Genomic DNA, 230,686 nt, shown 5'->3' on the forward strand with positions numbered 1-230,686 from the left:
AACGGCATCTATTGATCAGGTAGTAATCACGGGGAACTCAAACCCAAAAAAGAAAATAGAATCCAGTACGGCAATTTCTACGTTTACGGCGAAAGAAATCCAGAAGCAAAATCCTATCAGTGCCGCTGCATTATTGCAGAGGGTTCCGGGGTTTGCAGTGGAAACTTCGGGTGGTGAAGTAGGAAACAACCTTTTCGCGAGAGGGATTCCTTCTGCGGGAGCTTACGAATTCGTACAGGTTCAGGAAGATGGACTTCCGGTTTTTGAAGACGGAGCGTTACAATTTGCCAATGCAGATAATTTCTTCCGTGTAGATAATTCTGTGAGCAGATTGGAGGCTCTGAGAGGAGGTTCCGGATCTATCTTTGCCAACAATTCTCCGGGAGGGTTGATCAACTTTATTACCAAAGAAGGAAGCAACGATTTCAAAGGAACGGCAAAATTAGAAACCAGTACTTATGGCTTGATGCGTACCGATGTCAATCTGGGCGGAGCTTTGGTTGAAGATAAATTATTCTTCAATATCGGAGGTTTTTACAGAGCGGATAACGGTATCAGAAAAACAGGTTTTAAAGCCAATAACGGCGGACAAATCAGAATGAATCTAAAATATGTCTTCGATAAAGGCTATGCTAAAGTATATTATAAAAAACTGGATGACAGAAATACCTTTTTCCTTCCGATTCCTTTGGTACAAAATGGAAATGATCTGAAAGAATTTTCCGGTTTTGATGCCAATTATGGGACGTACAGCTACAGAACGATCAGTCAGCTGAATATTCCACAGGCGGGTGGAGGATTTTTCAGTAGAAATTTAGAAGACGGAATTCATCCGAAAGTTGATGTGTTGGGAGCAGAATTTAAATATGATTTGGGAAATAATTTCTCTGTTTTAAACAAAACGAGATATACCAATATCAATATGAATTATACAGGAATTTTCCCGGCGGGAGGTCCTAAAGATGCTGTTAAATTTGCTACTGATCCTGTTTCAGAAGGAGGTTTAGGAATGACAGGATATCAGTACTCTCTTGTGAGCAATGGAGCAGTTGTCAATCCACAATTTGTTCAAAAGTTAGGTTTTTGGGCAATCGACAAGCAGATGAATAATTTTGTGAATGACTTACAATTCAATTATAAATTTGACAAAGGAAATGTAACGGCAGGTTTCTACAAATCCAACTGGAAATCCCATCAATACTGGAACTGGAGTAATATTTTAACGACCGCAACAGACAGACCGGAACTTCTTAATCTTGTTGATACTTCTCTAGCTCCGACAGATATGGGATATTCTAAAACGTACAATGGGGTTACGGATATGTCTTTCTTAATCAGAGATTCTCAGATTCAGGGAAGTTTGAATGATGTGTATCTGAATTTAGATTATAATATTACAGATAATTTAAGTTTCAATGGAGGAATCCGTTACAGCCGCGATTTCTACAAAGGATATGGAGTAAGCACAACAACATCTAACTTGAATAATTCTGATTTAACAACAGACGGAACCCACAGCTTCTATACCACGACAGCCGACGATAATATGGCGGTTTTAGGAAACAAATACACCTATTGGAACTATGACATCAGCAGAGTTTCTTTCACCACAGCTTTAAATTATAAAATTAATAGAGAAAATGCTGTGTACGCCCGTTTTTCCAACGGTTTCAGATCTCCGAACGAAGAAGCGTATTATAATAATATGAATAATCTGTCGGCAATAAAACCGGTAACGACCAACCAGCTGGAAATTGGATATAAATATTATTCAAGAACATTCGATGTAGCGGTGATTCCGTTCTATTCTACACTGAAAAATCTTTCGTTTACGGATGTGTATTCTGACGGAACTTCAGAAAACAAATTTGCCAATACTACCAACTTAGGAGTAGAATTGGAAGGATATGCAAGATTGTTTAATAATTTGTTGGAAATTACTTTCAACGGAACGATTCAGAGTCCGAAATATAAAGATTTTACAGGAAGAAATGCAGACGGATCGACATTCGACTATGATGGAAATACCGTAAGAAGAATGCCTAAATTCTATTTTAATATTTCCCCGGCCGTGAATATCACAAAACAATGGAGAACGTATGTAAGCATGAATTATTACGGAAAACGTTTCCAGGATGAGAAAAATGCACAGACATTGCCTTCATTCTCGGAATTTGGAGCCGGAACTTCTTATCAGTTAGGAAAAATCCGTTTTGCAGTTGACGGAACGAATATCTTCAACACAATCGGAATCACAGAAGGCGACCCAAGAGCCGGATCTCCGACAGGTGACGGAATCATTATGGCAAGACCGATCATGGGTGCTGCCGTAAGAGCTTCGATAACTTTAGATTTCTAAACAACTTAGTTTTCTTCATAAAATTGATAAAACCGCCGGAATTTTTCTGGCGGTTTTTTGTTATCAATTAACAACTTATCCAAAACATAATCTAAACCTTCAAGGTTTACCGGATAATTAAACGTACGAAACCCGCATCCCGCTTATTTAAAAAACGGATTATACTCTTTCTCAAACCCAATAGTCGTAGGATTTCCGTGGCCGGAGAAAACCTGTGTTTTGCCGTCGAGGATAAAAAGTTTTGTTTTAATTCCTTCAATTAATTGCTCGTAATTTCCTTTATATAGGTCGGTTCTTCCGATGCTTCCTTCAAAAAGAACATCACCGGAAATCATGAATTGCTGGTTTTCATTATGATACACCACGCTTCCCGGAGAATGTCCCGGAACATGATATATTTTGAATTTTTCCCCGTCAAGATCCAGTTCATCGCCTTCGTTTACATATTCAATATCAACTTTTACAGGATTGATCTGAAAACCGAATCTCATTCCGCTCGCCTGAAGCATATCCAGAACATCTTGATCGTCCTTATGCATCGTCACAGGAACTTTAAACGTGTCAAAAGCCCACTGCAGTCCCAAAACATGATCAATATGAGCATGAGTCAGAAGGATTTTCTGGATTTTCAGCCCATTTTCAGTGATAAAATTGCTGATAGCTTTTGTTTCCTGATCATTCATATTTCCCGGATCGATCAGCCAGGCATTTTTATTTTCGTTATAAATAATATAGGTGTTTTCGCTGGCAAAGTTGAATACGAAACCTTGAATCTGAAGCATATTTTTGAATATTTTTAATTAAGACAAATTTACCATAAAAGTTTTTGTTTAAAACATTTGAGTGATTTTTAGTTTAAATATTTAATAGTACAAATGCTGAGGTTCTCGAAGCATTCATTTAATCTAAAAAAAATAATTCAATGAATAAATATACACTCCAAGTATGGTTTAAAATCGATTTTTCTTTATCTTCGTCATAATGAAAACTTTGCGCATTTTTTTACTTTCTTTGGGCGGACTGGTTTTTGGACAAAACATCCAAAGCATACAGCTGTTTAATCCTCAGACGAATGACGAGACACCGGTGATTAATTTCAATCAGCAGTTGGTTTTAAGCTTTGACGATCTTACGAATGCAAGTGAGATCTACAGATATACGATCAAACATTACAACAGAAATTGGGAGGATGATAATCTTTTCTTTACAGAATATGCGAACGGCAGTCTAAATGCTTTGCTGGATAAATTTCAGTATTCATTCAATACGTTGCAGGCTTATACCCATTACAAACTGATATTTCCGAATGATAAAATTCAACCTAAAATTTCGGGAAATTTTGAAATTATCGTTTATAAAGATTCTGCGGATAAACCTCTTTTTAAAAGAAGATTCTATCTGGTAGAAGATGCGGCGACATTAGCGGTTGGTGTTTCCAGAATTTCTGAAGCAAGAAATCCTAATGTCAATCAAAGGGTAGAAGTGAAGGCTGTTTCCAAAGGGGGAGATTTGTCTTCCAATGTTAATTCCATGACCCTGAATGTGATGCAGAACAACAACCCGAATATGGTCATTAATAATTTAAAACCAAGCACGACTCTGGGAAACCAATTGCTTTTTCAGCAGATGTCATTGCTTTTTCCGGGAAATAATGAGTTTTATTATTTCGATAATAAAAACATGAATCTGGCCGCAGATATGGTACGCGCAACGGAAGTGAAAGACGGGGTGAACAATACATTTCTTCATCCGGTTTGGGCTTTCCCTTTAAATTATCAATATCAGCCGGATGTAAACGGAGCCTGGTATTACAGGAGAAATGATATTGGCAGAGAAAGGGATGCGGAAAGGGAAGCAGATTACTCTTGGGTATATTTTTCTTTGGATTCCGATCCTGTGGATAAGGAAATTTATGTGCTGGGAGGTTTCAACAATTTTAAGCCAAGCAAAGAAAATCAAATGCAATATGATGCTGCAACTAAACAATATGTAGCAAAAATATATCTTAAACAAGGTTTCTACAACTATATTCTGGCTACAAAAACTCCTGACGGAAGCCTGGATTTCGGAGAAATTAACGGTAATTTCTGGCAGACGGAAAATCTTTATCAGGCATTTTTATATTATGCTCCTTTTGGTAGAAATTATGATGGATTGATGGGGTATGGTGAGTTTAGGACACCGGTGAGATAGGGTTTTGGAGTGGGAGTGTTTGAGTGTTTTTTGGGTTTGAGAAGTGGAGGAAAGTATAAATGCTACCATAGTTCGGCAAGCTCAATACAGGCAGCTCAGCATGCATGACACCGCTACAAATATGCTGTTAAAAGGAAACAGTTAGTATTAGAGATGTCATGCTGAGGTTCTCGAAGCATCTCTAAAAAATAATCAATTCAATCTTAGTTAATAATAAAAAAACCTCGCAGAAAAATCCTGCGAGGTTCAATATAATAATAGTCTGGAAAAATCTTTACATTTTAAAAATTGCAGTTACAAACAAAACTTCATCATTTTCAAATATATAATGAATATTGACAGGGAAATTTTTCATTTCATTAATGCTGACTTCCTCTGATCTCTCTGTTTGCTGCGAAATTTCATTAATGGATTCCTTTAAATCCTCCAGAAAATCAATTCCCGTGTTTCCCTTTTCCGCGTTGAATACACGCAGAAGAAGCCGTATATCGTTTTTGGCAATGGAAGAGAGAAGAACTTTCATTTAGGCACAATACTTTTTCAGCTCAGAAATATTTTCGTAGAAATCTAATTTTGTACCCGGATTCTCATTATGAAACTGAATCCTGTATAAAACTTCATCCAATTGAAATTGAGGAACAGCAGATTTGTTCTCCGTTTCAAAAATTTCCATCATTTTTACAAAAGCTTCCAAAACTTCCGGACTGAAGTTTTCAATCTTATTTTTTAAAATTTCTGCAGTTGTATTCATCATTTTTTAAATTTTTAAGGTTATGTTGTGTTTTTTGATGGAGTGAAGTTAATAAAAATTAATTAAATTTCATAATTTAATTAAAAATAATAGGGGTGTTGACTTAAATTTTTAATTATTTTGAGTTTAATAAGATGAAATAATGGGGGTGTTCTTCTTTTTTTGTATTTTTAATCAAAAAAATAACCTCCGTTTCCGAAGGTTAATATGTTAAACTAAATAAAATTCATTGAGTTTTTCTTCACATAAGGTCTTTACCACTTCTATCCAGCGGTCTTCATCATTCAGACAGGGGATATAATGGAAATTTTCACCGCCTCCGTGCAAGAACTGCTCTTTTCCTTCCACCGAAATTTCTTCCAGGGTTTCCAGACAGTCTGAAACAAAGGCCGGACAGACAATAGCCAGGTTTTTCACTCCTTTAGCCGGAATGGTTTCCAAGGTTTCATCGGTGTAAGGCTCGATCCATTTATCTTTTCCTAATCTCGACTGGAAAGAAACAATCGTTTTTTCTTTCGGTAAATTAAGCTTTTCGATCACCAGATTCGTCGTCGTAAAACATTGGTGACGGTAGCAGAAACTATGGCTCGGGTTGCTTTCTCTTGAGCAGCAGTCGTTCAGATTACAGGTTTTTGTAGGATCGGTCTTATAAATATGCCTTTCCGGAACGCCGTGATAGGAGAATTGTAATGCATCGAAATTTTCAGGAAGCTTTTCCTTAATGCTTTCTGCAAGACAATTGATATAAATATCCCTGTTATAAAAAGGTTGAATATAATTGATCTTCACCTTCGGGAACTTCTGTTTTCTTACTTCTTCCGCTTTTTCGATCACAGTTTCCGTTGTACTCATCGCATATTGCGGGTACAGAGGGAAGAGTACGATCTCGGTAACGCCTTTATCCACCAGCTTCTGAATTCCGGCTTCAATGCTTGGTTGCGCATATCTCATCCCGATTTCCACGGGAACATCTACCAGTTTTTGCAATTTCCTCTGGATTTTTTCTGTAATGACGATAAGCGGAGAACCTTCATCTGTCCACACTGTTTTGTAGGCTTCGGCAGATTTCGGAGGTCTTGTTTTTAAAATAATTCCCTGAACGAGAAGGGCCCGGAAAATCCAACGGTAGTCGATCACTCTTTCGTCCATCAAAAATTCGTCTAGATATTCCTTTACATCTTGTACGGCCGTAGATCTGGGAGATCCAAGATTGACTAATAAAATTCCTTTTTTAGAGTTTCGGGATTCGGGATTCGAGGTTTCTTTCTGCAAGATTTTTTCTTTTAAAGGTTTAAAGTTTAAGGTTTAGTGTTTAAAGTTCATGGTCTAAAGTTTTGTGTATTAACATTAAACTTAAAACTCAGAACTCAAAACTTTATCCGTTAACCGCTTCCACTCTTTCCACCAAATCCGGAACGAATTGTTTTAAGATATTTTCGATTCCGTTTTTCAGAGTAGCGGTAGAACTTGGGCAGCCTGAGCACGCTCCCTGAAGAAGCATTTTTGCTGTTTTGTGTTCTTTATCGTATTCCATTAAAGAAATTTTTCCGCCGTCATTTTCTACTGCAGGAGCAACGTATTCGTTTAAGATGTCAGAAATTTTCTGTTCGTCTTCCGTATAATCTCTGTTGATGATTTTCTCAACCGGATTTTCGTGTTTTTGAGACTCAAGGGTTGAAATTTTACCTCCGTTTTGAAGATATTCGGCAATCATCCCACGAACAGCCATCATCACCTGATGCCATTCTACGGAATTATCTCTTGTCACCGCCACAAAATTATCAGAAATAAAAACTTCGGAAGCAAAATCAAATTCCTTGAAAATAGCTTCAGCCAAAGGAACTCCATCAGCAGTTTCTCTGGATTTCACTTCTACAAATCCTTCAAGCAATAGTTTGCTGGAAACAAACTTCATTACATTCGGGTTCGGAGTCATTTCTGCATAGATCTGATACATTTCTTTTTTCTTTTGAAGATAAACTCTTGGGTTGGCCAATAATTCGTCTTCAATTACATTTTTCAGGCTTTCTGCTACATGTTCCCATTCTATTGTATCTTGTTTTGCCACTGCTACAAAATTTGCCGTAATGAAAACTCTTTCTACAAATGGATAATTGAATAGCTCCTGTGCTAAAGGAATTTCTGAAATATCTGAATCTCTGTCCAACTCCAAAGATCCCGGAATCAGGTTGTAATCAGCCACAAATTTCATCACTTTCGGGTTTTCGGTTGGTTCTATAAGTATAGTATGCATTTTTTCGTTAAATTTGAGATACAAAAATACGTATTTAGAATTTAGAAGCTAGATGTTAGAGGTTAGATTTTTGCTATCAGTATCATTTGAAAATCGTGAAGTAAGAATTTAATTTTTAAATCAACTCATTTTCAGTTATCATCAAATTAAAATTTATGGCTTTAATAAAAGAACTTTTAGGAAAAACACCGCAAATCGGTGAAAATACCTTTTTGGCTGAAACGGCAACGATCATCGGAGATGTTACGATGGGAAAAGACTGCAGTATCTGGTATAATGCCGTGATCAGGGGAGATGTTCATTACATCAAAATGGGAGATAAAGTGAATGTTCAGGATAATGCAATGCTGCACTGTACTTATCAAAAGCATCCCTTAAATATTGGAAACAACGTATCTATCGGTCATAATGCGATTGTTCACGGATGTACGATTCTGGATAATGTCCTGATCGGGATGGGAGCCATTGTAATGGATGCCTGCCTTGTGGAAGAGAATTCTATTGTTGGTGCGGGTTCGGTGGTTACTCAGGGAACGCATATCAAGTCCGGAGAAGTTTGGGGCGGAGTTCCTGCGAAGAAAATTAAAGATATTAATGCTCAGTTACTGGAAGGGGAAGTGAACAGAATTGCAGATAATTATGTAAAATATTCTTCATGGTATAAAGAAAATGTGAAGCATGTTGAAGGATAGTTGAAGTCAATGATGAATGTTGCTTTGCAGGTCAATTCACTTTGTTTGTCAATTTTTTATTGAGAGAGAAACCATTCACTTGCGAAGCAAAATTCACCATTCACATATTAAAAAAGCTTTATCAAAGTTGATAAAGCTTTTTTTTAAATCCTTAATGCAAAACTCCTGTGAGTTTAATATGTTTATATGATAATTTACTAGTGTACAAGTTCTGCTTTTCCGTTGACGCATTTGATGGAAGTTGGTGGCTCGATCATCATACAGTCTGACATGATATTGTATTTCTGGTTGAAAGCTTTTACCTTTTCCGTATAATCATTGATTTTCGGAAGAATTGTAGCTTCCAGTTTTTTCGGATAAGCGATGTATAATTGAGGTCCGCCGCAAGATTTTGCACCCATCGGAGCAAAGGTCCATTCATTGATATTGGTACATTTTTCTTTGGAAATTTCAGATTCAATAGATCCTTTTATTTTGTCCAGCTGAGCCTGGTCGTAAGTCTGGCTGTTTTCATCGGCCGGTCTTTCTGCGATATCTTTAGGGAGGTTAGCATTGGCTTTTTTTACCGTATTACACGAAACTAAAGTTAGGCTAATACAAAATACTACGGCAGATATTTGCAGGAATATATTTTTCATAATAATTTTTTTTCTGAGCAATAATTTTCAAAAGTTATGCCAAGATAAAAAATTCAAATTCATTTTCCGTAATTTTGACGACGATGAACAATCATTTTTTTGACTTAATAGAGCATACCAACCGAAGCGTTTTTCTCACGGGGAAAGCGGGAACAGGAAAGACAACCTTTCTTAATGATTTTGTAAAGCGCACACGCAAAAAGCATATTGTAGTGGCTCCCACGGGAATTGCTGCGATCAATGCGGGCGGAGTTACCATTCATTCGATGTTTGGTCTGCCTTTGAGGACTTTTTTACCGACAACAGAAAGAATAGATACCAGTTTGGCCAACAATATTGCCGATCTGATGCCGCATTTCAAATATCGAAAAGACAAACTTAAGCTTTTAAGAGAAGTGGAAATCATTATCATCGATGAGGTTTCCATGCTGCGCGCCGATGTTTTGGATATGATGGATTTTTCGTTAAGATTTATCAGAAGGAATAATCAGCGTTTTGGCGGTGTTCAGATGCTTTTTATTGGGGATTTGTACCAGCTTCCGCCGGTGGTGAGAGATGAGCATATCCTGAAGATGTTTTACAATTCGCCTTTCTTTTTTGATAGTCTTGCGATTAAAGAAATTCCTTTAATTACGATTGAATTAACGAAAGTATACCGTCAGACCGATGAGGAATTCCTGGATATATTAAATGCCATCCGGGATGGAGACATTGCTAATATTGATTTTGAACATTTAAATGAAAGATACGATCCTGATTTTGAAATAGGAAATGAGTCATACGTTTATCTGTGTTCCCACAATAAAATGGCGGATGAGATCAATGTAGAGAAATTGGCGGAAATAAAAGTGGATGCTAAAACCTATGAAGCTAAACTTTTTGGGGAGTTTAAAGAAAATCAGTTTCCGAACGAGCAGTTTTTAGAATTAAAAATCGGAGCTCAGATCATGTTTATCCGAAATGATATTTCAGGAGAAAAGAAATATTTCAACGGAAAACTGGGCGAAATTTCTGCTTTGGACGAAAACGAAATCAAGGTCATTCTCGATGGGAGTGAAAGGGAAATTGTTGTAAAAAGGGAAGTTTGGGAACAGAAAAAATATTTCCTGGATACCGAAAAAAATATTAAGGAAGAGGTTTTGGGAAGCTTCGAACAATTTCCGATAAAGCTGGCGTGGGCGGTAACGATTCATAAAAGTCAGGGTCTTACGTTTGATAAAGTGATCATTGATGCAGGAAAAAGCTTTACGGCAGGTCAGGTTTATGTGGCGTTGTCCCGTTGTAGAACGTTGGAAGGCATTGTTTTAAAATCTAAAATCACTCCCGAGATTATTTTTAAAGATAACAGAATTCTCCATTTCCATTCGGATACGGTGGCCAATGACCATGTTGAAAATATTTTAAATAAAGAAAAATACGATTACAGCATCCGAAAAGTCCTTCGTACGCTAGATTGTGTGTGGTTTTTAAAGGAAGTTGAAGAGTGGAACAAGCTTTCAATAACGACGAAAAGTATTGATGTATTTAAAACAAACCAGCTTTATCAACAATTGAAACCGGAGATTGTCAATCTTGGGAAGATTTTTGAAAAATTGGAAAGGGTAATTTCACAGAAGGTTAATAATTTTATCGAACAAAAGGAAGAATGGTCTGAAATTGAAAGCAAAACAAAAGGCGCGGTTAATTTCTTTTTTACCGAGATCAGAGATAAAGTTTTCAATCCTCTGAAAGAATTTTATGCTGAAATAAAGGGCTCAAAAGGGTTGAAGCAATACAATGAAGAGTTCAGAGTCTGGCTGGAAGATATTGAAGAATATCTGAATAGCTTGAAGGAAATCCATTTGCTGGAAACCAAGCTTCTGGATGAGAAAAATGACAAGGAAGTCAGCATGAAAATTGCAAAAGTCCCTTCGCAGGTTCTTACGTTTCAACTATTCGAACAAGGGAAAACGATTTCTGAGATTGCAATGGAAAGAGGTCTGGTAAAAGAAACGGTGATCGGGCATCTTGCCAAATTCGCTGAACAAGGGCTGCTGGATATTTCCCGAGTGATTACTACGGACAAGATCAAGGCTTTTGAAGAAATATTTTACAAAGATCCGAAAGAAACATTAACGGAGTGGAAAAATGTGCTGCCGAATGATTTTGAGTTTAATGAAATCCGGATTTTGATTAATCATTTTAATTATCAAAAGGAAAAATCGAAATAAAATAAAGAAGGTTTTAATAATTAATGAATTACTAAAACCTTTTTTGTTTCTATTTATTTGAAAAATTTTGGTTGACTCTGTATCCCACGATTTGTATATTTCCATCCTTGTCTTTTTCCAAAGTGAAAGATTCTTCAGTTTTTTCACTGCCTCTTTTCACATCATACACGTAGAAATACTGACTTCGGGCATTCGTTCCTTTTACGATCATGGTTTCCCATTTCACAAGATTATATTCCTGAACAGGACCGATTTTATTGGTGACCTCAAGAAGCTCGTCTAATTTTCCTTTATCCGTAACCGTGAAAAATTTTTCACCAAACAATTTATAAATATCCTCCTTATTATCTCCATATCGCAGTTCCCAGTAAAATTTTTGCGGAATTTTTTCTCCGTCTTTTTTATCGGATTCCCTATCTTTATAAAATTCATTAAAAGAACAGCTTATTAAAATGAAGGAAATAAATAGTAAATAAAATTTTTTCATATTAGTTATTATCTAAGATTATTTTTCTTCTGTTATTATCCCAGTAACTTGCTTCACGACTTTCATTTCTTTGTTCAACCTCGGTATTTTCTATTTCATTAAATCTGCTTTTATCAGTTTCAGCAAATTCAATTATTGTAAAATATTTTTCATCAAGATTATTAAAATCGACTAATTTCAGATATTCATCAATAGAATTTTTATCAATCATAATTTTTCCTCCTCCACACCAATGTCTGTCTTGTCCATTTTTTTTGACACCCGAAACCCAATACTCTTCGCCAGTTTCTACATCAAAATGATTTCCGTAAATGCCGGGATTTTTAAGTTTCTTCAAAGCTTTATTGTTGAAATAAACTGTTTGTCCGGATTTTGAAAATTCCACAAAACCAATCCATGCGGGTCCGTGATGACCGGAGGATTTGTTTTCGATGTACATTATTTTTGATTCCATGATACTGAATTTAATAATGCTCATAATGAAAATGTTGAGCGCATCGAAGATAAAAAATATTTGTAATAAGATGATCAAGTTCATCCACCAACAAATCTATTTTTTTTGATCGATCAATTTTCTGTTCCTCCGTACTTTCTGTATCGATTTTGGTTTCGTCTTTAACTAATTGCCGTAAAGATTGTAGATAAAGTTTTTTCTGTTTCGAAATGTCATACGGATCTTTAAAACTGGCATCATTATCAAGAGAATGTAAATAAATGGAATATTCTGTGTACCCTAAAATCCTTGGTTCTTGATGTGCAAAGTATGTCCCTCCATAAGTAAGTGCACTAAAAATCGAATTAATATTTGAATAGATTTTGATCAATTTTTTTCTCTGTTCCGAACATTTTTCTACACTGTTTCTTTGTTTTAGAAAATATGCATATAAAATATAATACGAATCTTTACCGGCTTCACTTCCGAAGCCTAAGCTATTAATCGTATAAAAAGTATCAGGACTTTGAACCATCTCATCAAAAAATTCTGGATGATCGTCTATGATTTTATTGAATTTCTTTTTCTCAAAGTTCAAAATAATATCATTTTCAGTTTTTATGACTAAAGTGTCTAGTTTAGTGTGATATTTTGAATTTTTATTTTTTTGAACTTCTGATTCTTTTTGTTTCTCAAGATTTTTTTTGAAGTTTTCGTTCTTATTACAGCTGAAAAGTAAGAAAAATACAGAAAAGCAAAGAAGAATATTTTTCATGGATAGTTTTTAATTGTTAAATATACTAATGAATATCATATTTAAAACCATTTTAAGCTTTAAATGAAGCATAAATATTTTCATCAAAAAGAGCTCAACTTAGAAAATGTATTTGAACTTTTAAGAATATAAACTCTATAAAGAAAAATTGGTCAGTTTAACTTTTATTCCCATAGTTTTTTCCTGAAATAACCGATCAGACTTATCAATTACAAAAAGTAACTAATGCAGTTTATATGTTTTAAATTTGTTTGGTTTTTTAGACCTAAAATTTAAAAATATGAAAAATTTTGAAATATCGGTGCTGGATCTTGCTCCCGTAAAACAGGATAAGACCATTCACGATACTTTTCAGGACAGTTTATCTTTAGCAAACCATACTGAAAATTTAAATTATAAAAGATTCTGGCTCGCTGAACATCACAATATGGAAAGCATTGCCAGTTCTGCAACTTCGGTTCTGATTGGTTTCATTGCCAACGGGACAAAAAAAATCAGAGTAGGATCGGGAGGAATTATGCTTCCGAATCACAGCTCATTAGTCATTGCAGAACAATTTGGGACTTTAGAATCACTTTTTCCCGGAAGAATCGATCTCGGTTTGGGAAGAGCTCCCGGAACCGATGGATTAACGGCGCAAGCGTTGGGACGAAATCCTGCCATTATCAACGAACAATTTCCACGACAAATCTTAGAATTGCAAAAATATTTCTCCAAAGAGAATCGTGACGCATTAGTTCGTGCCATTCCAGGGGAAGGATTGGATATTCCGATGTATATTTTGGGTTCGAGTACAGACAGTGCCTGGTTGGCAGCTGAATTGGGACTTCCATACGCTTTTGCCGGGCATTTTGCTCCGGAACAGATGGAAATGGCTTTCAGTATTTACAGAGAGCATTTCGAGCCTTCAAAACATTTGGATAAACCTTACATTATTGCCTGTGTAAACGGGGTAGCGGCTGAAACCACCGAAGAGGCACACAGAATTTCGACAACTTTATTTCAGGCATTCATTAATATTGTGAGAAACGACAGAAAACCTTTTGCTCCGCCGGTTGATGATATGGATGACATCTGGTCACCTATGGAAAAATCAATGGTTTTGCAGAAATTGAGATATACTTTTATAGGAAATCAATCTGAAATTGAAGAAAAGCTGAAAAATTTTCAGGAGAAATTCAATGTAGACGAATTAATGATTAATTCTCACATTTACGACCATCAGAAAAGATTGGAATCGTATGAAATTATCAGAAAGGCAAAAGATTCATTATTTAATTAAAAACAAAAATTAGTAGAATTTTTTACACATAAGTCACGTAAGCATAAAAACTAAAAATTCATGAATAGAATACATTAGAACGAAAATTAAAAATTTATATGTTCTAAATATTTTCAAAGTCTATGGCTAAACTCATGTGACTTATGTGTAAAATGAATTTTTGAAACTTTTATTGTTAAAATGTAAGGTTAAAAACAAACCATTTATATTAATTGGAAGATGCCTTTTTTTATGAGTATCTTTGCAAAAATTTTTAAAAAGTAAAAATGTCTGATATTAAATTAAATACTATTCCAGAGGCTATCGAAGACCTTAAAAATGGTAAAATAATCATAGTAGTAGATGATGAAGACAGAGAAAATGAAGGTGATTTTCTTTGTGCTGCAGAGCTGACAACACCGGAAATCATCAACTTCATGGCATTGCACGGAAGAGGATTGATCTGCATGCCGCTTCCTGAAAAAAGATGTGATGAGCTGGGATTGGAGATCATGGTAAGCAGAAGCAGCGACCCGAAAGAAACGGCTTTCACCGTATCGGTTGATCTTCTTGGAAACGGAACTTCTACCGGAATTTCTGCTGCAGACAGAGCAAAAACGATCTTAGCCTTGATGGATGAAAAATCGAAGCCGACAGATTTCATGAGACCGGGGCATATTTTCCCGCTTCGTGCAAAAAAAGGCGGAGTACTGAAAAGAGCTGGACACACGGAAGCTGCGATCGACCTTACTAGTCTTGCAGGGTTGAAAGAAGGTGGAGTAATTTGTGAAATTATGAACGAGGACGGAACAATGTCAAGACTTCCGGAATTGTATGCTTTTGCCCAGAAGCATGATATGAAAATCGTTTCCATCGAAGATTTGATTCATTATCAGCTTAAAAAAGGAAATCTTATCGAAAGAATTGAAGAAAGAAAAGTGAAAACAGCTTACGGAGAATTTGATTTCTTCGCTTTCAGAGAGACTTCAAATGAGCAGATCCATTTTGCTTTAACGAAAGGAACATGGACTGTCGATGAACCTGTTTTGGTAAGAGTACAGTCTTCTGATTCTTATTTTGATGTATTGACAAGGCTGAATAATGGTGAAAAACCTTTACTGGAAAAAGTAACCAATATGGTAAATGAAGCTGGAAAAGGAGCTGTTATTTTTATTAATAATGTTTCAAATTCTGAAAATACATTAAGAAAATTACAACAATTCCTTAATTATCAGGAAGGTCAGGAACAGCACCCGACATTAGCATACAACTACAGAGATTATGGGATCGGAACTCAGATTTTAAAGAATCTTGGAATTAATAAGTTTAAAGTAATCACTCAAAATCCAAATATCAAACCTCATGTTGGGGGATATGATGTTGAGGTAACGGAGATGGTTCAACTATAATATACAAACCTTCAAGGTTTTTAAAACCTTGAAGGTTTATTTTTTAAGCCATTTTTATTTCTTCGAAATTTCTGAATCCGTTCAGAAAATCTTTGATATTCATTCTTTTCTTACCTTCGAGTTGGAGTTCTAAAGGATAATAAACGCCGTCTTTAGTATAGATCTTAAAATCATTTTTTGAAATTTCTAAGCTTCCTACAGTTTTTCCGTGGTTTGAAATTTCAAATTTTCCACCGAAAACTTTTAATCCTTTTTCTTCTTCCCCGATTCTTAAAGTAGTGAATGCAGCCGGATATGGCGACATTCCCAAAATAAACTGGTGAACTTCTTTCGAACTTTTTGTCCAGTCGATTCTTGTGTCTTCTTTAAAAATTTTATAGGCATTTTTAGGATGTTCTACGTGAGGCTGAGGTTTTTCAACGATCGAGTTTTCCGCCAGTCCATCCAGTGTTTTTACCACAAGTTTAGAACCCATTTCCATTAACCTGTCGTGAAGGCTTCCTGCGTTTTCATCCGGTAAAATTTCCAGTTCTTCCTGAAGCAAAATATTTCCTTCATCGATTTTTTCATTGATAAAGAAAGTGGTGGCACCCGTTTTTTCTTCACCGTTAATCACGGCATAATTAATCGGAGCAGCACCTCTGTAGTCGGGAAGAAGGGAAGCGTGAAGGTTGAAAGTTCCCAGTTTGGGCATTTCAAAAAGAACTTTAGGCATCATTCTGAAAGCAACCACTACAAAAACATCAGCATCCAATTTTTTCAGTTCTTCTAAAAATTCTGGATTTCTCAATTTTTCAGGCTGAAAAACAGGAATATTGTTTTCGGTAGCAAAAACCTTTACCGGAGATTGGTTGATTTTTTGTCCGCGTCCGCTTGCTTTATCGGCAACGGTTACCACGCCTACCACTTCATGATGAGAATTGTGAATGGCTTCCAACGAAGTCTTTGCAAACTCCGGAGTGCCTAAAAAAACGACTTTCAATGATTTCATGGTGCAAAGATAAGGTCTTTATTAAAGGATTAAAAGATTTGAAAATTAAAAATATTAAAAAATTATGTGCCTGGATTGTCATTCACAATGAAACGAGTGAAATGAAGAATCTATGACTTTTATTCTAAATTTAAAATGCATAAACAGATTTTTCCTTCATTGAAATTACTCCGCGATAATTTAAGCCAACATATACGTCCTGAAATTCAACATTTTCACTTTCCCGGAATCCAGCAGGAAAATTAAATTTTCCAAAATATTTTCTTTCGAATGATAGCTCAGCTGGATAGAAAGCTCTTCTATAGTGGATGGCTTTTTTGCTAGTAAATTAACTATCTGATTCGAAATATTCTTTCCAAAAATAGACTGTTTATTTTTTTCACAGACAGAACATTTGCCGCAATTTTTAGAATTTTTTTCTCCGAAATAAGCCAGAATTAATTTCATTTTACAAAACTGATTATCTTCAATGTAAAATTTCATTTCCTCCCATTTCTGGATTTTATTTTTTTGAATATGCTCAAAAAGTTTCCAGTAAAGAGAATTATTCACTCTTTCATCTCTTGGTTTCAGAAACTTGATGCTCGATAAAGCGCCGTCAACATATTCCACATAACCTTTTTGCTGGAGTTCTTTTAATCTTTCTTTGATCAAATGAAGACTCACCCCAATTTTATTACTCACCTGCTGTTCGCTGAACATTACTTTATGAGTGGTAATCCCGGACACGGTACGAAGCATTAATTCAAGAAAATAAGCGTCTTTCTGTGGAAGCTGGTCTATTTCATCAGCCTGCATCAGAAGTTGTAACGACGACAGACTTTTATGATCATTAAAAAATATAATTTCCTGGTTATGAAGAAAGTTTAGAACATTTTTAATCTTTGCAGCTGATAATTTTGTGAAATTCTGAATTCCGTTTGCATTCAACTGAAAAACTTTTTCAGGCAGTTCAAATTCAGCAACCTGAAAAATGGAATAGAGGTAGGTAATGATTTTTAAAAATTCTGCCTTATTGGGAATCTGGTTTTTCAGGATCTGATCAAAATTTGAAAGTTCCTGTTTGTCCCAAAGCATAAAAGCAAAACTGTCTTTTCCGTCCCTTCCGGATCTTCCTATTTCCTGGTAATAATTTTCGATGGATGGAGAAGGAGAGTAGTGAATGACGAAGCGCACATTGTCTTTGTCAATCCCCATTCCGAAAGCATTGGTGGAAATCAAAACATTACTGTTGCTGTTGTTCCAGATGGTTTGTTTGGCGTTTTTTTCTTTTGTCGTTAATCCTGCATGGAAAAAATCAACATGTTTTAATTGATGCTTATGCAAAAACTCGGTCAGGAGCTCGGCTTCTTTTCGGGTTCTCACATAGACAATTCCTGCTTCATTGGTATATTTTAAAATATCTAAAATTCTCTGAAATTTATCGGAAACTTCCTCGGTAAAAATTCTGATATTCTCTCTCTTAAAACTCTTTTGAAAGACTGTCGGATTTTTAAGCTCAAGTTTTATTTTTATTTCCTCTAAAACTTTTGGTGTAGCTGTAGCTGTTAAGGCCAGACAAGGGATTTTAGGATTATTTCTCCTGAAATCCTTGATGTTTTGATAACTTGGTCTGAAATCCTGCCCCCATTCTGAAATACAATGCGCCTCATCTACCGCTATGAATGATATCTGAATTTCTTCAATATTCTGAAGAAACTGTTTGTTGGTCAATCTTTCAGGGGAAATGTAAAGCATTTTTGTTAAACCTTCTTTGCAGCGGCCATAGATGGTTTCGGCATCGTATTCATCCAATTCGGAAGATAAATATTCAGCTTCAATTCCTCTTGATTTTAATTGATTTACCTGGTCTTTCATCAAGGCCAAAAGGGGAGAAATAATTAAACAAGTTCCTTCTTTTAAAAGAGCCGGAAGTTGATAGCAAAGAGATTTTCCCGCACCAGTAGGAAGAAGTACAAGATTGTCTTTTTCATTAATTACAGAATCGATAATGGTTTCCTGAGAATCCCGGAAACTGTCGTAGCCCCAAAAATATTTTAGGGTCTTAAATTTTAACTCTTGAAAATCTTGCTGAGAAATCATGTGATAAAAGTACTGAAAGTATCATAATAAAAAAAGCCACGCAGAGCGTGACTTTGATATAATTGACTAATAAGTTTATTATTTAGCTTCGAAGTAAACTCTTCTGTTTGCTCTGTTTTTCCATTCTGGACACTTAGTAGCAGGTTCGCACTCAGGATATTTAAGGTCTTTTTCACCTCTACCGATTGCGTTTAGTTTACCAGACTGAACACCATTTTGAATTAAATAATTCTTAACGTTGTTTGCTCTTCTTTCAGATAATTTTTGGTTATAAGCTTCAGAAGCTCTTGTATCTGTAGCTCCGATTACGTTATAAGAACCACTTGAAGAGTTGATGTAATTAACAGCGTTGTTTAGGATAGGTGTATTTGAAGGTAAGATTCTGTCTGAATTTAAATCAAACTCGATTCCTTCCAGTTTTGTTTCTGTTTCCACTACAGGTCCGTTTCCGTTGTTTGGAGTCGGAGTAGTAGGACAACCTTGGTTTTCTACAGGTCCAGGAACAGTTACACACTTATCGTAAAGGTCGATTACACCATCAAGGTCAGTATCAAGAGCAACACCAGCACCATCCACTCTTGCACCTGCAGGAGTATCAAGTTGTCTATCCCAATCGTCGCAAACTCCGTCATTATCAAGATCTCCTTTTTTACAAACTTCGATATCCTGATTTTTGTTAGCCAAAACATCAAGCTTGTAGTAGATTTCCTGAAGTGGATCGTGCCACATTAAGTGAGATTCGTGTTTTCCTAATTTTAAAGAAAGACCTAAAGTTGCATTGAAGAAGTTGTCAGAAACCTGCTCTTCACGTTGATTGATAGCACTGTATTTGTAACCTCCACCGTCGAATTCATCATCTCCGGTAACTACATACATTAATCTACCTTCGATGTCAAGTCTTCTGTTAACTTTGAATTTAACACCGGCACCAGCCTGAGCAAACATAGAACCAAGTTGGAATGGCTTCAATTCAGTTACCATTTTTTGACCTGTTTCATCTTTCTGATAAGCTCTGTAAGCTATTGTACCAATACCTGCATACCCATGTAATGCCCATCTGTATGGAGAATGATTATCAACTCTTCTTAATAAATTTGAGAAGTTGATATCTCCTAATAAAGAGATTGCATCATATTGAGTTCTTGCAGCTACTTGCTGATATGCCGAAGCATTTGCAGGTGCAGCATCTTTAGTATTAAACCATCCTTGTCTGGTTTCCCCTCTGTCATATTGTAAGTTAATACCAAAAGCATGAGTAATAGCCTTATCAATACTGATATATGCAGAATATCCAAAAAGGTTTTTACCGTTACCGTTTTTTATAGATGTTAAGTCTGCAGATTGAATCAATGGTACACCGGCACCAATTGAAATAGCCCAATCATTGAATCTTTTAGATTTATTTGTAAATGGGGAAACATTCGCAGAGCCGGAAGAGAATGTATTTGGATATTCTCCATTTGAAACTACTGCAGTTGAGTCTTGCGCAAAGCCTACTGTAGGAACAGCTAATGCTAATGCAACAATTGCTAAACTTAATTTCATAGTGTATTTTTTATTTAGTTAATTAAATGATTTATTTTGCTTGGAAGTAAACTCTTCTGTTTGCTTCGTTTTTCCATTCTGGACACTTTGTTGCAGGGTCACATTCCGGATATTTCAGATCAGTTTTACCTCTTCCTTCTGCTGTAAGCATTCCTGAAGATACACCTTTATCTGTAAGATATTTTACAACCGCATTAGCTCTCTTTTGAGATAATGTCAAGTTATAAGCACTTGAACCTCTTGCGTCAGTTGCCCCGATTACTAAGAAATTGTCATTAGTATTCAAACCTTTGATAACATCAGCAGCGTGGTTAAGTTTTTCAAACGACTGAGGTCTGATTTTATCGCTGTTTAATTCGAATTCAATACCTTCGAAATCTTTATTGATAACTTCTACTGCATCCGGAGTAGCTGGAGCAACAGGAGTCGTAGGACATCCGTTGTTTTCTACAGGACCGGGAACAGTTACACATTTATCATAAAGGTCGATAACTCCATCAAGATCCATATCTAATGCTACACCGGCACCGTCAACTCTTGCTCCTGCAGGAGTGTCAAGCTGTCTGTCCCAATCGTCGCAAACTCCGTCATTATCAAGATCTCCTTTTTCACAAACTACAAAATCTGTTTCTTTATTTTCAAGAACATTAGCTCTATAATAAGCTTCTTCCAAAGGATCATGCCATGCTAAGTGAGAAAGGTGTTTTCCTAATTTGAACGATACACCCAAATTCACAGTCCATGCATTATCAGATCTTCTCTTGTCGATCATGTTATATTTAGCATTCTTAGAAGCCGGATCGTAATCTGCAGGGTCTGCCCATCCGCCTCCGTCGAACTCGTCATCACCACTGATGATGTACATTGTTCTTGCTTCAATATCGATAAGTTTTGAAACATTATATTTCAAACCAACACCGAATTGATAGTAGAACGAGCTGATATCCATTTTTTGCTTAATGAATAATGGCGATCTCGCAGGAGATGTACTCCATCTAAACTGATCATTATCATGTAAAGATGTGTTAAAGTTCATCAAACCAAGACCTGCATAACCGTGTAATGCCCATCTGTATGGAGAATGATTATCAACTCTTCTCATTAAATTTGAAAAGTTAACATCTCCCATTAAAGCAATTTGATTATACTTGGTTTTAGCTTCTGCAACTCCGGCAGCAATACCTTCTGCTCCCTCGAGTTGACCTTTCTGTGTTGTTTCACCTCTCTGGTAAATAAGGCTGATTCCCACTGCGTGAGTAATCTGCTTATCTAAGCTCACATAAGAGTTGTATCCCCAATTAACCTTTTTGTCTGTGATAGACTTAAGGTCTGAGTGAACCATGAAAGCGGCACCACCACCGACTGAAATAGACCAGTCGCGGAATCTTCTAGCCTTGTTGTTGAAAGGTTGGACATTGGCAGAACCTGAAGAGAAAGTATTCGGATATTCGTTCGTAGAACTAACAGCGATACTGTCCTGAGCATAAGCTGCAATAGGCATAGTGGCCAATAATAATAAACCTAATTTCATACAATATGTTTTATGTTTTATTCAGATAAATTTTTTAATAATACTTTAGAAAATTCCCTTTCAAAAAGATGCTTTTTATGAGGGATTTCTAATCTTTCTGATATAAATTTCAAATCATTATACTTAACGATATCTATATCTATTACGCGGTCTGTATAGCCTCCCGTAGCTTTAGAATCGTTAATTCTTCCCATCTCAAATTCAATACTTTTAACAAAATCAAGCAGTTGAATCGGCGAAAGATGTGTAAATATTATTGTTGCAATATTACAAAAAATATTGGAACTGGCAAATTCTACAGGCTCGGATGTCAAAAATTCACTAATTTTTAATATTTCAATTCCCCCTTCTTTGAGTTTTTCGAGAGCTGTTTCTATATTTTTTTTTTGTTCTCCTAAATTACTTCCGAGTAACAAAATGACCTTATGTTGCGACATATTGGAAAAATGATTGATTTATGAAAAGTTTTTTTAAAAATGTACTGGCAAATATAGTGGCTATTGTCATATTATGTGCCGTGTTTTTCTTCTTTTTTATCGTAATGCTGGTGTTTAGTGCGATGGGGAATGACAAATCTGTAGTGGTGAAAAAAAATTCTGTACTTACAATTAATTTAAAAACAAATATAATAGACAGCCCTACGGAAGAGGAGGGTGGTTTATTTAATTTTAATGATAAGAACAAAAGCGTTTTGATTTACGATGCGATTGAAGCCATTCACAAAGCCAAAAACGATGATAATATTAAAGGAATAAGCATTGAAGCGGACGACCTTAATGCCGGAATTACCCAAATCGACGATCTTAGAAACGCAATCGATGATTTTAAGAAAAGCGGAAAATTTGTGTATGCTTATGGGAATACGGTTTCTCAGGCTTCTTATTATTTAGGCTCGGTTGCCGATAAATATTATCTGAATCCTGCCGGAATGATTGAGCTTAAAGGTCTTGCAACAGAAGTCGCTTTCTTCAAGGATTTCGCAGATAAATATGGTATCGGGATCCAGGTGATTCGTCACGGGAAATTCAAATCTGCAGTAGAACCGTTTTTAAGAAATGATATTTCTCCGGAAAACAAAGAGCAATTGAGCACACTTTTAAATGATATCTGGAAAAATACCTCTTCAAGAATGGCGACTTCCAGAAAAATTGATACAGCTCAGTTTAGAACTGTGGTTGACAGTTTGTATGGGATGATTCCTGAATTAGGATTAAAATACAAATTAGCAGATAAATTGATTCAGAAAGGAGAATATGATGAATTAATTAAATCAAAATTAAGCTTAAAACAAGATGATAGGTTAAATAAAATATCCCTGGGAAAATATATTGCATCTTATTCTGATGATGAAAAATCTGGAGAAAAAGTAGCTGTATTGTATGCTTCAGGATCTATCAACGGTGGGGATAATTATAATGATATCCATTCTGAAAGATATATTAAGTATATTAAAGATCTTCAGGAAAATGATAAAGTAAAAGCAGTGGTTTTCAGGATTAATTCTCCGGGAGGAAGCGCCAATGCATCAGATGAAATTTTATTTGAGCTTCAGCAATTGAAAAAGAAGAAACCACTTATTGTTTCTTTCGGAGATTATGCTGCGTCAGGTGGATATTACATTGCCATGGCTGCCGATAAAATCTATTCGGAACCGAACACACTTACGGGTTCTATCGGAGTTTTTGGAGTGATTCCTTACTTTAAAGATATCGCCAATAAAAATGGAATTCGTGCCGATATTGTTGCCACTAATGCCAATTCTCAGTATTATTCTTCATTAAATGGAGTTACCCCTTATGGAGTGAGTTTAATTACGAAAAGCGTAGAAGGTACCTATAAAAGATTTGTACATTTTGTGACTCAAAACAGAAAACAGACATTTGATCAGATCGATAATGTAGGCGGAGGAAGAGTATGGAGCGGTACGAGAGCTAAACAAATCGGACTTGTTGATGAATTGGGAACTCTAAATGATGCCGTAAAATTTGCCGCTCAAAAAGCAGGATTAAAATCTTACGAAGTGGCATCTTATCCAAAGAGAATGACGCCTTTCGAGCAGATATTCAAAGATCTTAATGAAGATGATATTTCTGCAAGAGTGATTAAAAATAAAATTGGAAAAGCCAATTATGAAATTTTCCAGCAGGTTGTGGAAGAAAGAAAACTACAGTCTGAAGTGAAAATGGAAATGCCTTATCAGATTAAAATCAACTAAATTATATTTTGTACAAAAACGGCGGATTTGAATTTCAAATCCGCCGTTTTATTTTTTATTATCTTAAATTTTTTCAGCTGCTTCTCTTCGTAGCCATTCCGTAGATCCAGAGAAGAATTAAAGCGCCTCCGATTGCCAAAATCCAGCTTCTGAAATTCCAGAAAGAATCTACATCACCCCAGTGAAGGACGTAAACCCCGATTGCGCCTCCAATAAAGGCTCCTAAAATTCCAAGGATAATTGTAATCAGCCATCCTCCTCCCTGATTTCCCGGCATAATCATTTTTGCGATTGCTCCGGCAATGAGTCCAAATAAGATCCATGTTAAAATTCCCATAGTTGCAAATTTTTAAATTGTTAATATTTAATGAAGTTTGATATTGCTAATATAGGGAAAACATGATAAAAATCATCTTTTCTTGAAGAACGAATCAACAAATTCCGTACCATTGAACAATTGCAGGTCCTGCATCTTTTCTCCGACACCAATATATTTCACCGGAATCTGGAACTGGTCTGAAATGCCGATCACGACACCTCCTTTTGCTGTTCCGTCCAGCTTTGTTACGGCTAAAGCATTCACCTCTGTAGCTGCGGTAAATTGTTTTGCCTGTTCGAAAGCGTTTTGTCCTGTAGAACCATCCAGAACCAACAAAATTTCGTGAGGAGCGTCAGGAATTACCTTTTGCATTACCCTTTTGATTTTTGAAAGCTCATTCATCAGGTTTACTTTATTATGAAGTCTGCCTGCTGTATCTATGATGACAACATCTGCATTCTGGGCAACAGCGCTTTGAACGGTATCAAAGGCTACGGAAGCCGGGTCAGAGCCCATTTCCTGCTTTACAATAGGAACGCCGACTCTTTGGCTCCAGATCACCAATTGATCCACCGCAGCAGCTCTGAAAGTATCTGCGGCTCCTAAAACAACATTTTTTCCTTCAGATTTGAATTGATGGGCAAGTTTTCCGATCGTTGTGGTTTTTCCGACACCGTTTACACCGACTACCATGATCACGTAAGGTTTTTTGGTAGTATCTATATTTCCGGTTCCTTTATGAGGATTTTCAAGCAGAAGATTGGAAATTTCTTCACGAAGGATCTTGTCAAGTTCACCGATGCTTACGTATTTATCTCTGGCAACACGTTCTTCAATTTTTTCTATGATTTTGATGGTTGTAGATGCGCCTACGTCCGATGCAATGAGTACTTCTTCCAGATCATCCAGAACTTCGTCGTCTACTTTGCTTTTACCGACTACGGCTTTCGTCATTTTTTCGAAGAATCCCTGGCTGGATTTTTCCAATCCTTTATCTAGGGTTTCTTTCTCTTCTTTTTTAAAAATATTTTTAAACCAACTCATCTTATGAATTACGGAATTTTAATTAATGAGGGAAGTTGGAGGATAGAGCTTGAAGTTTACAAACCTAATTTTTAAGTTTTATGATTAACTTCCAGCATCCAGCTTCTGACTTCCAGCGAGATTAAAAGCAAAGATAACAAAAAAACTACCCAAAAGCTGAGTAGTTTTTTATATTGTAAATAAAGTGTAGATTATTTTTTCAAATAACCGTCTACTTCGTCTGCATTCATTACTTTTTCTTCGAAAACGTAAGCTCCTGATTTAGAAGACTTCACCATTTTCACCACTTTAGTCATCTTTTTAGACTGACCACTCTGTAGGGTTGCTACTACTTTCTTTGCCATGGTAAATTATATTTTAATAAATTACTTAATTTCTTTGTGAACAGTTACCTTCTTAAGAACAGGATTGTATTTTTTCAATTCCAATCTTTCAGTTGTGTTCTTTTTATTTTTAGTAGAAATGTATCTAGACATTCCTGGCATACCGCTTTCTTTATGCTCTGTACATTCAAGGATTACTTGAACTCTGTTTCCTTTTTTTGCCATGATTTATTAATTCTTTTTAATCAATCCGTTTCTAGTAGCTCTTTCAATAGCTTCCTCGATTCCAATCTTGTTAATCACTCTCAATCCATGAGCTGATACTTTCAGTGTTACGTGCTTATCTTGCTCCGGAAGGTAAAACTTCTTCTCCAATAAGTTAATTTCAAAACGACGCTTCGTTTTGTTATTAGCGTGAGAAACGTTGTTACCAACCATTGCACGCTTTCCTGTTATTTGGCAAATTCTTGACATATCTCGATGTTCTTATTTGTACTATAATATTTGAGAGTGCAAAATAACGAAGAATTTTTTAGATAGACAAATCTTTTGGAAAATTATTTACAAATAACTTATTGATATTAACTTCAAATAAGTTTATTTAATCTCACCAACTTCGAGCCTCCAACATCCATCTTCACTACCTTTTACGCCTTCTTCGTTTTTCTCTGAAACCATTTAATTAAAAAGTAAAACAACAGGAATCCCAATGCAAAGATTGAAAATCTTGAAAGCAAATCTCCCGATCTTGCATAGAAAGTCATGCCGTCATAAAGATTCACTTTTGCGAATAGTGTGGTTTTATCTCCGTAAAAAGTATCTTCTAGAATCTCACCTTTTGCATTAATATGCGCAGAAATGCCGCTGTTTGCAGCACGGGCAATTTCCCTTCTGGTTTCGATAGCTCTTAATTTTGCATACGATAAAAGCTGTTTGTGGCCTTCCGTAACGCCCCACCATGAGTCATTGGTCATGATGGCAAGGAAATTCGCACCTTTTTTCACATAATCGGTAGTAAACTCCCCGTAAATACTTTCATAGCAGATAATCGGAGCCAGTTTTCCTTTGTTAAACGGATTGGAGAAAGCTACCCGTTCTTTGTCTGTTCCCAAAGAAGCGACAGTTCCTCCCAGATTAAGCATAGCATCGCCTAAAATGGGCTTTAAATAGCTCATATAAGGGAAAATTTCAACGCCGGGAACAAGTTTTCCTTTGTGATAGACTTCCACTTTCTGATTGGGAACAATTTGAACGGCAGTGTTAAAACTTTCAACCCAAAGTCCCTGATTCAGTTGATAAGCTTCTTTTGGTAAATTGTTCTTGTTTGTATAAAATTTATGGGAAGAAATTCCCGTTGAGAAAACAGAACCGGGGTGTTTTGATAGGAAGTTTTTAATATTATTTAAAATTAAACTCTTTTCAAAAGCCGTTTCCGAAATAGAACCTCTTCCCGGAAGTGCAGTTTCAGGGGCAATATAATAATCGATTTTCCCTTTTGAATTTCTTTCAGCAAGGCTCAGAAGATCATTTTCTATGGTTAAGCTGTCTATTGAATATTTTTCAGCATACGGATCAAGATCAGGCTGCAACATTAAAACATTTACCTGTCCGATAGGTTTTTCATTAAAATTATTAAACTTAATGAGGGAAATAATCATAGGAATAATGATTAATCCTGCTACAATAGAAGAATTTTTAATTAAATCCTTTCTTTTTCGGCCGGCTTCCCAGGTTCTTACGGTGTAAAATAATAAAACATTAATCAATAAAATCCAGAAACTTCCGCCTGTTGCGCCCAATGTATCATACCACTGAATCAGCTTCGGATAATCAGAAAATACATTTCCCAGATTCAGCCACGGCCAGGTAAGTTCCCATCCGAGGTGAAATTTTTCAAAACTCATCCAGATCGCAATGAAAAAACCTAGCCCCCAATATGTTCCCTGTGCATTTTTGTACCAGTGATAGCATTGAAAAACCAGTGAATACAAGAGGGAATTTACCAAAACTGGAAATAAAACTGCCATCATAGAATGGCTTCCGTCCGGGTTTTTAGAACCATACAGCCAGCCTGTTGTCACGGCATTCCAAATGACAAAACATAGGTAGGAAAGTCCGAAAACCACCCAGCTTTTTCTTTTGTAGCTTGAAAATTTTGAGATTCCGTGTTCCATCATCAAAAGCGGAACCAGGGCAAAAAATATAAAAAACGGAACACCGTAAGTTGGCCATGAGATGGACAAGAGCATCGCAGAAATGAGCGTAAGTAAAACGTATTTCATTAAATTAATTTAACATACAAATTTAATGTTTTTGAAATGAATAAATTTGCAATTGATGTTAAAGAAATTTTATAAAATTATTATTGTTCCCTATACTTTGTTTTTGCTCTACCTCATGTTTTTGGGGATGGGGAGATTTCAGTATGATGATAATCTGCTGACGGTGGAGCCTATCATTTCTACCATCAACTTCATCAAAGGAGCCATTTCCTGGAAAGATATTGTGATTATCGTTTTGGGAAATATCGTGATGTTCGTTCCTTTTGGCTTTTTGGGGTGGGTTTTCCCGAAATTGAATGATCTGAAAGCTTTACTTTTTTCTTTTATTTCAATCATTTTTATCGTGGAAGCGCTTCAGTATTTTACAAGAATGGGAATTTTTGAGATCGATGATATTATTCTGAATACTTTTGGGGTGTATCTTGGGTTTTTGCTTCGGAAATTTGTTGAAAAACGATTGGGGAATTGGGCTGTTTGAATGATTTAAAGTGAGGTGTTTCGACTCTGTTCAGCATGACATCGCTACAAATTTACCCTTAATTAAAGCGGTTAGTATTAGAGTTTGCCATGCTGAGCCTGTCGAAGCATCTGTAAATTATTGATTAGTTATTTATCCATTCAATTCCTTCGCCCGTTTCTCCGCATTCAAAATGCCGTTTTTTAAAATTTCTTTTAAATTATTTTCATTAAAAGTTTTCAAAGCAGCCTCGGTGGTTCCGCCTTTTGATGCCACATCCTGAATTAATTCCTCCAGATTTTTATCGGAATTATTAATCAAATGATAAGCTCCCAACATCGTTTGTTTCACGAAAAGTTTGGAAAGATTTTCATCAATTCCCATTTCGATTCCGGCCTTGATCATCGCATCAATGATATAATAAAAATAAGCTGGTCCGCTTCCGGAGAGGGCTGTAACGCCATCCAGCAATTCTTCATTTTCCAGATAAACGGATCTTCCGGTTGAGTTCAGAAGTCTTTCGATGTTAATTAATTGACTGAAAGAAATTCCCTCCGCAGAAGTATAGCCTGTAATGCCCATTCCGAGAAGGGTAGGAGAGTTTGGCATCGCTCTTACAACGAGAGGATGATTGAGTAATTTTTGAATTTTTTCGATCTTAATTCCGGCCATAATGGACAGAACCATCTGATTTTCCTTTAATGTAAACTGAAAATTTTCTGCGACATGTTGGAAATCCTGAGGTTTTACGGCAAGAATAATTAAATCTGCATCCAATTCCTTCACTTCTTCAAATGTAGAAACTTTAGATTTTGGAAAATCTTCTGATATTTTAGTGAATTTAGCCTGATTTCTTGTGATTAAATGAAGGTTTTCAGGTTTTATCAATTCGTATTTCAAAAATGATTTTGAAAAAGATAAGCCCATATTTCCGGCTCCGATAATAGCGATTTTCATATTGTGTTTGTTTTTTATGATGATAACTTTGTCAAAGTTCTGAACTTTGACAAAGTTTTTCCAAGTTTTAAATAATATTCACTTCCCTTTCCAGTTCGATTCCGAATTTTTCTTTTACAGAATTAATAATCTCCGTTGAAAAATCAAAAATCTCCTTTCCTGTGGCATTTCCTGTGGCGTTAACAATTACCAGGGACTGCAGTTTGTGAGAAGCCACATTTCCGATTTGCTTGCCTTTCCAGCCACATTGCTCAATAAGCCAGCCGGCCGGAACTTTTACACAATCTCCATTCGGATATCCCTGAATATTTTCAAATTTTTGTTTTAAATCTTCAAACTGACTCAAAGCAATCGTGGGATTTTTAAAGAAACTTCCTGCATTTCCGATTTGTTTCGGGTCGGGTAATTTGCTTTGTCTGATATTGATGACGGCCTTCGAAACATCCTGAATGGTAGGGTTTTGAATTTCCAAATTTTCCAATTCTGTTTGAATCGCTCCGTATTCTGTTTTGATTTTGTGATTTTTTCTTGTTAATTTAAAAATAACCTCCAGAATCACATATTTTCCTTTTCCTTCCTGTTTAAAGATAGAATCTCTGTACCCGAATTGACATTGCTCGAGATTGAAAGTTTCCAGTTGAAGATTTTCAAGATTGAGAACCGTGCAGTTTACAAAAACATCCTTGATTTCTGTTCCGTAAGCGCCGATATTCTGCATTGGCGAAGTTCCTACATTTCCCGGGATTAATGAGAGATTTTCCAGTCCACCATAATTTTTTTCAAGGCAAAACAGCACAAATTCATGCCAGTTTTCTCCTGATTTTGCCGTTACCAGCACTTCATTTTCATTAATAATATCCTCGTGGATTCCTTTTAAATTAAGTTTAATAACTAATCCTTCGAAATCTTTTGTCAATAAAATATTGCTTCCTCCGCCAAGAAAAAGGAGTGGAAGATGTTGAGCAACTGAGAAGTTCAGGGCTTCTTTTAGTTCTTCAACATTATTTATTTCAGTGAAATATCTTGCTTTTGCGTCTACACCGAATGTATTGTAAGGTTTTAATGAAAAATTTTCGTGCATTGGTTTTATTTGTATTCTTTGGGAAGGATTTTCTGGATTTGATCCTTTAAATTTTGAAGCTGTCTGTAATGAACGGTATCTACATGAGAATTGACATAAACATGAGATTTTTTCGGCGTTCTGATCTGGAAGGTTTCATCGATTCCGTCGACAGATTGTGCGCTTGGCGAACTTTTAATTGTATTTAAAGTTTTGATGTCAATCGTAGAAACAAGTTTTTTCCACGCGTTGTCGTCGATCTCAGCATGCCATTGCTGATGAATCTTTCTGGCTGCAATCCCTTTTTCAGCGTGAATGGAATCTTTTGTGATTTTAATAATTCTGTAACTTCCTAGGCTTCCGCCGATATTTGACAGACCTATAAAAGTAATTTCATTAGGATCGGTCACCGTTTTTTTTTCAGTGGCCTGATTACAGGAAAAAAATATCAGCAACAAAAGTACGGGAACGAAAAATTTCAACCCTTTATTTTTTATTGCTGACATAATTATTTATTTATTTTTAATTAAAGATTAAATTCTAATTTATATTTTTCAAGAGCATCTTTTAAAATTGCGGCACTTCTTCTTAAATCTTCCTCTTTTAAGACATAGGCAATTCTTACCTGCTTTTTACCCAACTCAGGATTGCTGTAAAAACCTCCTGCCGGTGCTACCATGATCGTTTCATTATGGTTGGAGTAGGTTTCAAGCAGCCATTGAGCGAATTTTTCGGTATCATCCACCGGAAGCTCTGCAACGCAATAGAATGCTCCTTTTGGTTTCGGGCAGATAACTCCAGGAATAGCATTCAATAAGTCTACCAAAACATTTCTTCTGTGCGTATATTCTTCTCTTACCGCTCTGATGTAAGCTCCGTCATTCTGGTGAGCGGCTGTTGCAGCGATCTGTCCCAACAAAACCGGACTTAATCTTGCCTGTGCAAAAAGCATGGCAGCATCGTGAATTACTTTAGAACGCGTAATCATACAGCCGATTCTTACCCCACACATGGAGTAACGCTTAGATTCTGAATCGATAATGATGCAGTTTTCTGCCAGTTCAGGAAAAGCCAGCATAGAAATCTGCTGTTTTCCGTCATACACATATTCTCTGTATACTTCATCGGAAATGATGACGATATCATGCTTTACTGCAATATCAGCCAGCTTCTGAAGCTCTTCACGAGTGTAAAGGTAACCTGTGGGATTTCCTGGGTTACAGATAACGATCGCTCGTGTTTTTTTGGTGATTTTTTTCTCGAATTCTTCAATAGGAGGAAGCGCAAAGCCAGTATCAATCGTAGAAGGAACTGCCACTACGTGTACATTGAATGTGCTTGTGAAACCATTATAATTGGCATAATAAGGCTCAGGAATGATTACCTCATCACCATCATCGCATAGCGTTGAGATGGCAAAGTTTAAAGCTTCGGATCCACCGTTGGTAACAATAAAATTGTCGGTAGTAAGATCTTCAAAACCTAATGAATGGTAATATTCTGTAAGTGCTTTTCTGTACTCTAGATTTCCTTCGGAAAGTGCATATTCCAATACTTTTAAATCAATATTTTTTAAAGCATTAAGAGCCGTTTCCGGGGTTTCAATATCAGGCTGTCCGATATTAAGGTGATATACTTTTATTCCTTTTTGTTTTGCTTTAAGGGCAAAAGGAACCAGTTTTCTTACCGGCGAAGGCGGCATGTGTTGTGCTCTGTTTGAAATATTCGGCATTGTTCAAAAATTTGTATGGCAAAAATAAGATTTAATTTCTCAATAATAAAATAATGCTTATCCGGAATAGATTTTTATGAATTTTGACATTTTCAACGTTTTGAATGCTATATTATGGTTTTATAAAATTTATTCTTATTATGTTTTTGATTAATTATTTCAATATTTAGTGATAAAAAGATGATATTTTTAATAGTAATGCAATAAACTTTAAAAAATAATAGCAAAATCGTTTTTATATTGTTTTTTTTATAAATTTACAACGACAATAACTAGTAAATATGAATTTAAAACTACTTTTTGGAGCTTTCAATGCTGTAGCTCTATTATCTGCATCTAGTATTGCAGGTCAAAATTTCCAACAAATGCCAATTTCTTCAGGTCTTACATCAGATGTAATTGCTAATGGAATAGGCTCGTCGTCAGTTTCAACTTCCACGGATGTTGATGGGGTATCTTTCGCCTTTGTATCAAGGGATTTCCAGTTAACTGCTGCCAGTGCACCTCTTACTTACGGTTTACCTATCGACGGAACTGTAAACAGTGTTGTAGCTGCTACGCCTGGATTATCCTACAAACTGGCGGATTATAGTTCCAACAACTCTTTGAAGCTATCGAATACAAACGATTCGGGGACGTTGGTTTTCACAACACCTAAAGCAGCGTTTAAGCTCTATATGCTTGCGACCAGCGGTAGTGGAGCTTCCACGGTGACGGTGACGGTGAATTTTACGGATACTACTTCTCAGACTTTTACGGGAGTAGCGGTTTCAGACTGGTATAACGCAACTGGTTTTGCTATACAGGGATTTGGTAGGATTAACAGAACAAATGACACACTGGAATCCGGAAGTGGCATCAATCCAAGGCTTTATCAGATACAATTGCTTATTGATGCTGCCAATCAAATGAAACCGATACAAAGCGTAACGGTTACAAAAACGTCAACTGCTCAGGGATACACTAATGTTTTTGCATTCTCGGCAGATGCCTATTCAGATTGTTCGGCACCGACATTGCAGCCGGTAGGAACATTAACGGCGAATTCGGCGGATGTTTCATGGACAGTTCCGGCCGGAACAACTGCTGTGAACTATGACATTTATTACAGCACAACAAATGCAGCTCCGACTGGAAGTACGACTCCAAGTATTCCGGGTGTGACGGGAACTTCTACGACGATTCCGGGATTAAACCCAAATACAACATATTACTATTGGGTAAGAACAAATTGTAGTTCTGCAACAAGCCAGAGTGTGTGGTCGTTCTCAGGAACATTCAAAACATTGTGTGGGAATATGACTTCCATGTTCGAAAACTTTGATTCGTATGCAACAGGAAGTATTGTTCCCGATTGTTGGGTAAGACTTGCGGGAACAGGATCTCAGACTATTACGAGTACTTCACCGGCTTCTGGGACAAGAAATATTTATCAAAATACACCTAGCAGTTCTACACCTACTTATGCGGTACTTCCTACTTTTTCTAATGTAAATGCGGGAACGAATCAATTAAGATTCAAAGCGAGAGTAAGTAGTGGTGCTCCTGGAACGATGATGGTAGGGTACGTAACGAATACTGCAGATGCAAGTACTTTTGTTACATTGCAGACATTGACGATCACTAATACTTCCTATGCCTCAAATGCAGAATATATTGTTCCGGTTCCAAATACGGTTCCTGCAGGCGCAAGATTGGCAATAAGAAGTAATAATGACGGTAAATCTTACTATTGGGATGATATCTATTGGGAAGCAAATACTTTAGCAACTTCTGAAGTGGATGCAAACAAGAAAAAGCTGATGGTTCATCCGAATCCGTTTAAAGATGTCCTATATGTTTCTGATATTGAAAAAGTAACATCCGTAACAATCAGTGATGTTTCCGGAAGAGTATTGAGAACGATTGATAATCCTTCAAAAGAAATTGATTTAAGTCTGTTAAACTCAGGATTATATCTGGTAAATCTTCGTTTGAAAGACGGAACTCAGTACACGGTAAAAGCGATTAAAAAATAATTTTTAGATTTAATAACTGCCGAAGACAGCTATGCGAATGCGTAGCTGTCTTCTTTTTTAGGTATTTTAAAAGATATTTTTTGAGACCAGTCTTTAATAAGCAAATGATAGAAATTAATCTATTATTTTATATTAATAATTTTTGTAATTTTCGACTAAAATATTGATACCATGATTAAAAAAATATTTTCTAAGGCATTTTCCGCTATTATTTTTTTTTCAGCAATTGCTTTGGTTGCTCAACAGCATCTTCAAACAATGCCTGTCCAATCCGGATATACTGCTGATGTAATTGCTAATGGTCTAGGTTCTTCTATGTCTTCAACTACAGTTAGTGTTGATGGAACTTATTATAATCTTGTTACAAATGATTTTAAATTGACACCGACAAGCACACCTCCCTCTTATGGCTTACCGGCAACTGGTATCATTAATTCAGCAATATCTCCAGGATTGAGTTTTCAACTGGGAAATTTAAGTGGCAATAATTCTTTAAGACTTCAGAGTAATGTACCAGGAGCTATTGATAATAGTGGAACTTTGGTATTTACCAATCCTGTAGCCGCTGTTAAAATATACATGCTTGCTACCAGCGGACAGGGAACGTCTTATGTAACAATAACGGTGAATTTTACTGATAATACGACTCAGTCATTTATTCAGGAGATTCCGTTCTGGAATAGCACCAGGACAAATTATGCAATCCGAGGAATCGGAAGAATTAACAGAGATACAGATGTGTTACAATATTATCCACAAGACCCCAAGCTTTATGAGACTGTTCATAATATTAGTGCAGCTAATCAGACTAAGCCTATTAAAAGTATTACTGTAACGAAAGGCAGTAATGAAGGTGTTGCCAATATATTTGCTTTTTCTGCAGATGCATACACTGATTGTGTTGAACCTGTATTACAACCTGCGGGAATGATAACTTCAAACTCGGCTCAGATTTCATGGACAGTTCCTGCAGGTACCTCTGCTATAAGTCATGATATTTACTATAGTACAAGTTCAACACCTCCGACGAGTACTACTGTTCCTAATTATTCTGGGGTTACAGGGACATCCTATACTCTTGGGAGTTTGTTGGCCAATACAAAATATTATTATTGGGTTAGAACAAATTGTAGTGGTTTGATGAGTCAAAGTCAATGGTCTTTATCAAAAAATTTTACTACATTATGTGGAGTTATGGTTCTTCCATATACTTATGATTTTAATAGTTTTGGCAGTACTAATATTATAACATGCTGGACAAAAAATTTGTCAGGGGGAACTCCTGCTACAGGACCTACGGGAACTGATTATGGATGGTATAAAGGCATCTTTTTAAATGATGAACAGAGTAGTAATTCGTCTGCAAAATTCAATATGGGTAGTGCGAATAAGATTGCCTGGCTTACAACACCACTTTTTGATCTTTCTACAGGTGCGTATAAAGTGAAGTTTAATTACGGTATAAAAGGAGCTACATCTTCTTTGCCAGTCCTAATGGGGGGTGATGATGTGGTTCATTTTCTGCTTTCAAATGATAGTGGAAATACTTGGACGATATTAAAAACCTGGGATATTAATAATAATCCTTCAAATACATCTAGTGAATACTTCTATAATTTCACAACTAGTGCAAGTCCGACTACCAAATTTGCTTTTTATGCTAATACAGGTACAACCAACAATCCAATCGATTATGGTTTTTTTGTAGATGATTTCACTGTTGAAAGCATTGCTCAGCTTGGTACTTCGGAAGTGAATAATCAGTCAAAAAAAGTAATAATCTACCCTAATCCTTTTAAAGATATTTTATATTTATCAGATACTGAAGATTTGAAAAAAGTAACTGTTGCAGATGTATCAGGTAGAATTTTGAAGACTATCGATAATCCTGAAAAAGAATTAAACTTGAGCGAACTGAAAGCTGGAGTTTATCTTGTAACAATACTATTTACAGATGGATCTAAGTCTACAGTAAAAGCAATAAAAGAATAATTACTTGGAAAAATAACTTAATGACAGCCACAGATTGTGGCTGCTTTTTTATTTAGTTCAATTTTTGTTAATTTGAAGAATTATTAAAACTCAACTGAATATGCAAATCCAAGCCATTTCCATAGAAGATTATATCTCAAAAATTCCTGAAGAAAGACAGGAGATTTTCAGGAAAATATTTGATACCATTAATGATAATCTGCCAAAAGGTTTTAGGGAAAATATCAGCTACGGAATGGTTGGTTGGGGAGTTCCTTTGGAGACTTATCCGGCAGGTTATCACTGTACTCCGGGATCACCGCTTCCATTTATAGGGTTGGCTTCGCAAAAGAATTTCATAGCTTTTTATCACATGGGAATGTACGCAAGTCCTGAACTTTTAAACTGGTTTGTGGAGGAATTTCCGAAACATTCTAAAAGAAAGCTGGATATGGGAAAATCTTGTGTCCGCTTCAAAAAAATGGATGATATTCCGCTGGAATTATTGGCTGAAGTGAGCAAAAAAATGACGGTACAAGATTGGATCAATTGTTATGAATCAAATTTTAAAAAATAATATACTGCTAAAGTTTTTTGCGCTCTTCCTTTTATTTAATTTAAATGTAAGCTGTAAAAATCCCGCAATTTCAGATGTTAAGAATGGAGATTTACTTTTCGTCACAGCAAAAGAAACGGGACTTTCCGGAGCGATTAACAATGTAACACAAAAACAGAAAAACGCCTCATTCGATCATATCGGTATCCTGGAAAAAAATAGAGATGGAGTTTTCGTGCTTCACGCAGCTCCGAAAGGGGGCTCTCAAAAGCAAAATTTAAAAGAATTTCTAAAAGATCAGGCTGGTGAAGGGCAAAAAGTAATCGTTTACCGGTTGAAACCTCAATATCAAAATGCAATTCCGGGTGCTTTGGAGAAGGCGAATTCTATGCTGGGAAAACCATACAATTTTAACTATATTTTAAATGAAAATTCATATTACTGTTCAGATTTTATAGAAAGAGCTTTTAGAAAAGATGCTGTTTTTAAGCTTGAACCCATGACTTTCATTGATCCGAAAACAGGAAAAACAAATACTTTCTGGGAAGAATTTTACCAAAAGAAAAATCTTAAAGTTCCTGAAGGTGAACCGGGCTGCAACCCCAACGGACTAGCGGCTTCCGATAAATTGGAAAGAATAAAAGAACTGAAATAATTTGAATATGATATTTAAATCAGTAGAAACGGGCTTAGACCCGTTTTTTTATTGAATAATATTAATCAAAATTTAGATTTGAAAAAAAATTATGTTAAAATTAAAAATTAATATCCTACTAATTTGGTGGACTAATAATTTTTTATATTTTTGTCAAAGATTTAACGTCACAGAGCGGAAAAATCACAATGTTTAACCAAAAATATGTTTAGTTATGATTACACCAAATCCGGGACTGCAGGTTTTACAAAGTAAACTAAACCTGCCCAAAAGAGAATTGATACTGGAAATAGAATTGAATGGTAAAATGAAATTTGAACATTTGATGAATACCATTTACAATCAGTTCGGGATTTGTCACAGGGTGTTGTCTGCTAATGTGGAATATATGAACGGGCGTAGTTTTGGTTCGGTACAATTGTATATTAACGTAAATTCAGAGGATTTCGAAAAACTGGAATTCTATCTGGAAAACAATAAACTTCTGAGTACAACTATAGAATATGTCTGTAGAAAATACTCATAGGTGAGATTCATATAGTTTTAATTACAAAAAAAGCGCTCAGTTTTCTGGGCGCTTTTATTGTGTGTGATGTTAAATTTTTAAATTGATTTAACTAAAAACCGGTATTAAATTCTCTCAATATCTGCTCCGATGGCCTTCAGTCTTCCATCGATATTTTCATATCCTCTGTCGATCTGCTCGATATTGTGGATGATAGATTTTCCTTCTGCTGAAAGTGCTGCGATAAGAAGGGCGTTTCCTGCTCTGATGTCCGGAGAAGTCATTGTTGTTCCTCTTAGCGGAGTTTCCTGATTAAGTCCGATTACCGTTGCTCTGTGCGGATCACAAAGAATGATCTGGGCTCCCATATCGATCAGTTTATCAACGAAGAATAATCTCGATTCAAACATTTTCTGGTGAACCAAAAGACTCCCTTTTGCCTGAGTTGCCACCACCAAAATAATGGACAATAAATCCGGGGTAAATCCTGGCCAAGGTGCATCGGAAATGGTAAGGATAGAACCGTCGATAAACTTCTGGATCCTGTAATTTTCCTGCGCCGGAATGAAAATATCATCATTGCTCTGCTCAAGCTGGATTCCCAGTTTTCTGAATGTATTCGGGATAACGCCAAGCTGGTTCCAGTTTACATTTTTAATGGTAATTTCAGATTTTGTCATGGCTGCAAGACCAATCCACGAACCGATTTCCACCATATCAGGAAGCATTGTGTGCTCAGTTCCGTGAAGATAATCAACTCCTTCGATTGTCAGTAAATTAGAACCGATTCCTGAAATATTTGCACCCATTCTGTTCAGCATTTTACAAAGCTGCTGAAGGTAAGGTTCGCAGGCTGCATTGTAAATTCTCGTTTTTCCTTTAGCTAAAACCGCTGCCATTACAATGTTTGCAGTTCCGGTAACAGAAGCTTCTTCCAGCAAAATAAATTTACCGTTAAGCTCTTTCGCTTTTAAAGAATAAAAGAATTCTTCCTCATCATAATGAAATTCTGCACCCAATTCTACAAGTCCCTGAAAGTGAGTGTCTAATCTTCTTCTTCCGATTTTATCACCTCCCGGAGTCGGCATATAGGCTTCACCATATCTCGCCAACATTGGTCCCATGAGCATGATGGAACCTCTTAGTTTGGCTCCGTCTTTTTTGAACTCGTTGGATTTTATATAATCAAAATTTACTTTATCTGATTTGAAGGTATAATCTCCGTGCCCGTTTTTCGTTACTTTTACTCCGAAATCTCCTAGAATTTCGATCAGTCTGTTTACATCGTGGATATCCGGGATATTTTTAATCCTTACTTCATCATCAGTTAATAAAACGGCACAAAGAATTTGAAGAGCTTCATTTTTTGCTCCTTGTGGAGTAATCTCACCATGCAGTCTTTTTCCTCCTCTTATTTGAAATGTCCCACTCATTATTTATTTCTGTTTTTATGATTATTGTTGTTATGCCTTCTCTTGTTGTTAGACTGGTTTTTGTTGGTATTCTTATTATTGTTGTTATTTCGGTTGTTGTTGCTGGTGTAGTAGATCTTACTCTTTTCCAGGGTTTCAATGCTTGTCAGATCCAGCCTGTTTTCCGAAAGTTCTTTTAGGTGACGGAAAATCACATCATCCGTTACATGTTCCTTATTATATACGTTGTAGGATTTTTTCATGTTGTTGGCAATCACCTCGATCAGGGCTTCTTTTTCATCTCCCGGTTCTAGTTCGATAGCTTTGTCTATCAGTTGGAGAATACTTTTTCCGTAAAATTTGAAATCACCCTGGAGTTTAGGATATTCCATTCTTTTTGGTTTTTCTGCGAGCTGTTCTCTTGTAGGAAAAGGATATGGTGAATCTACATCAAGATCATAATTAGCTAAAATAAAAAGATGATCCCAAAGTTTGTGATTATAGTTTTCTTCGTCCCGAAGCTGGGGGTTTCTCTGACCCATAAAATCGATGATCGCCGTTGCCATCTCATTTCTTTCCTCTTTGGTAGAAAGCTCTTTGCAACGCTCAACCAACTGTTGTATAATTCTGCCGTATTCCGGCATATGAAGCTGAGGTTTTTGGGTATTATATTCCATAGTATGCAAATATATGGATTAATGGAAAAATTGTACCGAAAATCTTTAAAGTTTATATTTTTTTAATAAAAAATTTAATAATGCATCTTGAACTTCTTTTATTAAAAATTAAAATTATTTCACCTGCATTGGAATTTATCTTAATAAAATTGTATTTTAGTTAATAGTTTAATAATTAAAACTTTCTATATGAAAAAAACACATTTCCTACTTTCATTTGTGGCTTTAGGCCTTATTAATTCTTGTCAGAATCATGATGAAATGGTGGTTGAGAGCCCCAAACAGCTGGAAGTTCACAACAAAACCGTAAACGTTACAAATCACGATGGGCGCCCTTTCAGTACGGGAACATCTGCTAATGCAAAGTTTGTTGCAGGACCCGGCGGAAGCGTTTTGATGCAAGGATTTTACTGGGATGTTCCGGATGGAGGAAACTGGTGGAATACCGTGAAAGGAAAAATCACCGACTGGTCAAATGCAGGAATCGGCGCGGTCTGGCTTCCCCCGGCTTCCAAAGCTCAAAATGGGGCGTATTCGATGGGATATGATCCTACCGATTATTACGATTTCGGAAATTATAATCAGAACGGAAGCACAGAAACACGTTTCGGATCGAGAACAGAGCTTGAAGCATTGATTACAAAAGCACATGACGAAAATATGCAGGTGTATGCAGATATTGTTATTAATCATAACAGTGGCGGGCAATCAGAAGCCAATCCTTTTACCGGAACGAATACGTGGACAAATTTTACGGGAGTAGCATCAGGAAAATTCCCAAGAACTTACAATAATTTTTATAAAAACTCTTTCGGAAATAATGATGAAGGCGCTTTCGGAGGTTTTCCGGATTTGTGTCATGCCGATCCGTTTGTTCAAAGCTGGCTATGGGGAAGGGATGATTCTGTGGGGAAATATTATAAAAATGTAATGAAATTTGACGGCTGGAGGTTCGACTATGTGAAAGGTTTCGGACCTTGGGTTATCAATAACTGGAATTCCAATGTCGGCGGATTTTCTGTCGGCGAATTATGGGATTCCAACGTAAATACCCTGGAATGGTGGGCGAATAATGCAAACAGTTCCGTATTTGATTTTGCAGCCTATTATAAAATGGATGAAGCTTTTGACAACGGAAATTTAAATGTATTGAATGACGATATGATGTGGAAGAGGAACCCTTTCAAGGCAGTGACTTTTGTAGCGAATCACGATACAGATATCATTTACAACAAAATGTTGGCCTATGCTTATATTCTCACTCATGAAGGCTATCCTACGATTTTCTACAGAGATTATGAAGAATGGCTCAATAAGGAAAGATTAAATAACCTGATTTGGATTCATAATAATAAAGCAACGGGAACAACTTCAATTTTATACACCGATAATGATGAATACATCGCAAGAAGAAACGGGTACAACGGAAATCCGGGGCTTGTAGTTTATATCAATAATTCTTCAAGTTGGCAGGAAAGATGGATTCAGACAAACTGGACGAGTCAGCAGATTAAAGATTTTACAGGACACTCAAGTTGGTATCCGACAACACAGGGCGACAAATGGGTGAAAATCCAATGTCCGCCGAATTCCTATTCTGTCTGGTCTTTGAATCAGTAATAAAAAAATATTTCTCGTAGAAAGCAAACCAGAAAAAATCTGCAAATCAGCTCAGCGAGAGCAAAAAAAGACTGTTTCATAAGTGAAACAGTCTTTATATTTTTAGAGGCGGATATCGTATAAGTTTTATTTGTGCAATCCGTGAAAAATCCGTGCAATTTGTGTTTAAATCAAACCTCAATAAATTTAGCCCTCTCACTCGGAGTCGGCAGATAACACTTCTGATTCGCCAGTTTCATCCTGTTTCTCGAAATCATGTCATACACTTTGTCGCTCAGAAAGCCAGGAATAATTCTTCCCACCCAGGAAAGTTTGTAAATTCCGCCAAGTAAATTGGCAATCTGCAAAACAGCCTTAGATTTTTCTAAATAATATTGTTTGGGTTTCCAAAGATACATGGTGTTGAAAATTTTCGTATTTAAGCCTCTTTCAGATAAAAATTTTTGTCCGAAATCCGATTGAAGAGATGCAAACATAAACTGGTCTTTTTTATCCCTTTTTAAAATCCATTGAACCCAAAAATTACAGACACCGCAATCTCCATCAAAAAATACAATATGTTTATTCTCCCATTTTTCCTCCATGATTGAGTTTTAAAGTGTCATTTTTCGTACAGTCTCAGTTTTCTCTTTTTTGAAATAATTGATTAAAATTTTTCTTTGTTCATCAGTGATTTTTGCGTCCTGGTGTCCTACAAAATAAGATTCCAAAGGCATTTCTTTTTTCTCGATCATTTCAATGCATTCCTCCAGCTTGTCAACCTGTTGCTTAGGTTCGTACGTAGCAAAGGTAGAAAAATTCAGGTGTTTTCTTCCTTCATCGATATGATTTTTTAGATACCATGAAGCAGGAGCAAAATTAGAATACCAGGGATATGTCGTTTCATTAGAATGGCAGTCGTAGCAAGAATTGGTGATGATTTTTGCAATTTCCGGAGGGGTATTTTTTATTTTTAAAAAGTCCATTCCGGGAGTAGGAGCCGGATTTGTCTTGTCAATCGGAAAAAACTGAATGATAATAAAAGCCACGAGAATGATAGTTAATACTTTTTTCATACCGAAATTTCATGTGTTCTGAATAGATAAAGTTAATTAAATTTTTCACAAATAAAAACTTTAAATTGTATAGAAATAGTAACATTAAATTGAACTGTTCTAAATATGCTTTTATAACTTTTGATTTTATTAAAATTAATGTAAAATTTTACTAACTTAATTGCATTATTGTACTTTTTGTAGGCTTATTTACAGCAAATCAAAGATTTGTGAATCGTTATTGTTTTTAACTATTGTAAAAATATTTTTAATAGATTGTATTTATATTGTAACTATTGTAAGTTTGTTTGCTTAAACAAGGATAATTTGAACCGTAATCAACATAAAAAATTTAAATTAAATGGAAAAAGATTTGAATGACATCAGTAAATGCCCGTTTCACAATGGAACAATGAAAAAGCAAAGTGTAGCTGGCGGTGGTACCAAAAACCTCGATTGGTGGCCGGATCAGCTCAGAGTAGATATTCTTCGTCAGCATTCCTCCCTATCAAACCCGATGGATGAAGACTTTAATTATGCTGAAGCTTTCAAAAGTCTCGATCTGGAAGCAGTTAAGAGAGATCTTCATGCTTTAATGACAGATTCTCAGGATTGGTGGCCGGCGGATTTCGGACATTATGGTCCGTTGTTTATTCGTATGGCTTGGCACAGCGCAGGAACCTACCGTGTTGGAGACGGAAGAGGTGGGGCAGGAGCGGGACAGCAGCGTTTTGCACCGCTGAACAGCTGGCCGGATAATGTAAATTTGGATAAAGCAAGAAGGTTATTATGGCCGATAAAACAGAAATATGGTAAGAAAATTTCATGGGCAGATCTTTTGATTCTTACCGGAAATGTTGCTTTAGAATCTATGGGATTCAAAACTTTTGGTTTTGCGGGAGGCCGTGAAGATGTCTGGGAGCCGGATATGGATGTATATTGGGGTTCGGAAAAAACATGGCTTGGCGGTGATTTGCGTTATGCTCACGGTTCACCGGGGGTGGTTGAAGATCATGCCGTTCTTCCAAGTGATGATGCAAACGGAGACATACATTCGAGAAATCTGGAAAGACCTTTGGCGGCGGTACAGATGGGACTTATTTACGTAAATCCTGAAGGTCCGGACGGAAATCCTGACCCGATCGCAGCAGCAAAAGATATCCGTGATACTTTCGGAAGAATGGCGATGAATGATGAAGAAACAGTTGCACTAATCGCAGGTGGGCATACGTTCGGGAAAACGCACGGAGCCGGGCCTGCAGATCATGTGGATAAAGAGCCGGAAGGAGCCGGAGTAGAATTGCAGGGATTAGGCTGGAACAGTTCGTACAAATCCGGAAAAGGAGGAGATGCCATTTCCAGTGGTCTGGAAGTGACCTGGACGGAAACACCGACCCAATGGAGCAATTATTTCTTTAAAAATCTTTTTGAAAACGAATGGGAACTCACAAAAAGCCCTGCAGGAGCTCATCAGTGGGTAGCTAAAAATGGTGAAGATATTATTCCAGATGCATTCGACTCTTCAAAAAAACATAAACCTACGATGCTTACGACAGATCTTTCTTTAAGACTAGATCCTGTTTATGAAAAAATTTCCAGAAGATTTTACGAAAATCCCGATGCTTTTGCAGATGCTTTTGCAAGAGCCTGGTACAAGCTTACCCACAGAGATATGGGGCCGAAAGCCCGTTATTTGGGACCTGATGTTCCGGCGGAAGAACTGATCTGGCAGGATCCGATTCCTGAAGTGGATCATGTTTTAATTAATAATTCTGATGTTGAAGCATTAAAATCAAAAATTTTAAATTCCGGATTAAGTGTTTCCGAATTGGTTTCAACAGCCTGGGCATCGGCATCTACATTCAGGGGAAGTGATAAAAGAGGAGGTGCTAATGGCGCCAGAATCCGCTTGGCTCCTCAAAGATATTGGTCAGTAAATAACCCGACCCAGCTTCAAAAAGTCCTGAATGTTTTGGAAAATATTCAAAAAGAATTCAACGAAACTCAGACCGGTGGTAAAAAAGTATCATTGGCAGACCTGATCGTTCTTTCAGGAAGTGCAGCAGTGGAAAAAGCGGCTAAAGATGCGGGACATACCCTGATTGTTCCTTTTGTTCCGGGAAGAATGGATGCGTCTCAGGAGCAGACAGATGTAGAATCTATGGGATATTTGGAACCTGCAGCAGACGGATTCAGAAATTATCTGAAAAGAAAGTTTTCGGTTTCTACAGAATCTTTATTGATTGATAAAGCTCAATTATTAAATCTTACCGCACCGGAATTAACCGTGCTGATCGGAGGAATGAGAGCTTTAGATACAAACTTTGACGGCTCAAAACACGGAATTTTCACTCAAAATCCGGGAGTATTGACGAATGAGTTTTTCATCAACCTTTTGGATATGAATACCCAATGGAGATCCGTTTCTCCTGATGATGAGCTCTACGAAGGGACCGACCGCAAAACAGGTGAGAAAAAATGGACGGCAACGCGTGCCGATCTCGTTTTCGGATCCAATTCGGAATTGAGAGCGATCGCAGAAGTATATGCAAGCTCTGATGCAAACGTAAAATTTGTAAATGATTTTGTTTCTGCATGGGTAAAAGTGATGAATTCCGACAGGTTTGATTTGCAATAAATTAATTACTTAACATAATATTTACGAAGACAGTCGATTTGGCTGTCTTTTTTTATAAATTCTTTTAATTTTTTTATTAAAACCAATAAACTTTTAAAATAAAACATATATTTGTTGCTGAAAAAACAACATACAATGACAAGAAAATTATTTCCTGCCCTATTATTGGTAGGCTCTTTTGCTTATGCCCAGATTGGGGTAAATACAGATTCTCCGAACGCTACATTAGAAGTAACGGGAAACCCTACAGATACTGCAAAATTTGACGGAATTATAGCTCCGAGAATTTCCGGGGATCTTCTGAAAACCAAAAATTATACTTCCTCACAAACCAATGCCTTGATTTATGTTACAGCTCCGGATTCTGCTCCTTCAGGGCAAACATTGGAAGTGACTTCGCCGGGATATTATTATTTTGACGGCAATCCTTCTGTCAATCGTTGGATTAAGGTGATCTCTTCTGCAGACCGAAAAATCCGTACAATATCTTCAGGAATGGTGGCTGCCGATGATTATACGTTACTCGTATCCGGAAATATTGCTTTGCCCGCTGCAAGTGCTTCGAATATGGGAAAAGTTTACAATTTAATTAATGATACGACAGGAAATGTTACCATTTCGGGGACATTCAGAATCAATGGCGGGAATTTTTCTAATTACGGACTAAACAATAGTGATATGGGAAGAGCAATTGTCGTGCAAAGTACGGGTTCTGCGTGGGTTTTGATTTCTAGATATTAAGGAATTACTTCAAAGTCGATAAATAAATTTAATAATAAAAACCGGGACATTTATATTTCCGGTTTTTAATAGAATTATCTTTTGTTAATAAAAAGATTTAAAGAATAATTTGTAGGAAAAAATGTGTACATTTATAAAAGAAATACAAATAATTTTACATTAAAAATAAGCATTTAAGCAATATTTTGCTTTTAAATATGATTAGGATGGGATAAAAATAATATACTGATTATAGTATAATGAGATGCTGAGGTAATTTAATTTTCTCGTTTTAAACGATTCAAATAAAACTAACTTAAATTATTTTATAGCTATGAAAAAACCATTTATTTTATGTTCAATGATTTTTTTTTCGTTGGCATATTCTCAAGTAGGGATTAATAATTCTTCCCCGAATTCATCTCTGGATATTACTGCCAGAACTCCAACAGGAACAGCAAATGCCAATGTCAAGGATGGCATCATTGTGCCGCGTGTAGACCGTGCCAGAGCTCAGGCAATGGGAAATAACACCTCTCCGGCAGTTACAGAATCGACATTGATTTATGTAAATAATGTCAGTACCGGAACACCTACCGGCTCCGCAGCAAATATTAGTGCCATTGGTTACTACTACTTTGATTCTAACGCTTTGCCTGCCCCCGGTCTTTGGCAACCTTTAAGACCCTCCAATTTTGATATGTTTGCGACTCAACTGTTAATTCCTCCCCATAATACCTGGGCTGCAGACTTTTCAGGGCATTCGGTTGCAGGGTATGACGCAAACAGTTGGTGGGTGATCTCTAAAAGTTCTTCCGGTGGAGTAGCCGGTACTCCTGCAAGAATGACTATTGTATATGAATACCAAGGAACGCCGCTTAATATTGCGAATACTTATCCGGAGCTAACGGTAGGTAACAATATTGGAACCCCGGATGTTTATACAGCCAATCTGATCGGAATGGCCAACAACGGTACCGCCGGAAGAACCCGATTAACAGTATCGGTCGTAAGAGCTGAAAGTTTTAGTGCATGGGGCGGGACTTACCTTTTGAATATTTTACTTATTAAAAAACTATAACTGCTTTAAGTTTTTTTAATATTAAATAACTCAAAATGTATTTTAGAAAAAATTATTCCAAGGAATGAAAAAGGAAAAAAAACACTTGATATTTAAGTGCTTTTTTTGATGAAACATTATTTATGTTAAAATTTCACTAACTTTAGAACTAAAATTAATGATATGAAAAATAGAATTTTATTAATTAGTTTACTCTTTGTTTTTTATAATTTTAATGCACAGGTTGGAATTAATACGGTTTCACCAACTGCTACACTGGAGATAACAGCTAAAAATTCAACAGGAACTTCTGCTACTACTGAAGGGCTGCTAATTCCCAGAGTAGATAGACAGCGGGCTCAATCCATGACCGCTATTCCGGTTTCAACCCTTATTTATGTGAATGACTTCTCAAGCGGAACCCCTACAGGTAATGCTGTAAATATCGATAACAATGGTTACTATTATTATGATGGTACAGTATGGATGAAACTAAATACTAATATTTATAATTCAAATGGTACTCTTACAGAAAACCGTGTCGTAACCCAAAATGGAAACACTTTAGCCTTTGAAGGAACATCTGTAAATGCCTTTTCTGTAGATGGTACAACACTTTCTGTGGATGCGGCTTCTAATAGAGTGGGTGTAGGGACTAATGCACCTGCCCAAGGGCTTGATATAGAAGGGACGGCAAGACTAAGCCAATCTGTTGCAGCTAATACTCCTATACGTCTTCCGGGAACTACAAAACCATTATATGTTAACAGTACGGATGGAACGGTAACACATGCGCCGATAGGATTTACCAGAGTTTCAGGAGGGTTTAGACCCAGCATACCTTTTACTATAGCTACATTACCTGTTACAAACACTATAATACGTGTACGCTTTGTATGCCATGTAGACCAAAGTGATGAGACCAATAATTCTGATACTGCTAACTATGCTTACGGAGATTTTACTATTGTAGGTACCGGTACTGCAGATCCAATTCGATTTAGAGATGTTAATATAAAAAATTTTGATGGGACAGCTAAAACACTAATTACTAACACCCCTACAACAATAACATGGTCAAATGGCTCTACAATAAGTGGTAATCCAACTATAACTTTAAATCAAACCACCGGAGAATTTAGAATGAATGCAGGAACAGTCGCATTAAGCTATTTTTTTGAAATGTTGGGAGGATCATAGCTTTACCATATTTTCTTAAAAATTAGTTATATCACAAATTGAAAATAAAAAAAACCACTTGATATTCAAGTGGTTTAATTATGAATGGTAGACTCACAGGGATTCGAACCCCAGATGACTGAACCAAAATCAGTAGTGTTACCGCTACACCATGAGTCTCTGTTTCAATGGCGCGAAATTATAGAATTTATTTTATATATGAAAATCAAAACTCAAGATTAATTCATCAAAACCAGTTCTGAAAGCCTTTATCAATTGATATCCAAAGAATTATTTTTAATAATTTTTGAAATAAATAAAAGTAGAATTTGAAAATTTATTGATTGTCTTTAATAATTAAAGCTTATCCGCTTACTGTTCGACTTCTCAAAAAACAAATGAAATAAAAACCCTATCTTTGCAAAAAATTGGGCTCCAAGAGTTGGAGAAACCCATTAATAATTAAATTATTAAACATTTTTATGTCGAATATTGTCGCAATCGTTGGACGTCCCAACGTAGGAAAATCCACGCTTTTTAATCGTTTACTGGAAAGAAGAGAGGCTATTGTAGACTCTACTGCAGGTGTTACCAGAGATCGCCATTACGGAAAATCTGACTGGAACGGGGTAGATTTTACAGTAATCGATACAGGTGGTTATGATGTGGGAACGGATGATATCTTTGAAGAAGAAATCCGCAAGCAGGTGCAATTGGCTGTAGATGAAGCTACTTCTATCATTTTTATGATGAATGTGGAAGAAGGTCTTACCGATACAGATTACGAAATTTACAGACTTTTAAGAAGATCAAACAAACCTATTTATATTGTCATTAATAAAGTAGATTCTTCAAAAGAAGAGCTTCCCGCAACGGAATTCTATCAGTTGGGAATCGATAAATATTATACTTTATCTTCTGCAACCGGCTCAGGAACAGGAGATTTGCTGGATGATATCGTAAAAGATTTTCCCACCACAGAATATAAAGATCCTTTTGAAGGATTGCCTAAAATCACCATCGCAGGTCGCCCGAATGTAGGAAAATCTACCCTTACCAACGCTTTACTTGATGTTGAAAGAAATATTGTAACGGATGTGGCAGGTACAACGAGAGACAGTATCCAGACGCTTTACAATAAATTCGGTTATGAGTTTGTATTGGTAGATACGGCAGGAATGCGTAAGAAATCGAAAGTGAGCGAAGATCTGGAGTTCTATTCGGTAATGCGTTCTATTCGTTCGATTGAGTTTTCGGATGTGGTTATCATCATGGTAGATGCTACTCAGGGATGGGAATCTCAGGATATGAATATTTTCGGATTGGCTCAGAAAAACAGAAAAGGGATTGTAATTCTGGTAAACAAATGGGATCTGATCGAAGATAAGCAGACCAACACAATGCGTGATTTCGAGAAGCAAATCAAAGATAAAATCGGGCAGTTCAACGATATTCCGATTTTGTTTATTTCGGCATTGACTAAGCAGAGAATTTTAAAAGCCGTTGAAGTTGCCATGGAGGTTTACGAAGATCGTAAGAAGAAAATTAAAACTTCAAAATTAAACGAAGTAATGCTTCCGATTTTTGAACAGACACCACCGCCGGCAAATAAAGGAAAATACATTAAAATCAAATATTGTGTGCAGCTTCCGACGCCGTCACCACAATTTGTATTCTTCTGTAACCTGCCTCAATACGTAAAAGAACCTTACAAGAGATTTACTGAAAATCAGCTGAGAAAAGAATTCGGATTTACCGGAGTTCCTATCGAAGTATATTTCAGACAAAAATAAAACTTAATTGCTTTTGTCATTCTGAGCAAACGAAATGGAGTCGAAGAATTTAAAATAGTAATAAAATTCCTCTTTTCTCGGAATGACAAACTGCAAGTTTTAAGATATTAAAAATATTTATCATTATTAATATTCTATCAAAATAATGAACACAATCGTTTTATCACAACAATTTTCCTTAGTGAATTCTTGGATTAATGAGCTTCGCAACGTTGAAATTCAAAACGACAGACTGAGATTCCGCAGAAATATGGAAAGAATCGGAGAAATTGCAGCCTTCGAAATCAGTAAAGGATTGGAACAAAAAGAAATTGAAATTCAGACACCTTTAGACCTGATAAGAGCAAAAGAAATTGCTGTTCAGCCGGTTATTACAACGATTTTAAGAGCTGGAGTTCCTTTATTTCAAGGAATTTTAAATTATTTTGACAAAGCAGATTGCGGTTTCGTGGCAGCGTACAGAAAGCATGACGCCAATGATTATTTTTCCATCAAACAAGATTACTTAACTTGCCCGAGTATTGAAGGCAGACCATTGATTGTCGCAGATCCGATGCTGGCAACAGGTGCCTCACTGATCGAAGCTCTCAAAGATTTATTAACCAACGGGAAACCGACACAACTACACATCGTGGCAGCCATTGCTTCAAAACAAGGTGTTGAAACCCTCGAAAAAGCGTATCCCAATGCAAAAATTTGGGTAGGAGCCCTCGATGAAAATTTAACATCAAAAGGCTACATCACACCAGGACTGGGAGATGCAGGGGATTTAAGCTACGGAGAAAAACTTCAGAGATAATTTTAATAAGGTTTAAAAATAACAATCAAGAGAGATTCCAAAAATCTTTCATTGCATTTAATAATACATTTGGTCGTACTTTATCCATCGGATGCTTTGTATCGGGAAGTACGGCCAGTTTTGCGTTCGGCAGGCTTCTGTACACATGTATACTTTCTTCCAGTGTCACCATATTATCTTTATCGCCAACCATGACCTGAACAGGAACATCGATAGTTGATAAATTATCTTTCAAAGGTGGATTTTTACCCAGAGAAATCATCATTTCTGCAATGGCAGGAAGTAATTGCTTCCATTTCGAGCCGTGCTGATTTTCTAGTAATTCTGCATATTTAGGCACTTTTTCAGCGATAACATCAGGGTTCAGCATCTTACTTTCCTTCAGAGCCTGTTCTTCCGTCCAATCGAATTTCGTTCCTAAAGTCATGATAGAATGTACAGTGGAAGGGTGTTGCTCAGCATAACAAAGCGCTACATAACCACCCATGCTGTGCCCGAAAATATAAACATTCTGCAGCTTTTCTTTTTCAATGAATCCTTTTAATTCCTGTGTATATTTTTCAATAGTAATCCCATTTTCCGGAATTTCAACATCTCCATGCCCTGAAAATAAAGGCGTATGGATCGTAAAATATTTTGATAATTCTGTTCTTAACGGTTCAAAAATTTCGTTATGACCTAAAGCTCCGTGCAATAAAATAAGACTTTTCATTAATTATTAGATTTACGGAAAATTAAGAAAAAGATTTGAATTTCGATATGAAAGTTTGCAGCATTCCAGGAGCAACTGAAATTATCTGATTTAAAATTATTTGCAATATCATTTTGATTAGATTTTGAAAAAATCGTATCGAGAAATTTTTACTCGAACTGACACGAATTCCGAACCTCGCATCCCGCATCCCGAATCTCAAAACTTTACACATCAATCGCCATCACCAAAACGCTCACCTTATTATCTCCTGCCTTCAAAATTTCCCAGGCGATGGAGGCTAAAGTATTTCCTGTTGTGAAAACATCATCAATTAACAAAATATTTTTTCCAGAAATATGCTTAGTGATTGAGAACGTATTTTCGGTTTCCAGACGATTTTCTTTATTTTTTAAAGCCTGAGCTTGAGAATAATAATTCCTTTTAATTAATTCATGATCAAAGGGGATTTTATAAAATTCCGACAGAGTTTCGGTGAATAAATGCAACTGATTATAACCTCTTTCCTTTAATTTTTTCGAATGCAGAGGAACAGTTACCAACAAATCGGGCTTTTCATTTTGAAAATCCAGTCTTTCTGTTGTCCAGTCAGCGAGAATTTTTCCAACTTTTTCCCGACTCTTATATTTCAGTTCGTGAATGATTTTCCGGCTTACATTTTCTTTTTCAAATTGCATCAACGCATACGTGTTCTCTACTGGAAACAAAAGTTTACATTTTTCTTTAATAAAATTATCTTCAAAATAAGTGTAATGTGTAAAGTGAATGTGTTCAAAACAGAGATTGCAAACCAATAAATGGGCATCGATAATTCGGTTGCAGTGAAGGCAACGATTCGGGAAAAATAGATCTAAAATCATTTGTGTATTGTGTGAAACGAAGATAGTTATTTTGGTTTGAAGATGGAAGCATGAAGCTGGAAGTTTTAAATATTGCGTTTTAAATTTTTTTTATTGCTATCATTCGCTGAGTCAAATACCCTTGTGAACGAAAAATAAACAGAAAATTATTCAAAAAAAAACTTGAGCTCTTTGCGTTAAAAAAATATCCACAACACATCAAACCTCCATCATCCAGCTTCCATCCTAAAATTCCTTCCTAATCCTCTCAATCGCATTTTTCATACTCAAATTAAAATACTCTTTTTCCAGACGAATCGGCGGCGCTTGCCTCACTTCGCAATCCGAAATACTGCACGATTCGCAGGTTACACCGACGTTTATTGTTTTCAAATTGGAGGATTTTATAAAATTAATTTTTTTAATCGTTTGAGAATTCAACAAAATTCCAAGGCAATAACTTCTGTTACTGCCGTCAGAAAACGGATTTTTCTGTGAAGTTGAAATTACGAGATAACTGATTCCCTGGTCTTTATAATGTGAAATTTGCGCATCTGTCAAGGTTTCATTTTCTTTTAAATGATGCAGATTTTTCACAGCAATCCATCGTCTGCAATAATGTTCGTTGGTCGCGTTCGCATGAGGAGCTTGTTGATGATTAAGGTGTAACTCTTTTAAAATCTGTATTTTATCAGAATTTTTCTTTTTGACCAAGCATAAATAAAACAAATCCTTTATTCCCAATTCAGAAGATAAGATATTGGTCAGACGATAGTAAAATGTTTCAGGCGAATGGGTGAAATATTTAATTAAATTCTCAAAATTCAAAGGATCCCAGTCATGTTGAAGGAAAAATTCTGAAGTTTTTTCAAGCGTTTTTTGTTTTGAGATTAATAAAGCTCCGGCGAAATAAGAAGCATAGAAATTATTTAGAATTTCCTCAAAACTTCCGAAATCCAGCCATGAATAGGTGTTGGGGCGACTTTTCAGTTCCAGAACATTGAAGCCAATTTCTTTAGCAAAAATGAAAGTTTTTTGATCTTGTTCTAATTTTTTATTTAAAAGAAGCAATTTTTTCTCTGGAATAAACAATGAACGAAGATTGTCAAGCGTTCCATATTGTTGAAAATCTTCAGATTGGATCTTATAATTAAATTTTCCAGTTAATATATTTTCTAAAACATCAGGTTGTAGGTTTTTACTGATTTCCACTTGATTTTCACGGGCAAATTGCACAACTTTTTCCTCAATTTCAGGAAAATAATTATCATACAATTCCTGAAATGATCTCAAAACCGCAAAATAAAATCGCTCTTTTCCCAGATTATAATTCTGTGAAATTTCAATCAACGCATTGATAAAAGCCGTTACTTTTTTGGGGGCATCACTGATGATGCTGATGAGATTGTTTTTATTAATCCCAAAAAGGTCGAGGGGAATTTCCTTAAAAAAATCAGATTGTAAAATTTCATTGAAGGGAGCCAGGCTTTTATCCAGTTTTGTAGATACCAGATCATCAAAAGTACAGCTCAGAGCTTCTGAAAGCTGGATGATTTTATCATGCTTCGGATATTTTTTACCGTTTTCTATTTCATTTAAATAAGATTTAGACAATCCTGTTTTCACGGCAAGATCCTGCAAAGACCAGTTTTTCTTCTGTCTCTGCTGTTTTAGTTTTAATCCAAAAACCGTTTTGATAAAGTCACTTTCAGAATTCATAACTCAAATATAATAATTGAAAGCGATTTTTCGCATAATAATTTTTAAAATAAATTTAGCGAACGTTCGCTGTATGTGAAAATTTTTATTTATGTTTGTGATGTCGAATCTCAAAATCAATACATTATGGAAACTAAAACTCAATTAAAAATAAAGGCTCAACAACAGTTTGAGGAGATTTTTTCTAATGATTTAGTAGATTTTCTTATTGAACTTCATCAGAATTTTAACAAGAAAAGAATAAAACTTCTCGAAGAAAGAAAAAAAACTCAGCAGGAATTTGATAAAGGAATTCTTCCGAAATTCTTATCTGAAACTGAAGAAATCAGAAACGGAAATTGGGTTTGTTCACCACTTCCTGATGATCTTCTGGACAGACGTGTGGAAATTACCGGACCGGTCGATCGGAAAATGATTATTAATGCATTGAATTCCGGTGCTTCAACATTCATGGCAGATTTTGAAGACAGTAATTCCCCAACCTGGAAAAATTGTATGGAAGGACAAATTAATCTTTCTGATGCGATTAACCAACAAATTGATTTTACAAATGAGCAGGGAAAATCTTATGAACTTAATGAAAAAACTGCGGTTTTACTGGTTCGTCCGAGAGGTTTACATTTAAACGAAAAACATCTGGAAATTAATGGAGAAGAAACTTCAGCTTCATTAATTGATTTTGGAATTTATTTTTTCAGAAATGCAAAACAATTGTTGGAAAACGGTAGCGGACCTTATTTTTACCTTCCAAAACTGGAACATTATAAAGAAGCCAGATGGTGGAATGAAGTTTTTATTTTTTCGCAAAACTATCTGGGAATTCCTCAGGGAACGATCAAAGCAACCGTTTTGATTGAAACTATTGCTGCTTCTTTCCAAATTGACGAAATTTTATTTGAATTAAAAGAACACAGCTCCGGCTTGAATTGTGGGCGCTGGGATTATATTTTTTCATTTATTAAAAAATTTAGAAATCTTCCCGAATTTATTGTTCCCGACAGAGACCAGGTGACAATGACTTCCCCTTTTATGAGTGCTTATTCTAAAAGGGTGATTGAAATTTGTCATAAAAGAAATGTCCACGCAATCGGTGGAATGGCTGCGCAAATTCCTATTAAGAATGATTATGAAGCAAACAGCATTGCCTTTGGAAAAGTGAGAAGTGACAAAGAACGTGAAGTGAAAAACGGACACGACGGAACCTGGGTGGCACATCCGGCGTTGGTTTCTGTAGCGAAAGATATTTTCGACCAATTCATGCCTTCACGCAACCAAATTGATAAAAAATTTAATTATCAGATTACAGAAAAAGATCTGCTTGAAATCCCAAAAGGGGAGATCACCGAAAATGGAGTACGAAAAAACATCAATGTCGGAATTCTTTACATTGAATCTTGGCTGATGGGAATTGGTGCGGCAGCAATTTATAACTTAATGGAAGATGCGGCAACAGCGGAAATTTCAAGAACCCAAATCTGGCAGTGGCTGAAAAATGAAGCAGTGTTGAGCGACGACCGGACATTAACCAGAAAAATGGTTCTCCAGTGGGAAGCTGAAGAAATGGAGCGTATTGAAAAATATGTCGGTGAGGAACGTTTCAAAAACGGGAAATTCAATCTTGCCAAAGAACTTTTCAATGAACTGATTTTCTGTGAAAACTTTGAAGAATTTCTGACACTGAAAGCATATCCTTTTATATAGGCTGGATGGATGATGATGAGAATTGGAGGGTAGTAAAGTCACTTTGAATTTCACTCAAACCGACAGCATTCACTCAAACCCCAAAACTTTGTATCTCATTATCTCGTATCTCGTATCTCGTATCTCGTATCACGAAACCCGACAACCCGAAACTCAAAACTTTAAACCCCAAATATTATGAAAACAAAACAAGAACAAATCCGGGAAATAGAAAAAGACTGGCTGGAAAATCCACGCTGGGCTGGAATTAAAAGACCTTACACGGCGGAAGAGGTATTGAAGCTGCGTGGTTCTTATAAATTAGATTATACGATTGCAGCAGAAATGGCGAAGAAGTTCTGGAACAAATTACATCATCAGGACTTTGTTGCCGGATTGGGCGCTCTGACGGGAAATCAGGCAGTACAGGAAGTTGATGCAGGTCTGGAAGCTATTTATCTTTCAGGATGGCAGGTTGCTGCAGATGCCAATCTATCGGGTGAAATGTATCCCGACCAATCATTGTATCCCGCGAATTCGGTGCCTTCGGTGGTGAAAAAAATTAATAATGCTTTATTAAGAGCAGATCAAATACAATCTGTGAATGGAGGAGGGGAAAAAGAATATCTGGTTCCGATCATTGCTGATGCGGAAGCTGGTTTTGGAGGAAATTTGAATGCATATGAACTGATGAAACAAATGATTGAAGCGGGAGCTGCGGCCGTGCATTTTGAAGATCAGCTGTCTTCTGCGAAAAAATGTGGTCATTTGGGTGGAAAAGTTTTGGTTCCGACTCAGGAAGCGATCAATAAATTGATTTCTGCCCGTCTTGCGGCGGATGTTTTAGGAGTTCCGACTTTAATTATTGCAAGAACAGATGCAGATGCGGCGGATTTACTGACTTCAGATATTGATGACAGAGATAAAAAATTTATAACCGGAGAAAGAACTTCCGAAGGTTTTTATGTCGTGAAAAATGGAGTAGAACAGGGAATCGACAGAGGTTTGTCTTATGCTCCCTATGCCGATTTGATCTGGATGGAAACTTCAAATCCTGATCTGGAACAGGCAAGAAAATTTGCAGAAGGCATCCACTCAAAATATCCTGAGAAAATGCTGGCTTATAATTGTTCGCCATCATTCAACTGGGCTGCCAAATTGAGCGTCGATGAAATGTTGAATTTCAGGGAAGAATTGGCAAAAATGGGCTATAAATTCCAGTTTATTACTCTGGCTGGCTTCCATGCGTTGAATACGGCGATGTTTGAATTGGCTTTGGCTTACAAAGAAAAAGGAATGGCGGGATATTCGGAATTGCAGGAACGTGAATTTGCCCTTCAAAAGCAAGGCTTCAGGGCAGTGAAGCATCAGTCTTTTGTAGGGACAGGATATTTTGATGAGATTCAGAATATTGTGACCAACGGTTCTTCGGCGACGGTGGCAATGAAAGATTCTACGGAGACGGCGCAGTTTCATTAAAACTTTAAATCAGTTTAAAAAGTTCCATTTTAAATAAATTTAGTTGTTAAAGCCTCTCTGTTTTTTTTGATATTTTATGAATTAAAGAAATTTGTATATTTGAGATAATATAAATCCATAATTTTAGGTTTTGTATAAATTTTAATAACCATAATTCGTAATAACATGAGCGGTTTTAAACTAAGAGATATTTACTTAGGTGTAAATGATGGAAAAAAAGAAGCATTATACAAAAATGATTTCGAGAATTATTTTGTTGAATATAATAACAATTACAATGATATTTTAAAGCCTGAAAAATATCTAATTATTGGTAGAAAAGGTTCCGGAAAAACAATTTTAGCAGAATATGTTAAGAAACAGGCTGTGAAAAAAAATTCATGGTATTGTAAAATTAAATCTTATAAAGATTTTAGATTTCAAGAGTTGATAAATTTTAAAACTAATGATGTATCCCCAAATGAATATTCGGCAATTTGGAGATGGATAATTCTGTTGGATATTGCAAAGCTTATATTTGAAGATCATACTTTAAATGATAAACAAGGAATAAAAAAACTTCAAGACTTTTTTAAAGAAAACTATAATTCTTTAGATATCGATGATAAGAAGATTTTAGAAATTAATAAAAATAATAAAATAAATGGTTCTATACTGACGGAAATTATTAATATAAGTGGTGAAAAAGGTTCTGAAATAAAATTTGGCGATGGAAATTATCTAAACTATATTGAAGATCTTGAACGAGTAATATTAAAAATTTTAAAAAGTAGTAAGAGCAAATACACTTTATTTTATGATGAATTAGATGATAGATTTCAGAATGATGAATTTTATAGAAATTCTCTTATTAGCCTTATTAAAGCTGTTGATTCTTTAAATTGTGGTTTTTTAGAAGAAAAGATTGATTTTAAAGTTGTGCTTCTAATTAGATCTGATATTTTTGCAGTTTTAAATGATACGGACTTAAATAAATTGAAAGTAATCAATACCTTAAACATTACATGGGGAGAAAAGGTCAGCAGTGACTCTCCTTTATTACATTTGGTGGTTAAGAAGGCTAAGAAGTCTAACCTATATTTAAATTCTTTATCTGATATAAGAGTACTTAAAACTTTATTTCCTCAAGATGTAAAAAAGATTGCACCCGAAAGATTTATTTTAGAAAGAACCTTTTTTAGACCAAGAGATATTATAACACTTTTAAATTTAATAATACATAAATACCCAGAATCAAGATATTTTGGATGGAAAGGTTTACATGAAATTAAATCTTCATATTCAGAATATCTATTTGATGAAGTAAGGAATGAGATGATTGGACATATCTCTCAAGAAGAAATTGATCAAGGGTTAAAATTGTTAAAAAATTATAATCAACATTTCTTTGAATATTCTGATTTAAGAACTTATTACGAAGCGAATAAGACTCTTTATAGTAAAATAGACTTAGATAAAATTCTGATTGAGTTTTTTAAGTTCAATGTAATAGGTAATAAATGGTTTAATAGGTTTAAACAGAAAGAGTATTATACATGGGCACATAGAGACTCTCGTGCCGAGATCGATTTAAATAAAGAAATAGTTATTCATTTAGGATTAAGAGAACATTTATCAATGTAATTTTAAAATAGATATTTATGAATGAACCTTCTCAATTTTAAGGAGGTTTTATTTTTTATATCCTAATTTTGAATAAATATTTGAAGCAGATGAGTTTAGTTTATGAAAAACAAATACGGGTAACAGAAGATCATATTGATGGCAATAATCACGTCAATAATGTTCAGTATGTTCACTGGGTGGAGGAGATTGCCGGTGAACATTGGGATTTTGTAAAACACAGAACGGAATATCCGGAAGATATCTGGATGCTTCTGGATCATCATATTCAGTATAAAAAACAGGTGTATTTAGGTGATATCATCAAAATAAAGACCTATCCTAAAGCTCCGGAAGGCATTAAACAACCCCGAAAAGTTGAGTTTTACTGCAATGACAAACTTGTTGTGGATTCGACTACGCTTTGGGTTTTAATTGATGTAAAGACACAGAAAATTAAGAGGTTGGAAAGTGATTGGCTGGATAAACTGTAATTATTCATTTAAAATTTTCACAATCGTATCAAACTTGGTTTCGTCAACAATTCCTGTAATTTCTTTTACATTGCCATTTTTATCAATAATAAAAGTTAAAGGGTTTCTTAAAATGGGAAAATAAGATTTTAATTCCTGCCCGGAATCGGTAATATGGCTAAAATTAAACTCCCGTTTTGCCAGAAATTTATCAACCTTTTCTTTGCTGTCGTGGGTAATGGCAAGGAAATTTACTTGTGTTCCTAAAGTCTCTTTTAATTTATTTAAATAAGGAAGCTCCTTGATGCAAGGTTCACAAGTCGTTGACCAAAAATTGATGAATGTGATTTTCCCTTTTAAATCATCAGAAGTAAAATTTTCACCTTGCTGGTTTTTATAATTTTCAATAGGGAAATGTTTCCCGATTTTACTTTCGAGGTCGGGTTGTATGAAAAAATATCTTTCTTGAGCTGTTAAAAGGCAGTAAAATAAGATAGAGAAAAGGATTATTATTTTTTTCATAGTAAAGTAACGATTCAGTTCACTATATTATTTTGATCTAAAACTGATTTCACTTTCAAATAAGACAAAACAAAAATCAAAACTCAAATTCCTTATCTTTGCACCATGATACGTATTACAAAAATTTTTACATTCGAAACGGCTCATGTGCTGTATAATTACGACGGAAAATGTAAAAATATGCATGGACATTCCTATAAACTGTTTGTAACGGTGAAAGGGAAACCGATAAATGATTTGGAAAACCCTAAAAATGGGATGGTTGTGGATTTTGGAGACATCAAAACAATTGTAAAATCTGAAATTGTAGATGTTTGGGATCATGCCGTGTTGATCAATGCGCTTTCTCCTCACAAGGAGCTGGGTGAAGATCTTGAGCAGAAAGGGCATAAAGTGATTTACTGTACTTTTCAGCCCACTTGCGAAAACATGTTATACGCCATCGCAGCAAAAATAAAATCGAGGCTTCCTGAGGGGATTTCTTTGGCTTATCTAAAACTTCACGAGACCGAAAACTCTTACGGAGAGTGGTTTGCAGAAGATAATCAGTAATTTACAAAAACTCAGACGGTGTTAAAGACAATCATCAATTTAGAACCTGGAAAAAAAGTATATTTCGCTTCAGATCAGCATTTTGGTGCGCCCAATCCAAAGGAAAGCAAAGTTCGTGAAGAGCGGTTTATCCGTTGGATGGATGAGATCAAGCATGATGCTCAGGTTTTGTTTTTAATGGGTGATTTGTTTGATTTCTGGCATGAATGGAAACATGTGATTCCGAAAGGATACGTCCGTGTTTTAGGAAAAATTGCAGAATTGAAGGATCGTGGAATTCATGTGTACTTTTTTGTGGGCAACCATGATCTTTGGATGAAAGATTATCTGGAAGAAGAAATCGGATGTACGGTTTTTTACAAAAAACAGTATTTCGAAATTGCAGGAAAGCAGTTCCTGTTGGCTCACGGAGACGGTTTGGGACCCGGTGACAAAGGATATAAAAGAATGAAAAAACTGTTTACAAATCCTGTTGCCCAGTGGTTTTTTAAATGGCTTCACCCCGATATTGCTATGAAAATTGCGCTGTATTTATCGCAAAAAAATAAAATGATTTCCGGGGATGAAGACAAAGCATTTTTGGGAGAGGATAAAGAATTTCTGATCATTTACTCGAAAGAAAAGCTCAAAACTCAGAAGATAGATTATTTCATCTACGGTCACCGCCATCTTCCGATGGTGTTGGATCTGGAGCAAAAAGCAAAATACATCAATCTTGGAGACTGGATTTCATATTTTACGTACGGTGTTTTTGAAACGGATTTTGAATTGAAAACCTTTGAAAAAAGCACAAAAAAAATTACCTCTTAACGAGGTAATTAAACCGAATGAATTAGATTCATTCTTGTTTTTAATCCATATTCCGAGATACCACACAGCAATAACCTGACCAAATTTTTAATTTTTAAATTAAAAAAATATTAAAAACAATACTCTTTTTGTTAACTTGTTTAAAATGAGACAATAAGAATTTAAAAATATTTTTAGAGAAGTGGAAAATATATTTGACATACTGACAGAACAGGATTTTCTGAATGCTTCATTGAAAACATTCTATCATCAATACGAAAATGTAGAAATCTATAGAAAGTTTGTGGATTATTTAAAAATTAATCCTAAAGAAGTGGACAGTCTGACAAAAATTCCGTTTCTACCCATCGAGATGTTTAAAAACCATCAGATTTTAGACAAGAATGTGACAACGGATTTATTTTTTCAAAGTTCGGGTACGACGCAGATGAATTTGTCTAAACATTTCATTGCCGACGAAAAGATCTATCAGGAAAGTATTTACAAGAGTTTTAAACAGTTTATCGGGACGCCGGAAGATTTTATTTTCCTGGGGCTTTTGCCGAGTTATCTGGAGAAACAAAATTCGTCATTAATTTATATGGTAGACTATCTGATGAAAAAATCCGGCAAGCCGGAAAACGGGTATTTCCTTTACAATCATGCTGATTTGTTTGAATTATTAAATACTTTGCAAGATAAAAAAGTGATCCTTTTTGGAGTTTCTTTTGCCCTTCTGGATTTTCTGGACTTTTGCAGCTCAAACACTCAAACACTCTTATCCTCAAACACTCTTACGGTAATTGAGACGGGCGGAATGAAAGGCAGAAAAGAAGAAATGACAAAAGACGAGCTGTTGAAAATTTTACAGGAAGGTTTTAAAACAGAAAAAATTTATTCAGAATATTCCATGACAGAGCTTCTTTCTCAGGCTTATTCTCTGGGAAATAATGAATACCAATGTCCGAACTGGATGCGGATTATGGTGAGAAATGCAGAAGATCCTTTTAACTACGAAAAAGAAGGAAGAACCGGCGCAATTAATATTATCGATCTGGCGAATATCCATTCGTGTTCGTTCATTGCGACGCAGGATTTGGGAAAAATCACGGGCGACAAATTTCAGGTGTTGGGAAGAATTGATCATTCGGATATTCGGGGATGTAGTTTGCTTGTGAGTTGATTTGAGTCGGAGAGTTTGAGAGTGAGAGTTTTGTTGTGGGTGTCGGTTTTGTTAATCATTTTTGGATTGTCTATCATTTGCTGAGTGGAACGCCCTTGCGAACAAAAAAATATGTAAAAGTATACTCAAATAAACTTTATGTCATTTGCGTTAAAAATTAAAATATCATAAAATCGAAACGTGTTAAAAATAGAAGAACTAGTTCATGCATTTATCCATTCTCAATGTGATTTTGAGAAGGAAATTGTGCTGACTAATCACTTTCAGGCCGATTGGGAAGCCGATTTATTGATTATTGATTTTGAAGGTTTTAGTCATGAAATTGAAATTAAACTTTCAAAAAGCGATTTTAAAAATGATTTTAAAAAATCGTACACCAATATAAAAACCGGCGAAAAATTTTTGAAACATGATAAAATCGGCTGTGGCGACTATGTATGCAATGCGTTCAGTTTTCTGCTTCCGATGGGAATGGTAGAGCATGGCTTAATTCCCGAACATTGTGGAATTATCGAGTTTTATCATAATGTAGATTCATGGGAAACAGAATTTTATCCCATCAGAAAACCCAAAAGAGTACACGAAGATTCTTACTGGAAACTGAATGACAAAGACCTTTTCATCCGGAAAATGGCTCTGAATTTATTACAAAGAAAAATGGAAATCAAAGGAAAACATGAGGAGCTGATTTTTAAAAATCCTTTTGATATTAAGAAGTTTAAATAATTAATTAAAATAGACGGTTTTTTAGATCCTTCGACTGCTTCGCGCTCAGGATGACATCGCTAATACTATTTGCTAATAATTAACAGTATAATTTTCCAGTGTCACCCTGAGCGCGAAGCAGTCGAAGGGTTTTTGAGTTGCATTGTAGATCCTTTCAGGATGACAGAACTCTAATACTAAATGTTACATTCTGTACAGAAGATTTTGCGTTGTCATCCTGAGCGCGAAGCAGTCGAAGGATTTAAAGCCAATAAAAACTTAGACATAAAAAAATCCCGTCAACAGACAGGATTTTATTTTATAGTTTTTTGAATTTTTTTAATCTACCACTTCAGAATCTCTTTGAAGCAAAAATTTATAGATCAATCCTCCAACAACACCTCCCAGAATCGGGGCTACCCAGAACAGCCAAAGCTGAGACATGGCGTTTCCACCTACGAAAACTGCCTGAGAAAGGGATCTCGCAGGGTTTACGGACGTGTTTGTAATTGGGATTGAAATTAAATGAATTAATGTTAAAGCAAAACCGATTGCGATGCCTGCAAATTTTCCGTTGGCATATTTATCAGTTGCTCCCATGATGATGATCAGGAAGAAAGCAGTTAATAAAAATTCAGCGAGAAAAGCAGCGGCCATAGAATAGCTTCTACCGTGATAGCCGGCCATTTCATAAAAGTTTGTTGCAAATGCACCGGGACCTTCTGCAGTAAACGCACCTGCACCCTGCAAAATTACATACAGACATCCTGCAGCAGCAATAGCGCCAATACATTGTGCCACAACATATGGGATAAGATCTTTGGCCGGAAATTTACCACCTGCCAAAAGACCGAAAGTCACGGCCGGATTGAAATGCCCTCCGGAAATATGTCCTACCGCATACGCCATGGTAAGAACCGTAAGACCAAAAGCAAGAGCGACACCTAAAATTCCGATACCGCTGTCGGGAATTCCGGCGGCGAAAATAGCACTTCCGCAACCACCGAAAACAAGCCAAAATGTGCCAAAAAATTCAGCAAAAAGTTTTTTTATCATATTGTTTATTTTAAAATGTATCTCAAATTTAGAATTAAAATTGAGAAATAGAAAGAATTTTTTTAAAAATATTTCAAACTAAAGTGATGAGTTTTTACGAATTTAATAATTTGATTTTGTGTTTATTGAAAAATTTGTTTTAACTATATTCCTTTGTAATTTGAATTTTATACAATAATTGTTTATTTTTCGTTATAAATTTAAAGTGTTTTTAATGGGGAGAGTTTTTTGTACGATTTTAGTGTCTTTTACTTTTAATTTTCATTATTCTCAGGCTGCAAAAAAAGTACTACCATGTCATGATCTCGCTGAGGTTTTGAAGGTAGAACCGACTGCGCTTTACAAACCGCATCTGGATGCTTCCAAAAGTTTTGGAGTCAAACTGCTTAAAGATTCCAAGACTGTTCAGAAATACATCAGCAGCGGAAAATTTCATAAAATTAAAAAAACAGGAAAGGGCTATCGCGTTCAGAAGCTCGATTACAGCAGAGCCTGGATGGTTTCTAAAGGCAAGCTGATGCTGGAAAAGATGGGAGCCCGCTTCAGCAAAGAAACGAAAGGTCATACTTTTACGGTTTCGTCCATTACCAGGACGCTGGAAGATCAGTGCAGATTAAGGAGGGTTAATTCTAATGCTTCTTTAGGGATCAGTTCACACAATTACGGCAATTCATTCGATATTTCTTATGTTCGTTTCAATGATGTTCTGAAATACAATCCCAAGATGGAAGCTGCACTGGAAAAAGTGCTGAAATACTATTACAATCTGGGAAGGATTTATTATATCAAAGAAAAACAGCAAAGCTGCTATCACATTACGGTTAGAAATTATTAACAAATTTTCAATTATCTGTGAGATACTTGCACAGGTAGTTTAGTTTGTATAATTTTATGCCACTAAAATACCGTGAAAATTATGACTACATTCAATCAAGAACAGTACAACCTTGCAGTTGAGGGATGGATGAACAGCTGTGGAAGCTATTCAACAATTCAGAGTCTTATTCCTACCAATTATGTTTTTAACCTTTCTGCAGACCAGATCGATTGGGTAAAAGAAAGAAACAAATGCAATGATTTCTGTGTAGATATGGGAATCTACAACGATCAGGTAATCATTATCCTTTCCCCGCTTAATTCTGACGGACAAAAAATGCCGGTAGATGAATATCCTTATAGCGAGCTAAAAGAGCTGCAACAGGATCTTAGATTGGTGGAAACGGAAGAATATACATTGGTAAAAAATGCTGTTCTTTCTAAAGATCTTAGAACAATTGATGATGATTCTGATATGTACTTTCCGGTTTCTAATAAACCTATAATGGAACAGGATAAGGCAATCGAGGCTATCGAAATGTGGAGAAATGAGGGGATGACCTGGTTTTATAGAGAATGTACCGAATTCCAGGGAGCAAGGGTTTTTAGAAAGTTTTATGTGCCTTCTGAGAATCTTAGTCCGCCAAAACCGGGGCTTACAAACATTATTTGTTCATTCGGGCTAAAGTTTTCTGATGTGTACCAGAGAGTTTTACCTACCTTGATTTTTATCTCTTTCTATGCGGATCTTGAAAATACAGGAAGCATACAAACGATCTCAAATACCTACGACTGGTCTCAGCCATGTCCGCCTATTTGTAACATTTAAAAAATAAAATTAAATAACAACTACTAAAATGGAGGATGCTTTTAAAGTAATACTTTATTTTAATAACGGTTTTCTTTTTATCAGTGCTATTATTGGACTTTTAAAATTTAAACGCCTAAAAAATATTGAAAAATGGTATGTTTATTATATCATTTTTCTTTTTTTCATAGAAGCTGCTATTAAAATCTCAATCTATGCTTTAAAATTAAAGAATATAGATTTCCTGTATCCTCTTTACGTTTCGGGAGAGCTTTTTTTATTGGGAAGCTTGTTCATCAGGAAACTCAACCTTTCGAAGTATTGGTACATCCCGATTTTTGTTTTGATGGGATATTTTTTCTTTGTAAACAAAGTAGAAACCAACGAACTGAAAAAGGTAATTTCCAATATTGTAGTGATCTGTTTTGCAGGCTATTCGCTTTTGATGGAGATCAGAAAAAGTGAAACAAATAACGACAGGTTTATACTGGTAGATGCATTTATATTCTTGTATTATGCCGTTTCGGTATTCATATTTTTCATGCTGAAACAGCTGAAATCATTTTCCAATGATGAGGTGTATATGATCTGGAGTATGAATAATGTCTTGTGTTCTTTCCTTTATGTATCAATTATTTATACCTTTTTAAAATTAAAGAAATAACCTTAAATATCAACTTTTTCATTACTTTAATCGTCGTTTTGGTGATTATCGTATCTTTTATTTTGCTGGCGTACAGAAGTTTTATTCTCAGAATTATTAAAGAAAAAAACGCACAGCACGAAGCGGAAGTTTTGCATCAGAAAAGGTTGGTTTTAGAAAATATTAAAGCCCAGGAATCGGAAAGGAAAAGAATAGCCGTCATGATTCATGATGACATCGGAAACCGTCTGAATATTCTTTCATTATGGCTGAATAATATGGACACAAAAGGAGATGAGCTTATCAAGAAAAACATTTCAGCGCAGATGGGTTCTCTGATAGACTCGGCCAGAAGCATTTCGCACTCATTATATCCCGTGAATCTGGAATCTGTAGGATTGGTTTTGTACATTGAAGAACTTATTGCCAATTTATCGGGAAGGATCAATATTTCCCTGAATGTAAGCCCGAAATTTCAGAAAAAAGATATTTTCATAGAAGTGCAGTTGTACAGGATCATTCAGGAATTTACCACCAATGTTCTTAAACATTCGGAAGCATCAAGAGTCTGGATTTATATTAAAGATAATAATGACAATCTTGCAGTAGTGATCTCCGACAACGGGGAAAGTTTTGAATATGAAGAGGTAAAAAAAGGAATGGGCATCAAAAATATCGAATCCAGAATAAAATCTATGAATGCGGCGCACAAATGGAAAAATGTTTTAGGTAAAGGCAGCCGTTTAATTATTAAAATTCCATACAACAATGAATTCCCAAATCAAAATAGCATTAATTGATGACGAGCAGTTAATCCTTGAAGGCGTAAAAATGTTATTATCCTCCGAACAGAATATTTCGGTAGTTTCAACATCCAACAACGGTCCGGGTTTTTTGGAAAGTTTAGAAAATACTTCACCAAATGACTTTCCGGATATCGCTTTGGTAGACGTACAAATGCAGCCGATGAACGGGTTTGAGCTGGTGGAAATTCTTAAAGAAAAATATCCCGATCTTAAAATCATCATCCTTTCGTCGCATTACAAAACGACGATTTTAGGCTATATGGTGAAGCTGGGCGTGTCTGCTTTTTTACCTAAAAATTCTAATAGAAATGCTTTCATAGAAGCCATCACGATGGTCTACAAAAACGGAATTTTCTTCACACCGGAAGATCATCAGATGATTTTTTCGTACATGAACAGCCCCACAAAAAAGAGAACTCTTTTCGAAATGGACGACGAACTTTCCGACCGCGAAAAAGACGTCGTAAAGCTGATCTGTCAGGAATTTACCAACAACGAAATTGCAGAAAAACTGTTCATCAGCCCAAGAACGGTAGAAAGCCACAGGCAAAGGATTGTCGAGAAAATCGGGGCTAAAAATACGGTGGGAATTGTAATCTATGCCATCATCAACAATATTCATCCTTTAGAAAGAATTTGATTCCGTAGAAATACGGAATTTTCTATTTAGTACTTTTTACTCTATAATCCGGTTTTTTTTCATCGTTACTTTGAAGAGTTCATTCAATCTTTGTCAAAGTTGAAAATCTTTGACAACGTTTAAAAAAATAAAAACCACAAAGTGCAATGAAAAATAATATTATCTCTGTCGGAATTTTCTTCGATGGAACCGGAAACAACGGAATGAATGCAACTTCTTCCGAAAAACCTCAGAAAAACAACGAAAGCTATTATAGTAATACAACCAATATTTATAAGCTGTTTAAGTTATTCAATGGTGATGAAAAAATTTATATAGAAGGAATCGGGACGGTGACAGGCGCCGAAGACAGCGATTTTGCGATGGCCACCTGCAAAAACCCTATGGGAAGCGAAGGCTATTCTTCAGACGACAAACTGGAAAAAGCTTTTTCTTTTATTAAAGGAAAAATGTACGACCAGACGAAAGAGTATCATTTTTACGTCTACGGATTCAGCAGGGGAGCGATGTTAGCTAGAAATTTCTGCTACGAAGTACTGAAGCCGGGTTCAAAGATTTCAGGAACGATCAAAATGAAGTTTCTAGGCGTGTTTGATACAGTGGAATCTGCTGCGTTCAACGATTACAACGTTACGGTTTTACAGGCGACGGAAAGAGCTCTTCATCTGTGTGCAGTGAACGAATGCCGGTATTTTTTTCCACTCACCGGTTTTTTTGAGTATTCTAAAGATATGGAAGACACAAAATCCGAAACCGGAAATTCTGTCTGGAAAGAAATTTTCATTCCCGGAGCTCATGCAGACGTTGGCGGCGGTTATCTGGAAGGATCACAATCTGTTTATGTTTCTCCGAATTTTTTGAGAAACGATCATCTTCGTTCTTACGTAGAAAATGTAAAAACAACAAGCCGAGATGCTCAGGGAAACAAAATCTGGAATTCTCTTTTGCAGCATTATAAATTGGATGAAGGCGAACTTTTCTCTCAGGCTTACGTCGCAAGAGACTGGGTTTACAATGAGCTTTCAAAAGTATATGGAAAATTAATGCTTACCGAAACGAATGCTCAGGAAACGATTTTTAAAACTGATTTTGATGAGTCTGATTTTATAATTAATGAAGAGGATCATCCTTATTTAATACAGCTTTCCAGTGCTTTGGAAAAGTATAGTAAAAATCTTTCCCCGGATTTGAAGCCGGTGTACAATTATGAAAAACTGGCGGATTACACACATATTTCGGCAAATTTTGGGCTGTATCATCCTGCGATCCTTCAGAATTCAAAATCTGATGCGAATGTAGAATTCATCAACAACGGCTTGAACGTACCGAGTAATAACAACGACCAGTTTAGTGTAAACCAGTCAAAATTACAATCAGAAATACATCATATAGAAGATTCTGTGGTAGATTACGCATACGGAACAAACATTCCGAACAACGATAATTGGAACCGTACAATATTGATTAAAGAGAATTTTTATAATAAATGTTAGTACTTTTTCAGTTTTAAATTTAGGTGTGGAGCTGTCCTGGTTAGACAGCTCTTTTTTTGTGTTTTATTTTAAAATTTAAGTATCAAAAACCAAAAAACTAACAGCTGTCAACTAACAACAATTAACCATTTTTTCTTTTTAGGAGCTTTTTCCCGCTTTCGCTACTCGCTTTTTTTTGATTCGGCTCGGCGGCTTTGCCGCCGAGCCGAATCAAAAAAAGAGCTCAAACATGCCGCTCAATCGGGGCTAGATTTCAGACATTCATTTCAATATTTAGAAAAAATAACCACAAAGTTTGTCATCTAGGCTTGAATTTTTTCATTCTTTTTCTAATACTATGCTTAGATCCTTTCAGGATGACAAATCTTGTAAAAAAAATAAATTTATTATTTTGATATTTAATAAGTTAAGTAAAAATACGTAAATCTTAATTTAGTGATTTATACTGTTTTTTTTCTCTCTGTTTCGTCGTTACTTTGAAGTGTTCTTTTATATGAAGCTTCAAAAGGATATAAAAAAAATCATTAACACCAACGTCTGGAAACAGACCCCAAAAAACATATAGAAATCATGGAATATAGAGACAACGAAGTGTATTTCGATACTGCTTCAAACAATTTAGTAAAAGGATCTTTTACGGTAAACGAATTTTCTATCACGGATGGACAAGATCCTAAAGGACACATTTACGTAGGTTTCACAGCAAGCTGCGGAAGCGACGGAAAATTTATTTTTTCAATCGGTAGAAAAGGCTCCTCAACAGTAGCAAAATGGTTCTCAGAAAGAGTTCCTGCAAACAGAACAACCTTCAATCATGATCCGGGAGAATTAAATTTTGCTATGATCGGAACCTTAGTTCTTGAATTTAACGGAGGAAAAATCTGTACTTTTTATAATGTAGCTTTAGCCCAAGGTCACAGCGGAGCCAGCAACAACTGGTGGTTTGGTGGTAAACAGGGAATGTACAACGGAAGCGATACCGCAATCTACGGAGCATCAAGCAACGGAATTGTAGAATTGGCATCATTCCTGAGAGGCGGAAATTCAGTAGATCATGTAAAAGTGACTCCAAAAACTTTCTAAAATACTCGACACGTTAGCTTTATTCATATCCAACTGACTCTAAAGCTGTTCATTTTTGAGCAGCTTTTTATTTTTTGATTTACTTTTGAGTGAAACAGCCTTGTCAAGGTTCAAAACCTTGACAAGGCTTCAAAATTTTAACATTTAAAGTCAACCCCAAAAAAGTTGAATTAAATATTACATTTTTTTTACATTCTGCAATTCATTTCTTTTTCCGTATTTTTGCACGCGAAAATTCATTATTCACTATTAATCATTATTTAACATGCTTTCGGTTCAAAGTTTAGGATTACATCATTCGGGAAACTATCTGTTTCAAAACGTGAATTTCACGATTAAAAAGGATGATAAAATTGGTTTGGTCGGTAAAAATGGAGCGGGAAAATCCACTTTATTGAAAATGCTTTCCGGAGAAATTAATTTCTACGAAGGAAACGTCGTTACGGAAGGAAGCGTCACCATCGGTTTCCTGAAACAGGATCTCGATTTCGTAAAAGGAAGAACGGTTTGGGCAGAAACGATGCAGGCTTTCGAGCAGATCAATGCCTGGAAAAACGAGCTTGAAGATGTAAATCATCAGATGGCAACAAGAACCGACTATGAAAGCGATTCTTACACGGATCTGATTAATAAAATGACCGAGCTGAACGATCTTTTGATGAACCACGATGCCTATAATCTGGAAGGCGACATGGAAAAAGTGTTGTTTGGTCTTGGTTTTAAAGCGGATGATTTCCAAAAAATTACCGACGAATTTTCCGGAGGATGGAGAATGAGAATCGAGCTGGCAAAACTGCTTCTTCAAAAGAATGACATCATGCTTCTCGATGAGCCTACCAACCACCTCGATATGGAATCCATCATCTGGCTGGAAAACTTTTTGAAAGATTATCCCGGAGCTATCGTTTTGGTGAGTCACGATAAACAGTTTATGACAGCGGTTTGTAACCGTACTTTTGATATCAACAATAAGAAAGTAGACGATTACAAAGCCAACTATTCCAGATATTTAGTGATGCGTGAAGACCGTCGTGAAAAACTGATTCAGGCTAAAAAGAATCAGGATGCGGAAATCAAGCAGATGGAAGATAATATTAATAAGTTCCGCGCAAGTGCGACCAAAGCTTCTTTCGCGCAGTCGCTTATTAAAAAATTAGATAAAATCGAGCGTATCGAAGTGGACAATGAAGACGTTTCAAAATTCAATATCCGTTTCGTACAGTCACAGGTTCCCGGAAAAATTATTTTCGAAGCTGAAAATTTGGGAAAAGCTTACGGACAGAAACAGATTTTTGACGATGTAGATTTTATCGTTCAGAGGGGTGACAGAATTGCACTTCTTGGGCAGAATGGGCAGGGAAAAACAACGTTGGCGAAAATTCTTGCCGGAGATATCAAAGATTATTCAGGGTCATGGAATCTTGGTCATAATGTAAATATCGGGTATTTTGCCCAGAATCAGGAAGAAGTTTTAACTCCGAATAAAACGGTTTTAGAAGAAGCGGAAGATGCTGCAACTGAAGAAACCAGGCCAAGAGTAAGAGATTTATTAGGATCTTTCCTATTCCAAGGTGAAGCGGTGACGAAGAAAACGAGAGTACTTTCCGGAGGGGAAAGAAACCGTTTGGCGCTTTGTAAATTGTTGTTGCGTCCGTTCAACACTTTGATCATGGACGAACCTACCAATCACTTGGATATTCAGTCTAAAGAAATTATTAAACTGGCTCTTCAGAAATTTGAAGGTACATTAATTGTCATCTCGCACGACAGGGAATTCCTGCAGGGGCTTTGTGATAAGATTTATGAATTCCGTGATGGGAAAATGAAAGAATTCTTAGGTGATATCAACGAATATCTTGAATTCAGACAAAAAGAATCGATCAGAGAAATTTCTGCAGAAAGAGCAAAACTTCACAATGAAATTCCGAAAGTTGAGGAAAAAAAGGCGGAGGAGAAACCAGCAGCTAACAACCCGCAACCTGCAACGATCGTAAGTAAAGAACAAAAAAATATTCAGAATAAATTAAAAAAAGTAGAAGAAAAAATTTCCGAACTTGAAACTAAGATTGAGGAATTTGAAGCTTCTTTTGCTAAAGAAAACCCTTCTGAAGAAACATTGGAAATCTACAACAAAACCAAAGAAGAACTGGATCTTGCTTTGCAGGAATGGGAATATCTGGGTACTCAACTGGATTAATTTTATTTAAATTAAACTGATCCGTATTACAAACCTAACAGGTTTTCAAAACCTGTTAGGTTTGAAGATTAAAATGTTTTTAGGTAGTGTTAGCGATGTCATGGTGAGGTTCTCGAAGCATCAACACAAAGTATTTACAAGATTAATCCAAACTTTTGTAACAAAATATCAATCGTTTCTACCTATCACAAAAAGTATTTTAATAAAACTTAATCTAAACATAAGATTATTTTTATAATTTTGGCAAATGATTCTTAAAGAAAGCAGAAATCTCAAAAATTTTATCTCCAAATTGTTGTTTGGGATATATTTTCTTGCGATGTTTTCCCAAAGTTTCCACAGTCACAGTTCTGAAGAGGTTTTTAAAAATTTCAGTTTTAAAAAATCAGAAAACACTTTTACAAAAAATGTAGTTAAAGAAAAAGCCGGCGACTGTTTGGCTTGTCACTTTTTGGCTACCGGACATACTTTAGTTCCTGAAGAATTCAGCTTTTCTTTTGAAAACTACACACATGAAGTAAAACTGATCATTGCTGTTCAGGAAAAAATCTGGTCTCAGACCAAATTCACATTTCAGCTTCGGGGGCCGCCCGCAATTTCATAATTTATAGATTCTTTTTGGGTTTAAACTAATGTTTTGACTTCAGGTTTTCGCAACCATAAAGCTTTTACATTTAGTGTATTGTACATTCTATTGTGTGCAAAAAAAATCCAATTCAACAAATTTTTTCAACGAAAAATGTACTTCACAGAAAGTACGCAATCAATCTATTTAACAATGAAATTGATCTATAGCTTAGTACTCATCCTTTGCGGATTGGTATTTACAAACGCACAAAAAACTTACACAGTAGAAGGAACTGTTCAGGATTTTCATGATAAAACGATGCTGGAAAATGCCATCGTGAAAATCGGTGATTTCACTACGAAAACAGATGGAAAGGGTAAGTTTTCTTTTGATAAAATTCCTGCGGGAAAATATATACTCATTGCTAAACATCCTGATTGTAATGATTATACTGAAAATATAGGAGTTAATCAGGATTTGCATGTAACGATCACGCTGGAACACCATGTTCAGGATATCGAAACGGTGACCATTCACGGTAGTCACAAAAGCAATGGTTCATTAATCATCAAAACACTTGATAAATCTGAAATTGAGCGAAATTCTACAGATAATCTGGGAAATTTACTGTCAAAAATTTCGGGTGTGGCAACTTTAAAAACAGGAAATAATATTTCAAAACCAATCATTCACGGCTTGTATGGAAGCCGGATTTCTATTTTAAATAATGGAGTAAAACTGGCCGAACAGGAATGGGGAGTGGAACACGCACCGAATGTTGATATTAATAATTTTCAGCATATCGACGTGATCAAAGGAGCATCCGCATTGAAATACGGAAGCGATGCGATTGGCGGTGTGGTGGTGATGGAACCTGAAATTTTTCCTAAAAAAGATACCATTAAAGGTTCGGTAAATCTTTCCGGGATCTCAAACGGTAGAGGTTTGGGAATAGAAGCCGATGTTGCCAAAGTATGGAAAAACGGCTGGGCTGTGAAATCCGGAGGAAGCATCAAAAAATTAGGAGATCAGCACGCTCCTGATTACAATCTGATGAACACGGGAATGGATTTTTCGTCATTCAATTTTACGGTTCAGAATAATACTTATGAAAAAGGAATTTCATTTGATTATTATTTGACCAACCAAAATATTGGCATTTACAGAGGTTCCCACGTCGGAAATAATGAGGATTTCTACAATGCCATCACATCAAATATTCCTGCTTATACCGGAAATTTCAGTTATGATATCAATAATCCTAGACAGGTGATCGAGCATCATATTGCTAAAGTCTCGGCATTCAAAAGATTTGAAAATATCGGGAAATTGTCTGCCACGTACAGCTATCAGTACAATCACAGACAAGAATATGATATCAGGAGAGGGGATCTGGCAGACACGCCATCGCTGGATCTGGAGTTGATGACCCATCAGTTTAATATCAATGATTTGCTGGAAAGAGAAAAATGGTCTCTGGAAACGGGAATTGATGCAAGCTTTCAAAACAATTATTCGGATCCAGCAACGAAGGCGAGACGTCTGATCCCGAATTATGATAAATATTCAGCGGGAATTTATTCTGTTTTTAAATATAAAATTTCACACGATTTCAATGCAGAAGGAGGTGTGAGATATGATTTCAACCGCTATGATGTCACCAAATGGTACGACAAAAGCGATTGGGAAAACCTGTATGCAGATTCTTATCCTGAGTTTTATGTAAGAACCAATCAGAACAGAGTGTTGACGCGTCCTAAAATGAATTATGAAAACTTCTCATTCAATGCAGGTTTGGAATATCGTCCGAATGCTAATTTTGATGTTAAATTTAATTATGCAAAAGTAGGAAGAACGCCAAATATTGCAGAATTGTTTTCAGATGGTCTGCATCATTCTGCGGCGGTGATTGAGATCGGAGATCTTGGACTGAAAAATGAACAGGGACATCAGTTTAACCTTACTGTTGATACAAAATTCAATGTTTTAAAAGGCTTGAACATCTCTGTAAATCCGTATTTTTTTATAACTAAAAATTTCATCAATGAAGTTCCGACTGGCGTTCAGAATACGATCAGAGGAGTATTTCCGGTATGGTCGTATCAGCAGATTGATGCTAAAATGTACGGGATAGATCTGGATGTCAACTGGAAGCTTACAGACAATCTTACCTATGTAGGAAAAGGGAGTTATGTCTACGGACAGGACGATACACACAGTGTTCCGTTGATTTTAATGATGCCTCCGAATTTTTCCAATGCATTGCAATTCAATAAAGAAAACTGGAATCATTTCTATCTTACCTTAGAAAATCAGACATTTTTGAGACAAGACAGATTTCCGGTGTACAATGCCACAATTCCGGTGTATGTAGATGGAAATGAAGTGGAGAAAACCGTTGATTTCAGTACTCCGCCAAGCGGTTATTCCCTTTGGAATATTCAGGCGGGAATCAACATCAGCAAAAATCTTTCTGCAGGTCTTATTGTGAATAATCTTTTCGATGTTTCGTACAGAGATTATCTTAATAGAATGAGGTTTTTCGCAGATGAAGCAGGAAGAAACTTTATTGTAAACTTTAGATACAGATTCTAAAGACTTTCAAAAAATTATTTAAACAAAATTTACAATCTTAAATTTTTTAAAAATGAACAAATTATTCAATACTAAAAATATTTTCAAATTATTAGCTGTTTTATTCATCGCAATCACTGTAGTTTCTTGTCAGAGAGACGGCTCTGCGGAGGAGGACGATATTCCGCAGGAAGAACTTACCAATGTGGTTCTTCTGGTAACTGAAGACACCCCCGGAGCGATAACCAACAGTTACAATTACAGTATCGGGGCAGGAGGAACGCAGACAATTCCGTTAGTTGACGGGAAATCTTATAATGTAGAAGTAAAATTTAAAAACGGGAATGAAGATGTAACTCAGGAAATTATTGATGCTAAAGACGAGCACTTTTTAATTTTTGATTTTCCGAAATCCAATATCAGCATTACCAGAGAAGATACTTCAGCTTCTACAGGAGCTCTTGGAAAGGTAGGACTGCTCACAAAATGGAACGTTGTAAAAGTGGTGAATTCTTCTGCGCCATTCTTAAAATTAGACTTAATTCATGCGCCGCAGAGTGCAAGTCCGGCGCAAAACGGAACTGCTTGGGGAAGTGTTGTAGGAGGGGAAACAGATGCTGAAGCTACATTTAACTTAAGCAATTAATATATCCTTAATCTTGTTAGCAAAACCACCGGGAATTTTCTGGTGGTTTTTTCGTGGTAAATTTTCAGTTAGTTTAAACAAAAAATAAAACCTCCTGAATAAGGAGGCATTATAAAATTTATTTTTAAAATTAAGTCTAAAATTACGGCATCCAATAAGACCATTTGCTTCCGTTGAAAACAGCTAGACGTTTTGCACCGGTTTTGTTCACGTACACCATCATTCCCGGAGATGGAGTCGGGATATTTCTTACATCTTCCACGATAGGCAGTACCATCGATTTGGTAGTAGATTCCAGCACCAAAACTCCATTGGCTGTGCTCGATGCCGCTCCCATGATCACTTTTTCACCTGCTCCTTCAGCCATTTGTGCCACCGTAGGCTGAGTCGCCAAAGCTGTGGTTACATCGGCATCCTGACCGCTGAGATCAACCCATGTTCCGTTATAATATTTTATACGGGCTTTCGTGGGATCGGTTGCATCGAGAATCAAAGTTCCTTCCGCAGGGGTTGTCGGTAATGTTCTTACGTAAGGTAAGATGATTCCTTTATTCTGATTGGGGGCAAAATCTAATAAGACAGAGGTTTTTACGGACGCTGTACCAAGAGCATCTCCTACGATAACCTGGGCGCTTGAAAATATGGTTATTACTATCAATAATCCGGATATTATTTTTTTCATTGTTTTAATTTTTGAGGTAAATTTTTAAATTAATTAAGGACAAGTTGCCGTACTGAAGCAGCTCCAAGCCGTTCCGTCATAGAGTTTTAAACATTTAGCCATAGTGTCATACACCATCATTCCTTCCTGAGGAGATACGATGGCATTTACCTGAGCCGTTGTCATTCTTGAAATTACAAATCCTTTATTATTAGATTCTAAAACCAGGTGAGCCGATTTTCTGCTCGCCGGCCAGCTTCCGTCATTTGGGCTTACTTTTTGTAAAAGGGAAATTCCTACTTTACTGTCTGCGCCTGCTGTTGTGGTATTGGCATCATCGTAGCATACACATCTCTGGATAAAATAATCATTGGTTGTCCCGTAATAAGTATCTCCGTACACCGGTGAAGATGTTGAAACGAAGTTATTGGTAGAACCGTTCGTGCCTTGCTGCTTAATTTGAAATTTAAATGTTTCATTAGGTTCATAAACCACATCATTTACAGAAGCAATATTCATCCTGATTCCGTCTTCATCGTTCGTCGGGCTCGAATATCCGGGTGTAACACCGCCGTCATAGTTCCCGATAGGGATTGTTACCAGATACATGCTGCTTCCCGCTGTATGAGTCACCACTGGTGTACCATTGGAATTGGCAACCCCAGTCACGGTAATATCGCTGTCTGAAGCGAAAGCAGTACCATTGGAAGGATTGATCAGCTCAAAAGCCACCGTTGTTGCTGTCGTTACGGCACCACTGATTCTCATAAATAAAGTTCCGTCGCTCAAACCTTCGCAGGCTGTTAAAGAATTAGAAAATTTTAAATCGATAAGTGGATTAAGCGTAATTCTGATATCATCCAATAAATTACCTGCACCTGGACTGGTGGTATTCACCGCCCTGAATCCCACTCTGTAAACACCGGAAGTTCCTGTAAATGTATAAGTTCCTGAATTGGTAGACCACGCTGCTGTGCTTGAAGGCAATGCTGTTTGTCTTATGGTAGCTATATTTACCTGGTTTTGATCTTCAATGACCATTGCGGCGCGCTCCGAAGTGTCTAGTCTGGCTCTGTGTCTGAAATTGAAATTGATGATATCGCCATTGGCTAAATACATATTCTGATAGATCATAGAACTTACATAGGCATTCAGCTCGACAAAGTTGGTTCCCTGTGCCGCAGGTACACCGCCAAAGCCCGTTCCCCAGACTTCTACGGGGTGACAGGCGCCAACAACACCCACGGTACAAGATCCTGCCTGAGCCGGGTGGGAAGTGTACCACGGAGAACTCACCGTTAATCCTGCATCGAAACTGGCTCCAAATCCGAAGTTGGTATCAGTTTGCTGTACTGTTCCATTGGCAACTCCAAATTCGAGTCCGGGATTCACAATTACTCTTGTCTGTGCTAAAATGTTTTGGGAAATACTTAAAAATAAGAATATAACTACAGGAAATCCAAAAGATTTTTTACTTATTGGAAGTCTTGTAATCCGGGTGGATATTTTCATAATTTATTGTTTATTAATGCTTTTAAGAATAAAAAGCTGATTTAGATTAAATGAATTGTGTTTTAAAATTTTATTTGAATTTTATGGTATGCATACGATGGGACTCTAAAGAAGGGGATGTGTGTAGATTTTTAATTTTAAAGTGTTGAGGGAATAGTTTAATAATTGATTAAAATAATGATTTATAGTTGCAAAAATAAATAAAAAATAAATTTTTAATGTTTATTTTTTATTAAATTTACATAATTGTGGTATGAATTAATCAATTTATTTAAATATGATTAAAAATAGTAAGCAGGTTATTCTTAATAATTATAATGAGTTTTATTTTAATTTAAAATTCAAATCCGCATAAAAAATTGCGACAATAATTGGGTTATGTGTCTTTTAACATTATTTAGCTTTTAAGTTGATTTTAAATGAGTGATTTTCATAAAAAATTCATATTTTTGCATCCTAAAATTTTAATCAATAATGAAGGTTACCGCAAAAAACCATGATGATGTAAGTGCAATACTTACAGTGACATTGGAAAAATCTGACTACAAAGAAAAAGTAGAGAAGCAATTGATTAATTATGCTAAAAATGCGCAAGTTCCTGGTTTCAGAAAAGGGAAAGTGCCTTTGAGTATGGTTAGAAAACAATATGAAGCAGGTATTGCATTCGAAGAAATCAACAAACAGGTTTCTGACGCTTTGAACAACTATGTTAATGAAAACAAATTAAGATTAGTTGGTCAGCCTGTTCCTCAGCCAGTAAACGAATTCGATTACAATGCTGATCAGTTGGAAGTTGCTTTTGAAGTAGGATACGAGCCTGCATTTACTATAGATTTAGCTAAATATGAAGCGCCTCACTACAAGGTAGAAGCTTCTGAAAAAGAAATCAACAAGAGCATTGAAAACATGCAGAAGCGTTTTGCTGAGCAGGTTCCTCAAGATAAAATCACTAAAGATTCTTATATCGCTTTAGAAGTTTCTCAGGTTGTAGAAGAAGATGCTGAAGGAGAGCACCACCACCATCCAAAGAACGTTACCATCACTGCTGAAAACAAAGAAGCTTTCAAATTGGTAAAATCTTTGAAAATGGACGGATCTGTAAGAGTATCTAAAGAAACTCTTGCTGGTGACGAAGAATTGGCTAAAGAATTAGGATTCAGCAAAGAAGAAGTAGAACACTTACACCACAATGAAGTAGAGGTAAAAGTAAAAGATTTCTATTCTTTGAACCTTGCTGAGCTGAACCAGGAGCTTTTCGATAAAGTATATGGTGAAGGAAACATCAAGTCTGAAGAAGAATTGAAAGAAAAAGTAAAGTCTGAATTAGACGAATACTTCCAGCAAAATGCTGATGTTCACTTTGTAAATAAAGTATTGGAGCAGGTTTCTGAAAAAGAAGAAGTAAAACTTCCTGAAGAATTCCTTGTAAAATGGTTATTGTTCTCAAACCAGAACATCCAGTCTGCAGATCAGGCTAAAGAAATCCTTGAAGCTGAGAAAAACCAATTGAAATATCAGATCATCGAAGGAAAATTGATGACAGACAACGAAATTCAATTAGACTATGCTGATGTTTTAGGACAGGCTGAGCAGTTGGTAAGAAACCAGTTGGCAATCTACGGAATCCACCACTTAGGAGATGAAGAGATCCAGAAATATGCTGTTGAAATGTTGAAAGACCAGGAGCAGGTAAGACAAATTTCTTCTGAAGTTGCTATGACGAAACTTAAGGATGTAATCCTAGAGAAAGCTAGCAAAAAAGAAACTAAAATTTCTCACGACGAATTTTTAGAAGAACTTAAAAAATAATTTATTTTAAGATAAATATTTAAAAACCACCAATTTTTGGTGGTTTTTTTATTCATAATCTGTTTTCTCTTTATTCACACAATATTCCTATATTTACGGTCTAAACTTAGTATATGAGAAAATTTGTCATTCCGTTTTTCTGTGCTGTACTTTTTTCTACATCAGTAGCTGCACAACAGACCACTGCAGCTCCCACGAAAACGGAGACTGTAAAATCGAAATTAACTCCTAAAGAAGTCGTAGACAGTTATCTGAAAGCTCTTGGCGGAAAGGAAAAATTAGAATCGATAAAAACTACCGTTATGGAAAATACACTTACTGTACCGGGATTGCCTGCTGAAGTTACGATGGTGACAAAGAAAATGGGCAACAAATTCAAATCTGAGCAGTCGGTAATGGGACAAAAAATGGTTCAGTTTTTTGATGGTGAAAAAGGATATTTTGACCAAATGGGACAGAAGCATGACATTCCAGCTGATAAAATTGCAGAGCTAAAGAAAAGCAAAGTGATCGATGCATTAGCTTACGATCCTGCGAGCTACACAAGCGTTACTGTTGAAAAAATCGACGGAAAAGACTACAACGTCCTGAATTCTGATAAAGGAAAATTCTATTTTGATAATGCTACAGGATTATTGTACAAGTCTTCAGGGTCTGAAGGAAATGCAACGGTAAAAAGCTATATGACTGTAGACGGAATAAAGTTCCCGGCAGAGATCGAAGCTGAAGGAAACGGACAAAAAGTGACCATTAAAACCACTAAAGTAACGATCAACTCAGGCGTTACGGATGCTGATTTTAAATAAGACATTTAACATAATAACATGAAAGGCTGGAATTTCCGGTCTTTTTTTGTTTTTATTAATAAATTTAACTCAATTTTAACTCGAAGAATACGAAAAAACATTTCCTTACGTTGTGAATAATATATAATTTTAGCCATCTAAAAAAATTAATAATCAACATACTATGAAAAAAATGATTTCATCATTTGCAGTGATCGTTCTGATGTCTGCCAATGTTTTTGCACAGAATATTCCTACAGATCCTTCTGTAAAAATCGGGACTCTTCCGAACGGAATGAAGTATTATATCAAAAAAAACACACTGCCTGAAAAGAAGGTAGATTTCAGATTGGCCATCAACGCGGGATCTATTCTTGAAGATGAAAATCAAAGAGGTCTGGCGCATTTCATGGAGCACATGAACTTCAATGGAACAAAAAACTTTCCAGACAACAAATTGGTAGATTTTCTACAGTCGATCGGTGTGAAATTCGGACAACACCTTAATGCCTACACAAGTTTCGACGAGACGGTTTACATGCTTCCTGTACCTTTAGACAAGCCGGGAAACCTGGATGCCGGGCTGAAAGTAATGGAAGACTGGGCGTTTAACGCAACACTTTCCGATGAGCAGATCAACAAAGAGAGAGGCGTTGTTTTGGAAGAATTAAGACTTGGTTTAGGCGCTGATAAAAGAATGTCAGACAAATACCTTCCGAAATTATTATACAAATCTCAATATGCAGACAGACTGCCGATCGGTAAAAAAGAAGTCTTGGAAAATTTCAAACCGGATGTGATCAGAAAATTCCATCAGGATTGGTACAGACCCGATCTGATGGCGATTGTGGTAGTGGGAGATATTAATGTAGATGAGGTTGAGAAAAAAATTAAAGATAATTTCAGCAAATATAAAAATCCTTCAAAGCCAAGAGAAAGAAAAGTTTTCGATTTACCGAATCATAAAGAGACTTTAGTGGCGGTAGAGACCGATCCGGATGCTACAAGTTCGATGGTTCAGTTTATCATGAAAGATGCTGAGGCGTATCAGCCAGATGTTACGGTTGAACAGTATAACCAGAGTCTCATAGAAAATCTTACATCAACGATGCTGAACAACAGATTAAGAGAATTAGTGAATTCAACGAATCCTCCGTTCACTTACGGTTCGGTTTATCATGGCGGAACCTATGCAAGAAGCAAAGAAGGTTTCCAGGGATTTGCCATGGTAAAAGAAGGAAATCAGCTTAATGCATTGAAAGTGCTTTTGGAAGAGACAGAAAGAGCAAAAAGATTCGGGTTTACCCAAACGGAATTAGACAGAGCAAAAGCTCAGGTTTTATCAAATCTTGAAAGATCTTACAACAACCGCGACAAAACGGAAAGTGAAGTGTTGGTAGACGAATATGTAAGAAACTTCCTTGAGCAGGAGCCAATGCCGGGAATTGCCTGGGAATATGAGGATACGAAGAAGTTTTTACCTTCCGTAACATTAGCCCAGACCAATGATATTATTAAAAAATTTGTAAAAGACGACAGCAGGGTAGTTGTCATTACCGGACCTAAAAAAGATAATGTAACAATGCCTACGGAAGCGATGGTTTTAAATACTTTCGAAGGAGTGAAAATGGCAGATCTTAAACCTTACCAGGAAAAAGAAACCATTAAAAATCTAGTAAAACCTTTCAAATCTGAAGGGAAAATTGCCAAAACCGAAACCGACGCAAAATTAGGAACAACAACCTGGACATTGAGCAACGGTGCAAAAGTGACTTTCAAAAAAACCGACTTTAAAGATGATGAAATTGTTTTCTCAGCAAGAAGTATGGGAGGAAGCTCTTTGATCAACGATGCAGATTATAATAAAACTCAGTTTGCCTTCCCTGCCTTATCAGAAGCAGGTGTTAATGGATATTCAAAAGCTGATCTTACCAATTATCTGGCCGGAAAACAGGTGAGCGTAAACCCTGCCGTAACCGGTATATTTGAAGGAGTTTCAGGAAAAACCAACCAGAAAGACCTGGGTACGGCTATGGAGCTGATGTATGCTTATTTCACAGGATTAAATTACAATCCGGATTCTTTTAATGCTTATAAAACAAAACAATCTGCAATGCTGGATAACCTGTTGGCTAATCCTCAGTTTTACTTCTCCAGCGAGCATGCAAAGTTTATGAATCAGAAAAACCCTAGATTCATCGGAATTGTTCCTATGGAAAAAGACTGGGCAAATACAGATTATAAAAAAGCGTACGATATTTACAAAGAAAAATTTGCAAACGCAGGAAACTTCCATTTCTATTTTGTAGGAAATATTGATGAAGCAAGATTTAAAAATGAAGTTTTACAATATATTGCAAGCCTTCCTTCAACCGGAAAGTCAGGCAGCTTCAAAGATACGGGCTACAGACAGATGACCGGAGATTTTACAAAAACCTATAAAAAAGGAAAAGATCCTAAAAGTATGGTAACGATCTCTTACGCAGGCGAAGCTCCTTACAATGAAAAAGAAGCACTGGCTCTGGAAGCTCTGGGTGAAGTGGCAACAATAAAAGTCATTGAAAAGCTGAGAGAAGATGAAAGCGGAATCTATGGAGGAGGCGCAAGAGGCGGAATGTATAAGGTACCTTTTAATAGCTACAGTTTCAGCATCAACTTCCCTTGTGGACCGGAAAATGCTGAAAAACTGACAAAAAGTGCATTGACGGAACTTCAGAAGCTCATCGATAAAGGTCCTGAACAAAAAGATCTTGATAAATATAAAGAAGGTGAGTACAATGACCACAAAACAAGTCTGAGAGACAATATGTACTGGATGAATGCTCTTACAAAAAATCAAATGGACGGAAGCGATAAATACGAAATCCTGAATTATGAAGATAAAGTAAAAGCTTTAACAGTAAAAGACCTTCAGGATGTAGGAAAAAAATACCTTACAAAAGGCAGAATTGTAGCAACTCTAATGCCGGAAGACGGCTGGGAAAATGCTAAAAAAGAAGAACCGAAAGTAGAAGCTGCTGTCATAAAAGCAGGCGCTGCCAACTAGTATTCGATATAAATTTCAAAATAAAACCCGTCTCATCAATCTGATGAGACGGGTTTGTTTATGTTAAGTAATTAATTTTTTAAATATTTTTGTCTTTTCGCAGGAATCAACAAAAAAACCTCCACCTCAACTACGCTCCAAACTCCTTCTTCCACTCCTCGGCAACATCACTCAAAACACCGTAAAATTCCTCACCATATTTTCTGATCAGCGGAGTTTTCAGGAATTTGTATACCGGAACCTGCAATTCTTTTCCTAGAACACAGGCATCGCTGCATACATTCCATTCGTGATAATTCAAAGCGGTAAAAGAAGAATATTCTGTTACACGAATCGGGTAGAGGTGGCACGAAATCGGCTTTTGCCAGTCTATGGCCCCATCTTCATATGCTTTTTCAATACCGCATTTGGTGATTCCTTTTTCATCAAAAGTGACGTAGGCACACTCGCGGTTTTCCACCATCGGGGTTACATACATTCCGTCCACAGGGTCGGTCGTCCATGTTCCCTGTTCTTCAAGGGCTTTAATGCCTTCTTGGGTAAGGTAGGGCTTAATTTTATCAAAAATATTATCTAAAATTTCAAGTTCATCCTTATCCAAAGGAGCTCCTACATCTCCTTCCACACAACATGCACCTTTACATTTTGTAAGGTTGCAAACAAACTCTTCTGAAAAAATTTCTTCGGAGATCAATTTATCGTCTATCTGAATCATAATCTTTTAAAATAAATCAAAATAAGTTCCGGCTTTAAAACCGATTAAACTAAAAATAATCAACCATAAGCTCACTTCCTGCATCCAGTATTTCGGCAAAAATTTCAACATCCTGCTGATGATAATCGTTGAAGGGAAGGCAAGAAGCAGTAAATATTCATAACTTTTATTCATGTAAAGAATAATAGTAACCAGCTGTGCTACCGAGAAAACCAACAAAAATGTGTATTTGTAACGGCTTATCGGGCTCTTTTTATTGTAATTTTTAAAATGATCGTATACTGCGTAAATAAGCATTACAACAATCGGAATTAAAGGAAATAATCCTGTATAATCTGTCACGAACTTTATCTTTCCAAAAGGGAAATAATTAATATTCCAGGTGGTAAAATTCATAAAAAACATCAGGGAAAAATAGCTGAAAGCGATTAAAATGATGCCTAATAAAAACCTGAAAAGATTTAAAACAATTCTTTCCGAGGTCGCAATCACGTGAATGATCACAAAAACAGCCATTGGCCAGGTCGTAGGAAGAAAAATAAAATTCAGTGCTACGATAGCTCCTACCAAAACGTAGGATTTTTTTCTGATATCTTCATTGGTACTCGTTAAGAGCAACAAAAGGAACGAATTGGTAAGCAGAGACACCGCAATTCCTATATCCAAATTGCCCGGATAAAGTCCAAAAACAAAAAAAGTATAGAGAAATAATGGCAGATGCGTCTGATAATTAAGCGCAATGCTGTGAAAACAGAAATATCCCAAAGCAATTCCCAGGAAGGTAATTCCGGCAATAATTGCTTCATAAGTATTGAAATTCAGTATGTTAAAAAATATTACTATTAAAAGAAGAAAACCAATATAAACAGGAATTGAAAAAATATTGCTTTCTTTTGAAAGTAATTTAAACATTTTTTATAAATTTGTACAAAGTTAATTTAAAAAAGGAAAATAATGACGTCTTTCTTTCTATTCTTAAGCAAAGTTTTCAAATGGTCTTTCGGTTTCTTTGATGCTTTCGGTAATGTTATAAACTGGATTCTATTTATTGTTTGCTGCGTATTATTTACGTATTGGTGCTATGTTCTGGTGGTTTCACTAGGTGGCGACAAAGACAAAGACTATTATTCTCCAACGGAAGGTAAGAATCCTTACTACGATCCGAAAATCTATAAAAAAGAAGGTTAATTAATTGGTTATATAGTAAAAAGCCGATCAAAACTTATGTTTGGTCGGCTTTTTTATTATTAACGATTAAAATTTTATTCGTGAATAGGAAGTACTAAAACAGGAATTCGCGAGTCTTTTGTGATTCCTTTCGTTAAGCTTCCTACGAAAACATCATAGATTCCGCTTCTTCCGTGTGAGCCCATGACGATGAAGTCTGCATTTTTCGAATTGGCGTATTCCAGAATAATATCTTTTGCAATACCTTGTTTTAGAAGGTGTTCGCAATCTATGTCGTGAGAAACGATCCTTTGTTCAATTTTATTGAGCTGGATCAGTTCTTCCCTGATCTCGTTCTCCTCAACTTCCGGAAAATATTGAAATCCCATATCACCAATGGCAAATCCAATATCCGAAGGCGCCACGTGGATCAGGAAAATTTTACCATTTACTTGCTTGGCGAATTTTACTGCTCCGTCTACAAGCTGTTCTGTTTTGTCCCCAAAATCTACGGGTAATACAATATTTATCATAACCAATAATTTTGATAATTAAAGATAGGAAAATTATGCCAAAAGTGATGTTAAATTACTTATAATATTCGGATATCCAGAATTTTTTCATCTTCAAGGTAAGCTTCCAGAATATCATTTTCTTCCACCTTTCCTACGCCTTTTGGAGTTCCTGTAAAAATCAGGTCACCCACTCGCAACGTAAAGTATTGAGAAACAAAAGCAATGATATCATCAATAGGGAAAATCATATCTTTCGTGTTTCCGTCCTGCACTTTTTCTTTGTTTTTTAATAATGAGAAATTCAGAGATTCAAGATTGTAGTTTTCTTTTTTAAAGAAATTTCCTACCACTGCAGAACCGTCGAAACCTTTTGCAAGCTCCCAAGGCAGGCCTTTAGACTTCAATTCGCCTTGAAGATCCCTTGCCGTAAAATCGATTCCCAGACCGATTTCTTCATAATGTTTGTGCGCCGTTTCTTTTTGGATGTATTTTCCTCCTTTCGAAATTTTCACCACAACTTCCAGTTCATAATGAACATCGTTTGAAAACTCAGGAATATAGAAATCATTTCCCTTCAAAACTGCGGTATCCGGCTTCATAAAAATCACCGGATTTTCAGGAACTTCATTTCCCAATTCTTTTGCATGTTCGCTGTAATTTCTTCCTATGCAGATTATTTTCATAGTTTTTTATTTATAATTGTATCGTGTTCGTCATTGCGGGAAGCAACGCGACGAAGCGATCTCTTAATTACTCATTACTTATTTTTTTTAAGGAGCTATTTCCCACTATCCACTCATACTCCTCACTCCAACGCGCTCCAACAGCTGAATCCTCCAATTCTCCCACTTCTAGTTGCGGGGTAACCGTTTCTATTGGGGCTAGATAAACCTAACAGGTTTTCAAAACCTGTTAGGTTTGATTTACGCACCCTTTTTATCTTTTTATACAATTTTACACATCGTAGCCTGTCGAAGCATCTATTTAATTCTAATGCATAAACTCATTCCCACAATAATAACACACAAACTTATGGCTCGTCAGGATTGAAACCCCAAAGAAGCTCGTTGCACTGTCATCCCTGTAAATATGGTTGGAACCGCACTTCGGACATACAAAATCAAAATCAGGATTTTCAACCGTATGTTCTACTTCCAAAGAAAATTCTTCATTATCTTTATAATCCTGAAGCGTTTGTTTTGCTTTTTCCAGATCTTCTTCAAAAACCTGCAGCTGAATACCACCTACCGCCTGAGAAAGCAGCCAATCCGACTGAATCAGCTGTTCATTCGCGATAAAGCTATTGATACCGCTTTCAGCCAGAATCTGTTTGTCTCTGTTGGCTTGAAGAGCCGTTTCATAAAATTTAAACTTAACCAGCTCGCTCATTTTTTAAAATTTACTTGATAATTGAATTTTTGTAAAAACCTTCTTTGTATACAGCGGAAATTCCGCATTCTGAAGCCATCCGAAATATCCGAGATCCTTCTGGAAGACCACTTTCACGCATTGTCCTTTGTATTTTCCAAAGTTGAAAACTTCCTCCGATTTTTCATTATATCCAATAAATCCTGCTAAGTCAGCGTGCTTATTATGGAATGTAAATTCACTCAAAGGCCCAATTTCATTAGGAATGTCGTCATACTTTCCGACCTGCGCATCCAGAACTTCAAAAGTTGCCATCACATCAGCCTCCGCGGAGTGGGCATTTTCAAGCGTTTTTCCACAATAGAACTGATAAGCTGCACTCAGATTTCTCGGTTCTTTTTTATGAAAAATGGTTTGAGCATCTACTAATCTGAATTTGCTTAAATCGAAATCTATTCCCACCCTCAGAAATTCTTCTGCTAACAAAGGAACATCAAAACGATTGGAATTAAATCCTCCCAAATCACTTCCGGAAAGCATTTCCATGATTTTTGGAGCAATTTCCCTGAAAGTAGGGGCATCTTTCACATCTTCATCATAAATCCCGTGGATTTCGCTGGATTCTCTCGGAATTGGCATCTCAGGATTTACTTTCCATGTTTTGCTTTCTCTGGACGCGTCGGGATTGACTTTTAAAACACAGATTTCAACAATTCTGTCTTTTCCTATATTCGTTCCTGTCGTTTCTAAATCAAAGATACAAAGGGGTTTATGTAGTTTTAAATTCATTTTTTTGTAAGTTATGAGTTGAAAGTTATGAATTATGAGTTAAAATAAAGTCGTGTATTTTCCAACTTGTCACTAATAACTCAAAACTTATAACTTAATTAAATTGTTTCTGAAAAATAATTGATATTAAAATATAATAAATAATCACCATCGGAATTCCGACAGTTTTAAAGATAATTAAAATAATGATTGCACCGATCAGCAAAGCCAGTTTAGGATAATTGTCCTGCAGCTTCATCGATTTGAATTTCATCGCGATCATTTTTATCGGACTGACCAGAAGCCACGAACAAACTGCTGTAATCAGGATTAAATATAAAGGATTTTCAAACAAAAATGTAAAAGCTCCTCCTTCTTTCTGAGCATAATATAATCCTAAAATTAAAATGGTATTTGACGGCGTATTCAAACCTTTAAAATAATATTTCTGATCTTCATCCAAATTGAAGATAGCGAGTCTTAAACATGAAAAAAGGGTCACAAATAATCCTAAGTATTTGATTTCAAAAGGAAGTCCGGTTCCCAGAAAAATATTCCCGAATGGTTCCAACGCAGCGTACATCGTGAGTCCCGGAACCAATCCGAAGCTCACCATATCCGCCAAAGAATCCAGCTGCACTCCCAAATTAGAATTTGCTTTTAAAGCTCTAGCCACAAAACCATCAAAAAAATCTAAAATCAGCGAAAGAATAATACAGATCGCAGTCGTTTGATAATCACCTAAAATAAGATGAATCGCCCCTACACAACCGGAAAAGAGGTTTCCTAATGTGATGGCATTGGCAAGATTATTTTTAATAAAATTCATAATTACAAAATTAAACAATAAACCCATTTATCCATGTACCAATGTACCAATTTATCAATTTAGGAATGTAACAATATCAGGTTACTGATTAAGAGATTCATAGCGTGTTATTATTGTTAGATTGTTATACTGCTACATTGCTAAATTAATTTTATGTGAATTTAATGTAAATTTGCACATGAAATTTTTTAAAGAATTTAGAAAACAGGAAGTTATTGTCCTGTTGTACAGGATCTTTCTAGCTTACTTTTTCTACCAGATTGCAAGATTTTTGTTCTGGTATTTCAATAAAGGATTGATAAAAATTGATTCTGTTTCAGATTATTTCAGCCTTTCTTACCACGGAACTGCTTTTGATACTACGGCAATTTTATATGTCAATGCATTGTTTATCTTTTTAAGCATCATTCCCATTATTATTAATACTAAAAAAGGCTACCAAAAATTTCTTTTCTGGCTATATTTTATTACCAACGGAATTGCCTATACCATGAATTTTGGGGATTTTGTGTATTTCAAATTTTCCCAGATGAGACTTACTTCTGCGGCACTTCAGGTAGCACAGCACGAAGACAATATTTTTCGGGTTTTTACGGCTTCGATGATCCAGAATCCTTATGTTTTATTATGGTTTGTTGTATTGATGTGGCTTTGGGTCTATCTGTATAAAAAAGTGAAGATTACGGAGCAGAAGCCTGTGAAGCTGGTTCCATATTTTATATGGTCGGTTCTTACGCTTTGTCTGGTGGCGGTTTTGGCGGTTGGCGGAATTCGTGGGGATTTTAAGCACAGTACAAGACCAATCAATCTTGTGGATGCAAACCGCTTCGCTAAACTTCCGGCTCAGGGAAATGTGGTTCTGAATAGTACGTTTTCGTTTTTCAGAACATTAAATACGAATAATTTTAAAGAAGTCCATTTCGTTGATGAAAAATTTATTGATGAAAATATCCAACCTTATAAAATTTATGACAGAAAAATAGAAAATAAACCCAACATTGTTATTTTCATTGTTGAATCTTTTAGCAGAGAATACTCCGGGGCTTTTAATAAAGATAAAAATATTAAGGATTATGTTTCTTATACGCCTTTTATCGATAGTTTGGCGAGTCAAAGCCTGATTTTTCCGAATACTTTTGCCAACGGAAGGCAGTCGATTCATGGGATGAGCTCTGTATTGGCCGGAATTCCGAGTCTTACGGATGCTTTTACAAGTTCGCCTTATTCCAACCAGAAAATTCAGTCCATTGTTTCGGTGTGTAATGAGATGGGATACGATACATCGTTCTATCACGGTGCTCCGAACGGTTCGATGGGGTTTTTAGGTTTTGGAAATATTCTTGGTTTTAAACACTATTTTGGAAAAACAGAGTACAACAACGATAATGATTTTGATGGAATGTGGGCGATTTGGGATGAACCATTTTTACAGTATTTTGCTAAAAATGTAGGTAAAAAGCAACCTTTTATGGCGACGGTTTTTACGGCTTCCTCACATCATCCTTTTAAAATTCCTGAAAAATATAATGGGAAGTTCAAAAAAGGGAAAAATCAGATGCATGAGCCGATTCAATACACAGATTATGCGATTAAAAAATACTTTGAAACAGCTAAAAAACAACCGTGGTTCAACAATACGATTTTTGTCTTTACAGGAGATCATACGAATGAAGTATATTATTCCGAATACGAGAAGATTATGAATCGTTTTGCAGTTCCTTTAATTTTTTATTCTCCAAATCCTGAATATCATTTAAAAGGAGTAAATAATGAATTTGCCCAGCAAATTGATATTTATCCGACCTTGGCAGACTTAATCGGATATAATAAAAAGATCAGAAGCTGGGGCAGAAGTTTGGTAAGTGAAAAGCAGTATCCTGCCATTATTGCTAATTCTGACGGGACGGTGGAACAGTTTATCATTGGGAATTATATTTACCGTTTCGACGGGAAAAATGTGGTCGGAATTTTTGATAAAACAGATCTTGGTCTGGAAAAAAACCTGATGGATCAGTTAAAAAACAATCCCGAAACCGAAAAAGGAAAACAGATTGCAAAAGCCTGGTATCAGGATTATATGAACAGGGTGATCAATAGAAAGATGTATTAGTGTTTGGCAGATGTTTAATTTCAAAATTTGGTATACCTCTTGTTATATATGCCTAGTATAATAAAAGTTTTTGTTTGTTTGAAATTAATTTATATTTTTAACAGTAATTAGACAACAAAAATATTTTATTGGAATTAAAACTATAAAGAATATGAGAAAATTATTATTGACACTTGTCCTTTCACTTTTCAGTGTAATGTCATTTGCACAGATCGAAGGAAAATGGAAGACTATAGATGATGAAACAAAGCAGGCAAAATCTCTTGTAGAAATCTATAAAAAATCTGACGGAAAATATTATGGTAAAATTTCACAGCTATTGATAAAACCCGAAAATGCTAATTGTGTAAACTGTAAAGACGACAGAAAAAACAAGCCTATTCTGGGAATGGAAATCATCAGAGGTCTGAAAAAAGACGGCAATGAGTTTACAGGTGGTACAATCACCGACCCAAAAACAGGAAAAACCTACAAATGCACGATTACAAGAAACGGAGATAATCTGAATGTAAGAGGATATATCGGTTTATCTTTAATCGGAAGAACACAGATTTGGCAGAAAGCTAACTAATCGAGCTAAATAAAAATTAATAAACGGCATTTCATTTAAATGAGATGTCGTTTTTGTTATATGTATCATAAAAAAGTATTATTTTTGTACTCTAATTTTTCAAAAGAATATGGCAGAATATACTTTTCGTGAGGTAATTGCACAAGCAATGAGCGAGGAAATGCGTAAAGATGAATCCATCTATTTAATGGGGGAGGAAGTTGCAGAATATAATGGTGCATATAAGGCTTCAAAAGGAATGCTGGATGAATTTGGTGCTAAAAGAGTAATCGATACACCAATCGCTGAGTTGGGCTTCGCAGGGATTTCTGTGGGAGCTGCAATGAACGGGAACAGACCAATCGTAGAATTTATGACATTCAATTTCTCTTTGGTAGGAATTGATCAGATTATCAACAATGCTGCAAAGATCCGTCAGATGAGTGGTGGTCAGTGGAACTGTCCTATCGTTTTCCGTGGTCCTACTGCTTCTGCAGGGCAATTGGGAGCAACTCACTCTCAGGCTTTTGAAAGCTGGTATGCCAACTGCCCTGGTTTGAAAGTAATCGTACCTTCAAACCCGTATGATGCAAAAGGATTGTTGAAAACAGCTATTCAGGATAATGACCCGGTAATTTTCATGGAATCTGAGCAGATGTACGGAGACAAAATGGAAATTCCTGAAGAAGAATACTACATCCCGATCGGGAAAGCAGATATCAAGAAAGAAGGTACTGATGTTACGTTAGTTTCTTTCGGTAAAATCATGAAGCTGGCTATTCAGGCTGCTGAAGATTTGGCTAAAGAAGGTATTTCTGTAGAAGTGATCGACCTTAGAACTGTTCGTCCGTTGGATTATGATACAGTTTTGGCATCAGTGAAGAAAACAAACAGATTAGTGGTGTTGGAAGAAGCTTGGCCTTTCGGTTCTGTTGCTTCTGAAATTACATATATGGTACAGCAGAAAGCATTCGATTATTTGGATGCTCCTATCAAGAGAATTACTACTCCTGATGCTCCTGCACCGTACTCAGCTGCATTATTTGCAGAATGGTTCCCTAAACTTGAAAAAGTAAAAGAGGAAATTAAAAAAGCAATGTACGTAAAGTAATAAGATGATTATAGAGAAAAACTTCCGAAAGGAAGTTTTTTCATTTATTATATTCATGGATAAAAATTCATAGGGTTGTAAATTTGATTTAAATTTGCGCTTTTAAATTTAAAATTAGCTGATATGGCAGAAGTTACTGAAGGCGGTCATCACTTTGACATCAAAAAGCTTTCTTTTATTGGGGTTTTAGTTTCTCTTGGAATTGTTTTCGGGGATATCGGTACTTCACCGCTTTACGTAATGAAAGCAATCGTGAATGCAAGGGGAGAGGGCTCCACAATGCCTTTTAACGAATACATCGAAGGAGCTCTTTCATGTATCATCTGGACGCTTACCCTTCAGACAACGATCAAATATGTGATTATTGCTCTGAGAGCAGATAACAAGGGAGAAGGCGGGATTCTGGCATTATTTTCTTTGGTTAAAAATCTTAAAAAAGGCTGGCTGTACCTTATCGCTATTGTAGGAGCGGCGGCACTTATTGCAGACGGCGTGATCACACCTTCTCTTACGGTGATGTCTGCGATCGAAGGTCTTGAAATATATAATCCTCATACTCCGGTAGTTCCTATTACGATTGGGATTTTGATCGTTATTTTTGTGGTTCAGCAATTCGGAACGAGTTTTATCGGGAAGTTTTTCGGACCTGTGATGGTAGTTTGGTTCTTGGTTTTAGGAGGGTTAGGTTTTTCTCATTTAAGCGAAAATCTTGAAATTTTAAGATCATTTAATCCTTATTATGCGTATAAACTGATTGTCAATTCACCGAGTGCAATTATCATTCTGGGTGCAGTTTTCCTTTGTACAACGGGTGCAGAAGCGCTCTACTCGGATCTTGGTCACTGTGGGGCAAAAAATATCAGAGTAAGCTGGGGATTTGTAAAAATAATGTTGATTTTAAATTATCTTGGACAGGGAGCTTGGCTTCTAACCAATTATAATAAACCTGGTTTTTCAGCAATCAATCCTTTCTTCGGAATTATGGAAGAATGGATGATCGTTCCGGGGGTAATCATGGCAACGGCAGCAGCGATCATCGCGAGCCAGGCTTTGATTACAGGATCATTTACGATTTTCTCTGAAGCTATGTCACTGAATTTGTGGCCGAATCAGAAGATCGATTATCCTTCAGGGGTGAAAGGTCAGATGTACATTCCGAGAATCAACTGGGGACTTTTATTGTTCTGTATTATTGTGGTTCTTCACTTTAAAGAATCGGGGAAAATGGAAGCTGCTTATGGTCTTTCCATTACGGTTACGATGTTGATGACCACTATTCTACTTGTGTACTGGCTATTAAAACATAGAGTAAATAAGCTGCTAATCCTTGTTTTTGCATTGGTTTACCTGGCGATAGAATTAGGATTCTTCAGTGCCAATATTATCAAATTCTTGGAAGGAGGTTGGATTACCGTGGTTTTAGGAGGATTCATAGGAATCTGTATGTATGCTTGGTACAATGGGAGATCGATCAAAACAAAATTCATCAAGTTTATTAAATTGGAGAATTATATTCCTATCATTAAAGATATGAAGCTGGATGAAACGATTCCTAAGTATGCTACCAACCTAGCGTACCTGAGCCGTGCAAAAAGAAATGATGAGATAGAATCAAAAATTATCTATTCCATTATCAAGAAACAACCGAAAAGGGCAGATCATTATTTTATCCTGAGCATTACCAATCAGGAAGATCCGTATACTTTCAAATATGCTGTGGATGAGGTGCTTCCGGGAACGATCTATAAAATTAATTTCATGTTAGGATTTAAGATCGACAGAAGAATTAATGACTATTTTGATATGGTTTTAAGGGATTTGATGGCAGATGGAACCATTCCTTCACGAAGCAGCCACCCTTCATTGAGAGCCCATAATATTCCGCCGGATTTGAAGTATGTTATCATAGATAATACCTATATCAACGATATTCTTTTGACCGTAAAAGAGAAAATTATCTTAAATATCTACAATTTTGTTAAATATATCGGTAGTGACGACTTCAAAGCGTGGGGGATCACTTCACACAATGTAGTCGTGGAATCTGCGCCTATGACAGAAGATTGTGTAGGCAAATCCAAAATAGAGCAGTGTGAATTTATCCGTCATAAGAGTTAAATTCTTTAACACAACCATCCAATATTTATTTAAATAAAAATCAATAAATTTGTAGATAATTTTTTTGATGGATACTGTACAAAAAGAAAAAAATATTGCGTTAATTAAAGATGTTTTAAGAAACTACCTATTGGAAAAGGGTTTCAGAAACACTCCTGAACGATATACGATATTAGAAGAAATTTATAATATGGATCATCACTTCAATGTTGATGATCTGTATCTGCTTATGATGCAGAAGAAATACCACGTTTCCAAAGCGACAATTTACAATACTATTGAGATTTTCCTTGATGCAGGATTGATCCGTAAGCATCAGTTCGGGGAAAAAACTCTTACCTCTTCATCTTACGAAAAATCTTATTTTGACAAGCAGCATGACCATTTGGTGATTTACAAAAAAGATTCGGATAAGGAGATTGAAGAAATTATTGAGTTTTGCGACCCAAGAATTCAAGGGATCAAAGAAGCAATTGAAGAAGCATTTGGCGTAAAAATTGATTCTCATTCGCTGTATTTTTATGGCACCAAGAATGATTAATCAATGAGGCTGATTTTTGTTTTATTAGTTTTTATTTCAACACTTACCTTTGCTCAGGATCAGCCGAAACCTTTGCAAAAGGATCCGTATTTTACACCGTCGGCGACTCCGCAAAAGAATGCTCCCCCTGCTGAGAAAGTGAAGCACAGGCATTCTGATGAGCTCCGAAAAGATGAAAAGTATGACGGAAACCCTTATTTTAAAGGAAACGTAGAGTTTGAGCATCAGGGTTCGGTACTTACGGCAGATGAAGTGATCGTTTACGAAGGTCAAAACTTTGTAAAAGCCATTGGTAATGTTAAGCTTCAAAATACAGACGGTTCCGTGATTACAGCGGAAGAAATGGAGTATGACGGCAATACTCAAAAAGGAATTGCAAGAAGAAATGTCGTGCTTACTGATCCTAAACAGACGATCAGAACTGATATAATGTATTATGACAGGCTTTCAAATCAGGCTTATTTCAATACAGGCGGAACGATTACAGACGGACAAAGTACCATGTATACAAAATCCGCAACCTATTTTCTGGATACCAAACTGATCGATTTCACCGGAAAAGTAAAAATTGACAGCAAGGATTATATCATCGAAGGCGATAATATCAAGCAAAATCAAAATACAAAAGTTGCCGAATTTTTCGGACCGACAACGATTACTAACCGCGCCAATCCCAAAAACAGGGTATACACGGAAAGAGGTACCTATAAAATGAATACCAAAGAAGCTTATCTTAATAAAAATTCCAAGATTTTTTATAATGATAAAATTCTTACCGGTGACGATATGTACTACAACCAGCTGACAGGTTTTGGAAAAGCAACCGGAAATGTAATGCTTGACGATCCTAAGGAAAGAAGATGGATAAAAGGAGGCTACGGAGAAATTTTTGAAAAGAAAGATTCTGCGATGATAACTAAAAATCCATACGCGGTAAAAGCGCTGGAGAAAGATTCCATGTACTTTGCGGCGGAGAAAATTATTTCTTTCCAGAGACCGGATTCAGCTGATATCAAAGTCAAAAAAAGTTTCCTTCGGGCTTTCAGAAAAGCAAGAATGTATAAATCCAACGCTCAGGGAAGAGCCGATTCTATTGCTTTCAACGAAACGGATGGAATCATGCATATGTTCAGGGAGCCGATTCTCTGGAGCGACGGAAAACAGGTGACCGGAGATAAGGTGGAAGCTTATTTTGATACCCAAAAAGAAAGCATAGACTCTCTGAAAGTGATCGGAAATGCCTTTGCCATCAGTAAAGTGGATTCTCTGAATATGAAGGATGAATTCAACCAGGTTAAAGGAAAGCTGATGACGGTTTATTATGGGGAAGACAATAATATTAAAGAAGCCAAGGTCATCGGGAACGCACAAGCCATCAGCTATTCTGATGATGTAAATGGGCAGACCAAAGAAAAAGAAAGAATAGGGATTTCTCTTACCTCATGCGGAATTATTGATGCGATTTTCGAAGAAAGAGCATTATATGTTGTAGAATGCAATATCGGCGCTACTTCCGACACGTATCCTATGAGTAAAATAGAACCTGCAAGGAGGAAGTTTCCGGATTTCAACTGGAATACCAAAGACCGCATTATGAAATGGCAGGATATCCTTGTGGATACTCCAAATTATCCTGAAATAAAATACGAATCCGATAATACTTTATACGATAAAGCTCAGGAAGCTGTTGAGAAGGAGAAAGCGAAAGAGGAAGCGAAAAAGCCAAAACGTGTAAGACGATAAGATTTTTTTAATCTAAAATTTTCGGAAAAAATATAAATTCACCATTTTCTTGATAGGAAATGGTGAGTTATTTTATGGAAATCCTTTAAGGTAAGGGGTTAAAAATGCTATTTTATGATTAATGTTAAAAACTTTTTTTCACCCATTTATTCAATGGATGGTGAAAGCGGAGTCCTTACTGGAATTATGTTTTCCCTTGTATTTTCTTTATCTCACCCGGAAATGATTTGAAGTATTTTCATATAAATTGATATTTTTTTAATGAATGTGTATTTTTATTAAGTTTTTTGCATATATTTAAGTATAATTAAGTGATGAAACTATATTAATATTTTGTGATTTGGTGGTTCGCTCTCAGTTCTGACATTGGGAGCGATTTTTTTATTCTATCGGGATTATTTCGGTGTTTGGCGAATGTTTTTTAGTTTTGCTAAAATTTTTCAGGAAATGGAAATGCAAAAAGATTTTTTTATCTACCAGGCACAGACTACGAAGTTTGCTGCGGGTTTTGAAGTTGACAAAGCAGAAGGAAGTTATATCTACGGAAAAGACGGAAAAAAATACCTGGATTTTGTAGCCGGAGTTTCTGCCAATACCTTGGGACACTCCCATCCAAAAATAGTAAACGCGATAAAAGAACAGGCGGAAAAATATCTTCATGTAATGGTTTATGGCGAATATGCTCAGGAAAAACCGGTGGCTTTATGTAAATTATTAGCCGAAGCTACTCCCGATCCTTTAGAAATTACTTATCTGGTAAACAGCGGGGCAGAGGCGATAGACGGAAGTCTGAAACTGGCCAAAAGATACACGGGAAGGGAAGAAATTGTTTCATTCAAAAATTCTTATCATGGGAATACACACGGAGCTCTAAGTGTTTCAGGAAATGAGACGCACAAAAGGGAATTCCGTCCGTTGTTGCCCATGGTTTCTTTTATTGAGTTTAATAATGAAAAAGATTTCGACAAAATCACAGAAAAAACGGCTTGTGTTATTCTTGAAACCATTCAGGGAGCGGCTGGTTTTTTGGTTCCGAATGAGGATTATTTAATTAAATTAAAAAGAAGATGTGAAGAAGTCGGGGCATTATTAATTCTTGACGAAATTCAACCCGGATTCGGAAGAACAGGAAAATTATTCTCTTTTGAGCATTACGGGATTGTTCCTGATATTTTGGTGATGGGCAAAGGAATGGGCGGCGGTGTTCCTGTGGGCGCTTTTATGAGCTCAAAGAAAATTATGGAAACGTTGGCACATTCTCCGAAATTGGGTCATATCACCACTTTTGGCGGAAATCCTTTGATTGCAGCTTCGAGTTATGCCACATTAAAAGAAGTGCTCGAAAGCGGCTTAATGAATGAGGTTGACGAAAAAGAAAAATTATACAGAGAGCTTCTGGTTCATCCGAAAATTAAAAATATTAATGGAAAAGGTTTAATGCTGGCCGTAAATCTTGGCTCACCGGAATATACTTTAGACGTTGCAAAAAGATGCATGGAAAAAGGCCTGATCGTCTTCTGGCAATTATACAGAAATGAATATCTGAGAATCTCCCCGCCACTGACAATCTCTAAGGATGAAATCCGTGAAGGATGCCAGATTATTCTTGATGTTTTAAACGAAAATTAATTTAAATATATTGTTAATTTAATAACAAGACGGAAGAACTATACGCAAAAAAACTCGAAACTCCGCTTCTAAAAATTATGCTGAACATACATAGGAATCCTGTGATAAATATCATGAAGATTGTACAAAAAAGTAAACACATTTTTGTGTAATAAAAAAATTAATTTATATATTGCGGGACGATAAAAACAAAGATTATATGGCGAAACATAAAGTCCATTACGAATTTCCAATGCATTGTTTATCAGAGATTTTATATGAATATCTGGCGACTGCGGAGGGGTTGTCTGAATGGTTTGCGGATGATGTGACAGAGAAAGGTGATGATTTCTTCTTTAGCTGGGGTGGAGGTCCTGCTGAGAAGGCAACTTTAATTAGATATAAGCCTGAAGGTTTCGTGCGTTTCAGATGGGAAGAGGATGAAGGAACCAAAAATTTCTTTGAAATGACCATTACAATCGATGATATTACTGAAGACTTAGCTTTAAATATTACAGATTTCTGTGAAGAAGGTGATGAGAATGAAAATGCAATGTATTGGGAAAACCTTATCGAAAACCTTAGAATAAAATTAGGTGCCGCTTAATCCCAGGCTGTACTGAATGATAAAACTGATGAACGATTTATCGTTCATTATTTTTTTATAAATAAATCAGATTAAAAATTGGAAAATCAATATTTTACATCAGACGAATTACAGGTAAGCAACAGAGCATTTCTGTTGGGCGACGCAGTGAAGGTGTCTTTCTTTGTGAGAGATGCAAAATTGATCATAGACGAAGAATGCTACTTTTTCCTGATGGCATCCATGAGAAAAATGAGACTGAATATTCCTTTAACGTACACTCTTGAGTTTTTCCAGTCACTTTTCCAGAAGGATGTTATTGACGGAAGGGGAATTAAAAACGGAATTATCAATTTTCAGGTTTTCAGGAATTCGGACGGAATTACCTTGTCAAAATCTTCGGTTTCTTACTTTTATGAAGTAGAAATAATGGAAGATGTGCTAAAGGTGAATGAAAGACTTTTAGAATTGGACTTAATCAAGGAAATTAACGTTAATAATAACCTTTTAAGCAATATCCGAGTCCACAGTCCGGAAAATATTTATGGGACAATTTATGCCCAGGAAAATGACCTTGATGACGTTATTTTATTAAATCCCAATAAAAGAATTGCTCGCGCAACTTCAGGAAATCTATTGTTTTTGGAAAACAGCGTGATCAAAGTTCCGAAACAGACGGAAGGAGCTTACATTTCTCCCTTAATGGAAAATTTTGTAACTTTTTTACATAAAAATAACCTTGCAGATATCCAGGAACACGAGATTATTGCATTCGAATCCCAGAAAGCTGAAGAGATTTTACTCATCTCGGATGAGAAAGGCATATTTTCTGTAGGAAAGATTAGGAATAAAACTTTCGGCAACGACCGATTTTTAGAATTGGTAGAAAGTTGGAAAGAAAGTTTTTAAAAAATTGACAAACCCGGTAAACAACAAAGTTCCAAAAGTCCTTTACCGGGTTTTATTCTGAATAGATCAGAATTTGTTATTTTTATTTAATTTAATATTCGTTAAAAACTTCTAGGAATTTTTGTGCGATTTCTTTTTGACCGTTTTCACTGGTCATATATTCTCTTTCTTTGGTATTATTGATGAATCCCAGCTCTACAAGAACGGTAGGTGCTTTCGATTCTCTTAAAATATGAAGATTTTTTTCTTCAATTTTTTGTACGTCAAACTTCTTTGAGATTTTTTCTGCCAGCTTCTTTGAGCTTTCAGTATTTTGAGTGTAAATTTCCTGCCCCTGCTGCTCAGATTCAGGCTTTGCGCTGTTGTTCACATGAAGGGAAATTACCATTTCAGGATTCAGCTTATTGATAAGATCTGTTCTTTCCGCCAATTGACTGTAAGTGTCATTATCACGGGTTAGTATCACTTCGTATTTATCCTGAACCTGATTGAATTTCTGGATCTCCTTTCCGATATTTAAGACAATATTTTTTTCATAAATACCGTTTCGATTGGCTCCCATATCATTTCCGCCATGTCCGGCATCTATGATAATAAGTTTTTTATCTACTGGAGTAAAGGATAAAAATGCTATAGAAAAGATAGATAAAGCAAAAAGTTTTGTACCTTTCATTTCAGTGATTTTTGGTTTAACAAATAACGGGAATTCTTTACTAAAAATTGGTTAATGGATTCTTAAATTTTGTTAAATTTTTTTTCACTTCGAAATGAATAGTTTTTATCAGTTTAAAGAGATATCTTCAGGTGAATTTGCCCACAGCAGAAATTCTCCTCCAAGATTTTGCATGATCGACTTCCAGAGTGTTTGATCGTTGGGAAGAGTGTAATCGAGGTTATAAACCTCTACTACAGTCCACATTTTTCTCTGGATCTCACCATCGAGCTGCAAAGGCGACCATCCGGAATATCCTGAGAAAATTTTCACATCTTCAATGCTGATTTCTTTATTTAAAACCGCACTGATGATATTTTCGATGTCTTCCGTGAGATAAAATTCGTCGGTAATTTCAGTGTAAACTTCCGTTACCTTTTTGCCTTTTGCAATAAAGAAAACTTTATCATTTTCCACAGGTCCGCCGTCGTAAACCTCTATTTTAAAATCGAAAAAATCTTTGAATTTACTACTCATCTGGCTGTTCTTTTTATTCAATATCAATCCAAAAGCACCATGCTCGTTGTGCTCAATAATCAGCACTACCGATCTCGAAAAAATATCGCCGGAAATGTCTGGTGTGGAAATTAATATTTTACCTTTGTATGAGTAATTCATACTCAAATTTAATAAAAAATATTTATGGAAAACCTGCACGACAAAAGAAAAGTGTACGAGAAATCCCAACTTATTGAAAGTGAGATAAAACAAAATCCGATCGAGCAATTCCGGAATTGGTTTCTGGAAGCGAGCGAAAATCCTGCCATTTCGGAAGCCAATGCTATGGCGATTTCTACCATGGAAAATGATGGCTGCCCGCGTACAAGAATGGTTTTACTTAAAGCATATACCTACGAGGGTTTTATTTTTTACACCAATTATGAGAGTAGAAAAGGAAAAGCGATCGAAAAAAATCATAAAGCATGTCTCCATTTTTTCTGGCCAAACCTGGAAAGACAGATTATTATTAAAGCTGATGTAGAGCGTATTGCTGAGAATTTAAGTGACGGATATTTTCATTCAAGACCGAAAGGAAGCCAGCTTGGAGCGGCAGTTTCACCACAGAGTCAGGTCATTCCGAATCGTGAATTTTTGGAAGTAAAACTGAAAGATTTAGAAAAAGAATACGAAAATTCTGAAGTACCAAGACCTGAAAATTGGGGCGGATATATCGCAAAACCTTATGAAATAGAATTCTGGCAGGGAAGACCGAATCGACTGCACGACCGGATTATTTATGAATTGGTTGATGGGTTGGATTGGAAAATTTCCCGATTGGCTCCTTAGATTTTATTTTGATTATAATATTGCAGATGCTTCGACTCCGCTCAGCATGACACCTCTACAAATATGTAGTAAAAACAGTTAGTATGAGGCTCTCGAAGCATCTATACAGATATAACAAATAAACTACTTAAACACAAAAAAGGCTGTTTCACCGAAACAGCCTCTAATTTTTTAATCTGAATGATTATTTTTTCTTAGCTCCAGAAACTGCGTTTGATAGATCAGCTCCAGCTTTGAATTTAGCAACTTTTTTAGCAGCAATTTTGATTGGTTTTTTAGTTGCAGGGTTGATACCTTGTCTAGCTGCTCTCTCAGCTACTGAGAAAGTTCCGAAACCTACTAAAGAAACTTTTCCGTCTTTTTTCTTTAATGTAGAAGTTACGTTACCAATGAAAGATTCTAAAGCAGCTTTAGCTGCAACTTTAGTGATTCCTGCATCTTTTGCGATTGCGTCGATTAATTCAGACTTGTTCATAATTTTTAATATTAAAGTTAGTTCGTAATTATAGCAAATATAATACTATTTTCTAAATGTGCAATTTTTTTATGAAAATATGTATAAATTTTTTGATTTTCGATGAAATTGGTTAAAATATGATAATTCCACTTTTTACGAAAAATCTACGTTACGCGTTACTAAAATCATGCCAAATGCTTATGTGTATTGACTTTATGAAAATTGTTAAATTATTTCTTACATTTATTAAATCCTAAATTTCGTGTAAACTATTAATGGATTTGATGATATGATTGTAGATTTGCTAAGTAAAATCACAAAAAATTATTTTTAATAAAATTAAATCACTGTGTATCTGGTAGTTTTAAAATCATTGTAAAAGCCAATTTTATAAATTTTTATTAATAAATTTGCATCATGTTAATAGAAGTTTTTAAGTCTAAGATTCACAGGGTAAGAGTTACGGCTTCAGACCTTAATTATATTGGGAGTATTACGATCGATGAAGATCTTATTGAAGCTGCCGGATTGGTAGTCGGAGAAAGGGTTTATATCGTAAATGTGAATAACGGGGAGCGTTTCGATACCTACGTTATCAAAGGAAAAAGGAAATCAGGAGAAGTTTGTCTGAATGGTCCTGCAGCAAGAAAAGTACAGAAAGACGATATCATCATCATCATCGCTTATGCACAGATGACGCCTGAAGAAGCAAAAACTTTCCAGCCGAAGATCGTTTTCCCGGACGAAAAAACAAATCTTTTGACATAATCCGATGGAGAAAAAATCAAAAAGTCCTTTAAAATCAATACTTACAATAGTAATTTCGCTTGCTTTTGCAGGCTTTTTTTTATGGTTTGCCCTGAAAGGATTAGATTTTAAGGTGATCCAAAAATCATTATCCAAGGCAAATTACTGGTGGGTTTTGTTTGCAGCCTGTTTCGGGATTTCTGCCTATTGGTTCAGGGCGATCCGTTGGAATCTGATGCTGGAACCGATGGGACACAACATTTCCAATGCCAATTCGCTTTGGTCGATATCTTTTGGATATTTAATGAACCTTACCATTCCGAGAAGTGGTGAAGTAGCGAGGGCAACAGCTTTGTATGGAGTAGAAAAAGTACCTGTTGATCAGTCTTTCGGGACGATTATTCTTGAAAGGGTGGTGGATTTGGTTTGTATGATTGCTTTCTTAGGACTTACTTTAATATTTAAATATGAAGCGATTCTTTCTTTTTACGAAAATTCAGGAATTAATTTTAATCCGAATAAAGTGTTAATTGGCTTATCTATATTAATTGTCGGAGTCATTTTATTCTTTGTATTAAGAAAAAGATTAGCTAATATTCCATTACTGGGAAAAATTATCAATTTTATTGATGGTATTTTTCAGGGATTAACATCCATTTTTAAATTAAAACAAAAAGGAAAATTCATCCTTTACACATTAGGAATCTGGATGTCATATTATTTTGCAGCTTATCTCGTATGTTTTGCATTGCCTGAAACTTCAAACTTTACTTTTGCAGACGGGTTTTTAATCATTGTCGTAGGAACATTGGGAATGATGATTCCTGCAAGCGGCGGGATCGGAGCATTCAACCTAGCGATGAAGTATGGCTTTATGGCCTTATTTATTTCTATGGGAAAAAGTGCCGAACAGGGCGGTGAAATAGGATTAACCTATTCTTTTATTTCATTACCGATGCAGATTGTGATCATGCTGGTGATGGGCTTAATTTCTATTCCGATGCTGGCGAAAGCAAGAAATAATATCGTAGCAGAAAAAGAAATTTATTAATTATCTTGTTTAAAACGTATTATATAGCATAAAGTTTGTCATCCTGAAAAGGTCTCAACTTTGTAAAATTAAAATTGCGTCTGGGTCCTTCCAGGATGACAAACGTACTGCTCAATTGCTGAGTGAAACGCCTTTGCGAATGAAAATATCCGTAGCAAAATTCCAAAAAACTTTGCTATCCTTTGCGTTTAAACAGAAGTATAATTTTTAGATAAAACAAAATTAAAAATATAAATCCGGTCAAAAAATGATCGGATTTTTTTATAGTAAACTCAGACGAAATTTCAATTTTTTATATTTTGCAATTTACATAATTTTTTGTCACAAAATATTTTGGAAAATTCCTAAATCAGCCATAACTTCGATATAAGAATTCATAAAACACATAGCATAATTATGGCAATTAATTTACAGAAAGGACAAAGAATTGAAATCGGATTTACAAAAATGACCATCGGTCTTGGATGGGATCCTAATGAAGGAAGAGGATATGATTTTGACCTTGATGCTTCGGCAATTATGATCGATGCCGGCAGAAAATTGGTGAATGAGGAATATTTTGTTTTTTATAATAATTTACAGTCGCCGGACGGAGCCCTGACTCATACGGGAGACGATCCCAGCGGTAAAAACAGCGATGGAGACGATGATGAAGCCATTATTGTAGATCTTGAAAAAGTAGACGAAAGGGTAGAGGAAATTCTCTTCGTGGTTACCATAGAAGATTTTGAAAGAAGAAAACAAAATTTCGGGCAGGTAAGAAATTCCTACATCAGGATTATTGATAACATCAGCAATCAGGAAATTGCAAAATATGAGCTGGACGAAGATTTCTCCATCGAAACAGGAGTAGAGTTCGGAAGATTATACAAACGTAATGGAAGCTGGAAATTTGAAGCTTCAGGAACCGGCTACAGAGCAGACCTCGCTTTCTTCCTTGAAAAGTATTACCAGGGTCAAATCATCAAATAAATATGGCAATCAATTTACAGAAAGGTCAGACGATCAATCTGAGAAAAAATGAGCTCGGAAACAACGTTTATGATCTTTCAACCGTAACGATCGGTTTGGGTTGGGATGTTCGCCGACAGGGCGGATTTTTGGGAAGTCTGTTTGGGATGAACGATGGCCCTGATTATGATCTTGATGCTGTTGCTTTTCTTTTGGACGAAAACGGCAAAGTGGCAGATCTGGGAAAAACGTTTTTCTCCGGCAACGGAAGGGAAATTGTGCTTTATCAGAGTGATGTTATTTATTTTAATTCGATGCGGCATCCCAGCGGAAAAATCTGGCTCACAGGCGATAACAGAACCGGGGCGGGCGATGGCGACGACGAACAGATTATTGTAAAGCTGGATCAGCTGGATGAGCGTTACCAAAAAATCGTATTTGTGGTTTCCATTTACAACGGAATTGTCAACAGACAGCATTTCGGAATGATTAAAAATGCTTTTATCAGGGCGGTTGACGCGCGGGGAAAAGAAATTACAAAATTCAGCCTTTCCGGTGATGCGAGCATGAACGGGATGTGTTCAATGATTTTTGCAGAGGCATATCGGCACAATGGCGACTGGAAATTCCGGGCGATCGGAGAGCCTTACCAGACGGATAATTTTATTGAAGTAATCGTCCCATTTATGTATAGAAAATAAAGTGTGCTGTCTCAAAATCCAAATTATTTTCTTTGATAATCTGTTTTTTGAGATAGCTTTTTATTTTAAGCTTATTTTCAATCCCATTTCTTTTTTCATATGCAATAAAACTTCTGCATTTCCTTTGGCATCATCGACGGGATGATGCGTGTGCTCTGTTTTTCTCAAATGTTTCCATTGGGCAAATGTATCCTTTTCCATGCCGCAGTAAAGGTCTGAAAGTCTTCTCGATGAATAACCGAACGGATTTCTTCCGATAAAATGATGGAAATACCAACAGATAAACATCCAGTCGAAACCATTATTATCACTAATGAAAATCGGTCTTCCTTTAGAATTTTCTTTAATCCATTCTTCGAACTTGAGCATCACTTCTTCCGGATCATCAAATGCCATGGTTTCTTCCCTGCTGAAGCCTGATACCGCCAATGCATCCGGATTGAACTTTTCGGAAATGGGTTTTAATTTTCCATAAAAGGTAGTTTCCAGATCATCATCTACGAGTACAGCCCCGAAACAGATCATCGAAAAATCTCCTGGAATAGGACCGTCGGATTCTATGTCTACCATGATGTAACTCATATTCTTAATGTGTTTTTTTTAAGTTAAAATAATTTTCATCATTCTCAAAAACAGAAAATGAATTTCACTTAGACTAATATATTGAAAATATTCTCCGGAAATCTAATGTTTATAAAAGTTAAAATAGATTTTTATTCAATTAATTTCCTCCACCTGCTCTATTCGATTCCTCAAATTTCACCTGCTTCGTCGCTCCCTGAATAATTTGTTCCGGGAAAATTTTAATCGATTAAAAATGAATTTAAAAATCGTGAAGCGTAATGATCGGACCTTTATAAAACTTGGTAGAATCGTACAGATCGACAAACTGATTGTACATATCTTCCTGGGATAAAGTTTCAGGGTTTTTGGATTTGAATTGATCTTCTGCATAAGAAAATAAATCCTTGTAATCGGATTTCAGGAAATCTGAGAGGATATGTTCTTTTCCTTTTTCTTTGTTGATTAATCCGGTGAATAATATTCCGTAAACGAGAAAACGATTAAAATTTTCTGCATCGAAAACATAATTTAAATTTCTTTTGGAATATTTTTCATAATCCGACAAAATCTGCTGAAAACTCTGAATATTGGAAGATTGGGGAATTTCATAAAAAAGATCAATCCCGTGAATGAAAAGCTGTGTTTTTACTTCTTCAGGATCGGTTTTATATTTTGCATTGAACCATTCGAAAAGGTTTAATAATTCCTCTTTGGAAAGGCTGTCAACATTGTCCAGTACTTTCTTTTTGATGAGTTCGAGGCTTGTTTTTTTGTCATCCTGCATGTACTGAAGGATACTGTCTTCTTCGCGGCAGAGTTTATTGTACAAATTGATTTTTGCAGTAACAGGATTTGTTTTAATGAAATAAAGTTCTTCTGCCATAATTCTTATGCAACGCCTAGCTTTCAACGTTTTCTACTCTAAGGTAACGAAAAAAATTACATGAATTGAAGATATGGTATTATTTCATAATTATTTTATAATCAGTTTATGAAGGTTAGTTATTTTTATTTATTAAAAATAGGAAGATCTTTTAATTCGTCTCTAAACACAACTTCTTCGATTGCCTGATTAATCATGTTTCGAACCTTTGTAAGAGGATGTTCCGGAAATTCTGCGTCATATTCTTCCTTTTCAGATTTATTCATCCGAGTTCCTTCTTTGAACGTCGGATCGTAGGGGTCTTCAAACCAATTTTTAAGTCCGTTATCATCAAAAGTAACTTCACCACTTTCTAAAAATTTATTTAATACAAAAGCGTCACGAATTCCCGTAGTTCCAACTTCAACGGCTTGTGTTTTAATCACAAAACTGCAATTTTCGAAAGGAATTGTAACCGACGCGAGATAGCTCATTCCTTTTTCGGGTTGAGGGAATTTAAATATCGTTTTTACGCTTGGAAAACCTTTAAGATTGAAGGTTGATACTTCGATAATTCCACCACCTGAATCCGCAACTGAGCGATGAAAACTTCTCAAAGCGTCAATATCTTTAATCGTTGGCAAATCGGGAGGAATATTGAAAAAATAAATTGAAATCAGAGCGCTTTGTTCAGGATTTACCCAAACTATTTCTCCATCGTTTTTCTCTACAATATCCCATCCAAAAGTGGGAATAGAAATGGAATTGATATTTACAGGATTTGTATTTGCCGGCTTTTCAGCAGGTTTTCTTTTCTTAAAAAAATTAAACATATTTTAGTTGTGTTTTTTTATTGAGATTATCTTTTATTTTCCTTCATAGCACGAATTAATCTGTCGTTTCGTTTGTCTGCTCTTTCGTTATTTAAAGACAAAACAGCCCAAATTGCCGCAGGAAGCCAACCTATGAGTGTGATTTGTAATATTAAACAGATGATTCCAGTTAAAATTTTTCCGCGAACCATGAAAGATAGAAAGGGTAGTAGGATGGCGAGTAACATAATTTATGATTTTAATTATTATTAATGAGATTGAGGATCAAAATACGCCTTAAAAGTAAGCGGATCTTCTTTTTTATCTTCCGCAATTTCAAGATATTCGTGATATTCTTCCGCATGCATTCCCAACCCAACCATTACAATAGCAAGGTTGATGTAAAGATTTTTGTCTTCCGAGCCTAACCGTAAAGCGGTTTTTAAATATTCTATAGCAGTTTCATTTTCGCCCATATCAGAATAAATGGCTCCCATGTCGATTAAAGCAGAAGTGTTTTCGGGCTCGATCAGCAAAATTTCATCCAGTTCTTTGATGAGAAGATCGTTGATTTCGTCCCAATGATCTTCGTTTTCAAATCTTTTGGCCTGGAGTTTTTTTATGTTTTGGAGGCGTTGAGGGATGTTATTCATTGTATTTAAAGCAAATTAAAATTAATTCCTACCCAAACGCCCTTTTCAACAAACTCTCCACCTTCGGCTCACTTCCTCTGAAACTTTTATACAGTTCCATCGGGTCTTTTGTTCCGCCGGAAGAAAGAAGAACTTTATATTTTGCGGCAATTTCAGGATTGAAAATTCCGTTTTCCTTGAAATATTGGAACGCGTCGGCATCCAACACTTCCGCCCATTTGTAAGAATAATATCCCGCAGAATATCCACCCTGGAAAATATGTGAAAAACTAGGGCTCATCGCTGTTTCAGGATTCACGGGATAAAGCTGAGTCGCTTTTGTGTATTCATCTTCAAACTCCTTTACACTCTTACTCTCCACGTCTCCAACTTTCGTATGGTAATTCATATCCAGTAATCCAAAACCAAGCTGCCTCAACGTCTGGTAGCCTTCCATGAAGTTTTTCGACTGTTCGATTTTCTCGATTTTTTCATCGGGAAGAATTTCACCTGTTTTATAATGTTTGGCGAAAGTTTTTAAGAATTCCGGTTCGTAGCAGAAATTTTCTAAAAACTGGGAAGGTAATTCCACAAAATCCCATTTCACAGAAGTTCCTGAAAGAGTCGGATATTGCGTATTCGCCAACATTCCGTGAAGAGCGTGACCAAATTCATGGAAGAGAGTCGTTACCTCTTGGAACGTCAGTAAACTCGGAGTGTCTTTGGTTGGTTTGCTGAAATTGCAAACGATAGAAATATGCGGACGGGAATTTTCTCCATCTTTTGTATACTGATTTTTATAGCTCGTCATCCATGCGCCGGCTCTCTTGCCTTTTCTCGGGAAATAATCCACATAAAGTAAAGCCTTAAAAGTTTTTTCAGGATGGTTACTTCCATCCTCCGGCTTCCCATTTCCTGCCTCAAAAACTTCATATACCTTCACATCTTCATGGTATTTCGGAATGTCGTTTCTTTCTTCAAAACTCAATCCGAAAAGTGTATTGGCAAGTCCAAAAACTGCGTCCTGAACCTGATTTAAAGGAAAATAAGGTTTTAATTCCTCATCATTTAAATCATATTTTGCTTTACGAAGTTTTTCGGCATAAAAAGCATGGTCATAAGCCTGCATTTCATCAATTCCATCGGCTTTTGCCAACGATTTCAATTCTTCAATTTCTTTGTCTGCGTACGGTTTTGCTTTTACTAAAAGCTCGTTCAGAAAGTCAATAACTTTAGCCGGAGATTTGGCCATTCTTTCTTCCAAAACATAGTCTGCATAGTCTTTATAGCCTAATAATTCTGCTTTTTGATGTTTTAATGAAAGAAGTTCTTTGATTAAATTCTGATTATCAAATTCACCACCGTCGAAAGATCTTTTACCGTTTGCCAGTGCAATTTCTTTTCTCAGTTCGCGGTTTTCCGCATACGTCATGAACGGGATGTAGCTTGGGTACTGCAAAGTCACGACCCAGCCGTCAAGATTTCTTTCTTTCGCTTCTTCGGCGTATTGTTCCAAAATGGCTTCGGGAATGCCTGCCAAATCGGCTTTGTTGGTGATATGTTTAAAATAATTATTCGTTGAAGCCAATACATTCTGCCCAAACTGAAGGGATTTTAAAGATAAATCCATATTGATTTTCTTTAATTTTTCTTTATCAGCTTCATTTAATAAGGCGCCGCTTCTCACAAAACCTTTATAAGTTTCATTTAGAAGCATTTGCTGCTCTTCATTCAGATTGTATTTTTCTTTTTCGTCGTAAACTTTTTTGATTTTGTTGAAAAGCGCTTCGTTTTGAGAAATTTTTGAAGAATATTCCGTTAAGATCGGGGAAACTTCCTGAGCGATTTGTTGCAATTCATCACTTGTTTCTGCCGAATTTAGATTGAAAAATATATTGGATACCGTATCAAGCTGTTCGCCGGAATAAGCCAGAGCTTCTATCACATTTTCAAAGGTAGGAGATGCCGGATTGTTGACAATTGCATCGATTTCTTCTTCGGATTTTTGAATTAATTCCTTGAAAGCGGGAAGATAATCTTCATTTTTAATTAAGTTAAAGGGTGCGGAATGATATGGTGTATTAAATTTTTCAGTTAAAATATTCATATTCTAAATTTTAATTAATGTAAATTTAATGATTCTATTGAATCGACATCGTAAATGCGCAAAAATGATGCCCGAATGAGAAGATGTGACAAAATTGTTTATCTTTATTAATCTTGTCATATGCAAAGTTGAAATGTTGAGGGAATGACTAATTTTGACAACAGATTTTTGTCAGTAATGATGTTAAAAAAAAATTAAACCTTAATATATAAGCTATGAAAACAATTTTAAAAATTCTGGGTGTAATTGTTCTGTTAATTCTTGCATATGCTGTGATCGCTATGTTGGCTTTCAGTAAAGATTATCACTTTGAAAAATCAATCGTAATCAATGCTCCGAAAGAAAAAGTATGGCAGCACGTAGGCTCTACCAAAGCTTTCAATGAATGGAATCCGTTTGCAAAAGCAGATCCGAATATTCAGATTACCTATTCCGGAACACCGGGAACAGTGGGCGATTCTTACCACTGGAAAGGAAATGACCAGGTAGGAGAGGGAGAGCAGACCGTAACGGCCGTGGTACCCAACGAAAAATTATCCAGTGATCTGCATTTTATCAAGCCCTGGGAAGGGATGGCAAAAGGGAATTTTATTTTGACTCCGGAAGGAAGCGGAACCAAAGTAACATGGGCCATGGATAATGAGCTTACCACGATGATGAAGATCATGAAACCAATGATGGACAGCCAGATGGGAAAAATGTTTGGCCAGGGACTAGACGAACTGAAAAAGATTTCTGAAAAATAAAATAAAAGCCTTGTAAATTTTACAGGGCTTTTTTAGTAATTGTCTAAAAAATATTATCTTTATATAAAGATTCGATTTATGGAGAAGATAGTATTTGAGAAAAACCACATAAGAAATTATGTAAAAAACGTGATTGCTGAAAAGATCGACAAACTAAAAAACTTTATCGAATTCACACTGGAAGCAAGCCGCGATATCAAAAAGACTCCGAAGTATGACAGCATGAGAGAGGAAATGCAGGAAGAGATTTACCAGATGCAGAAACAGCTCGCAGCCTTAAACGATTTAAAAATAAACATGGCCAAAGTTCTGAACAATACCACGGAGAAGGTTCAATTGGGTTCTTTGGTGATTACCAATAAAGCACGTTTTTATATTTCAGTTTCTTTGGGTGAATTCTTTTTCGAAGGTGACCGCTTTTACGCAATTTCCCCGGAAAGCCCGATGGCCAAAAAGATGATGGGCATGAGATCCGGCGACGAGTTTACTTTGAATAAAATTCATCAGAAGATCGTGGAAGTATTGTAGAGTTATGAGTTATAAATGATGAGTGATGAGTTGTTTTTCCGTGGTGTCATTCTGACGAAGGAAGAACTTAATTTTTGTTCTGTCAATTTGTAGCATAAAACCTGCAACTTGAAACTGTTAACCATCAACTTTTTCCGTAATTTTGCATCTATGAATAAAGCAGAAGTTTTAAAAGAAATCATAGAGCAAAGAAGAAGTATTTTTCCTAAAGATTATACAGGGGTAGAAATTTCTCAGGAAATTATTGATGAAATTTTAAAGTCAGCGACATTTGCCCCTAATCATAAACGCACAAAACCTTGGCGTTTCAAAATATTCAAAGGTGAGGAAAAGGCGCAATTAGCTTCAGAAATGCAGGCTATCTATAAAGCCAGTCAGCCCGAACAACTTTTTTTGGAAAAGAAATACAATGACATCGGTTTTAAAATCAATAAAGCGGATGCCGTGGTTTCCATTGTTGTCAATTTCAGCGGGATGGTTCCGGAATGGGAGGAGATTGCAGCGGTTTCCATGGCTGTCCAGAATATGTATCTTACCTGTACTGCCAACGGAATCGGATGCTACTGGAGTTCACCGAAAATCGTAGAACAATTGAAAGAATCTCTCACCATCGAAGAAAACCAAAAATGCCTTGGACTTTTCTATATGGGAAATGTTTAATTAATTTACCAATGTATCAGTGTATCAGTTTACCAATGAGATTTTATAATCAAAGTGTATTGTTGCATTGTTAGATCGATAAATTGTTACATTTATTAATTGTTCAATTAAACTTTTTTATTATCTTTGCACTCTTAAAATATTTAACTGGGACGAGTTCCCTTAAAATTCAAACATTATGTCAGTAAAAATCAGATTACAAAGACACGGAAAAAAAGGTAAGCCTTTCTTCCACATCGTGGTTGCAGATTCTAGAGCTAGAAGAGATGGTAGATTCATCGAGAAACTAGGAACTTACAACCCAATTACTAACCCAGCAACTATCGAGTTGAACGTTGATTCTGCTGTGAAGTGGTTAAACAACGGTGCTCAGCCGACTGATACTGCTAGAGCTATCCTTTCTTACAAAGGTGCACTTTACAAAAAACACTTACAAGGTGGTGTTGCTAAAGGTGCTTTTGATGAGGCAGAAGCTGAAAAAAGATTTAATGCTTGGGTAGATGCTAAAGATGCAAAAGTTCAAGGTAAAGTAGAAGGCTTAACTAAAGCTCAGGCTGACGCTAAGAAAGCTGCTTTAGAAGCTGAAGCTAAAGTAAATGAAGCTAGAATCGCTGCTGCTGCACAAGCTGAAGCTGATGCTAAGGCTGCTGAAGAAGCTGCAAACGCACCTGCTGAAGAAGCTACTACTGAAGCTACAGAAGGAGAAGCTCCTGCTGCTGAATCTACAGAAGAAAACACTGAAGCTTAAGAAAAACCCTGTATGCGTAAAGAAGATTGCTATTTATTAGGAAAAATCACACGCAGACACGGACTTGCGGGAAATGTAATCCTGAAACTGGATACAGATCAACCCGAGCTTTACAATAAATTGGAATCAATATTCGTTGAAATCAACGGACTATTGGTTCCTTTTTTTATTGCAAAATCAGCATGGAGCAAAACAGATGCTCTTAATATCGCCTTCAAAAATTCTACGGAGGCCTTGGTAGATCAGTCTTTGGGTAAAAATGTTTATTTGCCGTTGTCTACCTTACCAAAACTTTCCGGAAAACAATTTTATTATCACGAAGTGATCGGTTTTACGATCTTTGATGAAGAAAATAATAATTGCGGAGTTATTCAATCGGTGAATGATCAGACTGCCCAGAACTATTTCGTAACCAGTTTTGGAGGAAAAGAAATCGTAATTCCTATCATTAAAGACTGGATTCTTGAGGTGAACAGAGAGGAAAAATCCATCAAAATGCAGCTTCCAGAAGGTCTTATTGATGTATTTCTAGTTCCTTCGAAAAAAGACGAATAATTTCCTTCTACCGGGAAGATAAATTTCCCTTTTGACCATTCACTTATTCACTATTTTATTACTCATAAACCGCGGGTAGCAAATATTCCTGTACTATTTTATCAGCCTGTACATGCGCATAAGACTTGTTGTAAGCTTTTGCTGTAATTACCATTACGACAGGGATTTCTGTAAATATGATGATCTTATTTCCGCCATTTCCACTGGATTGATAGGCTTCATAATTTTTATTTCCAACTTTATATATTTTTCTCCAAAAGAGGTAGCCGTAACCATCAAAATCTTTGGTATCAGTGAAATAATTGGTGAACGTTTTTTTTATCCATTCTTTGTCTAAAATTGTTTTCCCATTCCATGTACCATTATTTTTATACAGTTGTCCGAATTTAGCAAAATCTAAAGTGCTCATTCGCAATCCGCCTGCCAATGAAGGCTTTTGCTGAGGGGTAAATTGCCATTTGTAATTCGAGATTTTTAACGGCTGAAACAATTTTTGATCTGCATAATCTTTCAAGCCTTTCGGAACGGATTTATCTAAAATATCTCCGGTCAATACAACTCCAGCGGTGAAATAACTCCATTTTTTTCCGATTGTATTGTCTGTCATAGGTAAATCAAGGATAAATTTTATCCAGTTGTCGGTTGGATACATATTTTCTTCATTTCCGGGAGATTCGTAGTCGTCATCATTTCCGTTAAATCCTGAACTCATCGTCAGTAAACTTTTAATCGTCACCTGATCTTTTTTAGAAGAATAATTCCCCAATTGTTTTAAATCGTAAAATTCTTTCAGGGCTTGATTTTCATTTTTAATGTAACCGTCTTTAATGGCAATGCCCATTAATGCTGATGAAAACGATTTTCCGACTGAGCGTGTATCCTGCAAAGAATCCCGACCGGAATGATTAAAATATTCTTCCAAAAGCAATTTTTCATTTTTAATAACAACAATACCTGTAATTTCCCTAAACCTGTTTTCAGCAATTTTTTTATTTAAAAGCCGGATTTTTTCCTGATTAAATTTTTCCTTAGAAACTTGCCAGTCACTACCCGGAAGGATTTTCTGAATGGCAATCTGCTGTTCGGAAATATTCTTTTTAGGAATAATTAATTGAATTTCTCCATCTGCAATCTTGTTCCCAACTTTCAAATCCGGTGTTTTTAAATAAGGTTTTATTTCAACTTTTAGCAGGTGATTTCCGGGTTCCAGAGCATCAATTCCACTATTGGCAAGATAAAAACGCATCCACAGGTATCTTCCCCACAAGTCTTCATTTTTAGTACTGATAAAAGGAATTCTAAAGGTTGTCTTAATTTTTTTGCTATCTGCTGTTCCGGCTCCCGGATTGAGATTTTCGGTGTAGATTAATTTTCCGTCAACAAAGAAATTAAATTGATAATTTCCTTTTTTGAGCAATTCGTCTGCAGATAAAATGGGATCAATTTGATGTAAATAATTAACCAAAGAATTATCCATAAAAACACGGATGTCGAAGTCCTTATCTTCCTGAAAGGTCATGGTTTTCAATAAATCGTTTTCCTTTATATTTTCTAGAGCAATGACTTTATCTAGAAAAATAATTTTATTTAAATGATTTTTCTGAACAGAATTTTCAATTTTTTCGGGTTCGATAATATTTTTAACCTGACTAAAAGAAAGACTGGAAATTAGAATTAAAGCGAATAGGATGATTGGTTTCATTATTTATTTTATCTAAACAAAATTATGCATCATTTTTCTGAAAAAATAGAATGAAATTAACGTTTCGGATTTGTAGACAACCCTTGACAAGGATCACCCTTTAAAAAAGAACCATTCTTGATCATCTTAAAATTTTAAAAATCATTTCAAAATCTTTCTATATTTCAACGGAGTAATCCCAATATTGTCTTTAAAGCAGCGAATAAAATGACTCTGATCCGAAAACCCACATTCTAATGCAAGTTCGGAAAGCGATTCGTATTCATTTAAAAGTTTCAGTGATTTTTCAATTTTCAGCTTTCTGATATAGTCTCCGAGATTACAATGAAAATGTTTTTGAAAGTCCCTGCTCAAATGCATCGGATGAATATTTAACGTTTTTGAAAGTTCAGCTAAACTCAATTTTTCTGTGAAATTTTCGTGCAGGATCTCATCGATCTGACGTACCCAGTTTGGTTTCTTTTCCGGATTGCTTTTTTGATCTGATAATTGACTGAAAAGATGTAATAAAAGCTGATGAATCTGCAATTCAAACGAATGATCATTCATTTTTGTTTCCTTAAAAATATTATAAATCAATAATTTTAAAGCAGGATTCTTAATATTCAAACTTCCTTCTGTTTTACTTTTCAAAATTTGATATTTTTCAAACCAATCTTCTGAAATTTCAAGATGGAATCCTCTTGTGAAAATGTCCGGTTTTATGTTGTAATGGGCATCTTCCCAGTGATGATAAAGCAATGTTCCGGCGGAGCAGTCATAGATTTCCTTTTTGTTCCCTTCCTTCATATTCCCCTGTAGCAGAAAGGTGAAATATGGGTTTTCATGATAATGCCAGTCAACAAAAGCGTGGGTATATTCTGTATCCGTAATGGTCAATCCATCGAATCTGAGGGTTTTGTTGGTTTGTCCGAAAAATTCACCATTACGAAGAGTATTCATGATAAATAATTAAATCATTACAAATATGTGAAAATTAAGTTCTTCATGTCTATTTATTATGTTCAATTTTGAATTTAAAAAAATTATCATAGTACTTTTAGAAGGATAAAATTAACAATTTTTAAGAACCTGAAGGAGAAATTCTTGTTTTAATTTCATTTATTAATTTGCTCCCTATATTTCAAATATTATAGACAAATAGTTCACCAATGACATATATTATTTTAGAATTTTGGTATTAAAATTGTTCACCACTGCGAGAATGAAAATCAGACCCTTTTAAAGACAGTCGTGATTTGATTATTTAACAACTAAAAAAATAAGAAGATGAAAAAAACATTATTTACAGTTATTTTAACTGTACTTTCGCACGTGTTTTATGCTCAAGTTGGGATTAATACGCCTAATCCACAAGCTACCCTAGATGTAGTAGGGCAGGAAAAAAACCTTAGAAAAGTTGATGGAATTATTGCCCCAAGATTGGCGGGAAATCAGCTAAAAGCTAAAGATGGCCTTTATGGAAGCAGCCAGATAGGAGCTATTGTATATGCAACTTCACCTGCCAGTCCGGTTTCTACAAAAACACAAAATGTAACTGCTGTGGGGTATTATTATTTTGATGGTTCTGTTTGGGTGGCATTCAATACGTCTAAAAATATAAACGATGCAACCAGATATTTGGGAGGAACCGTTTATGTAAAGTTTCAACAGCAAAGCGGAGGAAATTTGAGCAACTCGAAAGTCATTGGTGGCACAGAGAATACAAACTACAACGTAGGAACTGTAAGCCAGACATCTTTAAAAGGTGGGATTGATTCTGTGATAGGAAATGGCTATACTATATCTAATCCCAGAAGTGGAATATTTGATATTAAGTTTGATAACCCTTTAACGCAGATCTACGGAATATCTGTAAATATTGTAGACTCATACGGATATAACGATGGAAATCAAAGTAATATACCGGCCGGTACAGGTTCTACTGCGACTGAACCAGGAATGAGGTTGTTAACAAATGATAATGCTCAGGTATCTTATATATCCAATTCAATTATTCGTGTAAAAACAGGAAACAGTAATGGTGGTCTTGATAACAGATCATTTACTTTCTTAGTGACAGGGGTGTAAATGTTTTGAGTTTAAAAATAAAAAGAATCGTTTCGATTTCTTTTTTTAAGACAGCGTAATCATCAAATTGCGCTGTTTTTTTGTAACTTTGCACTCATTAATTTTTATACAAAAATTTATAATCAACAAATGAAAAAGCAGACAATTAAGGAAATCCTGCAGGATTACAAGAAAGTATTACATCATGACATTACGGTTTACGGTTGGGTAAGAACATTCCGTGCAAATCGCTTCATCGCGCTTAATGATGGTTCTACGATTAATAATTTGCAAATAGTTGTTGATTTCGAAAATTTCGACGAAGAGATTATTAATAAAATAAGTACGGCTTCTTCTCTGAAGATCGTAGGTGAAGTGGTAGAAAGTCAGGGAGCGGGACAAGATGTAGAGATTCTGGCTAAAAAAATTACCATTTTAGGAGATAACTTTACTGAGGAAAGAGATAAAACGATTCTTCAACCTAAAAAACACACTTTAGAAACATTGAGAGAACAGGCACATTTAAGATTTAGAACAAACTTATTCGGAGCTGTTTTCAGAGTGCGTCATGCAGTGAGTTTTGCAGTACATGCATTCTTCAACCAAAACCAGTTTTTTTACATCAACACACCGGTAATTACGGGAGCTGATGCAGAAGGAGCAGGTGAAATGTTTGGAGTGACCAACTTTGATCTCAACAATATTCCGAGAGATGAGCAGGGAGATATTGATTTCTCTCAGGATTTCTTCGGTAAAAAGACAAACTTAACGGTTTCCGGACAGCTTGAGGGGGAAACTGCAGCCATGGGATTGGGTAGAATTTATACTTTCGGGCCTACTTTCCGTGCAGAAAACTCAAACACAACGAGACACCTTGCAGAATTTTGGATGATCGAGCCGGAAGTTGCTTTTAACAACCTGGAAGACAACATCGACCTGGCGGAAGATTTCTTAAAATATGTGATCCAGTATGTATTGGATAACTGTAAAGATGATCTGGACTTCCTAGACAAACGTTTTGCGGAAGAACAAAAAACAAAAGCTGAAAAAGAAAGAGCAAAAGAAGGTCTTATTGAAAAGCTGCAAAATGTTGTTGCTAAACGTTTCAAGAGAGTTTCTTATACAGAAGCGATTGAGATTTTATTAAACTCAAAAGAAAATAAAAAAGGCAAGTTCCAGTATCCTGTTGAAAAATGGGGAACAGATCTTCAGTCTGAGCACGAAAGATATCTGGTGGAAAAACATTTTGAAAGCCCGGTAGTGTTATTCGATTATCCGAAAGAAATCAAGGCATTCTACATGAAACTGAACGATGACAACAAAACGGTTGCCGCGATGGATGTACTTTTCCCGGGAATCGGAGAGATCATCGGAGGTTCGGAAAGAGAGGCGAGATTGGATGTTTTAAAGCAGAAAATGGCAGATATGCATGTAGACGAGCACGAGCTTTGGTGGTATCTTGATACCAGAAAATTCGGTTCCGTACCACACGCAGGATTTGGATTAGGATTGGAAAGACTGGTACTTTTTGTAACGGGAATGACCAATATCAGAGATGTGATTCCTTTCCCAAGAACACCGAAAAACGCAGAGTTTTAAAAAATTATATAAATTTTTACAAAATCCTTCTAACAAAATTGGAAGGATTTTTTTATTAACTTTACTTAAAATTATGGAGATGAGCACAATTACGATACATACAGAAAATGAAAATCAAATTAATTTATTGAAGGCACTTTTGAAAGAGCTGAAAATTAATTTTGAAATCAATAAAGATGAAAAAAAACTTACAGAATGGCAGAAAGAAAAGATTTTGAAAGGAATTTCTGATATTTCTGAAGGAAAATTCTCTTCAAGTGAATCTGTTGGTGATAAAGCAAGAAAATGTTTAGAATAATCTGGTCGCATCAGGCAGAAACTGATTATATTGACACACTGAAGTATTGGGTTGCTCATAATCAATCAAACACGTATTCTTCCAAACTCATAATAGAAGTAGAGAAAAAAGAAAAGCTTATCGCTCAAAATCCCAATATTGGTACTCCATCGGAAATAGCAGGTGTGAAATATGTTTTAATTGATAAAAATTTTTCACTTTATTATAGAACTAATGAGGATGTCGTTGAAGTTCTCGCATTCTGGGATAACAGGAGAAATCCGGAAAATTTGAGTTTGTAAAAAGTATAACAAAAAGCCTTAAATGTAAAATTTAAGGCTTTTATGTTTATTTTAAAATAGCTTATTATACCACATATAAAGCAAAAATCGTGCTAAAGAATGTTTTTCTCGAAATAATTTATTAAATTCGTAGAATATGTTATGTTAAAACACAAAGAGTAAATATGCTTAAACAACACTTACAACTCAAATTAGGACAGAAGCTTGCACCTCAGCAGATTCAGTTGATGAAGTTGATCCAGCTTCACACGCTGGAATTCGAAGAGGAACTGGAGAGGGAGTTAGAGGAAAACCCTGCTTTGGAAATTGTAAAGGAAGAGCCTAAAGAGGAAGATTTTTCTTCTTCTCTGGAAGATGCTTATCAGGATGAGGGCACGGAAAGCATTACCACTGATTTTGATGTAGACCAATATCTTTACGACGACGAGCCAAGCTATAAAACTGCTTCCAGCAATTATTCTCCCGACGACGAAGAGTTTGATAACGAAAGTCTTTTAACGGAAGGGCAGTCTTTGTATGACTATCTGACGGAACAGATTCATTTATCAAGCATCAATCCGGAAGATCTTAAAATTGCAGAATATATCATCGGAAACCTTGATACAGACGGATATTTAAGAAGAGAGATCAAATCGCTTGTTGATGATTTGGCTTTCTCACAGGGGATTTATACAACCAAAGAAAAAGTAGAGGATATTCTTGAAAATTATGTTCAGAAGCTTGATCCGCCCGGAGTGGGAGCGAGAGGTCTTCAGGAATGCCTGTTGCTGCAGATTGAAAAGAAAGTAAGCTCTGATAAATCTGTTTCTTTAGCTGCCAATATTTTAAGACATCAGTTTGATGCTTTAACGAATAAACATTACAACAAGATTATTCAGAAGTATGACATCGAAGAAGAGGATCTTAAAGATGCATTGGAAGAAATTTCAAAATTATCTCCAAAAGTAGGCGGAAATTTTGATACTCAGACGATTACTATTAATCAGGAGATTATTCCGGATTTTGTGATTCAGGTAAAAGACGGGCAGGTTGTTCCGGTACTGAACAGTAAAAATGCACCGACTCTAAGGGTTTCTGAAGAATATAAAGATATTTTAACGACCTATTCTCACGATAAAACTTCTTCGGAACATAAGCAGGCTGCCTTATTTATCAAACAAAAGCTGGATGCTGCAAAATGGTATATTGATGCGATTAATCAGCGTCAGAATACATTATTGCAAACCATAACGGCTATTGTGAAATTTCAGAAAGAATATTTCATTACCGGTGATGAGAAGTCTTTAAAACCAATGATTTTAAAGGACGTTGCAGACATTACAGGATTTGATATCTCAACCATTTCAAGGGTGGTGAAAAGTAAATATGCCGATACTCCGAACGGGATTGTTTATTTAAAGGATTTATTCTCCGACAGTCTTACCAATGACGATGGTGAAGAAGTGTCTACAAAAGAAATTAAAACGCATCTTCAGGAAGTTATCAGTAAAGAAAATAAAAGAAAACCTTTGACAGATGATGCTTTGGTGATTATTTTAAAAGAGCAGGGCTACAATATTGCCAGAAGAACGATTGCAAAATATCGTGAACAGCTGAATATTCCGGTAGCGAGATTAAGAAAAGAATTATAAAATAATAGAAAAGCAGTTCAGGCCGAACTGCTTTTTATTTTTGTGTTATTCCTTTACATTTTCCAGTCCAAGTTCTTTGATAGAAACCTCTCTCATTTCCACCTTTCTTATTTTCCCTGAAATGGTCATTGGAAATTCATCTACAAACTTCCAATATTTCGGAATTTTATAATGCGCGATTCTTCCCTTGCAGTATTCTGAAAGCTCTTCTTCAGTGATTTGGAAACCTTTTCTCACTTTCACCCAGGCCATTACTTCTTCCCCGAATTTTTCACTCGGAACTCCGATAATTTGCACGTCCAGAATATTGGGATAAGTGTATAGAAAATCTTCAATTTCTTTAGGCGAAATATTTTCACCACCGCGAATGATGAGGTCTTTTATCCTGCCGGAAATGGTAATATAGCCTTCATCATCCATCACAGCCATGTCTCCGGTGTGCATCCATCGGGAATCATCGAGTACTTTTTTCGTATTTTCAGGATCGTTCCAGTATTTCAGCATGACGGAATATCCTCTCGTACACAGTTCGCCATGTTCACCACGTTCTACAATTTTTCCATTTTCATTAATAATTTTTATTTCTAAATGATCCTGAACGGTTCCAACGGTATTTACCTGTTTTTCGAACGGCGTTCCGATTAACGTTTGGGTAGAGACGGGAGACGTTTCCGTCATTCCGTAGCAAATACTTATTTCTTTAATATTCATCAGGTTTTCTACCTTCCTCATGATTTCCGGAGGACAGACAGAACCCGCCATGACACCTGTTCTTAAACCTGAAAAATCAAAACTATCAAAATTCTTCACCGCCAATTCTGCAATAAACATGGTGGGAACTCCATACAGAGAGGTACATTTTTCGTCAGAAACAACTTTTAACGTAATATCAGGATCAAAGCTGTCATTCGGAATTACCATACAGCAACCGTGTGCTGTACAGCAGATATTGCCGATCACCATTCCAAAGCAATGGTAGAAGGGAACGGGAATGCAGACTCTGTCTTTATGGGAATAGTGTAATCGAATTCCGATAAAATATCCGTTATTTAAAATATTATGATGAGAAAGTGTCACACCTTTCGGAAAGCCCGTTGTTCCTGAGGTATATTGAATATTGACAGGATCATCAAACTGTACATGTTCCTCAAAGCTGTGAAGGGTATCATCGGAAATTTCCTGACCGTTGTTGAGGAATTCTTCCCAGTTGTCATCAAAGAAAATTTCAGATTTTAAGGTGTTGCAATATTCTCTTGCATCGGCAATCATTTTTTTATAATCACTTGATTTAAATGTCTGAGAAGAGAAAATATGAGACATTTCCGACTGATTGATCACGAAGATCAGCTCACTGGTTCTGTACGCAGGATTGATATTCACCAGGATAACCCCGATTCTGGCCGTTGCATATTGCAAAAGAACCCATTCGTAACGGTTGGTAGACCAGATGCCGATACGGTCGCCGGCTTTTGCACCAAGGAAAATCAATGCTTTGGCAACAGCCGTGGTTTGATTATAAAACTCCTGATACGTAGCACGGTAATTTTGATGTACGGAGACTAAAGCTTCTTGATGGGGGAATTTTTCAACAGTGTGTTTAAGGTTGCTTCCGATGGTTTCCCCTAATAATGGGATGTCAGAAGCACCGCTTACATAAGATAAGTGCATAGAGTGAAAGATTTGGTTAAATAAAATTAATAATTATATCTTAAACTCAGACTTTTTATGTTAAATTTCCTGAGAATCTATTTCCTTGAGCTGTTTTAAATTTTTATCGAGTTTTCTGATAATGATACCGTAAACCAACCTGTAGTATAACCAGATTAATAAAATACTCAGTACCATACTTACGATAATTCCGCTGATGACAATGGTAAGATCTGAGGTGGTCGGCTGTACATTCTGGCTGTTTAGCGCATAAAATATAAATGCCGTGAAAACAAATGTGAAAGCTATTAATAAAACAATGCTGATAAGAATAAAAGCATTAACTGTTTTTTTGAATTTAATGATTCTTGTGATAAGACCTTTAAGATTTTCTTCAATTTTAATCTTACGATAGTTTTGATAAAATTTAAAGACAAAATAAGCGGTGATAAGCAGACTTAGAATTTTTATGGCAAAATAAGCGTGGTCGAAACTGCTTTCCACTTCAGGTGTTTTTTGCGCACCCAGTCTTTCCAGCACTTTAGAAAAGCTGTTGGCTTCATCATTCTGGAAAAAATAAAATAATCCCAAAACAGAAAAGAATAAAAACTCGGCAACGCTGATCCAGAAAATATATTTCACATAATTACGCGATTTTCGGTTCAACATCTGAAGAATTTCATTGTTGTCGTATTTCTGCTGAACAGGCTGTTCCTGCCATGTTTTCTTAAAACTGTCTAAATCAAATTCAGGCATATTTTTCCATCTGTTCTTTAAGGGTTTTCTTTAATCTGTTCATTTTCACACGCGCATTTACTTCGGTGATCCCGAGGTTTTCTGCAATATCCTTGTAAGGCAAATCATCCAGATACATCATTACAATCGCTCTTTCCACATTGGGAAGCGTCTTTATTACAGTATACAAAAGTGAGACCTGCTGCTGTTTTTCATCATCATCTTCAATAAAATCTGCATGATTGATGTCTAACTCGTTTGTGGGCAGGCTTTTACTTTTTTTTCTGAAAAGAGTAATGGCTGTATTTAGGGCAACACGATACATCCACGTAGAAATTTTCGAGTTTCCTTTAAATGAGTCATAACTTCTCCATAATTGTAACACAATTTCCTGAAAAAGATCTTCCTCATCCTCCAAAGAATTGGTATAAAGACGCGAAACCTTGATAATCAGACCCTGATTATCCTTAATAAGCTGCGCAAATTCTTTTTCCTTTGAGGCCAATGTGGATGTATAATTTTGTTGCACGAAGATAAAGACAAAATCTTAATCTAACAATTTAATAATCTAACAATGTAACAATTATTAAAAACAATATGAATCTTCATTGTTATATTGGTACATTGCTAAATTGTTACATTTAATTGTATCTTTGCAGCCACGAGAAAGTCGGCTTGTTGATTCTTATTTCGGTAAGGGTAGGAAAGTCCGGACACCGTAGAGCAGCAAAGCGGATAACATCCGTCACCCGCGAGGGTAGGACAAGTGCAACAGAAAGGATGTACAGTTCGGCTGTAGTGAAATCAGGTAAACTCTTTGTGGTGCAATGATAAGTATATCGGTTCTTTTCAGCAATGAAAATAGGAGCTGCTCGCTCTGAAAGCCGAGGGGTAATCAGCTAAAGTTTTGCAGTAATGTAAGACGTAGATAAATAACAGGCATCTCGTTGCTTGCAATGAGACACAAAATCCGGCTTATAGATTTTCTCGTGATTTTTTCAAAAAGCTGGACGTTTGAAGCTGGAAGAGAAAAGTTTTAATGCAATGCCTTTAACCTCCATCTTCAAGCTCCCATCTTCCATCCAAATTATTCACTTTCCAAATGCTTTTTCGCTTCCTGCAATTCCGTTCTGTCCTCATTCGAAAGTTTTGGATAGGCCAGATTCATTTTTTCTAAAGTATCAATAATGATCTGTATTGCAGCGACCCTTGCAAACCATTTGTCATCTGCCGGAAGCACATACCATGGAGCATGAGCCTTTGAGGTTTCGTTGATAGCCGTTTCGTAGCACTCCATATATTTATCGAATAAAGCTCTTTCCGGAAGGTCGGCTGCGGAGAATTTCCAGTTTTTTTCCTGTTCATCGATGCGGTCGAGAAGTCTTTGTTTTTGTTCGGCTTTGGAAACGTTTAAAAATATTTTTACGATGGTAGTTCCGTTTTCAGAAAGGTGTTTTTCAAAATTCCGGATGCTTTCGTAGCGGTTTTCCCAGAATGTATTGTCAAAATCTTTTACGGATTTCCATGTTTTTTCACTTAAATTATATTCAGGATGTACCTTACACACCAACACATTTTCGTAATGCGAACGGTTGAAGATCCCGATCATTCCTTTATGAGGCAGTGCCACGTAATGTCTCCACAGGAAATCGTGCAAATATTCTTTAGAACTTGGTGTTTTAAAACTCGTTACATTACAACCCTGCGGATTCACCCCACCGAAAACATGCTCAATGAGGCTGTCTTTTCCGGCTGCATCCATTGCCTGAAGCACAACGAGAAGTGATTTGCTTCCGTCGGCATACAGTTTTTCCTGCAGTTCGCGAAGTTTTTCTTTTTCCTGGATTAATAATTGTGTTCCTTGTTCTTTAGTAAGTTTTCCTTCATATTGGGTTGAAGTTTTTTTTATCGAAAATTTTCCTTTGACTAAAAAATCATCTGAGAAATTGGTGTCCATATTTTTAATAGTTATTTAAAGATTAAAGGATTAAAGCTACATGTAAGTTTTTAGCATTACCAGCAACTAGCAACCACCAACAAGCAACTAACCACCGCCACGCAACTATCCCAACATAAATGTAATAAAAAAACCGCCTCGATGGAGACGGTTCTTTTATTTTTTGAGTAGAGCTTACTTTGCAGCAGCTACTTTTTTAGCTTGTTTTGTAGCTTTTTTCTCAGCCTTTGCTTTAGCTTTCAGTTCTTCAGCAGTCAATGGCTTTGGATCCGGAGCGTTTGCGTCTACAGTACCTTTGATGTAGATTACAGTTCTGCTGTTTGCAGGGTCATTAGAAAATACCTCAATCATTTTGTTGAATCCACCGTTGATGGCAGTATTGTATCCAACTTTGATTTTAGCTGATTTCCCTGGCATGATAGGATCTGTCTTGAATTCAGGAGTTGTACATCCGCAAGAAGCCTTTACATTAGAAACAACTAGAGGCTTGTCACCTGTGTTTGTTACCGTAAAATATCTTGTACCATCAGAATTTGGCTTGATAGTACCATAATCAAATGTAGTTTGATCAAAAGTAATAGTTTGTGCAGATGCTAGAGCAAATGTCCCGAATAATGCAATTCCTGCAATTAATTTTTTCATATTCTTGAATGTTAATATGTAAGTTAGATAAATTTTGAGAAACAAAGTTAAAAATTATTTTAATTCATACTTAAAATTTTTTTTCTTTAGACTATTTTTGCAAATTGTAAATTAAAGAAACAGAATTTATGCAGATTTCAGAAAAGTACAATCCACAGGAAACAGAACAGAAGTGGTACAATTACTGGTTGGAAAACAAATACTTCCATTCAGAGCCGAATGACAAGCCGCCTTACACTGTTGTAATTCCTCCGCCAAACGTTACGGGGATCTTACACATGGGGCATATGCTTAATAATACCATTCAGGATGTTCTGGTCCGTCGTGCAAGAATGCAGGGCTTCAATGCCTGTTGGATTCCGGGAACAGATCACGCCTCCATTGCTACGGAAGCGAAAGTTGTTGCTAAACTGAAGTCTGAAGGAGTCAATAAATCAGATATTACCCGCGAAGAATTCCTGAAACACGCTTGGGAATGGACCGACAAATACGGCGGTACGATCCTTGAGCAGTTGAAAAAGCTGGGTTGCTCTTGCGACTGGGACAGAACGCGTTTTACGATGGAGCCTAAACTTTCTCAGCAGGTAATCAAATCTTTTGTTGATCTTTACAATAAAGGTTTGATCTACAGAGGATACAGAATGGTAAACTGGGATCCGGAAGCGAAAACCAATATTTCTGATGAAGAAGTAATTTTTAAAGAACAAAACGGAAAATTATATTTCCTGAAATATAAAATCGAAGGTTCGGAAGAATTCCTTTCGGTGGCTACAACCCGTCCTGAAACGATTTTCGGAGATACTGCAGTTTGTATCAATCCTAATGATGAGAGATATGCTCATCTGAAAGGTAAAAAAGTAATCGTACCGATCGTTGACAGAATAATTCCGATCATTGAAGACGAATATGTTGACATCGAGTTCGGAACGGGAGCTTTGAAAATTACCCCTGCTCATGACGTAAACGACTACGAGATCGGACAAAAACACCATCTTCAAATGATTGATGCTTTGGATGATGACGGTAATTTGAACGAGTACGGGTTACATTACGCAGGAAAAAACAGATTTGAAGTAAGAAAGCAGATAGCGAAAGAATTAGAGGAAAAAGGTCTTTTGTTAAAGGCAGAGGATTACGTAAATAAAGTAGGAACTTCAGAAAGAACAGGTGCGGTTATCGAGCCTAAAGTTTCTGTTCAGTGGTTCCTGAAAATGTCTGAAATTGCAAAACCTGCTTTGGATGTTGTAATGGATGATGAGGTGAAATTCTATCCTGAAAAGTTTAAAAACACCTACAAACACTGGATGGAAAACATCCGCGACTGGAATATTTCCCGCCAGCTTTGGTGGGGGCAGCAAATTCCTGCGTACTATTATGGTGACGGAGAAAATGACTTTGTAGTTGCAGAAAACATCGAAGACGCTTTAGCTTTAGCTAAGGAAAAAACCGGAAACTCGAATCTCGAAATCTCGAATCTAAAACAAGACCAGGACGCTCTCGACACATGGTTCTCATCATGGTTGTGGCCAATGTCAGTTTTCGACGGTCTGCTTGATCCTGAAAATAAGGATATTAATTATTATTATCCGACTTCTGACTTGGTAACAGGTCCGGATATTATTTTCTTCTGGGTAGCGAGAATGATCATGGGCGGATTGGAGTACAGAAAAGAAGTTCCGTTCAAAAATGTTTATTTTACAGGGATTGTAAGGGATAAGCAGAGAAGAAAGATGTCAAAATCTTTAGGAAACTCACCGGATCCATTGGAATTGATGGATAAATATGGTGCAGATGGCGTTCGTGTAGGAATTTTATTAAGTTCTGCCGCAGGAAATGACCTTCTTTTTGATGAAGACTTAATGCTTCAGGGAAGAAATTTCATGTCAAAAATTTGGAGTGCTTTCCGATTGATCAACATGTGGAATCATGAGGATAAACCTGCAAATGCTACAGAAACACAGGCAATCGAATGGTTTGAAAATAAATTAAATAAAACGATTGTTGAAATTAATGATCAGTTTGAAAAATTCAGAATTTCTGATGCTTTACATTTGATTTATAAATTAATCTGGGATGATTTCTGTTCTTGGTATCTTGAAGCGATTAAACCAAACTATGGAGAAGGAATTTCTAAAGAAGTTTATCATAAAACAGTTCAGCTTTTTGAAGAATTAATGAAGCTTCTTCATCCGTTTATGCCTTTCTTAACAGAGGAATTGTGGCAGACGATTTCAGAAAGAAGCATTGAAGACGCGTTAATGATTGCTCAGCAGAAAAAAGCAGAAGCATTTAATGAAGATATTATTAAGAACTTCGAAACTGCATCCGAATTGATTTCAGGAGTTAGAAACTACCGCCAGACGAAAGGAATTTCTCCAAAAGAAGTAGTAGAAATTTATACTAATGCTTCAGAATTTTCAAACGAATCGGTTATTAAAAAATTAGCCAACGTTTCAGCAATTCATTTTGGAACAAAAACAGATAAACCAAGCTTTACATTCTTAGTGGGTGCAACGGAAGTTTCAATTCCATTAAGTGAAAACTTAGATTTAGGAGAAGAAAAAATCAAAACGGAAGAAGAATTAAAATATTTAAAAGGATTCTTAATTTCTGTAGATAAAAAGCTTTCCAATGAAAAGTTTGTTGCTAATGCAAAACCTGAAGTTGTAGAAGTTGAGCGTAAAAAACAAAAAGATGCGCAAGATAAAATTGCAATTCTGGAAGAGAAATTAAAAACTTTATAAACTCAAACCTTGAAGGTTTTAAAAAATAAAATGACACACATAGAAAACATAAAAAAACTATTCTCAAAAAGCTTCGTAGAAAATCCTTTGTTGGAGAGCTTCGAGGTGGGGAAAATTTATCTTTCCAGTGGAAAGCTTGTTGCCTGTGATCCGTTGATTACGAATGACATGAAACCCTTCAGTACAGAATTTCCCAAAGGTGATTTTTCTGTTTTGCTGCATAAAGAAAGAGAAAGTAATTGTGTTGCGTATGCAGAAATTGTTTTCAGTAATGCTGAAATTTCAGATTGGAAAATGGCTACGACAGAAGGACAGGACGTAAAAGATCTTGCAGAAGAGGAAGTTTTCGGATATCCTGTAGAAAGCGGAATGGGATGCTTTATGGATGTAGAAACCCAGAATAGCCTGAATGAATTGGAACAAAGATTGTATCATAGCAAAGGAGTAGATTTTATGGGGATTTATGAAGAATTTTTCCATGATTATTTTTTTGATGAAAATGGTGCGATCGATCAATATGCATTTTTGAAACCGGCAGAAGAAAAGCCCGGAACTATTTTTGGTTTTGAAACAGGATATGGAGAAGGTTTTTATGCAAGCTATATAGCTTTTGATAAAAATAATGTGCCGGTGAAAATTATTACAGAATTTATCGAAATTAGTTAATTAAAGTTAATTATTTTTGTACCCTAGTTCCCTTATTATAAATTTGTCCAAACACACACAATAATATTAAACTAAAACACAATGAATTTCTCATCAGAACAGCCGAAAATCATCGTTGTAGGAAGCTCATCCATAGACCTGGTTCTTGAAACAGAAAAAGTTCCGTGTCCTAACGAAACCGTTATTGCCCGCAATTCCGAAAGCTATTTTGGAGGAAAAGGGGCCAATCAGGCAGTGGGAGCAGCCAGACTCGGAGCCAGTGTATATTTCATAGGCTGCGTAGGTATGGATCCTCTTGGCCAGCAGATCATGAGAAATATGGTTGGCGAAAACGTAAACGTAGGATTTGTTTTCGAAACAGATCAGGAAGCTACAGGTACAGCGTATGTAACGACTTCCGACGGTAATGCGGCTATTGTAGTCGTGCCTGCAGCCAATAATTATCTGAGTATCGAACACGTAGAAGCGGCCGACAAATACTTTCACACGGCAGATCTAGTTCTTCTTCAGTTGGAAGTTTCTATGAAAGTGATCGAATATACCATCAAAAAGGCTAAAAAATATGGCAAAAAAGTTGGTTTATACGCTTCACCCGCACAACGTCTGTATGATGATATATTAGACAATATCGATTTTATGATCGTGAAAAGCAGCGAACTGCATATTGTTTTTGGGGAAGACCAGAGAGAAGAGATTCTTAAAAAATATTTCAACAAAGTTTTTGTGAGGGACGATATCAATTCTACCGTTTATTTTGACGGAACAGAAATGAAATACTGTAGAAACGATAAAGATAAAACCGTTTACAAAATGGGAATGGGAGACGCCTTCACATCTGGGTTTGCTGTAGCTTTATGCCATGGAAATCCTATCGAAGAATGCGTAAAGTTCGGAAATGAAGTTTCTGCAAGGGTTTCTGGTAAAAAAGGATCTCAGACAGGCCTGCCGAGAATTTCAGATTTCTTCTCATAAGCTATTTGCTACATATCGAAAGTCTTGAACTTAACATAAAATATAAAGTAAAATTTCCACTTTTATAGTGGATTTTTTCTTTTATACTATGGAAAAGTTAAGGCTTATTACCCAGGATTCCGTTGCTGTTGTTGGTCATCTCTTTTTGCCCGAAAAAAGCAATCAGAAGCTTTTGCTTATCAATTCGGCAACAGGCGTGAAACAACAGGTGTATTTCTCTTTTGCCAAGTATTTTGCTGAACAGGGATTTACGGTGATCACTTACGATTATCGCGGAATAGGGCTTTCAAAACCCGAAAAAATGAGCGGATTTCAGGCATCCATGAGAATTTGGGGTTCGGAAGATTATAAAGCTGTTACGGATTATATTAAAATTAATTTTAATGATTATCAGAAATATTGCCTCGGTCATTCCGTTGGTGCCCTGATTTTGGGAATGAATGAAGATTCTGCAATGTTTGACGAGTTTATTTTTGTAGGAACGCAGAATGCTTTTGTCGGCAATTTGAAATTCCGGACACAGATTGAGGCCTATCTCGGTTTTGGAATCGCCCAGCCTTTAACTACCGGATTGCTAGGCTATTTTCCGGCACATTGGTTTGGTCTTGGAGAAAGTCTTCCAAAAAATTGCGCATATGACTGGAGAACCTTAATTTTAAACAAGAAATCAACCAACGGTTTGTTGGAAAAAATTAATGATTATTCAAAAGAATTAACACAGAAAGTATTCGTTATCCGGGCTGAAGATGATATTTGGTTAACTGAAAAAGGGGTGAAAAGTCTGTTGAACGATACCTATCCGAATCTTAAACCTACTTACAGATTAATAAAAACTTCCGAGTCGGAAAAAGGAGAAATCGGACACGTTAATTTTTTCAGGAGTTATAATAAAAAGCTCTGGAACATTATTTTAAATGAATTGATATAAATGAAGAATCTGATCGACAACACAGTAGAATTTGTAAAAGAAAAATTAGAAGGCGCAGAAGCGGGGCATGATTGGTTTCATATCGAAAGAGTATGGAAACTGTCAAAGAAGATCGCGGAAACGGAAGAATGCAGTCAGGAAGTGGTAGAATTGGCGGCATTGCTGCATGATATTGCCGACCCCAAATTTCATAACGGTGATGAAACAATTGCATTGAAGGTTTCCCGTGAGTTTCTGGAAAGTCAAAACGCTTCGGAAGAGGTGATCGAAAAGGTTTTATTTATCATTAAAAATATTTCTTTTAAAAACAGGGAAGAAGCCCCGAAAGACCTTCCTATTGAGTTGAAAATCGTTCAGGATGCGGACAGAATTGACGCCATCGGAGCTATTGGAATCGGGCGAACTTTCAATTTCGGGGGCTTTAAAAACAATCCGATGTACGACCCGAATGTTGAGCCAAAACTGAATATGTCGAAGGAAGAGTACAAAAAATCCAACGGAACAACGATCAATCATTTCTACGAAAAACTGCTGTTGTTGAAGGATCTTATGAATACGGAAAAAGGAAAGGAAATCGCGGGAGAAAGACATGATTTTATGCTAAAGTTTCTAGATCAGTTTTATAAGGAGTGGAATGTTGACTAGCATTTCCTCAAAGCTTTTTAAAAACAGTATCTTTGTATCATGGTATTTGTGATTTTGCTTATTTTCTGGGCTTTGTTTTTTTCTCTTATTTTGTCTAAAATAAAGAAGGGAAAAGGCGCCGAGTGGGCAAAATTATTCAGGATCATTACGCTGGTTTTTTCAATTTCATTTTTTACGTATTGGTTTATCAAGAAAAGTGCAATGGGAATTGTGAAAGATTCTTTGGCATTGCAGGTGATCAATAAACTCCCGCAGCCTTTGGATTTTTATGTGATAAACCTAAACGATCCTGATGCCAACAAAGCCATTGAAACCAAACACATCGGAAAAATTCGTCCCGAATATTACAGAATCGAATACCTGAAAATGGAAAAATCCAATGAATACTGGATTGTAGGGTATTTGGGTAAGAAAAACCTGGTGTATTTTACACAGCATTCGGTTCCCAATAAAAATATCGACCAGATTATTGAGGTTCAGAATTATATTAACCAGAGCGTAAAGCTTTCTGATATTGCTAAAAAGCAGGTAGAAGCATATAATTATGAAAATATAAAACAGGGGATTTGGGTCACACTGGATTTCCTTCTGTTGTTTCTTAATTTGGTTCTACTGATCAGGAGAAAATAAATCCCCACTTACATACTAAGTCGGGACTCATTTTATAATAAATCTTTTCAGTTTTTTATCGAATCAATAAATTTTTTTAAGGATAATCTAAAATCAGCATAATTCTTTCTTTAAATTCTTCCGGACAGTTTTTGACAAGTTTATCTTTATTCTGCTTACTGATCTGGTTGGGTTCCAGCCATTCTGTGACGTCAGAACTAAGGCTATTGTTATCATAAACTCTTTTTATTCTGTCATCCTCATAAAAAGTATATTCATCACCGAGCCAGTTGGTGGTGATGCTGATTGTACAAATTTCCTTTTCCATGTCATTGTTTTTTAGAGAGTTCAACATTTATGTGTATTTATAATACTCCCTAATATAATAAATTTTACAATACGAATGGAGGTTTTTCAGTAATTTTTTTTTCGGATAAAAAAGTGAATTATTTTTATTAAAATTGGATTTTTTAAGATAATTGATTCTGAAATTGTCTGGTTAAAATAAAACTTTACGCACCCTAAAAAAGTGTTCCTGTATTTTCGGTTGCCATTTTGGGAATTAAGAGGTCAGTTTTCCACTCATCATTCATTTTTTTGATAAAATAAGCAGAAAGTAGGGGTGATGCCTTTTCAATGTTTTGATGGACAAAGAAATACAGATTCTGCAGCCCTTCTTTTTTCCATTGTTTAAGATGTTTCAGCCAGTCATCAAGTCTTTCGTAATCGCTTTCTGCATTGGCTCCTACGTAACGGATAAAGACATTCGGTGTGGTAAGACGCATATGAAGCATATCTCTTCTTCCCGCCGTATCCACGATGATATTCGTGATATTATGAGCTTCGAAAAGTTCGCAGGTTGTGTTTAAAATGTCTTCATCGGTAAACCATTCGGTATTTCTTAATTCAATTGCCAGTGGAACTTCTTTTGGCCAGTTTTTTACGAATTTTTCTAATCTTTCATAATCTTTTGGTTTAAAATTATCGTGAAGCTGTAAGAAAACCATGCCTAGTTTTTCATCAAAATTCAAAACGGCAGTGGCAAACTGAGTCACAACGTCATCAATATTCAAAAGTCTTCTGAAATGTGAAACGGTGTTGGTGATTTTAGGGAAAAACTTAAAATTTTCCGGAGTTTTTTCTTTCCAGGTCTGTACCTGTTCCGGAGTCGGCATTCCGTAGAAAGTAGCGTTTAATTCAATGGAATTGAACTGGGTTCCGTAATATGTCAATTCGTCTTTGGTACCTTTCGGATAAAACCCTTTCAGATCGGTTTTGTTCCATTTTGCACATCCGATAGAAATATTTTCTAAACCTTTTTTATTCTGGCTTAAAATTTCCTTTGTTCTTGGATGATCTTTTGGTAATGTGAAATCTATTTTGGAAGGATCTTCTACTTGTCCGAATTTCATATCTGTTGCTTTTTAAGAATTAAACAAATATAACAAAAAAAACACGCCTGAAAAAGCGTGCTTTAGTGAATATGTTGATGTTTATTATTTGGGAATTCTTAAGCTTCACAAGAAGAGCAGGTAACAAAATTTACCATCATTTCTTTAGAAACAGAAGAACTTCTTTGATAATAAAGGGTTTTTACTCCTTTTTTCCAAGCTTCGATATAAAGATAGTTGACATCTTTTACCGGCATCGTTGAAGGAATCTGTAAGTTCAGCGATTGCGCCTGATCGATATACTGCTGTCTTTGAGCAGCCTGAGAAATAATCTCCATCGGAGAAATTTCTTTAAATGTTTTGAATACTGCTTTTTCTTCTTCAGTTAATTCTTTCAAATGTTGAACAGAACCGTGGTTCAGCATAATCGTTCTCCAAGTTTCCTCGTTGTCAAGACCTTTTTCTTCTAATAATCTTGCTAAATATTTGTTCTTACGCATAAAGTTTCCTTTTGCCAGACCAGCTTTATAATAGTTAGAAGCAAACGGCTCGATTCCCGGCGAAGTCTGTCCTAAAATTGCAGAACTTGAAGTCGTAGGAGCGATCGCCATTGTGGTGGTATTTCTCAATCCGTATCCTTTCAATAATTCCGGTTCACCATAGATATTGGCCAACTCTCTTGACGCTTGTTCTGCCTGTTCTTTGATGTGTCTGAAAGCTCTTGCATTAAATTGAGTTGCCTCAAAACTTTCAAACGGAATCATATTCTTTTGTAAATATGAATGATACCCTAAAACTCCCAATCCAAGCGCTCTGTGACGCATGGCGAAGTTTCTGGCTCCCTGAAGGTAATAATTTCCTTCCGTTTTGTCAATGAATTCGGATAAAACGGCATCCAGGAAATAGATGGCTAATTTTACTGCATCCGTATCTTTCCATTCATCATACAATTCTAAGTTCATTGATGATAAACAGCAGATGAAAGATTCTTCCATTGATGAAGGAAGCATGATTTCAGAACAAAGGTTACTTGCATTTACAGGAAGTCCTAAATCTTTGTAAACCTGTGGTTTATTTCTGTTAACGTTATCCGTAAAGAAAATATAAGGCAACCCTTTTTGCTGACGGCTTTCCAATACTCTTGCCCAGATCTTACGTTTGTCCATATCGCCATCGATCATATCCTGCATCCAGTAATCAGGAACGCAAATTCCTGTGAATAGGTTCTGGATCGGGCTTCCGATGTCTTTAATGGATAAAAATTCTTCAATATCTCCGTGGTCGATATCAAGATAAGCCGCAAAAGCACCTCTTCTTACACCGCCCTGAGAAACAACGTCCATTGCCGTATCAAACAATTTCATGAAAGAAACAGCTCCTGAAGATTTTCCGTTGTCTGTTACTGCAGTACCTCTGTTACGAAGTTCCCCGAAATATCCTGAAGTTCCTCCTCCGATTTTTGTCTGCATGATCACTTCACCCATTTTGTGGGTAATTCCTTCGATGCTGTCCGGAATGTGAACGTTAAAACAAGAAATAGGAAGACCTCTTTGTGTTCCCATATTTGCCCAAACCGGCGACGAGAAACTGATCCATCCTTTGGTGATCATTTCCTTGAAGGCAGGCTGAAGTTCGGGCTTGTATAATCTTTTTGCGGCTGCAGTGGTAATCCTGTCGATTGCTCCTTCCACAGTTTCCCCCTTTAGCAAATAGCCTCTGTTCAGCATTTGCTCAGACTCTTCATTGAGCCACCATATATTTGTACCTTGTTCTTCCATAGTTGTTTATATTTTCGAATTCCCGAGTGGTTTTAGGACTCAGGAATTTTGTTGCTTTTTAATAATTGTAAATCTGGAAAGATTACATTATACTAGATGCTTCGACAGGCTCAGCATGACAAAACGCTAATACTATCTGTTTCGACGCTCGCTTCGCTCGCGCTTTTTAATCCAAAACTTAGAGTGCTAATCTAAAATTTAGAAAAGATCGTTCGCCGTAATACTCTTATCATGTTTCGTATAATCTACCGGTCTTTTTGCAAAGAAATCATCCATAGAATTGGCAAAAACTTCCTCTTCGAACCAAACCATTGGTCTGTATTGTTCAGGAGAAACATTGTATTTTGTATTCATGTTGATTTTCTTTAAACTGTCATCAACACGGTATTTCATGAAGTTTAACAAATCTTCTTTTGAGAAAACGCTTAATTCGCCCAATTCAAAAATCCAGTCAAGGATTTCACCTTCCAGTTCTACCGACTGATCTACTAAAGTATAAATGTCTTCAATATCAGAATCAGTTAATAAATCAGGTTGCTCTTCACGGATTTTGTTGATTAAATAAATTCCGGCATTGGCGTGAATTTGCTCATCCACTGAAGTCCATGCAATAATATTAGAAACATTTTTCATGTATCCTTTAAATCTTGTGAAAGAAAGGATGATGGCAAACTGAGAAAAAAGCGAAACATTTTCAATCAAAATACTGAATAATAAAAGAGAAGAAACATACTCTTTCGGAGTCGCAGAATTGGCGTGTTTCAGAACATTTGACAGGAAGTCAATTCTCTTTTTTACGGCAGGAATTTCTATAACGTGAGTAAATTCTTCGTTATATCCCAATACCTCCAGCAATCTCGAATACGCTTCCGAGTGGCGGAATTCACATTCTGCGAAAGTTGCTCCCAAGCCGTTCAGCTCAGGTTTTGGCATATGATTATATAGGTTTCCCCAAAATGTCTTTACAGACACCTCAATCTGTGCAATAGCAAGAAGTGCATTTTTTACAGCGTGTTTTTCGTGTGGCTCCAACTGCGAATGAAAATCCTGAACATCTGCAGTAAAATCCACTTCTGAATGCACCCAGAACGATTTGTTGATAGCTTCTACAAATTGAAGAACCTCAGGGTATTCAAATGGCTTATAACTTACTCTTTTATCAAAAATTCCCATATTAAAATGTCTTAAAATTAAAATAAATAGATCACTGTGGATAACGTTCAAAAAATATTCAACAATCTGATTTGTCGTGACTTGTGTGTGAAAGTTTTTAACAAGAAAGTGTTTTTATTTTTTGTAATGTGCAAGCACAAAGTTAGAAAACAAGAACTGTATTTGAAAGGGTGAAACACTAAATGATTGAGTTTTAACCTTAAAAGTTTTCCACATTTACATAAAAACCGCTTAGATATTGACTTACAAACTATTATTCCACAAAAATGGATGTTATCAGTGTCTTACAATTAAACACTTTTTTATAATATGTTGTAAATTAATAATTTAAATATTAAACAATAATTTAATTAAAGAAATTTCTATTCTTGTAACAAATCGAAAATATCTTCTACTTATTAGTTATAAAAACATACATCACTTAATGTTAGTAATTCAGGATTTACATAAATCATACGATACGGGGAAAAGCAAGTTGCACGTTCTCAAGGGGATCAATCTAAATATCTCAGAAGGCGAGTTTGTTTCGATCATGGGGAGTTCCGGTTCCGGGAAGTCTACACTCCTTAATATCATTGGTATTCTTGATGAAAAAGATTCCGGGACCTATGAGCTGGATGGTGTTCCGATCGAGCATTTGTCTGAAGTAAAAGCAGCAGAATACAGAAGTAAGTTTTTAGGATTTATTTTTCAGTCTTTTAATCTGATCGGATATAAAACGGCTTTGGAAAATGTTGCCCTACCTTTATATTATCAGAACGTTCCAAGAAAAGAACGAAACCAAAAGGCGATGGAATACCTGGAAAAAGTAGGATTGGCACAATGGGCAAATCACTTACCCAACGAACTTTCCGGAGGGCAAAAGCAAAGAGTTGCCATCGCAAGAGCTCTGATTACCAATCCTAAAGTTGTTTTGGCGGATGAACCGACAGGGGCGTTGGATTCAAAAACCACACACGATATTATGAAGCTTCTTCAGGATATTAATAACGAAGGCAAAACGATCATCGTAGTAACGCACGAACCGGATGTTGCCGCACAAACAAAAAGAAATGTCATCCTGAAAGACGGAATCATCGAAAGTGATGAGTTTATTAAGCAGGTGGTGCTTTAAGGCTGGAAGAAGGAAGAAGGAAGTTTTACTAATAGAAAGAAAATTTTAATAAAAAATAAATCAGCGGAAAGATTGGAGACTTCCATCATCAAGCTTCCCGCTTCAAATCTAAATATATGTTCGACCTAGATCGTTGGCAGGAAATATTCAGTTCGATTCGCAGTAATGTATTGCGAACGGTGCTTTCTGGTTTTACAGTGGCTTTGGGATTATTTATTTTCATTGTGCTTTTTGGGATAGGAACGGGGCTGCAGAATGCTTTTACGGAAGGATTTGCAAGAGATGCCCAGAACCTGATTTCAATTGTAACCGGGAAAACCACCATCGCTTATAACGGGCTTCAATCCGATCGACAGATAACGATGAATAATGATGACTACGATTTTTTAGTTAATGTCGATAAAGAAAAAGTGGGAAGTTCAACACCGAGATATACTGCAAATTTATTGGTGAAATACGGTAAAGAAAGTGGAAACTACCAGATCAACGGGGCAAGACCGGAAGAAAAAATTATCGAAAACCGGAAAATGTTGGAAGGACGCTATCTGACGCCTACTGATTTGGATCGAAAGCAAAACGTTGCCGTAATCGGAAGAATGGTGCAGCGTGACTTAATAAAAAACGCAAGCCCGATCGGGAAAGAATTAAATATCAACGGAACCATGTTCAAAGTGGTCGGAGTTTTCTCTGACGATGGAGGAGATTGGGACGAAAGACATATTACAGTTCCTATCACTACTTTACAGCAGATGAAGAAAGGTTCGGATACGGTAAGTATAAATTATATTGCCTACAACGATAAACTGACGCCGGAGGAAGCCATAAAATACGGTGATGAGCTAAAAGAAAGATTAAAATCCCGGAAAAACGTATCTCCCGACGATGAAAACGGGGTAAGAGTCTGGAACAATGCCCAGAATATGAACGACACATTCACTTTCATGGCGGTTCTTACAGCGATTGTAGGATTTATCGGAATGGGAACTCTTTTGGCAGGAATTATCGGGATCAGCAATATCATGGTGTATATTGTCAAAGAACGAACCAAAGAAATCGGGGTAAGAAAAGCCATCGGTGCAAAACCGAGAAGCATTGTTGCTTTGATTGTTCAGGAAAGTGTCGTGATTACCGTAGTTTCAGGATTTGTGGGAGTAGGATTGGGAGTTTTAGCCTTAAACTTAATCGGTGACGGCTTGGAAGAATACTTCATCAAAAATCCTAGCGTAGGATGGGGAACCATCATCATGGCATTCATTGCATTGGTTTTTTCAGGATTGATTGCCGGATTTGTACCCGCATACAGAGCATCGAAAATTAAACCGATCGAAGCACTGAGAACGGAGTAATTAAAACTCATAACTCATAATTTTTAACTTATAATTAAATAAAGTGAATATTATATTTAAAAAAGATACTTGGCAGGAAATTTATTATTCTCTGAGAAATAATAAGCTTCGGACATTCCTTACCATGATTGGTGTGGGTTGGGGTATGTTTTTGTATGTAAGTTTGCTTGGAGCGGCAAAAGGAATGGAAAACGGCTTCGACAAATTATTTTCAGGATTTGCGACCAACTCTATTTTCCTTTGGGCCCAAAATACATCGATTCCGTACGAAGGTTTCCCGAAAGGAAGACAAATGCACCTTCACCTTACGGATATGGATATGCTGAAAAGAAAAATTTCGGAGATCGATTATATTTCACCTCAGAATGCAAGGGGAAGTTTCACTGGAACACCGGGAGAAGCGATGTCCAGAAACGGGAAAAACGGAACGTATTCTTTGACGGGAGATTTTCCGGTAGGGAATAAAATTTCAGAGAAAAAACTGATTTTCGGAAGATATATCAACGATGCCGATGTTTCAGGAAATAAAAATGTAGCGGTCATCGGAGAAGAGATTTATAAAAACTTTTTTGATGCCAAAAAGAATGAAAATCCGCTTGGAAAATCGATTAATATTAAAGGAATTTTCTTTAATGTAATTGGAGTTTTCAGAGTGAAAAAAGGCGGAGGTTTTGAAAATGACCAGACTGTTTTTATTCCGCTTTCTACGTATACGAAAATGTATAATGCAGGAGATCAGATCGATATGTTTGCGATCGTGAGCAAACCGAATGCGAATGTAAATGCGGTGGAAGAAAATGTAAAATTAGAATTAAAATCAAAAAATAAAGTTTCTCCGGAAGATACCAATGCATTCGGAAGTTTCAACCTGGGAAAAGAGTTCAAAAAACTGACGGGTTTCTTAACCGGAATGCAGCTTTTAACCATCATTGTAGGAACGTTAACGATTCTTGCAGGGGTAATTGCCATTTCGAATATCCTTTTGATTACCGTAAAGGAAAGAACAAAAGAAATCGGGATCAGAAGAGCGTTGGGAGCAAAACCTTCGGAGGTGAGAAACCAGATTTTGCTGGAAAGTGTGGTGATCACGCTGTCGTCCGGGCTGCTCGGATTTATGTTCGGGATTTTTGTCTTAATGATCTTAAATATGGCAACGCAGGGTCAGGACGCATTTCCATTTTATAATCCGACGGTCAATTACGGAAATGTATTTGCCGCGCTGGGTGTCATGGTAGTCCTCGGATTGATTATCGGAATGATTCCTGCACAAAGAGCCGTAAAGATCAGACCAATCGAAGCATTAAGAACAGAATAGAAAAAATGAATGGTGATCAATTGTAAATCATGCTCAATCATTTTAATTAAAATAAAACCACTTAAATAAAAAATAAACTATACATATGAAAAAGAAATTCACTTGGAAAAAAGCCATTTATATTGTCTTGGGGCTTTTATTTGCAGTGGCGTTGTTCTCAGGAATCGGATATCTTATAAAATCCAATTCGAAAGAGAGCGAAGCTTTCCTTACGCGTAAGCCGACCATTCAGAATATGGATGATAAGGTGATGGCGACAGGAAAAATTATTCCAAAAGAAGAAATTGAAATCAAACCAAATATAGCAGGGATCATCGACAAAATTCTTGTAGATGAAGGCGATAAGGTGACTGCCGGTCAGCTGATCGCAACGGTAAGAATCGTTCCGAATCTTGCAGATGTAAACAGTGCACAACAGAATGTGGATAACCAACAGCTTCAGATCAATAATGCCAAATTGAATGTTGATAATATGCGCAAGCAATTTGAAATGCAGGAAAGATTATACAAGCAGGGTGTTGCCTCAAAACAGGAATATCTGAACGCACAACAACAGCTATATTCTACACAGCAAGCGTTAAGAAATGCTCAACAGGCATTGGTTACGGCGCAAAAAACATTGCAGATCGCAAAAACGGGTTCAACTCCGGAATTGCAAAGTCTTGCAACCACCCAGATTCGTTCAAAAGCTTCTGGAACGGTGCTTGAAGTGCCTGTTAAAATGGGAAGCCAGGTGATCGAGGCCAATTCTTTCAACGCCGGAACGACGATCTGTTCAATTGCAGATCTTAATTCACTGATCTTCCAGGGAGAGATCGATGAAGCTCAAGCCGGAAAATTAAAACAAGGAATGAACATGAATATCGTGATCGGTGCTCTTCAAAATAAAACATTTCCGGGAAGACTGACGATGATCGCGCCAAAAGGAAAAGACAACAACGGAACCATCAAATTCCCGGTGGAAGGAGACGTTTACAACCCAAACAACGAATACATCAGAGCCGGATTCTCTGCAAACGGCGAGATCGTTTTGAATTCTCAGAAAAATGCTTTGTTATTGGATGAATCGTTGGTTCAATACGAAAAGAAAAACGGAAAAGACGTTCCTTTTGTTGAGGTAAAACAAAAAGACGGTAAGTTCAAAAAAGAATATATAAAATTAGGCGCCAGCGACGGAATTAATGTTCAGATTCTTCCGGGATCGCCGATTACAAAAGACTCTGAAATCAAAGTTTGGAATCCTTCCGACAAAGACAAAGAAGAGTTGAAAGAAAAATCGAAAAAATAGTAAACTAACACTATAAATTTCAAACTGTGAATCCTGGGATATTTTTCTCAGGATTTTTGTTTGAAAAATTCATACAATATTCCGTCATCTAAACAATGTGCTAAACTTTAAACTTAGATTCCACGCCCCATTTTATTTCGCTCTGAATGACAAAATCGACTTGTAAACTTTGCTGAGTGAAACGCCTTTGTGATAAAATAATGATGATTATTAAACCTAACGGGTTTTTAAAACCCGTTAGGTTTGAATGTGTACGAACGACAATATTAGTGTTATTAGTGAAATTTATTTGTGTAATTAGTGTTTAAAAATCATAAGATTAATTTGAACAATCCGCGCAATACCCCGAAATAAAACCATTAAAATTCACAGATTGATAGCCTTGTGGCAATTTCACTTCCATCTCATTAGGTAAGCATTCTATTTTCCCACAAGTTAAGCATCTGAAATGGAAATGATTATGCTTGTGTTTTTTTTCTGAGCAATTCACACAGATGGCAAAATAATATTTCCCGTCATCGCCTAGGATTTTATGCACAATTCCATCTTCACAGAAACTGTTCAGGACTCTGTAAATCGTGGCCCGGTCTACCGTTTCGCCCAATTCTTTCTGTAAAATCTCCTGACTTACCGCCGATTTTGAGCTCTTTAAAGACTCCAGGATCAGTTGTTTTGTGATGGTATTTCTCTTTGCCATGTTGCAAATATAAAAATTATTATTGCGATTAAGTCGCATTAATGAAAAATTATTTTACCTTTGCAACAAGCAACAAGCAACAAGCAACAAGCAACAAAAAAACTATGGAAAACAAATTTGATGTCATTATCATAGGAGGAAGCTACGCAGGATTATCTGCCGGGATGTCTCTGGGAAGATCTTTGAGAAAAGTTTTAATCATCGATAGCGGAAAACCCTGCAACAGACAGACTCCGCATTCCCATAATTTCATTACTCATGACGGGAAAACTCCGAAAGAAATTTCTGATCTGGCAAAAGAACAGGTGGAAAAATATGAAACGGTACACTTCCATAACGGAATAGTGATAAAAACAGTAAAAGTTTCAGAAGATTTTCAAGTGGAAACAGATAATGGAGAAAATTTTTTCGCTAAAAAACTGATTTTAGCTTCAGGAGTTAAGGATATGATGCCCGATATTTCAGGATTTTCAGAATGCTGGGGAATTTCTGTGATTCACTGTCCTTATTGCCATGGCTACGAAGTAAAAGGCGAGCCAACAGGTATTCTTTCCAACGGGGAAATGTTGTTCGAATTTTCTAAGCTTGTTTATAATCTTACCAAAGACCTCACTTTATTTACCAATGGAAAAGCGGATTTAAGCAACGAACAGATTGAAATTTTAAATAAGAATAAAATCAACCTGGTAGAGGATGAAATAGAAGCAATCATCCATGAAAACGGACAAATGCAAAAATTAATTTTAAAAACCGGAAACGAAGTTGCATTAAAAGCTTTGTACGCAAAAATTCCTTTTGAACAGAATATCAATACGGAAGATCTGGGATTGGAATTAACGGAACATGGTTTTATTAAAATCGATCATTTCCATAAAACGAATGTCGACGGAGTGTTTGCCTGTGGAGATAATGTGACGATGATGAGGTCGGTTGCCAATGCAGTGGCTCAGGGGAATTTCACTGGAGCCATTATTAATAAAGAACTTTGCGATGAAGAATTTTCATAAATAATTTTTTAAACTTTTTATTTAACCACAAAAGATACTTCCATTGACACAACCGACGGTTTCCCAACATTAAAGAATGCAGACTTAATTAAAGGAAATATTGAATGGAATTCTATTTGCTAGCCATTGCAACAATGAAAGAAGATGGAATTGATATTTCCCACTATTTTCGGAATCCTGCAAAAGCTTTTGGTACAGAGGAGGAAATTGCTCGGCAGTTTAGGAATGTTCGGGAAGAAATTAAAAATTATTGTGAGAAATTTATTAAAGAAAATATATGATGAAGTAATTTGATAAATTTTAAATCCAAAAATCATATTTATCAATGCTGAAATCTCGGAGGAAATTTCGTACTTTTGGGGTGAAAAATTTCAAAAACTAAAAGTAAAATGGACATTATTTTCGACCTGATTGAAAAAGAAAGACAAAGACAAACCCATGGAATTGAGATGATTGCATCAGAAAACTTTGTTTCTGAAAATGTAATGAAAGCTATGGGAAGCGTATTGACTAACAAATATGCAGAAGGATATCCCGGTAAAAGATATTACGGAGGATGTGAAGTAGTAGATGAGGTTGAAACACTGGCGATCAACAGAGCAAAAGAGCTTTTCGGTGTAGATTATGTGAATGTTCAGCCACATTCCGGTTCTCAGGCGAATGCGGCGATTTATCTTGCAGTTTTGAAACCAGGAGACAAAATTATGGGGATGGATCTTTCGATGGGAGGTCACCTTACCCACGGTTCTGCCGTGAATTTTTCAGGAATTCAGTATGAAGTGGTTTCTTACGGAGTAGAAAAAGAAACGGGTCTTATCGACTACAACCAAATGAGAGAAGTAGCTCTGAGAGAAAGACCAAAAATGATGATTGCCGGTTTCTCCGCATATTCCAGAGATTTGGATTATGCAAAATTCAGAGAGATTGCAAATGAGATCGGAGCGACACTTTGGGCAGATATCGCTCACCCAGCCGGTTTGGTTGCAAAAGGTCTTTTAAACAATCCATTTGAACACTGTCATGTCGTAACAACGACTACTCACAAAACATTGAGAGGTCCGAGAGGAGGAATGATCATGATGGGGAAAGATTTTGAAAATACCTACGGGCACAAAACTCCGAAAGGAGAGATCAAAATGATGAGCCAGGTTCTGGACGGAGCTGTTTTCCCGGGAATTCAGGGAGGTCCGTTGGAACACGTGATTGCAGGTAAGGCGGTAGCTTTCGGTGAAGCTTTGGATACTCAGTTTGAGGTGTATGCAAAACAGGTTCAGTCGAATGCAAGAGCTTTGGCAAAAGCAATGATCGAAAGAGGATTTGACATTGTAAGTGGAGGTACAGACAATCACCTGATGCTTGTAGACCTTAGAAATAAAAATGTAAACGGTAAAGAAACTGAAAAAGCTTTGGTTCTTGCCGATATTACTTGTAACAAAAATATGGTTCCGTTTGATGATAAGTCACCATTCACGACTTCTGGGATCAGATTGGGAACTGCAGCGATCACGACAAGAGGGTTGAAGGAAAATGATATGGATACGATTGCAGGATTCATTTCTGAGGTTGTAGACAATATCAAAAATGAAGAAGTAATCATGTCTGTAAGAAAGAAAGTTAATGAATTAATGGAAGGTAAAGCATTATTCAATTATTAATATTTTATCTGAATTAAAAATATAAAGAATGGGCGTCTATGCTCATTCTTTTTTTATACTATGGAAAAGAAGTCTTATACTTTTGACGAAATAAAACTGAAACTGGTCAACTATTGTGTCTACCAGGATCGCTGTCACGCAGAAGTTGAGCAGAAAATGAGAGAATTTTTGTTGATAGAGGAAGCCAAAGAAGAGATTATGCTTTATCTTTTAAAGGAAAATTATCTTAATGAAGAAAGATTTACCAGAAGCTACATAAGAGGGAAATTCTACATCAAACACTGGGGAAAGAACAAAATCAGGATGAATCTGAAGCAGAAACAGATTTCTGAGAAGTTAATCAACAAATGTTTTGATGAAATAGATGAAGCAGATTATGAAAAAACAATCCGGAAAATTTATGAAGATTATGCTTCAAAGCAAAAAGGATTGAAAGAATATCAAAAAAAATCAAAAACTATAAAATATTTAATGAGCAGAGGTTTTGAATATGAGAAAATAAATGATATTTTTGATTGAACATAAATGAGTAAACACACACAAGATTCATTCCATCTCAGTCTGAAATTATTAAATGTGAAAGGAGATTTTATTATTGGTAAATCTGTTTTCTGGTATGCTTTTTGAAAAGGGATTGTGTTTGCCTTCAGGTAGTAATTTGACTAACGAGTGTAAGGGAAGGATTTTTGATATTTTGTCTAATTTTAATGATTAAATTATTTTAAATTTAAAGTATAGATGAAATTTTATTTTAATTTTGCATGAATGCTTTCATAATATGATGAATGTCGTTTTTTTATACATGAACATGAATAATGAGAAGATACGAATCTCTTAGGAGAAAAATTTTTGGAGGAGATAATGTTGTCAATCTCTCGGATGTAAGATATCTTCCCAGATGGATAATTCTTGTAATAGATATTATTATTCTGGTTATATCTCTATTCCTTTCATCGTACATTATAGAAAAGATCAGTCAGAAAGAATTTATCTATCATGACGATAAAAGTACGGTCTTTGCTGCTATCGTTCTTACGAATGTCGTTTTTATGTACATTTTTAAAACGTATGCGGGGATTATCAGACATTCTACATTTATAGACCTTTTCAAATTGCTGGTATCCTGCTTCTGTACCATGTTTGTTATAGGAACCATTAATATTATTTATTTTTGGATTACCGGAGGAAAATTTATACTTACACCTTATTTAATTCTATATTTTATCGTTTCCTTTATGGGATTGTTCCTTTTCAGACTGTATGTAAAGGAGTTTTTTCATATTGTAAGGGAATACAGAAGAAGTACTTTAAAGAAAAGAATTCTTGTTTTAGGGATCGATGAGCAGTCTATTGCCATAGCAAGAGCCATTTTAGATAATCCGAGCCTGCCTTATCACGTGGTTGGTTTTTTAACACAGCGAACAGACTCAAAAAGAGCTTCGTTATTGGGAAAACCGATCTACGCAAAAGAAAAAATCGAGAAAAATACGAAAGAAGAACTGGTTATTGATGGGGTAATCATCGTTAAAGAAATGATGTCTAAGGATGAAATGAATTCGTGGGTGAATTTATTTTTAGAAAAAGACCTTAGTGTTTTCAAAGCTCCATCAGTTCAAAAACTAAGAGACAGCGATTTGGGTGGTTCCATCAGAAATCTTCAGATTGAGGATTTATTAAACAGAAAACCCATCAAAATCGAAAGCGAAGAGGTTACAAGCAGATATTTTAATAAAAATATTCTTGTAACCGGAGGAGCCGGGTCGATCGGTAGCGAAATCGTAAGACAGGTAGCACAATTTAACCCTTCTTTAATTGTTGTTTTAGACCAGGCAGAAACTCCTTTGTATGATATTGAGCTTGAAATGAAGGAAAAATTTCCTCATATCAGATTCAAATTTGTGTTGTCTGATGTTTCAAACAAGCACAGAGTAGAACCGCTGTTTCAGGCGTATAATTTTTCTATGGTATATCATGCGGCGGCATATAAGCATGTTCCTTTGGTAGAAGAAAATCCGCATGAAGGAATTTTAGTAAATGTTTTAGGGTCAAAAATCATTGCCACTCTTTCCAGCAAATACAAAGTGAACCGATTTGTCATGGTATCTACAGATAAGGCTGTAAATCCTACCAATGTCATGGGTGCCTCAAAAAGAGCAGCGGAATTATTTGTTCAGTCATTGCAGAATGTAGAAGGAAATACTACGAAATTTATCACGACAAGATTTGGAAATGTTTTGGGATCAAACGGTTCTGTAATTCCGCATTTCAAAAAACAGATTGAAGCGGGAGGTCCCGTTACCATTACCCATCCTGAGATTGTAAGATACTTCATGACGATTCCTGAAGCGTGCGAACTGGTTTTACAGGCCGGAACAATGGGAAAAGGAGGTGAGATTTTCGTATTTGATATGGGAGAACCGGTAAAAATCCTGGATCTGGCCAATAGAATGATAAAGCTTTCTGGTTTTGAACCGAATATTGATATTAAAATAATTTATACAGGTTTAAGACCTGGTGAAAAACTGTACGAAGAGCTGCTGAGCGACGATGCCAAAACGCTCCCTACACACAATGAAAAAATAATGATTTCGAAAGATCCTACAATGGAATTTTTAGAAATTGATTCTTTGGTAAACATGATTACCAGAGCTTCCTTAAAAAAAGATAAAGTAGAAGTAGTCCGGATTCTGAAAATAATTGTACCAGAATTTAGAAGTAATAATTCTGTCTACGAGGTACTGGATAAATAAGAAAAATATAAATGTATATTTGTACAATTTTAAAATATGATGAAAAGTAAAGTACTGGTTATAATATCAGCTTTTTTATTAGTTTCCTGTAAAACTAATCCAAGTGATCTGAACTATATGCAAAATATAGAAAAGGTCGCTATTGATGCCTCTGCTAAAAACACTAATAGTACCATTCAGCCAGGTGATCAACTGGTCATTCTTATTACCGCAAAAGATATGGATGTGGTAAAACCATTCAATCAGAATTATTCTTCATCAGAAGTTGTACAGACCAACTCGATTGCTGGCGGAAATACTCCCAATCAAGGAATGGTATCGGTATCAGGACCCACTTATATTGTAGATGCCAATGGCGATATTGATTTTCCGGTTGTAGGAAAATTAAGTACTTCTGACAAAACATTGGTGGAGTTTAAAAACGAACTGAGAGATAGAATGACAAAATATATCATTAATCCGACAGTTAATGTAAGAATTGTAAATTTTAAAGTTACGGTTTTAGGCGAAGTAAACAGACAAGGAGATTATACCATTGCAAACGGACAGGGTACCATCTTGAACGCACTTGGTTTGGCGGGAGACCTTACAATGTATGGAAAAAGAGATGATATTTTAATCATTAGAACAGAAAACGGTCAGGTTACCCACGGTAAAATAAATCTTCATGATGCTAATCTGATCAATTCTCCATATTACAATCTAAAGCAAGGAGATGCTATCATAGTTGCGTCCAATAAGACAAGGGATCTTATGGCAAAACAAAATCCAAATACCGGACTTTATTTAACTGCTGCATCAATTGCCATAACAGCAGCAGCAGTGATAGTTAGTTTAATTAAGAAATAAGAAATTAATGGACAACCAACAATCTCCGCAACTTCCAGAAACAAATCATAATCCAAATACTATTGATCTTAATGAAACTATAAAGCCGTATTTAAGAAGATGGCCATGGTTTATTCTCAGCGCGATATTGACTGTAATAATAGGATATATAGCATTGAAATTTATGGTGCCGGTTTATCAGGTACAAACTACAGTATTGATCAAAGATGCTAAAAACTCATCTTCACCAGTTTCAAACGATTTGGGTGTTTTGCCTGACTTATCGAGTTTCGGTGGAATGAAGACAAATAGTATCGCTAACGAAATTGAAATTCTTAAGTCTAAAAAACTGATGAGAGAGGTTGTGGTCAATCAGAATCTCCAAACCAGTATTATTGCAAAGGGCAGAGTGTCTACTGTGGAGCTATACAAAGAAACGTCACCAATAGAGGTAAAAGTAATATCCGAAAAGCAAAGTAATGTAGGCTCAGGAGGAAAGATACAACTGACAATAGATGGGGAAAAACTTATTTTAAAATCGGATAAATTGCCGAGGGAAATTGTTTCTGCTTTTAATAAAACCATAGGCCTTCCATTTGCAAATATTATCATTATTAAAAATAAGGATTTTAATGCCAATATTATAAAAGGACTAGATTATAAAAATTTAGAATTAGATATTTCATCAATAGACTCTAAAGTAAACAGTCTTCAGGGACTGCTTAATGTAAGTCTTATCAATAAGGATGCTACAGTACTTAATCTGGCACTGAAATATCCGCAAATCACAAAAGCCCAGGATATTTTAAATAGCCTTGTTGTAGTCTATAATAACGAAGCGATTTTAGATAAAAATTCAGAATCTAATAAAACACTTAATTTTATTGAGGATAGAATCAAAAAACTATCAGGAGAGCTGGGAGATGTAGAAAATCAGAAAGAAAGCTTCAAATCCAAAAACAATCTTACAGATCTTGAAACAGAAGCCAAAATCGATTTGGAAAGCTCTGCTGCTGCAAGAGCTAAACAGCTGGAAGTAGATGCTCAGTTGGAACTTACGAATTCTTTAATAGGATTTGTTTCCAATCAAGGGCAGTATCAGGTGCTGCCAGCAAATGTAGGTTTAAATAATCCTGAAGCAACCGCTGGAATCTCCACCTACAACCAACTAATATTACAAAGAAACAGATTGCTTGAATCTGCTACCCCGGAAAACCCTACTGTTGTTGATGTTTCTAAGCAGATCAACTCGATGAGAACTTCTATCATGCAGAGTCTTCAGAGAAATAGAACAGGGTTGGAACTGGCAAGAAATGAGTATCAAGGAGAACAAAACAAAGTTGCCGGAAAAATTTCTAAGATTCCTGCGATCGAAAAAATGTTCAGAAGTATTGAAAGACAGCAGCAAATCAAGGAAAACTTATATCTTCTTTTACTACAGAAAAGAGAAGAAACGGCAATAGCTCAGTCTATTACAGCTCCAAAAGCTAGAGTGATAGACAAGGCATATGCGTTAGGAACTCCTGTGTCTCCAAAAAGCAATGCTATTCTTTTAGCGGCATTCTTTTTAGGTTTATTAATACCATTCCTTATCATTTATCTGAAAGAATTACTCAACAATAAGATTGAAACAAAACACGATTTAGAAAAACTGATCCATGCACCGGTTATTGCAGAATTGCCGAGCCTTGAAAAAGGAGATTCTGAAATTGTGAAAGTAAATGATATCACTCCAATGGCAGAAGCATTCAGAATTCTTATTACCAATATGAATTTTATGCTTCCAAAGGATAAAAAAGGAAAGGTCGTTTTTGTAACTTCAACGGTAAAAGGGGAAGGGAAAACCTTTACTTCGGTGAATTTGGCTTTAACATTGGCAAATCCTAAGAAGAGAGCAATTATTATCGGTTCGGATATCAGAAATCCGCAATTACAAAGATATAATCCTGCAAGAAAAGGTCTTGCCGGACTTACGGAATACCTTTATTCGGATCATACGAAGCTTGAAGATGTTATTCATGTTTCTTCGTTCAATCCAAATCTGGATGTGATTTATTCAGGAATGATTCCGCCAAATCCGACAGAATTACTTTCCAACGGTCGTTATGAAGTTCTTATTGAAGAGTTGAAAACAAGATACGATTATATCATTTTAGATACAGCTCCGTTGCTTCTGGTAACCGATACATTCCTTATCGCTGAGCTGGCAGATATTATCATCTATGTATCGAGATCAAGATACACAGAAAAGGCTTTACTTGAATTTGCCAATACTAATATTGATCAAAAGAAAATTAAAAACGTTGGTTTTGTCCTTAATGATGTAAACAGAGAAAATTTAGGATACAGCAACAAATATGGTTACGGATACAACAGTCACCACGAACAAACATGGTTTGAAAAAATAAAAAATAAACTTAGTTAATGATGAAAACATATAAAATAGCTGTTATCGGACAAGGCTATGTAGGTCTGCCATTATCTTTGGAATTTGCCGGTCATTATCCTGTTTTAGGATTTGATATTAATGCTCAAAGAGTGGATCAGCTTAATGAAGGACACGATATTACCCTTGAAGCTGATATAGAAAAGCTTAATAACGGCTTAAAAAAATACAATGAAACTAATGGATCTTTCGGATACAAAGCAACAAGCGTGTTATCCGATATTGCAGCATCCAATGTTTATATTGTAACGGTTCCCACCCCAATCGATAAATACAATGCTCCGGATCTTAATCCTTTACTTTCTGCTTCAAAAATGCTGGGAGGAATTATCAAAAAGGGAGATATTGTTATTTACGAATCTACGGTTTTCCCTGGCTGTACAGAAGAAGAATGTGTGCCTGTTCTTGAAAAATTTTCAGGTTTAAAATATAACGAAGATTTCTTTGTCGGCTATTCACCGGAGAGAATTAATCCAGGAGATAAGGTAAATACACTTACGAGCGTTAAAAAAGTAACGTCTGGTTCCACAGAAGAGATTGCGGAAGAAGTGGATAATCTTTACAAAAAAATCATTACTGCAGGAACACATAAAGCATCAAGCCTTAAAGTAGCAGAAGCATCAAAAGCGATTGAAAATGCACAGCGTGACGTCAATATTTCTTTTGTAAACGAATTGGCATTAATTTTCGACAGAATAGGGATTGACACCAATGACGTTTTGGAAGCAGCCGGAACAAAATACAATTTCCTGAAATATAAACCGGGATTGGTAGGAGGTCACTGTATTTCTGTTGACCCTTATTATCTTGCTCACAAGGCAGAGCAATTAGGTTATCATCCGGACGTTATCTTATCAGGTCGTCGTGTGAATGATTCGATTGCAAAATTTATTGCTTCTAAAGTTGTAAAGCTTCTTATTACAAAAGGAGGGATCATTAAAGATTCTCAAGCGCTTATTTTAGGTGTGACATTCAAAGAAAACTGCCCGGATGTAAGGAATACTAAAGTAGTGGATATCTATGCGGAACTTAAAGATTACGGAGTAAATGTAGACATCTACGATCCTTGGGCAAGCAAAGAAGAGGTAAAACATGAATACGGAATTGATATTCTGGATACTCTGATTGATGGGAAAAAGTATGATTCGGTGATTATTGCTGTTTCTCACAACGAGTTCCTTGAGATGGATCTTGAGTTGTTGAAAAAAGATAATGCAGTGGTTTTCGATACCAAGGCTTGTCTGGATAGAAATTTGGTAGACGCAAGATTATAAAGAATAATGAGCTATGATATCATAATTGTCGGAGCGGGGCTAGTCGGATTGGCTACTGCGTATCAGACAAAACTAAAAAATCCTGATTCTAAGATCTTAATTTTAGAAAAAGAAAATGATGTCGCAATACATCAGTCAGGACACAATAGTGGGGTGATTCATAGCGGAATTTATTATAAACCGGGAAGTTTAAAAGCCAAAAATTGTATTGAAGGCTATCATTCTGTGATCAACTTTGCTGAAGAGTACGGAATCCGATACGATCTTTGCGGTAAAATTATTGTAGCAACTTCGCAGGAAGAATTACCGCTTTTAGACAATATCTATAAAAGAGGTATAGAAAACGGTCTTCAGGATCTGAAATATCTTTCCAGGGAAGAATTTCGTGAAATAGAACCTCATTGTGAAGGCGTGAGAGCAATAAAAGTTCCTCAGACAGGAATTATTGATTATCCGGGAGTTGCAAAAAAAATTAAAGAGCTTTTTGAAGAATTAGGAGGCGAAGTTAAGTTTAATAATGAAGTAAAAAATATTATTAATAAAGGTTCTGAAATTATTGTTCAAACCAATGTTTCAGAATTTAAAGCAAAGAAACTGATTTCTTGCGCAGGCCTTTATTCTGATAAAATCACAAAAATGACCAATGAAGAGAATGATGTTGTTATTATTCCTTTCAGAGGTGAATATTATAAAATTAAAGATGAAAAAAAACATCTGGTAAAACATCTTATCTATCCTGTTCCGGATCCTAATTTTCCGTTTTTGGGAGTTCATTTTACCAGAATGATTGACGGAAATATCGAAGCCGGACCTAATGCTGTTCTGGCATTCAAAAAAGAAGGATATCAGTTTTTTGATTTTAATTTTAATGAAACCATACAGACTCTTTTTTGGCCTGGTTTTAGAAGGATTGTTGCAAAATACGGTAAAACAGGATTGGGAGAGATGCATCGTTCTTTATCAAAATCTGCCTTTACAAAAGCACTGCAGAAACTTTTACCTGAAATTCAGGAAAGTGATCTGGTAACGGGTGGGGCAGGAGTAAGGGCACAAGCTTGTAACAGAGACGGAGCCTTAATTGATGATTTTGACATCGTGAAAAACGGGAATATCATTCACGTAAGAAATGCACCTTCACCGGCTGCAACTTCTTGTCTTTCTATCGGAAATAAGATAAGTGAGCTGATAGAATTTTAAATATAAAAAAACACTAGGATAAAACAAATTGTATGAATGTTCAGATGGTTGACTTAAAAAGTCAATACGAAAAAATAAGGGATGAAATAAACACCGGAATTCAGGAATGTATCGACAATACAGCATTCATCAACGGACCGGCTGTTAAAGAATTTCAACAAGATTTCGAAAAATATTTAAATGTAAAACATGTCATTCCGTGTGCAAACGGAACTGATGCCTTACAGATCGCTATGATGGCTTTAGACTTGAAGCCTGGAGATGAAATTGTCTGTCCAGCATTTACTTATGTTGCTACAGCCGAGGTGATTGGATTATTAGGATTAAAACCGATCATGGTAGATGTCGATGAACAGACTTTTGATATCGAGCTTGAAGGTTTAGAGAAATACTTAACTCCGAATACGAAAGCAATTGTACCGGTACATTTGTACGGACAAGGCGCAAACATGGAGAAAATCCTTGAATTTGCAGAAAAACATAATTTATTCGTTATTGAAGATAATGCTCAGGCGATCGGTTCAGATTATACCTTCACAGATGGAACTGTAAAAAAAACGGGAACTATCGGGCACATCGGATGTACTTCTTTTTTTCCTTCTAAAAATCTCGGATGTTATGGTGATGGCGGAGCTTTAATGACCAACGATGATGATCTGGCTTCCAAAATCAGAATGATTGCCAACCACGGACAGGAAAAAAAATATTATCATAAAGTTTTAGGATGCAATTCAAGACTGGATACGATTCAGGCTGCAATTTTAAAGGTTAAATTAAAAAATCTTGATCAGTATTCAGCAGCAAGAAATAAAATGGCAGCCTATTATGATGAAAATTTGAAGGATATTGCTGAAATTCAGATTCCTGAAAGAGCAAAAAATGCTACTCACGTTTTCCACCAATATACTTTAAAGGTAAAAAACGGAAAAAGAGACGAACTGCAAAAGTACCTTGCAGAAAAAAATATTCCGAGTATGGTTTATTATCCGCTTCCGTTGTATAAACAGGAGGCGTTTCAGCAATATGTAGAAGAAAATTATAGTCTTCCTGTTACTGAAAAACTGTGTTCAGAAGTTATTTCTCTTCCTATTCATACGGAATTTAATCAGGAAGTTTCGGATTATATTATTTCTGAAATTAAAAACTTTTTTAACTAATAATCAATAATAAAGAAAAAAAATATGTCGGATTTTTTTGCACACGAAACAGCAGTGATCGACGAAGGTTGCAAAATAGGAGCAGGAACCAAAATTTGGCATTTTTCCCACATTATGCCAAATTGTGTTTTGGGAGAAAAATGTAATATCGGTCAAAATGTGGTCGTTTCGCCTAAAGTAATTTTAGGAAATAATGTAAAAGTCCAGAACAATGTTTCGATATATGAAGGGGTAACTTGCGATGATGATGTTTTTCTGGGGCCTTCAATGGTTTTTACCAATGTGATTAACCCAAGAAGTGCTGTTAACCGCAAGAATGAATACCTGAAAACTCATGTTGGTAAAGGAGCATCGATTGGGGCTAATGCAACGATCGTTTGTGGTCATAATATCGGAAAATATGCCTTTATCGGGGCAGGTGCAGTCGTAACAAAAGAAGTTCCGGATTATGCTCTTGTAGTTGGAAATCCTGCAAGACAAATGGGATGGATGAGTGAATTTGGCCATCGTCTGAACTTTGATGCTGAAGGATTTGCGGTGTGTGAAGAGAGCGGCGAAAAATACAAATTGGAAAATAATAAAGTTTCAAAAATTTAAAAACAAAATGTCTGAAAAAATAAAATTTGCAGTTATTGGTTGCGGACACATCGGAAAAAGACACGCTGAAATGGTGTCAAGAAATTCTGAGTGCGAACTGGTAGCTTTAATCGATGTAAAAGATAAATCAGCCTTAGGAATCGAGAATTACGATGTGCCTTTTTTTAAATCATTGGATGATTTTTTGAATTCCGGAATTGAAGTGGATGTTGTCAATATTGCTTCACCCAACGGATTTCATTTCGAGCAGGCTTATAAAGTCATTGATGCCGGAAAGCACGTCGTGGTTGAAAAACCAATGGCTCTGAATAAACAGCACGCAGAGAAATTAATATTTCAGGCTCTGCATAAGCATAAACAGGTTTTTGCGGTAATGCAGAACCGCTATTCTCCACCTTCTGTATGGATCAAAGAGATGGTGGAAAGCGGTAAATTAGGAGAGATATACATGGTTCAGCTTAATTGTTACTGGAATCGTGACAACAGATATTACAAGCCTGAATCATGGCACGGGAAACTGGAGCTTGACGGAGGAACTTTGTTCACTCAATTTTCTCATTTTATAGATATTATGTACTGGTTATTTGGAGATATTACCAATATTCAGGCAAAATTTGCAGATTTTAATCATAAAGATCTTACAGATTTTGAAGACTCCGGTTTTGTGAATTTTGATTTTGTAGATGGTGGAATGGGATCTTTGAACTATTCGACTTCAGTCTGGAATCAAAATCTTGAAAGTTCAATGACGATCATTGCTGAAAATGGTGCTGTGAAAATTGGTGGTCAATATATGGATAAGGTTGAAGTTTGTAATATCAAAGACTACATCATGCCGGAATTACCACCGACAAATCCTGGAAATGACTACGGAGCTTATAAAGGTTCTGCAGCAAATCATCACTACATTATTGAAAACGTAGTAGATGTTTTGAAAGGAAGAAATACGATTACTACAAATGCTTTGGAAGGGCTGAAGGTAGTGGATATTATTGAGAGGATTTATGAATTGAAAAAAAATGACACTTATGAGCTTTAAAAAAGTTTTAGTATTGGCTCCTCATACAGATGATGGTGAATTAGGAGCAGGGGGATTTATTTCGAAATTAGTTGATGAAGGTGCTGAAGTTTTTTATATGGCCTTTTCAACTGCCGAAGAATCTGTTCCTGCAGGATTTCCTAAGGATATTTTGAAAACTGAAGTAAAAGCTGCCACAAAAGTACTTGGCATAAAAGAAGAAAATGTAATTATTTTTAATTATCAGGTAAGAAAACTTAATTATGCCAGACAGGAAATTTTAGAAGAACTAATCAGGTTTAAAAGAGAACATTCTGATATAGATCTTGTATTGATCCCAAGTATCAACGATATACATCAGGATCACTCTACTATCGCCAATGAAGGGATCAGAGCATTTAAGACAAAGTCGATCTTTAGCTATGAGCTTATATGGAATAATCTATCTTTTAATACACAAAGTTATGTATCTTTAAGTGAGGAACATATCAACAGGAAAATCGATGCTTTGAAAGAATATAAATCTCAAGGTTTTAGAGATTATCTGAGCGCAGATTTTATTCGTTCACTAGCTGTGGCAAGAGGGGTGCAGTTTGGAGTGAAATACGCAGAGACTTTTGAAGTTGTAAGGTTTTCAATAAAATAAATAAAATGATGGTAGTACTTTCAGAAATTATAAACAGACTAAATCCTGAAAAGGTTATAGGAAATATTGATAAAGAAATTATCAATGCCATTCAGCTTGACCCGAATAATGAGAGGGATGATGTATTAATGTGGGTTTCTGCAAAGTTTAGCGAAAAATTAAAAGAAGTTAAAAAAGGAGTTATTATATGTAACAACTTTTCTGAAGATCTTATTAATTCTGACTGTACATATTTGATCTTTGAAAATCCCCGACTGGCCTTCCAAAAGGCACTTTCTGAGTTTTTCATGCCTAAGAAAAAAACGGGAATTTCTAAAACCGCAATTATTGGTGAAAATGTAAGTATCGGAAAAAACGTTTACATTGGAGAATATACTATAATAGAAGACAACTGCACAATAGGTGATCATACTGTAATAGATCATCATACAGCAATAAAAAAGGACACGATAATTGGTGAGAATGTGATTATCGGGGCAAATAATACCATTGGCGGAGTCGGTTTTGGATATGAAAAAGATGAAACGGGACAGTTTGTTTTTATTCCGCATATTGGAAATGTAATCATAGGAAATAATGTTGAAATTGGTAACAATACATGTATAGACCGTGCGGTATTGGGGAGTACAATTTTAATGGAAAATGTGAAAGTAGATAATCTTGTACATATTGCCCATGGCGTAAAGGTTGGTAAAAACAGTCTCGTTATTGCCAATGCGATGGTAGCCGGGAGTGTGGAAATAGGTGAAAATACATGGGTTGCTCCATCTTCATCTATTTTGAACCAGAAAAAGGTGGGGAATGATGTCACCATTGGCCTTTCAGCTGTTGTGGTAAAAGACGTTGAAAACGGACAGACCGTTATCGGAAGTCCTGCTGAAGAAATTTCTGTAGCACTGAACAAGAAAAAAATTATGAACGAAAAATTGTTTAAATAGTTTTGGGTTTTAAAGACATAATTAATAGAGTAAAATCTAATTTATTTTTACAAAATGTTGCTATTCTTTCCAGCGGAACTATCATTAGCCAGCTGATCGTAATAGCGACATCTCCTTTTTTGAGCCGTCTCTATTCGGTAGAGGCTTTTGGGCTTTTATCTGTTTTTAGCAGTTTTGCCATTTTCTTTGCGGTATTATCCACCGGAAGATATGAGCTGGCTTTGGGATTACCAAAAGAAAATATTAAAGCTTCCAATATATTTAAACTTATTCTATGTATTGGCTTTACTGTTTCATTGCTATATTTTGTATTGATTTTTGTTCTTAAAGATCTTATCCATTTACAGGATAATACTGGTTTTCTTAATAATAAGCAGGTCTATTTGGCACCTGTCTATATTTTTTTCGGGGCATTGTACTCTGCTTTGGGATATTGGAACCAGCGGGATAAAAAATACACGAAAATTACTTTAGCCAATGCGATTCAAGTAATAGGAACAAGTGTTTTCAGTTTGTTTTTTGGAGTCATTAATTATGAAGGAGGATTAATATTATCCCTAATATTAGGAATTATAATTTCCAGTTTATATTTACTTTTAACGGATAAAGAACTTTTGAGCCATTTATCTTCGTTTGATAATAAAATGCTGAAGGTAGGTAAGGAATACAAGGCGTTTCCAAGGTATATGATTCTTTCGGATTTGTCACTTACAGCCTGTCAACAGTTTATTCCGATTCTTTTTTCGGCTTTATATAATACAACTATTGTTGGTTTCTTTTCGATGGCTAATAGAATGATAAGGCTGCCTAATATTGTGATTACATCATCAGTAGGAAATGTTTTCAGGAATGATGCAATTGATGAAATAAGAGAAACCGGAAATTGTATACATTTATACCAGTCTACTTTAAAAAAATTATTAATAATCTCATTTCCCATTTATTTGTTGGTATTTGCTGTTTCTCCGAAATTGTTTTCACTTGTATTTGGAGAAAAATGGGAAATTGCAGGATATTTTGCAAGAATATTATCTGTAGCTTTATTTTTTGAATTTTTATCAGCTCCATTGAATACTTTATTTTATGTTTTTGAAAAACAAAAAATACTGATGAGACTACAGATCATCAATGCATTGTTTGTATTTATATCAATATTTTTGGGATATTATCTTGATAAAAGTTATTATCTGTCATTGATTTTATATACGGTTGTTTCTGTTTTGTCAAGTTTAATTTTTTTATATTTTACCAATAATTTATCAAAGAATGCAAGTAGAAAAGCCTAATAGTTTACAAGTATTTTTTCTTACCCTTATGCTTTACGGCTATGAGCTTATATCCTTTTTTCCTGATTTATTGGGAATAGAATCCAGGCCTGTAAGTATTGCTTTAAGAGTTGTGGTACTTGTTTCCGGGATATTCGTAGTATTAAAAAACAGAATGCAGCTAACGAAAATACATTACTTGCTGTTCTTTTTTTGGTTTTTATATCTCCTGCGGCTTTTTTATGATACGGCACTAACTACAAAAAATATACTTGCCCCTATTAATGACTACTGGTCATTTTCAGTATTGATTATAGTGTCAATGTTTGCTTGTACTACTCAATTTTCAGAGAAAACCTTGCTGACAGTGAAAAATTATATTTTGGTAATTTTATTTATCGTCAATATCTGGGGACTTTATAATAATATTACAGCCCCACAGATCGTACCGGATGATATTCTGATAAGAGCCGACGGTAATAGCAGCTTAAATACTGTTTCTTTTGGGAAGACTTCTACCATTTTATTTTTTATCTGTTTTATATCATTACTAAAATATAAAAAAAATCTCCTGAGTATTGTATTTATCATAGGAATGCTCCTGGGATTATATAATATTTTTGTTGCCGGATCAAGAGGACCTTTAATACAATTAATTGTCATTATTTCATTATACACTTTTGTTCATATAAGACAGGTAAGGCTGAAATATGTACTTCTTGCTTTCATTGTAGGTATTGTGCTGCTTAACTTATTTCCAAGTTATTTTGAGGCCTCAAAACTGGTGTTTCAAAGAATCGGGGAAACAGGGTTTACAGCAAACGAAAATGATCAGTTTAGAGCTATGCTTTTGAAATCGGCCTGGAATCAGTTCTTGGACCATCCTTTTTTCGGAGATGCTATCGAAACTTCCATGGGTAATGCATATCCCCATAATATAATTTTAGAATCATTTATGGCAATGGGAATTGTTGGAGGACTGCTTTCCATAGTTATCTTTATAGTAAATATAATAATTGGGACAAAAGTTTTAAAAGTTTTTGCTTACAGCTTTTTGGGAGGTATTCTTTTGATGGATACCGTAGGATCAATATCTGCAGGATCTATTGTTAATTATTTGCTTATATGGCCCGTTCTTTCTTTATCAATAAACCTCAGTAAAACAAATGGAAAAAAATAGAAAAAAAATTGTAATGTTGCAGGATTTTTTTGGCTTAGGTTATACCTACCAGGAAAATCTTCTTACTGAAAATTATAGGAGATTAGGTCATGAAGTGGTAGTTATTACATCAACTTTTGAGAATGTCTTTGATTATACTCACGAAAAATATGATCCTTCCAAAAAAAAGAAAATAGAAGATTACCACGGGGCAAAAATAATCAGGTTGCCATATAGTTTGAATTTTTTAAATAAATTAAGAAAACATTCAGGAGTATATGAGATTCTTGCAGAAGAAAAACCAGACTTGATCTTTGCACATGATATTCATCTCAATTTAAAGGAAGCTGTAGAGTATCAAAAAAAATTCCCTGAATGTAAAATTATAATGGATTATCATGCAGATTACACAAATTCTGCAAAAAATTGGATATCCTTAAATATTTTACACAAACTTATCAGAAAACCATTTTTTAACAGATATAAAAAATATTTACATAAAATATATTCTATTGTACCCGGAAGTACCACGTTTCTGAATGAAGTTTATGATGTACCTTATGATAGCATAGAACTGTTGCCTTTAGGTTGCGATTATGCAAAATGCAATGAAGTAAGACAGAACACAAATATTTCAGAGATTAGAAATCAGTTTGGTATTAAAAAAGAAGATATCGTAATTATTACAGGCGGAAAAATAAATCAGCTAAAAAGAATTCACCTGGCTGTAGATGCTGTAAAAAGACTGAATTTAAAAAACGTACATTTAATAGTTTTTGGTAAAGGAGATGTAAATGACGAAGTGTATTATGAGCAAATGAAAAAAAATGCTGAAGGATATAATGTTCACTTTACCGGTTGGATCGACAGTCATACAACGTATGAACTGATGGCTGCATCCGATATTGCGCTTTTCCCATGCAGTCAGTCTGTACTTTGGCAACAGTCAATAGGGATGCATCTTCCGCTTATTGCCGGAGATTTCGGCGGACAGGATATGTCTTACCTGAACCGGAATAATAATTTAATTAAAATAGATGCTCAGGATATTAATGAAGAATATTTTTCGAAAATTTTGTTAGAATTAATTCAGACACCTGAAAAAATAGATCTCATGAAAAAGGGAGCAGAGAAGACAGCAAAAGAGTTTTTAGACTACGAAATAATAGCCAGAAGAACATTAGAAGATTAAGAGGCTAGTAGCAGGAAATATAATGATTAAAATTTTTCAAATATCAAGTGAGGTAAACAGTGGTTCTGTAGGCAGAATCGCAGAGCATATTGGTGAAAAGATAATTGATAACGGGTGGGAAAGCTATATCGCTTACGGAAGAGATCATAATCCCAGTAAATCCAATGTCATACCTATAGGAAATAAGATCAGCTTAATAAGCCATGGACTCAAAACCAGGCTTACGGATCGACATGGATTCGGATCTGTAGCCGCAACCAAAAAGCTTATTAAAACAATTAAGGAAATCAATCCTGATCTCATCCAGCTTCAGCACTTGCACGGATATTTTGTAAATATTGAAATTTTGTTTAATTTTTTATCAGAATTCAAAAAACCAATCGTTTGGACATTTCATGATTGTTGGTCTTTTACCGGACATTGTGCCTATTACGAATTTGTAGACTGCCATAAATGGAAGACGGAATGCTTTAAATGTCCACAGACTCATGATTATCCGCAATCGTATATAGATCAGTCTACCCGCAACTTCAGAGATAAAAAAAGGATTTTCAACTCTGTAGAAAATCTTACAATAGTACCTGTTTCCAACTGGATCGGTGATCAGGTAAAAGAATCTTTTTTGAAAAATTTCAGAGTACATACTATTCATAATGGAATTGATATTGAAAAATTTGCACCTCAAAATGCTGAATCTATAAAAGAGAAATATAACCTAAAAAACAAATTTATAATCCTTGGAGTAGCCAGCCCGTGGAGCGAGAGGAAAGGTTTGAAATATTTTGTTGAACTTTCGAAAAATATATCAGATGATTATCAAATAATTTTAATAGGTTTGAATGATGAACAAATTAAAAAATTGCCTTCCAATATAATAGGAGTCAAAAGGACGGAAAATATTAAAGAATTGGCAGAATTCTATTCGGTGGCAGATGTTTTTGTAAATCCTACTCTTGAAGACACATTCCCTACTACAAATCTGGAGGCACAGTCTTGCGGAACTCCGGTTATCACTTTTAAGACTGGTGGGGCACCGGAAGCAATTGATGAAAATACAGGAATTGTGGTAGAAAAAGGAAACGTACAGGGATTATTAGATGCCATTCAGGAAATCAAAAAAAATGGTAAACAGTTTTATACAAAAGAATGCAGAAAGAGAGCAGAATTGAAATTTAATAAAAATGACCGTTTTCAGGAATATTTAGACCTATATTGTGACATTTTAAAACTAAATTGATATGATAACAAAATTATTCACAGTGCTTTCAACCGTACTGCTACTTACCTGTGCGGGAAACGAAAAAAAACAAAATTTTGTATCACCAGAAATTGGAGGTATCCAAAACCCACCTCAAATATTAATTTGCTCTGATAATAAATCTAAAACTTTTACAGACTTTATTAATCGTGAGAAAATACAGTTTGTACAGTTCGTAAATGACGGCCAGTTTATAGATAAAAAAGTTCCTTTTACATTCAGTAAAGATCTTCTTATAAAAGAACTGGAAAGAGCTTATCCGGATCCAAACGCCTCCGGGATTGCTTACATTGATATTGAAGTACCTTATATAGACTATCTTAAAGAAGATGTCACTACAGATAATTATAAAAGAAGCGTTAAACTTTTTCTGGATGTCCTTGATTTTGTTAAAAAACAAAGACCAAATGTAAAATGGGGATATTATGGAATTCCTTATACTACATATTGGGGAAGAGATAAAAAGTTTTATGACCAATACAAAAAACTTGATCCGATAATTAGAAAAAGCGATATATTGTTTCCATCTATTTATATTTTCTACAATCATGTAAGCTTTAGTATGGAAAATGAAGACTATATTGAAGAAAATGCGGAAGAAATGATAAGAATCGCTAGTATTTATAATAAAAAGGTGTATCCTTTTGTAATGTCGCGCTACCATCCTTCCAATGCAAGCATTGGAAATCAAAAAATAAATGATTCGGATTTTAGAACATATATAACAGCTATTTCAAATGCAAAGTATAATAATAAGCATGTAGACGGTATTGTTCTTTGGAATGCAGATGGATATTCTTATCGCACCAGTGAGCCTGTTTTAAAAAAAGAACTTGAAAAAAATAAAATAACTAATTTTGACACGTTTTATGATCAATACATTATTGGTCTATTAAGCTTAATGAAAAAGGAAGTAGAAAAATAACACTTATGGAAGAAACAAGACCTTATCAAATTTGTACAAAAACAATTATGGATACTACAGATCCAAATATTGTTTTCAATGAAAAAGGTGAAAGTGATTACTATATCAATTATATTGAAAATATATTACCAACTTGGCACACAGATGAAAGAGGCTTAAAAGAACTTGAACAGGAAGCTGAGAAAATTAAAAAAGACGGTAAAAACAGAGATTTCGACTGTATTATTGGACTTAGTGGAGGGTTGGACAGCTCTTATGCTGCCTATGTAGCAAAGGAAGTAATGGGGTTGCGTCCTCTTATTTTCCATGTGGATGCAGGCTGGAATACAGACCGCGCGGTAAGTAATATTGAGAAATTGGTAAACGGGCTAAACCTCGATTTATATACCGAAGTTATCAACTGGGAGGAAATGAAAGATCTGCAGGTGGCATTCTTGAAATCTCAGATTGCAGATCAGGATATGCCTCAGGATATTGCATTCTTTTCCGGGTTGTATAAATTTGCCAAGAAGAATAAAATTAAATATGTTCTTACAGGAGGAAACTATTCAACAGAATGCTGCAGAGAGCCTGAAGAATGGGGAGCATATCCTGGGATTGATAAAACGCTTATATTGGATATCCACAAAAAGTTTGGGAAAAGAGAACTCAAAACTTTTCCTATCGTAGATATCATGAGCTATAAACTGTATTATAAATATGTTTTAGGAATGCAGGTTTATAAGCCATTAAACAGTCTGCCATACATTAAAAAAGATGTAGAAAAAATGCTTTTTGATAAATATGGATGGGAAAGTTTCCAGCATAAGCATCACGAATCGAGATTTACGAGATTCTTTGAAGATTATTGGATGCCAAAAAAATTCGGATATCAGAAAAGGAAAGCACATTTTTCCAGTCTTATTCTTACAGGTCAGATGACCAGAGAAGAAGCGCTGGACAGAGTTTCCAGACCGGAACTTTCTGAAGAATTTCTGCAGAAAGAATTTGAGTATGTAGCCAATAAGTTAGATCTTACCGTTGACGAGCTTCAAAAATTATTTGAAGGTGAAAATAAGACCTATCACGATTACAAAAATAAAAGATCACTGATAGGCATTGGCGCTCAGGCAATGAGAAAATTTGGACTTGAAAAAAGATTATTCAGATGATAACGATTATTGACTACGGGGTTGGAAACATCAATGCCTTTGTGAATGTGTACAAAAGAGTAGATGTTCCCGTAAAAATTGCAAAAACAAAAGACGATCTGGAAGATGCACAAAAATTAATTCTTCCCGGGGTAGGACATTTTGATCATGCAATGACTCAATTGAATAATTCGGGAATGAGAGATAAACTCGACGAATTGGTGCTTGATAAAAAAGTACCGGTAATCGGGATTTGTGTCGGGATGCAGATGATGGCAAACAATAGTGATGAAGGAAAATTAGATGGTTTGAAATGGATCGATGCCACAGTTAAAAAATTTGACGAAACAAAAATTAATCAGGTAACAAGGCTGCCTCATATGGGATGGAATGATGTAAAGCCTGTAAAAGATATTGAATTATTCAGAGGCTTAGAAAAAGACTCTATTTTTTATTTTCTGCATACTTATTATTTTCATTGCAACAATAATGAGGATATAATGGCTGTTACCGAATATGGTGGGGAATTTGCTTCAGCCGCACATCACGAAAATAAATACGGAATACAATTTCACCCGGAAAAAAGCCATCATTATGGTGAAATTTTATTGCACAATTTTGCAAAACTTTAAATGTTTTAAACACAAATGTTAAGACCCAGAATTATACCTAGTCTTCTGATACAGGACAATGGACTTGTAAAAACGGTAAATTTTAAAAATCCGAAATACGTCGGAGATCCTATTAATGCAGTAAGGATATTTAACGAGAAAGAAGTAGACGAGCTTGCTATTTTTGATATTGATGCAACGGTAAAAGGATTAGAGCCTAATTATAGTTTAATTGAAAGAATAGCAAATCAATCCAGAATGCCACTTTGCTATGGAGGTGGTGTAAAAACTGTTGAACAGGCGCAAAAGATTTTTGGGTTGGGAATTGAAAAAATTGCCCTTTCTTCAGCTGTTCTTCAAAATCCACAGTTGATCACTCAGATTGCAGACAGGGTAGGCTCACAAAGTGTGATTGTAGTACTCGATGTCAAAAAAAAGCTTTTCGGCGGATATGAAGTCTATACTCATAACGGAAAAAAAGCTACGGGAATCAATCCGTTTAAATTTGTGGAAGATGCTCAAAAACTGGGTGCAGGAGAAATTATTATTAATTCTATTGATCAGGATGGTGTGATGAAAGGGTATGACCTTTCATTAATAGATAAAGTAAGAGAAAAAATATCACTTCCACTTACTGTTTTAGGAGGTGCAGGTTCTTTGAATGATATTAAACAAGTAATAGACAAGCACGGAATTATTGGAGTTGCGGCAGGTAGTTTGTTTGTATTTAAAGGTGTATATAAAGCCGTTTTAATAAACTATCCATCTTTTGAAGAAAAAGAAGGCTTAAGGCAAAAATAATTATGTGCGGAATAGCAGGACTGATATATAAGGACAAAACACCGGTGAAGGAGGGAACTCTAAGGAAAATGACAGATAAAATGTCACATAGAGGTCCGGATGCCGAAGGTTTTTTTGTCCACGAAAATTTAGGATTCGGACATCGAAGATTATCGATCATCGATATGAGCGAATCTGCAAATCAACCTTTTCATTTTAATGATAAGCATGTTCTAGTTTTTAACGGAGTTATTTACAATTATATTGAACTCAAAGAAGAACTTAAGGAAAAAGGATATTCATTTAATACAACTTCAGATACCGAGGTTTTGGTTGCTTCTTATGACTGCTGGGGAGAAGAATGTGTTAAGAAGTTCAATGGGATGTGGGCTTTTGCAATTTTTGATTCTAAGAATAATAAAGTATTTTGTTCAAGAGATCGTTTTGGGATAAAACCTTTTTATTATTTTTCTAATGAGAACAAGTTTATTTTTGCATCTGAAATTAAACCTATCCTTGAAATTGAAAAAGTAGAAAAGGTAAACATTCAGATATTATTACAGTATCTGATTGTAAACTTAACGGGCCATTTTAATGAAACTTTTTTCGAAGGCATCTTAAAATTACCAGCATCTCATAATCTTATATATGATCTAAAAACGAATGAATTCCGAATCTATAAATATTATGATATTGAGTTTAAAAAAGAGATAAATAAATTAAACTTAGAGGAATCTATTGAAATTTTTGAAAAAAAATTCGAAGAATCTATTAAAATAAGATTAAGGTCAGATGTAAAAATAGGAAGTGCATTGAGTGGAGGATTAGACAGTCCTTATGTAACCACAATTGCCAATAAAATCATAGATAAACAAAATAATTGCGGTTTTACGGCTATCACAGTAGGGTCATTGGATGAAAGGGATGATGAGAGCAAACTGGCAAAACTTATTGCAGAAACAATCCATGTCAATCATGATATTGTAACTCCTAAATCCGACGAATTCAGGCATGATCTTGAAAACGTAATTTTTATGCATGAAGAACCCTTTGCCGATTTGTCGGTGTTCATGCAAAATTTTCTGATGAAGGAAGCGAATAAGTTAGGCGTAAAAGTATTTCTTGACGGGCAGGGCGCTGACGAAATTCTATTGGGATATAGCAGATATACCGCTGCTTTTTTAAGAAATCATGATTTTATCTCAAATCTGAAATTTTTAAAAAAGGTAAAAAGTCATTATGATATTTCTATTCTGGAAGCAGGGAAAATATATTTTTACTTTTCGAGCTATTTTGTAAGGAAGTTCAGATTGCAAAGGAGAGGTGCTATTTTAAAGAATAAATATCTTGGAATTATAAATTTTTCTAAACTAAAGAAACTTACAAAATCATATAAAAAAATTTTTGAACTTCAGAAAAACGAAATTTTCCATTTCCTTCTTCCTGATATTTTAAGGATAGAAGATAAAAATTCGATGCTTTTTTCTATTGAATCCAGATTACCTTTTCTAGATTACACATTTGTAGAAACTGTATTATCAATCAATAACAATTATAAAATAAGGGATGGCTGGTCAAAATATATTTTAAGGAGAAATCTTGAAAAATTTTTGCCAGATGAAGTAACATATAACAGCAGGAAAATTGGACTAAACCCACCTGTCAATCACTGGTGGCCGCGATCACAAAAAATCCTGGAAACCATCAATAACTCAAAAATAATACAGGAAATTTCAAAAAAGAAATATACCTTTATTGCAGACCGGGATCTGGAATGGAGATTGTACAACATTGCAGTCTGGGAAAAACTCTATAACATGAAACTTTAATATTAAAAACACATATGCAGATTAAAGATAAAACACTTCTTATCACAGGTGGAACAGGTTCCTTTGGGACAGCTGTTCTCAGAAAATTTATTAATACGGATCATTTTAAAGAGATACGTATCTTTTCACGTGATGAGAAAAAGCAGGATGATATGAGAAATCAGTTTAAAAATGATAAACTGAAATTTTATATTGGTGATGTAAGAGATTATAAAAGTATCGAACCCGCAATGAGAAGGGTAGATTATGTATTTCACGCTGCCGCTTTGAAGCAGGTTCCATCATGCGAATTTTTCCCGATGCAGGCCGTGAAAACCAACGTGGAAGGAACTCAAAACGTCATCGATGCTGCTGCAATAAACAAAGTAAAAAAAGTAATCTGCCTAAGTACAGATAAAGCCGCATATCCTATCAATGCGATGGGAATTTCAAAAGCAATGATGGAAAAAGTCGCGGTAGCCGCTTCCAGAAACCTGGACGAAACAGTCGTTTGCCTTACCAGATACGGAAATGTAATGGCTTCACGAGGCTCCGTTATTCCTTTGTTTGTAAAGCAGATCAAAAACGGGGATCCGATTACGATCACCGATCCTAATATGACGAGATTTTTAATGTCACTGGAAGAAGCCGTTGATTTGGTTTTATTTGCTTTTGAACACGGAAATCCTGGTGATTTGTTCGTTAATAAAGCTCCTGCAGGAACAATCGGAGATTTGGCTCAGGCACTGAAAGAAATGTTTAAGGCCGATAATCCTATAAAAATAATCGGAACGAGACACGGTGAAAAATTATATGAAACATTGTGTACCCGTGAAGAAATGATCAAAGCAGAAGATATGGGAGATTTTTACAGAATTCCTGCGGACAACAGGGATTTGAATTATGCTCAGTATTTTTCTGAAGGAACGGAAGATATTTCGAAAATTGAAGATTATCACTCTCACAACACCCACCAGCAGGACGTTGAAGGAATGAAACAACTTTTGATGAAACTTCCTTTGATAAGAAAAGAAGTGTTGGGAGAAGACTTAATGCAATATCCAGATTAAATTATATTGGTATGGAAACTCCCCAGATTATTAAAGGAGGAAAATATTCCGACGACAGAGGTAATCTCTTTTTTAATAATAATTTTAATGCATCGCAAATTAAAAGGATCTATTACATAGAAAATGCAGATACCAAATTTGTGAGAGGCTGGACCGGACATAAAATCGAACAAAGATGGCTTTCTGCATCGCAGGGAAGCTTCACTATCAGACTGATTAAGATTGATCATTGGGAAAAACCATCTGAAAATTTACCGATTTTAAAATTTGAATTAAATTCCGGGCAATTGGATGTTCTTCATATTCCTAAAGGGTATGTAAGTGCTATTCAGTCTCGGGAAGAAAAATCGAGATTACTGGTGATGGCAGATTATTTTTTGGGCGAAATTGCTGATGATTATCGTTTTCCTATAGACTATTTCGAAAATTTTAAATAATGAAGAAAATTGGAATTACCGGGCAAAACGGATTTGTCGGTTCACATTTATATAATACTTTAGGGCTTTATCCCGAAAAATTTGAAACCATTCATTTCGATAGAGATTTTTTTGAAAATGAAGAAAAATTGGATGAATTTGTCGGAAAATGCGATGTCATTGTACATCTTGCAGCCATGAATCGCCATCCTGATCCGGAAGTTATTTATAATAATAATCTGGATTTGGTTAAAAAATTGGTTTCATCTTTAGAAAAAACAAATTCTAAGGCTCATGTTCTCTTTTCATCATCAGCTCAGGAAGAAAAAGATAACCTTTACGGAAAATCCAAAAAAGAAGGACGGGAACTTTTGGCAGAATGGGCTGAAAAATCAGGCGGAAAGTTTACCGGAATGGTGATTCCTAATGTTTTCGGACCGTTCGGAAAGCCCAATTATAATTCCTTCATTGCAACTTTTTGTCACAAACTTACCCATGGAGAAACTCCTGTTATCGACAACGACGGGGAGGTGAAATTAATCTACGTGGGAGAATTGGTTCAGGAAATTATTAACCAAATTGAAAGGGGAGAAACCAAAAAATTATATGAAGTTCAGTCTACTTCTACGAATAAAGTTTCGGAAGTGCTTCAAAAATTAGAAAATTATAAACAATTATATTTCGATAACGGGGAAATTCCTGTATTGGAGACACAATTTGATTTTAATTTATTTAATACTTTCCGTTGTTATTTTGATATTAAAAATCATTATCCGGTTAAATTTACCCAGCATACCGATCCGAGAGGAGCTTTTGTTGAGGTGATTCGACTTGGAATTGGAGGGCAGTGCTCGTTTTCAACGACAGTGCCGGGAATTACCAGAGGAAATCATTATCATACCAGAAAAATAGAAAGATTTGCTGTTATTAAAGGAAAAGCATTAATACAGTTAAGAAAAATAGACACAGACGAAGTACTGGATTTCTATCTTGACGGGAACGAACCGGCTTATGTAGATATGCCGATCTGGTACACCCACAATATTAAAAATATAGGAGAAGAAGAATTATATACGATTTTTTGGATTAATGAACCTTTCAATCCGGAAGACGCAGATACGTATTTCTTAGAAGTATAAGCGGATGGAAAAAATAGGCCATTTAAAAGCATCAATCATAAAAGATCAGGAAATGTATTTTCTGATCATGGCTTTATTTGGTTATATTCTTGCGTATATAGACCCATATTATTCTAAGGGATTTCCTCATTACATCAATTTTTTTATCAGGGGCGGGATATTTTTACTTTCAATATATTTTATAGTAAAGAATTTTCATATTGTTCAAAAAAGAAAAACAGTCATTATTGTATTTGCTTTGTTTTTCTCTTTTTATTTATTTAAACTTTATAAGACGATTCCCAGTTTTACCGTTCCTCCGGATGTTTTTACCGGATTGAAGAATTCTATTTATTACTATGGGTTTATGGTGATCCCTTTACCGGTAATTGCTATTTTGAGCTTAAATTATCAAGAAATAGATTTTAAAAAGTTTTTCAGGATTATTTTTTTCGGACTTCTTATTATTTTCGGAATTAATTTTCTTTACACCAATTTTGTATTCGAATCGTATAGAAGCAACGGGAGAAGTGGTATTTTCCGGTCTTATTATATTCTGGTTGGGCATTATGGGCTGAGCCTGGTGATCATGTCATTATATGGCTATTTATTTTTAAAAGCTAAAGGATATTTTTACGCATTGGGGATTTTACTGGGATCTTTTGCCATCTTCGTTTCTGCTGCCAGAAGTCCTGTATTGGCACTTTTTGTTATTCTCTTTGTCTTTTTGATCGCGATTAATAATAGAAAATACTGGCTCTGCTTTTTGGGAGCGGTTGTGTTGGCTTTTGTTGGGCTTTTTGTTATTTATCGAACCGGAATTGGTGAAAATTCTATTTTTTTTGAGAGGTTAAATGGGGCTATTTTTGAAAGAAATGCTTCCGGAAGATCATCATTTTTTAGCAGGGGAATAGAAATATTTCTCAATCATCCGCTGTTCGGAGGGAATGCATTATTTGAAGACGGTATGTATTCTCACAATATTTTTGTTGATATATTAATGTCAACAGGAGTATTCGGTATGGCTCTGTTTATAATTTATTTTAAATTTGTAGTTCAGAGTTTTATTAAAATTTTGAAACATATTTATAAGTATAAAGAAAGCGGAGTGGTGATCTTCTTTTTCTTGCAATATTTTATTTTGGCCCAGACATCGGGAAATCTTTACTTATCATTTGAGTTTTGGTACTTTGGTGCGGCAGTTATTGGCTTAGGATATATAAATTTTACAAATGAAGAAATTAAAAGTAATGACAGTCGTGGGAACACGGCCGGAGATTATTAGACTATCAAGGGTATTATCGGCTTTGGATGCATCTGAAGCTGTTGAGCATATCATCGTTCATACAGGACAAAATTATGATTATGAACTTAATCAGATTTTTTTCGAAGATTTAGGTCTTCGCAAACCGGATTATTTTTTGGAAGCCGCCGGAAAAACGGCTACGGAAACAGTGGGGAATATTTTAATTAAAATAGATCCGCTTCTGGAAGAATTAAAACTGGATGCTTTCCTTGTTTTGGGCGATACCAATTCATGCCTTTGTGCAATTCCCGCGAAAAAAAGACAAATCCCGATTTTTCATATGGAAGCCGGAAACAGATGTTTTGATCAAAGAGTTCCGGAAGAAACCAACAGAAAAATTGTAGATCATACTTCAGATATTAATTTGACCTATTCGGATATTGCAAGAGAATATCTGTTGAGAGAGGGGCTTCCTGCAGACAGAATTATTAAAACAGGTTCTCCCATGTTCGAAGTTCTCAACCATTATCTTCCCCAAATTGAAAGCTCTGATGTGTTGACCCGTCTGAATCTTGAAGAAGGAAAATATTTCGTTGTATCCTCGCACAGAGAAGAAAATATTAATTCTGAGAAAAATTTTAACGGATTAATAGAAAGCCTTAATGCCATTGCTGAAAAATTTGGCTTCCCGATTATTGTTTCCACCCATCCGAGAACCAGAAATATGATCGATAAAATGAAGGTGGAGGTAAGACCTGAAATTCAGTTTCTAAAACCTCTTGGTTTCCACGATTATAATGCTTTGCAGATGAGAAGTTATGCTGTTCTGTCGGATTCGGGAACCATTTCCGAAGAATCTTCAATTTTAAATTTTAGAGCACTGAATATCAGAGATGCCCACGAAAGACCAGAAGCAATGGAAGAAGCCTCCGTAATGATGGTTGGGCTGTCTCCCGAAAGAATTTTGCAGGGGTTGGTTCAGCTTCAACAGCAAAAAACAGGAAAGGAAAGAAATTACAGACCGGTTTCAGATTATTCGATGCCGAATGTTTCTGAAAAAATGGTGAGAATCATTTTGAGCTATACGGATTATGTTAACAGGGTAGTTTGGAGTAAGAAATAATATAATGAACGTACTGTTTCTTACTTTAGTAAAAATTGATACTTTACAGCAACGGGGTATTTATCATGATTTGATGCGCGAGTTCTCTGCTCACGGGCATAACCTTTATATTGTATCACCATTAGAAAGAAGGGAGAATAAAAAAACCTGCATTAAAACAGATGGAAATACAAAATTCCTGAATGTAAAAACCTTAAATATCCTGAAAACCAATTTTATTGAAAAAGGAATTTCTACATTATCAATAGAAAAATTATTCTTAAGAGCGATAAAAAAGTATTTTTCTGATGTAAAATTTGATTTGGTTATCTATTCTACACCACCCATTACTTTTACAAATCTTATTAAGTTTATCAAAAAAAGGGATAACGCAAAAACATATTTACTGTTAAAAGATATTTTTCCTCAAAATGCTGTAGATATGCAGTTTATGTCCGAAAAAGGATTTTTTTATAAATATTTCAGAAACAAAGAAAAGGAGCTTTACAATATTTCGGATAAGATTGGATGTATGTCAAAAGCCAATGTTGATTTTGTTTTGAGGCACAATTCTTATATTCCAAAAGAAAAAGTAGAGATCAATCCTAATTCGATTCAAATACAAGGTTTTGAAGAAATATCTCAAGAAGATAAGAATCAAATAAAATCTAAATATAATATTCCGACGGATAAAAAAATATTTATCTACGGCGGAAATCTTGGAAAACCGCAGGGAATAGATTTTCTCATTAAAACTTTAGATGCGGAAAAAGAAAATAAAAAAGGATTTTTCGTCATTGTCGGAGCCGGAACGGAATATGAAAAAATTAAGGATTGGATTGATAAAGCAAATCCAAAAAATGTATTATTAATTTCATTCTTACCTAAAAATGATTACGATCTTTTAGTACGGGTTTGTGATGTAGGATTAATATTTTTGCATAAAGATTTTACGATTCCGAATTATCCTTCAAGATTGTTATCATATCTTGAGTACAAAATTCCTGTAATTGCGGCTACGGATAAAAATACAGATATAGGAGAGGATATTGTAAACAATAATTGTGGGGCAGCAGTTTGTTCAGATGATATAGAATCTATGATGAAAACCGTAAATTTGTTCGCTGAAATGGATAAAGCTGAATTTGAGAAAATGAGACAGAATAGTTGGGATTTTTTAGAAAGAGAATTTCAGGCTTATATGTCTTATGAAAAAATAATGAAATCGTTGAACTAATAAAAAACCAGGTGTACAGAAATTTCTTCAAAAGAATTACGGATTTTTTAGTGTCAATAATCGGACTGCTGGTGCTAAGTCCTATTTTTCTATTGGTCATGATATGTTTATTTTTTGCCAACCAGGGCCAACCTTTTTTCTTTCAAAAAAGACCCGGGAAAAATGGTGAGGTTTTCAGTATCATAAAGTTTAAAACCATGAATGATAAGAAAGATAAAGATGGAAATCTCTTATCAGATGCTGAAAGATTGACACCTGTGGGTATTTTTGTGAGAAAAACTTCTTTAGATGAAATTCCGCAATTGATCAATGTAATAAAAGGCGATATGTCACTCATCGGGCCGAGGCCTCTTTTGGTGCAATATTTACCCATTTACAATAATCATCAGGCAAGACGACATGAAGTAAAACCCGGAATTACAGGATGGGCACAGGTGAATGGAAGAAATGCTATCTCATGGAAACAAAAATTTGATTATGATGTTTGGTATGTGGATAATATCTCTTTTTTACTCGATATAAAAATTATTTTTCTCACCATAAAAAAAGTGTTTATCCGAGAAGGAATTTCCCAGGAAGGCCAAGCTACAATGGAATTTTTTACCAACAACGAAAATGAATAATATACTAATAACTTCCGCTGGGCAAAGGGTTTCTTTGGTTCGTGCATTTCAAAAGGAAATAAAAAAGATTGATGAGAATGGTAAAGTTTTCACCGTAGATCTTAATCCTGTTTTAGCGCCTGCTTGTCATGTCTCAGATGGATATAAACAAATTAACAGAGTTACAGAATCAAATTATATTGCCAATCTGTTAGAGATTTGTAAAAGTTGGGATATTAAAATCATAATTCCTACGATCGATACAGAACTTCTTATTTTAGCAAAGCATAAATCTTTCTTCCTGCAAAACGGGATTATTCCTATTATTTCTTCAGAAAATTTTATTGAAAAATGCAGGGATAAAAGGATCATCAACGAATTTTTTAAAGAAAAAAATATAGAAATTCCAAAGCAATTTGATAAGGATAATATGTCGTTTCCTTTATTTATAAAACCTTACGACGGATCCTTAAGTAAAGATATATTTTTAATAAAAGAACCTTCGGAACTTACTGATTATCATATGCAAAATCCTAAACTTATGTTTATGGAGTATATAGATCAGACTATTTACGATGAATATACGGTGGATACTTATTATGATAAGAAAGGAGAGTTGAAATGCGTGGTTCCAAGAAAACGTATTTTTGTAAGGGCTGGTGAAGTAAATAAAGGGGTGACGCAGAAAAACGAGATAGAAAATTATGTAAGACAAAATATTCCCCAGATTGATGGCGCGGTAGGTTGCCTTACGATGCAGTTCTTTTTTCATCCGGGGGATAAAAGAATTATTGCCATAGAAATAAACCCTCGCTTTGGAGGAGGTTATCCTTTAAGTTATCTTGCGGGAGCAAATTATCCGGGATGGATTTTAAAAGAATATTTATTGGGTGAAAATATTTCCTACTTTGATGGGTGGGAGAGTAATTTATTAATGCTTCGTTATGATGATGAGATTTTAGTTCATAATTATGAAGGGTAAATATATTATATTTGATCTGGATGATACGCTCATGTATGAAATTGAGTATCTGGAATCGGCATATCATGAAATTGCAGAATTATTGGATATTCAAAATAAGGAAATGCTTTATCAGGATATGATCAATTGGTATCATGATAAAAAAGATGTTTTCGGAATTTTGGAAGAAAAATATTCACATGCAAAGATTGATTTATTGGATATTTACCGAAATCATTTTCCTAAAATTAAAATTGCGGAAGAAGTAAAATTTGTTTTAGATTATATTATAGGGAAGTCATATAAATTAGGATTAATCACAGACGGAAGGTCAGTAACTCAGAGAAATAAATTACGGGCTTTGGATATTGAAGACCTTTTTGATAAGATTATTATTTCTGAAGAATTCGGAAGTTCAAAGCCGGATTTTAAGAATTATGAAGGATTCATGGGCACAGAAGATCTCGATTATTTTTATATCGGAGATAATACCAAAAAAGATTTCATAGCACCTAATAGCTTAGGCTGGGTTACCATCGCATTGAAAGATGCCGGAAAAAACATCCACAAACAGGATTTTGATTGGTCAGAAGAACACAGACCACAAATAATAATAAATAATATTAAAGAGATCATTAGTTATATAAACTAAGTATTTTTAAGTTTTGATTTTATAAAAAATATACACACAATGTCACAAAAAATCTGGTTATCATCTCCGCATATGGGAGGGAATGAACTAAAGTATATCAATGAAGCTTTCGCTGAGAATTGGGTGGCTCCGCTAGGGCCGAATGTGAATGGTTTTGAAGAAGACCTGGAAAAATTTTTAGGAAAAAATACCAAGATTGCTGCCTTATCAGCTGGAACTGCAGCTCTGCATTTAGCCTTAATTCAGTGTGGAGTACAGTATGGAGATGAGGTGATTTGTCAGTCGATGACGTTTTCTGCATCAGCAAATCCGATCGCTTATTGCGGTGCAAATCCGGTTTTTATAGACAGCGAACCGGAAACATGGAATATGTGTCCTGTAGCTCTTAGAAATGCTATTGAAGACAGAATCCGAAATGGGAAAAAGCCAAAAGCCATCATTGTAGTTCATCTTTACGGGATGCCTGCAAAAATGGATGAGATCGTTTCTATTGCAAAAGAATTTGATATTGAACTGATTGAAGATGCTGCAGAAGCATTAGGATCTACATATAAAGGTCAGGCTTGCGGAACTTTCGGACGTTTTGGAATCTTAAGTTTTAATGGAAACAAAATTATAACGACTTCCGGAGGCGGAGCCTTGGTTTGTCACTCTCAGGAAGATAAGGATAAAATCGTTTTTCTTTCTACTCAGGCAAGAGATAATGCGCCTCATTATCAGCATTCTCATATTGGGTTTAATTATAGAATGAGCAATATCGTGGCCGGAATTGGCAGAGGGCAGATGGAAGTTCTGAAAAATAGAGTGGAAGCCCGCCGTTCTATGCATGATTTTTATGTGGATTTATTTAAAAATATTGATGGAGTGACTGTATTTTCCGAGCCATCTTCAGATTTTTATTCTAATCATTGGCTTTCTGCAATTATAGTAGATCCTTCTGTCACAGGGAAAACAAGAGAAGAACTTAGACTGGCTTTCTTGGAAGATAACATAGAATCTCGACCGTTGTGGAAACCGATGCATCTACAGCCAATTTTTGAAAATGCACCGTATTATGGAACTAATGTTTCGGGAAAACTTTTTGATGACGGGCTTTGTCTCCCTTCCGGATCAAATCTTACGGAAGAAGAAAAGGAGAGAATCGCTAAAGTGATCAGCAATTTTTTTAGCAATTAATTCTGAATAAATGAATCAATACAGGTATTGGAAGGTTATTTTCGATTGCTTTTTTGCAGCAGTTCTTATCATTCTGTTTTTACCGTTATTGATTGTATTATTTATTGTAGCAAGTGTAGACACCCGATCCAATGGTATTTTTTGTCAAAAGAGAATCGGACAATATGGAAAGCTGTTTATTATTTATAAATTTAAAACCATTCGGGATAAAGATGAATATTGTTCCAAAACCGGATCGGTATTAAGAAAATATAAACTTGACGAATTGCCACAATTATTTAATATCATAAAATGCGAAATGAGCTTTGTAGGTCCCAGACCTGATATTGAAGGGTATTACGACAAACTTCAGGGTGACGACAGAAAAGTTTTAGAATTAAAACCGGGAATCACTTCTGAAGCAAGCATTAAATACAGTAATGAAGAAACAATATTAAAAGCCCAGAACGAACCGCTGTTTTATAATGATGAGGTTTTATTTCCGGATAAGGTTAAAATGAATTTAGTATACCTGGAAAATATGTCTTTATCAAATGATTTTAAAATCCTCACAAAAACTATATTTAAAATATTCATAAAATAAGATTAAACTATTTAATTTATTTTTGCTCATTATTTAGATTATGAAAATAAAAGAAACCCCACTTAAGGACTGCTACATAATAGAACCCACCATCTTTGAAGACGACAGAGGTTATTTTTTTGAAAAATTTAATGAAAAGAAATTCGAAGAGCTTACCGGGATGAACGGGCACTTCGTTCAGGATAATATTTCAAAGTCTTCTTATGGAGTTCTTCGTGGCCTTCATTTACAGAAAGGTGAGCATGCGCAGGCAAAATTAGTTTCCTGTCTGGAAGGCAAAGTTTGGGATGTAGCAGTGGATTTGAGGGAAGATTCTCCTACTTTCGGACAATGGTTTGGAATAGAGCTTACGGAAGAAAATAAATTACAACTGTACATTCCGCGAGGATTCGGACATGGTTTTTCGGTATTGAGTGAAACAGCCGTTTTTGCTTATAAATGCGACAATTTTTACAATAAAGAATCAGAAGGTAGTGTAAAATACAATGATCCGGAACTGAATATTGACTGGAAAATTGAAGACAAAGATGCCGTTCTTTCCGAAAAGGATCAGAATGCGCCGGGTTTTAAAGAAAAGAATTTTTAATTTCATCATATTGAAAGCCACTTTATTGAAAGTGGCTTTTATTTTTTAATCCAGGACTCTTCAATATTTTGTATCTTTGCAAACTCAAAATCAAAAAGATGCGCACAAAATCTGTAGGTAAGAAGAAAATTAATGTTGTAACGCTTGGATGTTCCAAGAACGTATATGATTCTGAAGTCTTGATGAGCCAGCTGAAAGCCAATGGTAAAGAAGTTGTTCATGAAGACAAGGGAGATATTGTGGTCATCAATACCTGCGGATTTATTGATAATGCAAAGGAAGAATCCATCAACACCATTCTGGATTATGTAGAAGCCAAAAACAGAGGTGAAGTTGAAAAAGTTTTCGTGACAGGTTGTCTTTCAGAAAGATATAAACCGGATTTAATAAGAGAAATTCCGGATGTGGATCAATATTTTGGGACAAGAGATCTTCCGATTTTGTTAAAGCACTTAGGTGCAGATTACAAGCATGAGCTGGTAGGAGAAAGAATGACAACTACTCCGAAGCATTATGCCTATTTGAAGATTTCCGAAGGTTGCGACAGACCTTGCTCTTTCTGTGCAATTCCTTTAATGAGAGGAGGGCACGTTTCCACGCCGATTGAAAAACTGGTTACCGAAGCGCAGAAATTAGCAAAAAAAGGAACTAAAGAATTAATTTTAATTGCTCAGGATCTTACGTATTACGGACTGGATATTTACAAAAAACGCGCATTGGGTGACCTTTTGAAAGAATTGGTAAAAGTAGAAGGCATCGAATGGATTCGTCTTCATTATGCTTTCCCGAGCGGTTTTCCGGAGGATGTTTTAGATATTATCCGTGAAGAAGAGAAGGTTTGCAATTATATCGATATTCCACTTCAGCATATCAATTCAGATTTATTAAAATCAATGAAGAGAGGAACTACTCATGAAAAAACGGATGCACTTTTAAGTAAATTCAGAGAGAAAGTTCCTGATATGGCAATCAGAACTACGTTAATTGTAGGGTATCCCGGAGAAACGGAAGAAAGATTCCAGGAATTGAAAGATTGGGTGAGAGAACAAAGGTTCGACAGACTGGGATGTTTCACCTATTCACATGAGGAAAATACTTCTGCGTATGTTTTGGAAGATGATATTCCGCAAGAAATCAAAGAAGCAAGAGTAGAAGAGATCATGGAATTGCAGTCTCAGATTTCGTGGGAAAAAAACCAGGAGAAAATAGGGAATATATATAAATGTATTTTTGATCGTAAAGAAGGAAATTATTTTGTTGGAAGAACAGAATACGACTCGCCGGATGTAGATAATACAGTATTGGTTTCGGCAGAAAATACGTACATTTCTATTGGTGATTTTGCTGATGTACGAATCACTTCTGCCGAGGAATTTGATCTTTATGGTGAATTAACATAAATTATTCCCATATTATTGATTTTTATTTAAAAAAATTAAAGTAAATTTATCTTTATTTTGATATTTTTTAGGGTTAACGAAAATTAACATAAATTAATTAACTTTATGATTTTGTATAATTAGTTGATTTTCAGTAATTTATAATTTCAATCTTTTAAAATGTTAAAACTTTTTTGTTTAATGTTGTGTAAATTAAATAATAAAGTATTAACTTTGCGACATGAATGGATTTTATGAGTTCTATTCACTGAATATTAGATATTTAAAATAAATCAAAACTTAAAAGATTTTGAGTAATAAAAATCTTGGAAAATTTTTTAGTTTTAATTTAGCAACGCACAAGTTGGGATGAATGTCCCATTTGAATATAAATATCATTGATGAAAAATGTAATTTAAAATCTTTAAAAACTTATGAAAAAAATTTTATTAACAGCGACTATGTTAGTCGGCTTTGCAGCGGTTTCTCAGGCTCAGCAAGGACGTGTGGGTATTAACACAAATACACCTGCGTCTACATTAGATGTTGTAGGTACTCCTACAGATGCTACTAGACCTGATGCGCTATTGGTCCCTCGATTGACAGAAGATCAACTTGCAGCTAAAAATGCTGTATATGTTGATGGTACTGCAGGTACTCCAAGTCCTCAAAATGGAGCACTAGTTTATGTAACAGCTGCAGATGGTGCAACTACTGCTAAGACTGCAAATGTTACAGCACCTGGTATCTATTATTTTGATGGTAGTGCAGGTCAAAACGTATGGAAAACTTGGGGAACTGGTGGTTCTACACCTCCAAACTTCCAAATTCAAAAAGGTAGACTTCACTCTGCAAATGCTCCTATTGTATGGGCAGCGGATGATTATTCTGTAGTTACAACTGGTATGGGGAACAGTAGCCAATTGTTATTGCCAGATGCAACAACTTTACCATTAAATTCGGTAAGATGTGTATCTTCAAACGGTCCTGGTAACGTGGGCTGGAGTCCTTCAGCTGTTGCAGGTATCACTAGAGGAATGCAAAATATTCCATCAACAGTTACTTCAGGTGGTTCATTCTGCTTTATTGTAGTTGACAATGCTGGAACACATAACTGGGGTATCCTTTCAGGTAGATAATAAATTAATAATCATTTAAAATTTTACAGATGAAAAAAATCATATTAGCTCTTTTCGTATCAGCAGGTACCTTAATGAGTGCGCAAGCTCTATCTAACGGAGAAATTGCAAATACTTTCCCTAATGAAAATATCTTTTTAGATGCTTCTACAAATAATAACTCTACAGTAAATGATGGTAAAGGTCTATTGTTTCCTACAACAGATTTGACTGCTTTTACTTTTAAAGTTGCAAGTTTAGATGGTATCAATTTTCCTTCTGCTTATGATGGTATGGTAGTATTTAACATCGGTAGTGGTAACACACTTACAAATGATGGTGTTATTTCTACTCCTGTAAGCCGTGGTTTCTACTATTTTGACAATCCTAATAAAAGTACTGATGTTACTGGAGGTAGATGGTTACCATTAGGAGCAAGTGCAAAATTCGATGTAACTACAGCTGAAACAACTACTAATACTTTAGTAAACGGTAACCAAGTATATGCTAAAAGAGGACAATTTGTTGCAAGTGGAACGTCAACAGCTCCTACTTCTTATACAAATGCGGTTATAATCCCTACTACAGGAAGTTTATACAGAATTACTATTTTCCAAGCAGGAACTAATAATGTTTATGATAATAGTGTTTATTCTTATGATAAAACTACAGGTAACTTTATTACAGGTTCTCCAAGTATGTCAGTGGTTTACCCAAGTGGAACTTATGACTATACAGTAGAATATACTAAATAAGAATTTATTCTTTAATATATAAAACCGATGAGCAATCATCGGTTTTTTGTTTTTATAAGTGAGCTTATTTTCTATGATAGTTTTTCCTGTTGTTTACAATTTATAATAAGTAGCAGTGAATCAATCAATGCCTACATATGTTTAGATTAAATTTAAACATATATTTGTTGATATAAGTTCTGATGATGTAATTAGAAGAAAAAATAAATATTTAGACAAGTTTAAATTGCTTGACATTAAATAACTAAGAGAGGGATCTACCTTATTTTTATATTTATCTAAAAACTTATATTATTGATTTTCAACGTATTTTAAAAATGAAAATTGAATGATCTACCACAAGTAGTTAAAAGTATTAACTTTTTAAGTTTTTTTTTAACATTTTTTAACAGTATGGTCTAAAACGCCTATTGATAGGGAGTTACATTGTATTTTAACATAGAATTTGGTTTTTATTAACAGTTGTTAACAAATAAAATAGGGACTTTAAAAGATTCCTGATACATTTGTCCAGTCAAAACCAATAAAAGTTCAAAGTGATGAAAAGATTCATTCTCGTAATCATAATGATGATTTCAGCCCTAGGTGTTTATTCTTTCAAGAATAGTGCCATAGATGCGAAAAAAACTAGTTATGCATCGTACTACCACGATAAATTTAACGGTAGAAAAACCGCAAGCGGAGAGATCTTTGATAATGCAAAGTTCACCGCAGCAAACAGAACGCTTCCATTCGGAACAAATATTAAGGTAACAAACCTGAACAATGGTAAAGAGGTAATAGTGAGAATAAATGATAGAGGACCTTACCATTCATCAAGATCTTTAGACATGTCTAAAGCTGCGTTCGATGAAATCGGAGATATCAGTCATGGTACGATTCCGGTGGAATATGAAATTGTCGATTAAAATTTATGATTTAAATTAAAAGCAAAGCCAACTCATTGAGTTGGCTTTTTTGTTTCTATTAGACGTCTAATTCTACTAAGGCAGGACAATGGTCGGAATGTACGGCTTCTTTCAAAATAACAGCTCTTCTGAGCTTATCTTTTAAAGTGTAAGAAGCAAAGTTATAATCCAATCTCCAACCCTTATTTCTTTCCCGTGAATTTTGTCTGTAGCTCCACCAGGTATAATTATCGGGTTCATTATTAAAGAATCTGAAACTGTCGATCAATTCGCATTCATTAATAAAATTGGTCATCCATTCTCTTTCCATAGGTAAAAAGCCGGAAACATTTTTTAAGCCAACCGGATTATGAATATCAATCGCTTGATGACAGATATTAAAATCCCCTGAAATGATAAGATTCGGAATGTCTTTCCTTAAAGTTTTAATATAATCTAAAAAATCATGGCAAAACTGCATTTTAAAATCCAGTCGTTCAATATTGGAGGCAGAAGGAACATATACTGAAATAGCCGAAAAACCGTCAAAATCTGCACGGATGATTCTTCCTTCATTGTCATAGCTCTCGATTCCGCAGCCGAACTCTACATGATTAGGTTGTATTTTGGAAGCAATTCCGACGCCGCTGTAGCCTTTTTTCACTGCCGAATGCCAATAACTGTGATATCCTAATTTTTCAAGACTTTCGATGTCTATTTGGTCGTTTCCTGCTTTGCTTTCCTGGATGCAGATAATATCCGGATCAGCAGTTGTAAGCCAGCCTAAAAAATCTTTAGTAAAGGCAGCCCTGATTCCGTTTACGTTGTATGTGATTAATTTCATCTTAAAACGATAATTTTCACAAACATAAAAAAACAGCTTTGAAAACACAAAGCTGAATATCGTAAATGTAAGATTTAATTGAAATTAGTTTTCAAAAATCGTTTTACCTTCTTTCGCTAATTTTACCTGCTCACCTTTACCAGACAATTCATACTGATCATTTTTATACAGCATTCCGGAACCTGCTTCCTGACCTTGAAGTGTTACGGTATTACCTTCGAATACTACAGTTACCGTATTTTTAGCATTGTCAAAGGTCATTTCTAATGTTTTACCATTCTTGTCTTTGGCTGTACTTTTTATAAGGTCATTTTTTGCCGCTGGAGAAGCCGTAGAAGTACTAGTACTGTCTGCAATAGGAGTTTTTTCTGGTTCCGTTGATGCTTTGGTTTTATCTTTTGTACATGAAACCAAAAATAAAGTAGTGCAAATAATTGCTAAAAAAGACTTTTTCATTATTTGTTGTTTTTAAAATTTTTATTACAATATCAAATGGTATACCATAAAAAGAAAGAAGCGGAAAAAATCTATAGATTTTTTCCGCGCCCTTGTCACCCAAAATTAAACTATGAAAACTATTTGGGTTCTAAAATACTGAAAGGAATTATACATTCTTCCAATGAAATTCCTCCATGTTGGTAAGTTTCTTTATAATAATTTACAAAGTGATTATAATTCTTCGGATAGGCCAAAAAGATATTGTTTTTGGCAAAAATATATTTTGAGCTTAGATTTCCTTTTGGTAAAAACAGTTTTTCCGGATTGGTAATAGCCCACACATCGCTGTCGTCGTATGTCAAACTCTTACCCGTTTTGTATCGGATATTGGTAGAAGTTTCTCTGTCGCCCACTACTTTACTTGGTTTTTTTACATACACTGTTCCGTGATCGGTCGTGATTACCAATTTGAATCCGCTTTCTGCAGCTACTTTAATAATTTTCATTAAAGATGAGTTTTCAAACCAGTTTAAAGTTAATGATCTGAAAGTCTTATCATCACGAATCAGCTGATCAACGATATGATTGTCTGTTTTTGCGTGAGACAGGATATCGATGAAGTTGTAAACAATTACTAAAAGGTCATTGTTTTTGTGCTGATTAAAGTCGTCGTAGATTTTTCTTTCAAAATCGGCATTCAGAACTTTAAGATATTTCATTGATTTGGAGCCTAAACCGATTCTTTTCATCTGATCTTCAAGAAAATCGCGCTCGAATTCGTTTTTGTTTCCTTCTTCATTATCATTAAACCATTTGTCCGGGAAACGTTTTTCAATCTCGGAAGGCATTAAACCTGCAAAGAAAGAATTCCTTGCATACTGTGTTGCCGTAGGAAGAATACTGTAATAATAATCTTCTGAAACTTTATTGTAATATTTCGTGAACAACGGCTCAATCATTTTCCACTGATCATAACGAAGGTTGTCGATCATCAGCAAAAGCACTTTCTCTTTTTCTACTTCAGGCTTTACTTTTTCTTTGAAAAGGGTATGGCTCATGATCGGTTTTTCCGTGTTGTGCAGCCAGTCTTCGTAATTGTTTTCAATGAATTTTGCGAACTGAATATTCGCTTCCTCTTTCTGCGATTGAAGAAGATCTGCAAATTCATTGTCCGTTACTTTATCAAATTTAATTTCCCAGTTAAGGATTTTCTTATAATATTCAGCCCAATCCTGATAGCTTCTTAAATAAGACAATTCCATAGAAAGGTTTCTGAATTCCTGCTGGTATTGTAAAATCGTTTTCTGCTCAACAAGATTGTCCTGCTGAAGGTTTTTCTTTAGTGATAATAAGATCTGATTAGGATTTACCGGCTTCAGAATATAATCAGCGATCTGAGAACCGATGGCCTCTTCCATAATATGTTCTTCCTCACTTTTCGTCACCATTACTATTTTTAAAGAATTATCCTTGTCTTTAATCATAGGAATGGCTTCAAGCCCCGAAATTCCGGGCATATTCTCATCAATAAGTGTTAATGCGAATTTTTCAGAATCCATTAATTCCAATGCCTCATTCACGTTATTCACAGGGGTTATCTGGTAACCTTTTTTCTCTAAAAATACGATGTGAGGTTTAAGTAAATCTATTTCATCATCTATCCATAATATCTTTTCCGACATAATTTATTTTTTACATGGTTATAGTATCAAATTGCTGACCAATTCTTTCTAAAAACTGCCAAAATCAGCAAGTATAAAGTTAAATATTAGTTAAATGAAAACATAACGGAATATTCTTGTTTTTGTTTCATTTAATGACCGTTCTTTATGTAGTCCAAAGCTCTTTCCAGAACTTCATCTCTGCCTTCCCGAATTCCTTTTACAGAAGGCTTTATCATAATATCAGGAATAATCCCGATTCTCTGCGTCTCTTTTCCATCCGGATAATACGCGCCCAATCCTGTGAAACACGTTTCCAGATCAGCAATATTAAATCGGATAATATCGCCGTTGGCTCCCGCAGTATTGCTTCCAATCACCTTTGCTTTTGGATGTTGCTTAAACATCATTGTCGTCGTCTCGGCCTGGCTTTGCGTATTTTCATTCACGAGCACTACAACATTTCCTTTATAATAATCCGGGTTGTTTCTTCCGATACTGTTTTTTCGGCTATAAAATTTACTCAAATAATTTGTATCCGGAAAATTAAATTGATAATAAATCGTATTTTTTGGAAGCAACATCCTGCTCAAAGGCAAAATCGTCTGTTTTGGATAATTTCTTAAATCAAAAATAATAGATCCGGTTGATTTTAAAGTATTGTACATTTCATCCAGATCAGTCTTTTCAATAACGCCCATATTGACGTATCCTATTTTCTTTTCATCATCAATAAATTTCCATTTTTCAGGCTGCGTGGGTTTTTCGGAAATAATGTCTTTTAAAAGAAAAGTTTTTAGTTGTAAAGCTAAATTTTTCCCGTCTCTTTCGATTTTAAGTTGGATTGAATCGCCGTTGGTCATTAAAAAGAGGTTTTTCGCTTTTTTAATTTTTCCCCACGAATTGGAAGCGGGAATATATTTTCCAAAGGCATTCACCTTTTGCGGAATGGTCAGTCCGTTAATGTCATAAATAATATCTCCAACTTTTAAAGGATTTTCTTCGTTAAATGTTGTAGAATTGATTTTTGTAATCACCAATTTTCCCTCCGCATAAGAATATTCTACCGGAATACTTTTTCTTCCGTATTGGTTTAAGCTAATTAATCTTGAAAACAAAAAAGCGTGTGAATCATCAATTTTTGTCACCAATTCTGCCAAAGTCAGTTGATAATTTTCATCATTGGTAATGGCGACAAACTTGGGAATCATTTCCGTTAAAACATCGTTCCAGTTTTGATCGGTTCCGTATTTGTAAGGAAAAAAATACTCTACATAATTCCAATATCTGAACAATTCGAAAAGGCTGATCTGTTTTGAAGTAAATTTTGAACCGTAGGAATTTTCATTCCTGAAATAAACTTTTCTTCCCCCTTTTCCGAAATAATGATTTTCCCCTAGATTTCTATTGTTTTGAATAAATTGTAATTTTTGAATCACATTTGGAGTAAAAATCTCCTGATTATTAATCCAGTTCAAATCGAAATTTTTCAGGAAAAAGATTTTGTTATCTTCTTTCAAACATTCTTTACATTCATCTACTTTTCCCAGACTTTCAAGCCAGTTAGAATATAATTCATTTAATTGATTTTTATCGTTAATATTTTCAAGTTCACTGATTTTTTGAAACAACTGCTGATCCCAATTGAAGTTTCCTTTGGCAACATTCGGATGATAATATTTTAAAAATCCCCAGACTTTGCAGAGCGATTCCAGTTTTTGAGTCTCAGATAAGGCCTGTGCCGAAAAATGTAAGCTGAAAAATAATATGATAAAGATTGAGAATTTTCTCATTAAAAGATATTCGAATTTGTATCAAAGATAATTTTTAAACACAGATAACACAAATATTTTCACGAATGACGCGATTCATAAAGATAAGTTTGGGCTAAAGCCCGTTCCTATTGATAGAAGCTAATTAATCAAGAAAATTTGCATACAGCCTCTGCTGAGTGAAACGCCTTTGCGAACGAAAAATATACATGGCAATTTAAAGAAAATCTTTGCGGACTTTGCGTTAAAATAAATATTCATGAAAACCATATCCGTGCTATTTGTGAAAATATTTGTGTTATCTGTGTTTAAATCAAAAAATGTTTAATAAAAATTAATCATCCCTAAAATTTAAAATCCATAAATTTGTCTATTAATTGACGTTTCAATGCAGAATAAGCTAAAAATCATCAACGATCCCGTTCACGGATTTATCAAAATTCCACATGAAATTTTATTCGATATCATCGAGCATCCTTACTTCCAGAGACTGAGAAGAATAGGGCAGACCGGACTTTTGAATCTGATTTTTCCCGGGGCGACGCACACGAGGTTTCATCATGCTTTGGGAGCGATGCATCTGATGTTTACGGCTTTGGAAACATTGAAACAAAAAGGCGTAAAAATTTCCGAAGAAGAAGAAAAAGGAGCGATGTTGGCTATTTTAATGCATGATATTGGTCATGGTCCGTTTTCTCATGCATTGGAAAGTATGCTGATGGATGATTGGCATCATGAAAATCTTTCGTTGTTATTAATGAACAGGTTGAACGATCAATTTAAAGGAGAGCTTTCCGTTGCGATTGAAATGTTTCAAGGGAAATATCATAGAAAATTTTTCAATCAGTTGATTTCTTCTCAATTAGATGTCGACAGGCTTGATTATTTAAAGCGAGACAGCTTTTTCACAGGAGTTTCTGAAGGAAGTATCAATACACAGCGAATTATTTCCATGATGAATGTTTGCGAAGAAGGAGAGCTGGTGATCGATGCAAAAGGAGTTTATTCTATTGAAAACTTCCTGACAGCCAGGATGTTTATGTACTGGCAGGTGTATTATCACAAAACTTCGGCGTTGGCAGAATTTCTTTTGGTAAAGATCTTAGAAAGGGCAAAACATCTTGTTTCTCTCGGGGTTGATCTTCCGGCGACAGAGAATCTTAAATATTTTTTATACCGCGGAAAAAGTGCGGCGACGGATGAAGATGTGGAAAGATTTACCCAGCTTGATGATAACGACGTGATTCAGGCGATGAAAAACTGGCAGAATTCTGATGATTTTGTATTGTCTTACTGGTGCAGATGTGTCACTCAGAGAAACCTTCCGAAAACGATTATTTCTTCCCATTCTTTTGATCCCCAATTCATTGAGGAAAAAATAAAAAAAACCAACGAATATTTCGGAATTGATAATGGCAGTGAATTGGTGCATGAAATTAAAAGAAAACTCCTGCCGTACAATACGGAAAAGCAGCCCATTTATTTGCTTCAGAAGAGCGGCGAAAAAATACGGCTGGAGGACTCGCAAGACCAGCTTTTATCAGGATTAATGGTGAATAAGACCACGAGATTTATTTTAACCTTTCCGAGAGATATTTCACACACAATTTCTTAAAGTATATTAAAATTTACGATCCGAAAACCAAAAAATGTTTGCGAATTATAGAAATTCTTATCTTTGCAGAATATGGAATTTACAGCTTCGCAAATTGCAAGTTTTATTGACGGAAAAATAATAGGTGACGGAGAGGCACTTATTACTGGTGTTTCGCCTATTGAGAGCGGGGAAACAGGACATCTTTCTTTTATAGCACAAGATCGGTTTTCTCATTATCTGGACACCTCAAAATGTTCCGTTATCATTGTCTCGGAAAAGCTTTTAGCTAAAGAAAATTACAATCCTACTATAATTGCCGTAAAAGATGCCTATCTTTCGTTCCAGGTTTTAATGAATCTGTATCAGGAAATGCAGGGCAGAAAAGAGGGAATCGAAGACGGTTCTTCTATTCATGAAACTGCAGTGATTGGTGATAAAGTATATATCGGAGCATTTACCTATGTTTCTGAAAAGGCTAAAATCGGGGAAGGAACACAGATCTATCCGCAGGTTTACATCGGAAAAGGCGTAAAGGTTGGAAAAAACTGCAAGATCGACAGCGGAGCAAGAATCTATGATTACTGCATTATTGGTGACAATTGTGTGATTCATTCCAACACGGTTGTTGGGGGAGACGGATTTGGATTTCAGCCGACTGCAGATGGATTTAAAAAAATTCCTCAATTAGGAAATGTGATCATTGAAGATGATGTGGAAATTGGTTCCAATTGCAGTATCGACAGAGCTACCATCGGTTCTACGGTCATCGGAAAAGGAACTAAAATTGATAATCTGATCCAGATTGCACACAACGTGAAAATCGGTCAGAATAATGTAATTGCGGCTCAGGCGGGAATTGCAGGTTCCACAACGATTGGAGACTGGAACCAGATCGGAGGTCAGGTCGGTGTTGTAGGTCACATCAAAATTGGAAATCAGGTAAGAATTCAGGCTCAGAGCGGGGTGAATTCGAGCGTTAATGATAAAGAGACATTGTACGGTTCACCGGCAATCAGCTACAATGACTATCTTAGAAACTATGTTCATTTCAGAAATTTTACTGAAATTGTTAATAGAATAAATAATCTTGAGAATAACTCAAAAGATAAAACTAATGAGTGATATGCAAAAAACACTTCAGCAAGAAGTGACACTTTCCGGAATCGGACTTCACACAGGTAAAGAAGTAAAACTTACCATCAAACCTGCTAAAGAAAATACAGGTTTTGTTTTCGTAAGAACAGATCTAGAGGGGCATCCTCAGGTCGAAGCTGATGTTAATTATGTTGTAGCAACAGAAAGAGGAACGACATTAGAAAAATTAGGAGTAAAAATCACGACTTGTGAGCACCTTTTGGCGGCCTTGGTAGGATGTGATGTAGACAACGCCATGCTTGAAATGGACGCTTCCGAACCTCCGATTTTAGACGGATCTTCAAAATATTTTGTAGAAGCAATCGAAAGTGTAGGAGTAGTAGAACAGGGTATTGCCAGAGAATACTTGGTTATAAAAGAAGTTCTTACCTACAACGACCCTGCTACAGGATCAGAAATTACAATTATTCCTTCAGATACATACGAAATTACAACAATGGTAGATTTTGGAACCAAAGTGTTGGGTACCCAGAATGCTACTCTTAAAAATATTTCAGAGTTTAAAGAAGAAATTTCATCTGCAAGAACGTTCAGTTTCCTGCACGAATTGGAAATGCTTTTAGATCACGGTTTGATCAAAGGTGGAGATATTTCCAACGCTATTGTTTATGTAGATAAGGATCTTACACCTGATACTACAGAAAAACTGAAGAAAGCTTTTGGAAAAGACAATGTGTCTATCAGACCCAACGGAATTCTTGATAACTTGAACTTAAACTATCCTAATGAAGCTGCAAGACACAAATTACTTGACGTGATCGGTGATTTAGCTTTGGCAGGAGTGAAAATAAAAGGTAAAGTAATTGCCAACAAGCCAGGACATTATGTAAATACTCAGTTTGCGAAAAAACTGAATCGCCAGTGGAAATTGCAGAAAAAGAAAAACGTTCCTGATTTTGATTTAACCAAAGAACCGGTTTTCGACATCAACGGAATCATGAAGCTGATGCCTCACAGACCGCCGTTTTTGTTAATTGATAAAATTCTTGAGCTTTCAGATTCTCATGTTGTAGGGCTTAAAAATGTTACCATGAACGAGCCTTTCTTCGTTGGACATTTCCCGAAAGAGCCTGTAATGCCGGGAGTTTTACAAGTGGAAGCATTGGCACAGACAGGAGGAATCCTTGTATTGGCGAGTGTTCCGGATCCTGAAAATTACTCTACTTATTTCATTAAAATTGATAAGGTAAAATTCAAGAGAAAAGTAGTTCCGGGAGATACTATTATTTTCAAAATTGAATTGATCGAGCCGATCAGAAGAGGGATCGTTCACATGCAGGGATACGGATATGTGGGAGATACTGTGGCGGTAGAAGCAGAATTAATGGCTCAAGTTGCAAAAAATAAAGTTGATTAAATGATTCATCAATTAGCAGCCGTAGATAAACGTGCGAAAATCAGCAAAAATGTAATCGTAGAACCTTTTACTACCATTGCAGGAGATGTGGAAATCGGAGAAGGAACTTGGATCGGCCCCAATGTTACCATCATGGATGGAGCCAGAATTGGTAAAAATTGCAGAATTTTTCCGGGTACCGTTATTTCAGCGATTCCGCAGGATTTGAAATTCGATGGTGAAGATACTCAGGTAATTATCGGTGACGATACCACAATCAGAGAATGTGTGACGGTAAACAGAGGAACGAAAGCTCTAGGGTATACGAAAATCGGTAAAAACTGCCTGATTATGGCGACTTCACATATTGCACACGACTGTGTCATCGGAGATCACGTTATCATCGTAAACGGTTGTGGTATTGCAGGACACGTAGAAATAGGTGATTATACTGTAATGGGAGGTTTATCGGCTGTGCACCAGTTTGGTAAAATCGGGAAGCATGTGATGATTTCCGGTGGAACTTTGGTGAGAAAAGATATTCCGCCTTATGTAAAGGTAGCAAGAGAACCTATGTCTTACGCAGGAATTAACTCGGTAGGATTGAGAAGAAGAGGCTTTACCAACGAAAAAATCTTTGAAATTCAAAAAATTTACAGAGCGATTTTCCAGATGAAGATGAATGTTTCTCAGGCAATTTCCCACATCGAAAAGGAAATGCTTCCTACTGCGGAAAGAGACGAAATTCTTCAGTTTATCCAAAACTCTCCGAGAGGTATCGTAAAAGGATACGGAACCGGAAAAGAATAATTAATATCATCACAAATGAAAAGTTTAATCTTACTACTCATGCTTTCTGTTACATCTTTACTGTTTGGACAGCAAATGGAAGGATTAAAAACTGAAAAAACAACCAAAACTTCAATCATGGAAAGAAAACTTCCTGAGAAGTCTAATGATAGTATTGCTAAAAATAATTTAAATGATATTCTGAAACAGCAGAATACTTCTACATCTATTTTTGGGACTGCCAATCAGTACAATTCTGAGGTTCAGATGAATGTAAACAAATTACAGAATAATGTAAATACGTTTAACAATAATACATTCAACAGAATGATGCCTCAGGGGCAGGGAATACAGTTTAATAAAAGAAAATAAATACATACAAAATTAATGGCAACAAGTAACGATATCAGAAAAGGTCTGTGCATTGAGTACAGTAATGATATTTTTAAAGTAATTGAGTTCCTTCACGTAAAACCAGGGAAAGGTCCTGCTTTCGTAAGAACAAAATTAAAATCTGTAACGAACGGAAAAGTAATCGACAATACATTCTCTGCTGGTCACAAAATCGACGAGGTAAAAGTTATCACTAGAAAATATCAGTATCTTTATGATGATGAGAATGGTTTCCACTTCATGAATAATGACGACTTCTCTCAATTATATTTAAATAAAGAAATGATCGAAAACTCTAATCTGATGAAAGCAGGTGAAGAAGTAACGATCATCTTGAAGGAAGCTGATGAGACTCCGCTTTCTGCAGAATTACCACAGTCTGTTTATTTAGAAGTTGTAGAAGCTGATCCGGGAGTAAAAGGGAACACGGCTACCAACGCTCTTAAAAACGCTATCGTTGAAACAGGAGCAAGAGTAATGGTTCCTTTGTTCATCGAGCCGGGAGACAAAATCAAAGTAAGCACTGAAGACGGTTCTTACCTGGAAAGAGTAAAAGAATAATTATTCAAAATAATAGGAAGCTGGAAGTATAACAACTTTCAGCTTTCATTTTTTATGGCAGCTATTGTAGTTTATCCTGAGCTTGTCGAAGTTCTCATAAACTGGCTGCGATTTTAAGTTGAAAAAACAGAACCTTGTCAAGGTTTTAAACCTTGACAAGGTTGATAAATTTAAACATCATTTAAAACATATGACGTTTCATCAGCCACAAAAACTGAAAACTATTGCAGATCTTATCGGGGCAAAATTCATTGGTTCAGAAGATTTTGAAGTCTTGGGAACTAATGAAATCCACATGGTAAGACCCGGAGATATAGTTTTTGTAAATCATCCGAAATATTACGATAAGGCTTTAAATTCTGCGGCTACCATTATTTTAATTGATAAAGAAGTGGAATGTCCGGAAGGAAAAGCACTTTTGGTTTCTGATGATCCTTTCAGGGATTTTAATAAAATTAATACTCATTTCACCAGAATATACAACTTCACGGAAGAGCTTCACGACGCTGAAATTGGTGAAGGAACAAAAATTCATCATTCTGCAGTGATCGGCAACAACGTGAAAATCGGAAAAAATACCCTGATCTTCCCGAATGTTGTGATTGGCGACCGAACGGTGATCGGAGATAATGTGATCATCCAGGCGAATACTGTATTGGGTGGCGACGCTTTTTATTACAGAAAAGTAAATGGAAATTTCGACCGTTTAATTTCTGTGGGAAACGTTGTGATCGAAAACAATGTAGAAATCGGAAACGGATGTACGATCGACAGGGGAGTTACAGATTCTACTGTCATCGGCGAAGGCTCTGTTTTGGATAATCAGATTCAGATTGGGCATGACACGGTGATCGGTAAAAAATGTCTGATTGCTTCTCAGGTGGGAATCGCAGGATGTTGCGTGATCGGTGATGAAGTGACTTTGTGGGGGCAGGTTGGTATCGCTTCCGGCAACAAAATAGAGGGAGGATCCGTCATTTTAGGAAAAACAGGCGTCAACAGAGACCTTGAAAAAGGAACCTACATCGGTATGTTTGCGGAAGATTTTAAAACATATCTGAAGAAAGAAGTAAAACTGAGAAATCTCAAATAAACAAATTGAAAGTTTTATCTTAAATCAAAGAAAAATAAGTAAATTTGTGAGCATTAATAAATTAAAAAAATAAATTAAAATTAAAATAAAATGTCAATTTTAGTAAACAAAGATTCTAAAGTAATTGTACAAGGATTTACAGGGAACGAAGGGACTTTCCACGCTGGCCAGATGATCGAATACGGAACAAACGTAGTAGGTGGTGTTACTCCGGGAAAAGGAGGTAGCGAGCACCTTGGGAAGCCTGTATTCAATACTGTAGCTGATGCTGTTGCAAAAGCCGGAGCAAACGTGAGTATCATTTTCGTACCACCTGCATTTGCTGCGGATGCTATTATGGAAGCTGCGGAGGCAGGTATCAAAGTTATCGTATGTATTACTGAAGGTATTCCTGTAGCAGATATGGTAAAAGTAAAATCTTACATCGCTGACAGAGACTGCAGATTGATCGGTCCGAACTGCCCTGGAATCATTACTTCTGAAGAAGCTAAAATTGGTATTATGCCAGGTTTCGTTTTCAAAAAAGGTAAAGTAGGTATCGTTTCAAAATCTGGTACACTTACTTACGAAGCTGCTGACCAGGTAGTAAGAGCTGGTTATGGTATTTCTACAGCAATCGGTATCGGTGGTGATCCAATCATCGGAACTACAACTAGAGAAGCATTAGAATTATTCATCAACGATCCCGAAACTGAAGCAGTTGTAATGATCGGTGAGATCGGTGGTGGTCTTGAAGCGGAAGCAGCAAGATGGTACAAAGCTAGTGGTTCTACAAAACCTGTGGTAGGGTTTATCGCAGGACAAACGGCTCCTAAAGGTAGAACAATGGGACACGCTGGTGCGATCGTAGGTGGTGCAGAAGATACAGCTCAGGCAAAAATGGAGATCATGAGAGAAAACGGAATCAACGTTGTAGATTCTCCGGCTGATATCGGTGCAACAGTTGCAAAAATATTAGGATAACATAAAACATAACGATATGAAAAAATTTTTATTAGCCTCTGCATTGGCCTTTTCTACTTTGTCATTCGCTCAGATTGATCTTAAAAGTACAAGATTTGGTGTTTCTGTAGGAGGTAACTATTCAGGTGTAAAAAACGCTCACAATCCTTCTGGGAAAAGATTTGCCGTTCAGGCTGGAGTTTTGGCTTTAATCCCTTTGGGTAAATCAAATCAATTCTTCCTTCAACCAGAAGTTCAATATTTTGGAGCTGGAGAAACCGGAAAGAACAAAGATGCTAAAGGAGTTGATGGCTATGATGCTGTTTACGCTAATAATTATCTGAGTGTTCCGATCAACTTTAAAGCTTATTTTTCTGAGGCAGAATCTGAGTTTTTTGGAGTTATAGGTCCTAGATTTAATTTCTTATTAAATCAGAAAGTGAAAAACGCTCCTATATCAAGACCGTATTACGATCCTGATTATGAAGTTCCGGGCAATCCGCAATTGAACGGAAAAGCAAGCAGCTTCAATTTTGGAGTTGGTCTGGGAGTAGGGTATAGCTACAAGAGACAGCTGGAACTTACGGCAAGATATGATTTTGGTCTTTCAGATACTTATCCGGGACTTAAACATGAGCCGAAAGGATCTGACAAAAGTAAGTCTGAACAAGTGCTTAGCTTGAGCTTAAGTTACATCTTTAAATAGAATAAGAATTTATTTCATTTAAAACATAAAAACTCCCGAAACTTAGTTTCGGGAGTTTTGTTTTTTATAATTAATTTTAATGAAGATAGAGATTCTTTTTCTCTGTGCTCACGAGTAAGAGCCTTTGCTGAGTGAAACGCCTTTGCGAACTTAAAAACAGATAGTAGTCCAAAAAATCTTGGCGACCTTATCCCTTAATCCACTTCCAGATTTCCTTCAAGGTAGCCTTATTTCCATACATCAAAATTCCCACCCGGTAAATTTTTCCGGCTAAAAAAATCATGAAAATAGTCGTTCCCAAAAGCAATGCAATCGACAGAGCAATCTGCCAAGCCGGAACTCCAAAAGGAATTCTCGCAATCATCGCAACAGGCGAGGTAAATGGAATGATAGACAGCCAGAAACCAAGCGGTCCGTCCGGATTATTCATCAAAGAAAAACTTCCATACATTCCCAAAGTCAGTGGTAAAATAGCAAATAAGGTGAATTGCTGTGTTTCCGTTTCATTATCCACAGCAGATCCGATTGCGGCGTAAATTGAGCTGTAAAAGATATATCCCAACAGGAAAAACACGATAAATACAAAGATAATTAAAGGAAAATTGAGTTCTAATAAACTATGGGAAACCTGAGTTGCGATCTGGGCGATATCAAATTTGCTCGCCAGTTCTTCGTTTCCCCCCGGAATATTTTTTTGCAAAGAAAATCCGGTATTGAGAACCAAAGCTCCGATCACAGACATCGTAATCCAGATAAGAAACTGGGTCAAAGCGACCATCGTTACGCCTAAAATTTTACCCATCATTAGCTCAAAAGGTTTTACAGAAGAGATGATAATTTCCACCACACGGTTGTTTTTTTCTTCCAAAACGCTTCGCATCACCCTTACACCGTAAATGATGATAAACATGAAAGTTACGTACATCAAAAGAATACTCAGTCCGCTTTTCACCCCAAAAGCAAGGTCAGAATCTTCTTTGTTGTTTTCGGAAACGTTGATGGTTTTTAAAGTAAAACTTTTATCGAGATTGATGAGTTGTGTTTCGGCAATGCCCAACTGTTTGATCTTTTCTTTTTTGATCACATCAGTGATGTCGGAAACGATTTTTTGCTTGGTATCAAAACCGATTTTACTGTTGATGATAAGTCTTGTATTTTGCTGTAAATCATCAAAATTCCGGTTTTTTAATTCCGGTAAAATTAAAATTCCATCCAATGATTCATTGTCTTTCAGATTATTGATTTTTGACTTTTCATCGGCTGCGGAAACAAAAACATAATTAAGCTGGTCATCAGATTTTAATTGATTTTTAAATAATCCGCTTTTATCCACCACTTCAATGATGTTGTGGGATTCATTAGCTTTAAACATTAAACCGATAACCGCCCCGAAAGCCACCAATAAAACCGGAGCCAGAAGCGTTAATATAATGAAGGATTTTTTCTTAACCTGCGTAAGAAATTCTCTTTTGGTAATTAAAAAAATGTTGTTCATAATTAAGAATTGTTGCTTACGGCATTGATAAACACTTCATTCATACTCGGAATTCTTTCGTCGAATGATCTCACTTTTCCTACATGTACAAGATCCAGAAGGATGTGGTTCTGGTCGGCTTCGTTTTTCAAATCAAAGGAAACCAGGTTGTTTTGATGGGATAAATTAAAAATTTCATACTTATTTTTAAAACCTTCCAGCTGAGAATCATTTACTTCAGAAAGGGTAATTCCGAAAATATTTTTCTTAAATTTTTCTCTTACGTCAAAAACTCTTCCATCGATAATCTTTTTAGAATTATTAATTAAAGCGACATAATCACACATTTCCTCCACACTTTCCATTCTGTGGGTGGAAAGGATGATCGTAGTTCCGTTATTTTTAAGTTCAATGATTTGATCTTTAATTAAGTTGGCATTTACCGGATCAAAACCTGAAAACGGCTCATCAAGGATCAATAAATGCGGTCTGTGAAGAACAGTTACTACAAACTGGATCTTCTGAGCCATCCCTTTTGAAAGTTCAGACAGTTTTTTCTTCCACCATTGGTCGATGTGAAGTTTGTCAAACCATTTTTTGGCTTCGTTCAGAGCATCATTTTTACTCATGCCCTTCAGTTCTCCGAAATAAAGAAGCTGGTCACCCACGGTCATATTTTTATAAAGCCCCCGTTCTTCAGGCATATAACCAATGTCTTTAATATGATGAGGATTAAGCTTCTGTCCGTTGATCTGTACTTCTCCGGAATCTGCTTGAGTAATCTGGTTGATGATACGGATGAAAGAAGTTTTTCCGGCTCCGTTCGGGCCTAAAAGACCATATACGCTGCCTTTTGGAACATGGATGCTGAAATCATCCAAAGCTACTTTTTTACCGGCATTGTAGGTCTTTCTAATATGTTCTGCTTTTAGCATTAATTTGTTTTTACTTATTAGTATCAAAAAGTTCCGAAAGTTACGGAATTATTAAAACAGATTAAGCCTAAAAGAAAAAATCCTGATGATTATCAGGATTTAAATTATTGTTTTACGATCTGGGTAACTTTCATTGTATTGTCGCTCAAAATATAGCGAATCAAATATTTTCCGGGTTTTAATTTTTCTATATTGATCTCCCCCGAATTCATATTTACCGAGTAACTCGCAACTTGCGTTCCCAGAATTGAATAAAAAATCACACTTTTGATTCTTAAGTTAGAATCTTTTGCCTTAATGATAAGGAAATCCTTCGCAGGATTTGGATAGGCAACAAGCACCCCATCGTCAGATTTCTGACTAAAGGAACTAGGTTCCTTTATCTGAGCTTTCATATTGTTGGAAAACCCAACAAAAGCGCCTAAAAAGATAAATAAAAGTAAAAGTTTTTTCATCAAATTATAATTTCTCAAGTATTTAAAAACAAAAATAAAAAATTCTACAATCTCTTGCAATAGTTTTTTGTAGAACTTGTAGTAAATTTGTATTAAATTTTATTCAAAAAGTATTCCAAAAATGATACATTCAAGAAATAGAAGGCTGAGAGTAAACGAATCTCTAAGAAGTATGGTAAGAGAATGCACCCTTACAACCAATGATTTTGTAATGCCGATCTTCGTAATGGAGGGCGAAAACAAGCAGGAACCGATCCCGTCGATGCCGGGAATTTTCAGGAGAAGCATAGATCTGACGGTAAAGGAGTGCAAGGAATTATTTTCTTTGGGTGTAAAATCTGTCAATTTGTACATGAAAGTTTCGGAACATCTGAAAGATAACACAGGAAAAGAAGCCTGGAACAAAAACGGATTGATGCAGAATACGATCAGGGCAATTAAAGATGCCGTGCCGAAAATGGTGGTAATGCCTGATGTTGCTTTAGACCCTTATTCAATCTACGGTCACGATGGTATTATCGAAAACGGAAAAATCGTAAATGATGCCACCAACGATGCTTTGGCAAGAATGTCTGTATCTCATGCAGAAGCCGGGGCTGACATTGTGGCACCAAGTGATATGATGGATGGAAGGGTTCAGGTAATTCGTGAGGCATTGGAAGAAAGCGGGTTCACGGATGTCGGAATTTTGAGCTATGCGGCAAAATATGCAAGTTCTTTTTACGGACCTTTCAGAAGTGCTCTAGACAGTGCTCCGAAAGACAATATGGAAATTCCGAAAGATAAAAAAACATATCAGATGGATTTTCACAATTCACGGGAAGCATTAAATGAAGTTTTCAAAGATATTGAAGAAGGTGCCGATATCATCATGATCAAACCGGGACTTCCGTATCTGGATATCGTTTCCAAAGTACGTGAAGCGATTGATCTTCCGATCGCAGTTTACAACGTGAGCGGAGAATATGCCATGGTAAAAGCAGCTGCACAAAACGGCTGGCTGGATAATGACAAAACAATTATCGAGAGCTTAACTTGCTTTAAAAGAGCCGGAGCAGATATGATTTTTACCTATTTCGCGAAAGAAGCAGCGATTCTTTTAAACAAATAGAAATTTTTCATCAATAGGAACGGGCTTTATCCCGTTTAATAAAAAAATAGAAATTCAATTGGCTTTAGCCAAAACCTAAAATAAACCATAATCGCTTGGTTTAAAAACAAGTTTGGCTAAAGCCTTTTAAAAATGTGTAATCGACAAAGCGGGCTAAAGTCCCCTCTATTGATTGATTTTTGAAGAAATTTTAAGAAATATCAAAATCCTTTCCCTTCGTAAATTTTGCGGCAAAAGGCGACTGATTTCCGGTATATTTCAAAATAAAATTCTTTTTTGTATCAGTGTCTACATTAGCCTGAACCTCTACATTCTGAGTCTGAAAACTTACCTCCAGATCAACTCCCGATTCTTTTTCCAGATTGATTTCTACACTTTCTGCATAGAACAGGGAAGTGCTTAAAAAATTAAACTTAATATTTTTTCGGTACGTTTTCGATTCGTTTTGGGTAAACTCTGAAAAGTTTCTCAAAATTTCAATTCCCGGCGAATCGATGTTTGTAATTCTGGATTTTGTCACACCATTTACTCTCACCGAAAAATCTTTAGCATTTTTAATATCACCATTCACCCCGATATTGAAAAGTGAAGGAAGTGAAAGTCCATACTCGATCATGCTGTCTTTTGTAAACTCAAAATCAGGAATAAGGGCAGGGAATTTCTGAACATTTATTAATTGATTTTTAACCATGTTCAGCTGGTCTCCCGAAAATAAATAACCGATCAGATTGTTATTGGTCGTTCTCCAGTTTCTCCCGTTCCATTCATAGATTTCGCAAAGAAGAGTATCTGTGGAAGAATGAGGCAGAAGATCCATATCCTGCCATTTGAAAACTTCCTTTGCATAAGGTCTTCGGTTGGCAATATCTATTCCAAGGTCTAGAGCTAAAAGTTCGGTCAGCTGCTGATTATTTTCCATATTAATTTTAAGATTTGATTGAATTGATAAAATTATGGAAATAATACAAAAATATGAAAGATTAAATTAAATCTTACAACCAGCCTTTTTTACCATAGACATAGGTGTCATCAAATTGCTTATCGCTCATAAACAGATATAAAATCCCTTCAATAAACGGAATAACAGAAGCCACCCCGAAAGTAACGACGTTCAAAACAAGCTGAAGTTAAATAAGATATTAAAATTTCATAAAACTTTTCCCCACAAACCTTAATCTAAAAATTGAATTCAAAAAAACTTTATCTTTGCCTCTATGATTTTACGCGGAGAAAACTTAATCAAAGAATACGGTCCTAAAAAAGTTGTAAAAGGCGTTTCTGTACAGGTTCAGCAGGGAGAAATTGTTGGTTTGCTTGGTCCGAACGGAGCAGGAAAAACCACTTCGTTTTACATGATTGTTGGTTTGGTTAAGCCTACTTCAGGGAAAATTTTCCTGGACAAACAGGAGATCACTACCGATGCGATGTACCGCAGAGCTCAGAAAGGTATCGGGTATCTGGCTCAGGAAGCGTCCGTTTTCCGAAAACTTTCCGTGGAAGAAAATATTATGGGAGTTTTACAATTAACAAAGCTTTCAAAACGCGAACAACAGATCAAATGTGACGAACTGATCGAAGAATTCTCATTACAGCACGTCCGCAAAAACAGAGGAGATCTTTTATCCGGAGGGGAAAGACGTAGAACGGAAATTGCACGCTGTCTGGCAACAAGCCCGAACTTTATCCTTTTGGATGAGCCTTTTGCCGGAGTAGACCCGATTGCTGTTGAAGATATCCAGAAAATCATCAGAAGCTTGGTAGATAAAAACATCGGAATTCTTATTACCGATCACAACGTTCAGCAGACTTTAGCGATCACCAATAAAACCTACATCATGTTTGAGGGCCGAATTCTGAAAGAAGGTCTTCCGGAAGATCTGGCGAACGATCCACAGGTAAGAGAGGCGTATCTAGGTGATAACTTCGTGTATCAGAGTATTTTAGATAAGCCAAAAAAGAAAAAATACGCGTACAATATCTGGGCAGGAAATTTCGACTCAAAATCTCATTTTCAGGGTTTTGTAGATGAAAATTTTGCACAGTTTGATGATTTGAGACTGATGCATGGTTTTGAAGATATTAGTTTTGCATCATTGGCAAACTCTGAAATCGAACATATTTTCAATGATGTGGTTGATAAAAATGCGAATAATTCTTTTATATTTCAGAAAAAGGAAATCAATTCACAATATTCTCTAGAACAGGCAGAAGCTGAGTCTAAAGCAGCAAGCAAACAAGAGTTGCATTATCTTACGACTTATCTTTACGAAGGATAAAATTAATTAAAAGCAAATATTTGCTGAAAAATATAATAAAACGTACCTTTTTCTCTTGTAAAACGGTACGTTTTTTAGTTAAAATAATTCCTATGGCAAAACCTTTTAACAGAACAGTCACTTTATTTGGGATTTACAAACAGTTGGTTCCATTTATAAGACCTTATCGTTTAATGATTTACGGGACGTTGTTCCTTACGTTTTTAGGAGCTCTTGCCGCACAGGTCAATCCATTGGTTTTGAAATATACCGTAGATGAGGTGACGAAACTGACCCTTCTTCCACATCCGATGTCGGAAGGAATTCATGTATTGGTGCTGATTTCGGTGATTTTGTTAGGAAAAGAATTATTAAATATTTTCATCAATTTCGGACAAAAATTTTACGGCGAAAAAATTAGAATTAATGTAAGTTCTGTCTTGGCACAATCAGCCATTGATAAGATTTTAACGTACAGAGTGGCATATTTTAATGATGAAAACCACGAATCGGGAAAATTGCAGATCAGGATCGACAGAGGGATTGAAAGTCTGACAAGACTGGTTCAGAATTTTTTCATTGATATGCTTCCGTTGTTTTCAAATGCAATTATTGCATTGATTATCATGTATTTGCAAAATATATATGTCGGGATCGTTTCTACGATTATTGTTCCTATTTATTTTTATATCAGCTCTTTACAGGCTAAAAAATTAAGTGGAGTCCGTCGCCAGCTGAGAAATCAGCGGGAGCAGAAAACTTCGGGATTGTTGAATTTAATTAATTCGATAATGGTAATAAAAAGTTTTGTCCGTGAAAAATTTGAAGGAAAAAAGCAATACGATTTGCAGATGCAGTTGATGGAAAGCCAGATGTTTACCCGAAAAACGAATTTTATTTATGACGGCTTAAAAACTTTTATCGAACAGTTTGGTGTTGTTTTAATTATTTTATTGACGGTTTATCTGGTACTCGATCAGCAAATGACAATCGGCGCAATCATGCTTCACATCATGCTTTTCAACAATGTTTCGGCACCGATTCGGCAGCTGCACAGAATTTATGATGATATGAATGATGCGATGATTTATGCGGAAGGATATTTCGATATTTTAAATGCAGACGATGAAAAAGAACCCAACGGAAATTTTGTAGAAAAAGACATCAAAGGAAATTTTGAATTAAAAAATATCAACTTCACCTATCCGAACGGAACGCAGGCTTTGCACGATGTTTCCATGACCATTGAAAACGGGAAAACAACGGCTTTGGTAGGACTGAGCGGTGCGGGAAAATCAACGGTGATCAATCTTTTATGTAAATTTTATCTTCCGGATTCCGGTGAAATAGTATTGGACCATGTTAATTTAAATGATTTTAATAATACTTTTCTCCGCGATGATCTTGGTTTGGTGCTTCAAAAAAATCACATTTTTCAGGGAAGCATCGAAGACAATATCCGCTACGGAAATATGAATGCAACTTTTGCAGAAATTGAAGAAGCTGCCAAAAAAGCCTATCTCCACGAGCAGATTTTAGATTTACCGGATCAATATCAGCATGATGCTACGCAGCTTTCGGGAGGTCAGCAGCAGAGAATTGCCATTGCAAGATTGTTCCTTAAAGATCCGCCGATTATTTTTCTGGATGAGCCGACCGCCAGTCTGGACGCCATTGCTACGGAGCAGATTAAAAACTCTTTAGATGCGATAAAAGAAGGAAGAACGGTGATTATTATTTCACATTCTCTGTCGCAGATTTTGGATTCGGATAAAATTTATGTGATGAAAAAAGGCAGAGTTGTAGAAAGTGGAACTCACGATGAATTGGTGCAAATCAACGGAACATACAGGGAAATTTTTGATGCTTCGGCGAGGAGTTTAAATTTGGATAAATTGGTGAATAGTTTTAAAGATAATTAAATAAAATGTAGCAATTTAGCGGTATAGCAATATAACAATATAACAATATAACAATATAACAATTTTATTAAACAAGCAACTATCAACAAGCAACCTTCAACGAATAAATGAACGATCATTATTTAAAAAAACTCGACCGAGTCACCGCCATTCTTACTCAACTGCAATCGAAACCGATTGTACGGGCGCAGGATCTGGCGCAAAAATTTGAGGTAAGTGTGCGTACGATTTACCGTGATGTAAAAACATTGGAAAATGCTGGAATTCCGATTGTTGGTGAGGCCGGAAGCGGATATTCTTTGATGGATGGTTATAAACTTCCACCGGTCATGTTTACGAAGGAAGAAGTATTGAGTTTCATTACTGCAGAAAAATTGATGCAGAAATTTTTACATCAAAGTTTGGGAAATCATTACCAGACTGCCATGGAAAAGGTGCGTTCCGTATTAAAATATTCAGATAAAAATTTAATTGAAAATATCGAAAAACAGATTGATGTTTACAATTATCACCCGAAAACCGAAGATAATATAAAAAATGTCATTCCGATTATCCTGGAAAGTATTGCTGAAAAGAAGCAGCTGACAATGGAATACAAAACCATGGATTCCAAAATTTCTACGAGAACCATCGAAGCCGTCGGCGTTTTTTTTGAATTTAATTATTGGTATATCATGGCTTTTTGTACGTTGAGGAATGATTTCAGACAATTCAGGGTCGATAGGATTTTACAGATTTTCAAAACGCAGAATCCTTTTTTACAGGAGTACGGACAAATCAATGATTACAGGAAAAGCGGAAATGGAAATAAAACCACCGTAAAGCTTTTGGTAGAGAAAAAAATCATGAATCATCTGGTTAATTCGAAAAAATATTACGGATTAATCGACGAAGTGGACACGGAAAACGGAGTAGAACTCACCTTTGAAACGGAATGGATCAACGACGGATTTCCGCGCTGGCTGATTACTTTTGCAGATTATGCGACCATTTTGGAGCCTGAAATTCTTCAGACAAAACTTAATGATTTACTGATCAAAATCTCTGGAAAACACAAATAAACCCCAACAGATGAGGTCTGTTGAGGTTCTTAGCAATATTAATTTAATTTGAGATGATTTTTATTTTTTAAAAGGCAAAGCAAAAAAGCAAAAGGGGTCTAAACAAGTTATGGATTGGTTTGAAGCTTCGCGATTCTGCAATTTGCCTTTCATTATGATTGATTTTTCATATTAAGGTCAATCAATGCTCTTAGTCTGAACAGAGGTATGAGAGATCCTAGAATCTCTCCCAGAAAAAAGGGGGCTCGATTCCCAAAGCTCTTAGATAGACATATCCTTGTCCGCGGTGGTGAATTTCATTATCCACGAAATACAAAATATTCTGATAAACCGGAAACTCGTACTGTCCGAATAAATTAAAAGTCTCCTGGAAACGTTCTTCCGAAATCTGTGCAAAATAATGGTTGATGGTTTCAGTTTCCTCATCCCATTTTTTCAAAATATCTTCTTTTGTTTTCGGGTTGAAACCTTCTTCGTTGTAGGCTTCCATATTTTTGTTCACGATTCCTTTCAAAGCAGGTCCTCCGATGCTGATCAGCTCAACGGCAAGTTTTGCAAAAGGTCTCATTCCGCCTACCGAAAATTCGAATAATTCTTTTTCCGGAAAAGCTTCGATTACCCTTCTTGTCAGGTTTCTGTGCCCTTGCCAGTGTTCTAATAATTGTTCAGATGTCATAAATTGTTTTGTGATGGTTGCTGTAGTTGTCATAATTTTAATATTGTTTGTTATTGTTGATACAAAGATAAAACGAGGTGGTGACAACAGTTTGTCAGTAGGAATTTCAACCAGAAAAATATTTTTTAAAATTTAAAATAATTGGTTCCGCTTTCCGTTACTAGACTATACTTACGACATTGTTAGGTAGATAAATAATTTGAAAGTGGTCGGTCTTTTGAGATCGATCATTTTTTGATGCTTCTTTTTTGGTAAAACACCGTCTTTTTTGACGTAAACTTTTTTCTTATATACTGTTTTTTCAAGATTTGATTTAGTAAATTTTTAATATAAAAATGTATTATGTAGAAAAAAATAATCAAAAAGCAGTGTTTTTTTTGTTTTTTAATTGAAAAAATAGCATAATAATCATTTATACTTTTAAAATTATTATATATCACATACTTTTGAAAAAAGTTTGAATTTTTTATCATTCGTTTTTCAAAAAAAAATTTAACAACATCTGTTATGGTAAAAAATAACAAATTTTAAAAATTAAGCTTCCACTTCAACCACTCCGAGAATTTTAATAAATATAAATACGATGAATACTGATATTTTTCGACTGGCAGTAGTGTTATATGTGGATAAAAACTATAAAATTGAATCTAGCACGGTTCACAAAAAGATTATAGAGTCTTTTTTTGTTGATAGTAATAATAAGCAAGTAACTGTTTATACTCTCATTAATGAAATTAAGAATAAGTATGATTTCCTTGATAAAAAAGAAATACATGAAATAGTTGCTAATGATCCGGACTTTAATATTTCTGTTCACAAAGATGAATTATCAAATATTAATCTTGTACAGTCAAAATATTTATCATTAAAAAACAAAATTCAGAAAAATAATATTGATACTTTTCTTAGTGGATGTCATGAAACAATTTCAGAATTACAAAAAATCAGGAACGAAAAAATTAAAGATAAGCTTTCAATGAGAGAAAAAACTGTTGTTGAGCAGAAATTGATTGATGAAAAAGTAAAAAATGATTTTATTAAATACCAGATGGGAGGGTATTTTTATATTGTACTGGCAATTTTTTGTTCATTTTTTGTTGCATTAAATTTTTTTTACAAGGAATCTAGCTGGAATTATATAAATTATGTTGAAAGCTTGTCTAAAGGTTTTGCGGAAAAAGAACTAATAGAATATATATTCTTATTACCGCTAGGCTTTTTTGTCTTTTGCGCCGTTCAAATATATAAAAGGCTTATTTGTATAAAAGCTAAAAAGAAAAAGAAAGAAATATTTAGACAAAAATATAATGACAAGATTATTTGTAAGTTTTATTCTAATTTATAAACTTTGTTTAGAACATTTTATGAGTGTCTTTCCAGAAAATAAATAAAAAAAATTCTAACCACAATCGAAGTTATCGATACATTTTGCTTTTTACATTGTATAAAATAAAGTAATTTAGTACTATGAAAATTTATACAAAAACAGGAGATAAAGGTCAAACGGCTTTGTATGGCGGGACGAGAGTTTCAAAAGCGAGTGCAAGAGTCGACAGCTACGGAAATATAGACGAATTAAACTCATTCATCGGAATTGCAAAAAGTCATATCGAAGATGAAGAAGTTTTGCAGCAACTGAAAAAAATACAGTTCGATTTATTTACAGTAGGCTCGGAAGCGGCAACACCGGTGGATAAACTGATGTTGGCCAACGGAAAATCCCGTCTTCCACTCATCATTTCCGAAACTGAGATTGAAGAACTGGAAAACTGGATGGATGCTTTTGAGGAAAAATTAGAACCACTTCAATTTTTCATTCTTCCCGGCGGCGGAAAATCGGCAACGTTTTTACATGCGGCAAGAACGATTTGCAGAAGGGCAGAACGTTCTTTGGTTTTCCTGAACGAATCGGAAGAAGTACGTCCGGAATTGATCAAATATTTGAACCGACTTTCAGATTACCTTTTTGTTTTGGCAAGATATATCTCCAAAATCAACAACGAACCGGAAGAATACTGGAATCCGAATGAAAGATAAAGCCTTACTTTTCATCAACGGAGATGCTCCGAAATCTTTCCCAAATCCCGAAAAATATGGCTTGATTGCCTGTACAGACGGTGCTTTTCACTATCTGAAAAATCTGGATTTCCCGTTAGAGAAATTAGATTTTATTTCCGGAGATTTTGATTCTCATTCGGGGAAGGATGAAAATCTTTATCATGAAAAATTCATCTATACACCGGATCAGGATAAAACGGATTTCCATAAAGCACTGGAAATTATTATAGAAAAAGGTTTCAAAAATATTGATATTTTAGGCGGAAGTGGTGGTGAGCAGGATCATTTTCTGGGGAATCTTACGGTAGCTTTTGGTTTTAAGGATATATTAAACATAAAGTTTTATGATGAGTTTTCCGAATATTATTTTGTTCCGAAAAATTTTGCAGTAAAAAATGTAAAAGATAAAATGATTTCTTTGTATCCCTTTCCATCAGTTGAAAATATTACAACAAAAGGTTTGAATTGGCCTTTGACCAATGGAAATTTAAGTATCACCTCAAGAATCGGAACCAGAAACTTCGCTGTGGAAGATGAGGTTTCTATTGAATATGAAAAAGGGGATTTGCTGGTTTTTATTGGACGAGATTATTTGTGATTTTAAACACGAATAGCACGAATTTTTTCACGGATGACACAAATTTACTTCAGAAAATTTAAAAATATAAACGGAACATTTGTAAAATCAATAGAAACGGGCTTTAGCCCGTTTTCGAAGTTAGTAACCAATCAATTGGCTTTAGCCAAAACATAAAATATAAAAAACAAACATCTGTGAAAATCCGTGTAATCTGTGGGGAAATAAAAATGAAAAATCTAATCAAAATGTCATTTCTTCTCATTACTTTCCTTAGCATTTACTCCTGTAAAACGCAGCATTTTTCTACACCCGAATACGGAAAAAATGAAACGGAAAAAGAGATTAGAATTAAAAAAGTTCACAATTTCAGAACGGTAGAAAATATTAAAAATATTGATGGACGAACTTTAAAACAAGGAAAATTTTACAGAAGTGGACATCTTTTTAAACTAAAGAAAAAATCTTTTCACGAATTTGAAAGCTTAGGAATAAAAGAAATTATTGATCTCAGAAATTCAAAAGAAATTGCAAAAAAGCCGGATAATCTTCCGCGCGATATTGTTTATAAAAATTATTCTGCTTTTGAGGATAAAGGTGACCAGTTGGATCAGGCGAAAAAAATGGTTTTAAAAGGGAAAGTTAATGGTTCCGATGCCGACCAAAGAATGGTAGATTTTTACAAAGATTATGTCACGGAAAATCCTGAAATGATCAAGAAAATCATTAATGAAATTTTAGAATCAGATCAGCCCATTTTATATCATTGCACAGCCGGAAAAGACCGCACAGGAATTACTACGGCTTTGATTTTAATAATTTTAAAATTTGACAGACAAACGATTTACAACGAATATCTTTTATCAAATAACTACCGAAAAAAACTTGTTGACAAAAGACTGAAACTGGCAACTGATTTACATTTTCTCTATCCCAAAATGGATGTAAAAGTCTTGGAAAAATTAAGCTGGGTAGAAAGTGATTATTTGGATGCTGCTTTTAGTGAAATCAATAAAAAATATGGTTCTGTTGATGCATATATTCAACAGGTGTTGGGAATTCCTGAGGATAAACGACAGGAATACATTCAGAAGTTTACATATTGATAATCAGGGAGAAGTTTTTACTAAAGAACGCGCGAAAAATTATAATAATTTTAACGTTAAAAAACCAAACTTTTTTAGCAATTTTGCAGTTCTTAATTCACTTGTTTAGAAATGAAAATAAAATACTCGGAACTTATTGATCAGACATTGTATTTTCCAACAGAAGAATTCAATGTTTCTGAGAACAATTTGTTGTTTCACGACATTCCTTTGATGGAAGTTGTTGAAAAGTTTGGCACTCCGCTAAAGATTAGCTACCTGCCGAGAATTTCTCAAAATATCCAAAAAGCGAAAAGCTGGTTTAGGGAAGCTTTTGAGAAAACCGAATATAAGAAGAATTATACCTATTGCTACTGTACAAAATCAAGCCATTTCAAATTTGTATTGGAAGAAGCTCTTAAAAATGATATTTCCATAGAAACTTCTTCTGCTTATGACATGGATATCGTAAAATCTCTTTATGAAAACGGTAAAGTAGATAAAAATATTGAAGTGATCTGCAACGGTTTCAAAACAGACGATTATCTGGCGAAAATTTCAGATCTTATCAACAATGGTTTTGAAAATATCACTCCAATTCTGGATAACTACCGTGAATTGGATAAGCTTACCGAAAGCATCGACAGCACTTTCGACATCGGAATCAGAATCGCTTCTGAGGAAGAGCCGAAGTTCGAATTTTATACCTCCAGATTAGGGATCGGATATAAAGATATCATTCCCTATTACAGCCAGAAAATTGCGGAACATCCGAATGCAAGGCTGAAAATGCTTCACTTTTTTATCAATACCGGAATTAAAGATACCGCTTACTACTGGAACGAATTATACAAATGTCTTCGTGTGTACGCACGTTTGAAAAAAATCGCTCCTGAAGTTGATTCATTGAATATTGGTGGCGGTTTCCCTATCAAAACTTCTCTGAATTTCGACTACGATTACCAATATATGGTGGAGGAAATTGTTTCTCAGATCAAAAAATTCTGTGAAGAAGAAGGGGTTGAAGAGCCGAATATTTATACAGAATTCGGAAGCTTCACCGTTGGAGAAAGTGGGGCAAATATTTATAAAATAATCTCTCAAAAACGTCAGAACGACAGGGAAAAATGGAATATGATCGATTCATCTTTCATGACGACACTTCCTGATACATGGGCGATTTCAAGACACTTTATCATGCTTCCGCTGAACAGATGGGAAGATACCTATGAAAGGGTTTTCCTGGGTGGTTTAACTTGCGATTCGGATGATTATTATAATTCTGAACAGCATACGAATGCTATTTATTTGCCGGTTTTCAGCGATACGAAACCTTTGTATATCGGATTTTTCCATACGGGAGCGTATCAGGAAACAATCAGTGGATTTGGTGGAATTCACCACTGTCTGATGCCTCAGCCAAGACACGTTTTGATCCAGAAAGATGAAGACGGTGAATTGCAGTATGAGATTTTCCGTGAAAGACAGGAACCGGAAGATGTTTTGAAAATTCTTGGTTATAAATAGATAGTAAACACAAATAACACAGTAGTAAACACAAACAACACAAATTTTTTCACAAAAAATCAAAATAATGTCATTTGTGAAAGATTAGTGAAGTTAATGTTTAAAAAATAAAATAAAAGCTCTCAAAATCTGAGAGCTTTTTATATTTAAAAATATTTTGAAACTTTATCTAATTCAAGGTCAGCATAATCTGAAATCACAGTATCTGCCAATGTATAATCCTGATTTTTAGAATGCGGACTTCTATACGCTGCACAGAAAATTTTCGCTCGATGTGCTGCTAAAATTCCGTTTGTAGAATCCTCAATCACCATGCAGTTTTCAACGGGTTCTCCTGCCATTTCTGCCGCCAAAAGGAAAACTTCAGGATGAGGTTTTGATTCTTTTAAATCTGCCCCGCTTATTTTTCCGCTGAAATATTTTTCCAGTTCGAATTTTTCAAAAACCATATTGATGGTCGTCATTGTAGCGGATGAAGCCAGAATTAATTTGATTCCGTTTTCATGATAATGCTGAATTAATTCTTTTACTCCCGGAATTAAATCAAATTCTTCATCATTATAAAAATAATCCTTAAAATAATCTCTTTTGGTTTTCGCTATTTCTTCGTGGGTCTGATTTAAATTAAATTCATAAATCAATGTTTCACAAACTCTCTTCGTAGAAGCACCTGTGAAAGAAGTATATAAATCTTCGGAAACCGCAATTTCCAGTTCATTGAATGTTTTAAAATAGGCTTTTCTGTGCAATGGTTCTGTGTCTACAATCACTCCATCCATATCGAAAAGAACAGCTTTTAAAGGCATATTTTGAATTTTTCACAAAGGTAATAAATTTGGCTGGAAGCTTGGAGATGGAAGATGGAAGTTTAAATTTGGAACGCTTCATTTTATTAAATGTCTGAATTTTAGATAATCGGAGTTTAAAACATTGGCTTAATTTTTCAGCATTTTTGTAAAACTTCCAGCTTCCGTCCTTCAGCTTCCATCTTTTTCCTATCTTCTTTGTATCTTTGTCGAAATCATTTAATTTTTTAAAGAAACATGAAAACATACGCAGGAATTCCTGAAGAAAATGCATCATTAGAGAACTCAAAAGTAATGTTGGTAACGGTTCCTTACGACGGAACTTCAACCTGGGGGAAAGGGGCAGACAAAGGTCCTGAATTATTCTTAAATGCTTCAGAAAATATGGAGCTTTACGACATCGAAACTCAAACTGAGCCTTACCTTGAAGGTGTTTATCTGGCAGGAGAAATTTCTGAAAATTCTACTCCGGAAGCGATGACAGAAGCGGTTTACCAAAAAACAAAAGAATTGTTGAACAATGATGGTAAATTATTTACCCTTTTCGGAGGAGAGCATTCTGTTTCTATCGGTTCGATTCGTGCGGTGGGTGAAAAATTCGAGAATTTAACGGTTCTTCAATTGGATGCTCACACAGACCTGCGCCCGGAATTCCATGGTTCTACTTCTAATCACGCTTGTGCGGTTTTTGAGGCGAACCAGAAGCATAATCTGGTACAAGTGGGAATCCGTTCTATGGATATCGAAGAAGCTGAATATCTGCCGGAAGGAAGAGTATTTTTCGCTCACGAAATTGCCAACAACGAAAACTGGGTAAATGATGTATTGGAAAAAGTTTCAGGAAATGTTTATATCACGATTGACCTTGATGCTTTTGATCCTTCAATTGCCCCGTCAACGGGAACTCCTGAACCGGGCGGATTACAATGGTATCCAACGTTGGAACTATTAAGAAGAGTATTCGAAAAATGTAACGTTGTAGCATTTGATATTGTAGAATTAATGGATTCTCCGATGGCAAAACCAAGCGCATTCCTTGCAGCGAAGTTATATTACAAAATGCTTGCTTACTATCATCTTTATAACAACAACTAAAATTCCACAAGAATCGGATTTTTTCTGCCGTATTTTCTTTGGAAATTTGTGAGGTAAAACAAAATGATATGTCCACACAAAGTCAGATAGATTATAACAGAATTGCAAAAGCGATAGAGTATATCCGGAGCAATTTCAGGCTTCAGCCAAGTTTGGAGGAAGTGGCAGAGAAAATTAACTTAAGTCCTACTCATTTTCAGAAACTGTTTTCTGATTGGGCAGGAACGAGTCCGAAAAAGTTTTTGCAGTTCATCAGTCTTGAACATGCCAAAAGTTTATTAAAGGAAGAAAAAGCAAGCTTATTTGATGCAACATTTGAGACAGGATTGTCGAGTACAAGCAGATTACACGATCTTTTTGTAAAAATCGAAGGAATGTCTCCTGCAGAATATAAAAACGGAGGAAAAAGTCTCAACATCAATTACAGTTTTTCCGAAAGTCCTTTTGGAAAAGTAATTACAGCTTCCACAGAAAAAGGAATCTGTTATATGGCTTTTGAAAACGATACAAATAAAGCATTGGGAGATTTAATTTTTAAATTTCCTAATGCTTCTTTTTTTGAGAAACAAGACGAATTTCAGATCAATGCACTGTCCATTTTTAATAAAGACTGGACGAAATTAAATACCATTAAGCTCCATTTAAAAGGCACCGATTTTCAATTGAAAGTCTGGGAAAGTCTGCTCACTATTCCGATGGGAAAATTATCAACCTACGGAAATTTAGCCGAAAAAATTGGGCATTCTAAGGCATCAAGAGCTGTTGGTACGGCAATTGGAAGCAATCCTGTTGCATTTTTGATTCCTTGTCACCGTGTAATTCAGTCTTCAGGAAATATTGGCGGTTATCGATGGGGAAGTGAGAGAAAACAGTTGATTGTAGGTTGGGAGAGTTCCAGAGTTTATTCTGATTCTTTAAACACAAATTGACACAAATTTTTCAAGAATAAACCCGAACTTATTCCTTTACCATATGAATTGGTATCAATAGGAACGGACTTTAGTCCGTTTTACAAATCGTCTAAGCCATTGGCTTTAGCCAAAACTTATTTTGATTAAAAAATTGATATTAAGTTTGTCATTCATTATGAATTTAAGCTTTGTTTTAAAAATTTATCTTTAATAAATGCATCGAGATTCCTACGAAATGACAAGCCCCCTGAACATTAAACACAAAACCTTAAACTGTATGTTAAACTTATTTGAAGACATATCCGATTATCCTTTAAATATTCTTCCCAACGACGGAACCGTTCACTATTACGGAAAAGTGTTTTCCAAACAAAAATCCGATTTTTATTATGATTATTTATTGAATCAGATTCCCTGGGAAAATGATGAAGCGATAATTTTCGGAAAATTGATTTTAACCAAAAGAAAAGTGGCGTGGTTTGGCGAAAAACCATTTGAATACACCTATTCAAAACGAACCAAATATGCAAAATTCTGGACTCCCGAATTGTTGGAATTAAAACAAAAATGTGAGGAAGTGACAGGGGAAACATACAATTCCTGTTTGCTGAATTTATATCACGACGGAAGCGAAGGAATGGCCTATCACAGCGATGGCGAAAAGGATCTGAAAAAACACGGCGCCATTGCATCCCTGACTTTCGGAGCAGAAAGAAAGTTTTTATTTAAACATAAAACCACCAAAGAAAAAGTGGAAATATTCCTTGAAAACGGAAGTTTATTGGTGATGAAAGGGAAAACGCAAGATCATTGGCTGCATCGGCTTCCACCGACCACAAAAGTAAAAACTCCTAGAGTGAATCTGACGTTCAGAACGATTGAGGAATGATTTTTCAAAACGAATATTTTTGTCATATTTATAGTTTCACACTAAGTTTGTCATCCTGAAAGGATCTGGACTGTGTTTTTGCATTAAATTATAGAGATCCTTTCAGGATGACAAACTAAATGGTTATTTTCTCACAGATTGAGCATTTAGTATAATAAAAAATCTGCGATATCTGCTAAATCTGCGAGAAAATTAAAAAAAGCCGTTCAAACCGAACAGCTTTTAAAATTTATTTCAAAACTTCAATTTCAATCGCACTGTCATCAAAAACCTTGATAAATGCCTTCGTGTAATCTTCTTTCGTTGCAAAATTCGGATTGTCTAAGAATTTCTGTGGATTGATCGCAAATAGCGGAAACCAAGTTGAAGAAATCTGTATCTGGATTTTATGTCCTTTTTTAAAAGTATGAACAACATCCTGCAATCTGAAATTCACTGCCGTTTTCTGATTCGGAACCAGAGCTTCCGCTTTTTCTCTCGAATTTCTGAATCTTGCAGGCATAATTTCACTTCTTACCATCTGATGATAGTTTCCATAAATGACACCTTCTTTTTTCTCAGCAGGTTTAAAATCTTCAGGATAAATGTCAATCAATTTTACTGCAAAATCTGCATCTGTAGAAGTGGAAGCGATATTTAATTTCGCCATAATCTCTCCTGCAAACGTCATATCTTCGGTCAAAACATCTGTTGTAAACGTCAAAACATCAGGTCTGCCTTCTGCAAATCTTTGGTCTTCCGACATATAATTTTTAGGGGTAAAACCATTAAAATCTTTCAAGTTATCAGAACTTAAAACCGGATTGTCCGGGTCGCTGTAATATTCTGAAAAGCCCTGTCCTGCGGTGTTTTTCAATGTACCGTTGGATAAATAGAAATTCACTTTTTGTCCCTCTTTCGGAGGATAGGTTGCAAATTCCCGCCATTGTTTTGCTCCGGTGTCATACATCAAGGCTTCCGGAAGTCCGGCATCTTGTTTTGTATTCCCTTTTAAATAATGGTTAAAAAATTTCGTTTCAATATTTTTCTGGTAATACGTTGCAATGCTGTCACCGAAATAAATCTGATTATGGAAATGTTTTCCTTGTTCCTGAGCCCAAGCTCCGTGTGAGAAAGGTCCCATCACGATGGTGTTTTTGGCTTTCGGACTTGTTTTTTCGATTGTTTTATAAATATTTAATGGCCCTGAAAGATCTTCGGCATCAAACCAGCCACCGACAGTCATTACCGCATGGTTTACGTTTTTCAGATGAGGAAGAAGGCTTCTTTTTTGCCAATATTCATCGTAATTGGGGTGGTTCATAATTTCCGTCATAAAGAAGTTATCCTTATAATATTTTTCATAACCGTCTTTCAATGTTCCCATGTCTCTGTAGAATTTCAAACCGTCTTCTGAAGTTGTTTTAATCATAGAATCGGTGTACCATGCTTTATTTTCAGGTTTCGTTTTCTGAACCCCGAAAACCGGGAAAGTTCTGAAATAGCCCAGCATGAATCTTCCGTTGTGAAGAAAATCATCATTCCAGAAATCTGAAATCGGAGCTTGTGGAGAAGATGCCACCAAAGCCGGATGCTGCGCTAAGATACCTGCAGCAGTATAAAATCCGGGATATGAAGTTCCGTATTGTCCTACTTTTCCGTTGTTGTCTTTAATGTTTTTCAGAAGCCAATCGATCGTGTCATAAGTATCTGTGCTTTCGTCCACATCTTTTTTTGTTTTACGATCAACTTGTGGAGTCATGTTGGTGAAAGTGCCCTCACTCATATACCTTCCGCGAACGTCCTGAAATACAAAAATATATTTGTCTTTCATTAGATACTGGTTCGGCCCAAGCTTGGTTCTGTACTCATTTTCACCGTAAGGAGCAATGCTGTAGCAGGTTCTCTGCATTAAAAAAGGGTACTTGTTTTTCTTGGAAATATCTTTCGGAATGTAAGCAATCGTAAAAAGCTTTGTCCCATCACGCATCGGGATATAAAATTCTTTCTTTGTGAAATTATCCTTTACAAAAGTATCGGTTGGCTGCTGATTATTCTGTGAATTTCCAAAAATGAAAAAGACAATGAATAAAATTGAAAAGTGAATCTTCATACATGAAATTTGCCGCTAATTTAATCATAAAAATGATTTTAATTAAATCTGAGCTTCAAGATTAATTTTTTAAAATATAAAAATGATCAGCCATAAAGCTTCAACGTCGGGCTTGTCATTCTGACGAAGGAAGAATCTAAAACATCATTTATAGCCAGGGGAGCATAAATATTTGTGATAATTCGTGAAAAAATTAGTGCTATTTGTGTTTAAAAAATCACATTTTCCTACCCGCAAACTTATTCAGCTTCATAGTCAGAGAAAACATAACGTATCTTTTCAGAATCAAGTCTTCTCGGTCTTCTACATAAGATGCGGCGATGGTTCTTTTCACACTTTGATTTTGGTTTAAAACATCATAAACTTTCACTTTTGCCGTGAATTGTTTGTTGTAAAACGAATATCCTACACTGGTATTCCAATAGTAAAAATCTCTTTTGAAGCCGGGAGCAATGTTCGAACTTGTGTTATATTCAAAATCGTTGGCGAAGAGTAAATTGGTTTTCAGGTAATAATTTGTCAACTCAAGTCTGAAAGTCTGATATGTATTTTTTATGCTTTCTATGCTGTAATTTTCATAATTTGAAAAAGAATAATTTACATTATAAGAAGGTTTTATGATGATTTTATCCTTTTTGTCATAAGTGAGATTTATTCCCGGAGTGAAGGTGTAAGAATTTCCTGTAAATTGCTGTCCGTTTATGAATCCGCGATTGTATGAGTAATTTAAGCTTGTTTTTGGATTAATAATCAATCTGTTGTCTCCCCATTTGAACGTTTTACTGAAGCCGCCTCCGATATTCGCACTTTTATTCCCGCTGATGTTGGTGTAGGTTACAAATTGTTTTCCGGACTCGTCATAATAAGAAAAATTGGTCGTGTCATTGTTGTTATAGGTAAAACCAAAATTGATATTATAATTGATGTTTTTCAGAACATTAAAATTGTTAAAATAAAAACTCGTCCTGTTGCTCCACGCATTTTTCAGGTCGGGGTTTCCTTTATAAGTGATCAAAGGATTGGACTCATCAACATACGGAATCATTCGCTCTGATGCAGGAATCGTAAAACTTGCCGAATTGTAAATACTCAGTCTGGAATTCTGGGAAAGGCGGAATTGCAAACCAGTATTGTAATCTGGAAGCGCAAAATTTCTATCCAGCTCATAGTGCTGACCGTTGAAAATGGAATTGTATTTCAAATCGGTAAGATCGACATTCACGGAAGCCCACATATTCATCTTCTTTTTGTTGAGCTCAAAAGTGATTCCCGGTGAAAGCTGGTTGTTTTTTTCTTCTGAACTGTTTGATAATATTATATTGTAGTCTGAATATTGTCCGGTATTTTCATTAAAATCATTTACGATTCTTGAATTTCGTGCGTTTTTTGCGTTATAATTTAATCCAAAACTTATATTCGCCGAATCTGAAACGGGTTCAGAATATTTCGCATTAAAAGAATAATTGTTGTTTTGCCTCAGGGTTTTGCTCAGCTGATCGCGGATGTCTTTTTTATCTTCATCTTCAATTCCGTTTTCGAAAAATAAGGTCTTGGATTTCACAAGATTATTGTTTTTATTTTCTGAAATTGAGGTATTTAAGCTTGCATACAACGTTCGTCCTTTCTTTTTAAATCTTCTTGAATAATGAAGATTGGGGCTGAAGGAGTTGTTTTCAGATTGAGAACTGTTAGTGGATTCGCTTGTGTTCAGAAGGTCATTATCTCTGTACGTTACCGATTTTGAAGTTCTGAAATTTGTTGATTTTGATTGTAAAAAGGAAGGCGAAAAATAAATAGTGCTTAAAGTATCCGGTTTTATTTTCACGGATGAGTTGAAATTGTACTGCTCGTTTTCGTTTTCTGCCTGGTTTTCCGAGTTGGTTTTTAATGCATAATCGGGAAGGAAAGTGGTTCTCGAAACTTTAGATGCAGTTTCAAGATTGTTGTTGGTCCAGGTCATTCCCAATGCATCAAGTTCTACTTCATTGCTGAGTTTATCACTGTAATTGATGCCTATCGTTGTTGATTTCTGGATTCCTTTTATATTGTTTCCTCCCGTATTTCTGGAATTTTTTCCCATACTGTCAAAACCGTCATCAGAAGAGACGCCCTGTGAATTGACGTTGTTGGATGAAGCCACCAGACTTATTTTGGTTTTGTTTTTAAAATAACTCAAAAATCCGTTCCCTTCATAACGTTTGTCTGAACCATAACCCGCGGTAATTCTGGAAAGAAATCCCTGGTTTTTCTTTTCGTCGATGGTGAAATTAATTGTTGTATTTTCAGATTTCGGAGTTTTCCCGCTCAGTTCTTCTTCTTTGGTTTTTGTCGTGGTAAACTGGATATTTTTAATGATATCCGCCGGAATATTTTTCAACGCGATTTTTCCGTCTTTGTCGAAGAAAGGCTTGCCGTTAAGCATGATTTGGTCGACTACCTTTCCGTTCATTGTGATTTTTCCGTCGTTGTCGATCTCGACTCCGCTGATGTTCTTTAATAATTCTTCGATATTGCTGTCGGGGCGAACTTTAATCGCATTGGCATTGAATTCAATCGTATCTTTTTTGATTTTAATGGGAGAAACAGTAATTTTTACTTCTTCAATATCGGTAACCTGGCTTTTATCAAGCTCAATATTTTCTAGTGTAATGGATTGATCTATTTTATCAAATTTTTTAGAATAAGGAATTAATTTCTCCGCATCGATTTTTAAAATGGAAGGTTCGTTGAGTTCATTTATTTTTAATGAAAATTTTCCTTCTTTGTTGGTAGGAGTATAATTAATGACAGAAGAGTCTTTTTGTTTTAATAAATAAACAGTTGCATTTTCTACAGGTTTTTTTTCAAAGTCAGCAACTTTTCCACTGATACTGAATTTTTGTCCATTCAGAATTAGAAAGTTGAAAAAAACGAATAGCAACCATAAAATTTTCTTCATTAAAAATGCTTTTTTTTAAACGCGCTAAAATATAAAAAAACATCCCTGATCGGGATGCTTGTATTTTAAATAATGTTAATCTTAATAAAATTAAGCTTTCAAATATCTTGAATAAGCATAACCTTCCTGTCCATCGGCAGTTTTTACTTTCCACCAGTCGTCGGAAGTTTGCTCGATAAGCGTTACAGAAGATCCTTTTGAAGCTTTACCCACAACAGCTGCCTCTGTAGAAGGCTCTTGTCTGATATTTAAGTTTGATTCATCTGTTGCCACTGTAAGAGAAGCTCCTGCAGCAAGGCCTGCCACCTGTACATCGATGTTGATGTCTGAAGCAGAATACGTAGAATCGATTGCTCCTAAAGCATTCCAAACTGCGTCTTTAGCCGCCGTATTGGAAGCTTGTCCCGAAACATAAAGGATTCCGTCTTGTTCCTGAACCTGAAGATTAGAAATTCCTGCAGATTGTGCAGCAGAAACCACGCTTGAATATTTATCTTGTAATGTACTCATTTTGAATTATTTTACAGTGTAGTTATAATTTACTTTTCCAACTTTCAAAGCATCTACAGATTCTTTGATTTTTCTAGCATCAGCAGCAGAAACATTTCCTGTAAGCGTCAATTCGCCGTTTACCACTTCTACTTTTACAGAAGGGAAATCCTTCACGGCATCCTGTACTTTTTGTTGCACGGCAGGATCTACGGCAGATTGAGTTTCAACCGGCGCAGCAGCTGGTGCAGCAGGAGCTACAGTAGACATATCCATTACGTCTTTTACTCCATGAATAGCTTTTAATTGTTTGATCATAGCGTCTTTAGCCTCCTGGCTTTCGAACGTCCCGCTTAGGTGAGCAACACCATCTTTTACTTCCACAGAAGCATTCGGGTTAGATGTCACTACGGTTGTAGCCTGAGTTTGAAGATTGGTATCAGAAACTTTCTTTTTACAAGAAATCGCCCCGAAAGATACAGCTACAGCCAATGCAGCCATTGCGATAGTTTTTTTCATAGTTGTATATTTTTAAATGTTGTTAATACAATCAAATGTAATAATAAAATTTATACCAAAAGAATAAAAATTAAATAAATGTTGCTTAATTTTTTTGCAATATTATAGGAATCAGGTTGTTAATTTTAATGTATTGTTAATTTAACATAAAATTAATTCAAACAGAAATAGAATGCTGCGTCTGTTGTAAAAATATTATATTTGCGATTCTTGAAACATTTATATGAAAGGACAAAATAAACTGTTTATAGCAATTGTCATTGCGCTTATCTTAGGAGTCGGAATCGGCGGATTTGTACATGTACAGTATCCGGAAAGTGCAGAACCTTTTTCTAAAAATATTAAGCTCTTGGGTACTGTTTTCATCCGTTTGGTACAGATGATCATTGCGCCGCTTGTTTTCACCACTCTGGTAGTCGGGATTGCAAAAATGAGTGACATCAAAATGATCGGAAGAGTAGGAACAAAGGCTATGTTATGGTTTATTTCTGCGTCTTTAATCTCGCTTTTTATAGGATTAATACTGGTCAACTGGCTTGAGCCGGGACACGTAACAAAACTACCGATTCAGGATGCAGCGTCTGCCGAAGACTTGCTGAAAAGCAGCAAAGGTTTTTCTATGGAAGATTTTGTAAAACACGTAATTCCTAAAAGTATTTTTGAAGCTTTTGCAACGAATGAAGTGCTGCAGATCGTGGTTTTTTCTATTATGTTCGGGGTCGCTTTGGCGAATTTAGGCGAAGAATATTCACAACCGGTGATCAAATTATTTGATATTATCGCACACGGAATTTTAAAAATGGTAGGCTATATCATGTGGTTTGCACCGTTTGGCGTATTGGGAGCTATTGCAGCTGTGGTAGCTACGAATGGTTTTGAGATTTTTAAAGTCTATGCAATATATTTAAGGGATTTCTTCTTTGCATTGGCCATTCTTTGGCTGGTACTTTTATTGGTAGGATATTTAATTTTAGGGAACCGACTTTTCGAATTATTGAGAAGAATCAAAGAACCTTTACTGATCGCCTTTTCAACGACAAGTTCAGAGGCAGTGTTCCCGAAATTGGTGGAAGAGCTGGAAAGATTCGGATGTAATAACAGAGTAGTGTCTTTTATTTTGCCATTAGGATATTCTTTCAATCTGGATGGAAGTATGATGTACATGACGTTTGCATCAATTTTCATCGCTCAGATCTACGGAATTGAAATGTCAATCGGACAGCAGATTACCATGCTTTTGGTATTAATGCTTACTTCAAAAGGGATTGCCGGGGTTCCGAGAGCTTCTTTGGTAATTATCGTGGCAACGTGTTCCATGTTCGGAATACCGCCGGAAGGAATTGCTTTAATTTTACCGATCGACCATTTCTGCGACATGGGTAGAAGTATGACGAATGTTCTTGGAAATGCTTTGGCAACTTCAGCCGTTTCGAAATGGGAAGGGCAGTTGGAGAATCATGGCGGAAAGATGTAAAATTTGAATCGTCAATTTAGCTTGCGCTAGTGAATGGTCAATAGTGAATTTTTAATAACTTCATTATTGACCATTTATTTTAAGCATGATTTCTAGTTATTAGCTATTGATTTTAATTTATTAAGCATTGTTATCATTTGCTGAGTGAAACGCCTTTGCGAACGAAAAAATATTCTCAATCATTTAAAAAAAATCTTTGCGATCAAAATCATAACGGAGATGCTTCGAGAGTCAGCATGACAACGGCAAGTTGTTCTGTATATTTCTCAAGATCAAAATAAAACAGTTAGCATTAGCGATGTCATGCTGGAGGTTCTCGAAGCATTAATTAATAAAGCATTAGTCAATAAAAACAAAACCCTTCGAAATTTCCGAAGGGTTTTTATATTCAATTAAAATAAAATTATTTAATAGAAATCTCATCAACAAAGATGTAAGCGTCACCGCCCGCTCCCAGATGCCATTCCGGAAGTTTTCCGAAGAAATAAGCTTTTACTTTTACATAACGTGCTTCCGTCGGTAAAATATCAGCAGAAAAATCTTTGATCTGTATGGTTTCATCTTTCGGATCGACCGTGTTGTCGACTGTTTTTAGAAGGATATAATCTTTTCCGTTGTTGGAGGCATAATATTCTACTTTTTTAGGCATTAAAACCCATGCTTTGCTGTCCTGAAGATATGTTGAAGACAATTTAGTGATCTGTTGCGGCGATTTCATATCAATAATGGCTTCAAAATTTTGTCCCTGATATCCCAGCCATTCACCTTTTCTCCAGTTTATGTTTCCGTTGATTCCATCAATTAAAGCAAGATTTCCACCGGCTGTATATTGAGGATTTGCTGTTGAATTAACTGTTATTGCCCAATTATTCGGTCTTCTGTTGAAGTTGGCTGTTACAATGGAACTTTTCTCACCATTTCTTTCAGCATACGCAGAAACCTGAGTTGTTTTTGTAATGGTGAATGGCCCTTTATAAGCCGTGAAGGTCTTTCTCACATTAGCATCCCCTTCATCCAACGTCATATAATAAATTTTATCATTTGGATTCAAAGGAGTGATCGTCACTTTGGTATTTAAATCAAATATTCTGTCGGCAGCAATCACCGGAGTGGCTGTTAATTCTTCGTATTTATAATCTTTAAATTCCTTTACATTTTCAAAACCTAACTTTCTAAGCTCGGCTTTTCCTGTATTTTTAGTGATGGTTCTTGTCGTTCCGTCTTCCAGGTGAATTTTAATTTCATCAAAATAAGGAGTGGTCGTCTGCCATTCAGGAAGTCCCGGAGTTACAGAATAAATTCCCATGGAGCTTAAAATATACCAAGCACTCATTTGCCCACAGTCTTCATTTCCGATCAGTCCGTCTGGAGCGTTTTTGTAATCATTATCAAGGATGTACTTGATTTTGGCGTTGGTTTTTTCAGGTTTGTCAACATAATTGTATAAATAAACAATATGGTGGCTCGGCTCATTTCCCTGAGCGTATTGCCCGATCAAACCGGTGATATCCACCTGTTCTCTACCTGTAGTTTTGTCCGGAGCGGCAAAAATAGCATCGATAAACTGTTCAAATTTTTCTTTTCCGCCATGAGCTGCAATCAGCCCCGGAATATCCTGCTGAACAGAGTAGGAGTAATGCCACGAATTTCCTTCTGTGTAATTGTTGTTAACTTCTCTCGGCTCAAAAGGTTCATACCAGTTTCCGTTTTTTCTTGGCTGCATGAAGCCGTTCTTTGGATTGTAAAGATTTTTCCAGTTCTGTGAACGCTTCATGAAATACTGATAATCTTCTTTCTTGCCTAAAATTTTAGCCATCTGAGCGATACACCAGTCGTCGTAAGCATATTCTACTGTTTTTGAAACACTTTCGTGCTCGTCATCAATAGCGATATAATTATTTTGTTTGTAAGCATTTAAACCGAAAATATCCAACATGGCAGAGTTTTTCGATGCTTCAAAAGCTTTTTCATAATCAAAACCGGTGATTCCTTTTGCCATCGCATCTGCAATGACAGAAACTGCATGGTAGCCGATCATACATTCAGTTTCGTTGGAAGCGAGTTCCCAAACCGGCAATTTTCCGCCTTGTTCGTATTGTTTAATGAAAGTATTAATGAAATCGGCGGTTCTTTTTCTGTCAATTAAGCTCATCAAAGGATGTGCTCCCCTGAAAGTATCCCAAAGTGAGAAAACCGAGTAATAACCGAAATCTTTAGCCATGTAAAATTTATTGTCACGACCTCTGTACTTGCCGTCAACATCCATATTGATGTTCGGTTGCGTGAAAACGTGATACATTGCAGTGTAGAAAACTGTCAGTTTATCTTTATCGGAAGATTTAACTTCAATTTTTGATAATTCTTTGTCCCAATCTGCAACAGCCTGTTTTCTGATGGCTTCAAAATCATTAGACTTACCTTCAGCCAGCATATTTTTTCCGGCACCTTCGTATCCTGTCGGAGAAATTGAAACTTTTACAAGAATTTTTTCTCCTTTTTTAACTTTATTGGAAAAAGCAATTTTTACTTGAGTTCCATGATAAAAATTCCCTGGTTGTGTAGTACCTCTTAGTGGTTCACTCTCTTGTTGTACTTTTGATTCAAGCATTGGTTTTGAAAACTCAATTCTTGCGTAAATATATTGATTGGTTGCCCAGGCTTCACTTCTACGAAAAACTTCGATGGTTTTATCATCAATAATTCTTACTTCACCTTCCAGCAATTTATCTCTGTGGTTTAAGTCTAAAATAATGTTTGCATTTCCGGCATTATTAAAAGTATATTCGTGATAGCCGACTCTTTTTGTCGTGGTCAGACGAACGTCGATATTATTTTTATCTAATTTTACGGAATAAAAACCTGCCGAAGCTTTTTCATTTTTATGCGAAAATTTTGATGAATATTCTTTATTATCCAAGCTTGGATTGCCCATTGTAGGCATCAGCATAATATCCCCGTAATCTGAAACACCCGTTCCGTTGAGGTGGGTATGAGAAAAACCGTAAATCACCGAATCTGAATAATGATAGCCGCTGCAGCCATCCCAACTTCCATCGATTCTTGTGTCCGGTGAAAGCTGTACCATTCCGAAAGGAACAATAGCGCCCGGAAATGTGTGTCCGTGACCGCCGGTTCCAATAAAAGGATTTACATATTGCGAATAATTCTGTGAAAATAAATTATGAGCAATAATTCCTAAAAGAAGGACCAATATTTTTTTCATCATATAAAAAATTAAAATCCCCCTAAAGTACTACAAAATTTGCATTCACAAAAGAAAATATCTATCATTGAGTTTACTTATTCTAAATAGGTAAAAATTACGTAAATTTGTAAACAATTTATTTAGTTTATGTTGACGAAAGAAAAGGTTCAGAATTTCCTTAAAGAGATAGAAGTTGATGATTTGGTGACCAATTTTCAGGTTATGGGCAATGACGTGTATATAGACATGACGGCTCACTCACCTGCAATGCACGAAAAGAAAAAGCTGGAAGCAGCGATGAAGCAGGCTTTTGCCAGCGAATTTGGTGAAGAGGTTCATTTAAAATTAAAAATCGTTTCTCCGGAACCTAGTGAAATTCAGCAAAGTCAGATCAAAGGGAAGCAGATTCCCGGAATTCAAAATATTATTGCCATCGCTTCCGGAAAGGGAGGTGTTGGTAAGTCTACCGTTTCAGCAAATATGGCGGTTACTTTAGCAAAAATGGGTTTCAAAGTAGGATTATTGGATGCCGATATTTACGGGCCGTCTGTTCCTACCATGTTTGATACGGAAGGTCAGAAGCCGATTTCTGTGGAAATTGACGGTAAAAATTTAATGAAACCTATTGAAAATTACGGCGTGAAAATGCTTTCGATAGGATATTTCTCAGGAGCTAATCAGGCTGTGGTTTGGAGAGGTCCGATGGCTTCAAAAGCTTTAAACCAGATGATCAGGGATGCAGCTTGGGGAGAATTAGATTTTTTACTGATCGATCTGCCTCCGGGAACTGGTGATATCCACTTGTCTATTATTCAGGAAGTTCCTGTAACAGGGGCGGTGATCGTAAGTACACCTCAACACGTGGCTTTGGCAGACGTAAGAAAAGGGATTGCTATGTTCCAGATGGAAAGCATTAATATTCCTGTTCTTGGATTAATAGAAAATATGGCGTATTTTACACCGGAAGAATTACCTGACAATAAATATTATATCTTTGGAAAACAGGGAGCGCAGTATTTAGCTGAAGATCTTGGAATTCCTGTATTGGGAGAGATTCCTTTGATCCAGAGCATTAGGGAAGCAGGAGACGTAGGCAGACCGGCTGCTTTACAGGAAAATTCTAAAATTGCAGAAATCTATACCGAAACTGCCCGAAATATGGTGGAAAGTCTGGTGGAAAGAAATAAAAATCTTCCTCCGACGGAAGCGGTAAAGATCACCACAATGGCGGGATGTTCTCCGAAAGCTAAAAAATAAATATTTTTCATCAACTGAAAAAACCGAATTGAACCGAAAAAAATATGGAAACAAATATAACGCACGAAGAAACAGTAACGAAAGTAATGGAAGCTTTGGAAAGTATCCGACCGTTTTTGAATAAAGACGGAGGCGATATCGAGCTGATTGATGTGAAAGATAACTTGGTTTATGTAAAGCTTTTAGGAAACTGTTCTGGTTGTTCTCTTAATTTTTCAACGTTAAAATTAGGGGTGGAAAATACAATCAAACAACACGCTCCTGAAATCGAGAAAGTAATAAGCGTAGAGTAAGAAAATAAAAATATATTTTTTTAAAGGCAGACTTTTTAGGTCTGTCTTTTTTTGTCTTTTTTAAGAAAAACTTAAAAAAATTATGAAATTTTTTATAGTAATAATTCTACACCGTTGTGAATATTATATGTATTATTTTTGTAAAAAAATTATTTACAATGCTATATGGGATGTGTGCATGTAATATACTTTTTAATCTAACATTTTAAGGTCCAGTATTTTTTAAGGCAGTTTGCGCAAAAAAAATCAAAAATCTGAATTCTGAAAATTTTTCAGGGTTAGAAAAATTGTATAAAAATATTCCCCAAACCCTTTTAAATAAAGAAATTTATTAGAAAAACACGTGGTATTTGGTCTATTACTTGTATTGCATTTTGTAAGTGGAAAAGCCCCGAATATTATTATTTCCATATTTCCGGAAAAATACTGTTTTGTGGAATTTATTATCAAAAACTAAGAATTATGAAAAATATACTCATTGCTGACGGACATTATGTTGTGAGAACTGGTACTGCGTTATTGCTTGAATCAAAGCTGGGAAGCTCTTGTAAGATAGATTTTGCCGAAACTTACAATGAGGCCAAGGAGATGGTTTCTAAAAAGATGTACGATCTTCTGATTATTGATATCGATATCCCTCAGAGTATTTTCAAAGCAATGGTAAAAGAGCTTAAAAAGAAGCAGAAGCAGTTAAAAATTTTAATATTTTCTACGTATGAAGAAAATGTTGGAATCCAGTACATAGAAGAAGGAGCAGCGGGGTATCTCAATAAAGGAGCATCGGAATCTGAGATCCTGATGGTGGTAAAATCCATATTTGAAGAAGGATATTATTATACCGTAAATATGATGAAAAAGCTGGTGTCTCACTCCACCGAGTCTCATTCTGTGGAAAGGCTTTCCAAAAGGGAGTTTCAGATATTCAAGCTTTTGGCGGAAGGCAACGGAAATATAGAAATATCGAATATTTTGAATCTGAAAATGTCTACGATAAGCACTTACAAGAAAAAGATTTTTGAAAAACTGAATGTGAAAAATGTTGTAGACCTCGTGAGAATTTATGATGATATGCATTAAGATAGAGAAACCCAGTGAATTTTTTTCGCTGGGTTTTGTTTTATTTTAAAATAATACGGATGTTGAATTTGTTAAAAATATCAATAATTTTATCAAAATTTTTCTTTAAAAGTTTTTTACTTCTTTCATGATTATGCCATGTGATTTCTGCAATTGATTTTACTCCAAAATCCCCGCATAAACAATCGTATAGAGCAGATAATTGTCTACCGAAATATCCTGCAATTCCATTCACTTCTTCGCCCAGTGTACAAAACAATTCATCCAAATTGTGAAAATTATTTCCATCAAGCTGGATGATAATATTTTCCCTATCAATTTCCGGTCTTCTCACACATCCTGTGAAAACGAGCCAGCCTTGCAATTCATCTTTATCAAGTTTTTTCCATGTATTTTTTTCGGTAATCTCATTGTTAAGGTACATTTTCCATGCTTTAAGAAAACCTTTTGGAGGATGCCATACATATCCGTTTAATGTGATGTTGTTCTTTTTAGATTTAATGATTCGAACTTTACTGATAAAAGTTGAAGTTACAATAGATTTATCCTTGTCAAGCATATGAATGTAGCCATTATTATCATAAAGTTTTGTGGCTTTTTCAATTTCATATTTAAGTTTTTCAACATCATGAACGTTTATTAATCTTAATTCACGATAACCAAGATTGGTTTCATTACTTTCAAGATTT

220 protein-coding genes, 1 tRNA gene, 1 other RNA gene and 2 pseudogenes (2 of these 224 cut by a window edge) are annotated in these 230,686 nt (G+C 35.7%); 142 read left to right on the forward strand and 82 right to left on the reverse strand.

The window, feature by feature from the left end; all coding sequences use genetic code 11:
• Positions 1 to 2,359: the 3' portion of a TonB-dependent receptor gene (locus tag BMX24_RS00700; protein ID WP_089792655.1), read on the forward strand. The gene continues 92 nt to the left of window position 1, outside the view; the window shows 2,359 of its 2,451 coding nt (coding positions 93-2,451); its start codon lies off the left edge, out of view; its stop codon occupies positions 2,357 to 2,359.
• Between the two features lie 143 nt (positions 2,360 to 2,502).
• Here BMX24_RS00700 and BMX24_RS00705 read toward each other — a convergent pair whose 3' ends face one another.
• Positions 2,503 to 3,141, reverse strand: coding sequence for an MBL fold metallo-hydrolase (locus tag BMX24_RS00705; protein WP_089790151.1), 639 nt, complete (start codon positions 3,139 to 3,141; stop codon positions 2,503 to 2,505).
• A 199-nt stretch (positions 3,142 to 3,340) separates the two neighbouring features.
• Between BMX24_RS00705 and BMX24_RS00710 the strand changes: the two genes are divergently transcribed.
• Positions 3,341 to 4,552, forward strand: coding sequence for a type IX secretion system plug protein (locus tag BMX24_RS00710; protein WP_089790153.1), 1,212 nt, complete (start codon positions 3,341 to 3,343; stop codon positions 4,550 to 4,552).
• Between the two features lie 274 nt (positions 4,553 to 4,826).
• On the opposite strand, the gene BMX24_RS00715 is transcribed toward BMX24_RS00710, so the two are convergent.
• The 4 genes from BMX24_RS00715 to BMX24_RS00730 form a co-directional block, all read right to left on the reverse strand.
• Positions 4,827 to 5,075, reverse strand: a complete 249-nt coding sequence (locus BMX24_RS00715; protein WP_089790155.1) for a hypothetical protein — start codon at positions 5,073 to 5,075, stop codon at positions 4,827 to 4,829.
• Positions 5,076 to 5,306 (reverse strand): hypothetical protein, encoded by a 231-nt coding sequence (locus tag BMX24_RS00720; RefSeq protein ID WP_089790157.1) that lies wholly within the window; start codon positions 5,304 to 5,306, stop codon positions 5,076 to 5,078.
• 207 nt (positions 5,307 to 5,513) lie between these two features.
• Positions 5,514 to 6,575, reverse strand: a complete 1,062-nt coding sequence (hemH, locus tag BMX24_RS00725) for a ferrochelatase (RefSeq protein ID WP_089790159.1) — start codon at positions 6,573 to 6,575, stop codon at positions 5,514 to 5,516.
• Between the two features lie 103 nt (positions 6,576 to 6,678).
• The gene (locus tag BMX24_RS00730; protein WP_089790161.1) at positions 6,679 to 7,557 is read right to left on the reverse strand and encodes a NifU family protein; all 879 of its coding nucleotides are present in this window, start codon (positions 7,555 to 7,557) and stop codon (positions 6,679 to 6,681) included.
• Between the two features lie 155 nt (positions 7,558 to 7,712).
• Between BMX24_RS00730 and BMX24_RS00735 the strand changes: the two genes are divergently transcribed.
• Complete coding sequence (locus tag BMX24_RS00735; RefSeq protein WP_089790164.1) at positions 7,713 to 8,249, forward strand: gamma carbonic anhydrase family protein; 537 nt, start codon at positions 7,713 to 7,715, stop codon at positions 8,247 to 8,249.
• A gap of 197 nt (positions 8,250 to 8,446) precedes the next feature.
• Here the strand turns inward: BMX24_RS00735 and BMX24_RS00740 are convergent, their stop codons facing one another.
• Positions 8,447 to 8,887, reverse strand: coding sequence for a hypothetical protein (locus BMX24_RS00740; protein ID WP_089790166.1), 441 nt, complete (start codon positions 8,885 to 8,887; stop codon positions 8,447 to 8,449).
• Positions 8,888 to 8,970: 83 nt separating this feature from the next.
• Between BMX24_RS00740 and BMX24_RS00745 the strand changes: the two genes are divergently transcribed.
• Positions 8,971 to 11,097, forward strand: coding sequence for a helix-turn-helix domain-containing protein (locus BMX24_RS00745; RefSeq protein WP_089790169.1), 2,127 nt, complete (start codon positions 8,971 to 8,973; stop codon positions 11,095 to 11,097).
• A gap of 49 nt (positions 11,098 to 11,146) precedes the next feature.
• On the opposite strand, the gene BMX24_RS00750 is transcribed toward BMX24_RS00745, so the two are convergent.
• From BMX24_RS00750 to BMX24_RS00760, 3 genes are read right to left on the reverse strand one after another with little or no spacing between them, the layout of a single operon-like run.
• Positions 11,147 to 11,584, reverse strand: coding sequence for a hypothetical protein (locus tag BMX24_RS00750; protein WP_089790172.1), 438 nt, complete (start codon positions 11,582 to 11,584; stop codon positions 11,147 to 11,149).
• Between the two features lies 1 nt (position 11,585).
• The gene (locus BMX24_RS00755; protein WP_185116619.1) at positions 11,586 to 12,038 is read right to left on the reverse strand and encodes a hypothetical protein; all 453 of its coding nucleotides are present in this window, start codon (positions 12,036 to 12,038) and stop codon (positions 11,586 to 11,588) included.
• 10 nt (positions 12,039 to 12,048) lie between these two features.
• On the reverse strand, positions 12,049 to 12,792 hold the full coding sequence (locus BMX24_RS00760; protein WP_089790174.1) for a hypothetical protein: 744 nt from the start codon (positions 12,790 to 12,792) through the stop codon (positions 12,049 to 12,051).
• 280 nt (positions 12,793 to 13,072) lie between these two features.
• On the opposite strand from BMX24_RS00760, the gene BMX24_RS00765 reads away from it, so the two are divergent.
• Entirely contained in the window at positions 13,073 to 14,074 is a 1,002-nt protein-coding gene (locus BMX24_RS00765) for an LLM class flavin-dependent oxidoreductase (protein ID WP_089790177.1), read from the forward strand.
• 266 nt (positions 14,075 to 14,340) lie between these two features.
• A complete protein-coding gene (gene ribB / locus BMX24_RS00770) occupies positions 14,341 to 15,462 on the forward strand; it encodes a 3,4-dihydroxy-2-butanone-4-phosphate synthase (protein WP_089790179.1) in 1,122 nt (373 codons plus the stop codon).
• A gap of 43 nt (positions 15,463 to 15,505) precedes the next feature.
• Here the strand turns inward: ribB and fmt are convergent, their stop codons facing one another.
• The 5 genes from fmt to folK form a co-directional block, all read right to left on the reverse strand.
• Positions 15,506 to 16,453 (reverse strand): methionyl-tRNA formyltransferase, encoded by a 948-nt coding sequence (fmt, locus tag BMX24_RS00775; protein WP_089790182.1) that lies wholly within the window; start codon positions 16,451 to 16,453, stop codon positions 15,506 to 15,508.
• A 180-nt stretch (positions 16,454 to 16,633) separates the two neighbouring features.
• Positions 16,634 to 18,535, reverse strand: coding sequence for a RecQ family ATP-dependent DNA helicase (locus BMX24_RS00780; protein WP_089790185.1), 1,902 nt, complete (start codon positions 18,533 to 18,535; stop codon positions 16,634 to 16,636).
• 78 nt (positions 18,536 to 18,613) lie between these two features.
• Entirely contained in the window at positions 18,614 to 20,080 is a 1,467-nt protein-coding gene (locus tag BMX24_RS00785; RefSeq protein WP_089790188.1) for an OmpA family protein, read from the reverse strand.
• A gap of 31 nt (positions 20,081 to 20,111) precedes the next feature.
• The gene (locus BMX24_RS00790; protein WP_089790190.1) at positions 20,112 to 21,611 is read right to left on the reverse strand and encodes an OmpA family protein; all 1,500 of its coding nucleotides are present in this window, start codon (positions 21,609 to 21,611) and stop codon (positions 20,112 to 20,114) included.
• A 17-nt stretch (positions 21,612 to 21,628) separates the two neighbouring features.
• Complete coding sequence (folK, locus tag BMX24_RS00795; RefSeq protein ID WP_089790192.1) at positions 21,629 to 22,048, reverse strand: 2-amino-4-hydroxy-6-hydroxymethyldihydropteridine diphosphokinase; 420 nt, start codon at positions 22,046 to 22,048, stop codon at positions 21,629 to 21,631.
• 20 nt (positions 22,049 to 22,068) lie between these two features.
• Here folK and sppA point away from each other — a divergent pair, with 20 nt between their 5' ends.
• Positions 22,069 to 23,826: a signal peptide peptidase SppA gene (gene sppA, locus BMX24_RS00800; protein WP_089790194.1), complete on the forward strand. Its 1,758-nt coding sequence runs from the start codon at positions 22,069 to 22,071 to the stop codon at positions 23,824 to 23,826.
• A 73-nt stretch (positions 23,827 to 23,899) separates the two neighbouring features.
• Here the strand turns inward: sppA and BMX24_RS00805 are convergent, their stop codons facing one another.
• The 6 genes from BMX24_RS00805 to lnt all read right to left on the reverse strand — a co-directional run bounded on the left by BMX24_RS00805 (position 23,900) and on the right by lnt (position 27,794).
• Positions 23,900 to 24,163, reverse strand: a complete 264-nt coding sequence (locus BMX24_RS00805; protein WP_089790196.1) for a GlsB/YeaQ/YmgE family stress response membrane protein — start codon at positions 24,161 to 24,163, stop codon at positions 23,900 to 23,902.
• Between the two features lie 72 nt (positions 24,164 to 24,235).
• Complete coding sequence (ftsY, locus tag BMX24_RS00810) at positions 24,236 to 25,189, reverse strand: signal recognition particle-docking protein FtsY (RefSeq protein ID WP_089790198.1); 954 nt, start codon at positions 25,187 to 25,189, stop codon at positions 24,236 to 24,238.
• Positions 25,190 to 25,380: 191 nt separating this feature from the next.
• The gene (locus BMX24_RS00815; protein WP_002976755.1) at positions 25,381 to 25,533 is read right to left on the reverse strand and encodes a DUF4295 domain-containing protein; all 153 of its coding nucleotides are present in this window, start codon (positions 25,531 to 25,533) and stop codon (positions 25,381 to 25,383) included.
• 21 nt (positions 25,534 to 25,554) lie between these two features.
• On the reverse strand, positions 25,555 to 25,737 hold the full coding sequence (gene rpmG / locus BMX24_RS00820) for a 50S ribosomal protein L33 (RefSeq protein ID WP_027379950.1): 183 nt from the start codon (positions 25,735 to 25,737) through the stop codon (positions 25,555 to 25,557).
• A gap of 6 nt (positions 25,738 to 25,743) precedes the next feature.
• A complete protein-coding gene (rpmB, locus tag BMX24_RS00825) occupies positions 25,744 to 25,986 on the reverse strand; it encodes a 50S ribosomal protein L28 (protein WP_002976757.1) in 243 nt (80 codons plus the stop codon).
• Between the two features lie 173 nt (positions 25,987 to 26,159).
• Positions 26,160 to 27,794, reverse strand: a complete 1,635-nt coding sequence (gene lnt / locus BMX24_RS00830; RefSeq protein WP_089790200.1) for an apolipoprotein N-acyltransferase — start codon at positions 27,792 to 27,794, stop codon at positions 26,160 to 26,162.
• A gap of 55 nt (positions 27,795 to 27,849) precedes the next feature.
• Here lnt and BMX24_RS00835 point away from each other — a divergent pair, with 55 nt between their 5' ends.
• Positions 27,850 to 28,272, forward strand: coding sequence for a VanZ family protein (locus BMX24_RS00835; RefSeq protein ID WP_089790202.1), 423 nt, complete (start codon positions 27,850 to 27,852; stop codon positions 28,270 to 28,272).
• 132 nt (positions 28,273 to 28,404) lie between these two features.
• Here the strand turns inward: BMX24_RS00835 and proC are convergent, their stop codons facing one another.
• The 4 genes from proC to BMX24_RS00855 form a co-directional block, all read right to left on the reverse strand.
• Positions 28,405 to 29,208, reverse strand: a complete 804-nt coding sequence (gene proC, locus BMX24_RS00840) for a pyrroline-5-carboxylate reductase (protein WP_089790204.1) — start codon at positions 29,206 to 29,208, stop codon at positions 28,405 to 28,407.
• Between the two features lie 67 nt (positions 29,209 to 29,275).
• Positions 29,276 to 30,289 carry a UDP-N-acetylmuramate dehydrogenase gene (gene murB / locus BMX24_RS00845; RefSeq protein ID WP_089790205.1) on the reverse strand — a complete coding sequence of 338 codons (1,014 nt, stop codon included), beginning with the start codon at positions 30,287 to 30,289 and terminating at the stop codon, positions 29,276 to 29,278.
• A 5-nt stretch (positions 30,290 to 30,294) separates the two neighbouring features.
• Positions 30,295 to 30,774, reverse strand: coding sequence for a hypothetical protein (locus tag BMX24_RS00850; RefSeq protein ID WP_089790206.1), 480 nt, complete (start codon positions 30,772 to 30,774; stop codon positions 30,295 to 30,297).
• A gap of 20 nt (positions 30,775 to 30,794) precedes the next feature.
• Positions 30,795 to 32,000: a pyridoxal phosphate-dependent aminotransferase gene (locus BMX24_RS00855; protein WP_089790207.1), complete on the reverse strand. Its 1,206-nt coding sequence runs from the start codon at positions 31,998 to 32,000 to the stop codon at positions 30,795 to 30,797.
• Positions 32,001 to 32,281: 281 nt separating this feature from the next.
• On the opposite strand from BMX24_RS00855, the gene BMX24_RS00860 reads away from it, so the two are divergent.
• From BMX24_RS00860 to BMX24_RS00880, 5 genes are all read left to right on the forward strand, one after another.
• On the forward strand, positions 32,282 to 34,018 hold the full coding sequence (locus BMX24_RS00860; RefSeq protein WP_089790208.1) for a T9SS type A sorting domain-containing protein: 1,737 nt from the start codon (positions 32,282 to 32,284) through the stop codon (positions 34,016 to 34,018).
• 378 nt (positions 34,019 to 34,396) lie between these two features.
• A complete protein-coding gene (locus BMX24_RS00865; protein ID WP_170835632.1) occupies positions 34,397 to 36,010 on the forward strand; it encodes a T9SS type A sorting domain-containing protein in 1,614 nt (537 codons plus the stop codon).
• Positions 36,011 to 36,110: 100 nt separating this feature from the next.
• Entirely contained in the window at positions 36,111 to 36,566 is a 456-nt protein-coding gene (locus BMX24_RS00870) for a DUF1801 domain-containing protein (RefSeq protein ID WP_089790210.1), read from the forward strand.
• Entirely contained in the window at positions 36,544 to 37,200 is a 657-nt protein-coding gene (locus BMX24_RS00875) for a YiiX/YebB-like N1pC/P60 family cysteine hydrolase (RefSeq protein ID WP_089790211.1), read from the forward strand. Before BMX24_RS00870 ends, BMX24_RS00875 begins: the two co-directional genes overlap by 23 nt.
• 214 nt (positions 37,201 to 37,414) lie before the next feature.
• Positions 37,415 to 37,726 carry an NIL domain-containing protein gene (locus BMX24_RS00880; RefSeq protein ID WP_089790212.1) on the forward strand — a complete coding sequence of 104 codons (312 nt, stop codon included), beginning with the start codon at positions 37,415 to 37,417 and terminating at the stop codon, positions 37,724 to 37,726.
• A 104-nt stretch (positions 37,727 to 37,830) separates the two neighbouring features.
• Here BMX24_RS00880 and murA read toward each other — a convergent pair whose 3' ends face one another.
• Both murA and BMX24_RS00890 read right to left on the reverse strand, forming a co-directional pair.
• The gene (gene murA / locus BMX24_RS00885) at positions 37,831 to 39,138 is read right to left on the reverse strand and encodes a UDP-N-acetylglucosamine 1-carboxyvinyltransferase (protein ID WP_089790213.1); all 1,308 of its coding nucleotides are present in this window, start codon (positions 39,136 to 39,138) and stop codon (positions 37,831 to 37,833) included.
• A complete protein-coding gene (locus BMX24_RS00890; protein WP_089790214.1) occupies positions 39,138 to 39,794 on the reverse strand; it encodes a DUF4290 domain-containing protein in 657 nt (218 codons plus the stop codon). The genes murA and BMX24_RS00890 overlap by 1 nt, the downstream gene beginning before the upstream one ends.
• A 189-nt stretch (positions 39,795 to 39,983) precedes the next feature.
• On the opposite strand from BMX24_RS00890, the gene BMX24_RS00895 reads away from it, so the two are divergent.
• Positions 39,984 to 41,414, forward strand: coding sequence for an alpha-amylase (locus tag BMX24_RS00895; RefSeq protein WP_089790215.1), 1,431 nt, complete (start codon positions 39,984 to 39,986; stop codon positions 41,412 to 41,414).
• A gap of 170 nt (positions 41,415 to 41,584) precedes the next feature.
• On the opposite strand, the gene BMX24_RS00900 is transcribed toward BMX24_RS00895, so the two are convergent.
• Both BMX24_RS00900 and BMX24_RS00905 read right to left on the reverse strand, forming a co-directional pair.
• Positions 41,585 to 41,998, reverse strand: a complete 414-nt coding sequence (locus BMX24_RS00900) for a thiol-disulfide oxidoreductase DCC family protein (RefSeq protein WP_089790216.1) — start codon at positions 41,996 to 41,998, stop codon at positions 41,585 to 41,587.
• 9 nt (positions 41,999 to 42,007) lie between these two features.
• Positions 42,008 to 42,469, reverse strand: coding sequence for a heme-binding domain-containing protein (locus BMX24_RS00905; protein ID WP_089790217.1), 462 nt, complete (start codon positions 42,467 to 42,469; stop codon positions 42,008 to 42,010).
• A gap of 340 nt (positions 42,470 to 42,809) precedes the next feature.
• Here BMX24_RS00905 and katG point away from each other — a divergent pair, with 340 nt between their 5' ends.
• The 4 genes from katG to BMX24_RS00925 all read left to right on the forward strand — a co-directional run bounded on the left by katG (position 42,810) and on the right by BMX24_RS00925 (position 48,066).
• Complete coding sequence (gene katG, locus BMX24_RS00910) at positions 42,810 to 45,086, forward strand: catalase/peroxidase HPI (RefSeq protein ID WP_089790218.1); 2,277 nt, start codon at positions 42,810 to 42,812, stop codon at positions 45,084 to 45,086.
• Positions 45,087 to 45,221: 135 nt separating this feature from the next.
• The gene (locus BMX24_RS00915; protein WP_089790219.1) at positions 45,222 to 45,827 is read left to right on the forward strand and encodes a hypothetical protein; all 606 of its coding nucleotides are present in this window, start codon (positions 45,222 to 45,224) and stop codon (positions 45,825 to 45,827) included.
• Positions 45,828 to 46,140: 313 nt separating this feature from the next.
• Positions 46,141 to 46,887, forward strand: coding sequence for a hypothetical protein (locus tag BMX24_RS00920; RefSeq protein WP_139176679.1), 747 nt, complete (start codon positions 46,141 to 46,143; stop codon positions 46,885 to 46,887).
• A gap of 162 nt (positions 46,888 to 47,049) precedes the next feature.
• A complete protein-coding gene (locus BMX24_RS00925) occupies positions 47,050 to 48,066 on the forward strand; it encodes a hypothetical protein (protein WP_089790221.1) in 1,017 nt (338 codons plus the stop codon).
• Positions 48,067 to 48,151: 85 nt separating this feature from the next.
• Here the strand turns inward: BMX24_RS00925 and BMX24_RS00930 are convergent.
• Positions 48,152 to 48,225: transfer RNA gene (locus BMX24_RS00930), tRNA-Gln, on the reverse strand.
• A 302-nt stretch (positions 48,226 to 48,527) separates the two neighbouring features.
• Between BMX24_RS00930 and der the strand changes: the two genes are divergently transcribed.
• Together der and upp are read left to right on the forward strand one after the other, a co-directional pair.
• Positions 48,528 to 49,838, forward strand: coding sequence for a ribosome biogenesis GTPase Der (gene der, locus BMX24_RS00935; protein ID WP_089790222.1), 1,311 nt, complete (start codon positions 48,528 to 48,530; stop codon positions 49,836 to 49,838).
• A gap of 145 nt (positions 49,839 to 49,983) precedes the next feature.
• Positions 49,984 to 50,637: a uracil phosphoribosyltransferase gene (gene upp / locus BMX24_RS00940; protein ID WP_089790223.1), complete on the forward strand. Its 654-nt coding sequence runs from the start codon at positions 49,984 to 49,986 to the stop codon at positions 50,635 to 50,637.
• Between the two features lie 25 nt (positions 50,638 to 50,662).
• On the opposite strand, the gene BMX24_RS00945 is transcribed toward upp, so the two are convergent.
• The 4 genes and pseudogenes from BMX24_RS00945 to BMX24_RS00955 form a co-directional block, all read right to left on the reverse strand.
• Positions 50,663 to 51,349: an alpha/beta fold hydrolase gene (locus tag BMX24_RS00945; RefSeq protein ID WP_089790224.1), complete on the reverse strand. Its 687-nt coding sequence runs from the start codon at positions 51,347 to 51,349 to the stop codon at positions 50,663 to 50,665.
• A 206-nt stretch (positions 51,350 to 51,555) separates the two neighbouring features.
• Positions 51,556 to 52,056 carry a ComF family protein gene (locus BMX24_RS00950; protein WP_317040884.1) on the reverse strand — a complete coding sequence of 167 codons (501 nt, stop codon included), beginning with the start codon at positions 52,054 to 52,056 and terminating at the stop codon, positions 51,556 to 51,558.
• 60 nt (positions 52,057 to 52,116) lie between these two features.
• Positions 52,117 to 52,209: pseudogene (locus BMX24_RS21475) on the reverse strand (double zinc ribbon domain-containing protein); the annotation flags it as partial.
• Positions 52,210 to 52,434: 225 nt separating this feature from the next.
• Complete coding sequence (locus BMX24_RS00955) at positions 52,435 to 53,907, reverse strand: helix-turn-helix domain-containing protein (protein WP_089790226.1); 1,473 nt, start codon at positions 53,905 to 53,907, stop codon at positions 52,435 to 52,437.
• Positions 53,908 to 54,033: 126 nt separating this feature from the next.
• Between BMX24_RS00955 and aceB the strand changes: the two genes are divergently transcribed.
• The 4 genes from aceB to BMX24_RS00975 all read left to right on the forward strand — a co-directional run bounded on the left by aceB (position 54,034) and on the right by BMX24_RS00975 (position 59,162).
• On the forward strand, positions 54,034 to 55,608 hold the full coding sequence (aceB, locus tag BMX24_RS00960; RefSeq protein ID WP_089790227.1) for a malate synthase A: 1,575 nt from the start codon (positions 54,034 to 54,036) through the stop codon (positions 55,606 to 55,608).
• Between the two features lie 177 nt (positions 55,609 to 55,785).
• Complete coding sequence (aceA, locus tag BMX24_RS00965) at positions 55,786 to 57,066, forward strand: isocitrate lyase (protein ID WP_089790228.1); 1,281 nt, start codon at positions 55,786 to 55,788, stop codon at positions 57,064 to 57,066.
• A gap of 165 nt (positions 57,067 to 57,231) precedes the next feature.
• Complete coding sequence (locus BMX24_RS00970; protein ID WP_089790229.1) at positions 57,232 to 58,689, forward strand: P-loop ATPase, Sll1717 family; 1,458 nt, start codon at positions 57,232 to 57,234, stop codon at positions 58,687 to 58,689.
• 89 nt (positions 58,690 to 58,778) lie between these two features.
• Positions 58,779 to 59,162, forward strand: coding sequence for an acyl-CoA thioesterase (locus tag BMX24_RS00975; RefSeq protein ID WP_089790230.1), 384 nt, complete (start codon positions 58,779 to 58,781; stop codon positions 59,160 to 59,162).
• Here BMX24_RS00975 and BMX24_RS00980 read toward each other — a convergent pair whose 3' ends face one another.
• On the reverse strand, positions 59,163 to 59,663 hold the full coding sequence (locus BMX24_RS00980) for a TlpA family protein disulfide reductase (RefSeq protein ID WP_089790231.1): 501 nt from the start codon (positions 59,661 to 59,663) through the stop codon (positions 59,163 to 59,165).
• Between the two features lie 105 nt (positions 59,664 to 59,768).
• On the opposite strand from BMX24_RS00980, the gene queD reads away from it, so the two are divergent.
• The 4 genes from queD to BMX24_RS01000 all read left to right on the forward strand — a co-directional run bounded on the left by queD (position 59,769) and on the right by BMX24_RS01000 (position 62,913).
• Positions 59,769 to 60,215 carry a 6-carboxytetrahydropterin synthase QueD gene (gene queD, locus BMX24_RS00985; RefSeq protein WP_076446795.1) on the forward strand — a complete coding sequence of 149 codons (447 nt, stop codon included), beginning with the start codon at positions 59,769 to 59,771 and terminating at the stop codon, positions 60,213 to 60,215.
• Positions 60,216 to 60,233: 18 nt separating this feature from the next.
• Positions 60,234 to 61,025 carry a UDP-2,3-diacylglucosamine diphosphatase gene (locus BMX24_RS00990; protein ID WP_089790232.1) on the forward strand — a complete coding sequence of 264 codons (792 nt, stop codon included), beginning with the start codon at positions 60,234 to 60,236 and terminating at the stop codon, positions 61,023 to 61,025.
• A 181-nt stretch (positions 61,026 to 61,206) separates the two neighbouring features.
• A complete protein-coding gene (locus BMX24_RS00995) occupies positions 61,207 to 62,187 on the forward strand; it encodes a LuxE/PaaK family acyltransferase (RefSeq protein WP_089790233.1) in 981 nt (326 codons plus the stop codon).
• Between the two features lie 180 nt (positions 62,188 to 62,367).
• Complete coding sequence (locus tag BMX24_RS01000) at positions 62,368 to 62,913, forward strand: hypothetical protein (RefSeq protein ID WP_089790234.1); 546 nt, start codon at positions 62,368 to 62,370, stop codon at positions 62,911 to 62,913.
• A gap of 318 nt (positions 62,914 to 63,231) precedes the next feature.
• On the opposite strand, the gene aqpZ is transcribed toward BMX24_RS01000, so the two are convergent.
• Positions 63,232 to 63,945, reverse strand: coding sequence for an aquaporin Z (aqpZ, locus tag BMX24_RS01005; protein WP_089792658.1), 714 nt, complete (start codon positions 63,943 to 63,945; stop codon positions 63,232 to 63,234).
• A 217-nt stretch (positions 63,946 to 64,162) separates the two neighbouring features.
• Between aqpZ and BMX24_RS01010 the strand changes: the two genes are divergently transcribed.
• The 11 genes from BMX24_RS01010 (at position 64,163) to BMX24_RS01060 (ending at position 76,222) form a co-directional block, all read left to right on the forward strand.
• Positions 64,163 to 64,783 (forward strand): DUF5715 family protein, encoded by a 621-nt coding sequence (locus tag BMX24_RS01010; RefSeq protein WP_089790235.1) that lies wholly within the window; start codon positions 64,163 to 64,165, stop codon positions 64,781 to 64,783.
• Positions 64,784 to 64,864: 81 nt separating this feature from the next.
• The gene (locus tag BMX24_RS01015) at positions 64,865 to 65,593 is read left to right on the forward strand and encodes a hypothetical protein (protein WP_089790236.1); all 729 of its coding nucleotides are present in this window, start codon (positions 64,865 to 64,867) and stop codon (positions 65,591 to 65,593) included.
• A gap of 28 nt (positions 65,594 to 65,621) precedes the next feature.
• On the forward strand, positions 65,622 to 66,236 hold the full coding sequence (locus tag BMX24_RS01020) for a hypothetical protein (protein ID WP_089790237.1): 615 nt from the start codon (positions 65,622 to 65,624) through the stop codon (positions 66,234 to 66,236).
• Between the two features lie 41 nt (positions 66,237 to 66,277).
• The gene (locus BMX24_RS01025; RefSeq protein WP_228404616.1) at positions 66,278 to 67,015 is read left to right on the forward strand and encodes a sensor histidine kinase; all 738 of its coding nucleotides are present in this window, start codon (positions 66,278 to 66,280) and stop codon (positions 67,013 to 67,015) included.
• Complete coding sequence (locus tag BMX24_RS01030; protein WP_089790238.1) at positions 66,984 to 67,661, forward strand: response regulator transcription factor; 678 nt, start codon at positions 66,984 to 66,986, stop codon at positions 67,659 to 67,661. The genes BMX24_RS01025 and BMX24_RS01030 overlap by 32 nt, the downstream gene beginning before the upstream one ends.
• Before the next feature lie 146 nt (positions 67,662 to 67,807).
• Positions 67,808 to 69,154, forward strand: coding sequence for a T6SS phospholipase effector Tle1-like catalytic domain-containing protein (locus tag BMX24_RS01035; RefSeq protein WP_089790239.1), 1,347 nt, complete (start codon positions 67,808 to 67,810; stop codon positions 69,152 to 69,154).
• 570 nt (positions 69,155 to 69,724) lie between these two features.
• Positions 69,725 to 70,237: a hypothetical protein gene (locus BMX24_RS01040; RefSeq protein ID WP_089790240.1), complete on the forward strand. Its 513-nt coding sequence runs from the start codon at positions 69,725 to 69,727 to the stop codon at positions 70,235 to 70,237.
• 265 nt (positions 70,238 to 70,502) lie between these two features.
• The gene (locus tag BMX24_RS01045) at positions 70,503 to 72,434 is read left to right on the forward strand and encodes an ABC-F family ATP-binding cassette domain-containing protein (RefSeq protein WP_089790241.1); all 1,932 of its coding nucleotides are present in this window, start codon (positions 70,503 to 70,505) and stop codon (positions 72,432 to 72,434) included.
• Between the two features lie 247 nt (positions 72,435 to 72,681).
• Positions 72,682 to 73,038 (forward strand): hypothetical protein, encoded by a 357-nt coding sequence (locus BMX24_RS01050; RefSeq protein WP_089790242.1) that lies wholly within the window; start codon positions 72,682 to 72,684, stop codon positions 73,036 to 73,038.
• Between the two features lie 174 nt (positions 73,039 to 73,212).
• Entirely contained in the window at positions 73,213 to 75,597 is a 2,385-nt protein-coding gene (locus tag BMX24_RS01055) for a TonB-dependent receptor (RefSeq protein ID WP_089792661.1), read from the forward strand.
• A 52-nt stretch (positions 75,598 to 75,649) separates the two neighbouring features.
• Complete coding sequence (locus BMX24_RS01060; RefSeq protein ID WP_089790243.1) at positions 75,650 to 76,222, forward strand: hypothetical protein; 573 nt, start codon at positions 75,650 to 75,652, stop codon at positions 76,220 to 76,222.
• Between the two features lie 142 nt (positions 76,223 to 76,364).
• On the opposite strand, the gene BMX24_RS01065 is transcribed toward BMX24_RS01060, so the two are convergent.
• Together BMX24_RS01065 and BMX24_RS01070 are read right to left on the reverse strand one after the other, a co-directional pair.
• The gene (locus BMX24_RS01065) at positions 76,365 to 76,904 is read right to left on the reverse strand and encodes a hypothetical protein (protein ID WP_089790244.1); all 540 of its coding nucleotides are present in this window, start codon (positions 76,902 to 76,904) and stop codon (positions 76,365 to 76,367) included.
• A gap of 33 nt (positions 76,905 to 76,937) precedes the next feature.
• The gene (locus BMX24_RS01070) at positions 76,938 to 78,395 is read right to left on the reverse strand and encodes a hypothetical protein (protein WP_089790245.1); all 1,458 of its coding nucleotides are present in this window, start codon (positions 78,393 to 78,395) and stop codon (positions 76,938 to 76,940) included.
• A 474-nt stretch (positions 78,396 to 78,869) separates the two neighbouring features.
• Between BMX24_RS01070 and BMX24_RS01075 the strand changes: the two genes are divergently transcribed.
• The 3 genes from BMX24_RS01075 (at position 78,870) to BMX24_RS01085 (ending at position 84,035) form a co-directional block, all read left to right on the forward strand.
• Positions 78,870 to 80,204 (forward strand): trigger factor, encoded by a 1,335-nt coding sequence (locus BMX24_RS01075; RefSeq protein WP_089790246.1) that lies wholly within the window; start codon positions 78,870 to 78,872, stop codon positions 80,202 to 80,204.
• Between the two features lie 113 nt (positions 80,205 to 80,317).
• On the forward strand, positions 80,318 to 81,010 hold the full coding sequence (locus BMX24_RS01080) for a hypothetical protein (RefSeq protein WP_089790247.1): 693 nt from the start codon (positions 80,318 to 80,320) through the stop codon (positions 81,008 to 81,010).
• A 172-nt stretch (positions 81,011 to 81,182) separates the two neighbouring features.
• Positions 81,183 to 84,035, forward strand: a complete 2,853-nt coding sequence (locus BMX24_RS01085) for a M16 family metallopeptidase (protein ID WP_228404618.1) — start codon at positions 81,183 to 81,185, stop codon at positions 84,033 to 84,035.
• 130 nt (positions 84,036 to 84,165) lie between these two features.
• On the opposite strand, the gene BMX24_RS01090 is transcribed toward BMX24_RS01085, so the two are convergent.
• Together BMX24_RS01090 and BMX24_RS01095 are read right to left on the reverse strand one after the other, a co-directional pair.
• Positions 84,166 to 84,750, reverse strand: coding sequence for a DUF3109 family protein (locus tag BMX24_RS01090; RefSeq protein WP_089790249.1), 585 nt, complete (start codon positions 84,748 to 84,750; stop codon positions 84,166 to 84,168).
• Positions 84,751 to 84,756: 6 nt separating this feature from the next.
• Positions 84,757 to 85,662 carry a DUF6427 family protein gene (locus BMX24_RS01095; protein WP_089790250.1) on the reverse strand — a complete coding sequence of 302 codons (906 nt, stop codon included), beginning with the start codon at positions 85,660 to 85,662 and terminating at the stop codon, positions 84,757 to 84,759.
• 42 nt (positions 85,663 to 85,704) lie between these two features.
• Here BMX24_RS01095 and BMX24_RS01100 point away from each other — a divergent pair, with 42 nt between their 5' ends.
• Positions 85,705 to 85,938, forward strand: a complete 234-nt coding sequence (locus BMX24_RS01100; protein WP_089790251.1) for a DUF6341 family protein — start codon at positions 85,705 to 85,707, stop codon at positions 85,936 to 85,938.
• A 74-nt stretch (positions 85,939 to 86,012) separates the two neighbouring features.
• Here BMX24_RS01100 and BMX24_RS01105 read toward each other — a convergent pair whose 3' ends face one another.
• The 5 genes from BMX24_RS01105 to BMX24_RS01125 all read right to left on the reverse strand — a co-directional run bounded on the left by BMX24_RS01105 (position 86,013) and on the right by BMX24_RS01125 (position 89,397).
• Complete coding sequence (locus BMX24_RS01105) at positions 86,013 to 86,450, reverse strand: universal stress protein (RefSeq protein WP_089790252.1); 438 nt, start codon at positions 86,448 to 86,450, stop codon at positions 86,013 to 86,015.
• Positions 86,451 to 86,509: 59 nt separating this feature from the next.
• Positions 86,510 to 87,115 carry a fumarylacetoacetate hydrolase family protein gene (locus tag BMX24_RS01110; RefSeq protein ID WP_089790253.1) on the reverse strand — a complete coding sequence of 202 codons (606 nt, stop codon included), beginning with the start codon at positions 87,113 to 87,115 and terminating at the stop codon, positions 86,510 to 86,512.
• A 307-nt stretch (positions 87,116 to 87,422) separates the two neighbouring features.
• Positions 87,423 to 87,821 (reverse strand): putative signal transducing protein, encoded by a 399-nt coding sequence (locus BMX24_RS01115; protein ID WP_089790254.1) that lies wholly within the window; start codon positions 87,819 to 87,821, stop codon positions 87,423 to 87,425.
• A 3-nt stretch (positions 87,822 to 87,824) separates the two neighbouring features.
• Positions 87,825 to 88,589, reverse strand: a complete 765-nt coding sequence (locus BMX24_RS01120; protein ID WP_089790255.1) for a 3'-5' exonuclease — start codon at positions 88,587 to 88,589, stop codon at positions 87,825 to 87,827.
• A 94-nt stretch (positions 88,590 to 88,683) separates the two neighbouring features.
• Entirely contained in the window at positions 88,684 to 89,397 is a 714-nt protein-coding gene (locus BMX24_RS01125) for a CDP-alcohol phosphatidyltransferase family protein (RefSeq protein ID WP_089790256.1), read from the reverse strand.
• A gap of 178 nt (positions 89,398 to 89,575) precedes the next feature.
• Between BMX24_RS01125 and BMX24_RS01130 the strand changes: the two genes are divergently transcribed.
• From BMX24_RS01130 to BMX24_RS01170, 9 genes are all read left to right on the forward strand, one after another.
• Positions 89,576 to 91,507 carry an LTA synthase family protein gene (locus tag BMX24_RS01130; RefSeq protein WP_089790257.1) on the forward strand — a complete coding sequence of 644 codons (1,932 nt, stop codon included), beginning with the start codon at positions 89,576 to 89,578 and terminating at the stop codon, positions 91,505 to 91,507.
• Between the two features lie 151 nt (positions 91,508 to 91,658).
• A complete protein-coding gene (locus BMX24_RS01135) occupies positions 91,659 to 92,078 on the forward strand; it encodes a DUF2147 domain-containing protein (protein WP_089790258.1) in 420 nt (139 codons plus the stop codon).
• 109 nt (positions 92,079 to 92,187) lie between these two features.
• Positions 92,188 to 93,168 carry a pyruvate dehydrogenase complex E1 component subunit beta gene (locus BMX24_RS01140; protein ID WP_089790259.1) on the forward strand — a complete coding sequence of 327 codons (981 nt, stop codon included), beginning with the start codon at positions 92,188 to 92,190 and terminating at the stop codon, positions 93,166 to 93,168.
• A 123-nt stretch (positions 93,169 to 93,291) separates the two neighbouring features.
• Positions 93,292 to 95,286, forward strand: coding sequence for a KUP/HAK/KT family potassium transporter (locus tag BMX24_RS01145; RefSeq protein ID WP_089790260.1), 1,995 nt, complete (start codon positions 93,292 to 93,294; stop codon positions 95,284 to 95,286).
• Between the two features lie 67 nt (positions 95,287 to 95,353).
• On the forward strand, positions 95,354 to 95,827 hold the full coding sequence (locus BMX24_RS01150; RefSeq protein ID WP_027374694.1) for a Fur family transcriptional regulator: 474 nt from the start codon (positions 95,354 to 95,356) through the stop codon (positions 95,825 to 95,827).
• A gap of 3 nt (positions 95,828 to 95,830) precedes the next feature.
• Positions 95,831 to 97,570, forward strand: coding sequence for an OstA-like protein (locus tag BMX24_RS01155; protein ID WP_089790261.1), 1,740 nt, complete (start codon positions 95,831 to 95,833; stop codon positions 97,568 to 97,570).
• A gap of 453 nt (positions 97,571 to 98,023) precedes the next feature.
• Positions 98,024 to 99,199, forward strand: coding sequence for an aspartate aminotransferase family protein (locus BMX24_RS01160; protein WP_089792663.1), 1,176 nt, complete (start codon positions 98,024 to 98,026; stop codon positions 99,197 to 99,199).
• 199 nt (positions 99,200 to 99,398) lie between these two features.
• Positions 99,399 to 99,785 carry an START-like domain-containing protein gene (locus BMX24_RS01165; RefSeq protein ID WP_089792665.1) on the forward strand — a complete coding sequence of 129 codons (387 nt, stop codon included), beginning with the start codon at positions 99,399 to 99,401 and terminating at the stop codon, positions 99,783 to 99,785.
• A gap of 78 nt (positions 99,786 to 99,863) precedes the next feature.
• On the forward strand, positions 99,864 to 100,673 hold the full coding sequence (locus tag BMX24_RS01170; RefSeq protein ID WP_089790262.1) for an aminotransferase class IV: 810 nt from the start codon (positions 99,864 to 99,866) through the stop codon (positions 100,671 to 100,673).
• Between the two features lie 91 nt (positions 100,674 to 100,764).
• Here the strand turns inward: BMX24_RS01170 and BMX24_RS01175 are convergent, their stop codons facing one another.
• Together BMX24_RS01175 and BMX24_RS01180 are read right to left on the reverse strand one after the other, a co-directional pair.
• Positions 100,765 to 101,346, reverse strand: coding sequence for an N-acetylmuramoyl-L-alanine amidase family protein (locus BMX24_RS01175; protein WP_089790263.1), 582 nt, complete (start codon positions 101,344 to 101,346; stop codon positions 100,765 to 100,767).
• Positions 101,347 to 101,454: 108 nt separating this feature from the next.
• Positions 101,455 to 102,003, reverse strand: coding sequence for a YqgE/AlgH family protein (locus BMX24_RS01180; protein WP_089790264.1), 549 nt, complete (start codon positions 102,001 to 102,003; stop codon positions 101,455 to 101,457).
• A gap of 24 nt (positions 102,004 to 102,027) precedes the next feature.
• Between BMX24_RS01180 and pdxH the strand changes: the two genes are divergently transcribed.
• Complete coding sequence (gene pdxH / locus BMX24_RS01185) at positions 102,028 to 102,672, forward strand: pyridoxamine 5'-phosphate oxidase (RefSeq protein ID WP_089790265.1); 645 nt, start codon at positions 102,028 to 102,030, stop codon at positions 102,670 to 102,672.
• A 184-nt stretch (positions 102,673 to 102,856) separates the two neighbouring features.
• Here pdxH and BMX24_RS01190 read toward each other — a convergent pair whose 3' ends face one another.
• On the reverse strand, positions 102,857 to 103,147 hold the full coding sequence (locus BMX24_RS01190; RefSeq protein ID WP_027379880.1) for an HU family DNA-binding protein: 291 nt from the start codon (positions 103,145 to 103,147) through the stop codon (positions 102,857 to 102,859).
• Between the two features lie 399 nt (positions 103,148 to 103,546).
• On the opposite strand from BMX24_RS01190, the gene panD reads away from it, so the two are divergent.
• From panD to BMX24_RS01210, 4 genes are all read left to right on the forward strand, one after another.
• A complete protein-coding gene (panD, locus tag BMX24_RS01195; protein WP_027379879.1) occupies positions 103,547 to 103,897 on the forward strand; it encodes an aspartate 1-decarboxylase in 351 nt (116 codons plus the stop codon).
• A gap of 4 nt (positions 103,898 to 103,901) precedes the next feature.
• A complete protein-coding gene (locus BMX24_RS01200) occupies positions 103,902 to 104,927 on the forward strand; it encodes a lysylphosphatidylglycerol synthase transmembrane domain-containing protein (RefSeq protein ID WP_089790266.1) in 1,026 nt (341 codons plus the stop codon).
• A gap of 396 nt (positions 104,928 to 105,323) precedes the next feature.
• On the forward strand, positions 105,324 to 105,899 hold the full coding sequence (locus tag BMX24_RS01205) for a TerD family protein (RefSeq protein ID WP_089790267.1): 576 nt from the start codon (positions 105,324 to 105,326) through the stop codon (positions 105,897 to 105,899).
• A gap of 2 nt (positions 105,900 to 105,901) precedes the next feature.
• Positions 105,902 to 106,579, forward strand: coding sequence for a TerD family protein (locus tag BMX24_RS01210; RefSeq protein ID WP_089790268.1), 678 nt, complete (start codon positions 105,902 to 105,904; stop codon positions 106,577 to 106,579).
• A gap of 60 nt (positions 106,580 to 106,639) precedes the next feature.
• On the opposite strand, the gene BMX24_RS01215 is transcribed toward BMX24_RS01210, so the two are convergent.
• From BMX24_RS01215 to BMX24_RS01240, 6 genes are all read right to left on the reverse strand, one after another.
• Positions 106,640 to 107,161: a 3'-5' exonuclease gene (locus BMX24_RS01215; RefSeq protein ID WP_089790269.1), complete on the reverse strand. Its 522-nt coding sequence runs from the start codon at positions 107,159 to 107,161 to the stop codon at positions 106,640 to 106,642.
• Between the two features lie 241 nt (positions 107,162 to 107,402).
• Positions 107,403 to 108,026: a hypothetical protein gene (locus BMX24_RS01220; RefSeq protein ID WP_089790270.1), complete on the reverse strand. Its 624-nt coding sequence runs from the start codon at positions 108,024 to 108,026 to the stop codon at positions 107,403 to 107,405.
• 125 nt (positions 108,027 to 108,151) lie between these two features.
• The gene (locus tag BMX24_RS01225) at positions 108,152 to 108,838 is read right to left on the reverse strand and encodes a hypothetical protein (RefSeq protein ID WP_089790271.1); all 687 of its coding nucleotides are present in this window, start codon (positions 108,836 to 108,838) and stop codon (positions 108,152 to 108,154) included.
• Positions 108,839 to 108,864: 26 nt separating this feature from the next.
• Positions 108,865 to 109,065: a YqaE/Pmp3 family membrane protein gene (locus tag BMX24_RS01230; protein WP_228404620.1), complete on the reverse strand. Its 201-nt coding sequence runs from the start codon at positions 109,063 to 109,065 to the stop codon at positions 108,865 to 108,867.
• Between the two features lie 21 nt (positions 109,066 to 109,086).
• Positions 109,087 to 109,470, reverse strand: coding sequence for a tetratricopeptide repeat protein (locus tag BMX24_RS01235; RefSeq protein ID WP_089790273.1), 384 nt, complete (start codon positions 109,468 to 109,470; stop codon positions 109,087 to 109,089).
• Between the two features lie 28 nt (positions 109,471 to 109,498).
• The gene (locus BMX24_RS01240; protein ID WP_089790274.1) at positions 109,499 to 111,556 is read right to left on the reverse strand and encodes a M3 family metallopeptidase; all 2,058 of its coding nucleotides are present in this window, start codon (positions 111,554 to 111,556) and stop codon (positions 109,499 to 109,501) included.
• Between the two features lie 215 nt (positions 111,557 to 111,771).
• Between BMX24_RS01240 and BMX24_RS01245 the strand changes: the two genes are divergently transcribed.
• From BMX24_RS01245 to rimM, 5 genes are all read left to right on the forward strand, one after another.
• On the forward strand, positions 111,772 to 112,302 hold the full coding sequence (locus BMX24_RS01245) for an SRPBCC family protein (protein WP_089790275.1): 531 nt from the start codon (positions 111,772 to 111,774) through the stop codon (positions 112,300 to 112,302).
• 78 nt (positions 112,303 to 112,380) lie between these two features.
• Positions 112,381 to 112,830: a GreA/GreB family elongation factor gene (locus BMX24_RS01250; protein ID WP_089790276.1), complete on the forward strand. Its 450-nt coding sequence runs from the start codon at positions 112,381 to 112,383 to the stop codon at positions 112,828 to 112,830.
• Between the two features lie 150 nt (positions 112,831 to 112,980).
• Positions 112,981 to 113,490 carry a nitroreductase family protein gene (locus tag BMX24_RS01255; RefSeq protein WP_089790277.1) on the forward strand — a complete coding sequence of 170 codons (510 nt, stop codon included), beginning with the start codon at positions 112,981 to 112,983 and terminating at the stop codon, positions 113,488 to 113,490.
• Positions 113,491 to 113,668: 178 nt separating this feature from the next.
• Positions 113,669 to 114,238 carry a 30S ribosomal protein S16 gene (locus BMX24_RS01260; RefSeq protein WP_089790278.1) on the forward strand — a complete coding sequence of 190 codons (570 nt, stop codon included), beginning with the start codon at positions 113,669 to 113,671 and terminating at the stop codon, positions 114,236 to 114,238.
• 12 nt (positions 114,239 to 114,250) lie between these two features.
• Positions 114,251 to 114,793 (forward strand): ribosome maturation factor RimM, encoded by a 543-nt coding sequence (gene rimM / locus BMX24_RS01265; RefSeq protein ID WP_089790279.1) that lies wholly within the window; start codon positions 114,251 to 114,253, stop codon positions 114,791 to 114,793.
• 58 nt (positions 114,794 to 114,851) lie between these two features.
• On the opposite strand, the gene BMX24_RS01270 is transcribed toward rimM, so the two are convergent.
• Positions 114,852 to 116,495: a serine hydrolase domain-containing protein gene (locus tag BMX24_RS01270; protein ID WP_089790280.1), complete on the reverse strand. Its 1,644-nt coding sequence runs from the start codon at positions 116,493 to 116,495 to the stop codon at positions 114,852 to 114,854.
• 141 nt (positions 116,496 to 116,636) lie between these two features.
• Positions 116,637 to 117,437: a helix-turn-helix domain-containing protein gene (locus BMX24_RS01275; RefSeq protein WP_089790281.1), complete on the reverse strand. Its 801-nt coding sequence runs from the start codon at positions 117,435 to 117,437 to the stop codon at positions 116,637 to 116,639.
• A 327-nt stretch (positions 117,438 to 117,764) separates the two neighbouring features.
• Between BMX24_RS01275 and BMX24_RS01280 the strand changes: the two genes are divergently transcribed.
• The 5 genes from BMX24_RS01280 to rpoN all read left to right on the forward strand — a co-directional run bounded on the left by BMX24_RS01280 (position 117,765) and on the right by rpoN (position 122,353).
• Positions 117,765 to 118,565 carry a hypothetical protein gene (locus BMX24_RS01280; RefSeq protein ID WP_089790282.1) on the forward strand — a complete coding sequence of 267 codons (801 nt, stop codon included), beginning with the start codon at positions 117,765 to 117,767 and terminating at the stop codon, positions 118,563 to 118,565.
• Between the two features lie 129 nt (positions 118,566 to 118,694).
• Positions 118,695 to 120,143 carry an asparagine--tRNA ligase gene (asnS, locus tag BMX24_RS01285; RefSeq protein ID WP_089790283.1) on the forward strand — a complete coding sequence of 483 codons (1,449 nt, stop codon included), beginning with the start codon at positions 118,695 to 118,697 and terminating at the stop codon, positions 120,141 to 120,143.
• Between the two features lie 79 nt (positions 120,144 to 120,222).
• Positions 120,223 to 120,441, forward strand: a complete 219-nt coding sequence (locus BMX24_RS01290) for a DUF2683 family protein (RefSeq protein ID WP_139176682.1) — start codon at positions 120,223 to 120,225, stop codon at positions 120,439 to 120,441.
• Positions 120,429 to 120,722 (forward strand): type II toxin-antitoxin system RelE/ParE family toxin, encoded by a 294-nt coding sequence (locus tag BMX24_RS01295; protein ID WP_089790285.1) that lies wholly within the window; start codon positions 120,429 to 120,431, stop codon positions 120,720 to 120,722. The genes BMX24_RS01290 and BMX24_RS01295 overlap by 13 nt, the downstream gene beginning before the upstream one ends.
• Positions 120,723 to 120,886: 164 nt before the next feature.
• Positions 120,887 to 122,353, forward strand: coding sequence for an RNA polymerase factor sigma-54 (rpoN, locus tag BMX24_RS01300; RefSeq protein WP_089790286.1), 1,467 nt, complete (start codon positions 120,887 to 120,889; stop codon positions 122,351 to 122,353).
• 45 nt (positions 122,354 to 122,398) lie between these two features.
• Here rpoN and BMX24_RS01305 read toward each other — a convergent pair whose 3' ends face one another.
• Genes BMX24_RS01305 through BMX24_RS01315 form a run of 3 tightly spaced genes read right to left on the reverse strand, consistent with a single transcriptional unit; the run spans position 122,399 to position 125,240 of the window.
• A complete protein-coding gene (locus tag BMX24_RS01305) occupies positions 122,399 to 124,021 on the reverse strand; it encodes an AMP-binding protein (protein ID WP_089790287.1) in 1,623 nt (540 codons plus the stop codon).
• A 60-nt stretch (positions 124,022 to 124,081) separates the two neighbouring features.
• Positions 124,082 to 124,756 carry an MFS transporter gene (locus BMX24_RS01310; protein WP_089790288.1) on the reverse strand — a complete coding sequence of 225 codons (675 nt, stop codon included), beginning with the start codon at positions 124,754 to 124,756 and terminating at the stop codon, positions 124,082 to 124,084.
• Positions 124,749 to 125,240 carry an RNA polymerase sigma factor gene (locus tag BMX24_RS01315; protein ID WP_072954385.1) on the reverse strand — a complete coding sequence of 164 codons (492 nt, stop codon included), beginning with the start codon at positions 125,238 to 125,240 and terminating at the stop codon, positions 124,749 to 124,751. The genes BMX24_RS01310 and BMX24_RS01315 overlap by 8 nt, the downstream gene beginning before the upstream one ends.
• Positions 125,241 to 125,397: 157 nt before the next feature.
• Between BMX24_RS01315 and rnpB the strand changes: the two genes are divergently transcribed.
• An RNA gene (gene rnpB / locus BMX24_RS01320) (RNase P RNA component class A) lies at positions 125,398 to 125,729 on the forward strand.
• A gap of 93 nt (positions 125,730 to 125,822) precedes the next feature.
• Here rnpB and BMX24_RS01325 read toward each other — a convergent pair.
• Together BMX24_RS01325 and BMX24_RS01330 are read right to left on the reverse strand one after the other, a co-directional pair.
• Positions 125,823 to 126,692, reverse strand: a complete 870-nt coding sequence (locus tag BMX24_RS01325) for a PPK2 family polyphosphate kinase (protein WP_089790289.1) — start codon at positions 126,690 to 126,692, stop codon at positions 125,823 to 125,825.
• A 174-nt stretch (positions 126,693 to 126,866) separates the two neighbouring features.
• The gene (locus tag BMX24_RS01330; protein ID WP_089790290.1) at positions 126,867 to 127,334 is read right to left on the reverse strand and encodes a DUF1573 domain-containing protein; all 468 of its coding nucleotides are present in this window, start codon (positions 127,332 to 127,334) and stop codon (positions 126,867 to 126,869) included.
• Positions 127,335 to 127,462: 128 nt separating this feature from the next.
• Here BMX24_RS01330 and BMX24_RS01335 point away from each other — a divergent pair, with 128 nt between their 5' ends.
• The 6 genes from BMX24_RS01335 (at position 127,463) to BMX24_RS01360 (ending at position 133,919) form a co-directional block, all read left to right on the forward strand.
• Positions 127,463 to 130,078: a valine--tRNA ligase gene (locus BMX24_RS01335; RefSeq protein WP_089790291.1), complete on the forward strand. Its 2,616-nt coding sequence runs from the start codon at positions 127,463 to 127,465 to the stop codon at positions 130,076 to 130,078.
• Positions 130,079 to 130,108: 30 nt separating this feature from the next.
• Complete coding sequence (locus BMX24_RS01340; RefSeq protein ID WP_089790292.1) at positions 130,109 to 130,744, forward strand: DUF4241 domain-containing protein; 636 nt, start codon at positions 130,109 to 130,111, stop codon at positions 130,742 to 130,744.
• A gap of 81 nt (positions 130,745 to 130,825) precedes the next feature.
• On the forward strand, positions 130,826 to 131,716 hold the full coding sequence (locus BMX24_RS01345; RefSeq protein ID WP_089790293.1) for a ribokinase: 891 nt from the start codon (positions 130,826 to 130,828) through the stop codon (positions 131,714 to 131,716).
• An 88-nt stretch (positions 131,717 to 131,804) separates the two neighbouring features.
• On the forward strand, positions 131,805 to 132,644 hold the full coding sequence (locus tag BMX24_RS01350) for an alpha/beta hydrolase family protein (RefSeq protein WP_089790294.1): 840 nt from the start codon (positions 131,805 to 131,807) through the stop codon (positions 132,642 to 132,644).
• A complete protein-coding gene (locus BMX24_RS01355; protein ID WP_089790295.1) occupies positions 132,645 to 133,289 on the forward strand; it encodes an HD domain-containing protein in 645 nt (214 codons plus the stop codon).
• Positions 133,290 to 133,379: 90 nt separating this feature from the next.
• Positions 133,380 to 133,919, forward strand: a complete 540-nt coding sequence (locus tag BMX24_RS01360) for a hypothetical protein (RefSeq protein ID WP_228404622.1) — start codon at positions 133,380 to 133,382, stop codon at positions 133,917 to 133,919.
• 76 nt (positions 133,920 to 133,995) lie between these two features.
• On the opposite strand, the gene BMX24_RS01365 is transcribed toward BMX24_RS01360, so the two are convergent.
• From BMX24_RS01365 to BMX24_RS01380, 4 genes are all read right to left on the reverse strand, one after another.
• The gene (locus tag BMX24_RS01365; RefSeq protein ID WP_089792667.1) at positions 133,996 to 134,226 is read right to left on the reverse strand and encodes a hypothetical protein; all 231 of its coding nucleotides are present in this window, start codon (positions 134,224 to 134,226) and stop codon (positions 133,996 to 133,998) included.
• Positions 134,227 to 134,419: 193 nt separating this feature from the next.
• Entirely contained in the window at positions 134,420 to 135,310 is an 891-nt protein-coding gene (locus BMX24_RS01370) for a DUF72 domain-containing protein (protein WP_089790297.1), read from the reverse strand.
• A 98-nt stretch (positions 135,311 to 135,408) separates the two neighbouring features.
• Complete coding sequence (locus BMX24_RS01375; protein WP_089790298.1) at positions 135,409 to 137,067, reverse strand: ribonucleoside-diphosphate reductase subunit alpha; 1,659 nt, start codon at positions 137,065 to 137,067, stop codon at positions 135,409 to 135,411.
• A 198-nt stretch (positions 137,068 to 137,265) separates the two neighbouring features.
• The gene (locus tag BMX24_RS01380) at positions 137,266 to 138,240 is read right to left on the reverse strand and encodes a ribonucleotide-diphosphate reductase subunit beta (RefSeq protein ID WP_089790299.1); all 975 of its coding nucleotides are present in this window, start codon (positions 138,238 to 138,240) and stop codon (positions 137,266 to 137,268) included.
• Positions 138,241 to 138,664: 424 nt separating this feature from the next.
• Here BMX24_RS01380 and BMX24_RS01385 point away from each other — a divergent pair, with 424 nt between their 5' ends.
• The 4 genes from BMX24_RS01385 (at position 138,665) to BMX24_RS01400 (ending at position 143,303) form a co-directional block, all read left to right on the forward strand.
• A complete protein-coding gene (locus BMX24_RS01385; RefSeq protein ID WP_089790300.1) occupies positions 138,665 to 139,354 on the forward strand; it encodes an ABC transporter ATP-binding protein in 690 nt (229 codons plus the stop codon).
• Between the two features lie 116 nt (positions 139,355 to 139,470).
• Complete coding sequence (locus BMX24_RS01390) at positions 139,471 to 140,700, forward strand: ABC transporter permease (RefSeq protein ID WP_089790301.1); 1,230 nt, start codon at positions 139,471 to 139,473, stop codon at positions 140,698 to 140,700.
• A gap of 43 nt (positions 140,701 to 140,743) precedes the next feature.
• Positions 140,744 to 142,015 carry an ABC transporter permease gene (locus BMX24_RS01395; RefSeq protein ID WP_089790302.1) on the forward strand — a complete coding sequence of 424 codons (1,272 nt, stop codon included), beginning with the start codon at positions 140,744 to 140,746 and terminating at the stop codon, positions 142,013 to 142,015.
• An 85-nt stretch (positions 142,016 to 142,100) separates the two neighbouring features.
• Complete coding sequence (locus BMX24_RS01400) at positions 142,101 to 143,303, forward strand: efflux RND transporter periplasmic adaptor subunit (RefSeq protein WP_170835633.1); 1,203 nt, start codon at positions 142,101 to 142,103, stop codon at positions 143,301 to 143,303.
• Positions 143,304 to 143,622: 319 nt separating this feature from the next.
• On the opposite strand, the gene BMX24_RS01405 is transcribed toward BMX24_RS01400, so the two are convergent.
• Positions 143,623 to 144,000, reverse strand: a complete 378-nt coding sequence (locus tag BMX24_RS01405; protein WP_089790304.1) for a Fur family transcriptional regulator — start codon at positions 143,998 to 144,000, stop codon at positions 143,623 to 143,625.
• A gap of 104 nt (positions 144,001 to 144,104) precedes the next feature.
• On the opposite strand from BMX24_RS01405, the gene BMX24_RS01410 reads away from it, so the two are divergent.
• The 39 genes from BMX24_RS01410 to BMX24_RS01600 all read left to right on the forward strand — a co-directional run bounded on the left by BMX24_RS01410 (position 144,105) and on the right by BMX24_RS01600 (position 184,550).
• On the forward strand, positions 144,105 to 145,007 hold the full coding sequence (locus BMX24_RS01410; protein WP_089792669.1) for an NAD(P)/FAD-dependent oxidoreductase: 903 nt from the start codon (positions 144,105 to 144,107) through the stop codon (positions 145,005 to 145,007).
• Positions 145,008 to 145,141: 134 nt separating this feature from the next.
• Positions 145,142 to 145,288, forward strand: coding sequence for a low molecular weight phosphatase family protein (locus tag BMX24_RS01415; RefSeq protein ID WP_228404624.1), 147 nt, complete (start codon positions 145,142 to 145,144; stop codon positions 145,286 to 145,288).
• A gap of 108 nt (positions 145,289 to 145,396) precedes the next feature.
• The gene (gene glyA, locus BMX24_RS01420) at positions 145,397 to 146,662 is read left to right on the forward strand and encodes a serine hydroxymethyltransferase (RefSeq protein WP_089790305.1); all 1,266 of its coding nucleotides are present in this window, start codon (positions 145,397 to 145,399) and stop codon (positions 146,660 to 146,662) included.
• Between the two features lie 60 nt (positions 146,663 to 146,722).
• Complete coding sequence (locus BMX24_RS01425; protein ID WP_089790306.1) at positions 146,723 to 147,181, forward strand: regulatory protein RecX; 459 nt, start codon at positions 146,723 to 146,725, stop codon at positions 147,179 to 147,181.
• Between the two features lie 296 nt (positions 147,182 to 147,477).
• Complete coding sequence (locus BMX24_RS01430) at positions 147,478 to 149,412, forward strand: polysaccharide biosynthesis protein (protein WP_089790307.1); 1,935 nt, start codon at positions 147,478 to 147,480, stop codon at positions 149,410 to 149,412.
• Between the two features lie 36 nt (positions 149,413 to 149,448).
• Entirely contained in the window at positions 149,449 to 150,261 is an 813-nt protein-coding gene (locus BMX24_RS01435; protein WP_228404626.1) for a polysaccharide biosynthesis/export family protein, read from the forward strand.
• 7 nt (positions 150,262 to 150,268) lie between these two features.
• A complete protein-coding gene (locus tag BMX24_RS01440) occupies positions 150,269 to 152,665 on the forward strand; it encodes a GumC family protein (protein WP_089790309.1) in 2,397 nt (798 codons plus the stop codon).
• A complete protein-coding gene (locus tag BMX24_RS01445) occupies positions 152,665 to 153,960 on the forward strand; it encodes a nucleotide sugar dehydrogenase (protein ID WP_089790310.1) in 1,296 nt (431 codons plus the stop codon). The genes BMX24_RS01440 and BMX24_RS01445 overlap by 1 nt, the downstream gene beginning before the upstream one ends.
• Before the next feature lie 6 nt (positions 153,961 to 153,966).
• The gene (lhgO, locus tag BMX24_RS01450; protein ID WP_089790311.1) at positions 153,967 to 155,157 is read left to right on the forward strand and encodes an L-2-hydroxyglutarate oxidase; all 1,191 of its coding nucleotides are present in this window, start codon (positions 153,967 to 153,969) and stop codon (positions 155,155 to 155,157) included.
• Positions 155,158 to 155,189: 32 nt separating this feature from the next.
• Positions 155,190 to 156,314 (forward strand): DegT/DnrJ/EryC1/StrS family aminotransferase, encoded by a 1,125-nt coding sequence (locus tag BMX24_RS01455; protein WP_089790312.1) that lies wholly within the window; start codon positions 155,190 to 155,192, stop codon positions 156,312 to 156,314.
• A 24-nt stretch (positions 156,315 to 156,338) separates the two neighbouring features.
• On the forward strand, positions 156,339 to 156,911 hold the full coding sequence (locus BMX24_RS01460) for an acyltransferase (protein WP_089790313.1): 573 nt from the start codon (positions 156,339 to 156,341) through the stop codon (positions 156,909 to 156,911).
• A 7-nt stretch (positions 156,912 to 156,918) separates the two neighbouring features.
• Complete coding sequence (locus tag BMX24_RS01465) at positions 156,919 to 157,950, forward strand: Gfo/Idh/MocA family protein (RefSeq protein WP_089792671.1); 1,032 nt, start codon at positions 156,919 to 156,921, stop codon at positions 157,948 to 157,950.
• Positions 157,940 to 158,575, forward strand: coding sequence for a PIG-L deacetylase family protein (locus BMX24_RS01470; RefSeq protein ID WP_228404629.1), 636 nt, complete (start codon positions 157,940 to 157,942; stop codon positions 158,573 to 158,575). The genes BMX24_RS01465 and BMX24_RS01470 overlap by 11 nt, the downstream gene beginning before the upstream one ends.
• Before the next feature lie 5 nt (positions 158,576 to 158,580).
• A complete protein-coding gene (locus tag BMX24_RS01475; RefSeq protein ID WP_089790315.1) occupies positions 158,581 to 159,513 on the forward strand; it encodes a DapH/DapD/GlmU-related protein in 933 nt (310 codons plus the stop codon).
• Between the two features lie 2 nt (positions 159,514 to 159,515).
• Entirely contained in the window at positions 159,516 to 160,799 is a 1,284-nt protein-coding gene (locus BMX24_RS01480) for a lipopolysaccharide biosynthesis protein (RefSeq protein WP_170835634.1), read from the forward strand.
• Positions 160,780 to 161,958, forward strand: a complete 1,179-nt coding sequence (locus BMX24_RS01485) for an O-antigen ligase family protein (RefSeq protein ID WP_089790317.1) — start codon at positions 160,780 to 160,782, stop codon at positions 161,956 to 161,958. The genes BMX24_RS01480 and BMX24_RS01485 overlap by 20 nt, the downstream gene beginning before the upstream one ends.
• Entirely contained in the window at positions 161,945 to 163,129 is a 1,185-nt protein-coding gene (locus BMX24_RS01490) for a glycosyltransferase family 4 protein (protein WP_089790318.1), read from the forward strand. The genes BMX24_RS01485 and BMX24_RS01490 overlap by 14 nt, the downstream gene beginning before the upstream one ends.
• A 22-nt stretch (positions 163,130 to 163,151) precedes the next feature.
• Positions 163,152 to 164,366: a glycosyltransferase family 4 protein gene (locus BMX24_RS01495; protein WP_170835635.1), complete on the forward strand. Its 1,215-nt coding sequence runs from the start codon at positions 163,152 to 163,154 to the stop codon at positions 164,364 to 164,366.
• A gap of 1 nt (position 164,367) precedes the next feature.
• Positions 164,368 to 165,312: a hypothetical protein gene (locus BMX24_RS01500; RefSeq protein WP_089790319.1), complete on the forward strand. Its 945-nt coding sequence runs from the start codon at positions 164,368 to 164,370 to the stop codon at positions 165,310 to 165,312.
• Between the two features lie 5 nt (positions 165,313 to 165,317).
• Positions 165,318 to 166,463 (forward strand): N-acetyl sugar amidotransferase, encoded by a 1,146-nt coding sequence (locus BMX24_RS01505; RefSeq protein WP_089790320.1) that lies wholly within the window; start codon positions 165,318 to 165,320, stop codon positions 166,461 to 166,463.
• On the forward strand, positions 166,460 to 167,074 hold the full coding sequence (gene hisH / locus BMX24_RS01510; RefSeq protein ID WP_089790321.1) for an imidazole glycerol phosphate synthase subunit HisH: 615 nt from the start codon (positions 166,460 to 166,462) through the stop codon (positions 167,072 to 167,074). The genes BMX24_RS01505 and hisH overlap by 4 nt, the downstream gene beginning before the upstream one ends.
• Before the next feature lie 15 nt (positions 167,075 to 167,089).
• On the forward strand, positions 167,090 to 167,854 hold the full coding sequence (locus BMX24_RS01515) for an AglZ/HisF2 family acetamidino modification protein (protein WP_089790322.1): 765 nt from the start codon (positions 167,090 to 167,092) through the stop codon (positions 167,852 to 167,854).
• A gap of 2 nt (positions 167,855 to 167,856) precedes the next feature.
• A complete protein-coding gene (asnB, locus tag BMX24_RS01520; RefSeq protein WP_089790323.1) occupies positions 167,857 to 169,662 on the forward strand; it encodes an asparagine synthase (glutamine-hydrolyzing) in 1,806 nt (601 codons plus the stop codon).
• A 14-nt stretch (positions 169,663 to 169,676) separates the two neighbouring features.
• Positions 169,677 to 170,711 carry a polysaccharide biosynthesis protein gene (locus BMX24_RS01525; RefSeq protein WP_089790324.1) on the forward strand — a complete coding sequence of 345 codons (1,035 nt, stop codon included), beginning with the start codon at positions 169,677 to 169,679 and terminating at the stop codon, positions 170,709 to 170,711.
• 11 nt (positions 170,712 to 170,722) lie between these two features.
• Positions 170,723 to 171,148, forward strand: a complete 426-nt coding sequence (locus tag BMX24_RS01530; RefSeq protein ID WP_089790325.1) for a WxcM-like domain-containing protein — start codon at positions 170,723 to 170,725, stop codon at positions 171,146 to 171,148.
• Positions 171,148 to 172,266 carry a polysaccharide biosynthesis C-terminal domain-containing protein gene (locus BMX24_RS01535; RefSeq protein WP_089790326.1) on the forward strand — a complete coding sequence of 373 codons (1,119 nt, stop codon included), beginning with the start codon at positions 171,148 to 171,150 and terminating at the stop codon, positions 172,264 to 172,266. The genes BMX24_RS01530 and BMX24_RS01535 overlap by 1 nt, the downstream gene beginning before the upstream one ends.
• Before the next feature lie 4 nt (positions 172,267 to 172,270).
• Positions 172,271 to 173,530, forward strand: coding sequence for an O-antigen ligase family protein (locus BMX24_RS01540; protein WP_089790327.1), 1,260 nt, complete (start codon positions 172,271 to 172,273; stop codon positions 173,528 to 173,530).
• Entirely contained in the window at positions 173,478 to 174,614 is a 1,137-nt protein-coding gene (gene wecB / locus BMX24_RS01545) for a non-hydrolyzing UDP-N-acetylglucosamine 2-epimerase (RefSeq protein ID WP_089790328.1), read from the forward strand. Before BMX24_RS01540 ends, wecB begins: the two co-directional genes overlap by 53 nt.
• A 4-nt stretch (positions 174,615 to 174,618) precedes the next feature.
• Positions 174,619 to 175,830, forward strand: coding sequence for a glycosyltransferase family 4 protein (locus BMX24_RS01550; RefSeq protein WP_089790329.1), 1,212 nt, complete (start codon positions 174,619 to 174,621; stop codon positions 175,828 to 175,830).
• Between the two features lie 11 nt (positions 175,831 to 175,841).
• The gene (locus BMX24_RS01555; protein ID WP_089790330.1) at positions 175,842 to 176,453 is read left to right on the forward strand and encodes a sugar transferase; all 612 of its coding nucleotides are present in this window, start codon (positions 175,842 to 175,844) and stop codon (positions 176,451 to 176,453) included.
• The gene (locus tag BMX24_RS01560) at positions 176,446 to 177,414 is read left to right on the forward strand and encodes an ATP-grasp domain-containing protein (protein WP_089790331.1); all 969 of its coding nucleotides are present in this window, start codon (positions 176,446 to 176,448) and stop codon (positions 177,412 to 177,414) included. The genes BMX24_RS01555 and BMX24_RS01560 overlap by 8 nt, the downstream gene beginning before the upstream one ends.
• Positions 177,404 to 178,045, forward strand: a complete 642-nt coding sequence (locus tag BMX24_RS01565) for an HAD family hydrolase (RefSeq protein WP_089790332.1) — start codon at positions 177,404 to 177,406, stop codon at positions 178,043 to 178,045. The genes BMX24_RS01560 and BMX24_RS01565 overlap by 11 nt, the downstream gene beginning before the upstream one ends.
• 39 nt (positions 178,046 to 178,084) lie before the next feature.
• Positions 178,085 to 179,221, forward strand: a complete 1,137-nt coding sequence (locus tag BMX24_RS01570; protein WP_089790333.1) for an aminotransferase class I/II-fold pyridoxal phosphate-dependent enzyme — start codon at positions 178,085 to 178,087, stop codon at positions 179,219 to 179,221.
• Positions 179,222 to 179,231: 10 nt separating this feature from the next.
• A complete protein-coding gene (locus BMX24_RS01575) occupies positions 179,232 to 179,804 on the forward strand; it encodes a sugar transferase (RefSeq protein ID WP_089790334.1) in 573 nt (190 codons plus the stop codon).
• A gap of 40 nt (positions 179,805 to 179,844) precedes the next feature.
• A complete protein-coding gene (gene rfbC, locus BMX24_RS01580; protein WP_089790335.1) occupies positions 179,845 to 180,390 on the forward strand; it encodes a dTDP-4-dehydrorhamnose 3,5-epimerase in 546 nt (181 codons plus the stop codon).
• A gap of 98 nt (positions 180,391 to 180,488) precedes the next feature.
• A complete protein-coding gene (gene rimO / locus BMX24_RS01585; RefSeq protein WP_089790336.1) occupies positions 180,489 to 181,790 on the forward strand; it encodes a 30S ribosomal protein S12 methylthiotransferase RimO in 1,302 nt (433 codons plus the stop codon).
• A 413-nt stretch (positions 181,791 to 182,203) separates the two neighbouring features.
• Entirely contained in the window at positions 182,204 to 182,908 is a 705-nt protein-coding gene (locus tag BMX24_RS01590; RefSeq protein ID WP_089790337.1) for a hypothetical protein, read from the forward strand.
• A 29-nt stretch (positions 182,909 to 182,937) separates the two neighbouring features.
• Positions 182,938 to 183,642, forward strand: a complete 705-nt coding sequence (locus tag BMX24_RS01595) for a hypothetical protein (protein WP_089790338.1) — start codon at positions 182,938 to 182,940, stop codon at positions 183,640 to 183,642.
• Positions 183,643 to 184,178: 536 nt separating this feature from the next.
• Positions 184,179 to 184,550, forward strand: a complete 372-nt coding sequence (locus BMX24_RS01600) for a septal ring lytic transglycosylase RlpA family protein (RefSeq protein ID WP_089790339.1) — start codon at positions 184,179 to 184,181, stop codon at positions 184,548 to 184,550.
• Positions 184,551 to 184,608: 58 nt separating this feature from the next.
• On the opposite strand, the gene BMX24_RS01605 is transcribed toward BMX24_RS01600, so the two are convergent.
• The 4 genes from BMX24_RS01605 to BMX24_RS01620 all read right to left on the reverse strand — a co-directional run bounded on the left by BMX24_RS01605 (position 184,609) and on the right by BMX24_RS01620 (position 189,265).
• The gene (locus tag BMX24_RS01605; protein ID WP_089790340.1) at positions 184,609 to 185,373 is read right to left on the reverse strand and encodes an exodeoxyribonuclease III; all 765 of its coding nucleotides are present in this window, start codon (positions 185,371 to 185,373) and stop codon (positions 184,609 to 184,611) included.
• A gap of 84 nt (positions 185,374 to 185,457) precedes the next feature.
• Entirely contained in the window at positions 185,458 to 185,829 is a 372-nt protein-coding gene (locus tag BMX24_RS01610) for an MliC family protein (RefSeq protein ID WP_089790341.1), read from the reverse strand.
• A 119-nt stretch (positions 185,830 to 185,948) separates the two neighbouring features.
• Positions 185,949 to 187,493, reverse strand: coding sequence for a T9SS response regulator signal transducer PorX (gene porX / locus BMX24_RS01615; protein ID WP_089790342.1), 1,545 nt, complete (start codon positions 187,491 to 187,493; stop codon positions 185,949 to 185,951).
• Positions 187,494 to 187,624: 131 nt separating this feature from the next.
• The gene (locus BMX24_RS01620; protein WP_089790343.1) at positions 187,625 to 189,265 is read right to left on the reverse strand and encodes a S41 family peptidase; all 1,641 of its coding nucleotides are present in this window, start codon (positions 189,263 to 189,265) and stop codon (positions 187,625 to 187,627) included.
• A 367-nt stretch (positions 189,266 to 189,632) separates the two neighbouring features.
• Between BMX24_RS01620 and BMX24_RS01625 the strand changes: the two genes are divergently transcribed.
• The 9 genes from BMX24_RS01625 (at position 189,633) to BMX24_RS01665 (ending at position 197,816) form a co-directional block, all read left to right on the forward strand.
• The gene (locus BMX24_RS01625; protein WP_089790344.1) at positions 189,633 to 190,859 is read left to right on the forward strand and encodes an HD domain-containing protein; all 1,227 of its coding nucleotides are present in this window, start codon (positions 189,633 to 189,635) and stop codon (positions 190,857 to 190,859) included.
• Between the two features lie 72 nt (positions 190,860 to 190,931).
• Complete coding sequence (gene lpxD, locus BMX24_RS01630) at positions 190,932 to 191,963, forward strand: UDP-3-O-(3-hydroxymyristoyl)glucosamine N-acyltransferase (protein ID WP_089790345.1); 1,032 nt, start codon at positions 190,932 to 190,934, stop codon at positions 191,961 to 191,963.
• Positions 191,956 to 193,353 carry a bifunctional UDP-3-O-[3-hydroxymyristoyl] N-acetylglucosamine deacetylase/3-hydroxyacyl-ACP dehydratase gene (locus BMX24_RS01635; RefSeq protein ID WP_089790346.1) on the forward strand — a complete coding sequence of 466 codons (1,398 nt, stop codon included), beginning with the start codon at positions 191,956 to 191,958 and terminating at the stop codon, positions 193,351 to 193,353. Before lpxD ends, BMX24_RS01635 begins: the two co-directional genes overlap by 8 nt.
• The gene (gene lpxA, locus BMX24_RS01640) at positions 193,354 to 194,142 is read left to right on the forward strand and encodes an acyl-ACP--UDP-N-acetylglucosamine O-acyltransferase (protein ID WP_089790347.1); all 789 of its coding nucleotides are present in this window, start codon (positions 193,354 to 193,356) and stop codon (positions 194,140 to 194,142) included. It abuts the gene before it with no gap.
• A gap of 15 nt (positions 194,143 to 194,157) precedes the next feature.
• On the forward strand, positions 194,158 to 194,493 hold the full coding sequence (locus BMX24_RS01645; RefSeq protein ID WP_228404631.1) for a hypothetical protein: 336 nt from the start codon (positions 194,158 to 194,160) through the stop codon (positions 194,491 to 194,493).
• Positions 194,494 to 194,508: 15 nt separating this feature from the next.
• A complete protein-coding gene (gene efp / locus BMX24_RS01650; RefSeq protein ID WP_089790349.1) occupies positions 194,509 to 195,075 on the forward strand; it encodes an elongation factor P in 567 nt (188 codons plus the stop codon).
• A gap of 190 nt (positions 195,076 to 195,265) precedes the next feature.
• Entirely contained in the window at positions 195,266 to 196,168 is a 903-nt protein-coding gene (locus BMX24_RS01655) for a UDP-3-O-(3-hydroxymyristoyl)glucosamine N-acyltransferase (RefSeq protein WP_089792674.1), read from the forward strand.
• A 90-nt stretch (positions 196,169 to 196,258) separates the two neighbouring features.
• Positions 196,259 to 197,131: a succinate--CoA ligase subunit alpha gene (sucD, locus tag BMX24_RS01660; RefSeq protein WP_089790350.1), complete on the forward strand. Its 873-nt coding sequence runs from the start codon at positions 196,259 to 196,261 to the stop codon at positions 197,129 to 197,131.
• A 16-nt stretch (positions 197,132 to 197,147) separates the two neighbouring features.
• The gene (locus BMX24_RS01665; RefSeq protein WP_089790351.1) at positions 197,148 to 197,816 is read left to right on the forward strand and encodes a porin family protein; all 669 of its coding nucleotides are present in this window, start codon (positions 197,148 to 197,150) and stop codon (positions 197,814 to 197,816) included.
• Positions 197,817 to 198,003: 187 nt separating this feature from the next.
• Here the strand turns inward: BMX24_RS01665 and BMX24_RS01670 are convergent, their stop codons facing one another.
• From BMX24_RS01670 to BMX24_RS01680, 3 genes are all read right to left on the reverse strand, one after another.
• On the reverse strand, positions 198,004 to 199,311 hold the full coding sequence (locus BMX24_RS01670; protein ID WP_089790352.1) for an ABC transporter permease: 1,308 nt from the start codon (positions 199,309 to 199,311) through the stop codon (positions 198,004 to 198,006).
• 2 nt (positions 199,312 to 199,313) lie between these two features.
• A complete protein-coding gene (locus BMX24_RS01675) occupies positions 199,314 to 200,225 on the reverse strand; it encodes an ABC transporter ATP-binding protein (RefSeq protein WP_089790353.1) in 912 nt (303 codons plus the stop codon).
• Positions 200,226 to 200,329: 104 nt separating this feature from the next.
• Positions 200,330 to 200,680 (reverse strand): T9SS type A sorting domain-containing protein, encoded by a 351-nt coding sequence (locus BMX24_RS01680; RefSeq protein ID WP_089792676.1) that lies wholly within the window; start codon positions 200,678 to 200,680, stop codon positions 200,330 to 200,332.
• A gap of 121 nt (positions 200,681 to 200,801) precedes the next feature.
• Here BMX24_RS01680 and hemB point away from each other — a divergent pair, with 121 nt between their 5' ends.
• The gene (gene hemB / locus BMX24_RS01685; protein WP_089790354.1) at positions 200,802 to 201,791 is read left to right on the forward strand and encodes a porphobilinogen synthase; all 990 of its coding nucleotides are present in this window, start codon (positions 200,802 to 200,804) and stop codon (positions 201,789 to 201,791) included.
• A gap of 190 nt (positions 201,792 to 201,981) precedes the next feature.
• Here hemB and BMX24_RS01690 read toward each other — a convergent pair whose 3' ends face one another.
• Both BMX24_RS01690 and BMX24_RS21410 read right to left on the reverse strand, forming a co-directional pair.
• On the reverse strand, positions 201,982 to 202,710 hold the full coding sequence (locus BMX24_RS01690; protein WP_089790355.1) for a hypothetical protein: 729 nt from the start codon (positions 202,708 to 202,710) through the stop codon (positions 201,982 to 201,984).
• Positions 202,711 to 202,783: 73 nt separating this feature from the next.
• Positions 202,784 to 202,906, reverse strand: coding sequence for a TM2 domain-containing protein (locus BMX24_RS21410; RefSeq protein WP_262485631.1), 123 nt, complete (start codon positions 202,904 to 202,906; stop codon positions 202,784 to 202,786).
• A 99-nt stretch (positions 202,907 to 203,005) separates the two neighbouring features.
• On the opposite strand from BMX24_RS21410, the pseudogene lptB reads away from it, so the two are divergent.
• The 3 genes and pseudogenes from lptB to BMX24_RS01705 form a co-directional block, all read left to right on the forward strand.
• Positions 203,006 to 203,731 (forward strand): annotated as a pseudogene (gene lptB, locus BMX24_RS01695) (LPS export ABC transporter ATP-binding protein); the annotation flags it as partial.
• Between the two features lie 509 nt (positions 203,732 to 204,240).
• Positions 204,241 to 205,968: an ABC transporter ATP-binding protein gene (locus tag BMX24_RS01700; RefSeq protein WP_089792678.1), complete on the forward strand. Its 1,728-nt coding sequence runs from the start codon at positions 204,241 to 204,243 to the stop codon at positions 205,966 to 205,968.
• 107 nt (positions 205,969 to 206,075) lie between these two features.
• Entirely contained in the window at positions 206,076 to 207,029 is a 954-nt protein-coding gene (locus BMX24_RS01705; protein ID WP_089790357.1) for a helix-turn-helix transcriptional regulator, read from the forward strand.
• Between the two features lie 217 nt (positions 207,030 to 207,246).
• Here BMX24_RS01705 and BMX24_RS01710 read toward each other — a convergent pair whose 3' ends face one another.
• On the reverse strand, positions 207,247 to 207,738 hold the full coding sequence (locus tag BMX24_RS01710) for a DinB family protein (RefSeq protein WP_089790358.1): 492 nt from the start codon (positions 207,736 to 207,738) through the stop codon (positions 207,247 to 207,249).
• A gap of 550 nt (positions 207,739 to 208,288) precedes the next feature.
• Here BMX24_RS01710 and BMX24_RS01720 point away from each other — a divergent pair.
• The 5 genes from BMX24_RS01720 to BMX24_RS01740 all read left to right on the forward strand — a co-directional run bounded on the left by BMX24_RS01720 (position 208,289) and on the right by BMX24_RS01740 (position 212,952).
• Positions 208,289 to 209,050, forward strand: coding sequence for a hypothetical protein (locus BMX24_RS01720; RefSeq protein WP_089790360.1), 762 nt, complete (start codon positions 208,289 to 208,291; stop codon positions 209,048 to 209,050).
• A 122-nt stretch (positions 209,051 to 209,172) separates the two neighbouring features.
• Positions 209,173 to 209,742 carry a cob(I)yrinic acid a,c-diamide adenosyltransferase gene (locus BMX24_RS01725; protein ID WP_089790361.1) on the forward strand — a complete coding sequence of 190 codons (570 nt, stop codon included), beginning with the start codon at positions 209,173 to 209,175 and terminating at the stop codon, positions 209,740 to 209,742.
• Positions 209,732 to 210,361: a thiamine diphosphokinase gene (locus BMX24_RS01730; protein ID WP_089790362.1), complete on the forward strand. Its 630-nt coding sequence runs from the start codon at positions 209,732 to 209,734 to the stop codon at positions 210,359 to 210,361. The genes BMX24_RS01725 and BMX24_RS01730 overlap by 11 nt, the downstream gene beginning before the upstream one ends.
• Positions 210,362 to 210,570: 209 nt before the next feature.
• Positions 210,571 to 211,446 carry a tyrosine-protein phosphatase gene (locus tag BMX24_RS01735; RefSeq protein WP_089790363.1) on the forward strand — a complete coding sequence of 292 codons (876 nt, stop codon included), beginning with the start codon at positions 210,571 to 210,573 and terminating at the stop codon, positions 211,444 to 211,446.
• Positions 211,447 to 211,557: 111 nt separating this feature from the next.
• Positions 211,558 to 212,952: a type III PLP-dependent enzyme domain-containing protein gene (locus BMX24_RS01740; protein WP_089790364.1), complete on the forward strand. Its 1,395-nt coding sequence runs from the start codon at positions 211,558 to 211,560 to the stop codon at positions 212,950 to 212,952.
• A gap of 146 nt (positions 212,953 to 213,098) precedes the next feature.
• Here the strand turns inward: BMX24_RS01740 and BMX24_RS01745 are convergent, their stop codons facing one another.
• Positions 213,099 to 213,758 (reverse strand): HAD family hydrolase, encoded by a 660-nt coding sequence (locus tag BMX24_RS01745; RefSeq protein WP_089790365.1) that lies wholly within the window; start codon positions 213,756 to 213,758, stop codon positions 213,099 to 213,101.
• A gap of 237 nt (positions 213,759 to 213,995) precedes the next feature.
• On the opposite strand from BMX24_RS01745, the gene speB reads away from it, so the two are divergent.
• The 3 genes from speB to BMX24_RS01760 all read left to right on the forward strand — a co-directional run bounded on the left by speB (position 213,996) and on the right by BMX24_RS01760 (position 216,653).
• A complete protein-coding gene (gene speB / locus BMX24_RS01750) occupies positions 213,996 to 214,853 on the forward strand; it encodes an agmatinase (RefSeq protein WP_089790366.1) in 858 nt (285 codons plus the stop codon).
• 68 nt (positions 214,854 to 214,921) lie between these two features.
• A complete protein-coding gene (locus BMX24_RS01755; protein WP_089790367.1) occupies positions 214,922 to 215,782 on the forward strand; it encodes a bifunctional helix-turn-helix domain-containing protein/methylated-DNA--[protein]-cysteine S-methyltransferase in 861 nt (286 codons plus the stop codon).
• Between the two features lie 259 nt (positions 215,783 to 216,041).
• Positions 216,042 to 216,653 carry an alpha-ketoglutarate-dependent dioxygenase AlkB family protein gene (locus tag BMX24_RS01760; RefSeq protein WP_089792680.1) on the forward strand — a complete coding sequence of 204 codons (612 nt, stop codon included), beginning with the start codon at positions 216,042 to 216,044 and terminating at the stop codon, positions 216,651 to 216,653.
• Between the two features lie 229 nt (positions 216,654 to 216,882).
• Here the strand turns inward: BMX24_RS01760 and BMX24_RS01765 are convergent, their stop codons facing one another.
• From BMX24_RS01765 to BMX24_RS01780, 4 genes are all read right to left on the reverse strand, one after another.
• Positions 216,883 to 218,745 carry a CocE/NonD family hydrolase gene (locus BMX24_RS01765; protein WP_089790368.1) on the reverse strand — a complete coding sequence of 621 codons (1,863 nt, stop codon included), beginning with the start codon at positions 218,743 to 218,745 and terminating at the stop codon, positions 216,883 to 216,885.
• 217 nt (positions 218,746 to 218,962) lie between these two features.
• Complete coding sequence (locus tag BMX24_RS01770; protein WP_089790369.1) at positions 218,963 to 221,683, reverse strand: TonB-dependent receptor; 2,721 nt, start codon at positions 221,681 to 221,683, stop codon at positions 218,963 to 218,965.
• 90 nt (positions 221,684 to 221,773) lie between these two features.
• Positions 221,774 to 222,193 (reverse strand): SH3 domain-containing protein, encoded by a 420-nt coding sequence (locus BMX24_RS01775; protein WP_089790370.1) that lies wholly within the window; start codon positions 222,191 to 222,193, stop codon positions 221,774 to 221,776.
• 6 nt (positions 222,194 to 222,199) lie between these two features.
• Positions 222,200 to 222,691: a BON domain-containing protein gene (locus BMX24_RS01780; RefSeq protein WP_089790371.1), complete on the reverse strand. Its 492-nt coding sequence runs from the start codon at positions 222,689 to 222,691 to the stop codon at positions 222,200 to 222,202.
• A 223-nt stretch (positions 222,692 to 222,914) separates the two neighbouring features.
• Between BMX24_RS01780 and BMX24_RS01785 the strand changes: the two genes are divergently transcribed.
• Complete coding sequence (locus BMX24_RS01785) at positions 222,915 to 224,165, forward strand: dicarboxylate/amino acid:cation symporter (RefSeq protein WP_089790372.1); 1,251 nt, start codon at positions 222,915 to 222,917, stop codon at positions 224,163 to 224,165.
• Positions 224,166 to 224,568: 403 nt separating this feature from the next.
• On the opposite strand, the gene BMX24_RS01790 is transcribed toward BMX24_RS01785, so the two are convergent.
• The gene (locus tag BMX24_RS01790; protein WP_089792682.1) at positions 224,569 to 227,388 is read right to left on the reverse strand and encodes a GH92 family glycosyl hydrolase; all 2,820 of its coding nucleotides are present in this window, start codon (positions 227,386 to 227,388) and stop codon (positions 224,569 to 224,571) included.
• A gap of 129 nt (positions 227,389 to 227,517) precedes the next feature.
• On the opposite strand from BMX24_RS01790, the gene BMX24_RS01795 reads away from it, so the two are divergent.
• The 3 genes from BMX24_RS01795 to BMX24_RS01805 all read left to right on the forward strand — a co-directional run bounded on the left by BMX24_RS01795 (position 227,518) and on the right by BMX24_RS01805 (position 229,997).
• A complete protein-coding gene (locus tag BMX24_RS01795) occupies positions 227,518 to 228,627 on the forward strand; it encodes an Mrp/NBP35 family ATP-binding protein (RefSeq protein WP_089790373.1) in 1,110 nt (369 codons plus the stop codon).
• 44 nt (positions 228,628 to 228,671) lie between these two features.
• Positions 228,672 to 228,920 (forward strand): NifU family protein, encoded by a 249-nt coding sequence (locus BMX24_RS01800; protein ID WP_089790374.1) that lies wholly within the window; start codon positions 228,672 to 228,674, stop codon positions 228,918 to 228,920.
• 462 nt (positions 228,921 to 229,382) lie between these two features.
• Positions 229,383 to 229,997 carry a response regulator transcription factor gene (locus BMX24_RS01805; protein ID WP_089790375.1) on the forward strand — a complete coding sequence of 205 codons (615 nt, stop codon included), beginning with the start codon at positions 229,383 to 229,385 and terminating at the stop codon, positions 229,995 to 229,997.
• Between the two features lie 40 nt (positions 229,998 to 230,037).
• On the opposite strand, the gene BMX24_RS01810 is transcribed toward BMX24_RS01805, so the two are convergent.
• On the reverse strand, positions 230,038 to 230,686 hold the 3' portion of the coding sequence (locus BMX24_RS01810) for a barstar family protein (protein ID WP_089790376.1). The gene runs 65 nt beyond the window's last position; the window shows 649 of its 714 coding nt (coding positions 66-714); its start codon lies off the right edge, out of view; its stop codon occupies positions 230,038 to 230,040.

The sequence above is a fragment of the Chryseobacterium wanjuense genome, assembly GCF_900111495.1.
Lineage (GTDB): Bacteria > Bacteroidota > Bacteroidia > Flavobacteriales > Weeksellaceae > Chryseobacterium > Chryseobacterium wanjuense.

Excerpts from the sequence above, each read along its gene's own strand:
- BMX24_RS01010 (WP_089790235.1), top strand. The coding sequence starts at position 64,163 with ATGGGGAGAGTTTTTTGTACGATTTTAGTGTCTTTTACTTTTAATTTT.
- BMX24_RS00790 (WP_089790190.1), bottom strand. The coding sequence starts at position 21,611 with ATGAAATTAGGTTTATTATTATTGGCCACTATGCCTATTGCAGCTTAT.
- BMX24_RS00745 (WP_089790169.1), top strand. The coding sequence starts at position 8,971 with ATGAACAATCATTTTTTTGACTTAATAGAGCATACCAACCGAAGCGTT.
- BMX24_RS01060 (WP_089790243.1), top strand. The coding sequence starts at position 75,650 with ATGAACAAATTATTCAATACTAAAAATATTTTCAAATTATTAGCTGTT.
- BMX24_RS00945 (WP_089790224.1), bottom strand. The coding sequence starts at position 51,349 with ATGAAAAGTCTTATTTTATTGCACGGAGCTTTAGGTCATAACGAAATT.
- BMX24_RS01035 (WP_089790239.1), top strand. The coding sequence starts at position 67,808 with ATGAAAAATAATATTATCTCTGTCGGAATTTTCTTCGATGGAACCGGA.
- BMX24_RS01290 (WP_139176682.1), top strand. The coding sequence starts at position 120,223 with ATGAGCACAATTACGATACATACAGAAAATGAAAATCAAATTAATTTA.
- lpxD (WP_089790345.1), top strand. The coding sequence starts at position 190,932 with ATGGAATTTACAGCTTCGCAAATTGCAAGTTTTATTGACGGAAAAATA.
- BMX24_RS01740 (WP_089790364.1), top strand. The coding sequence starts at position 211,558 with ATGAAAATAAAATACTCGGAACTTATTGATCAGACATTGTATTTTCCA.
- BMX24_RS01565 (WP_089790332.1), top strand. The coding sequence starts at position 177,404 with ATGAAGGGTAAATATATTATATTTGATCTGGATGATACGCTCATGTAT.
- BMX24_RS01280 (WP_089790282.1), top strand. The coding sequence starts at position 117,765 with ATGAAAAAAACATTATTTACAGTTATTTTAACTGTACTTTCGCACGTG.
- BMX24_RS01755 (WP_089790367.1), top strand. The coding sequence starts at position 214,922 with ATGTCCACACAAAGTCAGATAGATTATAACAGAATTGCAAAAGCGATA.
- BMX24_RS00860 (WP_089790208.1), top strand. The coding sequence starts at position 32,282 with ATGAATTTAAAACTACTTTTTGGAGCTTTCAATGCTGTAGCTCTATTA.
- BMX24_RS01595 (WP_089790338.1), top strand. The coding sequence starts at position 182,938 with ATGAAAAAAATCATATTAGCTCTTTTCGTATCAGCAGGTACCTTAATG.
- BMX24_RS01210 (WP_089790268.1), top strand. The coding sequence starts at position 105,902 with ATGGCAATCAATTTACAGAAAGGTCAGACGATCAATCTGAGAAAAAAT.
- BMX24_RS00760 (WP_089790174.1), bottom strand. The coding sequence starts at position 12,792 with ATGAAAAATATTCTTCTTTGCTTTTCTGTATTTTTCTTACTTTTCAGC.
- BMX24_RS01590 (WP_089790337.1), top strand. The coding sequence starts at position 182,204 with ATGAAAAAAATTTTATTAACAGCGACTATGTTAGTCGGCTTTGCAGCG.
- BMX24_RS01800 (WP_089790374.1), top strand. The coding sequence starts at position 228,672 with ATGGAAACAAATATAACGCACGAAGAAACAGTAACGAAAGTAATGGAA.
- BMX24_RS01635 (WP_089790346.1), top strand. The coding sequence starts at position 191,956 with ATGAGTGATATGCAAAAAACACTTCAGCAAGAAGTGACACTTTCCGGA.
- BMX24_RS01505 (WP_089790320.1), top strand. The coding sequence starts at position 165,318 with ATGGAAGAAACAAGACCTTATCAAATTTGTACAAAAACAATTATGGAT.
- BMX24_RS01460 (WP_089790313.1), top strand. The coding sequence starts at position 156,339 with ATGTCGGATTTTTTTGCACACGAAACAGCAGTGATCGACGAAGGTTGC.
- BMX24_RS01500 (WP_089790319.1), top strand. The coding sequence starts at position 164,368 with ATGATAACAAAATTATTCACAGTGCTTTCAACCGTACTGCTACTTACC.
- BMX24_RS00855 (WP_089790207.1), bottom strand. The coding sequence starts at position 32,000 with ATGCCGAATATTTCAAACAGAGCACAACACATGCCGCCTTCGCCGGTA.
- hisH (WP_089790321.1), top strand. The coding sequence starts at position 166,460 with ATGATAACGATTATTGACTACGGGGTTGGAAACATCAATGCCTTTGTG.
- sppA (WP_089790194.1), top strand. The coding sequence starts at position 22,069 with ATGAAAAGTTTTTTTAAAAATGTACTGGCAAATATAGTGGCTATTGTC.
- BMX24_RS01340 (WP_089790292.1), top strand. The coding sequence starts at position 130,109 with ATGACACACATAGAAAACATAAAAAAACTATTCTCAAAAAGCTTCGTA.
- BMX24_RS00975 (WP_089790230.1), top strand. The coding sequence starts at position 58,779 with ATGAGTTTAGTTTATGAAAAACAAATACGGGTAACAGAAGATCATATT.
- rfbC (WP_089790335.1), top strand. The coding sequence starts at position 179,845 with ATGAAAATAAAAGAAACCCCACTTAAGGACTGCTACATAATAGAACCC.
- ribB (WP_089790179.1), top strand. The coding sequence starts at position 14,341 with ATGTCTGATATTAAATTAAATACTATTCCAGAGGCTATCGAAGACCTT.
- BMX24_RS01705 (WP_089790357.1), top strand. The coding sequence starts at position 206,076 with ATGAACGATCATTATTTAAAAAAACTCGACCGAGTCACCGCCATTCTT.
- BMX24_RS01445 (WP_089790310.1), top strand. The coding sequence starts at position 152,665 with ATGATGAAAACATATAAAATAGCTGTTATCGGACAAGGCTATGTAGGT.
- BMX24_RS01540 (WP_089790327.1), top strand. The coding sequence starts at position 172,271 with ATGGAAAAAATAGGCCATTTAAAAGCATCAATCATAAAAGATCAGGAA.
- BMX24_RS00715 (WP_089790155.1), bottom strand. The coding sequence starts at position 5,075 with ATGAAAGTTCTTCTCTCTTCCATTGCCAAAAACGATATACGGCTTCTT.
- BMX24_RS01625 (WP_089790344.1), top strand. The coding sequence starts at position 189,633 with ATGCAGAATAAGCTAAAAATCATCAACGATCCCGTTCACGGATTTATC.
- BMX24_RS01535 (WP_089790326.1), top strand. The coding sequence starts at position 171,148 with ATGAAGAAAATTGGAATTACCGGGCAAAACGGATTTGTCGGTTCACAT.
- BMX24_RS01220 (WP_089790270.1), bottom strand. The coding sequence starts at position 108,026 with ATGGCAGAAGAACTTTATTTCATTAAAACAAATCCTGTTACTGCAAAA.
- folK (WP_089790192.1), bottom strand. The coding sequence starts at position 22,048 with ATGTCGCAACATAAGGTCATTTTGTTACTCGGAAGTAATTTAGGAGAA.
- BMX24_RS01400 (WP_170835633.1), top strand. The coding sequence starts at position 142,101 with ATGAAAAAGAAATTCACTTGGAAAAAAGCCATTTATATTGTCTTGGGG.
- BMX24_RS01620 (WP_089790343.1), bottom strand. The coding sequence starts at position 189,265 with ATGAGAAAATTCTCAATCTTTATCATATTATTTTTCAGCTTACATTTT.
- sucD (WP_089790350.1), top strand. The coding sequence starts at position 196,259 with ATGTCAATTTTAGTAAACAAAGATTCTAAAGTAATTGTACAAGGATTT.
- BMX24_RS01305 (WP_089790287.1), bottom strand. The coding sequence starts at position 124,021 with ATGCACTTATCTTATGTAAGCGGTGCTTCTGACATCCCATTATTAGGG.
- BMX24_RS01725 (WP_089790361.1), top strand. The coding sequence starts at position 209,173 with ATGAAAATTTATACAAAAACAGGAGATAAAGGTCAAACGGCTTTGTAT.
- BMX24_RS01550 (WP_089790329.1), top strand. The coding sequence starts at position 174,619 with ATGAACGTACTGTTTCTTACTTTAGTAAAAATTGATACTTTACAGCAA.
- porX (WP_089790342.1), bottom strand. The coding sequence starts at position 187,493 with ATGTCGGAAAAGATATTATGGATAGATGATGAAATAGATTTACTTAAA.
- BMX24_RS01405 (WP_089790304.1), bottom strand. The coding sequence starts at position 144,000 with ATGGCAAAGAGAAATACCATCACAAAACAACTGATCCTGGAGTCTTTA.
- BMX24_RS01030 (WP_089790238.1), top strand. The coding sequence starts at position 66,984 with ATGAATTCCCAAATCAAAATAGCATTAATTGATGACGAGCAGTTAATC.
- BMX24_RS01575 (WP_089790334.1), top strand. The coding sequence starts at position 179,232 with ATGAATCAATACAGGTATTGGAAGGTTATTTTCGATTGCTTTTTTGCA.
- BMX24_RS01130 (WP_089790257.1), top strand. The coding sequence starts at position 89,576 with ATGAAATTTTTTAAAGAATTTAGAAAACAGGAAGTTATTGTCCTGTTG.
- BMX24_RS00915 (WP_089790219.1), top strand. The coding sequence starts at position 45,222 with ATGACAAGAAAATTATTTCCTGCCCTATTATTGGTAGGCTCTTTTGCT.
- BMX24_RS01490 (WP_089790318.1), top strand. The coding sequence starts at position 161,945 with ATGGAAAAAAATAGAAAAAAAATTGTAATGTTGCAGGATTTTTTTGGC.
- BMX24_RS01720 (WP_089790360.1), top strand. The coding sequence starts at position 208,289 with ATGAATACTGATATTTTTCGACTGGCAGTAGTGTTATATGTGGATAAA.
- BMX24_RS01735 (WP_089790363.1), top strand. The coding sequence starts at position 210,571 with ATGAAAAATCTAATCAAAATGTCATTTCTTCTCATTACTTTCCTTAGC.
- BMX24_RS01050 (WP_089790242.1), top strand. The coding sequence starts at position 72,682 with ATGATTCTTAAAGAAAGCAGAAATCTCAAAAATTTTATCTCCAAATTG.
- BMX24_RS01145 (WP_089790260.1), top strand. The coding sequence starts at position 93,292 with ATGGCAGAAGTTACTGAAGGCGGTCATCACTTTGACATCAAAAAGCTT.
- BMX24_RS00765 (WP_089790177.1), top strand. The coding sequence starts at position 13,073 with ATGAAAAATTTTGAAATATCGGTGCTGGATCTTGCTCCCGTAAAACAG.
- BMX24_RS01515 (WP_089790322.1), top strand. The coding sequence starts at position 167,090 with ATGTTAAGACCCAGAATTATACCTAGTCTTCTGATACAGGACAATGGA.
- BMX24_RS01700 (WP_089792678.1), top strand. The coding sequence starts at position 204,241 with ATGATTTACGGGACGTTGTTCCTTACGTTTTTAGGAGCTCTTGCCGCA.
- BMX24_RS01100 (WP_089790251.1), top strand. The coding sequence starts at position 85,705 with ATGACGTCTTTCTTTCTATTCTTAAGCAAAGTTTTCAAATGGTCTTTC.
- BMX24_RS01120 (WP_089790255.1), bottom strand. The coding sequence starts at position 88,589 with ATGAATTTAAAACTACATAAACCCCTTTGTATCTTTGATTTAGAAACG.
- BMX24_RS00755 (WP_185116619.1), bottom strand. The coding sequence starts at position 12,038 with ATGGAATCAAAAATAATGTACATCGAAAACAAATCCTCCGGTCATCAC.
- lpxA (WP_089790347.1), top strand. The coding sequence starts at position 193,354 with ATGATTCATCAATTAGCAGCCGTAGATAAACGTGCGAAAATCAGCAAA.
- rimM (WP_089790279.1), top strand. The coding sequence starts at position 114,251 with ATGCGTAAAGAAGATTGCTATTTATTAGGAAAAATCACACGCAGACAC.
- BMX24_RS01525 (WP_089790324.1), top strand. The coding sequence starts at position 169,677 with ATGCAGATTAAAGATAAAACACTTCTTATCACAGGTGGAACAGGTTCC.
- BMX24_RS01805 (WP_089790375.1), top strand. The coding sequence starts at position 229,383 with ATGAAAAATATACTCATTGCTGACGGACATTATGTTGTGAGAACTGGT.
- lhgO (WP_089790311.1), top strand. The coding sequence starts at position 153,967 with ATGAGCTATGATATCATAATTGTCGGAGCGGGGCTAGTCGGATTGGCT.
- BMX24_RS00705 (WP_089790151.1), bottom strand. The coding sequence starts at position 3,141 with ATGCTTCAGATTCAAGGTTTCGTATTCAACTTTGCCAGCGAAAACACC.
- BMX24_RS01495 (WP_170835635.1), top strand. The coding sequence starts at position 163,152 with ATGATTAAAATTTTTCAAATATCAAGTGAGGTAAACAGTGGTTCTGTA.
- BMX24_RS01455 (WP_089790312.1), top strand. The coding sequence starts at position 155,190 with ATGAATGTTCAGATGGTTGACTTAAAAAGTCAATACGAAAAAATAAGG.
- BMX24_RS00980 (WP_089790231.1), bottom strand. The coding sequence starts at position 59,663 with ATGAAAAAAATAATAATCCTTTTCTCTATCTTATTTTACTGCCTTTTA.
- BMX24_RS01235 (WP_089790273.1), bottom strand. The coding sequence starts at position 109,470 with ATGAATAACATCCCTCAACGCCTCCAAAACATAAAAAAACTCCAGGCC.
- asnS (WP_089790283.1), top strand. The coding sequence starts at position 118,695 with ATGAAAAAGCAGACAATTAAGGAAATCCTGCAGGATTACAAGAAAGTA.
- BMX24_RS01215 (WP_089790269.1), bottom strand. The coding sequence starts at position 107,161 with ATGAGTTACATCATGGTAGACATAGAATCCGACGGTCCTATTCCAGGA.
- BMX24_RS01335 (WP_089790291.1), top strand. The coding sequence starts at position 127,463 with ATGCAGATTTCAGAAAAGTACAATCCACAGGAAACAGAACAGAAGTGG.
- BMX24_RS01080 (WP_089790247.1), top strand. The coding sequence starts at position 80,318 with ATGAGAAAATTTGTCATTCCGTTTTTCTGTGCTGTACTTTTTTCTACA.
- BMX24_RS01375 (WP_089790298.1), bottom strand. The coding sequence starts at position 137,067 with ATGGAAGAACAAGGTACAAATATATGGTGGCTCAATGAAGAGTCTGAG.
- BMX24_RS01105 (WP_089790252.1), bottom strand. The coding sequence starts at position 86,450 with ATGATAAATATTGTATTACCCGTAGATTTTGGGGACAAAACAGAACAG.
- BMX24_RS00740 (WP_089790166.1), bottom strand. The coding sequence starts at position 8,887 with ATGAAAAATATATTCCTGCAAATATCTGCCGTAGTATTTTGTATTAGC.
- BMX24_RS01180 (WP_089790264.1), bottom strand. The coding sequence starts at position 102,003 with ATGAATTACTCATACAAAGGTAAAATATTAATTTCCACACCAGACATT.
- BMX24_RS01795 (WP_089790373.1), top strand. The coding sequence starts at position 227,518 with ATGTTGACGAAAGAAAAGGTTCAGAATTTCCTTAAAGAGATAGAAGTT.
- BMX24_RS01345 (WP_089790293.1), top strand. The coding sequence starts at position 130,826 with ATGAATTTCTCATCAGAACAGCCGAAAATCATCGTTGTAGGAAGCTCA.
- BMX24_RS01140 (WP_089790259.1), top strand. The coding sequence starts at position 92,188 with ATGGCAGAATATACTTTTCGTGAGGTAATTGCACAAGCAATGAGCGAG.
- BMX24_RS01410 (WP_089792669.1), top strand. The coding sequence starts at position 144,105 with ATGGAAAACAAATTTGATGTCATTATCATAGGAGGAAGCTACGCAGGA.
- BMX24_RS01350 (WP_089790294.1), top strand. The coding sequence starts at position 131,805 with ATGGAAAAGTTAAGGCTTATTACCCAGGATTCCGTTGCTGTTGTTGGT.
- BMX24_RS01055 (WP_089792661.1), top strand. The coding sequence starts at position 73,213 with ATGAAATTGATCTATAGCTTAGTACTCATCCTTTGCGGATTGGTATTT.
- BMX24_RS01225 (WP_089790271.1), bottom strand. The coding sequence starts at position 108,838 with ATGTTTAATTTTTTTAAGAAAAGAAAACCTGCTGAAAAGCCGGCAAAT.
- hemB (WP_089790354.1), top strand. The coding sequence starts at position 200,802 with ATGATACATTCAAGAAATAGAAGGCTGAGAGTAAACGAATCTCTAAGA.
- BMX24_RS01645 (WP_228404631.1), top strand. The coding sequence starts at position 194,158 with ATGAAAAGTTTAATCTTACTACTCATGCTTTCTGTTACATCTTTACTG.
- BMX24_RS00875 (WP_089790211.1), top strand. The coding sequence starts at position 36,544 with ATGAATCAAATTTTAAAAAATAATATACTGCTAAAGTTTTTTGCGCTC.
- BMX24_RS01440 (WP_089790309.1), top strand. The coding sequence starts at position 150,269 with ATGGACAACCAACAATCTCCGCAACTTCCAGAAACAAATCATAATCCA.
- BMX24_RS00920 (WP_139176679.1), top strand. The coding sequence starts at position 46,141 with ATGAAAAAACCATTTATTTTATGTTCAATGATTTTTTTTTCGTTGGCA.
- BMX24_RS01125 (WP_089790256.1), bottom strand. The coding sequence starts at position 89,397 with ATGAATTTTATTAAAAATAATCTTGCCAATGCCATCACATTAGGAAAC.
- BMX24_RS01560 (WP_089790331.1), top strand. The coding sequence starts at position 176,446 with ATGAATAATATACTAATAACTTCCGCTGGGCAAAGGGTTTCTTTGGTT.
- BMX24_RS01200 (WP_089790266.1), top strand. The coding sequence starts at position 103,902 with ATGGAGAAAAAATCAAAAAGTCCTTTAAAATCAATACTTACAATAGTA.
- aceB (WP_089790227.1), top strand. The coding sequence starts at position 54,034 with ATGGAAACTAAAACTCAATTAAAAATAAAGGCTCAACAACAGTTTGAG.
- BMX24_RS01680 (WP_089792676.1), bottom strand. The coding sequence starts at position 200,680 with ATGAAAAAACTTTTACTTTTATTTATCTTTTTAGGCGCTTTTGTTGGG.
- BMX24_RS01765 (WP_089790368.1), bottom strand. The coding sequence starts at position 218,745 with ATGAAGATTCACTTTTCAATTTTATTCATTGTCTTTTTCATTTTTGGA.
- BMX24_RS00735 (WP_089790164.1), top strand. The coding sequence starts at position 7,713 with ATGGCTTTAATAAAAGAACTTTTAGGAAAAACACCGCAAATCGGTGAA.
- BMX24_RS01605 (WP_089790340.1), bottom strand. The coding sequence starts at position 185,373 with ATGAAATTAATCACATACAACGTAAACGGAATCAGGGCTGCCTTTACT.
- BMX24_RS00905 (WP_089790217.1), bottom strand. The coding sequence starts at position 42,469 with ATGAAAAAAGTATTAACTATCATTCTCGTGGCTTTTATTATCATTCAG.
- BMX24_RS01380 (WP_089790299.1), bottom strand. The coding sequence starts at position 138,240 with ATGGGAATTTTTGATAAAAGAGTAAGTTATAAGCCATTTGAATACCCT.
- asnB (WP_089790323.1), top strand. The coding sequence starts at position 167,857 with ATGTGCGGAATAGCAGGACTGATATATAAGGACAAAACACCGGTGAAG.
- BMX24_RS01530 (WP_089790325.1), top strand. The coding sequence starts at position 170,723 with ATGGAAACTCCCCAGATTATTAAAGGAGGAAAATATTCCGACGACAGA.
- BMX24_RS01275 (WP_089790281.1), bottom strand. The coding sequence starts at position 117,437 with ATGAATACTCTTCGTAATGGTGAATTTTTCGGACAAACCAACAAAACC.
- BMX24_RS01205 (WP_089790267.1), top strand. The coding sequence starts at position 105,324 with ATGGCAATTAATTTACAGAAAGGACAAAGAATTGAAATCGGATTTACA.
- BMX24_RS01370 (WP_089790297.1), bottom strand. The coding sequence starts at position 135,310 with ATGAAATTCGGACAAGTAGAAGATCCTTCCAAAATAGATTTCACATTA.
- BMX24_RS01135 (WP_089790258.1), top strand. The coding sequence starts at position 91,659 with ATGAGAAAATTATTATTGACACTTGTCCTTTCACTTTTCAGTGTAATG.
- BMX24_RS01675 (WP_089790353.1), bottom strand. The coding sequence starts at position 200,225 with ATGCTAAAAGCAGAACATATTAGAAAGACCTACAATGCCGGTAAAAAA.
- BMX24_RS01425 (WP_089790306.1), top strand. The coding sequence starts at position 146,723 with ATGGAAAAGAAGTCTTATACTTTTGACGAAATAAAACTGAAACTGGTC.
- ftsY (WP_089790198.1), bottom strand. The coding sequence starts at position 25,189 with ATGAGTTGGTTTAAAAATATTTTTAAAAAAGAAGAGAAAGAAACCCTA.
- BMX24_RS01790 (WP_089792682.1), bottom strand. The coding sequence starts at position 227,388 with ATGAAAAAAATATTGGTCCTTCTTTTAGGAATTATTGCTCATAATTTA.
- BMX24_RS01670 (WP_089790352.1), bottom strand. The coding sequence starts at position 199,311 with ATGAACAACATTTTTTTAATTACCAAAAGAGAATTTCTTACGCAGGTT.
- BMX24_RS01385 (WP_089790300.1), top strand. The coding sequence starts at position 138,665 with ATGTTAGTAATTCAGGATTTACATAAATCATACGATACGGGGAAAAGC.
- BMX24_RS01065 (WP_089790244.1), bottom strand. The coding sequence starts at position 76,904 with ATGAAAAAAATAATATCCGGATTATTGATAGTAATAACCATATTTTCA.
- der (WP_089790222.1), top strand. The coding sequence starts at position 48,528 with ATGTCGAATATTGTCGCAATCGTTGGACGTCCCAACGTAGGAAAATCC.
- upp (WP_089790223.1), top strand. The coding sequence starts at position 49,984 with ATGAACACAATCGTTTTATCACAACAATTTTCCTTAGTGAATTCTTGG.
- wecB (WP_089790328.1), top strand. The coding sequence starts at position 173,478 with ATGAAGAAATTAAAAGTAATGACAGTCGTGGGAACACGGCCGGAGATT.
- BMX24_RS01160 (WP_089792663.1), top strand. The coding sequence starts at position 98,024 with ATGCAAAAAGATTTTTTTATCTACCAGGCACAGACTACGAAGTTTGCT.
- BMX24_RS01780 (WP_089790371.1), bottom strand. The coding sequence starts at position 222,691 with ATGAAAAAAACTATCGCAATGGCTGCATTGGCTGTAGCTGTATCTTTC.
- BMX24_RS01230 (WP_228404620.1), bottom strand. The coding sequence starts at position 109,065 with ATGTTACTCGCCATCCTACTACCCTTTCTATCTTTCATGGTTCGCGGA.
- rimO (WP_089790336.1), top strand. The coding sequence starts at position 180,489 with ATGCGCACAAAATCTGTAGGTAAGAAGAAAATTAATGTTGTAACGCTT.
- BMX24_RS00850 (WP_089790206.1), bottom strand. The coding sequence starts at position 30,774 with ATGTCAGCAATAAAAAATAAAGGGTTGAAATTTTTCGTTCCCGTACTT.
- BMX24_RS00955 (WP_089790226.1), bottom strand. The coding sequence starts at position 53,907 with ATGAATTCTGAAAGTGACTTTATCAAAACGGTTTTTGGATTAAAACTA.
- BMX24_RS01075 (WP_089790246.1), top strand. The coding sequence starts at position 78,870 with ATGAAGGTTACCGCAAAAAACCATGATGATGTAAGTGCAATACTTACA.
- BMX24_RS01470 (WP_228404629.1), top strand. The coding sequence starts at position 157,940 with ATGAGCTTTAAAAAAGTTTTAGTATTGGCTCCTCATACAGATGATGGT.
- panD (WP_027379879.1), top strand. The coding sequence starts at position 103,547 with ATGTTAATAGAAGTTTTTAAGTCTAAGATTCACAGGGTAAGAGTTACG.
- BMX24_RS01770 (WP_089790369.1), bottom strand. The coding sequence starts at position 221,683 with ATGAAGAAAATTTTATGGTTGCTATTCGTTTTTTTCAACTTTCTAATT.
- BMX24_RS01730 (WP_089790362.1), top strand. The coding sequence starts at position 209,732 with ATGAAAGATAAAGCCTTACTTTTCATCAACGGAGATGCTCCGAAATCT.
- BMX24_RS01355 (WP_089790295.1), top strand. The coding sequence starts at position 132,645 with ATGAAGAATCTGATCGACAACACAGTAGAATTTGTAAAAGAAAAATTA.
- BMX24_RS01430 (WP_089790307.1), top strand. The coding sequence starts at position 147,478 with ATGAGAAGATACGAATCTCTTAGGAGAAAAATTTTTGGAGGAGATAAT.
- murA (WP_089790213.1), bottom strand. The coding sequence starts at position 39,138 with ATGAGTGGGACATTTCAAATAAGAGGAGGAAAAAGACTGCATGGTGAG.
- BMX24_RS01070 (WP_089790245.1), bottom strand. The coding sequence starts at position 78,395 with ATGAAAATATCCACCCGGATTACAAGACTTCCAATAAGTAAAAAATCT.
- pdxH (WP_089790265.1), top strand. The coding sequence starts at position 102,028 with ATGGAAAACCTGCACGACAAAAGAAAAGTGTACGAGAAATCCCAACTT.
- BMX24_RS01760 (WP_089792680.1), top strand. The coding sequence starts at position 216,042 with ATGTTAAACTTATTTGAAGACATATCCGATTATCCTTTAAATATTCTT.
- rpmG (WP_027379950.1), bottom strand. The coding sequence starts at position 25,737 with ATGGCAAAAAAAGGAAACAGAGTTCAAGTAATCCTTGAATGTACAGAG.
- BMX24_RS00750 (WP_089790172.1), bottom strand. The coding sequence starts at position 11,584 with ATGAAAAAATTTTATTTACTATTTATTTCCTTCATTTTAATAAGCTGT.
- proC (WP_089790204.1), bottom strand. The coding sequence starts at position 29,208 with ATGAAAATCGCTATTATCGGAGCCGGAAATATGGGCTTATCTTTTTCA.
- BMX24_RS01475 (WP_089790315.1), top strand. The coding sequence starts at position 158,581 with ATGATGGTAGTACTTTCAGAAATTATAAACAGACTAAATCCTGAAAAG.
- BMX24_RS01260 (WP_089790278.1), top strand. The coding sequence starts at position 113,669 with ATGTCAGTAAAAATCAGATTACAAAGACACGGAAAAAAAGGTAAGCCT.
- BMX24_RS01310 (WP_089790288.1), bottom strand. The coding sequence starts at position 124,756 with ATGCCTGAATTTGATTTAGACAGTTTTAAGAAAACATGGCAGGAACAG.
- BMX24_RS00870 (WP_089790210.1), top strand. The coding sequence starts at position 36,111 with ATGCAAATCCAAGCCATTTCCATAGAAGATTATATCTCAAAAATTCCT.
- BMX24_RS01110 (WP_089790253.1), bottom strand. The coding sequence starts at position 87,115 with ATGAAAATAATCTGCATAGGAAGAAATTACAGCGAACATGCAAAAGAA.
- glyA (WP_089790305.1), top strand. The coding sequence starts at position 145,397 with ATGGACATTATTTTCGACCTGATTGAAAAAGAAAGACAAAGACAAACC.
- BMX24_RS01330 (WP_089790290.1), bottom strand. The coding sequence starts at position 127,334 with ATGAAAAAATTAATTGCAGGAATTGCATTATTCGGGACATTTGCTCTA.
- BMX24_RS00880 (WP_089790212.1), top strand. The coding sequence starts at position 37,415 with ATGATTACACCAAATCCGGGACTGCAGGTTTTACAAAGTAAACTAAAC.
- BMX24_RS00805 (WP_089790196.1), bottom strand. The coding sequence starts at position 24,163 with ATGGGAATTTTAACATGGATCTTATTTGGACTCATTGCCGGAGCAATC.
- BMX24_RS00785 (WP_089790188.1), bottom strand. The coding sequence starts at position 20,080 with ATGAAATTAAGTTTAGCAATTGTTGCATTAGCATTAGCTGTTCCTACA.
- BMX24_RS00925 (WP_089790221.1), top strand. The coding sequence starts at position 47,050 with ATGAAAAATAGAATTTTATTAATTAGTTTACTCTTTGTTTTTTATAAT.
- queD (WP_076446795.1), top strand. The coding sequence starts at position 59,769 with ATGATACGTATTACAAAAATTTTTACATTCGAAACGGCTCATGTGCTG.
- BMX24_RS01040 (WP_089790240.1), top strand. The coding sequence starts at position 69,725 with ATGGAATATAGAGACAACGAAGTGTATTTCGATACTGCTTCAAACAAT.
- BMX24_RS00900 (WP_089790216.1), bottom strand. The coding sequence starts at position 41,998 with ATGGAGGAAAAATGGGAGAATAAACATATTGTATTTTTTGATGGAGAT.
- rpoN (WP_089790286.1), top strand. The coding sequence starts at position 120,887 with ATGCTTAAACAACACTTACAACTCAAATTAGGACAGAAGCTTGCACCT.
- BMX24_RS01045 (WP_089790241.1), top strand. The coding sequence starts at position 70,503 with ATGCTTTCGGTTCAAAGTTTAGGATTACATCATTCGGGAAACTATCTG.
- BMX24_RS01015 (WP_089790236.1), top strand. The coding sequence starts at position 64,865 with ATGACTACATTCAATCAAGAACAGTACAACCTTGCAGTTGAGGGATGG.
- efp (WP_089790349.1), top strand. The coding sequence starts at position 194,509 with ATGGCAACAAGTAACGATATCAGAAAAGGTCTGTGCATTGAGTACAGT.
- aceA (WP_089790228.1), top strand. The coding sequence starts at position 55,786 with ATGAAAACAAAACAAGAACAAATCCGGGAAATAGAAAAAGACTGGCTG.
- BMX24_RS01255 (WP_089790277.1), top strand. The coding sequence starts at position 112,981 with ATGAATAAAGCAGAAGTTTTAAAAGAAATCATAGAGCAAAGAAGAAGT.
- BMX24_RS01240 (WP_089790274.1), bottom strand. The coding sequence starts at position 111,556 with ATGAATATTTTAACTGAAAAATTTAATACACCATATCATTCCGCACCC.
- BMX24_RS01295 (WP_089790285.1), top strand. The coding sequence starts at position 120,429 with ATGTTTAGAATAATCTGGTCGCATCAGGCAGAAACTGATTATATTGAC.
- BMX24_RS01175 (WP_089790263.1), bottom strand. The coding sequence starts at position 101,346 with ATGAAAGGTACAAAACTTTTTGCTTTATCTATCTTTTCTATAGCATTT.
- BMX24_RS01465 (WP_089792671.1), top strand. The coding sequence starts at position 156,919 with ATGTCTGAAAAAATAAAATTTGCAGTTATTGGTTGCGGACACATCGGA.
- BMX24_RS01190 (WP_027379880.1), bottom strand. The coding sequence starts at position 103,147 with ATGAACAAGTCTGAATTAATCGACGCAATCGCAAAAGATGCAGGAATC.
- BMX24_RS01245 (WP_089790275.1), top strand. The coding sequence starts at position 111,772 with ATGAAAACAATTTTAAAAATTCTGGGTGTAATTGTTCTGTTAATTCTT.
- BMX24_RS01785 (WP_089790372.1), top strand. The coding sequence starts at position 222,915 with ATGAAAGGACAAAATAAACTGTTTATAGCAATTGTCATTGCGCTTATC.
- BMX24_RS01745 (WP_089790365.1), bottom strand. The coding sequence starts at position 213,758 with ATGCCTTTAAAAGCTGTTCTTTTCGATATGGATGGAGTGATTGTAGAC.
- BMX24_RS01020 (WP_089790237.1), top strand. The coding sequence starts at position 65,622 with ATGGAGGATGCTTTTAAAGTAATACTTTATTTTAATAACGGTTTTCTT.
- BMX24_RS01085 (WP_228404618.1), top strand. The coding sequence starts at position 81,183 with ATGATTTCATCATTTGCAGTGATCGTTCTGATGTCTGCCAATGTTTTT.
- BMX24_RS00780 (WP_089790185.1), bottom strand. The coding sequence starts at position 18,535 with ATGATTTCTCAGCAAGATTTTCAAGAGTTAAAATTTAAGACCCTAAAA.
- BMX24_RS01155 (WP_089790261.1), top strand. The coding sequence starts at position 95,831 with ATGAGGCTGATTTTTGTTTTATTAGTTTTTATTTCAACACTTACCTTT.
- BMX24_RS00890 (WP_089790214.1), bottom strand. The coding sequence starts at position 39,794 with ATGGAATATAATACCCAAAAACCTCAGCTTCATATGCCGGAATACGGC.
- BMX24_RS01270 (WP_089790280.1), bottom strand. The coding sequence starts at position 116,495 with ATGAAACCAATCATCCTATTCGCTTTAATTCTAATTTCCAGTCTTTCT.
- BMX24_RS01485 (WP_089790317.1), top strand. The coding sequence starts at position 160,780 with ATGCAAGTAGAAAAGCCTAATAGTTTACAAGTATTTTTTCTTACCCTT.
- BMX24_RS00895 (WP_089790215.1), top strand. The coding sequence starts at position 39,984 with ATGAAAAAAACACATTTCCTACTTTCATTTGTGGCTTTAGGCCTTATT.
- BMX24_RS01150 (WP_027374694.1), top strand. The coding sequence starts at position 95,354 with ATGGATACTGTACAAAAAGAAAAAAATATTGCGTTAATTAAAGATGTT.
- BMX24_RS01115 (WP_089790254.1), bottom strand. The coding sequence starts at position 87,821 with ATGAGCGAGCTGGTTAAGTTTAAATTTTATGAAACGGCTCTTCAAGCC.
- BMX24_RS01655 (WP_089792674.1), top strand. The coding sequence starts at position 195,266 with ATGACGTTTCATCAGCCACAAAAACTGAAAACTATTGCAGATCTTATC.
- katG (WP_089790218.1), top strand. The coding sequence starts at position 42,810 with ATGGAAAAAGATTTGAATGACATCAGTAAATGCCCGTTTCACAATGGA.
- BMX24_RS01165 (WP_089792665.1), top strand. The coding sequence starts at position 99,399 with ATGGCGAAACATAAAGTCCATTACGAATTTCCAATGCATTGTTTATCA.
- BMX24_RS01710 (WP_089790358.1), bottom strand. The coding sequence starts at position 207,738 with ATGACAACTACAGCAACCATCACAAAACAATTTATGACATCTGAACAA.
- BMX24_RS01690 (WP_089790355.1), bottom strand. The coding sequence starts at position 202,710 with ATGGAAAATAATCAGCAGCTGACCGAACTTTTAGCTCTAGACCTTGGA.
- BMX24_RS00720 (WP_089790157.1), bottom strand. The coding sequence starts at position 5,306 with ATGATGAATACAACTGCAGAAATTTTAAAAAATAAGATTGAAAACTTC.
- BMX24_RS01665 (WP_089790351.1), top strand. The coding sequence starts at position 197,148 with ATGAAAAAATTTTTATTAGCCTCTGCATTGGCCTTTTCTACTTTGTCA.
- BMX24_RS01775 (WP_089790370.1), bottom strand. The coding sequence starts at position 222,193 with ATGAGTACATTACAAGATAAATATTCAAGCGTGGTTTCTGCTGCACAA.
- speB (WP_089790366.1), top strand. The coding sequence starts at position 213,996 with ATGAAAACATACGCAGGAATTCCTGAAGAAAATGCATCATTAGAGAAC.
- BMX24_RS00970 (WP_089790229.1), top strand. The coding sequence starts at position 57,232 with ATGAGCGGTTTTAAACTAAGAGATATTTACTTAGGTGTAAATGATGGA.
- BMX24_RS01415 (WP_228404624.1), top strand. The coding sequence starts at position 145,142 with ATGAAAGAAGATGGAATTGATATTTCCCACTATTTTCGGAATCCTGCA.
- BMX24_RS01090 (WP_089790249.1), bottom strand. The coding sequence starts at position 84,750 with ATGATTCAGATAGACGATAAATTGATCTCCGAAGAAATTTTTTCAGAA.
- BMX24_RS01365 (WP_089792667.1), bottom strand. The coding sequence starts at position 134,226 with ATGGAAAAGGAAATTTGTACAATCAGCATCACCACCAACTGGCTCGGT.
- rpmB (WP_002976757.1), bottom strand. The coding sequence starts at position 25,986 with ATGTCAAGAATTTGCCAAATAACAGGAAAGCGTGCAATGGTTGGTAAC.
- BMX24_RS00730 (WP_089790161.1), bottom strand. The coding sequence starts at position 7,557 with ATGCATACTATACTTATAGAACCAACCGAAAACCCGAAAGTGATGAAA.
- BMX24_RS01250 (WP_089790276.1), top strand. The coding sequence starts at position 112,381 with ATGGAGAAGATAGTATTTGAGAAAAACCACATAAGAAATTATGTAAAA.
- fmt (WP_089790182.1), bottom strand. The coding sequence starts at position 16,453 with ATGAAATCATTGAAAGTCGTTTTTTTAGGCACTCCGGAGTTTGCAAAG.
- murB (WP_089790205.1), bottom strand. The coding sequence starts at position 30,289 with ATGCACGAAAATTTTTCATTAAAACCTTACAATACATTCGGTGTAGAC.
- BMX24_RS01610 (WP_089790341.1), bottom strand. The coding sequence starts at position 185,829 with ATGAAAAAGTCTTTTTTAGCAATTATTTGCACTACTTTATTTTTGGTT.
- BMX24_RS01390 (WP_089790301.1), top strand. The coding sequence starts at position 139,471 with ATGTTCGACCTAGATCGTTGGCAGGAAATATTCAGTTCGATTCGCAGT.
- BMX24_RS01435 (WP_228404626.1), top strand. The coding sequence starts at position 149,449 with ATGATGAAAAGTAAAGTACTGGTTATAATATCAGCTTTTTTATTAGTT.
- BMX24_RS01325 (WP_089790289.1), bottom strand. The coding sequence starts at position 126,692 with ATGGACACCAATTTCTCAGATGATTTTTTAGTCAAAGGAAAATTTTCG.
- BMX24_RS00835 (WP_089790202.1), top strand. The coding sequence starts at position 27,850 with ATGTTAAAGAAATTTTATAAAATTATTATTGTTCCCTATACTTTGTTT.
- BMX24_RS01570 (WP_089790333.1), top strand. The coding sequence starts at position 178,085 with ATGTCACAAAAAATCTGGTTATCATCTCCGCATATGGGAGGGAATGAA.
- BMX24_RS01095 (WP_089790250.1), bottom strand. The coding sequence starts at position 85,662 with ATGTTTAAATTACTTTCAAAAGAAAGCAATATTTTTTCAATTCCTGTT.
- lnt (WP_089790200.1), bottom strand. The coding sequence starts at position 27,794 with ATGAAATACGTTTTACTTACGCTCATTTCTGCGATGCTCTTGTCCATC.
- BMX24_RS00815 (WP_002976755.1), bottom strand. The coding sequence starts at position 25,533 with ATGGCAAAGAAAGTAGTAGCAACCCTACAGAGTGGTCAGTCTAAAAAG.
- BMX24_RS00710 (WP_089790153.1), top strand. The coding sequence starts at position 3,341 with ATGAAAACTTTGCGCATTTTTTTACTTTCTTTGGGCGGACTGGTTTTT.